The following is a 226,283-nucleotide window of genomic DNA, read 5'->3' as shown; positions in this document are numbered from 1 at the left end:
CGTAAAAGAAATTATTGATGCGATGACGGATCAGGCACAGAAAGTTGCGTTTGTATATCGGTCGCAGTTTACAAGCGATCCGACGGAAGCCTTAGCTAAGAAACTATGTGAATTAAGCAGCAATCATTTCCAGTGGAGCTTTTTTGTTAACAGCGGGACAGAAGCGACTGAAACGGCTATGAAAACAGCCATTCAGCATTTTCAAGAGCAAGGAAAGCCAACCAAAACAAAGGTTTTGTCACGCTGGATGAGCTATCACGGTATTACAATAGGAGCGCTGTCTATGTCAGGGCACGTTGGAAGACGAAAACGTTTCTCGTCTTTGCTTGAAGATTATCCTTCGGTTTCACCTCCTTATTGCTATCGATGTCCGTTTCATCAAACCTATCCATCCTGTAATCTTGCTTGTGCACACGAATTGGAAACAGTTATCAAACGAACCGGCCCTGAACATATTGCTGCTTTTATTACAGAGCCCATTGTAGGAGCTGCCGGAGCAGCTCTTACACCTCCACCCGGTTATTATGAAGTGATAAGAGAAATTTGTGATAAATATGATGTGTTATGGATAGCCGATGAAGTCATGACTGGAGTTGGGCGTACAGGCGTGATGTTTGCATATGAGCACTGGGGAGCTAAACCAGACATCATGACGCTTGGAAAAGGAGTGGGAGCAGGATATACACCGATAGCCGTTACGTTAGCTAGCAGCAAAACGATTGAACCTATCATGAACGGATCCAAATTAATTATGAGCGGCCATACGCTAAGCGCTAATCCGCTGTCAGCGGCTGTAGGGCTAGCTGTCTTAGCCTATATTGAAAAGAACGATCTTGTTCAACAAGTAGCGCTGAAAGGAGCCTATTTAGTAAAAAAATTGAAGGAGCTTCAACTTCTTTACCCTATCATTGGTGATATTCGTGGCAAAGGCTTACTAGTTGGTCTTGAGCTTGTACAAAATCCAAAAACGAAGGAGCCTTTTTTATCCTCCGAAAATATGACGGCGCGCGTAATAAGTAAAGCCCATAAAAATGGTCTTCTCCTTTATCCTTCACAAGCAGGAACAGATGGAGTAGAAGGAGACGGTATTATTATTGCGCCGCCATTTACGATTACTCATCGCCAACTTGATGAAGCGGTCGTGTTGCTTTCGAAAACATTGTATGAAGTACAAAATGAAAAACAGGGAAATGAGGTGAAATAAGTGACAAAGGTCGAAAACTCATTTCAAAAGATTACAACTGTGGAACAAGCAATTGAATACGTGGATCATGCTGCTACGCTGATGATAGGAGGGTTTGGAGGCGTAGGCAGTCCGCCTTCTCTCATTGACGGCCTTATTGAAAGCGAAAAATCAAATTTCACACTGATATGTAATGATTCAGGCTTTCCTCATATTGGTGCGGGAAAATTAGTAAGTCAAGGAAGAATTCAAAAACTGATCGCTTCTCACATTGGATCGAATCCCGTGGCTGGAACGCTGATGACAGAAGAAAAGCTGAAAGTTGAGTTTTCTCCTCAAGGAACGCTTGCTGAACGGATTCGAGCGGGGGGAGTTGGACTTGGAGGAGTACTGATTGATGTAGGAATAGAAAATGACATTATTCAATTTGGAAAAGAAAAAGTGGAAGTAGACGGCAAGACATTTTTAGTTGAAAAACCGCTCACAGCCGACGTGGCTTTTGTATATGCAAAAAAAGCAGATCCATTCGGCAACTTGCTCTATGATAAAAGCGCTCGAAACACTAATCCATTAATGGCTATGGCAGGTCGTATAACTATTGCTGAAGTGGAGGAAATCGTTCCTCTTGGCGACATTGACCCAGAGAATGTGATGACGTCAGGCGTATTTGTGGATTATATTGTGCCTTCAAAAGGAGTGAATTGGAAATGGGTTTGGGAATAGATATTCGTCATCGTATTGCAAGACGTGCTGCGGCTGAAATCAAAAACGGCATGATTGTTAACTTAGGGATTGGCATTCCTTCTCTTATTCCTAATTATGTACCAAGCGCTGTTCATGTGATGTTTCATGCTGAAAACGGAATTTTAGGGTTAGGATCTTCGCCTCCTTTAGGTGAAGAAGATGAGAATGTCTGCAATGCAGCAGGCTATCCAACAACTACTGTTCAAGGGGCTTCATACTGTGATAGTGCTACAGCCTTCGCGATGATTCGAAAAGGATACGTCGATATGACCATTCTTGGTGCGTTAGAAGTGAGTGAAAAAGGGGATTTAGCTAATTGGATTGTGCCAGGTAAGCGAGTTCCTGGGATGGGAGGAGCGATGGAATTAGCTCAAAAAGCGAAAAAAGTCATTGTGCTAATGAATCATACGAGCAAGACAGGAGAACCAAAACTGGTCAAGACATGCTCTTTACCTCTTACTGCTTCGGGCTGCGTGGGATTAGTTATTACGGATCGGGCGGTTTTTAAAGTAGAAAAAGATGCGCTTCTTCTAACCGAGTTAATGTCTCCTTATACCGTAGAGGATATTTTGAGTTCAACAGAAGCGACAGTTCGCCTGAGTGATCAATTGATTACGATACGATAAGGAGGACCATTACATGAACATACAGCAATCTATTCATAACTGGATGACAGAGCATCGTCAAAGTGCAGTGCGTTTACTCAAGCGTTTCGTAGAAGAAGCAAGCGTACAGGGTTCTGAAAAGCATGCGCAGGCAATTGTCATTGAACGCCTTCGACAGCTGCAGTTAGATATTGATATATGGGAACCAGACGAAAAAACACTTCGTACCCATGAAGCTTTTGCCTCCAACCGTTCTAGTTTCCGAGATAGCCCGAATGTGGTAGGCGTGTTAAAAGGAAAAGGTGGGGGAAAATCCATCATTTTAAACGGACATATTGATGTTGTGCCTCCCGGCGATCTTTCACAGTGGAAGGAAGACCCTTATACGGCCGTTGTAAAAGATGGAAACTTATATGGGCGCGGTGCAACGGATATGAAAGGAGGGAATGTGTCGTTACTTTTAGCGATTCAAGCATTAAAAGAGCTAGGTATTTCATTAAAAGGAGATGTTATTTTTCAAAGCGTAGTAGAAGAGGAAAGCGGAGGGGCAGGAACACTTTCCTGCGTGCTTAGAGGGTATAAAGCAGATGGTGCCATTATTCCAGAACCAACCAACATGAAGATCTTTCCTAAACAACAAGGCTCGATGTGGTTTCGCGTGACCGTACATGGAGTAGCAGCACATGGAGGGACTCGGTATGAAGGCGTGAGTGCCATTGAAAAAGCAGCTGCTGTGCTTAAACATATTGAGGGTCTTGAAAAAGAGAGAAACAGCCGAATTACAGACCCGCTCTATAATAAAATTCCCATTCCCGTGCCCATTAATATCGGAAATATACAAGGAGGAACGTGGCCTTCTTCAGTTGCTGATCAAGTAGTATTAGAAGGCAGGATAGGAGTTGCTCCGCATGAAAAAATGAAAAATGTCAGAGCGGAAATGAAATCGTGGCTTGAACTTTTGCCTCAGTGTGATGAGTGGTTTGCTGAGCATCCTGTCGACTTGGAATGGTTTGGGGCCCACTGGCTTCCTGGTGAAGTTGAATTAGAGCATCCGCTTATGACCTCTCTTTCGTCCTCTTTTTATCAAGTGAAACAGAAACAGCCGATCATTGAAGCATCTCCTTGGGGAACGGACGGAGGGATATTGTCACAAGTAGGGGATATTCCAACAGTTGTGTTTGGACCAGGAGTAACAGAAGTAGCCCACTTTCCAAATGAGTATATTTGTATTCAAACGATGCTTGACGCAGCAGAAATTATTGCTCTCACTGTAGCAGACTGGTGCAGTATTGCGGACTAAGCTAAAAAGGGAGAGGATACAAACAAATGGCGAAACAAGAAACTATTTGTCAACCAACCTTTGCTATGACTCTTTTTTTAGATGAATGTAACAAGCGTCTGAGAATGGATGATTACCGGGGAAATGTGAACGATATTTACAGCTATATATATAAAGAAATGGATAAGGCAACGTACGAAAAGTGGATTATAAAAGCACGTGCCGAACATCTGTTGGACTGGATGAGCTTGGGATTTTCTTTAGAAGCAACTGTTCCCTACTATTTTAACGGAAGCGACGCGTATCTTTTATGCTACTATACGTCTCAATCCCGCCGAGACAGCGGGGAGACGTTAAAAGAAACAGAGCTGCTTCAAGATGTTTTGAATTTGCCGACATCTGATTATTCTCCTTTATCGAATCAACTGATCATGCGCCGAGCCATTTCATCTGACGCCAAACAACTTTCTCAGCTCTACCGTCAAATCTTCACAGTGTATCCGACTCCCCTCTATGAAGAAGAGTATCTCTTTAGTTTGCTTCAAGAAGATAATTTGTTTTATATCATCGTTGACAAGAACGATATCGTTAGCGCTGCTTCTGCTGAAATTGACTATGTCTATCACAATGCTGAACTAACGGATTGTGCGACTCTCCCTGCTTACCGAAAGTATGGATTCATGAAGCATTTATTAAGCGCACTAGAGGCGGAGCTAAAACAGAGGCATATTTTTTGTGCATACACAATAGCGAGAGCGCTTTCATTTGGGATGAATGCCGCTTTTCATCAGCTTGGGTATACCTATACGGGACGGTTAACGAATAATTGTTACATTTATAAATCGTTAGAAGATATGAACGTATGGGTGAAGGATCTATCAAAAAGTAAAGGATGAGAAATAATTAACCAATTTATGGGCTGTAACATATAACAATAGTAAATCTTCATAAAGGAGCGATTGTATGTTATATGATTTATATAAGCCGTCCCGACATTGGAAAGATATCGAATTATGGAAAGATGTGCCCGAGGAAAAGTGGAACGATTGGATTTGGCAATTAACAAACACAATTCGAACGCTAGATGATTTAAAAAAAGTCATTAATTTAACTCCTGAAGAAGAAGAAGGAGTGCGCATTTCAACCAAAACCATTCCGCTTAATATTACGCCTTACTATGCATCTTTAATGAATCCAGATGATCCTCGCTGCCCCGTCCGTATGCAGTCTGTTCCGGTTGGCCAAGAACTTCATAAAACAAAATACGATCTAGAAGATCCGCTAGATGAAGACGAAGATTCTCCAGTGCCAGGATTGACTCATCGCTATCCGGATCGCGTTTTGTTCTTAGTTACCAATCAATGCTCCATGTACTGCAGATACTGCACTCGAAGAAGGTTTTCAGGACAAATTGGAATGGGCGTTCCAAAAAAACAGTTAGATGCTGCGATTGCTTATATCGCCAAAACACCTGAAGTGCGAGATGTACTCATTTCAGGCGGTGATGGCTTGCTGATTAATGACAACATTTTAGAATATATTTTGAAAAATTTAAGAGCTATTCCCCACGTGGAAATTATTCGAATTGGCACCAGAGCACCCGTTGTGTTTCCCCAGCGAATAACGGAAAATTTATGTGCCATTTTAAGAAAATATCATCCAGTGTGGTTAAATACTCACTTTAATACATCCATTGAAATTACGGAAGAGACAAAAAAAGCATGTGAAATGCTTGTCGATGCAGGCGTTCCAGTTGGCAATCAAGCGGTTATTTTAGCTGGGATTAATGACAGCGTAGCTATCATGAAAAAGCTTATGCACGATTTAGTAAAAATACGCGTTCGTCCTTACTATATTTATCAATGTGATTTATCAGAAGGAATTGGGCATTTCCGCGCACCTGTTTCCAAAGGGCTTGAAATTATGGAAGGGCTGCGAGGTCATACGTCTGGCTATGCTGTTCCAACGTTTGTTATTGATGCGCCAGGAGGTGGAGGAAAGATTGCCGTTCAACCAAACTATATTATTAGTCAAAGCGCAAGTAAAGTTGTTCTGCGAAACTTTGAAGGCGTGATTACGACGTATCCGGAGCCAGAAAGCTATGTGCCTGGGCGTGCAGATGATTATTTTCGAGCTGTTTATCCAGAATCGGATGCTAAAGATTCTTCCATCGGCATCTCGGGTCTTATGAATGATGCTCAATTCAACCTTGTACCGGAAGGGTTAGGGAGAGTAAAAAGACGTAAAACATATGAAAGTGACAGTGCTCACGAAAGCCTAAAAGACAAACGTGAAAAAAGAGATGAATTAAAAGATAAAAAGTTTAAAGCTCAATTGAAAAAAGACGGTAAAAGCGACGATGCTCCATCATCTTAAGGAGGTCCTGTAATATGACTGTTCAATGCGCATGGTGCGAAGAAGAAAAAGCGGTAGAAACAACCAATACCGCATACTGGGAATTGCCAGATGGAACGAGAAGTATCGAAATTACTCATATGCCATGTATCAGCTGTTCAGGTTGCGGGATGTCATATCAAGAAGAAGAGATCATAGAAGAAGTGGAAACACAGCTGCTTCTTGTCGATACAAAAAAACTTGATGAATCCATTCGGTATGATGAGCTATTAAAAGTGCCAAGATTATTAAAGCGCAACTACTTTAAATTCTAAAAATCCGCCCCTTATTTTGTAAGGGGCGGATTTTCTTATTGATAAGCCTTTGTTCCAGCAGTACGTAGGCTGTATGCGTGCTTTAAAGCTACTGTAACAGGACGAACAGTTGGAAGTTCGACTTCGTCTATTTTCGAAACGGGCAAAAGACCAACGGACGTGCTCGTAATAAAAACTTCATCAGCGTCTTTTAAAAAGGAAGGAGTCATATTTTGTTCTCGGATTTGAATGGCTTGTTCCTGCGCACATTCCAGTACGTTAGCGCGCGTAATACCGGATAGAATTTTTCTTGTGGCAGGAGTCGTGAACAAGACGTTGTCTTTTATCGCAAATACATTGCTGCTCGACCCTTCGGTTATGTATCCGTCTTTTACTAAAATAGCTTCTTTGCACCCTTTAGAAGCCGCAGCTTGTTTGGCCAGAAGGTTAGGAAGTAGGTTCAATGATTTGATATAGCAATTAGCCCATCGTTCGTCTTCCAATAGAAGAGTGGAAATGCCTTTTTCATAGGCTTCTTCAGGTGTTTGGCGAGGATGGCGTATTGTGAGTGCTAATTGTGCAGGTACATCAGGAAATAAATGATTTCGAGGAGCAATCCCGCGCGTAACTTGAATATAAATATCAGCGTCTTTTAACGTTGATTTTTCCATTCCTTGACGAATGATGTCCTTTAGTTCCTGTCTTGAAACCGGCAGTTCAATAAAGATTGCCTTTGCACTTCTTTCTAAGCGGTCTAAGTGACGTTCAATCGAAAACGGAACTCCTTTGTATACACGAATAAATTCATAAACACCGTCTCCAAACTGGTGACCGCGTTCATCAATTGGAATAACAGCCTCGTTAATATCTCTAAACTCTCCAGCATAATATGCTAATTCCATCTTGAAAAACTCCCTTCCTTTAGATATTAAAACGTTAACATAAAATTCAGCAAAATGAAATTATTTACTTGGTTTCTCTAAAGAAAATGAAAAAAGTCATACTCCTAAAGGAGTATGACTTTTATGAAAACGTACGTTTGAATGCTAATGAAAATTTCTGAATGGCTTTTTTAGGTGTAACAAACTGAACGATGAGCTTGGTACCGGTGATGAACCAATCGACAATACGGCTGCCAAGAAGCATCGTTACTAAAATGGACAGTGCGATTAAGACGATAATACCCCATGATGTTGGCTCTAGACTTTTTGAGAAGTCAGTTGTAAAGAACCATTTTAAAATGAAGCCGTGCAATAAATACACGTATAGTGATCGCTGTCCAATGCTTGTTAAAGCAAAACCGCGCGTTGGAATTAAAGCCATAAAGGCAAAAGATACAAGAAAAGCAATTCCATAGTGAGAAACGCGCATTAAAAATTCGGCCACATTGTCGTACGTGTTCGTTCCATACAGCATATCTGTGTAAGCCGTGTCGTCTAAGAAAGAATAGCTTCCAATTAATGTAACTAGTAATACGATGGATGCAATGATTCGATTTCGCGCTGTCAAAAGATTTGTAAAAGGCTCTTGTCGCTGTGACAAATAGTAGCCTAAAAGGAAAAACGGGAAGAAGACAAACATTCTGCTAATGCTTAGAATTTTATCAAATCCGTCAATATCAATGAAGCCCATTGCAAGTCCAAGCGAAATAGAGACAGTTAAGCTAATCCACATTGGGAATTTTGCAAAGAAAGGAAGCATTAATTTCCAAAAAATTAAGCTCAGTAGAAACCACATTGCCCATCTAGGAACCAAATATTGAAGCGTGTACGTTTCATCTGTATAAAGCACACTATAATAAAGAGTATAGATCGTTTGGAAAGCTAAGTAAGGAAGAGCCACCTTTGTAAATATTTTTTTGTAATATCCTTTTTTATGGAAATTTTTCGAGAAATAACCTGCTAGTAAAATAAAGACAGGCATATGGAAAATAAAGATAAAGTGATAAATGGACAGCATTCCGCTGCTATCTGTTCGGTACGGAGAAATCATGTGCCCAAATACAACTAAAAAAATTAATACGAATTTAGCATTATCAAAGTAAGCATTTCGAGTATTCATAGTATTATTTTTCCTCAACATATGCTGATGTAAACCTCCCACCAACAAGATTTATTTAAATGGCGATTATTGTTAGAATAACCTTTCACTACGGAATTAAAACATGAATTCTTCTTTTTTGCAATTACATAAAGGCTTGAGAAACCTGTCGAATCAACGCTTTTGTTATAAAAACGATGTGTTTTTGTTACAAATGTCTTTTTGAAAAAAGAAAAATATTGATATAACAATATTTATTCGTTACGCTAATAGTGAAATTTGTTTTGCAACTGTAACATGAATTTAATATTTTTTGTCCAGTAAAACACTCATATTGCAGTGTTCGACATCTACATATCACAGAAGAAAGTTGTAGATTTCTTGAAAAAATGATAGAAAAGATACACATACCGCTGGAGGGGGAGTACGATGAAATCCTTTTATCACTATATAATGAAATTCCGATCAAATAAAAAACATGATCGAATGGGAGAGTTTGCGCGAAGTGCTTATGATGATCACAGCTTCCCGAAATCTTCAACAGACTATGACGAACTGAGTTCTTATTTAGAGCTCAACGGACATTATTTATCAAGTATGACCGTATTTGATGAAGCATGGGAGCTTTATCAAAATAATGCGTGAGAAAATAAAAAGAGGCTAGAACAACAGTATTTTAGTTGAAGGAAGATCCGAACGATGAATCGTTCGGATCTTTTTATTTTCCTTAGCCTGTACAATAAGCAGAAAAAAATGATAGAGGGCAATAGATAATAAAGGCTTGGTTCTAAAGATGTTATACTTCCCCTTTTTTAGTTACTGCATATAATATTGTAACTTTTCAGTAGGTGTATGTTTACTAAGGAGGTGCGACGATGGCAGGGAAGAAAAAACCTAAATACGGAATTGGTGAAACAGTCGTTGTAACAATATACGGGACCGTTGGCACTATTACCGATATAAAAGTGATGGATGGGATTTTTGTATACGAAATCAACCATAGTGAAGGTCTTTTTTTAGAAGATACAATTGAGCTTCTAGAAGAATATGAAGGTCAAATATTAGTACAGGAAAGAGTAGAGCTTGAATATAAATTTTTCTTCGGCGATATCGTCCAGGTTTTTAATTATGGAAAAGAGTTATTTAAAATCATTGGTATTCGAACAGAAATATGGCGTTATAAAGAGGATTCATGGGAAGATATTGTCTATGAATTGTCACGTGTAACAGATGGAGAATGGCTTGAGGCTAGTGAAGAAGAACTCATTCTCGTAACTCCTCATGAGGAAACAGAAAATTACGCTCAAAGTGTTGATATGTTGTATTTAGGTAAAGAAATTAAAAAGACGGAGTTGCTACCAAAGATGAAAAAACAAAACGGTTCTGAAAAAGAAGAAGTGAGGTTAACTAAAGAAAAGCATGAGATTATAAACGGTCTTTTAGATGTGTACAATGATTATAAATTTTTGTATGAGCTTTTTGAAGATGAAGAATACGCTGAAGTCATGAACTTAGTGCTGAAACATTTAAAAAAGATAGCAAAATCCGAACAAGGAAAATAGCAGGTAGATGCCTAATAAATAAAAGATAGCCGAGATAGATCATCACATCTCTCTTAGCTATCTTTTATTGTGTATACGGCGATGGTAATGAAAAAAGAATGGGTATAATTACCTTTCTATTTAAACTGCTGAAATTTTAGACATACTATTGCCAAATTGTTCATAAATGTGTATAAGGTAAAACTTCAAGGAGAAGATGGAGTGAACCTATTTTTAAGAAAAATAAGGTACGCTAATCCGTTCAAACGGGATAAGGAGTGATATTGTGAAAGAAATCGAAGTGGTCATTGATACGGAAGAAATTGCGGAGTTCTTTTACAATGAACTAGTCAAGCGAGGCTATGTTCCCGCTGAAGAAGAGCTAGGCGAATTAGCGGATATAACTTTTGATTATCTCATTGATAAATGTATTATTGATGAGCAAGATGAAGAATAAAAAGATAGATACATCTGTAACGACGGGGAAACTCGTCGTTTTGTTTATGAGACAGCGGTTATGAAAAAGGATTAGCAGCTTTTATAGCGGATTGCACTTTTATATGATGCTGAAGGGGAATTTTTTTAACTGAAGAAGCGGGAATAGAGTCAAGAAGAGAAAATATGCTTTCGTCTTCAAACCAATCTTCTTTTCTTAAAAAAAGATGTACGCGGTCTCCCCAGCTCATAGTTAAAGTCGGGCTATAGAGCTTTTTGGAATGAGTTCTGTCATTTGTAAATATATCTGAATTATAATCGCTTCGAGACCCTGTATGAGGGTGTTTAAGGCTAAAGGTATAAATAGCATCATGCAAGTTTGAATAAAAAAGAAGAACGTATAGGGTTTTTCCCACTTCAATCCGTCTTATCACAGACTCAAAATGGTAGACTTTCGTTCCACATAAATCAATTTTATTACCTGAATAATAGGGAAAGACGATTTGAGTCATACCGAGAAAATTTTGAGTGTGAAACTGCCAAGAGTTAAGAACATCACGCTGAAACTCTTTTTTAAAGAGAACATTTTTTTCGATATGATACTGTTCGTTCACAATCAGGGCTATTGATAAGAGCGTTTTGTTTCTGTGCTGCCAAAAGTCATTCCAAACAGCTTTCATAAAAGAAGATATGTGAAAGGCGGGGAGTAAATGAAACAGATTGCTGTTTTGCTCTTTGCTTTTTTCATAGAGTAACAGCTGAGCGTAAGCATCATGAAATATCGCTGAGTTGGAATGTTCTAAAAACAAGAAGTATGCGTGCTGTTTCTCTGATGAAAGCAGGGATTTTATTAAGGTAGTGGAGAGATCTGTCATATAATAGCCGCCGTTTCGTGAAACTAAGTGTGCTAAAAGAGCCCAGTGAATTTCAGGGTGTTTTTGATAATAGTCCAAATAAGCTTGTGTACGTGTAACATTGTTTTGATTAGCTTTTTTTACTTTTCTTCGAATTTCTTTAATCCATTTTACATCTTCTCCAATAAAAGAGAGCGGGAGAATAGCAGGAGGTTTGTGCTGCATCATCTGCTGCAGACGAAGAACATCCTCCAATCTAATGAGGGGATTTGTGTCAGTAGAAGTCATGTTAAGCCTCCTTTGAAACGTTTAACTATTTTAAAAAAGGGTAAGGGACTTTTTGAAACCTTTATAACATTTCGTACGTATAAAGGGTAACAAATGTTAAGAAAAGAGGTTTTCTTTATGTTCAGAAAAATATTTGAATCATTAACTGGATCTAAACATCGCCGCTACAGCAGCAGTGATCGACACTACCGACGTCCACGCCACTACAGCAGCAGTGATCATCATCACAGACGTCCGCGTCACCATAGCAGCAGTAGCGATTATAAACGAAGCAAATATTATGACAGCCACAGTCATTCAAAATATGGTCATCACCATTACAAGCGTAAACGCAAAAGCGGAAGCTTCTTCTCAAGCTTTTTCTCAAGTTGATTTGGAATGAAAAATCGAATGTTCAAACACTTTCATCGCTGGCTAGTTGACCGTCCTTTTAAAAAAGGAACAGTCATTTGTGAGCGCTATGAAATCATAAATGTACTGGGAATGGGGAGCTATGGTATAACATATGTTGCTAGTGACATTGTGCAACAAAAAGAGGTAGTAATAAAGCAGCTCCGCAAAACGAAGCAGCGCACGCCTCAGGGGCTGAAGTCTTTTCATTATGAAGCAAAACTGCTGTCTCAACTAGATCATCCTCAAATTCCTTCGCTGTATGAAGCTGTTGAAATAGATGAAGGGTGTTTTCTAGTGATGGAGTTGATTCAAGGAAAAACGTTTGAAGATTTAATTTTTGAAGAGAAGCGCGTATATACAGAAGAAAAAGCGCTTGACATTTTACTTGATATTCTAAAAGTAGTTTCCGTTATTCATGAGCAAGGAATCGTTCACCGTGATCTTCGTATTCCAAACATTATTGATGTTAACGGGACCATCTATGTTATTGACTTTGGTCTTGCAAGATTTTTGGGAGCTCATGAAGAAACAAGCAGCCTTATAGAAGAACAGCAGTTTATGAGACAAACATCGGTTGCAAGCGATATCTATGCGCTTGGTCATTTTCTTTTATTTTTATTGTATTCTGGTTATGAGCCGACGGATAAACAAGAAAAAAGCTGGGAACAAGAGCTAAGCTTGTCGGCGCCCATTAAAACCATCATTCAAAAAATGCTGAGAGCAGATGAAGCGTATGAAAGTATTAAAAGTTTACAAAAAGACATTTATGACTATATAAATAGTAAGAACTCGGGGAGGGAAAAGCATGGCGCTATTTAATAAAGCGTTAGCCCGCATTGGAATTGGTGCAGCGCGAGTGGATGCTAAGCTTGTCAATGATGAATTTCGTGCTGGTGAAACGATTGAAGGGATTGTTGAAGTGTACGGCGGAAATGTTGAGCAGAAAATTGACAGCATCTATCTGCGTCTATTCACAACCTATGTAAAAGAAAGAGACGATAAAAAATACAAGCAGGACATTGAACTTAATACGTTTAAGATTAACGACCCGTTTACGATCCAACCATCTGAAACCAAGTCTATTCCTTTTACCTTTCAGCTGCCTGATGATACGCCTGTTACATTAGGGAGAACCCGAGTGTGGGTGGCGACGAGCCTCGATATTAAAGATGCGGTTGATCCGTCGGATATTGATCATGTAAAAGTGCTCCCTAACCTTATGGTAACAAGCACAATTGAAGCGATGGAACAGCTTGGCTTTCGCTTGCGCCAAGTCGAGTGCGAAGAAGCTCCTCGCAGGATGAGAAAAAGACTTCCTTTTGTTCAAGAATTTGAATTTGTTCCAAGCGGTGGAGTGTACGCTGGGAAAGTAGATGAAATTGAAATCATCGTGCAGCCGAGCGGCTTACATGACTACGATTTATTTATAGAAGTAGATCGACGGGCCAGAGGGTTTGGGGGGTTTTTATCTGAAATGCTGGATGCAGATGAGTCGCTCGTTCATGTTCATGTTTCTGAAAAAGAAATTCCTCAGTTAAAAAATAGATTAACCAATATTATTTCACGCTATAGCTAACGTGCATAGCTCTCCTTTATTTTTCGTATATTAAAGACAGTAAAAAGAAAGGAGAGAGGTATATGCCGCAATCAAAACAAACGAAAAAAATAAATGCAAAAGAGGAATTTTCGGCTGAATTTGTCGTTCATCAAGCTCCCAAGCCGGAAGACTATATTCAGCCAAAACGTGTGAATAAGTAAAGCATGTAGCACGCTACATGCTTTTTCTTTTAATAGGTTGGAGGAAATAAAAAATGGTAAATCGCACTACAAAATATTCTCTATTTATTGTATCGCTTTTAGCTTTCTTTTTACTCATTTTATTTACGTTTAATACACCTTGGGTGAAACAGCTTGACTTTAATGTACTTCATACCATTGAAGGATGGAGGACGGATACGTTAACACCCATCATCATATTTATAACAACTGTAGGATCTTGGTATGTCACTGCGCCAATATGGTTTGCCATTATAGTATTTCTTCTTTATAAACGAAAAGGATTGCTCGCTTTATATATCACGCTTGTTTTTTGGGGAGTTCGCGCTTTAAATTGGGGATTGAAGGAGATTTTTGCAAGACCAAGACCTGATTGGAGTCAAGTCGTTCCCGCCTCTCACTATAGTTTTCCGAGCGGACATGCCATGAACTCAATGGCGTTTTACAGCGGAGTGCTTTTGTTAATATGGATGTATACAAGAAGCAGGGCTATTAAAACGGCAGCTGCATGCGTAATTGCTATTATTATTTTATTAATTGGATTTAGCCGTTTGTATTTAGGCGTACACTTTTTAACGGATATACTAGCAGGATATTGTGTAGGACTTGCTTGGTCATTAGGAGTCTACCTCCTTTCTAAGCGCCTATATAACCAAAAATAGGAGCAATGGTTACATTTTTTTCGTTAATATTTCATTTTGTTTAAGTAGGTCTATTGATTCATCCATTCAAAAACAACTAATGATAAAATGGGAAACAAATATTTTATGTACATGTTTAATAAGGAGAAACTAGTAATTTCGACAAAAAACGTTTTGATTCGATAAAGGATTTTCGGATTTTATCACTAATTATATAAGAATACATAACGTAAAAGAGTAAATACTTGCTTTTGGGTGGAGGGAAGAATGTTGAGTGTGTGGACCACAATAAAAAAACAATTTAATATTAGCACAGAATATGATGTAACCATTATGCAAACAGAAGAAAAAGGCGAAAAGCGCGGATATAAGCCTGTCCATCGTCTAACGATTACAGCATTCGATCATCAAGACGCTGCAACACAAGTATTTCAGATGTTTAATATTGCTGATAATTTGCCAAAAGATTGTGATGCGAGATTTATTAGCACAGGCGATATTTTGTTAATTGATGAAGGTACTCGAGGGAAGTATTACTACAAGCTATGGACAGACGGATGGCAAAAAGTGAATCGCCTGCATGTACGTTAAACATAAGGTAAAAGCGACCTATCTGGCCGCTTTTTATTTATATGTTGACTCTTAGTAATCACGAGTATGATGACCAGGGCCATTTTTTCGGTTTGTTGCTGAATATTCATCTCCATGGGCTTCATGTTCTGCTATAATTGCTTCTTTTGGAATGTGATTATTCTTTTTAGGCGAATTAATTCGGTTGCGATGTTTTTTCCCCATACATATCACCTCAGCTAAAGTTAGTAAATCCCTTGCGCTATTAGCGTACCCTTATATAAAAAGACATACTACGCCATTTTTTGGGCAGTATGTCTTTTTATTTTTGACGCATAATGTTAGAAGTAAATAGACATGCAAGGGATACAATATGGTATAGTGAAAGCGTAAGATTTTTTACATATAGGAGGTACGAAATGAGCGTACATATTGGGGCAAAACAAGGTGATATTGCAGAAACAATTTTACTTCCAGGTGATCCACTTCGTGCAAAATACATTGCAGAAACGTTTTTAGAAGATGTAACTTGCTATAACGAAGTGCGCGGTATGCTTGGATTTACAGGAACATATAAAGGAAAGCGCGTTTCTGTTCAAGGAACGGGAATGGGTGTACCATCGATTGCTATTTATGTAAATGAACTAATGAATGAATATGGTGTTCAAAACCTAATTCGCGTGGGTACATGCGGAGCAATCCAAAAAGATGTAAAAGTACGTGACGTTATTTTAGCCATGTCTTCGTCAAGTGATTCACAAATGAACCGCGTTAAATTTGGTCCTATTGACTACGCACCGACAGCTAACTTTGATTTATTAAAGCGCGCTTACGATGCAGGTGTTGAAAAAGGCCTTCAGTTAAAAGTAGGAAGTGTATTTACATCTGATCAATTTTACAATGAAGACGGCCAGCTAGAAAAATTAGCAGCTCACGGCGTATTGGCAGTTGAAATGGAAACGACGGCTCTGTATACGCTAGCGGCTAAATACGGCCGTAATGCTTTGTCGGTTTTAACAGTAAGTGATCACATCTTCACTGGTGAAGAAACAACGTCAGAAGAACGTCAAACGACGTTCAACGATATGATTGTTGTTGCGCTTGAAGCAGCAATTAATGAATGAACATAATTTCATTTATTTGCTGAATGGAAGCGAAATGCTGCCGCGTAACAAATAAAAAGACGAGAAGCAATCAAGCTTCTCGTCTTTTTATTTGCGAAAATTAATTGTTTCCAAATAGGAAATTGTATGGTACGATTTGATACGTTAAAAACGGCCTTGATTTTCGTGAAAGTCGAAAATCGTATAAAAAATTCATAAGAGGTGATAAACCATCATGATGGCAAGTATTAAACAGCAGTGGTTTTCAAATGTTCGAGCAGACATTTTGTCAGGGATGACAGTTGCTCTTGCGCTTATTCCAGAAGCCCTTGCTTTTTCCATTATCGCCGGTGTCGATCCTATGGTTGGTCTGTATGCATCTTTTTGTATGGCAATTGTGATTGCTTTTACAGGTGGAAGACCAGCTATGATTTCAGCTGCAACAGGAGCAATGTCTTTATTGATGATTAACTTAGTCAAAGATCATGGCATTGAGTATTTATTTGCAGCTACTGTTTTAACCGGAATTATTCAAATTTTACTTGGTGTTTTGAAAGTAGGAAGGTTTTTATCGTTTCTTCCTCAAACAGTGATGATTGGCTTTGTAAATGCGCTCGGTATTTTGATTTTTACCGCACAGCTTCCGCATTTTGAAGGAGCAAATTGGATGATGTACGCAATGGTAGCCGGAACGCTGCTCATCGTCTACTTATTTCCGCTCATGACCAAGGCAATACCATCTCCGCTTGTTGCGATTGTCTTGATGACGATTGTAGCGATTGTCTTTCATTTAGATTTAAAAACGGTAGGAGATATGGGGAATATTACGCGTTCATTGCCGGTTCTTCACTTTCCAAAGGTTGATTTATCAGTGGAGACACTGCTCATCATTTTACCTTATTCGCTTCCTTTGGCGATTGTAGGCCTACTTGAATCTATGCTAACGGCAACGGTACTGGACGAAATTACAGATACGCCTTCGAATAAAAATAAAGAAGCGCGCGGTCAAGGCATTGCTAATATTGTAACAGGTTTCTTTGGAGGAATGGCTGGCTGTGCCATGATTGGACAATCTATGATTAATGTAAAATCAGGGGGACGTGGAAGGTTATCTACCTTAGTCGCCGGAGTCTTTTTATTGTTCTTAATTATGGTGCTTGGCGATGTTGTTAAACAAATTCCAATGGCTGCTCTTGTAGGCGTTATGTTTATGGTAGCTGCCGGTACATTTGATTGGCAGTCCCTTAAAGACTTAACGAAATATCCGCTATCGGATGCCATTGTAATGGTTGTTACGGTGGTTATCGTATTGTTTACACATAACTTAGCATTAGGAGTAATGGTAGGTATTGTTTTAAGTACGATTGTATTTGGCTGGAAGATGGCTAAAATCAAAACAACTTCACAAAAAGAAGGCAATATGAAGCAATACAGGGTTTCAGGGCAATTATTTTTTGCTACCATCAGTTTCTTTATGGATGAATTTCAGTATGAAACAGACCCAGATACCATCATTATTGATTTTAGTTCTTCTCATATATGGGATCAATCGGCCGTGATCGGCATCTCAAAAATTATCGATAAGTATGAGCGATTGAATAAAAAGGTTATTGTAAAAGGATTAAATGAAGACAGTAAAAAAATCGTTAGGCAGATTGGCTTAACGTCGCTGTCGAACAAGTAAAAAAGGTGTGCAGTAGCACACCTTTTTTACTTGTTTCGTTTTAGTAGCTGTATGAGCCAGGTGGAAAAAGAAGTTGTAGATGAAGGTGCGGATGTCTGTTTTAACAAAATAGCATAGGCTTTGCGACGATATTGGTAATCAAGCATGCATATCTACTCCTTTTAAAACAGATTTTGAAAGCGTTTTCTTTATTGTAGCATGCTTAATAGGGAGATAAAAGAAAAAAGAGAGACCATTGTCTCTCTTTAATCATTTCCAAACATATAGCGTTTGTGATGCCATGAGATTCCAAACATCAGACCCATTGCAAACATGTTCCCCATCAGTGAACTACCTCCATATGAAATAAAAGGAAGTGGAATTCCGGTAATAGGTAAGACTTGAATGGTCATACCGATATTTTGAAATACGTGGAACGTAAGCATTGAAATAACGCCTACACATAAGTAAGAATTGAATTCATTTTTTGTTTCAAGCCCTAGCTTGATCAAGTAATAAACGAGTACGAAGAAAAGACTAATAACAATGCTGGCGCCTATAAAGCCAAACTCTTCTCCAATAACCGCAAAAATAAAGTCGGTCTGTCCTTCTGGCAAATAGACAACTCCATTTCCGATCCCTTTACCGTTTACCATTCCTGACCCAATCGCATCTAACGATTTCTTTAAATGATAGCCCTCTCCGGAACTATACGACTCAGGATCAAGCCAAGAATAAATACGTCCAAATTGGTATTGCTTAACCCCTAAATACTTTTCTAATAAGTTAGGTGCATAAACAACAAGTCCCAAAATAACAGAACCAACCGCTGTAATACCTAAAAATGCAGGCGCGATGATTTTCCAGCTTACGCCTGAAACAAATACAAGTCCAACTGTGATTGCTAAGAACACAAGAGCGGTACCTAAGTCAGGCTGCTGCATGATTAACAATAAAGGTAAAGCAAGTACAGCGCCTAGTTTACCAAGCAGTAAAAAGTCTTCTCTTACTGTTCGGATACGATATTTTTCATTGTGTTTAACAATGACCGTACTCAGTGTGATAATCAAAAACACTTTCATAAACTCTGATGGCTGCAACGAGAAGCCGGGAAGTGTGAACCAACTTTTTGCCCCGTTAATTTCTCTGGCAATACTTGAAGGAGCCACTAGTAAAAGAAGCAATAAAAAGTTCCCAAATCCATAAAAAACCCACGTTAGCTTTTGAAGCTGATCGGAGTCAAAACGCATGACAAATCCTATAATCACCATTCCAATAATATAAAAAACAACTTGTTGCGCTACGAAGTTCTTATCATACTGCCCAATTTTTTCAGCACTATGGATTGCCACAACGCTTACGCAAAACAATAGGAAGATTAGGAAAGCCAAGTTCCAGTCAAATCTACTAACATTTCTTTGATTTTCACCCATATTATTCACCTGTCACTATTAAATCTCATTCTTTCTTTATGATAAAAGAAAAATGCTGGTTTTTAATGCAAAGTCGATTAATGAAGAGTCGCACTAACCCCGCTTTGCAGTTTTTGCTTTGAATATAGACTTGCTAAAAGTAAGAAAAGATATGTCGCAAGCTGCGTTACCATACAGCCTTTTATTATACATGAATTATTCTATAACATAAATAGGAGAAATGATAACAATTTCTTTTTTCTAAAAACTCTATTTGTAAGGATTGATTCAATTCATCTTCTTTATCTCCTTAAAGGTTAATATGAAAACATACTATAGGAATTTATCTTTTTTTGCACGTGAAAAGATAAAGAAACGTGTATATATATAACGAAAGAAAGGGGCAAATAGTTTCATATGAACGACTGAAAAATTCTAAACTGCGAGGACTAAATCTAGCAAGCTATACATATGAATAATAGTAAAGGTAAGAGAAAGTGTTCTACACTATCTTTTTCTACATGCAGACATTCAACTTCTTAGCTCCCTACAAGTAAACAGTCATAGTCTACTTTCTTACTGATGAACGTATGGAAGGCATGGGGTAGATTACCGAATAAGAGACACAGGATATTAGGAAAATAATAGATAGAGATTAATAGAATCATAACGTAGAGAGGTGTGTTTATGATTATAGGGGCAAGTTTGACAGCATTTTTATTATTATGGTGGACAATTTTTTATAGCGGGCGCTACCATCATTATGTTTCAGAGCCTGTTGGCAAAAGAATTTCCCTTCACGTAGGAATACATGTTACCTTAGTGGTTGGAGTGAATGCATGTCTCTGGCTTGAGCAGCCGCTGCTTTTTTCTAGCATTTTAGCAGGGTGTGCAGGACTAGGAGCCGGATGGTTTGTGGGGATTCCTTTTTCGGTAAAAAGTATTTTAAGCGGAATAATGGGGGGCATAGGAACGAGTGTTAGTTTTTATATCTCTATGAGTATGTGGATAGATCAATTTAACTCGCTGTCTTTTTTATTGATAGGAACGAGCGTTATTTTTAGCGGAAGCTCGTTATTTCAAGTGTTAAAATCGATTCCGTCATTTGAAAAGGTACTGGTGAAAATGTGGGTTCAACATCCTTTTCTGATAGCGCCTATTTTGATTACCGTATTTTGGCTGTATAATTTTATTGAAAAGTATTTTCCGCAAGCAGATCCAACACGCAAGTAGTTTCCGTGTTGGATTTATTACTTTCTCCCATAAGGCTCCTCTTTAAGCTTACCAAGTTTGACATCGTTCAATTAGTCTATAGAAGGTAAAAGTAGACATTCACCTATCTTCATTATGATGCATATTGTAACGTAGCAAGCATTATAAAGGGGGAGTGCGTATGTATCCATATCAATACGATCCACGTTTTCAAAATTTGTTTCCACCTGGAGGAGGCCAAGGGTTTCCGTCGTTTCCACCTGGAGGAGGAGGTCAGGGCTTTCCGCCGCCGCCACCTGGAGGAGGAGGTCAAGGCTTTCCACCATCGCCACCTGGAGGAGGGGGCCAAGGGTTTCCGCCGCAGGGAGGAGCGCAGCCGCCTTCAAGTCCGCCGCCAGGTTTTACACCTGCACCAAAGCTAGGTTCAGGAGGTCCATCACTTTATGCTGTTGATCCAGGCGCTATTTCAGGATGCCTATACCGATACACCTATATATGGCCGAGAAATGGTCGACCTTACTGGTTTTACCCAACCTTTGTAGGCAGACGCTCAGTTGCAGGATATCGCTGGACAGGATCTTTCTGGGTGTATGCTGGGGTAGATGTGAATCAAATTCGAGAATTTCAATGTGTATAAAACTCCGCTTGCGGAGTTTTTTTGTGCGAAAAGGTTGACGCATAAAAAATGACGTTATATAATAAATCTCGAATTAAAGATAATTTGTTTAGTAATATCTCGAATTGATAATAATATACACTTTTTAGGAGATGACATTTATGGCAAATGTATTATATGTAAAAGTAAATCCACAGGTTGATGAAGCATCATTTTCAACTCGTTTAGCACAGGTTTTCTTAGATGAGTATAAAACAGCAAACCCGACTGATACAGTGACAACGCTTGATCTGTATAAAGAAACAGTTCCATTCATCGATGGAGATGTTTTAGCAGCATGGGGAAAAGCTGGAGCTGGTGAAGAATTATCAGCTGTTGAGTTAGAAAAAGTAACGCGTATGGGTGAATTAGTAGAGCAGTTTTTACAAGCTGACAAAGTTATTTTCTCAGCTCCAATGTGGAACTTAAGTTTCCCTCCACTAATGAAAGCATATATTGATAACATTTTAATTGCAGGAAAAACGTTTAAATATACTGAAAATGGTCCAGTAGGATTAGCTTCAGATAAAAAGGTAGTATTACTAGAAGCTCGTGGAGGCGTGTATTCAGAAGGCCCTGCGGCAGAGCTAGAATTTACTCAAAGCTATTTACGTACAGTAATGGGATTCATTGGTGTTCAAGATTTCCAACTGGTTGTTGCAGAAGGCATGGCTTACACGCCAGCAGAAGCAGACAATATTCTAGCAAAAGCATCTGAAAAAGCAAAAGAAGTTGCGTCAACGTTCTAATCTCAAGAGGCTGGGACAAAAGGATTTTAGACGAAGTGAAAAACGAACCACTGATCAAGATGTTTGATTAGTGGTTCGTTTTTTTTGTTACGGTGAACGTAGGTTTCATGTTTGTAAGTCTTTCTAGCAGTTGATTGGAGGGCAAGCCGAAGACTCCTGCGGGAAAAGCGGAATAGGTGAGACCCCACAGGAGCGTATGCGACGAGGAGGCTCAGCATCCGCCCGCGGAAAGCGAAGTCGTGCACGGAAATCAACTGCGGTGTCAAAAGCGGTTCGGCTCATGTATACGAGTTATTCGTCTTTAGATTGGATTCATTTGTTTATGTCTTAACCTCTTTTTTAGGTTTAAAATTTAATATCCACCCTTCAAAAGATGTATAAAGGGTTACATGAAGTGCGGCATAGAGAACGCACTTCTTATGAAAACACGCATACATTTTTATTTACAAGACAAAAAAAGCATGGTTAAATAATGACCATGTTAATGTACCATCAGGATAGGAGAAGTTTTTCTGCAGAATCATTGGGGTATGCTACAAGTACAATCTAAAAAAGGGTGATTGAGATGTTTAAAAAATTATTTGGTAATAAGACAAAATCAAAAGAAACAACCGTTCTAGCTCCGCTTTCAGGTAATATCCTGCCAATCAGCGAAGTGCCAGATCCAGTGTTCGCACAGAAGATGATGGGAGACGGTTTTGCAATCGAACCTTCAGAAGGACAAGTTGTTTCACCCGTTGCTGGGGAAGTCGTTCAGCTTTTTCATACAAAACATGCGGTAGGCTTAAAAACAGAAGCCGGTACAGAAGTATTAATACATATCGGCCTTGAAACAGTGGCAATGGAAGGCGAAGGATTCGAAGCTCACGTAACACAAGGTGACAAAGTAAGTGTAGGAACACCTCTTATTACATTTGATTTAGCGCTTATTCAAGAAAAAGCGAAAAGCATTATCACACCAATTGTTGTTACAAATAGTGATGCAAGTGAAAGTTTCGAAATTTTGGCTCAAGGGACGGTTCAAAAAGGCGAAACTGCTTGTGCAAAAGTAACGATGAAGTAATAAGCAAGGCCTTTTCCTTTAAGAAAGGAGAGCGCATTTGAAGATTTTAAAAGTGTTAAATAACAACGCCGTTGTCTTTAAGGAAGGCGGAGTTGAAAAGATTGCGATGGGTCCCGGCATCGCTTTTCAAAAAGGTAAAAATGATCTTATTAATGCTGCAAAAGTGGAGAAAGTCTTTGTCATGAAAGAAGAACAGGAAAAGTTTCAAGAACTATTAAAAAATCTTCCTGAAGAGCATATTCAAGTGGCGGAAGAAATCATTTCGTATGCTGAGCAGCAGCTTTCTGCTACGCTAAGTCATCATGTGCATATTGCTTTGAGCGATCATTTATCCTTTGCTGTCGAAAGGATAGCCCGCGGAATTTCCATCCAAAATAAATTGCTTAATGAAATTAAATCACTCTATCAGCCTGAGTATGCAATAGGAGTGTGGGCTCTTCAGCATATCAAAAAGAGGTTAGACATCACGATGCCGATTGATGAAGCGGGATATATTGCGCTTCATATTCATACGGCGAAACTGAATTCACCAGGAATGCAGCAGCTCATGATGAATACAACGATTATTAATGAAATGGTTACGATTATAAAAAAAGAGCTGAATATGGAGATTGATGAAAACAGCATGTCCTATCAGCGTCTGCTGACTCACTTGCGCTTTGCGTTAAATCGTTTAGCGCAAAATGAACCTTTTCATGAGATGGATGAAGAGATGCTCGACGTATTAAAAGTCAAATATAAAAAATCGTATCAATGTGCTGAAACGATAAAGCAATTTGTCAAAGATGAGTACGACATTAATTTTCCAGAAGCGGAGTTAGGCTACATCACGCTTCACATTTGCCGAATAGAGCAAAGAATGTAGAAAAAAGCATTGACGAATATTGCTGCTTTGAGTACAATGAAAGCGTATTAATTGAATAATCGGGATTGTGACTGGTAAAGCAGGCAAGACCTAGAATGCGCATGAAGGACAACTATGTCTTTTATAAGTGTATTTTAGGTCTTGCTTTTTTTATGACATACAAAAAGGAGGAAGTAAGATGGATGTAAAAGAAATTGCTAAAAAACTTGTTCCGCTTTTAGGAGGAAAAGAAAATATTGCTAGTGCGCAGCACTGTGCTACGCGTTTGCGCCTCGTTATTCGAGATGAAAGCAAAATCGATCAAAAAGGTTTGGATGAAATAGAAGATGTAAAAGGGGCTTTTTCAAATTCAGGACAGTTTCAAATCATTTTTGGAACCGGTCTCGTTAATAAAATTTACGCTGCTTTTGTTAAAGAATTAGGCGCTGAAGAGGCTGCTGCTCCAGTGGATCATCAAGAAGAAATGAAAAAGAAAATGAACCCATTTGCTCGCTTTGCCCGCATGCTTTCAAATATTTTTGTTCCGATTATTCCAGCCATTGTAGCCAGTGGTTTACTAATGGGGCTGCTCGGAATGATGAAAGCGTTCCACTGGGTCTCAGAAGATAGCGCGTTGTTTGTGTTGTTGGATATGTTCTCAGGCGCAGCATTTATCATTTTACCGATTTTAATTGGGTTTTCAGCTGCAAAAGAATTTGGTTCGAACCCTTATCTTGGAGCGGTTATCGGAGGGATCTTAACGCATCCGATGTTATTAAATCCGTGGACACTAGCAGATGCTAAGCCAGAATATATGGATTTGTTTGGCTTAAGTATTCCACTGATTGGCTATCAAGGTACGGTCGTTCCGATTTTATTGGCTATCTACGTCATGAGCAAAATTGAAAAGGGACTCCGGAAAATTGTGCCGAATTCGGTTGATTTACTTGTTACGCCTTTTTTAACTGTTATTATTACAGGCTTTGTGTCACTTGTGTTTATTGGTCCTTTCGGCCGCTATATTGGAGATTTAATTTCCATTAGCCTTCAGTCTCTATACGATGTAGCCGGAGTGTTTGCAGGAATTTTGTTTGGTGGCTTATATTCAACCATTGTATTAACAGGCCTGCAGCATAGTTTTCATGCTATTGAAGCAGGGCTGCTTGCTAACCCGAAGATTGGTGTTAACTTCTTACTTCCTATTTGGGCCTGCGCGAATGTAGCGCAAGGAGGAGCAGGGCTGGCTGTTTACTTTAAGACGAAAAATGCCAAAACGAAAAAAATTGCGATTCCGGCGGCTATTTCTTCTTTCTTAGGAATTACAGAACCGATTATCTTTGGCGTCAATTTACGGCTTCGCAAGCCATTTATTGCTGCGGCTATAGGCGGGGCAGCCGGGGGAGGCTACGTTGTACTTATGCACGTAGTAGCCAATGCATACGGACTCACAGGTATTCCAATGATGGCAATCGCCGCACCGCTTGGTATGAGCAATTTAATTCACTATATCATCGGTATGATTATTTCTGTGGGTGTAGCATTCGGCGTTACGTGGTTCATGAAACTAAAAGAAGACTGAGAACCAGCGCTAAGCATACGAGAATAGAGAATGGTATTAGATTTGCTCATCATATTTTATGGTGAGCAAATTTTGTGTCTTAAATATGAAACTTTTTAAAAAGTAATACGTAGAACAGCCAAAGAGATAAGTTGATGTTGTGTAACAGGAACGTAAATGCTACACTACATATATTGGATTGTACTATTATAGTCAGAAAGAGAGCTGGCACATGGAATTTTATCACGATCTTTTTCTATATGCGCCGTATTTATCTGCTTTCGTTTTATACATCCTCTGTTATTATATGCTTCGTGAAGCTAGGTTTACGGCTTTTCATGCGGAACCTGTCACCGACCATGTGAATGCAGGGATTGATCCTTCAGTATTAACAATATGGAAAAGACGAAATGTATTTATACATGTGTATAGAAAAACACCAGTTAAAGAGAAGAATAATGATGAAGAAGATCCTTTCCTTCTGAAAAACACTTCATACATTTAGTCATTATTAGGAGGAAAGAATATGAAAAGAAATAAAAAATTATTATTGCTTGGTTTAATGGGAGCGCTTCTTTTAGCTCTAGCCGGCTGTAGCAGTACAAAAACACCGGTCACGGCTACAAGCGGCGGATTCTGGGATCACTATTTTGTTTACCCTTTATCTATGGCATTAACGAAAATTGCTGAGTGGGCAGGCGGAAGCTATGGTCTGTCTATTATTATTGCGACGGTTATCATTCGTTTAGTTCTATTGCCGCTTATTTTAAAACAGCAAAAGAGCACGATGGCTATGCAAGCACTTCGTCCAGAGATGGAAAAGATTCAAAAGAAATATGCTGGTAAAAAAGATCCTGAAACACAGCAAAAGCAGCAAAAAGAAATGATGCAGCTTTACCAAACGCATAAAATTAATCCGGTTGGCGGATGTTTGCCAATCTTTATTCAAATGCCTATTATTATCGCATTTTATAATGCCATTGCACGAACGCATGAAATTGCGCAGCATTCATTCTTATGGGTAAGTTTAGGAAAGCCAGATCCTTACTTCATTTTACCGGTAGTTGCAGCGATTACGACATTCTTACAAATTCGTGTAAGTATGACGGATGAAATTCAACCTCCAATGAAAATGATGATGAACATTATGCCAATCTTCATCTTAGTAGCGGGAATTTCACTTCCATCTGCTCTTGCACTATATTGGGTAATTGGTAACTTATTCGGAATTGGACAAGGTTACTACTTGAAAAAACGTATGAGTTTATTAAAAGAAAAAGATGCGGCCAATAATGCAGCACAAGCTAAAACAAAGCCATCACCAAAATCTAAGTCAAAATCATAATATACAAAAAGCGCAGCTATCCGCTGCGCTTTTTTATTTTTTCAAAAATGTGATGAGATGAGGAGATTTGTGTAACGCTATAAAAAAAGACAGGAGTGAACATGGTGAAAAAAATAGCGTTATGTCTGCTTTTTCTTATGTTGTTCCCTATGCAAATAAATGCTGCCAATACAGTGAAGGTCAGTTTTATACGGCAAGGAAACCTATGGGTATATGATAACGGTACCGAAAGGCAGTTATCCTATGCCCGTCATGCCTCTATGCCTCAATGGTCATCACATGGAGATATAGTTGCGTATGCAGAAAATGATTCTTTAATGATTGCACCGTTAAAAGGAAAACCGCTGCTTGTTGAACATGATGTGACTCATTATCAATGGTCACCGGTTGCCGAGGAGCTTGCGTATATTTCGAATGGAATCTTAGTATATTACAACGTTAAAACGCATGAAAAGAAGCGTGTAGCCATAGGAGTTGATCAGTTTTCATGGTTTCCGGAAGGAGATCGATTTTTAATTACGTCAGCTGCTGCGCTGGCGCCCACGGGATGGGGACCGGTAAAGCTATATACAGTGAGCAAATATGCAGGGTTAGATGTGAAAAAAGTAGAGGCTTTTACGACGCTGCCAGCAGAAAATGATTCATTTTTTGCGTATACAACAAGCAGCTTTAAATGGTCTCCTAACGGTCAATGGATTAGTTTTATCGCTATTCCAACGGCTTCGATGTCTGCAGATGCAAATAAGCTGTGCATCATTACAAAAGAAGGAAAAGCTTTTCAAGTGGTGGGAGATATGCTTAATGTACCCAATTGGTTTAAGTGGAGTAATGAAGAGCAAGTACTGGCATTTATTAATGGAGAAGGAAGATTTGCCACCGAAAATAAAAAGTTCACTTTAAAAGAGATGCCCGTTTTTAAAGAACATGTGTTTACGCCAAAAGGCTTCGCAGATTGGGATTTCACTTGGACAGAAAAAGATAACATCATCATTTCACGTGTGCCCGAAGCAGGGTGGTCGAATGATGAAAAAAAGAGGCCGCTGCCTTTTTTATATAGCATGAATGTAAAGACCAATAAGCAAAGTCAGTTCACATTTCCGCAAAAAGGCTTAGGCGATTACGCGCCTGTTTATCATAAAGCAACGAATCAAACGATGTGGATTCGTACAAATCGAAAACAAGCAAATCTTTTAACGCGCGTAAAAGATACGAAAAATGACAAGGTACTCATTTCAGATTTAGACCTGCCGGGAAATTATTATGAGCTTTATCGGTGGAATGAAGTATTTAGCGTGTACAGTCCTTAATAGCTAATTAAAACATAAGAAACTAAGGTGAAAAGATGAATATACGATTGTTGGCAAAAGAAGACGCTGACGTGTACTTTGAACTCCGTCTTCGTGCTTTAAAAGATCATCCCGAAAGTTTTATTTTAAGTTATGAAGAAGAATATGAAAAAGAAATTGCTGATATCAGAAATTATTTTCCAAGCAGCCAATCAGAATTTGTAGTAGGAGCTTTTATGGAAAGCCAGCTTGTAGGGATTGTAGGGTTTCAGCAGCAAAAGCCTTTAAAAGTTCAGCATAAAGGAGATATTTGGGGCATGTACGTAGCCCCTGAAGCAAGGGGGAAAGGTCTTGGGAAGAAGCTGTTAAAAGCCGCTGTTGAACAAGCTTTTTCCAAAACGAATGTTTTGCAAATCTACCTAGCTGTCGCTGCTAAAAATGAAGGGGCAAAAGCCCTATACAAAAGCCTCGGTTTTACTTCTTATGCGTATGAAAAAAGAGCTCTTCAAGTAGATGGTGAATTTATTGATGAAGAGCATATGGTATTGTCTATAAAAAGCCTTTGATCATATCAAAGGCTTTTTTGTACGGAAAAATTTAGCTGAAACGTATAGAGATGGAAGCACATTCCCCATAAATATGCTATGATTTAACATATAGGATTATGGAGAGGCGAGGCAGCGGATGGAAAAACTGATTGAATTAAAAAATGTTGCAAAAGTATACAAAAAACATACCGTATTAGAAAACATTCATACGACCCTTTATAAAGGAGAGACTGTTGCGATTGTTGGAAAAAACGGGGCGGGAAAAAGTACGTTTTTAAAGCTAATTGGCGGATTATCTAAACCGACTAAAGGAACAATTCACCTTGATAAAGAAACCGGTACGCCTGGATTTGTGGTAGAGCAATTTCCTCAGGAGCTGCGTTTTACCCTAGTAGGTTATTTGCAGCACATGGGACGAATTCAAGGATTGTCTAAGAAAAAGCGCAGCTCTAGAATTGAAGAGCTGCTCGAAACTTTCGAAATGGTAGAGTTTAGACATGAAGAAATCGTTTCTTTTTCAAAAGGAATGAAGCAAAAAGTCAACATGATGCAAGCACTGCTGAGTTCTTCTAAGCTGCTATTGCTTGATGAACCTCTATCAGGATTAGATGCGCGTGCTCAGCTAGAAGTAGAACGAATTTTTACAAAGCTAAAAGAACGAGGGATGACCATTGTATTTACGTGTCATGAAGAAAGGCTCATACATGCTGTAGCAGATCGTGTTATCACCATTGGGTCACAGCGCATTTTAAAAAATGAGCGCGTTCAACTCATTGAGCATTTAACGGTTATTGAGGCAAATGTGATTCTTAATAAGCCACTTCGTTTATTAAAAGAAAAGTGCACGAAAATTGAACAGCACGGAAACTACTGGATTTTTTATATAGATAAAAAATATGTAAACGAGTTTCTTGCAGAATTACTTGCTGTTCAAGGTGAAGTTGTAAAGCTATATCATATGGAAAGGGAAGAAATTTAAGATGGGTGCATTGATTCGCTATCATTTTATTACATATATTAAATCGTATCGATATATTCCGCCGCTTGCACTTTATATTATTTCGCTGTGTATGAACTATACATATAGACCGAACCCGGTGCTTGATAGCTTTTTTAATACGGCGCTTTTCCTCTTTTTTCTAACCACTTGGTTTACAATGTCGCTGTTTCACGCGGAAGATTCCAGTCAAGAAGTTATTACAAAACTTCACGTAGGGAAAAAGAATAAGTACTTTACGAGCAAACTTATTAGCTGTGTTCTGCTGTTTACATTTTTATCAGCGGTTTCAATTGCCTATCCCGTGCTGCTTGATATGTTTGAAGTGGATATATCCACTAAGCAAATGGTGTTTGGGTTTATTATTCACTGGACGTTTAGTTTGCTTGGTATGAGCATAGGTCTTGTTTTTACAAGAGATGTTGTAAGAGAAGGCAGCTTATCGTGGTTTGGACCTCTATTTATTTTAATCATTACGCTTGCAGCGGCAGGTGTTTCATTTCCGTATCAAGGAGGCGGACTGCTGCTGTATGTATTGCCACCCGTATCTGCAATCATTCAATTTATTAACGAAGGATTAAACAAATTTTTGGTGTTTGGCTGGGCTTTGCTTTATGCCATAGCATTAATTAGCCTGTACTTGTGGAGAGCTAATAGAAGAGATGTATAAAGAATAAACACTTGCCGCGGCAAGTGTTTATTTATTATGAAGCACGTTATAAAGACGATCCGGGTAATTAGTAAACATGCCGGTTACGCCCCACTCAATAAGCATTCTCATTTGCTTTTCATCATTTACTGTATAAGGATGAACGTCTAAATCATATGAGCGAGCTTTTTGTACATATGACTTTGTCAGCGTGTTTGCATTAGGACCGATGCCGTTTGCGTACTTTTTGATTTGTCTGAACTGCTGATCTGTTAACATATTGGTTTGCTTAGAACGAATCAGTTGAATTAGTTTCATAGTAGGTCGGTATCGATGGATGGTTTTTAAGCTTTCAGGACTAAATGATTGTACAATGACGTGATCGGTATGAATGTTGTACTTAGCCATCAACGTCAACAACTCCTTTTCCATACCTGGATATTCATGAGGAGATTTTGTTTCAATATAATAGTTTGTTCGATTGCCAAACGTACGGAATATTTCTTCTAAAGTTGGAATGACGGCTTTTTTAGGGCCTTTTCCTGCGTTCAAACGCTGAAGCTGCTTCACTGTATACTGTTTTACATATCCTGTTCCATTTGTCGTGCGGTCAACTTTGTAGTCATGAATGGCTACAAGCTGCTGATCTTTAGACATGTGAAGATCAAGTTCAATGTAATCCGCTTTTTGCTGGACGGCCGTGAGATAAGATTGCATCGTATGCTCTGGCTCATATCCTGATGCGCCTCGATGAGCAATAATGGCTACTTTTTCTGCTTGAGTAGAAGCTGCCTGCGTATGTATAAACATAAAAATACCGCATAAACAAAAAGTGAGTGAGCTTACAAACCACCATTTTCGTCTCATATCAAAACTCCTTTTTATTGAGGGGTCGTGCATTAGTTTACCAGCGAGATGTTGTGTTCATATTAAGGCTGTGTAAATATTTAAATAAAACGAACCAGTGTGTAATTAAAAGTAATAAAGGCCGATGTTTAGTGAGAAACATCGGCTGTTTTTTCCGGGCGGAGGCTTGTATAAATAACGAGTCTGCGCTCATGAGTTTTCTGTTTATGATCAAATGTTCCCGTACAGGTGATTAAATTAAGCTGGTGTTGAAAAGTTGGACCGAAAATCTCTCTGATAGGAGCAGACTCTCGGGGGTAAGAAGCTTTATTGGTAACAACAAAGGCCAGCTGCTGACCTTGCTGATCGGTTACAAAAATTTCATCTCCTTTTGTGAGCTTGTCGAGATGATAGAAGATAGCGGGTCCTTTTTGGTCATCAACATGTCCTGCAATGACCGCATTTCCTTCCTCTCCGGGTCTTGCTCCAAGCTTAAACCATGCTACATCATGACCATTATCAGGAACGCTCATTTCACCTTGATTAGTAAGGCCCATTCCTTTTATAAAAGCCTTGATATGAAGCTTCGGAATAATAAGCTGAGATGGAAGAGGTGTAGAAGCGGTCCCTGAAGATTTCAAGGATTGAGCCGATTTTGTTTCAGCCATCTTCACAACAAAATCCGTCGAGCTATTTGCAAATGCTGATTGGGCAAACCAGCTGCTCATGAATAGTATAAAAGAAAAGGTGAAAACCCCTCCTATCCATTTCATTCGCTTTCGTATCCTCTGTGACGACGAACAACAAATATAGCGACCGCTCCAATTCCCAATAAAGTAAGAACAGGCACAATTGAATTATAATTATCCTCTGAAGCACCGCCCATACCGGTTTTTGGCATTTCGGAAGGCATAGCGGTATTATCTTTTAATAACAGCGTTTCAAGGCTGTCGGCTTTGTTAATAGCGAGCACCGTGTAGACCGTGTTGGCTTCTAAATTAAGATTTGGAATTTCCAGTATTTTTTTATTGTCTTGACTAGTTGCGATGGTTAAATCATAAGTTCCGGCATCTACTTCAGAATAATTTGTCATTTGTTTAAAAGCAGTGTCTTTAAACAAAGTAGGGCCGTGATTAATACCTACATTAACAGCGGGAGCATCTGGAGAAAAGTGAGCAATTCGGATTTTACTCTTTCCTTTAGCTACGTTCATATCATCTTGAGCTACTTTTAATTCTAAGTGTGCAACTTGGTTAATAGCAGCAAGGGTATAGGCTTTGTTTGCTTCGACGGTTACATTAGTTGAAATGACAGGTTTTTCTTTTCCTTTTGTACCTATAGCATATACCTCTACTTTATGAGACCCCGCAGGTACCTTAAGGTAATCTGTCACATCTTTAAACGATGCGCCGACTACGATGCTTTGATTGTCCACATATATATCTACTTCAGGTGCATCAGGTGATGCATGCACAACTCGTATCATTGCCTCCTGCACAGCTGCAGAAGTGAAATTATCTGAAAAAGCTAGCAATAAAACTGCGAGTAAAGAAGCAGCAATAATCTTTACACGGTTCATAACGTTTTACTCTCCTTTTAATCTAAGTTTGTCCTGTTAATCCCGTATGAAAAGTGGTCGGGGTGCATTCACTTTTGAACGTACTCGGGCATTTATTCACTTGTTATCATCTACAATTTTATCCAATATATGCATAATTTATTTCGTTAGATGAAATTTTTGTAAAAGAGCAGATAAATAGTTTGAATTTTGTGATAATATTAAAATAGAGCGTTTAGTTAGTAATTGATGTCTCTATCACAAAAAGGAGGGGAAGTTATGTGCTGCAAACGAATCATGAAATAAAAAAGGTTGTTCATCGTTCGCTATCAGCTAAAATGATTGTAAAGCGTATGCTATTTATTTTAGTGGGGGCTCTTTTAATGGCCGTCGGGCTAGAATTTTTTCTTGTCCCTAATGAGGTTATTGACGGTGGAATTGTAGGTATATCTATTATTTTATCCCACTTAACGGATGTTCAAATCGGCTTTTATATCTTCGTATTAAATCTTCCATTCTTTTTTATTGGATACAAGCAAATTGGAAAAACATTTGCGCTATCTACGCTATTAGGTGTTATCATTCTATCCATTGCTACCTCTATTTTTCACGACTTGCCGGTCTTAACAGGCGACCCTCTTTTAGCAACTGTGTTTGGCGGAATTGTTCTCGGTGTGGGAGTAGGAATTGTTATTCGATACGGAGGTTCTTTAGACGGCACCGAGATATTAGCTATTTTATTTAATAAGCGTACGCCGTTCTCCGTAGGTGAGACGATTATGTTTTTTAATTTATTTATTTTGGGAAGTGCCGGTTTTGTATTTGGCTGGGACCGCGCTATGTATTCTTTAATGGCTTACTTCATTGCTTTTAAAACGATTGACATTGTGATTCAAGGTTTAGATGAGTCCAAGTCAGCTTGGATTATTAGCGAACAATATGAACAAATTGGTGAAGCAATCCTTGCTCGTTTAGGGAGAGGCGTCACGTATTTAAACGGGGAAGGTGCGTATACGGGAGATGATAAAAAAGTGATTTTTTGTGTTATTACCAGGCTTGAAGAAGCAAAGTTAAAAGCGATTATCGATGAGATAGATCCATCTGCTTTTTTTGCTGTAGCAGCTATTGCTGAAGTCAGGGGAGGAAGGTTTAAGAAACGAGATATTCATTAATGAAGGTTGTCTGCTAATGAGACTGCCCCTTATTATAGCTTACAGCCGAATTTTTAGCTTTCTCTGCTTGATTGTTTGTAATGGTTTACGTTACTTTTGCTGCTTCATGCATATTGAGCCCCTCTTTTTTCTTGTATGTCTTTGAAACAAACATGTAAAATGTCTAAAAGATATAAAAAGAGTACATAGTAAAAAAACAGAAAGAGGGAGTGACATGAAAAAAACGTTAAAAATACTAGGAGTCAGTCTTGCCGTTCTTGTTGCAGTAACCGCGGCTTTTTTTGTTATATGGTCGGGTTTTGATTATGAACCTTCAAAACAGCTTCACTCACTGGTAGATGAGAAAAAAGTAGTGAAAAAAGACGATTATTACGTATTTAAGCCTCAAACGAACAAAGAGATAAAGGCCGGCTATATTATTTATCAAGGTGCTAAAGTAGAGCCGTTAGCATATGGCTATTATGCTCAGCAAATTGCAAATGAAGGATATCTTGTTGCTGTTGTAGATTCTCCGTTTAATATGAGCTTCTTTAGTCAAAATAAAGCGACGGATATTGTGAAGAGCTACCCGAAGATTGCCGCATGGTTTATCGGAGGGCATTCCCTTGGAGGAGTGAGTGCAGCGTCTTATGCGTATGATCATCAAAACTCAATAAAAGGCTTAGTTCTTTTAGCATCGTATCCGATGAATAAAAATGATTTTTCAACCTCCACTTACCCTATTTTGTCTTTAACCGGTGAGAAAGATGGTTTGTCGACGCCTGAAAAAATTAAAGAAACCAAGCATTTACTTTCAAAAAATACGGAGCTGGTCCAAGTAAAAGGAGCTAATCACGCACAGTTTGGAATGTACGGGAAACAAAAAGGCGACAACAAAGCCAGTATTTCTCCTAAAGAGCAGCAGGATGAGCTAGTAAAAAGAACGGTAAAGTGGTTCAACAGTCAAATGAAAAAGTCCGTCAGTAACTAACTGACGGACTTTTTTTCTTTTTTTGGAAATAACACTTGAAAAAATAACCAGTTAGTTATATAGTTAGTTACATGAGTAATGAACCACTTAAGTGAGGTAGTCAAAATGAAACAATCATTAGATCATCAGCGACCAATTTTTCAACAAATCAAAGAAACCATCGAAGAGAATATTTTAAATGATGCTTTTCCAGAAGAAGAAAGAGTACCGTCTACGAATGAATTTGCCAAAATGTATCGCATTAACCCTGCAACGGCAGCTAAAGGAATTAATCAGCTAGTTGACCACGGAATATTGTATAAAAAGAGAGGGATCGGGATGTTTGTATGTGCGGGTGCCAAAGAAGTGTTGCTTACACAAAGAAAAGAAGAATTTTATAACCGTTTTATCGTTCCGCTGAAAAAAGAAGCACAGCATTTAGGAATTACGGTAACCGAGTTAAAAGAGCTGTTAGACAAGGGGGAAATAGAATGAATATAGAAGCGCAGCTGTTAAATAAATGCTACGGATCTAAGCAAGTGTTAAAGGATATTTCACTTACGCTAGCACAAAATAAAATATACGGACTGCTAGGTAGAAACGGAGCAGGTAAAACGACTCTGATGCAAATTGTAGCCGGACATATTCCAGTTACAACAGGAGAGGTAAAAGTGGGAAATCAATCTCCGTTTGAAAACCGCTCTGTTCTACAAAACATCTGCTTAATTAACGAAAGCGGAAATTTCAAAAAAACATTAAAAGTCAAAGACGTGCTAAAAATTGCCTCCTTTTTTTATCCTTATTGGAGCCAGGAAGCTGCTGAGAGGCTTATGGAAGAGTTCGATTTAGATTGTAATAGGAAAGTGAAGGCATTGTCTAAAGGTATGGAATCAGCGTTAGGAATTATTGTTGGGTTATCTTCTCGCACAAGCATCACAATTTTTGATGAACCTTATATTGGACTTGATGCTGCGATGCGAGCGCGCTTTTATGAGCTTTTATTGGATGAATATGAAGAATATCCACGCACGTTCATTATTTCAACGCACTTAATTGATGAAGTAAGTAATTTGTTTGAAGAAGTACTTATTATGCAAAAAGGAAAGCTGATTCTTCAGGATACAGCAGAAAATTTGCAGCAGCGCTGTGTAAGTGTGAAAGGACCTAAAAGTCAAATTGAAGAGTATGAAAAAGGAAAGCAAGTCATCCATGAACAAGTATTCGGGGGAGAGAAAAAAATAGTGCTGTTTAATGAAGATATTTATGCTGAAGAACTTGTCGACAGTTCGTTTCATGTAGAAGCCGTTCACATACAGGATATTATGATTTATCTTACAGCCAATCGTGGAGGTGTAGCGTAATGAAAGGACAGTTTGCAGCCATTAGTTATTCGCTCTACGTTGAACTAAAGTATTTAATGATTCGCTTTTGGACGATTCTGCTAGCTTTTGTTGCAGTAGATATTTTAGTGTTCAGTCAGGTGAATGAGCATCTTCTGTTAGTAACAAGTATGCCGCAGTATATCTTTTCAGGTATTGTAAGTTTTATTATCATTCGAAAAAGTTTTTCCTTTTGCTTAAAGTTAGGAGCTACTCGTAAAGCATATCTTTCAACGATGACCTGTGTTTTTGCTCTATTTGCAATTGTAATGTCTTTTATCAATGTTGTCATCATGAGCATTTCAATGAAGGTGATTAATAGTTTGAATTTAATGAATGTTCAGCTTTATTATGCAAGTGATTTTATCTTCCATGATCCTACTCTCGCTGTTCACTTTTTAACGGACGCTGTCTTTATCTTTTTTATTACAGCAGCCGCGTGTTTGCTTGGCAGCATTGTTTACAAATTCGGGCAAACAGGAGGGATGATCAGCGGTGCTGTTCTGGTGTTACTGTTCACAATTCCAGTAACAAAAGAACCGATTATTCATTTTATAAAAAGCTTTTCGAGCGGGTCGTTATTGCTTACATTCGGAACAATGGTTATCGTAAGCTTCCTACTCTTTCTTATCAACTGGCTGTTTTTAAAAAAAGCGTCTCCTGTCCATCAAGCCTAATAAAAAAGCAATCATTCCTTTACTGAATGATTGCTTTTTTACTGTACTTTTTTTGAACAAGCTGCATCAATATCTAGAATCCAGTCGTGAAACTTTTGCTGAAGCAGTTGAAGAGAAGACTGATTGTTTGATACGATGTCCAGGCCGCGCTCGTCGTATAGGTGGAAGATGGTTTCTTTATTCAAATTCACAATGTAACACTCTTCTTCAATAGCCGGATGAATATGAAGATCACGGTTGGCAATTGATTGCAAAAGAAGCTTTTCTTTCACATCATTTGTTTTACAGGCAATAATATACTCAGCGTTATTTAATAATGCTACGGATTGAACTTCTTGTTTCTTCAGGCGAGAGCGGATGAATTTTTTAATAGCTGTTTCTTTTTTCTTTTTTAAAAGTAAATCATCCTGTGCAGCATTCGCTTTGAAAACAAGCAGCAGCTCATCATTTTTTTCATGGAGTGTTTCAAAAATTTCGTAAGCGCGTGCGTACACATTTTTCATGTATTCTCGTTCCCATACGCCTTTTTGATTGGTAAGCGTAAAGCGAATACCCGCAGGCGCGTTATAAAAAAGAGGTCTTTTCATTTGAACATTTGGAAACATTGTTGTTAAGTATGATTGAAGCCGCATTGTGGTCATACGCAACACCTCATTTAGTTTAGTCCTGACTTAATATGTTGAATTTAGTCTATCACGTGATTAGCTAAATTTGTAAAGAAGTAATGTTATTTAATCAAAAGGTAACCAAACTGTTATATTTTGTTGATTTTGCATTATTTCTTTACACAACCTTTGCGGATGAACAGGTTTTTTCATACGCCTGTCGTATTACTTAACGTAGTAACGACGTGAAGAAAGGGTGATAGACGGTGAAAAAACAGCTTGTTCTTATTTCAATTGTTACAGCTGCTTTCTTTGTGCTTATTTTTCACAAAACGATCTTTCAAGAAGGTAATCCTCTTCCCATTGCATGGAGTATTGTAAAATTAAAGTCTTCAGGTGAAGATGTTGTTCAAATATCTGATAAGCCTAAGAGGTACCTCATTCATTCAAATGACTATTTAACGTTTATTAAACAAATGAAAAAGAAAAAAGTGAATTTTCAATATCAGGACGATAAAAAGTTTTATTTTAATAACGATGATGAACGCCAGCTGTTCATCAGCAAAAACTATACCGATAAGTTCACGATTATGGAACTAAAGAAAAAAGAGCTGACTGAAGCTGGCGTTGAGTAATAAGACTAATCTCTGCCCTGTGTACCAAAATCTTTAATTTGAACATCGACATGATAGTCGATGGTCGACTGGCTAAATATTTCATCCCATTCATGCTGATGTTTTTTCCAAAAATGAGGATGATGAATTCGTACGTAATTATGCAGGTCAAGCACATCAGCTTTGTAATTATTTTGTAATAAGCGAAGTGTTTTTTCTGCGTCTTTTCGAATAATTTTTTCTATTTTTTTCTCGGTGTTCTTTACATTAGAGGCGGCAAGAGCCTGTTTTGAAGTCTCCCAATCTTCTGATAGCCTGCCGCTTGTTTGAACGTTGATGTCAAAATGAAGGGAGTGATTTGAATCAATGCGGGCCTTCACATCTTGCTGAACATCTCCAATTTCATAGGAAAAGGGGTATGGACCGTGTTTGCCGTAAATAATTCCGCCTTTAATATTCCCCGTTAACCACGTTAAAGCCTCCACTTGGTGCTGAGTTAAGGTGAATTTTGCTTTTTTATCTTTTATGATTGCCGCGCCGTCTATTTCAACGCTGTTTTTTATTTTAGAAAGCCGCTGTATTAAAAAGCTTTGATCTGTTTTTAACTTAGCCGATAGCTCTCCCATGGTTAAGGGATTTAGAATTTTATTCGTTTTGAATTTATTGTAAACAAGCTCGTAAATTAAGTTGACTGGAGGCACAGACATTCCTTGAATCGTTAAAACGTTTTTAGCGTCTCCTTTTGTAACAAACGCAAGGCTGCTGCGCCGTATTTCATTATCACGTACAAACTGATTGATAAGCGCATCAAGAGGGATTGTCTTGCTCGCTTTTTCTCCTATTAAAAGTGCTCGCTGATGCTGGCTGTATATAGGGTCAGATTTCAGCGAAATATTTCGTGTGATTTCATGAATGGTAGGGCCGGCTGTTGTAATGTTTTTGTATGGAATGGAAGAAGACATATTTCCGGATTCCGTTTCGGTTAACGTTTGATGAGTCAGCACAAGCTGATTTTTTCCTGTTTTTGGTTCGATTTTTGGTGTAATATCCATTGCCACTCCTATAACAAGAGCAAGTTGTTCAATATTCCGATGGCTCATACAGCCGCATAATAAAAAAACGGTCATCATGACAGGAAGACATTTTTTCGTCATTTGAACACAACCTTTTTTATTTTCATTAACGTGCTGAAAAAAAGAGGGATAACTAAAAATGTCACTAAAAATGCCCAGCCTAATACCGTTGAAAAATGGGACACGTCGCTTGCTGTTTTGGGGGCTAACGAGCTCATAAATAAAATGGGCACAAGAAAGATAATATTGGTAGTTGACCGGTTTTTGAAAATCTTTTTAAATCCTGAAACAGCCAAAAAGAAATACATTACAAAAGTTAAAAAAAACTGAAGAAGCCAGACAATAAGTAAAAATAATTCAAGCCTCTCAAAGAAAATTCCTTTTACTTCATGCGTCTGAACAAATTCAATCGTAGGCCAAACGGTTGTTTTTACCTCCGGAACGGATAAAGCGCCTACAACTAATACGTAAGTGATAATATACAAAAGTAAAGGAATAGAAAATCCGATGATCGAAACTTTTCGTAAGTGATTTTTATTTTTCATATGCTTCGGAAGAAAGACAATGGTTTCAATCCCTAAAAAAGAAACAGAGACGGTTGTAAAGGCAGCAAGAAGCGGGCTGAATCCGTCAGCTAATACAGGCTGCAAGTTTTTTAAATCCACCATACCGATGCTAAGAGCGTATAAGGTAAGAAGAATGATGACCGTTACAGGAAAACATAGTGCCATTACTTTTCCAATAGAATCAATACCTCCCGTGATTAAATAAACGCCTGTCAAAATAAACGAAAGAATAATTAATTCAATGGGCATCGTTTCCAGTAAATAAAAATGAATCATTTCTGCCATAGCTCTTACTTCAAAGCTTGCTACAGATGTAAAATAAACGACCATAGCAAAGTTGAAGATATTTCCAATTATCTTGCCGGTTACTTCCTGTGTAAAATCAAACATACAGCTAATTGTAAAATACTTAACCATCCAGACTAAAAAAAGAACAATTCCAATAAACAAAAGACCGTCCATAATCAGTACAATCCATCCGTCTGCATTATTTGTCTGGTTTGTAATACTGCTTGGCAGTGTTAATAAACCGACGCCAAGCATAGTTGAAGAAATAATTGAAATGGCGTAAAAATCTGAAAGAAGCTTGCTTGATTGTGATTGTTGCATATGGTCCTCCTTTTGTTAGTTTTGTTTTGATTTATTTTTAGACTGTTTTAGGCTTTTGTTTGGAAGACGAACATAAGAGTCTTTCCACGCTTTTTTATTTAACGCAAAAAACGGTTTAAAGTAGGCTATACCAAAACTTTCGAGCTTAGTTAGATGAATGACAAGAACAAGGAAAAACATGGTAACTCCGTATAATCCAAAGATTGCTGCAATCATCATAGATACGAAACGCAAAATTCGAAACGAAAGGCCAATTCCATACTGAGGAACGGTAAAGGACGCAATTGCCGATACGGATACAACAATAATCATAACGGAGCTAACGATATGGGCTTCCACCGCTGCTTGACCAATCACAACCCCTCCTACAAGTCCAACTGTTTGTCCGACAGGAGTAGGGAGACGCAGCCCGGCTTCGCGCAATAATTCAAGCGTCACTTCCATGACCACTGCTTCGATAAAAGGAGAAAAAGGAACGTTTTCTCGTGTAGCCGCAATAGTGATAGCTAGCTCCGTCGGAAGCAGACCTTGGTTAAACGAAACGAGTGAAATATAAATAGCTGAAAAGAATAGGGTAATAAAAATAGACAAGTACCTTAGTAATCTTAGCAATGAACCCGCTATCCATCTTTCGTAATAATCATCGGGTGATTTCATAATCATATCGAAAGTTGTAGGTACTAAAAGAGCAAAAGGAGAGCCATCTACTAAAATGGCTACTCGCCCTTCATTCACCGCAGCGAGAACGCGATCCGGTCTTTCTGTATTTTGCACTTGAGGGAACGGTGAGTAGGGTGCTTCTTCTAAAAATTCTTCAATCATTCCTGAGTCTTGAATGTTATCTAAAGGAATGTCTAATAATTTCTCTCGGACTTGATTCACGATGTGAGTTTGACAGTGTTTATTATGAAAAACGATACTTGTTCGATGTTCCTTTGTATTTCCAATGTAAATGTCTTCAATAACCATTTCTTCTTCGGTAGAACGCTGCCTTAAAAGACCAAGGTTTTCATCTAAGTTTTCGATAAGCGCAATTTTAGGGCCACGCACTACTTTTTCTGTTGTAGGTTCACTTAAAGAGCGCTGTTTGGTCATAGACATATTCAGCGAATATGCCGTGGTGCTTTCGCTAATGAACAGCAAGGGCTGACCTTTAAAAAAACACGAGATCGCTTGCTTGTATGTATAAACTTCTTTGTCTTTAATGACAGAAATAAACGAATCGATGTCATCGAGTGTTTGCGTTTCACTTTTTGCTTTGGTCTCAACAATATGCTGAGTGAGATTATCAAGTTTTTCTCCGTCGACTAATCCTTGGAGATAAATAATGCATATATATTTTGTGGGGGACAGCCATAATTTTTTGGAACCAACATCTGTATTTTGACCCACCAAATCTAGAAACGTTTGAACGGTGTAGTCTGCATTGGGCTGAAATTTTGAATCAAGCATAAATAAACTCACCGCCTGTTGTATTAATGAGCTTAGTGTTTACGATGTAAAAACGAGTTATGCGAAAAATGTGGAAGAATAGAAAAGATATGTTATGGTAAAGAAAAGAGGTGATGGTATGCTACATTCATTTACGTTAAAAACGAATAAGCGTGACGAAATGATCGACGTTACGAGTCATGTACAAGCAGTAATAAGAACAGAAGGATTAAAAGAAGGGGCTGTAGTTGTTTACTGTCCTCATACAACCGCTGGTATAACAATTAATGAAAATGCGGATCCCGATGTAAAAACGGATATGATCCGACGCTTCGATGAAGTATATCCTTGGGAACATAAGTTAGATCTTCATATGGAAGGAAATACGGCGGCACATCTCAAAGCGAGCACGGTCGGCCCCTCTCAGCATATAATCATTCACGATGGGCAGCTGCTGCTAGGAACGTGGCAAGGAATTTATTTTTGTGAGTTTGATGGACCGAGGAACCGTACGTATTATGTGAAAATTTTATCCCTGCAATAACTTTTTTTCATACTCATTGTCCAACTTTCTTTTTAAAGTTGTTATAAAACAAAGTTTAGTTAATATAAATGTTATATAACAGTTAAAGGGAGAGATTGAATAATGGAAAAGATCGGTGCAGAACAAGAAACAGTAAAAAAAGAAAACGAAAAAACAAACTTTACATGGGTGGAAGAATACCCAACTATTTTAGACATTGTTAATGAGTATTACAGTACGTGTCGATAATGTGAAGAATCTGGGGCAAAATTATTTTAGTTGAAGGAAGATCCGAACGCGTTTGATTCTTGCTGGAGAATCCAACGCATTCGGATTTTTTCATTGATATAGTGAACGTAGATTTTATGTATGTAGACGAGGAGGCTCATCAGCCGCCTGGGGAAAGCGAAGTCTTACAAGGAAATCAACAGCAACGTAACAAGCAGTTGAGATTATTTATCTCGTTTGTTCGTCTTTGGATTGGAATAATTTAGTTAGGTCTTAATATCTTTTTTATAAAAAAGATATTATAGTAGCAATTTTTCTAAAAGGTTTAATATAATAAATATTAGGGTACTGAATTGTATGAAGTAAAGATAAAACGCATCGTTTCATACTATTTCCTTTTTTACCGCTAGTATAGCCTTGAAGAAAAAGTTTCATTTGATATACTAACTATACGCTTAGTCTTTAAGAGAAAGATGAAGATTCATTGTCATTGTTACACGCAGTGAATGAGCTGCCTTTGCTTGGCGAAAACGTCGTACAAACAAAGACAGATAGCGAATTGTTTTGGGTGCGTTCATTTAGTTCAAAACAGGGAGGCGATTAGTCTATGTTACTTGTACGTATGGCCATGATTGGTTTCTTTTCATTAACAGCCATATCATTGTTTTCTTTTCAGTCCGTTGAAATTATCCATGCCATTATGGACTTTTTTTCATCAGCTGATAAGTACTAAAAAACGATATCTTTTTTAAATAAAAAGCGGATAACCCTTAGGGGGCTATCCGTCAAAAACCGCCCAAAAGGCGGTTTTTTTATGCTTATAGCTGTGCTCACAAACGCACTGCATTCATTCTCTGATGACAAAGTCTACGTGTTTTTTTGATTAACATTCGTTGAAATAAGTATTTACGTACTGTTCAAACTGAAGCCAATCGTCCACGCGAGGGACATTTACTTCTTCGTTGTATGGGTAGCTCATGGCAACAGCATGGCGACCTGTAGCTTGAAAAGCCTTCAAATTATGCGGTGCATCATCAAATAGCAAGTCTCCGTATATTTTATCTTTTTGGTGTGTAAACACGATATTGTACTTTCCGATAAACGGAAGGTGTTTTTCAACCCACTGCTCTTTTTCTGTATAAGCATAGGTACGGCTGCTTGTGACAATTAAAATGGAAAACCTTTCATAAAGTCGTTTAAGAACCTCAACAGCATGAGGCAGAGGTTGTAAATGTAAAAAAAGCCCCGGCTGATCGAGGTAGTCATAAATCTTTGTGCCGCATTCCGGCTTTACATACTTTTCTGATTCCCAGCATTTTAACTTTTCAACCGATAAGCTGTCGCAATAATCTTTGTTATATTGGTTATGCCAATCCGTCATAAGATCACAAATGACAGAATCCATGTCAATTAAAAGGGTGTGCATTTATTCAACTTCCTTTACAGTATTCATCTACACGCTTGGTTTTGTAATGCGCTGCTTCTACTATACCAAATCTTTTACATGCAGAAAAAGAGCAAGCCGCATCAAAATCGCACAGCTTGCCCTTTTTATCGAAACTACATTCTTTTAGCACCTAAATAGCGTTTGCTCCAATAGCTCTCTTTTAGAGAAGAGATGCTCACACCTTTAGATGAAGAACAGTGAAGAAACTGGTTGTTTCCTAAATAAATTCCTGCATGGGAAGGCCCTTTTGTATAGGTTTGGAAGAACACAATATCTCCAGCTTTTGGACTTGAGACGCGCGTTCCTTTTTGGTAAATTTGAGCTACTGTTCGAGGAAGCTGAACCCCGCCGCCATGTTTGAACGCATAGCCAATAAAACCGCTGCAGTCAAAGCCGCTTGGCGTTGTTCCGCCCCAGCGATAGCGAACGCCCATGTACTGTTTTCCTTTGTTAATCACTGCGTTAGGGTTATAGCGCGCTGAGCTAGAAGACGATTTGCCCTTTGCTGAAACGCCTAGTTTAGCGTACGTTCCTTTTCCGACAATACCATCTGCTGCTAGTCCATTTTTGCGCTGAAATGATTTTACAGCAGAAGTTGTAACAGTCCCAAAGTATGTAGTCGTATTCCCTTTAAAATAACCTTTATTTTTCAACGTTTGTTGTAGTTGTTTAACATCTTGGTGATTCATGCCTTGGCGAAGCGTTTGGTCGCCTAGAGCCGCTTGGCTGACAATCGGGCTAGTAGAAACAATAACGCCAGCAAGCGTAAGAGCTGCTATTACTTTTTTCATAAAACTAGTACCCCCTGAAAATTTTTCCTGATTTGAGTAAATTCATCATATCATCTTTCGACAGTGTTCTACGTTACAATTTCATTACATATATGAAAAAAATGAAATATAAAGGTGAATATAGTCTTATAAAAGCTGTAATTAAAAGGGTTCTTTAGATGTGTAATATTGCTAGAAAAACTTTGAATATTTGACGGTAAATAACTAAAAGATATGAAAAAGTATGTACATTTAAAATTTAACAAAGAAATATGTTGTGAATTACTACACAAAAAGTTCGAACTCGGGTAAAATGTAGAACTATAATATAGTAGTCATATATGTGACTTTGATGAGGTGAAAGTAATGAAAAGAATAGGTGTATTAACAAGCGGCGGAGATTCTCCAGGTATGAATCCTGCGGTTCGTGCTGTTGTGCGTAAAGCAATTCATGAAGGTATGGAAGTTTATGGTATCTTCCAAGGATATCAAGGATTAATAGAAGGAAATATTAAAAAGCTAGAAGTTGGAGATGTTGGTGACATCATTCAACGCGGCGGAACGATGCTTTATTCTGCAAGATGTCCAGAATTCAAAACAGAAGAAGGGCGTTTAAAAGGTATTGAAAACCTTAAGAAGCACGGTATTGAAGGCTTAGTAGTTATCGGTGGAGACGGATCATATATGGGAGCTGTAAAACTAACAGAGCTTGGTTTCCCTTGTATCGGTATTCCAGGAACAATTGATAACGACATTCCAGGAACAGATTTTACACTAGGATTTGATACGGCTCTTCATACGGTTATCGATGCAATTGATAAAATCCGTGATACGGCGACTTCTCATGAGCGTACGTTTATTATTGAAGTTATGGGTCGTAATGCAGGAGACATTGCTCTTTGGTCAGGTCTTGCTGGCGGTGCGGAAACAATCCTTATCCCAGAAGCAAAAGATGAGTTCCAAGAAATGGTTGATCGTTTGAGAAAAGGACAAGAGCGCGGTAAAAAGCACAGCATTATCGTGGTAGCTGAAGGTGTAGCCAATGGTAATGAAGTAGCGAAACAGCTTCATGAAGCTGCAGGTATTGAAACGCGTGTAACAGTATTAGGACACATTCAGCGCGGTGGTTCCCCAACTGCTCAAGATCGTGTGCTAGGAAGCCGTTTCGGCGGTCGTGCAGTCGAACTTTTACTAGAAGGTAAAGGCGGCCGTGCAATCGGTATCCGTAAAAATGAAATTGTAGATTATGATATTATGGAAATTTTAGGTGAACCTCACCATATCAATGCTGATATGTACCGTTTATCTAAAGAGCTTTCAATCTAATCACAGTGTTGCTGAGGCGAAACTTCTTATATTGAAGGAGTTTCGTCTTTTTTTGACTGCATCCCTGTCCCTTCACAGTGTTTGCATGTTTTCATGTAACCGATACCAGGAATAACAGCTAGCTTTCCGAGCCCTTTGCAAAAAGTGCAAATTAATTCAAAACCAAACATTGGTTCATCCCCTCTGTACACGTTTTCTTTCAGTTTATCATAAAAGTAGACAAATAATTTTAAAAATTATAGAAATAATCAAAAAAATGATTACATTTGAACAGCGAGTGATATAGTAAAGAGAGAAGACCATTTTATAAAAGAGGAGAGGAAGCGTGATGTTTAAACGAATTTTACTTGCCTCAGATGGCTCAGAGCATGCAGCTAAAGCAACAGAAAAAGCCGTTCAGCTGGCTCAGCTTACGGAAAACAGTTTTATTCAAGTTATTTATGCAGTAGAAGGTGATTCAAGATTAAAATCACTTAGCCGCGACGAGGAACGGGAAAGTCGGATACATACAACGGATGAAATTTTAAAGCAAGGAAACGTGGAGTATGAGATCACCTTTATGCACGGAGACGCGGCTAAAACAGTGATTCAATTTGCTAATCAAAATTCATTTGACCTTGTAGTAATAGGGAGCAGAGGGTTAAATCCTGTAAAAGGCATGCTGCTTGGAAGCGTTAGTTCTAAGATAGCACAGCAAGTAACAATTCCTGTGCTAATTGTTAAATAGGAGAGAAATGCAATGTCAAACCAGTACAAAGAATTAAAACAGCTCATTGATGATGCTAAACACATTTGTTTTTTTACGGGAGCAGGAATGAGCACAGAGTCGGGCATACCTGACTTTCGCTCTCAAAATGGCTTATATCGCCAAAACAAAAGCTTTGTGGACATAGTAGCTGCTGACTTCTATGAACAGTATCCTCATGAATTTTGGCCGCTGTTTAAAGAAATTTTTCATATTAAAATGCTGCATCATTATAAAGCAAATACGGGCCATCGCTTTATTGCTGAACTAGAAGACGCCAAAACCGTGCATGTGATTACGCAAAATATCGATGGGCTGCACCAAGATGCAGGAAGCACGAACGTTTTTGAAATTCATGGGTCCATTAAGAGAGCTCATTGTCCGAGGTGTAAAAAAGAGTATGACTTAGCGTATTTAAATCAGTCAGCTCTCCCACAATGTACAGCGTGTGAGCGCCTTTTAAAGCCAAATGTTGTTCTCTTTGGAGATGCCATTCATCAGTTCGATGAAGCAGTTACAGCAGCGCTGTCATCTGATTTATTCATCGTGCTTGGTTCATCGCTTGAAGTAGCACCGATTAATCAGATTCCGCTGCTTGTGAGCCGGTACAATCGTACAAATATGGTGATCATTAATAAAGAACCTACGCATTACGATTATTTGTTTGATTTGGTTATCTATGATTCCATTGGACAAGTGGTTGCAAATTTATAAGCGTCTATGCATGGACATAGCGCTTTTTTAGCATTTAGTGATAAAGTGTAGGGATGTATCATATGGTGTAGTACATCATCCATTCGCTAATGGATAGAAGGGATGTTTTTGCATATGAGTGGAGGCCTGAGAGTTTGTCTTTTCATTGTTGGTATTGCACTCAAAGTGACAGCTGTTTTGACTTTGATTTTTGAAATGAATCTTGTCCCTATTCACGGAAGGAGTCTCACTTATTATGCTGAAGCGATAGGTATGAAACTCCCCATTATCTGTTTTGTCCTTGGTTTTTTTTGTGTAGCAGCAAGCTTTTATTTGCCTGCTAAAAATCGCCGCACCAGTAAATAGCAAGGGCAGGAGACTAACTAAAACGTTTGACTGCAAAGTTTTTAACATTTAAAATAAAGTCAATAAGTTTAAAAAGAAATAGGATAATTATTCCTAAATCTTTTTAGATATACGGAAATAGAGGTGATTGGATGGGGCAGTGTACCACGTTGGCGAAGTAGCATTATATGCACCAGTGTCAAAGCGTACAATACAGTATTATACAAACCTACATTTGCTTCACGCATATCGCTCTTTATCACATAATCGCTCTTTTAAGGCGTTAACAGACTTTAACTTTATAAAGATTGTAAACTACTAAATTTTTTATAAATGAATTGGGAGAGAGAATCAGCGCTGAAGCAACATCATGAAATGAAGCGATGTGAGCCATTGCTTCACATCTAGAACAGCTGAATAAAGAATGACCTGCTAGATTAACGAGTGAAACGTGAGATAAGGAAGAAAGGCTGGCAGTTTTGCTCCATATAAAAATGTTTATACATTTATCATGTGATTCCTCCTTATATGCACTTTTCCAAGTGATCAGTACAGGGATAGAGTTCTTTATCCAAATTTTTTATTTTTTAGGAGGTGAGTCCTTACTCGTTTTTAAACGAGCTAAGGAACTTGATTGGACATATTTAACTTGATTTTACTAGCGGTACTGATTGCATTAACTGCTTTTTTCGTTGCTACCGAGTTTGCGATTATTCGCGTGAGGAGTTCCAAAGTGGATCAGCTTATAGCAGAAGGGAGCAGCAATGCAAAAGCTGCGAAGCAAGTTATTTCAAATTTAGATGAATACTTATCTGCGTGCCAGCTTGGTATTACGATTACTGCGCTGGGAATTGGTTGGTTAGGAGAGCCTACACTTTCGCATCTCCTGTCACCATTACTTGATCAACTAGGGATAAGCGGAGCGTTAACAAAAGTACTATCTGTTGCGATTTCTTTTGCGGTTGTTACATTTATAAATGTTGTGGTCGGAGAGCTTGCTCCGAAAACATTTGCAATTCAAAAAGCAGAGAAAGTCACTTTATTATTTGTTCGTCCGCTTATACTCTTTTATAAAGTAACCTATCCTTTCATTTGGCTATTAAACAGTTCTTCTCGTTTAATAACAGGGTTATTTGGTCTAAAGCCTGCTTCAGAAAATGAGCTTGCACACAGTGAAGAAGAGCTTCGCATCTTGTTATCAGAAAGCTATAAAAGCGGTGAAATCAATCAATCGGAGTTTAAATATGTAAGTAAAATTTTTGACTTTGATGATCGCGTTGCCAAGGAGATTATGGTGCCGCGTACGGAAGTCGTTTCAATTGACCAGGAAGATACGGTCGAATACATCCTTGAGATGGTCCAAGAAGAACGGTTTACCCGCTATCCGGTCATCGATGGAGATAAAGACCATATTATTGGAATGGTCAATATGAAAGAAATTTTAACCGAGATTGTCATGAACAACAGCAAGGAAAAAATAGATTTAAAACAGTATATCCGTCCTGTTATTGAAGTAATTGAATCGATTCCTATTCATGATTTATTGCTTAAGATGCAGCGTGAACGCATCCATATGGCTATTTTAATTGATGAATACGGTGGAACAGCAGGGATTGTAACAGTAGAGGATATTTTAGAAGAAATTGTCGGTGAAATTCGTGATGAATTTGATGCGGATGAACTTCCATTAATTCAGAAAGTCAAACCCGATCATTATATTGTAGATGGAAAATTATTAGTAAGTGAGCTTAACGAGCTGCTTGGCACGACAATTGATGATACGGATGTTGATACAATTGGAGGCTGGGTCTTAACGGAAAAATATGACGTCAAACAAGGAGAAAGCCTTAGCTTTGATCAGTATGATTTTACCGTTACGAAAATGGAAGGCCATCACATTCAATATATTGATGTGATTAAAAAACGTCAGGTACATCAAAGTACGGATGAAGCGGTTAATGTGTCGGACATGAACCAGTCACAGGCTTTATCTTCATAATAAGAAGGCGCATTGCGAAAGAGCAGTGCGTCTTTTTTTAAAAGAAAGTGTGGAGGGAAGATGACAAAGTCATATGATGGAACTATGGGATAATATTACCGCTATGAATCTTGAAATCAATTTGCTTTAATAAAAGTATGAAAACTCTATCAAAACTTTTATTAGTAACATTGTTGTCTGTCACTCTAGCTTTTGGTCTTAATAACACTGCGCAAGCAGCAACCGTACATACCGTTCAATCGGGAGATACGATGTGGAAAATAGCAGTAAAATATCAGGTGGGCGTTTCCGAGCTGATTGAAGCGAATTCTGCTATTAAAAATCCTAATTCGATCTATCCGGGACAAAAAATTACCATACCAACAGATAAAGCGGGAAGTTCATACGAAGAGCAAGTGGTTCAGCTAGTGAATCAAGAACGTGCTAAAGTAGGGCTTAAGCCTTTAAAGTCTAATTGGGAAGTAGCTCGCGTGGCTCGCTATAAATCGCAGGATATGATTGATAAAAATTATTTCAGTCATACATCGCCTACGTATGGAAGTCCGTTCGACATGATGAAAAAATTTGGCATTACATACAGTACAGCAGGTGAAAATATCGCTGCTGGACAAGCAACTCCAAAAGAAGTGGTTAACGCATGGATGAATAGCGAAGGTCACCGTAAAAACATACTATCAAGTCAATTTACCGAAATCGGAGTAGGTTACGCTAAAGGCGGAAGCTACGGTCATTACTGGACTCAAATGTTCATTTCAAACTAAAGAAGAAAGGAAAAAAAGCTGACTACTAAGTCAGCTTTTTTTAGCTTCGAGCACTTTCTAGAAATTCTTTTGGATTGCCAGAAAGCTTTCCGTCCTGCTCAACGATGAGTGTGCGTGTAGGGAAAGCAAATTCTACGCCTTCTTCTTCAAGAATGTCCATAATTTCGAAGTTTATATTTTCTTTTACATCTAAGTAATCAGCAAAAACGGTTGTATTTGTAAAGAAATACAGATAGATATTTAAACTAGATTCATAGAAACCGTCAAAATTTACAAGAATCGTTTCATTGTGAATTTCTTCGTGCTCAGTCAGCATCTTTTTAATTCTTGCCACTACGGTTTCTAACTTTTCTTTTGGTGTATTATAATTCAAGTTTAAATGAAAGGCAATTTGACGTTTCCCCATTTTAGCCCAGTTAATAATAGGTTCATTAGAAAGAGTAGCATTTGGAACCGTTACGACTGCTTGAGCGAACGTTCGAACTTTGGTGCTTCGAAACGTAATATCTTCTACAACGCCTTCAACACTTGGTGTTTTAATCCAATCTCCAATGGTAAAAGGCTTTTCAGTAATAATTACGATTCCGCCGAATAAATTACTAACGGTGTCTTTTGCGGCTAGGGCAAAAGCAAGACCACCTAAGCCAAGACCTGCTACAAAGCCGTTTACGTTAAAACCCCATTCTTCTGCGATGATGGAGATAGAAAGCATAACAACAACGATGCGGATAAACTTTTCAATAAAAGGAATAATGATTCGATCCACTTGGATATCAAAATTTTTGGCAAACGTTGCAAAAAATAAATTGGTAGAAGCAGCTAAATTATACAAGCCCCATCCTGCAAGGCCAACAGAAGCTGAACGAACTAAATGTCTTTCCGTATCGGCTGTTAAAACATCAAAGGGAAGATAGGGAAGAGCAAGCTTGAAACCAATAATCACAAAAATCCAGCGCAGCGGCTTTTCAAAAGCTTCTAAAACGCTCGTAATTAAATTGATTTTTTTATTTTTGACAAAACCAATAATAAACTTAAACAAATAAGTCGTGAAAAGCTTGCGAAGAATTAAAAAGATCAAAAAGATCCCAATCGCAATCACGATTTTTTTCCAATCATCTAACGATGATAGAGACTTCAAAAAATCCATACAATCCTCCTAGTTACCAAAACTGTGCTACAGTCCATTTATATCCGTCAATTGAAAGCATTCCTATGTAGAGTGTTCTTTACCCTAAATTCATGCTTTTTAAAAGCTTCTTCCCTATTAAAATAGCACAAAAATACCTGTAAATCTATTTAAGTGATAATTATGAATATATCTCTTTTTAGTAAAAGAGACAGACAATAGTCTGAAAATAAGTTGTATAATAAATAGGTGATATTATAAACGTTAATTTATCTTATTATTTATTTAAAACGTTCGTTGGAGGGAGAAAGCTTTGTTAAGTCAATTAAATAGAATGCTAGAAAAATTGATGCCGTTTATTACGCCGCTCAGCTTGCTCATAGGAGTTCTTATCGGTTCATCATTAAGTCAGTATACCTTCTTAATTCCATGGCTTTTTGCATTAATGACGTTTGCCGGAAGTTTGAATTCAAACTTTCACCAATTAAATGCCACGATACATCGTCCATTTCCAATCATTATGGCTCTGTTTGTTTTACATATTTTTATGCCAGCATGGGCTTGGAGCGTTGGCCAAGTGATTTTTCCACATGATGTATTTACAAGCACGGGTCTTTTGCTAGCAGCAATTATTCCAACGGGAGTGACTAGTTTTATATGGGTCTCGATTTACAAAGGAAGCATTCCTCTTGCACTATCCATTATTTTAATTGATACTCTTTTAGCACCGCTTATCGTTCCTTATACGCTTTTATTGGTGGTTGGAGACACCGTACATTTGGAAGCGCTAAAGTTAGTCAAAGATTTATGTTTTATGATTGTCCTTCCATCTTTGTTAGGCATGTGCTTAAATCAATATACAAAAGGAACAATTAAGCAGACCTTAGGACCAAAGCTGGCACCTGTTTCGAAAATAGGGTTAAGTGTGATGGTTATGGTAAACGGGGGAGTGATTGCACCTTATTTAAAACATATTGATAAAAAACTGCTGTTTATTATCGTGATCGTCTTTTTAATGAGTTCAGCTGGTTATTTCTTCAGCTGGATGATTGGCAAATGGCTAAGATGGGACCGAGCAAAAGTTGTGACGCTTACGTTTTGCGGAGGCATGAGAAATATTAGCGCCGGAGCCGTATTAGCCGTATCTTATTTTCCAGCTCCCGTTGCTGTACCGGTCGTATTAGGGATGTTATTTCAGCAGGTATTAGCTGCTTTATCAGGGCGTTTAGTTCAAAACTATTACCAGAAAAAAGACGCTGAATTTGCTTCATTAAAATAAATGAAAAAAGCAAGGGACGAACCACAGTAATCATAAAGTAAGCACTCTGGTTTAACGATCAGAGATAAGATACTTTTACACTTGCTGCGTTCAAGATAATGAGATGATTAGAAAAAGCTGCGGTGTGGCATACTAGAAAGAAAAAGGTCGGATATTCTTGCTTATCAATATAGCGCTGGCGTTTGTTTTACCTTGGATTTTTGGCACCCTCTATTTACATCCTAGAAATCGTCGTTTACTGCCTTTAGTAGGAACTGCTTTTTGCATTTTAGCAATCGTTATCAATGAATTAGGGAGCTATTATGGCTTTTGGAAACTCCGGACTTCTTTAGAAAATGAAGCATTAGAAGCGCTGCCTTTTAATTTAGGTGTTTATCCTGTATTGGCCAGCTATATGATTTTTTTAATCCAGCGAATCGGAAAGCCTCATTTTTTTATTTTTCTTATAGCGCTGTTTACAACATTTTTAGAAGGAACGTATATGTATATGGAAAGAGTTATATACGGAAACGGATGGAATCTCGGCTGGACATTTTTTTCCTACTGGATTCCGTACAGCGTAATTTATTTATACTATAGGTATTTGGTTAGTCTTAGACTGCTTCACTAGAAGAAAAAAAGAAGTAAATTTGCACAATAAAAAAAGCCGTGAGTATTCACGGCTTTTTTTATTAGATCGCTTCTTTAGAGCTAGATTTATCTTTTGAATGATCCCATGCATCAATATTATCAAGTCCAGAAATGCTGTCTTGATAGAAGACAGGGTCTTTTCCAGCTTTCTTTTGGGCAAGATAATCTTTGAGTGCGGCAAAGGCCACTTTCGAGAGCAGGAGAATTGCGATTAAGTTGACTACTACCATAAAGCCCATAAACAGGTCTGCTAAGTCCCATACAAGCTGAATTTGAGAAATAGAACCGAACACGATCATTGCAAGCACAGCAACACGATAAGTCATCAGCCAAGCTTTATTTGTGTTCAAGAACTCAATATTTGTTTCTCCGTAGTAGTAGTTACCAATTAATGTACTAAACGCAAATAGGAAAATCATAATTGCAAGAGCACCTGTTGCCCAAGAACCAATATGAGTGCTTAAAGCAGCTTGTGTTAATTCAATACCGCTTAAATTTTTATTTGTATAAGCACCTGAAAGTAAAATGATAAAGGCAGTACTACTACAAATAATAAGCGTATCCGTTAATACACCAAAGGCTTGAATTAATCCTTGTTTTACCGGGTGGCTTGTTGTTGCAGCTGCGGCTGCGTTTGGCGCACTACCCATACCCGCTTCGTTTGAGAATAATCCGCGTTTAATTCCTTGCATAAGAGCTGCTCCAAGAGAACCGCCAGCAATTTGCTCGAAACCAAATGCATTTTTAACGATTAACGCAATAAGAGAAGGCATTTCTTGAATGTTCATAATAATAATGAAGAGTGCTACTGCAATGTAGGCAACAGCTAGTACCACAACAATGTATTCTGACATTTTTGCAATACGCTTAACTCCGCCAAAAATAATGGCAGCGAAAGCCACTGTCATAATAATTCCTAACACTAGACGATTCGTTCCGAACGCATTTTCAAACGCAAGGGTAATCGTGTTCGATTGTACAGCATTAAAAATTAAGCCGAAGGATAAAGTGATTAAGACAGCAAACAGTCCGCCCATCCAGCGCTTTTTTAACCCTTTTTCCATATAGTAAGCCGGTCCGCCTCGGAAGCCGCCGTCTTTGTCTTTTACTTTGTATATTTGTGCTAACGTACTCTCGACAAATGCTGAAGCTGAACCAATAACGGCAAGTACCCACATCCAAAATACAGCACCAGGTCCCCCTAAAGCGATCGCAATCGCAATACCTGTAATATTCCCCGTACCAACGCGGGCTGCCATACTGATACAAAACGCTTGGAATGGCGAAATTCCGTCTTTAGAAGAGCTATCCGCACCTTCTTTTAATACACGAATCATTTCTCTTAATAACCGAATTTGTAAAAACTTTGACCTGAATGTAAAAAACAAACCAAATGCAATCAGCATCGCAATCAGTAAGTAGGACCAAAGAAATTCGTTGATTGAACTAACAAAACCTTGAACTACTTCTTGCATAGTTTCACCTCTTCATGAATTATAGTAGAATAATAATAAAAAACGTGAATTTATAGAATTTTCCCTCTATTTAGATAGATCTCCCTATTTCCCCGCTGTTTTTCTTCATTATCCTTGTCGAATCTTGTTGCTAAATCTGAACCTTATATATATATAAAATAATAATTTTGGTCTTTTGTCAACTAACCTCACATGGAAAAATAGGGTGATATGACAAATGAAGCGGGTATGAAAAGGTGATAACAGCAGGGATGAAAGAAATTTCATTTTGTTTTACTTAATTGTTGCTAGAAAATAAAAGTTTTAGGCCAAGTACCCCAAAAACGGTTCCTTTTACATATTTTAATGTGTGCTGAAAGATACGGCTTTTTTTGACTTTTTTCCCAAGGCCAGAAGCAAATAGCGCAATAAGTGAAAAGATGATGAGCGTTTCGGCGATAAAGATGATCCCAAACAAAATCATCTGCAAACTTACATGTCCAAGAGACGAATTAACAAACTGTGGTAAGAACGTAATGAAGAAAATAGCTACTTTTGGATTGGTTAAGTTGCTAACAAATCCTTTTCTAAAGTGATGGTGGTGCTGAACGTTTTCTGTTAATTCCAACGGACCGCTTTTTTCGCGAAACGATTGGTAGGCTAAAAACAGCAGGTACAGAACACCTACAACCTTTAGAATCGTAAAGGCAATAATTGATTTTTGAAAGATAATAGATAGCCCCACTGCGGCTAAAAGAGTATGTACAAATGTTCCCGTAATGGATCCCAGTACGGTTTTGATGCCTGCTTTGACGCCTGAAGCAATACTTTGTGTCATTACAAAAATCATGTCTTGTCCTGGTATTAAGACAATGATAAGTGACACGGCTATGTAAGGTATAAGCCAAGAAAATGTCATGATAATTCCCTCCCAACAGAATTTTAACCATTTCGACAAAAAGTTCTCAAGAGTGTGTGCTAATGAATTAATAGTTTAATGGAGTAAAGCTAAGAAGGTATAAGAGCTTAAAAAGAGGTTATTCTCCTTAATAAAAATCAATAAAAGGTGTAGGAAAAAAATAGGTGGTGTTGTATAATAATTCGATATACTTAATTTTTATAGAAAGAAGGTAAAATTTATGAACTACTGTTTAGCACAGCCGGAGGACGCTGCTACAGTTCACGATCTTATGCTGCAAGCCTTCTCCGTCTATCGCGATTCTGTCCCACCTTCCAGTGCTCTTGATGAAACAACGGAATCTATTATGCAATCGTTAAAGCATGGAAAAGAAGCTGTCATTTTATACGTCGAAAATAAGCCCGTAGCGATGGCGCGTTTTACGCTAGAAGAAACGAGCTTATATTTTTACCGTTTGTCTGTTATTCCTGCTTTTCAAGGAAAAGGACTGGCTAAAAGGCTTATTCAATGGTTAGAAACATACGCTAAAGAGTGTGGTAAGGAAAGTTTATCATGCAAGGTGAGAATGAGTGTTTCTCGTAATATAGCTTTGTATGAATCAATCGGCTTTTACATAGAGAAAAAAGAAATCGTACGTAGAGGGGGAGTGAATATTCCCGTAGTAAATATGAAAAAAGAGATTTTAAAAGGAGCAATGGCATGAATAAATCAACTCTTCCTTTACCGCCTCCTGTCTTTCTTTTAATCGGTGTATTAGCCGTTTCCTTTTCTTCTATTTTAATTAAATGGTCGGATGCGCCTGCTTCTATTTTAGGAATGTATAGACTGCTGTTTACCGTCCTTTTATTTTTACCGTTTTTACCATGGAGAAAAATGAAAATTCTTTTTAAAAACAGCACGGTAAAAGAATGGCTAATGCTAGCTGTATCAGGCGTGTTTTTAGGGCTTCACTTTCTGTTTTGGATGGAATCTTTTTCACATACAACAGTTGCTAGCGCTATGATTTTGACTGCGCTCGAGCCGGTCTTCGTAGTGATTGGAGCTTATTTTTTATTTAAAGAAAAAACAAGCAAAGTAGGAGTCATCAGTATTTTAATGGCTGTTAGCGGCTCGGTGATTATCGCATCGGGCGATATCGGAGTATCTAAAACGGCTCTTTACGGAGACTTACTTTCTGTTTTAGGTACAGTGGCCGTTTCTGTTCATATGCTGGCGGGGCAAGATCTATGCAGGAAAATGCCTCCAATCATCTATAGCTTCGCCGTTTTTTTAATCGGTGGACTGGTTCTATTTGTCTACAATATTTGTACAAACGTATCGCTGACTCAGTATGACACAAAAGATTGGTGGATCTTTTTGCTTTTAGCGCTTATTCCTAATATTTTTGGTCACGCCTTATTTAACTGGCTGTTAAAGTATGTAGGTGCTACAACGATTTCGATGGCTATTTTAGGCGAGCCAATTGGTGCCATCATTCTCGCCTATTTCTTAATTGGAGAAATGACAACCGTTTCTCAGCTAGCGGGAGGAATGATTGTGATGATTAGTGTGATGATCTTCTTAAAGTACAAAGCAGCAGAGCCCGAAAAAGTTATAGCTTTTCAAGAAAAGTCGAATATCAGCTAATGGGATAGGCAAGCAGCACCGAGTATGATACAGTTTATTTATCATTATTTACCATTTAGTAAAGAGGTTTTTATTAAACTACATAAAGCAGGTGTAAATATGCTGAAAAAACTAACGGACCACGTTTATTACTTTCCTCATTCTGAAGAAACGGATCGGCCGGTGCTCGGGCTTATATGCGGGGAGAAGTATAGTTTCCTCGTAGATGCTGGGAATTCTCCTGCGCATGCATCATCATTTTTAGAAGAAGTGGAAAAAATGGGAGCCCCTCCAATCAAAGGAGTAGCTATTACGCATTGGCACTGGGATCATACATTTGGCATTCATGCAATGAACAAATATACAATCAGCCATCATTTGACGAAGAAAAAGCTGGCCTATTTAAAGACACTGCGCTGGGACGATGATTCCTTGGATAAACGCGTCCAGGAAGGGGAGGAAATCGAATTTTGCCGGGATATGATAAAGAAAGAAATGCCGTGTCGAGAGACGTTAATTTTACGGGAGCCGGACGTAACGTTTCATCATCATATGGAAGTTGACCTAGGTGGAATCACTTGTTGCATTCAGCATATTGGAGGGGTACACGCGCAGGACTCGTCCGTTGTCTACGTCCCCAAAGAAAAAGTACTGTTTTTAGGTGATTGTCTATGTCCAGATTTTTATAGCGGTGACTGGAGTTATGATAAAGAAGACCTTGAGCGGATTCAGAGAGAACTTAAAAAATATGATGCGCAGTATTATCTTTCATCTCATTTTGACCCTGAAACTTCTGAGGAACTTTGGAGAGATTTAAACCAATTGAGTGCGATTGGAGAAATTGTAGGAAATGAAGTCGATTTAGAAAAAGCATGTTTTCAGTTTGAATGTGAAACGTATAAGAAGCCAACAAATGAGCAAAAAGAGAGAATACAGTATTTTGTTAATGGAAATGTCAAACGTAAAAGCAGAGAACTGTTTTAATAGTTTATGCATAGCATAATGGTAAATAAGCCCGCCTGTTCATACTATATTATGAGCAGGCGGGCTTATTTAATTGGTTATGCTGTGATATGAGTTTTAAGTTATGATACTAAAATAAATAACTTGACGAAACAAAGTTATAAAAATATAATAAGTTACATAAAGTAAGTTAATTAAAAAATGATCTATTTAAAAGGAGAAATAATCATGAACTTTCACCGTGCACCCCATGTATTTGTTGGGAAAGTAAATTTAAAAGTAGAAAATTTAGAGCGTTCACTTGCTTTTTATCAGCAAATAATCGGGTTTAAACTTTTAGGGAGAAAAGAGAACAAAGCCTTGTTAACAGCTGATGGACGCACGGCGCTTTTATCGATTGAACAGCCGGAAAACGTTACAGCAAAACATCCTCGTACAACAGGCTTATATCATTTTGCTCTATTGTTGCCGACTCGTTCTGATTTAGGAAGTATTCTGCAGCATCTGTTAAATAGCGGTTATCCGCTTCAAGGGGCGTCTGATCATCTAGTGAGCGAAGCGCTGTACTTGGCAGATCCAGATGGAAACGGCATAGAGATTTATCGAGATCGTCCGTCAAGTACATGGGAATGGAATGACAGTGAAGTAGTAATGGCTACAAAACCTTTAGATGCAGAAGCGATATTAGCTGAAGGGAACGGTAAACCATGGACAGGATTACCTTCAGCTACCTTAATGGGACATATTCACCTTCACGTTTCTGAATTAAAGCAAACGGAAACCTTTTATCGAAATGGATTAGGTTTTGAGGTTGTGAGCAATTACCATAATCAAGCCTTGTTTATTTCAACTGGGCGCTATCATCATCACATCGGACTAAACGTTTGGAATGGAATTGGAGCGCCTAGTCCTCTTGAAAGCAGCGTTGGTTTGGACTCATTTGCACTTGTTTTTCCAGCTGAAGAAGCAAGGGAACAGGCAATAAATCAGCTTCGTGAAATCGGAGCAGCTGTGTCTAAAGAAAACCAAGATTTCATCACAAAAGATCCATCAGGAAATATAATTAGATTAGTCCTTTAACATAAAAGCTGCCGCAGTTGGCAGCTTTTATTTATCGCAATGTTCGTCAAAATAGGCAAGAAATGTACACTTTTTTCTCAAATAGTAAGATGATAATGGCGAAAATAGTGTTATTTTCAGGGAAATAAACGAAGAGTCTTATGCTTAAAAAAGTTTGTAAACAAGCGTGCGTGGGAATAAAATACATATCAAGCATCGTTTCTTATCGTTATTGAATCTTTATATAAAGTCTTTTCATATAAAACCTTGAAGGAAGGGAGCGGAAACCTGTGAGATATAAAGTGAAACATTGGCTTAGATTAACTTCAGACGAGCGCTATCTTGTATTGTTTGCTACTGCTGCTTTGCAAAAAGAAAAGCGATAAAAGAGTTGTTAATAGTAAGGAAAGTAGCTTTATATGCTAACGAAAAGGTAATAAAAGGCCTGAAAATAATATATTTATTTTCAGGCCTTTTATTGTTTTCAAACCTTGTTCAAGTCAACTGTTGAGAGATAGCTTCGGCCGTTTGTTTGCCGTTTGTTATACACGCTGCAATGCCTACTCCATAGTAAGAACAGCCGGCTAATGTAATAGCGGGGTGCTTGTCATGCAATTTTCGAGTCAAGCTGCGTACGAGTTCACCGTGCTTAAGGTGATAGGTAGGCATCAATTTATCCCAATTTGTTACGTCGCTTTCAATGGGCTGCTCTTTGATCCCTAAGCTGTTTTTAATGTCCTTTTGTGCCACTGCTAGCAGCTCTTCTTTTGACATCGTCCGCAGGCTGTCAAAGTGGTGACTTGTGCTTTTATAGAACAGGCGAACTAACAAATTCCCTCGCTTAGAAGTGTGAGCCCATTTTTTGCTCGTCCACGTGCAGGCATTGGCAATTAAGTTGCTTGATTGAGAGGTAATAAACCCGGTGCCTTCAGCGGGAAGGTATTCGTCTGGAACGTCATAGCCGATGTACACGCTAATGAGAGAAGAATCTTTTAACTGCTCAAAGTCTTCGTTTAGTTCGGGATCGTTCAACAGATGCTGAGCAGCCGTGTGCGGTGTAGCTAACACCACGTAATCCGCTGAATAGGCTTGCCCCGGCGTAGTGATTTGATAGCGCTCATCGTACTGTTTTATGCTGGTGGTTGGCGTATCTTTTAAAATCGTTACATCAGAAAGCTCTTCTTCTAAGCGGTGAATAATCGTTGATAAACCTTGTTTAAACGAAATGAATTTTTTATTTCCTGCCGTTTTAAATTTTTTTTCATTGGCGCCCATTCCTTTGATGATGCTGCCGTACGTGTTTTTGTAGTCGAGCAGATACGGGAGAGTCGAAGAAATCGTGAGCTTGTCTAAATCGCCAGAGTAGACGCCCGATAAAATAGGTGCAATTTGCTTTTCTACTAGCTCTTCTCCTAAAAAATGTTTTAAAAAGAGTCCAATCGAGCTGTCTTTCGTAAACGTTGTATTTTTAGTAATTAAGTCTTTTAAAGCTGTAATTTTAGCTTTTGAAGAAATCAGCTCGCTTTTAAAAAGAGATTCCACGCTTGTTGGAATACCGAACATGGTATCTTCAGGAATTGGAAGCAGCTCATTAGCAGAGTAAATAAATGATTTGCCCGTTTCGTTATAGACTAAATCGTTTGTTAAGTACAGCTCTTCTAGCAGAGGCATAACGTTTTCTTTTCGAGCCACAATAGAATCCGCCCCTGTTTCCATAATAAATTCCCCAGCTTCACGCGTATTGATTTTCCCTCCTAGATGGGGATGTTTCTCTAGTAATAATAATTTAAGCGGAAGATTACGTTCTCGTTTTAGTTTCTGCAAATAGTACAGAGTGGTTAAGCCCGTAATTCCTCCTCCAATAACAGCGACCGTTTTCAAAATATTCACTCCTACATTTTCAACAATTAGTCTGTAATATACGAAAATCATACCACTATGACTAGGAAAAGTGTAATGAATTGATTGTGAACATAGTGTATGCAAACACGAAAAGAAATATTGAAACTATACGATTATATATTTTGAAATTACATAAAATAAAAGCTCATACACGTAGAGAAAATGACTGAGACGCAGCAGTGAAGGAAGGAGGAAGCATCATGCTCGGCGGTTTTATGGAAACGCTGAAAAAAGACTGGCTCGCTTTAGTATTAATAAGTGTTCTTATATGCGGGATTACCTTAAATGTACGAGCTGAAGAGAAGAGCGGACGAAGCGGATACATCGAACCAAAGCTAGTTTTTCCTGTGATCAGTGATGTTCACATTAAGGAAACAGGAACGCTTGATTTGCGTACTTTTCAACATGCATTAACGCAATTAAATGAACAGGCACCGAAACAAGATGCATTCGTAGTCGTAGGAGATTTGGCCGACACAGGCGCGTTAAAAGAATACGATCGCTTTTTTTCTATTTATAATCAAAATAAACAGTCGCAGGCCGTGTCTCTTTTTACAATTGGCAACCATGAATACCGGGACAGTGTAACCAATCAGCAAGCGCAGCAGCGTTTTTTATCTAAAACCAAAATGAAGTCTCTTTACTTTCATCAAGTGATAAAAGGATATCATTTTATCATGCTTGGAACAGAAAGCCGTCTGACCGCCGGTGATTATTCAATCAAACAAATTAACTGGCTTGCTGAACAGTTGAAGATAGCAAAGCGAGACGATCCTAAAAAACCGATTTTTGTCTTTATTCATCAGCCTATTAACAATACATTGTACGGGAAAAACAGATGGGGGATAGAAGTGAATGAACAGCTTCTTTACAATACGTTAAAACCTTATCCGCAGGTCATTACGTTTTCTGGTCATACCCACCATCCGTTGGACGACCCTCGTACTATTTTTCAAAGAGATTTCACCTCTCTTGCAACGTCTTCTGTTCGGTATATATGGCCTGGTGCTGGATATTTACAAGGTGAACTTCCTCCTGGCTACCGAGATGTGAGTCAAGGTCTTCTTGTAGAGGTTTATAATCGAAAAGTAGTCGTTAAAAGGCGGGATTTTCACGCCAATAAGTGGACGGGAGAAGCGTGGGAAATTGACACACCTGCAGATACAAAAAAATTTCACTACACGAATGAGCGAGATTTAGTAAAACCGATTTTTCTTCCAAGCTCTACTATTTCTGTTATACAAGAAAAAGCTTCAGCAAATCAGCTTTATATCCAGTTTACGCAAGCGGTGGATAATCTGATGGTTCATTCTTATCGCATTACCGTCAAAAATAAAGAAACTGGAAAAGTGGTCAAAACATATAATGCATTTTCTCAATATTACAGCGATCCTGTTCCGGATGTTTTAAGTCTTCCGTTATCCGGTTTGCAGCCTCATACTGCGTATCAAATAGAAGTAGCGGCAGTGGATGCGTTTGATAATCAAAGCGATCAAAAATTAATGATTGAAGGCTCTACTAAATAGCTGAAAGAATCCTGATTTTTATTGATTCTTTTAGCTTTTTTTCATCTGTTTTTAATGTTATTTTCATTAGATTTTTAAGTGGAGTTGCTACACTGAAACTGTATTTAAAGTCATAATATGTAATTTTTATGAAAGTATCAAAATCAAAAGGAGTTTATATGAAAGGATCTTTTGTACGTTTTTTAGTAGTGGGACTGGTCAATACAGCAGTAGGTCTCTCCATTATGTATGTGTTGCTTCATATCTTTCATCATTACTGGATAGCGACGTTCGTTGGCAATGCAGCGGGGGCAGTCGTCAGCTACGTGTTAAATCGAATATTTACGTTTAAAAGCGGAGTTCATTTATCAAAAAGCATACTGCGTTTTATTTTAGTTATTGGCATTTGCTACGGCTTGTCTTACTATATTGGACTGCAGTTCTCCAGCTGGTTATTGCATCAACTTCCTGTTGCGGTGCGTCCGTTCAAAAAAGACGTCGGTATATTAATTGGAACAGGTCTGTATACGCTTTTAAATTATACGGGTCAAAAATACTTTGTATTTAATACAAAAAAAGAAGCAGTCGTCCACGATTAGCTTTTAGTCATTATGAAATGGAAATAGGTGTTAACAGATGAAGAAAGAAACAGCTATGAATAAAGAAAAAACATTGCTTATTATCGCTTTCCTTTTGCTGCTTGCGTATGTATCTCCTATGTTTTTGCTTGGGGAAAATTCACATATACGCGTGCATGATAATTTAGACTCAAATATTACGTGGTATAAAGTTCTGCATCGAAGCGGAGAGCTGTTTGGCTCCAGTCATGCCGTATTACCTCAAATTATTAACGGATTGCCGAGGAATACGTTTGGAACAGAATTTAGCGGTATCCAGTGGCTATATGGTTTATTCCCGACCATGCTTGCATACAGCCTGAGTCAAACGATCACGCGCGTATTTGCTTTAATTGGAATGTATTTGTTATTAAAAAAGCATTTTATTAAAAGCAAGGATGCGTATGCGATTCGAGTGCTTGTATCGCTTGCTTTTGCACTTACGCCATTTTGGCCTTCGGGCATGCTGAGTACATTAGGACAGCCGCTGGCGCTGTGGGCGTTTTTAACCATTCGAAACCGCGAAGGAACGTGGAAGGAATGGCTTACACTTTTACTGCTCCCGTTTTACGCGAGCTTTGTGCTCGGGTTTTTCTTCTTTTTAGCAGCGATGGGGCTGCTATGGCTAAGAGACGTAGTAAAAAAACGAGCGTGGAATATTCCTTTTTTAAGCAGTATTGCAGCGATGACTGCTGTCTTTCTGCTCATTGAATACCGACTTGTTGATTCGCTTTTATTTCCGGAGGCCCCGACGAGTCGAAATGAATTTTTAAGCTCTACTCTAAGCTTTGGACATTCCGTTCGCCTTGCTTTGAAGAACTATACGCTCGGGCATACGCATGTAATGACGCTTCATACTTTTGTCATTTTACCGCTTTCTTTTGTCGTATTGTGGTTTGTTGCTCGAAATCGCAAGGAAAAGCTTGAAAAAACGTTTTTGCAGTTATTTATTCTTAATCTACTACTGTCGATTTGGTATGCGTTTTGGTTTTATAAAGGTTGGGAGCCGCTAAAAGAAAAATATCAGCTTTTTAATACGTTCAACTTTGCTAGATTTCACTTTTTACGCCCGCTCATTATTTATTTGATGTTTGCCGTTGGCGGCTATGTTTTGTGGAAAAGGAGCAAGGCGTGGAAAAAGTTTGTGTGGGTATGTTTGATTTTACAGCTGCTTTTGTTATTTATAGCAAATCCTGAACTTTACTATCGCTACAATCACGAGCCTTCAGTCAAAGAATTTTATGCTGTGCATCAATTTGATGAAATAAGCAGATATATTGGAAAACCTAAATCATCTTATCGCGTAGCGAGCATAGGGCTTCATCCATCAATTGCTCAGTATAACGGCTTTTATACGCTAGATACGTATAACAACTTCTATCCGTTAACATATAAACATGAGTTTCGCAAAATTATTGCCAAAGAGCTTGATAAAAATAAAAAACTAGAAAGCTACTATGATCATTGGGGCAATCGCTGCTATGTGTTTGTTAGCGAGCTAGGGAAAAAATATGATTACCGAAAAGACTCAACGAAAAAAATCCGTCATTTGCAGCTTAATATCAGCCAATTTAAGAAAATGGGCGGTCGCTATATTTTTTCAGCTGTGCCAATTGAAAATGCTGAAAGCGACGGTTTGCACTTTTTAAAAGCATTTAACGATAAACAGTCCGCTTGGAAAGTGTATGTATATGAAGCAAAGTAAGGGGGCAATAACATGAACAGACCTATTTTAACGATCGTGGTTCCATGCTACAACGAAGAAGAAGTATTCACAGAGACGTCTTTTCAATTAACTACTGTAGTAAAAGAACTGATTAATGAACGACTTGTATCAAGTGAAAGCACTATTTTATTTGTAGACGATGGAAGTAAAGACAGCACGTGGTCGCTTATTGAAAAAGAAAGCTGCAGCAATTTGTTTGTAAAAGGGTTAAAGTTAGCGCGAAATGTAGGACATCAAAATGCTTTGCTTGCAGGATTAGAAGTAGCTCATAAGCAATCTGACTGCGTCATTTCCATTGACGCGGATTTGCAAGATGATATCAGCGTCATTCGTACTTTTGTAGAGAAATATTGGCTCGGGTATGAAGTTGTATATGGCGTTCGAGACAGCAGAGAAACCGATACATTTTTCAAACGAACCACGGCAGTAGGGTTTTATCGTTTTATGAACAAGCTAGGAATTCAGCTCATTCAAAATCACGCTGATTTTCGCCTTATGAGCAAACGTGCTCTTGGTGAACTCATGAAATATAAAGAAGGAAACGTCTTTTTGCGGGGCCTTGTACCATTAGTAGGATTTCGCTCCACGGAAGTCACATATGACCGCAAAGAACGGACGGCGGGTGAGTCAAAATATCCGCTAAAGAAAATGCTCGCTTTTGCATTTGACGGGATTACGTCTTTTAGCGTAGCACCTATACGCTTACTGACGCTGCTTGGAGGAGCTTCGTTTCTCTTTAGTATTTTGTTTGGCATTTATGCGCTGATTCAAAAATATTTAGATCATACGCAAATTGGCTGGACGTCTCTTATTTTATCAATTTGGCTTGTAGGCGGCCTGCAGCTAATGGGAATAGGTCTTGTCGGAGAATACATTGGCAAGATTTTCAACGAAGTGAAACAGCGTCCTAAATATGCGATTGAAAGAGATTTATATACAAAACACTCGTTAGACAAACAAAAAGATTTGCTGATGCATTAATTAAGAAGCTTCTCCTGAATGGAGAGGCTTTTTTGTTAAAGTGTTTATCATAATTTTTAAGGTAATAGGAGATGCTACTACTAAAATTTCTAAGGAGATCAAAATCTATGAAAAGACTACTTTATACAGTCAGCACTTTTTGTTTTGTTTGGCTTGCTTTTGCAACCATTCATGTCAGCGCTCTTTCGATTGAGAAACTTCCAATGAAGAAATCATCTGAACAATGGTCGGTCGAACTGACAAAAGCGAGCATGACGGGAGATAATCAGCTAAAGTGGAAAAATAACGTCTATCATACATATGGATTAACCGTTGAAAACATTGGAAAAGACGTAGAGCGTGTGCAGGTCCAAGCTTTTAGGCACGAAGGAAAAAATAAGGCGAAATACAGCTTGTTTTCTCCTATTGAAAGGTCTAACTTAAGCAAAAGCGGTCAGCGTTTTCGCTATGCCAATTTTGCTGTTCCTGGAAAAGCGGCAGGCTTAGACATCATGATTAACTGGACGGATGAACAAGGCAACCATCAAGAACATTTTGAATTTAAATAAAAGTCTTCGCTTAGGCGAAGACTTTTTTTTGCAGGAATTTATCTCTGTATGTGGAAAACGAACACGAAAGGAGAGATTGTGATGATTGCAAAAGCTACTGAAGAAGAAATACAGGAAATTCGGACGAAATCTGCTGATGCGCTGTTTGAAGGAACAACGCATCAGTTTCAACCGTCAACTGAACGCGTAAATGAACTAATTGATAATGCCCTTGAAAAAGGGTGTTATTATTTAGTATCTAGACAAGAAAATAAACTTGCAGGCTGGGTTTTTGTCGGTCCATCTGCCGACTTCTTTTCAAAAGCAGAAATTGGCTTTATCTACGAGTTATATGTTTTACCAGAATACCGCGGGCAAGGTCTAGCCAAGCCGTTAATGCAAAAAGCAATTGATGAATTGTCTATCAAAGGATACCCTGAAATCAGACTCAGCGTTCATGCTGGGAATTTTGCACAGCATGTGTACCGTGAACTTGGATTTGTAGATAAACAAATATCAATGAGCCTACAGGTGGCAAAACGTCCGTAATGTTGGTGAATGTCAGCGAGTCCATAAAACATAAGATGTTATACATGCGATGAGGTTCGGTAATGAAAGTAAAAGCAAATAAGTAGCCCAAACGGTGCTTTTATCCAGTGATTCAACAGCTCCGGCACCTGTATTACCTGAGGAGGGGGGATCTTCAAGCGCGTTCATAACTAAAGCCGCCGCTGCTAAAATAATCCCTCCAATGCTTCCGGTTGTTTTGACAATTGCAACGTGGAAAGTAGATGAAAAAGCAATGCTAAGAAGCAGCAGCAAGCTTCCCAAAAAAGCAGATAACATATATCGTTTCATGTGCTCACCATCCTTTATAAAATCATACCATATTTTACTTCTTTTTTCTTTTTATTGAAAAGCTATTGACGTAACCTATAAAACATATTAGAATAGTCAGAAATAATTTAAAAGCGAAATATTCTTATCTAGAGAGGTGGAGGGACTGGCCCTTTGAAGCCTCAGCAACCACAATCATTGAATGGTGCTAATTCCAGCATAGCCTAGCTCTGACAGATAAGAAGAGGAATCTTTTTCTATGATGAAATCCTCTTCTTAGGAAGAAACATTTCGTATAGAAAAGGTGATGACATTGAAAAATACACAACAGGCGCTAAGCGTTGATGATTATTTAGATCTATACTTGTTAGCAAAAGAACTAAAAGACGAAACGTGGCAGCAGGAAATTTTAGCCGCGCTAAAAACGAAGCAAAATCGTTCATTTGAAGACAAACAATCCGCACTCGTTCAAGAAATATGGGAAGATTTTAAACAGTTAAATGAAGATATTTCTTTTACGTATCGCTTAATTCAAGAAGAGCCAACTAATGAACAGTTTCAAGTTAAATTAAGGAACTTGAGAGAACGGCGGATCACGCTGAGTCGTGAATTATATTTAGCTAAAAAACAGTATGTTGAACACACGCAGTAAAAGGATCCGCTTGATAAACAAGCGGTTTTTTTGCATGTAAATGTTAGAAGCGTTCTATTTCGGGTAGTAAATAGATAAGACAAAAAAAGGAGGGATAACAGTGGCCCAAGGTGTATTATGTGAAGTGAATGAGTGCATGTATTGGAAATCGGGAAATAAATGCAGTGCAGAGTCCATTTACGTTGTGAGTCCTGAAAGTAGTCACCATGTTTCTGAAACGGAAGAACCTGGCTGTAAAACTTTTGAACCCGCGAGATAAATGCTAGTTTTATAAAAAAGCATAAAATGAACGATGCGCTGACGGAGTTGAGTCGGCGTTTTTCTATTTTTAAAAAAATACTATTACTTAGGTGCGATAATAAATACATAGTAAAAAAGCAGTGTCTACGTCTAATTGTGCGTTTAAACAAAATGATACGATAATTTTTTTGTTTTTCGACAAAAGAAAAACGAGAGAAAGGTGATAGAATACAAATATACAGCCTAGCTGACTTTTAGCATAAATTTATATGAAAGCGCTAACAAAAAAGCTGTATTCATCTCGTTTTGACAGATTGGAAAAAGGGGAGACGTTTATGCAGGGGAAAACTCAGGGGAAAGAATTGAAACGCGGGTTAGAAGAAAGACATGTGACGCTGATGTCCTTAGGAGCAGCCATAGGGGTAGGGCTGTTTCTTGGATCTGCATCTGCTATTAAATTAGCAGGGCCGGGAATATTATTGGCGTATGGATTTAGCGGAATGATTATGTTTTTTATTATGAGAGCACTTGGAGAAATGGCGATTCAAAAACCTGTTGCAGGTTCATTCAGCAAGTACGCGCGCGACTATTTAGGGCCCCTTGCTGGTTATCTAACAGGTTGGAACTACTGGTTTTTATGGGTTGTAACATGTATGGCTGAAATTACAGCCGTTGGTATTTATATGGGATATTGGTATCCGGATGTACCAAACTGGATTTGGGCGTTATCGGCGCTTGTCATCATGACAACAGTTAACTTCTTAGCTGTTAAGGCATATGGTGAACTGGAATTTTGGTTTGCACTTATTAAAATTTTAGCGATTGTGTTAATGATTGCCGTTGGATTATTAATGATTGTGTTTGGAATCGGGAACGGCGGCGTTGCGACGGGTATTAAAAACTTATGGGACAACGGCGGGCTGTTCCCGAACGGATTCAAAGGTATTTTACTGTCGCTGCAAATGGTTATGTTTGCATATTTAGGAATTGAAATGATCGGCGTTACCGCGGGAGAAGTGAAAAATCCAGAAAAATCTCTAGCAAGAGCGATTGATTCGGTCTTTTGGCGTATTCTTATTTTCTACGTTGGTGCATTATTTGTCATTATGTCGATTTATCCTTGGCAAGAAATTGGTTCACAGGGAAGCCCGTTTGTATTAACATTTGAAAAAATCGGGATTCCAGCAGCGGCAGGCATTATTAACTTTGTGGTGCTAACAGCAGCTCTTTCTTCTTGTAACAGCGGTATTTTTAGTACAGGCCGTATGCTGTTTAACTTAGCAGAGCACGGAGAAGCTCCAAAAGGATACGGTCAGCTGACAAAAGGCGGCGTACCTGGAAAAGCTGTTTTAGCATCAGCGGGTGCGTTATTAGTCGGAGTAGCGTTAAACTACATTGTGCCTGCCAAAGTATTTACGTGGGTAACAAGCATTGCAACATTCGGTGCGATTTGGACTTGGGGAATTATTTTGCTTTCTCAAATTAAGTATCGCAAAACGCTAAAAAAAGGTGAAGAGGCAAAGTTAAAATACAAAATGCCTTTATTTCCGTTAACGTCTTATGTGTCACTTGCGTTCCTAGCGCTGGTGGTTGTTCTTATGGCGTACAATCCAGATACAAGAATTGCAGTTGTTATCGGACCACTATGGTTTATCGGTCTTATTATTGCGTACTACGCAAAAGGATTTCATAAACGAAGTCAAGGTTCAGCTGGGACTGAGCAAAAGCTAGTGAAGTAAACGAAAAGACCTCTTTCTTGGAAAGAGGTCTTTTCGTTTATTTGTTCTTACTTTCCTATAAATAATTAGTTTAGATAGGTTTCAATAATTGTTTCAATATCATAAGGAGTAACACCTTCATCAAGCGAATAAATAGTGTCAGCTTTTTGTTTGTCATGGACAAGTGTTCCTCTAGCTTGTGCGTGAAATGAAAAAAGATCATAAAGCGTTGGCTTTAACAGCTTTGTCATGGCTTTTCCCATAAGAGAGACCGAACCATTGTTTTGTTCAAGATTATTTTCAAATTCAACATGGTGATGCAGCGAAATATCCGTCCAGATTAATTTTCGCTCTTGTAAATCAAAAATTAAAGGGATGGAGATGGTGGAATCACTAGCAAGATCTACTTTATTTTGTACGGTAGAAGGTTCGAATATCTCGCCGGACTCTATGTGCTGTCTCATCATCCATCCTCCAAAACATTCGGGAAGCATAACAAAAGGCTGGACAGAAAATGAATAAACGTTCATCAATATATAACGGCCGCCTTTTTTTAGAATCGTAGGGATATGCAAGTCAATAAATTCACATGCCCCGTTAGGAGCAGATGTAATATCTCCGCTGTGAAAAGCTTTGAAGCTTTTTGAAGATAAGTTTGTATAAGAAATATGCTCTTTATACTGCCAGTTTTCATCGTAAATTCCGGCAGATAAATCAATATCTACACTACCGGTATGTTCACCATTTGCAAAGCCTTCTTTCCACCAAATGAAAAAACGAAGCGTATCGCCTTCAGGAATTGTTAATTTACTTCCCCTGCTAATCGTTTTTAATGTTTTGCTGCTTGAACGCTGTGAAAACGGTATAGTTTGTTCACGCAAACGTTCATCAAGCCATACATTTCCAAGAGGTGGCAACTTAGCAAAACGGTCATGTAAAGCATCTTTGCATGCATCTATTACACCATCACAAAGATTTTTACGAAGAGAGGGTAAGGGATTATCAAGCGCCATTACTTTGGACACATTCCCTTTTGGAAACACTACGCGCATATCTTGTCTATGATGTCGATGTTTCATATGTGAATAGAGCTGAAGCAGTACTGGCGTAGAGACGTGATGAGCGACCGCTGCAAATGCTGTAATAATAGAAGCAGCTTCTTGTTCCCCAGTAGATAAGCGCAGCAAATGGTCAATTCGTCTAGCAAAGTCACCTGGACGTTTTTCTAAAAGTGAAACTGCTTTTGAGACGTCTTGTTGCTCGAGTGCTTTCTCTAATTTACTATAGAACGTCAATGGTCTTTTATGATTCCGAACAGTATCGAATCCTTTAGCAGCATGAGGAAATCGATGTTTGTATTCTCCAGGATGTAAAATTTCACCTAAACGAATCCACTTTACTTTATAACGAAACATATCTTCTTCTACGTTTGGAGTGCTTTCTAGCAGCTGCAACAAGCTTCGGCGTTCAAAACGACTAAACTTCTTAAATAAAGTGGGTGATGAAAGGCTAATATCGCCATCAGATAAAGCGGTTGCCAAACGTAAGACATCTGTTGCTGTTTTAAAATAAGAAGACAAGACATCAATAGGTAGTTTTTTTGTCTTAATTAACACTGAGCTAACAAATGCAGCATTTTCTTTTTGAGGAATGACTGCTGGAAGTAGATCTAATGCCGGTAAATTGATAAGAGACCATTCGATGTCTGCTCGATCCGTTTGCGATAATGAGGTATTGGCACCAATTAATTGGCATATCATAAGGTCAAATTCTTCATCTGTTCCGAGGTCAATAATCCGTAAATCTGTAGTATCTAACAGTGGAAAAACATCTTGTTTTTCACTGTTTGGTAAAACCCCAGTCAGATAGTGAAGTACGGCATTTATGTATAGTTCTGCTTCGGAAGCTTGCATGACTTCGTTTGGAAAGTTAGGATACATCGGTTTATATTTGACATGAGCGCCAACAAGTCTTTTTAAAGATAAGAGAAGCTGCTCATAAAAAGACATAAATTCGTAGAACGGAAGAGTGAGTAACCGATCAATTAAAGAAGTTGAAGCTGTAAATCCTAATGCCTCAATGTTTTTTAACATGGAAGCTACATAAGCAGGGGGTAATATATCTGATCCTTGCTTCACAATTACTTTAGACTGTCTTCTTAAAAAAATATCGTTTTTCATTCAAACACCACCATGTATGATTTGCACAGAAAAAGCCAGGCGCTGTGCTTCCTGACTTTGAATATATGTATAGTTAAGTTAATAGATTAAGGAAAGCGATACCTCTAAATTCTAAGAGTTGGATGAGAAGGAAGAAGTATCATAGCCTTAATCTTTGAATATTGTAACATCATATCAAAAAGATGTAAAATAATAATAGTTTAGTAATAAAAGGAATTTTTTATCTTTTTTATCTATCGAATTCTCCCAATTTTAAACCCATTATCAATCTGATGAAAGCCGACTTTTGGATAGTAGTTCATAGCAGAAGGAGCGGAAAGTAAAATGAGCGCGGCTTCTTCACCGATTTCTGATTGAACGTGCTTGATGAGCTGTGTGCCGATTCCTTGATTTTGATAGTCTTTTACGACAGCTAAATCCGATAAATAGCAGCAGTAGCTAAAATCTGTTAACGCTCTGGCTATGCCAATGAGTTCGCTGTCTTTCCAAGCGGTAACAGTAAGGGAAGCATGATCAAGCATTCTTTGAATCCGATCAAGATCTTGTGCCGGACGTTTAATACCTGAATGTACAAACACTTCAGCAGCTTGTTCGGCACGGATTGAGACGTTGGTTTTGTAAGTAATGGTCATTGTGTCATCTCCTTGATTTATAAGATATAGTCCAGTATATGAAGAATCTGAACTGAGAATAAGTGTCAGAAACAGTAAATTTAATAGGGTCAGTTAGAAAGGAAAGAACATCATGTTAGAGTTAATGCCTTTGCTCGATAAAAGAAAAGCAGATCCCTTATACATGCAGCTTTATACTTACATAAAAAAACAAATTCAAAAAGGCACCATTCCGCCTCATGAAAAACTGCCTTCTAAACGAAAGTTAGCTCTTCATTTAAGCATTAGCCAAAATACGGTTGAAGCGGCTTATGTACAGTTAGAAGCTGAAGGCTATATCGAGATACTAGCCAGGAAAGGAGCATTTGTAAAAGAGATAAAAAATGAAGTCGTGCTTCAAAAACAGCCTCCCGCCTATGTCTCTTTACCGGAAGAAGAAGGGAAATCAACTGTCATTGACTTTAGCCATGGAAAGGTAGACGTAGAAAAATTTCCGTATAACACGTGGAAAAAGCTAACGGTTCAAACTATTTATCATGATGAAAGCCAGCTTTTTTATAGCGGACATCCACAGGGCGAACTGCTTCTTCGTCAAGAAATTGCAGCGTATCTTTATCATTCAAGAGGAGTGCGCTGCACAGCGGAGCAAATTGTGATAGGTGCAGGTACACAGTACCTCATGTGGCTGCTTTCTGTCATTCTAGGAAAAGAAAAGATAATTGGGTTCGAAAACCCAGGCTTTCACCGAACGAGGCACGTTTTTCAAGAACAAGGCATGTCGGTCGTCCCTATTTCTCTTGATAGTTCTGGCTTGAAAGTGAAGGAACTGAAAGAAGGCGGAGCGGATGCGGTGTACATTACGCCGTCTCATCAATTTCCTGTTGGGATGGTCATGCCGATAGCAAGAAGACTTGAACTATTAGAGTGGGCGGCAGAAACGAATGGCTATATCATAGAGGATGACTATGACGGAGAATTTCGCTATAAAGGAAAACCGATTCCGGCCCTTCAAGGATTAGATCAAGACGATCGCGTTATTTATACGGGTACGTTTTCAAAATCGTTGATGCCTTCTCTTCGAATAAGTTATGCCGTGCTGCCACACCGGCTTCTTACAAGTTATATGAAACACTGTGGACTTTTTAAACAGCCTGTTTCAAGGCTTCATCAGCATACGCTTTTTCTGTTTATGAAAGAAGGGCACTGGGAACGTCACTTGAATAAAATGAGAACAGCATACCGTAAAAAACAAGCGCTGCTGCTAGATTGTTTGACTACTATTATGGGAGAACGTGTAGATGTTATTGGAGAACATTCTGGCTTGCATATTCTTCTTAGGGTAAAAAAAGGAATGAGTGAACAGAAACTAATTGAAGCAGCTGCCAAACAAGGGGTAACGATTTATCCAACATCTATTTATTATCATAGTGCGGGTGAAAACAACACGCCCTATGTATTGCTTGGATTTGCAGGATTGTCTGATGGAGAAATAAAAACAGGTGTAAACCTGCTGTTTAAAGCTTGGTTTGAACAGAAGGATTGAGAGGTACGCTGGGGGGATTTCTATGAAAGTAAAGCGGAAATTGTTTGGTTTATGGACAGGAGAGCTTACGGCAGCTTTACTGTTTGCTGCGCTGTGGATAGGGTACTTAAATGAGTTTTCTCATCTGGCTTTTTATTTAACAACGTTTTCAAGTGTGTATGCTTTTATTATACTTGAGTTTATCCTGTTTCAAGGAAGCTTGTACTGGTTTATGAAATGGAGGCGGGTGAGCCGAAAAGAAGATTCTCATTTGCCCTCCAGCTACATTCAGTTGTTTCTGCTTTTTAAAAAAATGAATAAAATTCTTCTTACGTTAGGTTTAGGTGTACTCATTTACCACTATATGCAGTTAGGGGTTAAGGGACTTGCTTTTTTTCTAGGCCTTTACGCGTTTGCTTGGATTGAATATATTAACTACTATGTGATTAGACTTGCTTATCAAAGTCCAAGTGAAATCAAAGAATTTTTTGAGCAAAAAGGCTTTAAACGATCTATTTTAGCGAGAGAAATAGATAAAAACCAGCGCGTTTGATTACACAGACTGCGCTGGTTTTTTTGTCTGGAAATCGAGAATTTTTGAAAATTAGTGGATCTGTAGGTAAAGGAAAGTTTGATAGGAAGAGGATGCTTCTTGTAAGGAAGTAACAAATGTATAAAAAAGCGGTGTTACATTCATGCGGTTGTTTCTCGACCAGTCATGGTTTGCGAAAAATGATTTTCTTAGTTCGGCTGTGAGTTCAAGCTGCACTCCGGCTTTTAGCAGATTATCGTTCACAATGTTTTGTTCGCTTGTTCCCGCTATGTTAGAAGGAGCGTCACGGACGGTAAAGCCGTTTTTGCGCAGTGATTGCTTCATCAGCTCTTTATAAAGCTGATTTTTTCCACCTATATACACGATAGGCTGACTGCCGCTGTAGCCGTGAATCGTCAAAACGGACATGCTTTGCTGAGCCATTCCTCTAGCAATCGGTTCGTCAAAATTTTCTGAGGTTATGTGCAGAACTCCGTTGTTAGTGGACTTGATGCCTTCAAATAAATAATAAGAAGCAGAAAAACGATCGGCGAGTTCTTTGGCAACTTCTGATGTACCTGGTTCAATTCCGCCGCCGTGAATGGCCATAATGGATAAATAGCTAAAGCGATGTTCGTAGCGAATATCGTAGTCTTGATGGAGAATTTCGTGCTGCTGCAGTTCTGCATAGGAAGAGTAATAGTCACCGCTTGCATAAGAGGGAAGGGAAATCAAAAAGCAGTACATAAAACATAGCAAAATGCTTGTACTCCATTTGAATAAACGGTTCATTAATAATCACCTCTATTTATTCTATGATAAATAGAGGTGATTATTAATTTTTTCGCCCGATATAAAGTAAGTGAGAAGACAGTCCAAGGTGATAAGGGTTCGATGCTTGTTGAATAAGGAGCTGAACGATGTTGTTCATTTCTTCAGAAGAAGTTTCCTGCCAGTACGTCCACTCTTTTGAATTAACTGACGAGGCAACGTTAGAGGCAATCAGCTCGATGCATCGAAATCCATGCTTCTTTAAAAACGGAATAATATCCTCAATTTTAGTGTAATAAGCGTGAGTAAATCGCCTTTCTTCTGCATGATTAAAGCAGCCTGATTCATAAAAATCATGAAGCGCTTTTGCCGTGTTGTTTGGTTTTAAACGCTCCGGCGATGTTAAAGAAGAAATGACGTGCTGAACGCGCGGCATAAATGAAATAAAAACAGTTCCGCCTGGCTTTGTTACCCGATACAGCTCTCGAACGGCTTGAATACGGTCTTGTTTCTTCTGTAAATGATACATTGGTCCAAGCATTAATGCCGCATGAAATTGTTCATCTGAACAATAGTGAAGGTTTCGTGCATCTGCCACGTGAAAATTACGAAATACATTATATACTTGCTGTTCTAAAGCTTTTTCTTTGGCTTTTTCAACCAACTGCGGTGTCAAATCAGTTAAAGTTACTTCATAGCCGTTTTCTGCTAGTTTCAAGGCATATCTTCCCGGTCCGGCACCGTTATCTAAAATATGGCCTCTAGGAGGAAGGTGTTTTTTTATGAAATGCCAGTTTACTTGAAACTCAATAGGTTCTCGTTCTAACCGTCCCCACTCATCAAATCTGCTGTAATAATCGATAACTTTATCCACTTTGATTAGCCTCCACTTTAAAAAATAGTTATAGTAAATTATAACAAAAATAGAAATAGTTAATAGGTACATTTGTGAAAAAGTGAAGAGAAAGGAGGAGAAAGAATGACCGCAGCTTTTATTAGTCGTCTAGCCCTATCAGGTTTGTTAGGAGCTTTGGTTGGTTTAGAAAGAGAGTTTAGAGCTAAAGAAGCAGGGTTTCGCACTCATTTTTTAGTTGCTGTCGGTAGCACGCTGATTATGCTAATTTCGAAATATGGCTTTTCAGATGTGCTTCATCAAGATCATATGGCTCTTGATCCGAGCCGGGTGGCCGCACAAGTAGTAAGCGGTATTGGTTTTTTAGGAGCAGGTATGATTATTATTCAAAAGCAGCATATTAGAGGGCTCACAACAGCCGCAGGCGTATGGGCAACGTCGGGAATTGGTTTAACCATTGGGGCCGGTATGTATACAGTCGGCATTAGCGCAACTATATTAGTGCTGATTGGCTTAGAAATATTGAACGTAATGTTTACATCTCTTTCTACTCATTCCATTTTAATTAAGTTTCGTGCAGCAAATCAAGAGGATATTTATGAGCTGCTTGATAAGATTGAAAAAGAAAATATTATGATTTCGTCTTACGAAATTCACCAAGATCATCATCAAGGTGAGCTGCTCTATTTTGTTGAAATAAAAGGAAAGGCAAAAAAGAAAGGGAATAAAGTAGAATTGATTAAATCGATTCACTCTATGGCTCACGTGTTATTTATTGAAATTGAATAAGCACTTATTTATTTTTTCAAAAGAGACTGGAAGAAATGTATTTTAGTTGAAGGAAGAGCAGGGCCGAACGATGAATGGAGGACGTAGAATTCGTGTATGTAGGTGCTTCTAGCGGTTAATTGGAGGGTAAGGCGAAGACTCCTGCGGGAAAAGCGGAACAGGTGAGACCCCACAGGAGCATAAGCGACGAGGAGGCTCAGCAGCCGCCTGCGGAAAGCGAAGCCTTGCACGGAAATCAACCGCGGTGTTAAAAGTAATCCATACTAACTCATTTATCCAATTTGTTCTCTCTATCTTGCTTAAACCGTTTTGCTGTGTTTTATCATAGCAAAAAAAGGCTATTACCTAAATATAGAGAATTTTACTGGAGGTTATAAAATGAAAATTGGAGTTGTAGGTGCTACAGGAAAAGCAGGAAGTTTTATCGTGAAAGAAGCCTTAAATCGCGGGCATGACGTGACGGCAATTGTACGTGATGCGGGCAAAGTAGAAGAAAAGGATGTTCGTACACTGGAAAAGGACATCTTCGATATTACGGCAAACGATATTGAAGGTTTCGATGCGGTAGTGAATGCGTTTGGAGCTCCTGAAGGAAAGGAACATCTGCATGTAGAAGCGGGGCAATCGTTAATTCATGTATTTAAACAAGCTCCGGACGTTCGTCTTCTTGTTGTAGGAGGAGCAGGAAGTTTGTTTGTAGATGAAGAGAAAACGACGCGTCTAGCAGATACGCCTGATTTTCCAAAAGAGTACAAAGCGACAGCTGACAACCAAGCCCAAAATTTAAAAGACTTAGAAAGTACAAGCGATATTAATTGGACGTTCATTAGCCCAGCAGCATTTTTTAATCCTTCAGGAAAACGAACGGATGCTTATAAAACAGGGAAAGATCATGTTATTTTAAACTCAGAAGGAAACAGCCATGTCAGCTATGCGGATTACGCCATTGCAGTTATTGATGAAATTGAGCGAGGAGAGCATGTAAACGAACGCTTTACCGTTGTATCCGACGCTAGATAAAGGAAAAGCCGCTTTATGCGGCTTTTTTTGTGCATGTTATACTATGGAAAAAGAAAAGGAGTCCAGCAGAAAATGGAGAATAAAGAAAACGTAGCCTTAACGTTTTATAGTGAAGCCTACGAGTCATCTATACATAGCTATACGCTGCCTGAAGAGCAGCTCATTTACACGGCACTTCCCGCTGAAGCTATAGCTAAGTGTAAGCAGGAAAGAGATAAAACGCCCGTTTTGATTTTGGCAGAAAACAAACTAGCCGGCTTTTTCGTGCTCGACGCAGGGGAAGCCGTTAAAGAATATACCGAGGGATCCGGCGCGCTTTTAATACGGTCTTATTCCATTCATCCTGATTATCAAGGAAAGGGAGTTGGCAAAAAGTCATTGAAACTTCTTCCTTCTTTTATCAACCATCACTTTCGCACTAAAAATAAAGTGGTGCTAGGCGTGAACCATAAAAACACGGCGGCGCAGCACCTATACAAACGATGCGGCTTTGTCGATACAGACCGGCATGTTTTTGGAAGCCAAGGAAAGCAGTTTGTTTATCAGATGAACATAAAAAAAGCTTGAACAAGAGTTCAAGCTTTTTTCTTATATAACAAGGAGAAAGCTAGAGCAAATAGGCAGCGCTACAAGGGACGTTTTTAATACGGGAGCAGGTACACGATTTGTAAATTTTGCTCCAATATATGAACCGACCATTGTGCCGACAACTACTTGAATCAACAGCGGGATATCTAAAAAGCCCTGCTGATAATAGCCCATTCCTCCGCCAATTGCAATCGGAATAATAACGAGCATCGTCGTTCCGGCGGACTGGCGAATAGACAAGCCTAACACCATCATAAGGCCAAGCTGGATAAATGGAGTTGAGCCAATTCCAAACATTCCGGACAGAGCGCCCGTAATTAAGCCGATTAGTAAAGAGTAGACGACAAATTTAGCTCCTGTTGGAACAGTACGTTCTTTTTGCTGACGGGAAAATAAAAACATTCGCAGCCAAAGTAAAACACCAGATAATAAAAGCATGCCGGCTGTGAGCCATTTTAGCTCGCCTTCTGGGATAAAGGATGAAAGGTTAGACCCAATCCAAGCGCCTAATGCACCGAGGATACCAACAGAGATACCAGATTTTAAAGATACGTTACCTTCGCGGTAATGACTGACGGCACCAGATAAAGAAGAGAAAATCATTGCGGTAAGAGCCGTTGCGAGTGCAACGTGTACAGATACGCCGTACAGCAGCGTTAAAATTGAAATAATAAAACCTGATCCGCCTGCTCCGACAAATCCTAAGATCAGTCCGACGGCTAACATTGTTAAAATAATTGAAACATCCATAAACGAATTCCTTCTTTCAACACTTATTCTATGCAGACACATAACATTTTCGGCAAGTGCTACGTTCTTCATTTAAACATGAATTTTTTATGACGTCCAATGTATAATTTATATGAAATCGATAGTATTATGTAATAAGTAAAGGATGTGAAAAAAATGGAATGGCAGCAGCTCGAATATTTTAATGTTGTAGCTCAAACGGAACATTTCACAAATGCAGCGGAACAATTATCAATTGCGCAGCCTACGCTCAGCCGCTCAATTTCTAAATTAGAATCAGAGCTTGGCGTACCGCTATTTGAACGAAAAGGAAGGCAAGTTATTTTAAATCGATACGGAAGGCTTTTTTATGAACGAACGGCTAAAGTATTAAACGAAATGGAAGAAGCGAAACGTGAGCTTTCAGATTTGATTCATCCTCATCGCGGCAGCATTTCGTTTGCTTTTTTAAAATCATTAGGCGCTTCGTCCGTTCCGAAACTAGTTCATGCTTTTTTACAAGAGTATCCGAACGTTCAATTTCAAATTTTTGAGAACGCGACGAACATCATGCTCGATCAGCTTCAAACGGGAGAAATTGATTTTTGTATGTCTTCCGTAACGGAATCTAGGGCAGGAATTCAGTGGGAATATTTATGGAAAGACGAGCTGTACGCGTATGTCCCTGATACGCATTCTTTTGCCTCAAGACAAGTGCTTTCGATTTCAGAGTTGGCTCATGAATCGTTTATCGCGTTAAAAAAAGGATACGGAAGCCGAACAATTTTTGATCAGCTGTTCGAAGAAGCTGAAATTGTCCCAAATATTACGTTTGAAGGAGAAGAATTTTTGACGGTGATTGGTTTTGTAGCGGCTCATTTAGGGGTTGCCTTGCTTCCTGAAATAAAGGGAGTGGACTTGCGAGGCATTAAAAAAATAAAGCTCAAAGAAGACACAGCTTCAAGGGTAATCGGGATTGCGTGGAACAAGGATAAATACTTAACTCCTGTTGCGAAAAAGTTCCAGGAATTTTTAATTCAGTATTTCAAAGACCATCATACAGGAGGAAAACGATGAAGAAAATTGCTTGCCTGCACGCTCATCATTCGAACATCTCTTATATAGAAAAAGCGCTGCCGTTTGCGAGCTGTATGCATTTCGTAGACCCTGGACTTGTACATCGGGTAAAAACCGATCCTAAATTTGCAGCGGAGTCAGCAGGTGCAAAAGTAGAGAAGCAGTTAAAGTGGATGGAAGAATGTTCAGCGGATGCCATTTTACTTACGTGTACGAATTACATTGCTCTTTTACCAGAAGCATTTACAAGTGATGTTCCAATTATTAAAATCGATGAGCCTTATTTTCGCCGAATATGTGAAATAGAAGAACCGCAGCTTATCGTGTTTACAAATCCGGAGACCGTAGAAGGAACGATGAAGCGTCTAGACGAATTTGCATTTTATCAAAATGTAAAGATAAAAGTTCACCCTGTTGTGATAGAAGGTGCTTTTGAACTAGTAATGACTGGAAACCTAGAGAAGTATAAACAGAAGGTGAAACATGTCTTAGATGAGCTAATAAAAGAGCATAACACTGTTGTTTCAGTGGCGCAGCTCTCGATGGTAGAAGCGGCGGAGGAGGTAAGCGACCGTATTATTACGCCTCTTCAACCGTTAGCGGAAGAAGTAAGAAAAACAATTATTAGGTCATAAGAAATGAAAATAAGGAAAAATAAATGGTAAAATATTCACTTTATTTTGACAAAAATTTCATTTACTTATATGATAAGTAGTGTTATAGAAACCACTTATTATATAGGGGAGGCATCGTTTTGTGAAGAAAGCAAATGCACGCGATAAGATTTTAGAAACAGCATCGCGGCTTTTTCAGCTGCAAGGCTATCATGCAACGGGATTAAATCAAATTATTAAAGAGAGCGGGTCGCCAAAAGGGTCTCTTTATTATTATTTTCCAAAAGGGAAAGAAGAACTGGCGATTCACGCTGTTCAATATACGAATAAATACGTCCAAGTTCAAATTAAAGAAAGTTTAAATAAATCTTCTGACGCGGCACAGGCTATTCAGTATTTTATTGAAGAATTGTCCAAGCAGTTTGAACACGAAGAAAGTATTGCTGGTATGCCTGTTGGACTGATGGCTGGAGAAACGGCGCTTATTAATGAACCGCTGCGCGAAGTCTGCTATGTGGCTTTTCAAGATTGGGAAAAACTTTTTAGAGAAAAAATGATAGAGAGCGGATTTCAAGAGAAGCAAGCAGGAGAGCTTGCAGTTGTAATCAACTGTCTGATAGAAGGCGGTATTTTGCGTTCGTTAACAGAAAAAACGAGCGCTCCTTTGCAGCAGATTCAGCAGCAGATTCCGGTTCTGATTCGCAAATAAAAAAAAGCTTTCCACTTTTAGAGTGGAAAGCTTTTTTTTATGGATTGACGGAATTTGGCATATATTGATAAAATTTAAAGGTATATTTTCTGAAAATTATATTTCTTTAAAAAGAAAGAAAGGAGTAGCTCGTGATTTTTACTATTATTCAAGCTGATGATACGTGGGCACTATGGGGAATTCTAGCGATTTGGGCTTCTGTTAGTATTTTTCTCGAACAAAAGTATAAGTGGGCTTCTTTTCTGTCAGGAGCTATTATTGCGCTAGCAGGAGCGCTTATCCTATCAAATTTAAAAATTATTCCAACAGAGTCTCCAGTCTATGATGCGGTTTGGGCGTATCTAGTACCGCTTGCCATTCCATTATTGTTATTTCAAGTCAATATGAAAGAATTATTTCAAGAAAGCCGGAAACTGCTTTTTATTTTCTTAATCTGTGCAGTAGGAACGGTCATAGGGAGCACAGCAGGCTTCTTGTTGTTAAAAGATTATATTCCTGAACTAGCAAAAATTGCAGCTGCTATTGGCGCTTCTTATGTAGGTGGAGGGGTTAACTTTGCTACCGTTACGGCCAAATTTGAACCATCAAGTCAAATGGTTTCCGCGACGGTGGTTGCTGATAATATGGTCATGGCTTTACTGTTTGCCGTGTATATGTTTGTTCCTTCTATGAAGTTTTTTAGGAAACATTTTAAGACACCTCATATTCAAGAAGTAGAGGCCAGGCAATATGGAGAAAATGATCGTCATACGCTTGCAGAAAAATATTGGGCAAAAAAAGAAATTTCGTTAAAAGACGTGGCGGCTTCCATTGGTACATCATTTTTTCTAGTGGTTGTATCTTTTAAATTAGCCGAATGGTTTGGAACAATCATTCCAGCCGGTCCAAATGCTTCCGTAGTTCAAACGTTATTACATACTATTTTGAGCGAAAAATACTTATTGCTTTCCACACTTACGTTTCTTGTCATTTATCTGTTTCCTTCTTATTTTAAAAACATTAGCGGAAGCCAAGAAATCGGCACATACTTCATTTATATTTTCTTTGTTGTCATTGGAGTGCCGGCGTCCATTCCATTAATTGTTGAAAAAGCACCTCTTTTGATTCTATTTGTGCTCATTGTGGGGATGAGTAATTTAATAGTGGGGCTGCTTTTAGGAAAAGTATTTAAAATTGAGTTAGAACATATTTTACTGGCGAGCAATGCAACGGTAGGGGGACCTACGACAGCAAGCGCGATGGCGATTGCTAAAGGATGGGGAAGTTTGGTTGGTCCTATCTTGGTAGTAGGAACGCTTGGCTATATTATTGGTAACTATATCGGCTTTGCACTTGGCTATTGGTACTTAACATTTTAAATAAAAAAACGCCTCCTCTGATGACTCAAAGGAGGCGTTTTTTTATTTAGCGTGCTTGACTGCTGAAGATTGATAAAAACGACCTTTAAAGATATACGTAGCTGTAATAAATAAATAGATAGCTAATGTAATAGTCGTAATAACAACGGATGTTGTGCAGATAACACCAATTAAAATAGCGCTTAGTGCAATAAGGGCAGCCCACGTTGTATAAGGAAACCATTTAACAGAGTAGCTGCTCGATGCTTCTGGCTGAACTTTGCGGGACTTTAAGTGTGCAATCGCAATAATCAACCAAATAAACAATACCGTATACCCTAAAGATCCCATCAAATAATCAAATGTCTTACTTCCTGCAAATAAGGAAATCAACACGCCCACATAAAGGGATGATGTACACATTAAGATTGCATAGACAGGAACTTTGTTAACAGAAAGTTTCGAAAATATCTTCGGCACTCGACCGTCTACTGCTTGCGTATACAAAATACGTGATGAACCGTAAAGTCCTGAGTTCATAGAAGAAATAACGGCTAACAAGATCACGGCATTCATAATATGATCTGCTCCGGGAATGCCAATCATTTTAAATACCATTACAAAAGGACTTTGAGAAACGCCGTTCACTTCATTCCAAGGAATCAAGCTCACGATGATAAAAAACGGGAACAGATAAAAAGCAATGATACGCGTTAATGTACTGCGCACAGCCTTAGGTACTACTTTTTCAGGGTTTTTTGTTTCAGCTAGCGTTACTCCGATGATTTCAGTTCCACCGTATGAGTAGATGACAACTAACATCGCCGTAATTAGCCCGGTTGGTCCCTTTGGGAAAAAACCGCCGTGATCGCTTAAATTTGAAAAACCCGCTGCGGTATGATGACCGAATGATACAAACAATAATAAAAGTCCAGCGATAATAAAGATCACAATGACCGTGATTTTAATTAAAGCTAACCAGTATTCCGTTTCAGCAAATGCTTTAACTGAAAGCAAGTTAATGGCTGTAACAATAACGGATACGCCTAAAGCAAGCATCCAAATTGGGTAATCAGGAAGCCAGTACTGAATAAAAATAGCGGCTACAACGGCTTCAGCTGCAATGTTTAACACCCACATTTTCCAGTAAATCCAGTCCAAAAAGTAAGCGGGATAGCTTCCTAAAATCGACTGAACTAAATCACGAAACGTTCGTGCTTCACTATTTCGAACCGCCATTTCAGCAAGACCTTGCATGATGAATAGTAAAATAATTCCGCCAATTAAATAGGCAATAATAACTGATGGTCCTGCCATATCAATAGCCGAGCTGCTTCCTTTAAATAAACCAGCGCCAATTGCTCCACCTAGCGCCATCATCATAATGTGACGTGAAGTCATTGTTCGCTGCAAACCTTGGTTGTCCTTCTTCATGACTTTTCCCTCCACTTTTTTATAAAATAAAAAAAGCTTATCGTCTCCTACCTCATTATCAAATGAGAGAAGAGACGATAAGCTTTAGCTAACCGCGGTACCACTCTTGTTGGCTCTTAAAGAACCCTGCTTAAAACCTGATAACGAAGGTTAGACGTTAAAACTTAGAGAACACTTCTGCATTCTTTCTGAATTACCACTCCTGGGCGAGTTCAAAGTATTATTGGACTACGTCACACCAACCCGTAGCTCTCTTGACCGAATAATAAGCTTTTACTACTCCCAATCGCTGTGTTTTTGATTAAAATCTGAAAGTTCTTGATGAATAACCATTACTATACGTGCTTCTTTTTTCTTTGTCAACAGCTATTTTCGAAAAAGCAAAAATGATTCCATTCTACTTTTATAGAACTCAGGACTGGTTATTTTGGTAAAAAAATCAGTCGTTTCACCTAATTTTCACCAACTCTGCTTACATTAAGAAATATAAAAAAGGAGTTGTTTTGACAAATACATAGGTGAGGAGAATGAATAGAGTGAAAAAGATGATGTACGTCCGGTTTGGACTGGATCTTTTAATGGCCGTTACGTTTGTTTTGTTTTTTAACAAGCAAGTATTGGGAGGGTTAACATTTCATGAAATTGCGGGGTTGGCGATTGCCGTCGCCTTTTTTACCCACGTGCTGCTAAACTGGCAGTGGGTAAAGAAAGTTACGGTTAAATTATTTGACCGCAGGCTTCCGCGCAGAACAAAGTTCGGTTACTTTTTAAATATCATGCTGTTGATTACGATGTCATTTATTATGATTAGCGGTATTTTTATTTCAAGAGTAGTATTTCCAAATATTAATGTTGGGAACGAACAGTGGTTTAAGGTTTCGCATATTTCCGTATCATTTTTAGTGTTAATTTTAGTAGCCGCTCACATAGGTCTTCATTGGCAATGGGTTATAAATGTATGTAAAAATATGACGAAATTCAAAAAGTCAAAGAAAAGCTTGAGCATAGCAGCTAAGCTCACAACCGCTGCGCTGTTAGTCATTGGCATATACGAAATAAATGAAACGGGTTTTCTTGGAAAACTTGGAGGAGTAGCGAGAGTACTGAATGTAAGTTCCTCAGATATGCCGCAAAAAGGCGGTGGGAAGCCGAATTTTGATCGCCATTCATTTAGCGAGAACAAATCTTCTGCGACGGCATCTGCTGGTCACGAACGTCCAAACTTTGATCACGATGGCGGAGGTCCGGAAAGAGGAATGAAAGGAAAAGAAAGCGGCTTTGAAAGTCCAAATCCTTTTGTTGTAATCGGTACTTATTTTGCTATTATGTCAGTTTTTATTATTGTTATTTATTATATTGAAAAAATATTAGCAGGTGTGAAGAGACGTAAAAAAATAACGGGTCCTGCTGCGGAAATTTAAAATGAAAAAGCTTTCTATTTCACCGTTTTTTCATCGTATAGAAGTAAAATCATTTATGTAAAAGCGAATGCTTTGCAAAATTAAAATGAGAGAACCTTAGGTGGTGGAAATCGTGAAACAACATACACAGCCTGAAACGGAACATAAGAAAAATTGGTTTATTAATGCGCTATTGAATTTTGGTATTTATAAAAAAGGAAATCGGCATCTATACGAACTGACACTTCAAGAGTTAGAAGCTCAATATGTAAAAGTAAAATCATTTATGTATAATCAGGAACCTCTTTCGCAATGATAAAAAAGCACTCAGTATATGAGTGCTTTTTTGTGTTAGAAAGTCTTATTCTTTGACAGGCAAAACTGTACAGATTAAAATCACAGTATATTTTAAAGTTACAGTTTTAAATGACACATATTATAGGAAAGAAAACAGTCTCTACCTATAATATGCCACTATTTTTGACCGTATCATTTTTGGAGGGAAATAAAATGACAAATAAAAAGTATGAGCCGCTTTTACAGCCATTTACTTTTTCAAATGGCATCAAATTAGATAACCGCGTTATTCTTGCTCCTATGACAAATTTTTCATCAAATGAAGATGGGACAGTATCAAATGCAGAAGTAGACTACTACGTACGACGTTCAAAAGGTGTTAGCATGGTCATTACAGCATGTACATACGGAACGGCGAACGGAAAAGGATTTCACGGAGAGTTTGCTGCAGACAGCGATGAAATGATTCCTAGCCTGCGTCGATTAGCAACAGCCATTAAAGATCAAGGAGCAAAAGCAGTTCTTCAAATTTTTCACGGAGGCCGCATGTGTCCGCCTGAGCTTGTTCCAAATGGAGAGGTTGTTAGCGCAAGTGCTGTTGCTGCAGAACAAGAAGGAGCTCCGGTACCTCGAGAGTTAACAAATGAAGAAATTGAAGGCATTATTCACGATTTTGGTGAAATGACGCGCCGTGCCATTGAAGCAGGATTTGACGGAGTTGAAATTCACGGAGCAAATAACTATTTAATTCAGCAGTTCTTTTCTCCGCATTCTAATCGCCGCGAAGATAAATGGGGCGGCAGCGTAGAAAAACGCTTAACATTCCCGCTTGCAATCGTAGACAAAGTAAAGCAAGCCGTTTCTAAGCATGCAAAAGAATCATTTTTAGTAGGCTATCGCTTCTCGCCAGAAGAGCCTGAAACGCCAGGAATTACAATGGCTGATACGTTGAAGTTAGTCGATGCACTAGCAGAAAAAGACCTTGATTACCTTCACGTATCGCTAATGGAATTCTGGTCAAAACCGCGCCGAGGCGTGGAAGATACTCGTTCACGTATTGAAATTATTCAAGAGCGAGTAGGAAGCCGTGTACCTGTAATGGGCGTAGGTTCTATTCATACAGCAGCCGAAGCAGCAGCCGCTCTTGAAACGGGCATTCCACTGCTTGCGATTGGCCGCGAATTAATTATGGATCCAGACTGGGTTCAAAAAGTAAAAGAAGGCCGTGAAAATGAAATTGTGACAACATTAAGCAAAAAAGATCAGGAAAAGCTTGTGATTCCTGACCCGCTGTGGCAAGCCGTTATTAACACACCAGGCTGGTTCCCGGTTGAAGATTAAAAGAAAGACAGAAAAGCGCAAAGACGATGGGACTGATCCCGTGTCTTTGCGCTTTTTGCTTTTTCATGGAATAGCGCTTTTGAACCATTAATTTACAAATGGGCTTCTTTATGTTTGAATAGTAATAGTTTTCTGAAAGTGAGGTGAGAGAATGAAAGCAGAGCCAATGGTGAAAATGATGATTTCAATGAGTATTTTTGGTTCAATTGGCTTTTTCTCCACACAAACTGGACTGCCTTCTTTTGACTTAGTATTTGTTCGCTGTATTTGTGCAACACTTTTTCTCGGAATGTGCTGGTTCGTAACGGGTGAATATAAAAGGGAAAAATGGAATGCTAAAGAAATAAAGCAGATTTTACTGTGTGGGATATTTCTTGTGTTTAACTGGGTGTTTCTATTTAAAGCATTTGAAATGATGTCCGTTACGGTTGCTATTTCTATTTATCATCTTGCACCCGTTTTAGTATTGCTTCTGGGGAGCTTTATGTTTAAGGAGAAATTAACGGTTCTTGGCGTGATGTCTATCTTCATTTGTTTTGGAGGAACACTTCTAATTATTGGAGTGGAGCAACTTACGATTGACGGCTTCATGTCTTCAGGAATACTCTGGGCGCTTTTAGCCGCTTTGTTTTATGCATGCACGACGCTGCTTGGTAAAGGCATTATTCATACGAGTGCTTATGCTGTTACATTTCTTCAGACTTTTTTAGGAATTTTTCTATTATTGCCGTTTGTTCATTTTACTGATTTTCATTTCCTAACAACGGCCAACTGGACATCTATTTTAGTAACAGGCTTTGTACATACTGGTTTAGTGTATTATTTGTTTTTCGACAGCCTGCGCTATTTAAAAACTCAGGTGATTTCGGTTCTGGTGTTTTTAGATCCAGCCGTTGCCATTTTATTAGATACAGCATTCACGGGATTTCGCCCTACGCTTTTGCAGCTTGCAGGCATTGTTTTGATCTTTTTAGGAATGCTTTTTACTTTGAAGCCAAAACCTTCATCTGAAAAAAATATTTCCAATAGCAGGATAAAAAAGATCACATAGAATTTCTATTTCATCTGCAGGTGTTCATTTATTAGAAAAAGGGGAGCTAGTCATGAAAGTTAGTAAGCAAAACGCAGAACACTACGTGTGGGGAGGAAAATGCGATGGGTGGCACCTAGTGAAAAATAAAGACGTAAGTATTATTCATGAGCGCATGCCCCCTTATACGGAAGAGGTAAGGCATTATCACTTGAAAGCACATCAATTTTTCTTTGTACTAAAAGGAACAGCTGCTCTAGAAATAGACGGAGTTATTTACGATGTAAAAGCACACGAAGGAGTAGAAGTATTTCCTTCGATTCTTCATCAAATGATGAATCGTTCGAGTGAGGAGATTGAGTTTCTTGTGATTTCACAGCCTTTTGCACAAGGAGACCGCATAGCTGTTGATGAAGATAAAGACTAAGCATAGATAAGTCTATTTTTACTAGTCCTAACAGTAAGCGAAGAATACCGTCCAGTACAATAGTACCTTTTCATTCAGCAAGTGAAATATTATGCCTAATAAAATAAAAATACTTTTATTGCAGAGCAGAAATGTGGTAAATTAATATGTATGCAATATAGGGAGAACAAAATTTACAAATTAACAATTGTGTAATATTAACATCACGATAAAAAATAAGAGATTACAAGTTAAAATGTAAATTTTGTAGATGACTAAAAAAAGAGATGAAGATGATATTGTTTGACAAATTGAATCATTTTCAGGTAATCTTTTGCAGGACTTAACCGTTACGATTTAATGTAGGGGACTTTCCTGAGGTTAGCTGAACATGAAATCTCTACTTTTTAGTGAAAGGAATTTGAAAATGAAAAAACTATTTTCAAAGCCGTTGTTTTACTTTTTTATAGCGGTTTTATTCATGTGGATCAAGTCTTACATGTCTTACAAAGTGGAGTTCAACTTAGATATAAGTGACTCAATGCAAAAAACGTTATTGTTTATTAATCCAATTAGTTCAACTTTGATCTTTTTAGGGTTAGCATTGTTTGCAAAAGGAAAAAGAGCCATCGTTTGGACGCTTATCCTTAGTACAATCATGACGGTCATTTTGTACAGCAATATTTTATATTATCGATTCTTCAATGACTTTGTGACATTGCCTACTTTAACGCAAACAAGCAATGTGGGTCATTTAGGAGGCAGTATCGCTGATTTAGTAAAAGCTCACGATATTTTTTACTTTGTAGATATCATTTTACTGATTGCGCTATTGTTTGTTAGAAAAATCGAATGGCCAAAAGCACGTCTTAAATTCCGCTATACGTTCATGGTGTTAGCGGCAGGAGCTGTCGCATTTGCAATTAACTTGCACTATGCTGAAAAAGATCGCCCTGAATTATTAACAAGAACATTTGATCGCAACTACCTAGTGAAATATTTAGGAGCATACAACTACACGGTGTATGATGCAGTTCAAACGTTTCAAAACTCAAAGCAACGAGCATTCGCAAGCAGTGATGACTTAACAACAGTGAAAAACTTCAGTACAAGTCACTATGCAGCTCCGAATATTGAGTATGCGGGTAAAGCAAAAGGAAAAAATATTATTAAAATTCATCTAGAATCATTTCAGTCATTCCTAATTAATTACAAGTTAAATGGACAAGAAGTAACGCCGTTTTTAAATTCATTAGCAAATGGAAATGAATTTATGTATTTTGATAACTTCTTCCATCAAACAGGACAAGGTAAAACAGCTGATGCAGAGCTTATGATGGATACGTCATTATATGGCTTGCCTCAAGGATCAGCATTTAGCTTAAAAGGCCGCAACACGTACCAAGCAGCACCAGCGATCTTAGATCAAGAGGGCGGCTATACAAGTGCTGTGTTACACGGAGATTATAAAACGTTCTGGAACCGTAATGAAATTTACAAACAGTTCGGTGTGGATAAATTCTTTGATGCAAGTTATTACAATATGACTGGTGATAACAAAGTAAACTATGGATTAAAAGATAAGCCATTCTTCAAAGAATCTATGCCAATGCTACAGTCATTGAAGCAGCCGTTCTATGCGCATATGATTACATTAACAAACCATTTCCCATTCGTTCTTGATAAAGGTGATGCTAGCATTGAACCGGCGAACACAGGAGATGGAACGGTAGACCGTTATTTCCAAACGGCTCGTTATTTGGATGAATCACTGCAAGAATTCTTTACAGAGCTAAAAGCTTCAGGTTTATATGACAACTCAGTTATTATGATTTACGGTGACCACTACGGTATTTCTGAAAATCATAACAAAGCAATGGAAAAAGTTCTTGGCGAGAAAATCACGCCATATAAAAACGCTCAGCTTCAACGCGTACCGTTCTTCCTTCACGTACCAGGTGTAAAAGGTGGAGTAAACCATACGTACGGCGGTGAAATTGACGTAGTGCCTACGCTTCTTCACCTAGTGGGAATTGATAGTAAAGAGTATGTTCAATTCGGTACAGATTTATTATCAAAAGACCATGATCAGGTAGTAGCATTTAGAAACGGTGATTATGTTTCTCCGAAATACACGTCAATTGACGGCAAGTATTACGATACAAACACAGGAGAAAGAATCACAGCAACAGACGAAGCGAAAGCTTATAAAAAGAAAGTTGGAAGAGAGCTAGAACTTTCTGATAAAGTGTTATACGGTGATTTATTACGATTTAATAAATTAGATGACTTTAAACCGGTCGATCCATCAAAATACATGTATGGAAAAGACCAAGAAACAGAAAAATAATGTAAGCTTTCACACCATACAATCCAAACAAGCAAGTAGAGGAGCTTTTTAAAAGCTTAGCTACTTGCTTGTTTTATGAGAACTTCATTGAAAAAGAAAGCTGGTGACAGAAACGTGGAGCGAACAAGACGCAAAAGAAGAAGAAGAGTTCGATGGGGCAGAGTGTTCTTTGCTTTGTTGTTCCTTTTTATTATCGTTGGGGGCATATACAGCTATTTCCAATATAAGCAAGGGCTATCGATAGCAAGCGATGGTAAATTTGCGGATGACGGCACGACATTTGAACAGTTTCAAGGCAGTCTCCCGAATAACGGAGAAGTAAATATGCTGCTGTTAGGAAGTGACTCGCGCGGGGAAAAGCATTCTCGTACAGACTCTATTTTAATTGCTCACTACGATTCTAAAAGCAAACACCCGAAAATTGTTTCTCTTATGAGGGATATGTACGTGGATATTCCAGGACACGGCAAGCAAAAGCTGAATGCTGCTTACGCGTTCGGAGGTCCTGAGCTGCTGCGTCAAACGATCAAACAAAATTTTGATATTGATATTAACTATTATGCAGTTGTGGACTTCGAAGGATTTTCAAAAATTGTAGATACGATTGCGCCTGATGGCATTGAAGTAACCGTGCCTCACGATATGTCTTCGGGAATTGGTATGACGCTTCACAAAGGTACCCAAGTTTTACACGGTGAACAGTTGCTTGGCTACGTACGTTTTCGCCATGATAACATGAGTGATTTTGGACGCGTTCAGCGCCAGCAAGAAGTCGTTTTAAAGCTCAAAGATGAAGTAGCAAGCCTAAACAGCGTGTTTAAAATACCGAAGCTTCTCGGCGTAATGGATCCTTACATCGATACAAATTTAGATACAAAAAGCATGATGCTTCTAGCTAAAGATGTGGTAACAGGAAACATGAAAGACGTTCAAAGCCTACGACTGCCTTTAGACGGATCATTTGAAAACAAAACGTATAGCGGCGTTGGTATGGTGCTTGATATTGATTTAGATAAAAATAAAGAAGCGCTGCAAGAATTCTTAAATGACAAATAAAGAAAAGCCTCGAGACGCATGTCTCGAGGCTTTTTCCTTATACATAGACGATGATGCGTTTGAATGACGTAATTAAACTGGTCACTATACCAGAGCATACAACAATGAATAATGAATAAATAGCTGTATCGTTTTGAAGCAGTAAAATACCTGAAATAATAATAGATGCGTCAATCACTAAAATGATGATGCCAGGGTTTAAAGATAACCATTTTGCAAGTATCAGAGAAAATAAGTCGACCCCGCCTTGACTTGCGTGCTGCCGGAGCATGATGCCAGTTCCAATTCCGTTAAAAACGCCTCCAAGGCAAGCGCTTAAGATAATGGGAAGGTGAAAAATTCCGTGAAGCGGAAACAGCAAATCAATCATAACGGCTGAGAGAACCATGCCATAGATAGCATTTAAAAAATAAGAGCGGTTAAAACCTAGAGCGAGAAGGTAAATCGGCAAGTTTAAGCAAAAAATCATCACGCCTACTTTATAGCCAAGTAAATAATTAATGATTAAGCTAATTCCCGTAATGCCTCCTGTTACAAGCTGAAGCGGAAGAATAAAAACGTTAATTCCAATACTAACAAACATACTGCCAATTCCAATTGCAATTAATTTTTTGTACATGCTGTCTCATCCTTGTCTATGAATCTCTTTATATGTATATGAAGACAAGCAGAGTTTCAGCACAAAGACTGCTTTAGAAACCATAATGCACGGATTAAATATATGCAAAGGAAGCTGTTTCGCAATGCAAATGTGTTGCATAAACATTCTTCACCATAGACAATAAGAATTAACGAAGAAGGTAAATGGAGGAGAAAAAATTGATCGTTCGAAAAGCTAGAGAAGAAGAAACATCATCTATTGAAACAGTAACGCTTGCTGCTTATGAGCAATATGCAGCTGTAAAATCGGAAGCACACTGGAAAAGATATCGAAAGGGAATTTTACATACCCTGAGTGAAGAAAAAAAATTTGAATGCATGGTAGCTGAAATCGATGGAGAAATGGCAGGAAGCGTTTTGTTTTATCCGCCGAATACGGATGTATATGGAGGGTTATTAAAACCATTTCCATGGGCTGAAATTCGTCTGCTGGCAGTTGCTCCATCTCATCGCCGAAAAGGAGTCGCCAATGCGCTTCTTGAAGCGTGTGAAAAAAAATCTCGGGAGCTAGGATGTTCTTATTTAGGTTTACATACAGATCATTCAATGGAACATGCCATTAAGCTGTACACTAAAAGAGGTTACGTCCGCTTTCCTGATAACGATTTTTATCCGGTAAAAGATTTGCATGTCATGGCATTTAGAAAATCCGTTTAATAAAAAAGCCTTTGAAATCATTGATTTCAAAGGCTTTTTTGAGATTCTGAATTTAAAATGACAAAAGCGAGAAAAAGAATAGCAGAAGCTAGCCAAATTGCTTTTGTTCCGAGGGTGAAAGTAGAAATAGAGCCTAACAACGCACCACTTAAAAAAGAGAGGATAATGGCCGTAAAACGAAGGCACTGATAAGCAGCATTTTCGTCGCGTTTGAATATAGCATAGTATGCTGCTTGAGAAGCAGTACGAAGGTTTCCAGTTGTCATTGTTGTATTATATGACCATTTTATCAAAGTTCTAAATGAAGAAACTTGAAGAGCAGCAACAAATGAAATTGTTACTGTAACCAACATATTAGGAACACTAGGTGGTAAAAACCCAACAATAATGAGTACGACAATTTCTAAAAGCAATACAATACGAGAAGTATCAGGGAGTACAGATACAAATCGCGGCTGCTTAAATGTTTCGGTTACAGCAACGCCTAGGATAAAGGCTAAAATAGGCGGAATATGAAGAAAAGCTTCTGTCCATTGACCTTGTGCTGCCTTTACACCTAATAAAACGATATTTCCACTTTGTGCATTTGCAAATACTCCGTTTCTGCTTATATACGTATAAGCATCAAGAAAACCTCCCACAATAGCTAACAAAATTCCAAGGATAACTGAATTTGCCGTTGCAGCTTTTTTGAATCGTTTCGTTAATTGTAAAAAGTAAGATGATTTGTTTGTGAGCATGTCTTCCTTTTGCCTCCTGAAAATCTAAGGTGCATTATCTAGTATAAGCAAAAAATCGGCTTTTCTTCAATTGCTGTGACTCCATGTAAAAAAGATAGGGAAGATCCCTATCTTTTTTGTCATTTATATAACGTGACGATTCCAGTGGCGGTGAGCTGAAACAGCTTCAACAAATTCATCTGTAAAACGTGTAGAATCTCCAGTTACGACACCGGGACTACTATCTAAGCCAGCAGCTTTTAGCCACTTAACACCTTCATCTGTGGCGCCAATTGGTTTAAAATGCTCGAATGCTTCTTGAGCAAACGTCAGTGCTTCTTTACGAAACTTCTCATCAGCTGACGAACTTCCGACAACATAAACCGCATCGAATAAGACAGAATCACTTGTTAAGAACGTGTGCTGTACTTCAAGTTCTGACCCGTCTGTTCCTTTTACGTTTTGGAGGGTTGTGCTTACAATTTCAGGCTGAATGCCCTGTTGTTTTAAACTGTTTAACACTTGTGGTAGGTCACCGCTAAAGTCATTAGCTACAATGACAGCTACTTTACGCGTATTCGGCTTTTTAATCGTCTGTTCCTGACTAAGAGCCGGAGACGACTTGGTCACTGGCGCGTCTTCTCCTGATGGAGGCGTTGCACCAATCGCTTGTGCCACTTGTTTAGCTAGCACTGTACTGACGTTGGCAAACATATCAACAACCTGTTGCTGAACAGACTTGCTTTTCACTTTTCCAAGCTCAAAGCTGAAAGCACTGATAATATGCTCTTTTTCAGGGTCGCTCATGCTATTCCAAAATAGCGTTGCCTGTGAAAAGTGGTCTTTAAAACTTTCGCTTCGGCTTCGAACTTTTCTTCCTTCCACTTTTTCCTGATAGTGAGAATAACCGCCCTCTGACTCTGGTACAGGAGCCGGCGTATTGGCTGCAAGAGAGTTTCTGTGATAGCTGACAGGCCCTTTGTTAATCGTTTGACGTCCGTAACCGTCGCGTTGATTGTTATGAAACGGGCACACTGGACGGTTGATTGGAAGTTCGTGAAAATTCGGGCCGCCAAGACGAATAAGCTGGGTATCCGTGTATGAAAACAATCTTCCTTGTAAGAGAGGATCATTGGAAAAATCAATTCCCGGTACTACATGCCCCGGATGGAATGCGACTTGTTCCGTTTCGGCAAATACGTTGTCTACATTTCGATTTAAGGTCATTTTTCCAACCAATTTGACGGGAATGTCTTCTTCTGGCCAAAGCTTAGTTGGATCGAGAATGTCAAAGTCGAATTTAAATTCATCTTCCTCAGCTATGATTTGAAGCCCTAGCTCATATTCAGGATAGTCTCCGTTTTCAATTGACTCCCATAAATCGCGGCGATGAAAATCAGGGTCTTTCCCAGAAATGGTTTGAGCTTCGTCCCAAACAAGGGAATGCGTGCCGAGCACAGGCTTCCAGTGGAATTTGACAAAATGAGCTTTTCCTTCCGCATTAACTAAGCGAAAAGTATGTACGCCGAAGCCTTCCATCATACGCAAGCTGCGAGGAATTGCACGGTCTGACATTGTCCACATGACCATGTGGGCAGACTCTTGGTTATTAGCGACAAAATCCCAAAACGTATCATGTGCTGAAGCCGCCTGAGGCATTTCGTTGTGTGGCTCAGGCTTAACAGCGTGAATTAAATCCGGGAATTTAATCGCATCTTGGATAAAGAACACGGGAATGTTATTTCCAACTAAGTCATAGTTTCCTTCTTCTGTATAAAATTTTGTTGCAAAACCACGTGCGTCGCGAACCGTTTCAGCTGAACCTTTAGAACCTGCTACAGTAGAAAAACGGACAAATACAGGTGTTTTTACAGACGGATTCTGTAAAAATTTAGCTTTTGTATATTCACTGAGCGAGTCATACAGCTCAAATTCTCCGTGAGCAGCGAAGCCTCGTGCATGAACGATGCGTTCAGGAATGCGCTCGTGGTCAAAATGCGTCATTTTTTCACGGAAATGAAAGTCTTCCATAAGGGTTGGACCACGTTCGCCTGCTTTTAAAGAAAATTCATCTTCGGAAAGCTTTAACCCTTGATTGGTTGTGAGCGCTTGGTTTCGATCGTCTGTTTTAAACTGCTCGAGCTGTTCTTGCTTGCTTTTTTCATTTACAGGGTGCTTTTTTGTCATGCTTGTCTTCCTCCTTGATCTTCAGTTAATAATCATTACAAAATGTGTACCCTATCAAAAGTTGAAGCAAACAGAAATGTTGGAATTTTTTCGTAGGAAATCCGTTATTTTCTTGTTATGATTATGAATAAGTATTCATAAATACAAAAATAAAAGGAGAGGGGATACATAGATGAAAACACGGGTAACAGATTTATTAGGAATTCAATATCCAATTGTACAAGGAGGTCTTGCGTATCTAGCGTACGCAGAACTTGCGGCTGCTGTCTCAAATGCAGGCGGGCTTGGACAAATTACAGCTATGACGCTCCGAACACCTGAGAAACTTCGAGCTGAAATTAAGAAAGTACGTTCTTTAACTGAGCGTCCTTTTGGCGTTAATTTTGCTGTTGGAGGTCAAACAGAAGGTTCTTATAAAGAACTTCTCGACGCAGCAGTAGAAGAAGGTGTTCCGGTTATTTCCATAACAGGAGCAAATCCCACACCTATTTTTGAAAGATTAAAAGGAACGGGAATTAAAACGCTCGTGCTGGTAGCCAACGTACGTCAAGCTCAAAAAGCTGAGAAGCTAGGAGCAGATGCTGTCATGGCAGTAGGGCAAGAAGCCGGAGGACATATCGGACGTGAGGATCTAGGCACAATGGTATTAATTCCTCGAGTAGCTGCGGCTGTGTCAATTCCGGTCTTGGCAAGCGGAGGGATTGGAAACGGACAAGGATTATTGGCAGCGTTATCATTAGGCGCTGAAGGGATAGAAATGGGAACACGTTTTATCGCGACAAAAGAATGTGTAGATGCCCATGATGCGTATAAACAAGCTATTGTGGAAGCGAAAGAAACCGATACTGTGGTTATTAAACGTTCGTTCGGGGCACCTGGACGCGTATTGAAGTCCCACTACACTCTTGACATTATTGAGCGTGAACAGCAAGGAGAGAGATACGAAGAGTTAAAAGACGTCATTAGCGGAGGGGCAAACTGCCGGTATATTTATGAAAATAAAATCGATGAAGGCTATGGATGGGCAGGCCAAGTCGTTGGACTGATTGATAGTATTCCAACGGTGCAAGAGCTGTTTAACAGTATGATAGAAGAAGTGCACGCCGGTTCTAAACGACTGTTGAGTATAGTAGAAAAGAAGTAGAGATACAAGCCGTCATACTGTAGCAATTGTTCGCATATTTATAATCTATATCTCTAAATGAGGTGAGAGAATGAAAAGAATGCGAGCATTTGCTATCATGACGTTTTTAATAGTAGGTTCAGGATATGCAGTTTTTATTAAAAAAGAAGAAGTTTCCAAGACTCAGCAAGCACAAGTGTACGAAGAAGCAAAGCCTGTTATTAAACAAATGGACAAACTGGATATTTGGCATAAAATCAGCAGCGGTTTAACTGAAGCGGGCTATGAATCAAGGGGTGTGAATTCTTCCCTTTATTCAAAAGACAGAGTAGAGCTGGATGTGTATATGGAGCCTTCCGTTTCAGCTGATGCCAAAACGCAAGAAACGATTAAACAAATGGTATATAAAATACTGGAAGAAAATAAATTTCAGCAAAAGGCCTTTCATGTAACAATTAAATTCCTGCCCGAAAAACAAGCAAAATAGACTTGTCTCGGCCAGGAATTTTTTTTATTAAAATGCTTTTTCATTGGCTGCTGGAATACTCTCAGGGAGAGAAATTTCAGCATTTTTGGGCTGATACGTAATTTTTCCGTCCAGCACATCATTGGCTTTTTGTAGGTCTAATAAATTTTCCCATCGTGCGATAATAAAAGCGGCTACCGCATAACCAATAATATTAACTGTGGTTCGGTAATTACCCATAAAGCGATCAGGAGCAAGCATCAGAGCAACGGCAGCTACCGGAATGGATCCGGTTGCTGCTGCGGTAGCAGAAAGAGCAACAAAAGCTGATCCTGGAATGCCAGCCATTCCTTTAGACGTAAGAAGAAGAACACCAAGCATTAAAAGCTGATCAGTGAGGCTCAAGTCCACGCCCGTTGCTTGTGCTAAAAAGACGAGAGCAAGAGACAGGTAGATAGAAGCACCGTCTAGGTTAAACGAATAGCCCGTAGGCACAACAAGGCCAACGACTGCTTTGTTGCATCCTGCTTGTTCAAATTTATCCATGAGCTGCGGCATAACGGCTTCAGTAGAACCCGTAGCAAATGCCAGCATAATTTCTTCTCGTATATATAGAATAACTTTCCACAAGCTTAATTTTAAATAGGTTCGTAAAATAACAGCTAAAACAAGAACAAATGCTAGACAAGCAATTGTCATAGCGATAAATAGCTTTCCAAATGCAGCAAGTGTTCCAAGACCGTACTGACTAACCGCAAATGCCATGGCGCTAAACGTGGCAAGAGCCGTTAACTTCATGATGTATCCCATAATTTTAAATAACACATCATTTACTTTTTCTAATACGTGTAGAAGGGTCTCCGCTGTTTTTCCACCTATATGGACAAGAGCGATTCCGAACAAACACGAAATTAAAAGCACTTGAAGCATGGAGTTGTTTGAAAAAGCACCAACTGCACTGTCTGGAATCATATTAAGAAAAAAATCACCTTCGCTCGGAAGTTCGGAGCCGTTTGTCTTCGCGTCCACTTCAGTTGTGCTTAAGCTTGAAGGATCAACATTCATACCGGCGCCGGGGTTCATTACGTTTGCTACTAATAGACCGATAAGTAGAGCGAATGTTGTGACAATTTCGAAGTAAAGAATGGTTTTTCCACCAATACGCCCAACTGTTTTAATGTTTCCAACCTTGGCAATTCCGACAACGACTACCCCAAAGATAAGAGGAGCAATCAGCATTTTGATGAGCTTAATAAAACCGTCTCCAATCGGTTTCACAGCATTTCCAAAGCTTGGCCATAGATATCCTACGGCTACGCCAAGTACAATTGCCATCATAATTTGAAAGAAAAGACCTTTATAAAAAGGTTTTTGCTTACTTTTTGCCGCTGTTTGTGTCATGTGTTCTCCCTTCGTCGTACAATTTTTTTGATGTTACAATAGATGTTATGTTTTTTTACATTTTAACGTAAGGTTATTTGAGGTGTCATTGGTCTCTTTGACTAAAATTCAATAAAAATATTAGTTGAAGTGTATAAGAAGGGAAGAGAGTGGTTTAAAACATTATTATTTTTAATGTAGATCTTTAAAAAAACTAATAAAAAGCACATGCAAAGGCATGTGCTTTTTATTTATTAAATTAGTTTAATTCCGCTAATTAAAATGATGGTCGCCATAATGGCTTGAAGCGGTCTTGAAGGCACTTTCGTTGATAAACGGCTTCCGAGTAACACACCCGGAATAGATCCAGTTAATAGGTTAGCAGTCAACATATAATCAACGCTTCCAAAGCTTGCATTTAAAATACCAGCCACCGTAACGAGAAGAAACGCATGTGCAATATCAGTACCAACCAGCTCAGATGTTTTTAACTTAAATAAGTACAGCATTGCAATGGCAAATAATGAGCCAGAACCAATCGATGTTAGTCCGACAATGAACCCAAAGACTACGCCAATTCCGATTGTTAATCCTTTTTTCTGATTTAAGTCCATTTCCTGAAACCGATTTGGTCGAATTAATTTATCAAAAAAGACGCGAAAGATAATTGAGATGGCAACCAGCGTCATGACGTACCCGAGAGCGTGCTTAATAATCGTTTCTTGATGCTCGTGAAAAGATGGGAATGCATGAAGTGTGACAATAGCCAGCACAGCGCTCGGAATACTTCCGAAAGCTAAATATTTTGCTAATTTAAAGTTAATGGTTCGCTGTTTGTAGTGCTGAGCGACTCCGAATAATTTTGTGATAGAATTGTAGACAAGATCTGTTCCTACGGCAATGGAAGGGTTAATGCCGAGTACAATCAGTAAAGGTGTTAATAAAGCGGCACCTCCAACCCCCGTTAAGCCTACAAGGGTTCCAACGAATAATCCCATTAAGGTAATTGATAGTTCCATATTTTGTCCTCCTACTCTCAAAACCAAGTACATTGATCTGATTATAGAGCATTGTAACCCGTATGTAAATAAAATTCTGAATATTTTTAGTGAAGTTGAAAAGGTTTTCTTAGTCTTCACTATTTTAGGGAACGGACGATAAAGTCATAGGAAGTTATAAAAAAGTAAATAGAATACGTTTATTTATCTATGATTACGCTCTAATTTGTGTTACAAATGTAAATGCAATAAAAGAGTTTATTTTTATCTCATTTGAAAGACCGGTGAATGCATGAGTTTTGTTACGAAAGATTTGTTAATTAATTTTTTATTTATTTTATTGGCGCTGTTTTTAGTGCAGATGTTTTATTTGATCAAGTATGCTAAAAAAGTTCATTGGTGGAAAGATCACTATATCGCGGTATTTCCGATTTTAGCTATTACCTTTTGCCTTTTGTTTCCGGTTAACGGAGCTTATGTCCCGGATGACTATCGAATGGATTTACGAAGAATTCCTTATATTTTAGGAACGTTATATGGAGGCTGGCCGCTAGGAAGCTTGCTTTTTGTCTTTATTTTACTGCTGCGCTTGCTAATTGGCGGGTACGATGTAGGATTTTTATCAACATTAATTGCTCTTCCGATTTTATCCATTCCTTTATTTTTCATAACAAAATACTTTTTACATTTCTCATTAAAAAATAGAATTATCGTGAGCACCTGTCTTAGTGTAATTGGTTCTTTATTAGCTATGCTTGTATCTATTTTCGTCTTACACGTAACAAGCATTCCTATTAGCGTGTGGGTTCAGTTCGCTGTTTTAGATGTGGCAGGCATGTTTGTGATTACCATACTGTGGGAAGCGATACGGGCAAATTTATTAGTGCTGCAGCGCCTGATGAAAGCAGAAAAGCTAGAAATTGTCAGTCATTTAGCCGCCAGCATCTCTCATGAGGTGCGAAATCCTCTAACTGCAAGCAGAGGATTTATGCAAATGCTGCAAGAAGATGAAAAAGAACCTGCTAAAAAACGCTACATTTCGATTGCGATTAATGAACTAGACCGCGCAAAAGAAATCATTGATGATTACTTGCTATTTGCCAATTCCGCTCCAGAACGAAATGAAAAAATGAATATGTCAGAAGAAATTCATCACGTCACCCATATTATGACTCCTCTTGCCAATATGAACGGAGTCGCGATTGATTTTACATTCGATGAAGAAGTGAAGTTCTTCGTAATGGGAGAAAGAAGAAAGCTTCAGCAGTGTCTAATCAACTTATTTAAAAATAGTATTGAAGCCATGCAAAACGGAGGCACGTTAACTATTAAAGTAGGAAAAGAAGGCGGAGTTGTGATCGTTGATATTATGGATACAGGCTGCGGTATGACGCAAGAACAAGTCAACCGGTTAGGCGAACCGTATTTTACAACAAAAGAAAAAGGTACGGGGCTTGGAACGATGGTATCTTTCAGTATTATTCATTATATGAAGGGAAAAGTAAGTGTGTCTAGCGTAAAAGGAAAAGAAACGTGCTTTTCACTTCAATTTCCTCTTTGTGAGTAAAGAGCAGCTTTAGGGCTGCTTTTTTTATATGCAAAAATTTTAAAAATAGATAAAAGTAAACTGATTATTAAAAAAGTATTGAATTTAAGAAATGAAAGCGTTACAATCTATTTAAAGTTATCCGAAACGTTTTGGAGGAATTTTGATTGACAACGATTAAAGATATAGCGCGAGTTGCCGGCGTATCTGTAACAACGGTGTCTCGGGCTTTAAATGGTTATTCAGATGTAAATGAAAAAACAAGGCAAAAGATTGCAGCCGTAGCAAGAGAGCTGGACTATAGCCCCAATACGTTAGCTCGAGGATTGGTTATGCAAAAGTCAAAGACAATTGGACTACTAGTTTCAGGCATCAGCAGAGAGAGCGTAAAAGATAATTTCACTTTTGAAGTATTGTGCGGTGTAAATGAGCGTGCATCTACTTTGGGGTATGACTTGATTTTATTTAATACAAACACGATGATGCAGCGAGAAAAAACATATACTCAGCTTTGTCGAGAGCGAAGAGTGGACGGGGCAATTATTCAGGGCATCAAAAAAGAAGATCCTTATTTAAAAGAAGTAGTAGAAAGCGATATTCCTTGTGTTTTAGTTGATATTCCCGTCCATTCTAGTTCAGTAGGCTATGTCACCACCGATAATGCCTTGGGAGCTAAAAAAGCGGTTGAACATTTAGCGAGTCTTGGCCATCAGCATATTGGGATGATTAACGGACATGAAGACGCATTTGTCAGCCAAGAACGTCTCAACGGATACAGACAAGCCCTCAAAGAATGCGGTTTGTCGTTTCGGTCTGAATGGGTTGTAAGCGGAAAGTTTGAAGAAAAGAAAGCAGAGAAAGCTGCCAGTGAGCTTTTAAATAAGTATGAAGAGCTCACCGCTATTTTTTGTGCAAGTGATTTAATGGCACTGGGAGCATTAAAAGCATGCAAAGAACTTGGCCTTGATGTACCAAAAGACGTTTCGATTGTCGGATATGATAATATTGTTCTTGCTTCTTACTCGTCTCCAAATTTGACGACTGTAGGGCAGGAAGTATATCAGATTGGCTATGAAGCTGCAGATTTACTAATTGAGATGCTAGAAGGAAAAGAAACAAATATGAAGCGTTATCTTGATACACAGCTGATTATTCGAGAATCAACAGCTAAAAACCACGGCTAGTGGTTTTTATATAATGTAAAAACCGAAACGTTTCGGTTTTGTGTTTCGTTTTTCCAAAACGTTTCGGTGAAATTTAGGGGGATGGAAATGGATTACCGTGTGATTAAAGAAAATGACTTATTTTTACTAACAGATCAAGCAGGAAATATCACTGAAAACCATCAGTATGGTTTAGGGCTATATATGAAAGATACGCGTTTTTTGAGCAAATTTCATTTGAAAATTAACGGTACAGATCCTGTGTTATTGTCCTCAAGTGCCGACGAAAACCTGTTAGCCACAATTCTTCTTACTAATCCGCATATGGAAAAAGAAGGAGAACTATCGCTGTGGCGAGAGTCTGTAGAAATAGAAAGAAAGCGCTTTATATATGAGGGTATTTTCTATGAAAAAATAAAATTGAAAAGTTATTTTCCTAAAAAAATTGCTTTTACATTAAGTATCCAAGCAGATGTCGATTTTAACGATATGTTTATCGTAAGAGGTTTTCAAACTGGAAATGTCGGAAAACGAACAGGGCAAATAAAAGGGGAAAGCAGTTTAATATATACATACGAAGGATCAGATGATATCAAGCGTTCGACACGGATTTCTTGGGATAAAAAAGCCTCACACGTGTATGAACAAGGAGAGGTTATGTTTTCTTTCGAACTGAACCATCAGGAAGAAGAAGAAATTACATTAATGGTTCAGCCGCAAATAGGCGAAGACATCAATGAAAATATTTTATCAGCTGGTGAAGCATTTAGTTTACTAACGCAGTCATATAAAAAGTGGGAAAAATCTTCTACAAAAGTGACAACCGACCATCCGACAATGCAGCGCCTTATTACAAGAGGACTTAACGACCTGCGCGTACTGCTAACGGATGTAGGATTCGGTGCTTTTCCTGTAGCTGGATTGCCTTGGTTTGGTGTGCCATTTGGAAGGGATAGTCTAATTGCAGCGCTTCAAATGCTGGCTTTTAATCCGGAAGTAGCAAAAGGAACGCTACGTACTATGGCAGCATATCAAGGAACGGCAAATGATCCATGGCGTGATGAACAGCCGGGTAAAATTATGCATGAAATACGTTACGGAGAACTAGCCAACACAAATCAAATACCTTTTACTCCATATTACGGAACAGTTGACGCGACACCATTATTTTTAATTTTGTTAACGGAATATGTGAAGTGGACGGGAGACTTCGAGTTTGTAAAAGAAATGCAAATGACTGTCGATGGAGCTTTGACATGGATCAATGAATATGGAGATCGAGACGGTGATTTATTTCTTGAATACCATCAAGAATCAAGTAAAGGAATTGCTAACCAAGGATGGAAAGACTCAGGGGATTCTGTTGTCCATCGCAGCGGTGAATATGCAAAAACTCCTATTGCTTTAGTGGAAGTACAAGGCTACGTATATCAAGCGAAAATGGGTATTGCTTCTTTATATGATCAGTTAAACAAAACAAATGAAGCAAATAGTTTACGTGAAGAAGCTGAGCTGCTGCGTAAAAAGTTCAATGAAGCCTTTTGGATGGAAGACGTGTCATTCTATGCCATTGCACTTGATGAACATAAACATCAAGTAGGAACGATTACGTCAAATCCAGGTCATGTACTTTTAGCCGAGATGATGGATGAGGAGAAGCTGAACAAAGTAGCGGAAAGGCTAGTATCAGAATCTATGTTTTCGGGATATGGAATTCGTACAATGGCAGAAGGAGAAGCGGGTTATAATCCAATGAGTTATCATGACGGGAGCATTTGGCCGCACGATAATAGTTTAATTGTTCTCGGTTTGAGTAAAGCGAACAAGCAAACAGAAGTCAATAAAGTGATAAAAGGGCTGGTTGATGCAGCTGAGCATTTTGAATACGACCGTCTTCCAGAGCTATTCTGCGGCTATTCAAGTAACCTTGGCAAGCCTGTCAAATATCCCGTTGCCTGCTCACCTCAAGCTTGGGCAGCCGGCACGCCTTTAGCTTTCGTACAGGCGATGCTGAGACTGTTTCCTGATAGTACAGCAGGTACTATACAGATAAATCCTTTGCTCATAGACGATATGAATGAAATCTCTGTAGAAAACCTTGTGATTGGCAGTGGGAAACTTTCATTAACGGTTAAAAAAGAAGAAAGCGAAACTATTATTTACGTGAAAGAAAATACGACAAAATACGAGCTTCTATCTCAATGTAAGGTAAGAAATTATGTAGGTTAATGTTACTTCGACCGCGGTTTATTAAGCGTCAATTAATAAGCCGCAGGTCAATGAAATGAAAGGAGACAGCTAATGAAGAAGTGGATACTCGCTTTAAGTTTGGTTCTGGCAGTGGCTGGAGCAGCTTTAACTGGATGTTCAAATGTACAAGAAGTTTCCGGGGAAAATGGTCAAGTCGAAATTGTATTAGCCGGCTGGGGAGGCAACCCAACAGAGACGAAGCTGCTTAATCAAACTATTCAAGACTTTGAAAAACTCCATCCATCAATTCATGTGAAGCATGAAGTAATCACTGATCAATACATGGATATTTTAAAAACGCGTTTAATAGGTGGAAATGGTCCAGATGTTTTTTATCTTGATGCACTTGAAGCGCCGGGTCTTATTAATACAGGGGTTTTAGAACCTTTAAATTCTTATGTAAAATCTGATTTTGATGTTCAGGATTTTGAGAAACCATTATTGAAAGCGTTTCAAAAAAATGGAGAGACTTATGGTTTTCCGAAAGATTACTCCACATTAGGCTTATTTTACAACAAAAAGCTATTTAAAGAAGCAGGAGTAGAAGTACCAAAAACATGGGATGAGTTTAAAGAAGTTTCAAAAGTATTTAAAAAGAAAGGGATTCAAGCGTTTGGTGTCACGCCGGAATTAGCGCGTATCTTCTACATGGCGCAGGCAAACGGAGGAGACGTTGTAAAGAACAATAAGGCAAACTTTGCTACGAAAGAAGTCGTGGATTCTCTTCAGCCGCTCATCGATCAGCATTTAAAAGATAAAACGTCTGTACAGCCCTCTGATGTAGGCGCAAACTCAGGTACGGACATGTTTGCACAACAAAAAGTAGCTATGGTGATTGAAGGGAATTGGATGATTCCATTTTTACAGGAGTCCTTCCCAAAACTTGATTACGGTACAGCGGAAGTTCCGACAATAAACGGTCACAAAAATACGATGGCATTTACGGTCGCGTATGTAATGAATGCTGACTCAAAAAAGAAAAAAGCATCTTGGGAGCTCATTCAGTACTTAACCGGGAAAGAAGGAATGGAAACTTGGACAAGCAAGGGTTATGCATTGCCAACAAGAAAATCCGTAGCGGATAAGCTTGGTTTTGCTGAAGACGAAAAACGAGGTCCATTAGTAAAAGGAGCTGCTTATGCAACTGTCTGGCAAGATGGTCCGTATTTGCCTATTATCATGAATAACTTTAATAACCAGTTTTTAAGCGCCTTTTTGGGACAAAGTGATTTAGAAACAGCTTTGAAAAAAGCACAAAAGCAGGCAAATCAAGAGATTAGTATTTATGAATAAGGCTTGGCGGGGGAGTGGAGGAAATGAAAGACGGAAAAATACGAACGTACAAACCTCGTGATGTAGGGCAAGGATATGCTTTTATGACACCTACACTGTTTGTACTATTGCTGTTTGTTATTGCACCTATTTTTTATGCCATCTTTTTGTCTTTACATAAAGTTCAATTGCTGGGAGGAACTGAGTTTCATTTTCGAGGGCTTGAGAACTACATGAAGGTTCTTGAAGATGACAAAGCTAAAATTGCTCTTTGGAATACGGTGAAGTATGTAGTAATTGTTGTACCGGTACAAACCGCATTGGCACTTATACTGGCGGCCACATTAAATGCAGGGCTAAAAGCAGAAAAAGTTTTTCGCATTATTTATTTTTTACCTACACTTACATCATCGGCTGTATTAACGCTTATTTTTATGTGGATGTACAATCAAAATGGAATTGTGAACGAGTTTTTAAAGTTTGTTGGTCTTCCAACTTACAATTGGCTTGGAGATCCTCAGGTCGCTTTGATTGCCATTATGATTATGAACATCTGGGCAACAGCTCCATTTTTTATGGTTATTTATTTGGCAGCTTTGCAAGACGTACCAGATTCGCTTTATGAAGCAGCTCAGTTAGATGGGGCTAATGTGTTTCAACGGTTTTGGCATATTACAGTTCCGAATCTGCGACCGGTTACATCATTCGTAGTGATCATGGGACTGATTGGTACGTTTCAGTTATTTGATCAATCGTTTATTTTCTCAGGAGGTTCAGGAGGTCCTAATAACTCGACTCTGACTGTTGTTCTGCTTATTTATCAATATGCATTTAAAAATTTAGGTACTATGGGGTATGCTGCAGCACTAGCCTTTATGCTGGCGCTCGTGATTTTGGTGGCAACCGTTATTCAGAGAAAGTTTTCAAAAGAAGAAAGTATGTACTAAGGGGGGGGAAGAAAAAGATGAAGAAAAAAACAGGAGTCCTCATTTTATATACGATTTTAAGCATATACGCGCTGATTACTCTGATTCCATTTATTTGGGCGCTGTCCGCTTCTTTTAAAACGCTAGAAGAAATTGTGTCAGGTACGGTGAACTTTATTCCGAAACACTTTACGCTAGACAATTATAAACAAATTTTTGTGGAACAAAAGCTGTTCCCTCGCTGGATGTTTAATAGCTTATTCATTGCCGTAGTAGGAACAGCTCTGAATTTGCTATTTAACTCAATGGCTGGTTATGCCCTTGCACGCCTCAGTTTCCCGGGAAAGAAAAGTTTATTTATTATTATTTTAGCGGTGCTTATGATTCCTGGACAAGTAACGATGATTCCTAATTTTTTAATTTTAAAAGAGTTAGGCTGGTTAAATACCTATCAGGGAATGATTGTACCGGGAATGGTAAATGCGACTTTTATATTTATGATGCGTCAATTTTTTATTAATTTCCCAAAAGAGCTTGAAGAAGCAGCGGAGTTGGATGGGTTATCGAAGTTTGGAACATTCTTCAAAATAGTCCTTCCACTTGCAAAACCTGCCTTAGCAGCACAAACGATTTTTGTATTTATGGGGTTTTGGAATGATTTTATGAAGCCTTTAATTGTGATGTCTGATGAAAATATGTTCACGTTGACTTTAGGCCTTAACACATTTAAAGGTCAGTATATCAGTTATTGGAACTATATTATGGCAGCTTCCATGGTTTTTACACTTCCAATTTTGCTCATTTATGCGTTTTTTAACAAATATTTCATTAAAGGAATTTCGTTTACTGGAGGAAAATAAAAAAGAGGCTGGGATAAAAGTATTTTAGTTGGAATTACAAACGAACGATTAATTAAAAAATCATAATCGTTCGTTTTTTGTTGTTATGGTGAGCGTGAATTTCATATGTTTAGTTGCTTCTAGCTGTTGATTGAAGTTCACTCACATACTGATCAATCATCGTTTGCAGTTCCTCTAGGTTCGTTTTACGGTTGTTAACAGGCAGCTGCTTTAATGAATGAAGGGCACTATCCACAACAAACTTGCGTGGATTCGATTGTTTAAACATCTCTTCTTCAATAAAACTAATAAGCTCTGTGCATTTTTGACGTTCGAATTCATCCGTAAATTGTTTGTGAGCTTGCTTTTTTAAATCGATAAGTGCTGCGGAAATGTCCTGTTCTATTTGATTTTTAGTATTTGGGCAAGATGGAAGCCATTCTTTGATCGTTTGCGGATCGAGCAAAATGTCTCCTGAACTTGCTACTTCGTCTACAAGAGGAAGCAGACGCTTAACGCTGTAAGTTATAATCTCATGGGGATCAGTATTTGTACCGTTGACCATAAAATTATAGTGAAAGTTGCGGTGAAGCATGCCAAGAAACATAATTGCACAATCTAGCAGATAAGGTTTCTTTTCTTGTCCAAATAAATCAATAAACCGTTTGTAGAACCAGTTTACTTCAATGAACTGGGTTTTTTTTATGTATGCTTTTAAATCAGGATCATTAGAAACAAATACTTCTTCAAGTAACGTAAAAAATTTATGTTTGTGATGGTTTTTCATCTGCGCATCGATCTGTTTAATAAATACATCTACATCGGTCAGACTTTTACCAACCAGCAGCTGATTGCGCTCTTGTTCAATGGTCGTATGAAGCCATGTAAAAACAGCGATTAATAATTCATTTTTTGAAGAAAAATAGTTGTAGAATGTTCCTTTTGAAATGCCGCTATAATCAATGATGTCTTGAATAGAAGTAGCTTGAAATCCTTTTTCAACGAAGAGATGGTGTGCATTTTTTACAACTTGCTGTTTTCGATTATTCATTATTATCACCTAAATGTAAAATTAGACTCATGGTCCAACTTTATGATACATGATTTAAAGCGTTTACACAAATGTTCTTTTCAGAAAACTGAACGATATCACGACAATATATTGGTATAAAAGGATTATAGGACTAAAAAAGTTGAGAAAATAAAGAACGTGAACGTAAGATTTTTCACTTGCATAAATTGAACTCACAGTATAATATACTCTATGTAGAACACGTGTCTAAAAAAATGAACCTAAAGTATAAGGAGGTACAATAATGAGTCGATCGATAAATCAAATGGAAAAGCCGCCTTATGGCATAATTGCTATTTTGTTAATTGGCGCTTTTATCTCATTATTGAATGAAACGTTATTAAATGTGGCGCTGCCGTCTATTATGAAAGACTTAGATGTGACAACGTCAACTGTCCAGTGGCTTTCTACTGGTTATATGTTAGTGAATGGTATTATGATTCCAACTACCGCTTTTTTAATTCAGCGCTATTCTGTCAGAGGCTTATTTTTAACGGCGATGACTTTATTTACAGCAGGAACAATACTTGCAGGTGCTTCGCCAGTATTTTCTGTGTTGTTAACCGCTCGTATTATTCAAGCGTCAGGCGCAGCTATTATGATGCCGCTTTTAATGAACGTATTGCTCACAAGTTTTCCATTAGAAAAACGCGGAGCTGCGATGGGGATTTTCGGTTTAGTTATGATTTTTGCTCCGGCAATTGGTCCTACATTATCAGGATGGCTAATTGAACACTATGAGTGGAGAATGCTGTTCCACCTTGTTACGCCAATCGCAGCCATTGTATTAATAGGCGCTTTCTTCCTATTAAAAGACAAAAAAGAAAAAGTGGAAATCAATTTGGATTTTTTATCCCTTTTGCTATCTACAATTGGATTTGGCGGACTTCTATACGGGTTTAGCTCAGCAGGGGATAAAGGCTGGGATTCTGTGGAAGTATACGGTACCATTATCGTAGGAGCTGTGGCTCTGATTTTATTTATTACGCGTCAGTTCAAGCTTAAAACACCGATGCTTGAATTCCGCATTTTTAAATATCCAATGTTTGCTTTATCATCAACGATTTCGATGGTAATTACAATGGCATTATTCTCAGCCATGCTGCTAATGCCAATTTATGTTCAAACGGTACGAGGCATCTCTCCGCTTCATTCAGGATTACTAATGCTTCCAGGTGCGCTGCTAATGGGTGTGATGTCACCGATTACCGGAAAATTATTTGATAAATTCGGAGCGCGTGCATTGGCTGTAACGGGTCTAACGATTACAGCCGTTACGACGTATTTCTTCAGTAACTTAGAGCTTGATACGACCTATACAACGCTCATTACGCTTTACACGCTTCGTATGTTCGGAATGTCTATGGTGATGATGCCGGTTATGACAAACGGATTAAATCAGCTTCCGCAGCGTTTTAATCCGCATGGTACTGCGATGAACAATACGCTTCAACAAGTATCGGGAGCTATTGGTTCGGCTCTTTTAGTAACGGTGATGTCAAACCGTACAGCTACTCATGCAAAAGAGCTCGCTCAAGATGCAATGAGCGGAGCAGGAGCAGCTAATGCAACCGCAGCCGGGGCAGCTCAAATGAAAGAACAGATTGGGATGCAGGCAATGGTACAAGGGATTAACGATGCGTTTGCTGTCTCAGTAGTCCTAGTGGTGGTTGCCTTAATTCTTTCATTCTTCATGAAACGCGCAACGCCGGCAAGTGAAGATGAAGTGATAAAGGAAAAAGCAGCACGCGAGCAGTTTGCTAAATAAAAAAAATCCCCGCTGAGACAGCGGGGATTTTTTTAGCTTGTATATCTAAAGCTTAAGCCCATTTTCTTTAATAATTTCCGGTAACCGATGGACGTTTGATCAGCCATAATATGCGCTTCCATCTGCAGGTCTAAAGGCAAGTCTTCAGGTTTTTGGTTTTCCACCATTTCACGGTCTTCGTCAAAGACGCGAAGGTTAAAGTCATACACACCTTCAACGGGAGAATCTTTGTCAAAGTTTCGAGCGATTGGCGCGAATAAACGTGTTTCGCGGGCTGAAATAGGAGAGACTGCATTCATAATCCACAGCTCTGCGCCTTCTGGGAAGTATACTTTTAGCGTAGCTGTAAACGGGGGATAAACATCAAAGACGCGAAGCCATTTAAAATCAGTTGGATTTAAATGCTGCTGTTCTTTGGAATAATTGCTCACGGTGCTCGTATATTCTACATGAAGCCCATAGTCTGTATCGCTTACTTTATATTTAGGCACAAAGGCGTTGTTTCGATCACCAAATGTGTCTGTGTGAACCCAAGCAAAATGAGCTACGTCTAAAAAGCCTTCCATTTGACGACCGGCTGAACCCATGATATCAAAGCTCGGACAAACAATTTGCTGAAAATCAGGGTCCTCCCACGCATCGAAATAAGGCAGGTTATCTTGTTCTCCTGTCAGGGACGTCCACACTAATCCATATCGTTCAATAACTGGATAGACGGCCATACAGAGACGGGGAGAAATGTTGGCGTCAGGGTGAGCTGGAATTGACGTGCATGCGCCGTCCGTTGCGTAGCGGAAGCCGTGGTAAGGACAGACAATTTCATCATCTTCCACCCAGCCCATGCTAAGCGGGGTGCCTCGGTGAACGCATAAATCACGTGCCGCTACAACTTTGTGTGTGGTGCGGTATAAAACTAGATTTACATCTAGTAATTTTACGGACGTTGGTTTTTCTGTTACATCACTGCAGCGTGCGACGGGGTACCAATACTTAGCAAGCGTCGTCCAATCTTCCAGGCTGAACGTGCAGTCTCTTGGGTAGGGAGTTGCCGTTTTTGATTTTGTCATGGTTGGTTGTTGTTCCATCTATTTTCTTCCCTTCTTTTGTAAGCTCTTTTACTAAGGGTAATATAAAAAAAGAAAATTCACACAATTTATGTAAGAAGTTCTAACATGAAATATGGAACTTTGTAGAAAGTGCGAATTTCAGAAGACGCAAATTAGAGAATATACCAATAAAAAAATTTAAAAAAGCGCTTCCTAAATAAATTTAAACGTGATATAATTTTCCAAGACGCTGGTGTAGCTCAGTAGGTAGAGCACTTGCATGGTAAGCAAGAGGTCGCAGGTTCGATCCCTGTCGCTAGCATACTCAAAAACCTTCTTTCTTGTTGAAAGAAGGTTTTTTTATTTGGATTGGCTTTAAATTTATTCTCCGAATTATTCTTCCCCGCCTTGTGAAAACTTTAACAGTTTGATAGCCTTATTAGGAGGCTGTTAGAAAACATGTGTATCTTTTCCACTATGTCTTATGAATCATATTTAGAAATATTCTTAAAAGAATGTTTATTGCCTCTAAGTATTGGGTACACGAAACTAGGGGTTAAATTTCAACAGGGAGTGTGAACGATAATTTGATTACGTTTAAGAATGTGTCAAAGCAATATCCAGACGGTACGACCGCCGTGAAAAATATTAATCTAGAAATAAAAGAAGGAGAGTTTTTCGTTTTAATTGGTCCGAGTGGATGTGGGAAAACAACCACCTTAAAAATGATTAACCGTCTTCATGATATTACCGAAGGAGAACTATACATAAAAGATAAGCTCGTATCGGACCACAACATACATGAGCTACGCTGGAACATTGGTTATGTGCTACAGCAGATTGCTCTTTTTCCTCATATGACCATTGCTGAGAATATAGCCATTGTACCGGAGATGAAGCATTGGAAGAAAAACAAAATCAAAACGCGTATTGATGAACTGCTTACCTTGGTAGGACTAGACCCAAAGCAATATCGAAACCGAAAGCCGTCTGAGCTCTCAGGTGGCCAGCAGCAACGTGTAGGTGTAGCACGTGCCCTCGCAGCTGATCCCCCCGTTATTTTAATGGACGAACCCTTTAGTGCCCTCGATCCGTTAAGCCGCGAACAGCTTCAACAAGATGTTATTAGCTTAAAGGAAAAAATCAAAAAAACATTTGTGTTTGTTACGCATGATATGAGCGAAGCCATGACGCTTGGAGATCGTATCTGCCTGATGAAAGATGGGGAAATTGTTCAAGTTGGCACCCCGGAGGAATTCATTCAAAAGCCTAAAAATGAGTTTGTAAAAACATTTATTGGAAATCAAGGAAATGCTTTATTTGAGACATTGGATATGTTTGTCAAAGAAAGTGAACAGCCAGACGTAGAACCTACTGAAGAGCTAGCTTCAACCGCCACTGTTCAGCAGGCAATGGACGCCCTTTACGACCATGAAGCAATAGCTGTGAAAAAAGGGAGCAAACGCATTGGCGTTGTAACGCGCAAAACTCTATTAGCGTTTCTTTCTGATAAAACGAAAGAAGGAGGAACGCTGTAATGAATGCACTAAGCGCATTATTAGATCAACGAGGAGATGCCCTGTTTCAAGCTCTTCTTGAACACATTCAAATTTCAGTACTGGCTCTTGTGATCGCCGTATTAATTTCAGTGCCGCTTGGACTGTACTTAACGAGGCATGACCGCATTGCTGAACCGATCATTGGCGTAACAGCCGTACTGCAAACCATTCCTTCACTCGCTTTATTAGGATTACTGATTCCTCTTGTCGGAATTGGAACCTTTCCCGCGGTTATTGCACTGTTTTTATATTCGCTTCTTCCTATTGTACGAAATACATATACCGGAATCAAAGAAGTGGACCCATCTTTAATTGAAGCATCCAAAGCCATGGGGATGAACTCGTGGAGACGATTAATCAAAGTAGAACTTCCTCTAGCGCTTCCTGTCATTATGGCCGGAATTCGCACAGCGATGGTACTCATTATTGGTACAGCGACAATCGTGGCTCTTATCGGAGCAGGCGGACTCGGAAGCTTAATTTTGCTTGGTATTGACCGAAGCGATAATAGTTTGATTTTATTAGGAGCCGTTCCAGCAGCATTATTAGCGCTTATTTTTGATGGAATTCTGCGAACGATTGAACACTCTGCTAAAAAAGGGTCCAAAAAACGCTCGTTCATCATGATCATCGTATTAGTACTTATTCTTGTTTCTCCGTTTGCAGCGATGAGCGCAACAAAACCAGACCTTGTTATCGGAGGGAAAATTGGCGCAGAACAAGATATTTTAATCAATATGTACAAAGAATTAATTGAAGATCAAACCGATATGAAAGTAAACCTTCGTTCGTCGCTTGGGAAAACGGTATTTGTATTTGAGGCTCTGCGTAACAAGGAAATTGATTTGTACCCTGAATATACGGGGACAGCCATTGTGACGCATCTAAAGGAACAGCCGGACAGCAAAGATGAAACACAGGTGTACAAGCAGGCAAAAGAAGGATTTAAAAAGAAATTCGGGCTTGTCTATTTAGATCCAATGAAGTTTAATAATACGTACACATTGACCGTGACAAAAGAATTTGCCAAAGAAAATAATCTAACGACCATTTCAGATTTGGCAAATGCAACAGATAAAGTAAAAGCAGGATTTACGCTTGAGTTTAAAGATCGTGAAGACGGCTACGTAGGCATTCAAAAAGAATATGGCCTTACTTTCCCGAATATTAAAACGATGGAGCCGAAGCTTCGCTATCGCGCTGTTGAAAAAGGCGATATTAACATGCTTGATGCTTACGCAACGGATCCTGAAATCAAACAGTTTGGTTTAAAAGTCTTAAAAGACGACCAGCAGTTCTTCCCTCCGTATCAAGGAGCGCCTGTGCTTCGTGAAGATACACTAAAAGAGCACCCTGAACTGAAAAAGATCTTAAATCAACTGGGTGGCAAAATCAGTGACGACGAAATGCGTGAAATGAACTATCAAGTAAATGCAAAAGGAAAAACGGCTGAAGAAGTCGCTCATCAATTCTTACTGAAAAAAGGATTAATTAAAAAATAAAAATGAAGACAAAAAGATTAGTACAAAATTATTTTAGTTAAAAGAAGATCCGAACGATAAATCGTTCGGATCTTTTTATTAGCATGGTGGACGTAGCTTTCATTATGTTTCAATCTCTTTTTAATGTGAGAGAAGCGTTAATGAAAATGAGGTCTTATGAACAAGCTAAAGGTACCAAATTTGTTTTCTGATGGAGAGGAGGCGCCGTTATGAATTCATTTTTTACATGTCATCCTGTACAGCATTCTTTTCAGCTTTTTTCAGTTGAACATCTTGTAACTTTAGCCATTATCGTAATCATAGGAGCATTTATTTTTTTATGTCGAAAGCAGCTGCGAAAAAAGAGGTTTGTATTCGTTTTGCTTTCATTCATTCTAATGGTTTCAGAAACGGCCTACCAGGCTTGGGAAATCGGATGTCATCAGTGGTCCGTTGAAACTTCCTTGCCTCTTCAGCTCAGTGATATAGTCGTGCTGCTTGCTGCTGTTATGCTGATAACCAAAAGCAGATTTCTTTTTTATTTTGTGTACTTCGCAGGAATCAGCAGCTCTGTTCAAGCGATGATTACCCCAGACCTTGGCGGCTATGCGTATGCCCAGTTTCGCTATGTGCAGTTCTATGTATCGCATGGCGGTGTGGTACTTGCTTGCTGTATGCTAATTGCTGCCTGCAGATATGAGCCGACGTTTCGTTCTTTATGGGTAAGCGTAGTATTTGTTAATCTGTACGGAGGTTTTATCTATGTCATGAATCGTTTACTGGGTGCGAATTATTTATACATGATGAAAAAGCCAGAGCACGCTTCCTTGCTGGATGTTCTTGGACCTCATCCTTGGTATTTAGTATGGATTGAAGGAATCATGATTCTTAGTTTTCTTGTCCTTTATCTTCCGTTTTGGGTACATAAAAAAATTAAAGGTGATAAAAGCAAAGTCAATTTTATTGAAGCAGAATGATAATACTGGTAATTTATAAGTGTAAACGAACTCGGATTTCCTGAAGGAAAAGGAAAGAATGAGTGAACAAGCCGTGAGAGGCAAGCGTAAAAAATAGAAAAGAAAAAAGCAAGCACAGACATCAGAAGGAGAGTATCAAAATGAAAACACTGGTTATTTTAGCGCATCCAAATCTAGCATCTTCTCGTATTAATAAAGCGTGGGCAGAGCGAGTAAAAAAAGAGGAGGATGTGTACGTTCATGATTTATACGCAAACTATCCCGATTTCAAAATTGATGTAGAAAAAGAGCAGGAGTTAGCTGTTCAATTCGATCGTATTGTTTTTCAATTTCCATTTTACTGGTACAGCTCACCAGCACTCTTAAAAGAGTGGCAAGATGTTGTTTTAACATACGGATGGGCTTATGGAAGCAAAGGTACTAAACTTCAGGGAAAAGAGTTTGTCGTAGCTACTTCGACAGGAGGCCCTGCAGAAGCTTATCAAGAAGGGGGATACAACCGTTACCCAATGAATCATCTGCTTCTTCCTTTCCAAGCTATGGCAAATTTAACAGGTATGAAGTTCCAAACTCCATTTTTATTTCAAGGAGCAGGCGGTGACCTGAGTGACAAAGTTATTCAAGATAGCGCAGAAAACTACGCTCAATTACTAAGATAATAAAAAAAGCCGCGTCAAAGCGGCTTTTTAATTTGCGTTTGTTCGTGAGAAAGAAGTAAGCAGCTTTTGAGGAGCAATATCTAATCCTTCAATCAGTAGTCCTGTCATAGCCGTTAGACTCCCGACTTCAAAAGATTCCCCAGCTCTCCAAAATGCTGATTCACCTTGTTTGATATAAATTTTCAGTCCGTTATCGCCAGCTACCCAGCCTTCCCCGTGAACGACTAAAAGAAGCTGTGGAATCGTAGCTTCTTGACGGGGGGTATAATCATTTTCTTGAAAAGATAAAAAGCTGATTTTGACATCTCCAGTATGAGAAAGTAATGGGTTTACTTTATAGGTAGAATGAAGAAAGGAACGCTCTTCTTCAGATTGAAAACCATATAATTTCATCATTTCATCTCCTTGACTAAAAAATATAAAAAAGAAGTCCTTCTCTTTTCATATACGCATACAGGAGAAAAAATAGAACTCCAAAGAAACAGCTGTTTTCTAGAAAACAACTCCATTTTATCTCCATTTTTTGTCGAAGCTGAAAATTTTTTGAAGGATAGGGAGGAAAAACAGAAGTTTTTTTGAATAGTATAAAAAAAGGTGTCCTCTAATGGACACCTTTTCCTAATTTAAAAATGACTGTAACGCTTGTTTGTTTTCTTCAAGGTCGATGCTTAAAACAGCACCAATACCGGATATTCGTTCATTTGAATAGGAACCTTCAACCGGTAAACGAAGAGATTTTAAATCTGGCTGATTTCCAACTAAAAAATCTTTTCCTATCACAATAAATGTTTTTGGCGGAATATTTGTATCCACATATGGATCAATGACACCCCATAGCTTAGGAGCTTTCGCCAGTGTCTTTACTTGAAGAGCTTCATCCATTAATTTACCAATCACTTCTTGTTGACGCTTCACGCGCCCGAAATCACTTTGGCTATCATGGCGGAATCGCACGTATCCTAGTAATTTATCTCCGTGAAGAGTTTGTTTTCCAGGTTTTAGCGTCATGCCAATTCCTGACGACATTTCATGTGGCACGGTAACCGTAATTCCCTCAGGGGCAATCGTATCGGCAACTTTAGAAAAACCTTTAAAATCAACAACGGCATAATAGTTTACATCTACGCCGAAATTTTCTTTAATTGTCTTACGCATTAATTCGGGCCCGCCAAATGCATAGGCTGAATTTAATTTGTTTTTGCCATGTCCAGGAATATCCACATATGAATCACGCATCAAAGAAACAATTTTAGGCTGATTGCTGTCTTTGTCATAATGAGCAATCATGATTGTATCGGCACGCGAATGTTCTTCACCGCGAGAGTCAATTCCGAGAAGCAGCACATTCATGCTATCTAAATTGGCACTTGCACCATTAAAATCAAACTGTCCATCTTTCCCAAAAGCTCCGTCTGCTTCTGCTAATCCTTGTTGGTATTGATAATACACATATGCACCAGCGGCGATTACAAGAATGAGAAAGAAAAGAAGTAGCTTTCTAAAGCGTTTCTTTTTTCTTTGCTTTTTTCTTTTATGTTGTTTACGTTCTGTACGTTCTTCCAAATGTCTCACCATCGCATTCAAAAATATTAATACTTTTTTGTTTAAAACCAATTATGCAAAAAATTATAAAACGACATAATAAAATTAACACTAAGGAATTAGATTAGCAAGTACGTTCACTAGTAAATCTGCGAAGACAGCTAAAATAAGAGAAGTGTACAAATAGAAGAAAGAGGAAATAAAGGTTATTTTTTTCGAGGATATTTGTTATAATCTATCATAGTTAGGGAAAAAGTTCTGTCTTTTAAGAAGGGTATAAGAGAAAAGTCTCTGTTTGTTGAGAATTAAATATAGGTCTAAGTGTAGAAAAAAGGAGTGAAGCGAATGAGTATATATGTGTCATCTTCGAACCTTGTGCTGATTCCAGAAGCGGCGTTAAGTCATTGGAAACCTTATGGCGCGGGGGAATTGACCGGAGCTATTATTTCAGGTAAGGATAGTGCTGAAATAATTAGAGAGCTTAATCAATCGTCTATTCTGCCTTTTACAAGTTTTTTCTATCGAAAGCATTTTGTTATTCTATTTGATAAAGAACAAGTGAAAAATCATTTTGAACAGCTGCTTTTATTATATAAATCTCAGGGCTATATTTTTTATTCTTCTACTTTATACGATGATCATTGGTCCCAGGTCCTTGAAGGAACCAAGCAGCTGCTAACGGTAAATGGACAAGTGGTACCGGTGCTTGAGCTTGAACAAAACGGTGAATTTGACGTTGTGCGTGATGAAGGTGGTCTTCACATTGTGATAGATGATGACGAAGACGAAGAGAAGCAGCTAGAAAAAAAAGTTCATGAGCTCCCGCTTGAAGAAGGTAGCTATTTTATTGGCGATCCGGGATTTGTTGAAAACCGAGACATGCTGGTAAAAGAATATTTTCCTAAAGGTACGTACGAATTTATTTATAGATACGGAGAAAATGGCTGGCTGATGAAAGTAAGTATTCAGCGAAAAGCGATTAAAGAGCAGCTTACTACTCTTCACGCGGCTTTGTCTTAACCTCTATTCATTGTACAATGTTGCTAAATAACTATGTTATAATAGTAATATTGCACAATGAAAGGGGTTTTTTTAATGGAAGCACGTTTGCAAAAAGTCGTATCATGGCTGAAGGAAAAGAATGTAGAAACGGCCTTTATTTCGTCAACTGAAAACGTATTTTATTTAACTGGATTTCACACGGATCCGCATGAGCGTCTGCTTGGTTTATTTTTATTTAATGAAGCGGAGCCGATGCTTGTTTGTCCATCAATGGAAGTGGGTCAAGCAAAAGAAGCCGGCTGGAAATTTGATGTGATCGGATATGAAGACCATCAAAATCCTTGGGAACTTATTAAAGAAGCTTTACATAAACGAAACGTAATGGATGTGAAAAAAGTTGCTGTAGAGAAAGAGCAGCTGCTGTATGCGAGAGCTGAAGAACTGCTTAATTTATATCCAAATGCTGAGCTAGTCGGAGCAGAAGAGAAATTAAATCAGCTGCGTTTAATTAAAGATGAGCGTGAAGTTGAGATTCTGCAAAAGGCAGCTGCATTAGCTGATTTTGGCGTAGAAGTAGGCGTAGCTGCCTTAAAAGAAGGCGTTACGGAAATGGATGTTCTGGCTAAAATTGAATACGAGCTAAAGCGAAAAGGAATTCGTGAGATGTCGTTTTCAACGATGGTGTTATTTGGTGAAAAAACGGGAGAAGCGCACGGGAACCCAGGTCTTCGCACGTTAAAGCCAGGAGATATGGTTCTCTTCGATTTAGGTGTAGTGCTAGATGGATACTGTTCAGATATTACGCGTACAGTCGCGTACAAGTCGATTAATGATAAGCAAAAAGAAATCTATGAAACGGTACAGCGCGCCGAGCAGGCAGCTCTTGAAGCTTCCAAGCCTGGCACTCGCATTGGCGACTTGGATATGGTAGCACGCAATATTATTACAGAAGCAGGGTATGGAGAGTATTTCTTGCATCGTCTTGGTCATGGCCTTGGTATCAGCGTGCATGAGTTTCCTTCAATGAGCCGCAACAATGATGATGTGCTTCAAGAAGGCATGGTGTATACGATTGAACCGGGTATCTATATTCCAGGACTCGGAGGCGTGCGTATTGAAGATGATGTAATCATCACAAAAGATGGATACGAAACGTTAACGAAGTACCCAAAAGAATTACAAATTATTTCATAATAATGTCATAAAAAATAGAGGCTGCCATGGTGCAGGCTCTATTTTTTTATGGGAAAAGAAAAAATTGGTTAAGGTTTCTTGTTTGCTTCTTGAGACAATTTCATAGTATGTTACGAAACGATAACATTTCTATCACATTTTCTAAAAACTATATCGTAAGCGAGTGCGGTAGTATATGCTGTACGGTAGGGGACTTTTTAAGGTCGCAAGCAAGGAGGTTTTTTATGAGTAATTTTACAAAAGATGAAGAATTAATTATACATAAAGCAATAGATGTATTTGGTCAAAAGGACCGAATTGAAGATTATTCAGATGAACGAAAAAAGCATGGTATTCACGTTGTGGCATGTGAAAATCATCCGCGTCAAGACGTAACCGCGTATGCAACGCTCGGTGGACATCAATGTCCGACAGGTTATACAGTTGGAGGGATCCCGCTTCGAATTGAAATTGTTGGGGCTTGTCATGAGGAGTTCGGTATTTATTCTGCTATTTTAGCAAACTGTATTTTCCATATGATGAAATCTCATGTCTCCATTTTCCCAGGAGCTATTTATAAAGACGTTATTGCAGTCCTTGATGACAGCTTTCATATGCAGCACATTTTGCTGATTCCGCCGTTTTTATGGGATAATTTTTCAACGATTGAACTATCTGATAAAAAAGTAACGTTCCTGCAGGCCGTTCCGATTTCAGAAAATGAACGTGCTTTTGCACTTGAGTACGGAGTAGATTCGTTGCTAAGCCGCTTTGATGCTGAGCAGGTTAATGTCTTCAATTTAGAAAGAAGATCTGTTGTATAAACAAAAAGAGCGCCGACTGAGACGCTCTTTTTTGTTATTGATTAGTAGGTCAATTCTTTTTGAGGTATAGCTTTTTTATGACTCGTTTGGTAGCTGTGAAGCACCATGCCTGCTACGATAACTCCCATTCCAACCCAAGAAAGAATCGATGGCAAAGGACTTGATAGAAGGAAGACCTCTCCTAGCAGGGCAAATAAAACTTCCATCGATTGTGTAGCTTCAACTGCACCTAACTTGTGAGAATCTTTTTTCACAAGGTCAGTTGCCGCAAAAAATAAAATCGTTGCACACACTCCTGAAAGTAAAGCAACTAAACTGCTTTGATACATCTGAGTTGGTTTTGGTAGTCCATCGGTCAAGTAGGCATAGACAGAAAGAATAATCCAAAACGGCAGGCTTGAAAGCGTCATTCCAAGCACGCGCTGAAACGTATTAAGCGACGACAGCTCCATCATCTTACGGTTGCCAAGCGGATACGCAAAAGACGCAATTAAAATGGGAATCGTACAAAGCAAGGCAGTAGCCGCCGACAGTTCAGTCGCATGCTCAAGCTGCATGAGCACAACTCCTATTAAAATAATAAGCGAAAAACCTAGCTGCTTGAAAGGAATGGCTCCTCGCTTTTTTCCTTCCTTGTAAAACAAAGGAGCTAGGAGAGACCCCGATAAAATCGTGATTTGCCAAGTTCCTGCAATAAGCCAGCCGGGACCGTAGGCGGAAGCAAAACAAAGAGGAGCGTAAAATAAGCCAAATCCGACCGTGCTCCATAGCAGCCATTTTTGCGGCTGGGCTTTTATTTCTGCCACCACAGGTTTGATGCCACCCCAAAAATAAACAAGCATAAGCAAAAGAGGTACCATAAAAAAATAGCGTAGAGATGCGCTCCACGCCCAGCTGCCTCCAGATAAATCCATCGCTCGATTTAAAACGAATGTAAAAGCAAAAAAGAATGATGCAGCAACGCCTAATAAAAGAGGCTTCACTTTGCTTCCTCCTCACTTGTCAGCGCTTCACCTAGTGTCAGCCAGTTTGTTTCGACAAGCTGTGATGTCAGTGCGGAATCTTTTTGACGGCAAGCATTTATGATTTCTTTGTGCTGATCAACGGAAGCAAGGCTAGCAAGAGAAGAAAAGCGAGCGATTTCCAGACGTTGAATTTTGGCGCTTGTTTGTTTTACAACACGTTCTAGCTCTAAATTATTCGCCCGGTTTAAAAAAACGGAATGAAATGCTTCATCCGCTTCGATCGCTTTCAGTACATTTCTTGTTTTGATTGCATGTTCTAGAGATTGATTATGTTTGATTAGTTCGCCCATATCTTCTTCTTGTAACGAAGTACAAGCCAGCTTAGCAGCAAGTGCATGAAGAGCTGCGACGACAATAAAGGATTGTTTTGCCTCCTCAAGGTTTAATGGAGCCACTTTTGTAGAAGAACCAGGTGTCGTTTGTACAAGGCCTTCATCTTCGAGCCTTTTTAATGCTTCTCGAACAGGAGTGCGGCTAACTCCAAATTGCTCAGCCAGTTCTTTATCCTGAAGCTTTTGTTCCGGCTGAAATTCAAGCATAACGATATTGTGTTTAAGTGTTTGATAGACTTCCTCCCGTAGGGAAAGTCGTTTGAGAGGTTGAATGTTATTTTTCATAAAACCAATATATCGCATATCACATTAAATAACAATGTGAAAATTAAAAAACTTCGTCTAAAAAGCAGACAGCTGCTTTTTAGATGAAGAGCTTAATTACTGCTGCGCAAAGATTTAGATAAGATGCGCGCAATTGCTTTGCTGTGCTCAACCTGCGTTTTTTTGGACTCTTTTCGTTCAAGAGCTACTTTTTGAAGGCTTTTTTCTTCTTCAGTTTGAGCAATAACTTGAGGAACGGGAGCAGGCTTCCCATTTTCTAATGCGACGAAGGTAAGAAAAGAAGTAGCAGCAATACGTTTAATGCCCGTTAACAAATTTTCGGCAATGACTTTAACAAAAATAATCATGGAACTTTTTCCTGTGACAACAACGAATGCCTCATATGAAATAAAATCTTCTTCTGTGACGGGCTCGATAAAGTCAACATGATCAATGGAAGCTGTAACACACGACTTTCTGGAATGTTTAGCTGCTGAAAGAGAAGCCGTCATGTCCATGTCAGCGACAATTTTGCCGCCAAAAAGGGTGTGGTGATTGTTTAGGTCATTTGGAAAAATGTGCTGTGATTTGACTACTCGTGAGACGCTGCAAAGTACTGCTTTTTCACTCATTGAAAACACTCCTTCAAACTGTTTATATGGTTTAATGTATGTTGACTACTTGTTCTTATGTATACAAGTTATAGAAAGCCCTTTCGTAAAAAGCTCTTCAAAAGCTTCTATATGGTAAAATAGAACAAATATGAAAGAGAGGATGAGAGCATGAACTTAACGCAATTTTTTAGAAGAAAATATACGGATTCCCCTACACCTTTAGAAAAGCTATCGGTTTTATCTCAGCAGTTAAACGGACCTTCAATTTATATGAAGCGCGATGATATGCTTGGACTGACAGGGGGCGGAAATAAGACGCGTAAGCTTGAATATCTAGTAGCTGATGCAAAAGCACAAGGGGCAGACGTGCTTGTAACGTGCGGTGCGATACAATCCAATCACTGTCGTTTGACGCTTGCTGCTGCCGTAAAAGAGCAAATGAAATGCGTGCTCGTATTAGAAGAAGGGGAAAATAAAGCAAGTGATCAGCCGACGGGAAACTATTTTCTTTATCATTTATTAGGGGCTCATGACATGCGGTTTGTCGCTGAAGGTTCGGATTTGACAGCGGAAATGGAAAAAGTAGCGCGCGAGCTAAGTGAAAAAGGTCATAAGCCGTACCTAATCCCCGTAGGAGGTTCAAATGTTATCGGTGCAACAGGCTACGCTGCCTGCGCACAGGAGCTGCTTATGCAAAGCTATGAGCAACAAATAAAGCTTAGCCACGTAGTTTGCACAAGCGGAAGCGGAGGCATGCACGCAGGGCTAGTGGCAGGCTTTCAAGGCCTTCAAAGCGGGGTGTCTGTTATTGGAATGAATGTGAGTCGTGCTAAAGAAGAGCAAGAAATGAAAGTTGCCAAGCTGACGAGTGAACTTTATGATCATTTACATAGCAAAACGCCTTTTAAAAAAGAAGATATTGTTTGTATGGATGAATATGTCGGTCCAGGCTATGCTGTTCCAACAGAAGAGATGGTGGAAGCAGTCAAACTTGTGGCCGGTACGGAAGGAATTTTATTGGATCCTGTGTATACGGGAAAAGCGATGGCCGGCCTGATTGATTTAATTCGAAAAGGTTATTTTAAAAAAGATGAGAATGTGGTGTTCATTCACTCTGGGGGTTCACCAGCTCTTTATGCATATACATCGGTTTTTTCATAAAAAAGCAAGGGAGTCGACTCCCTTGCCTTTTTAGTTTATATAGGAATAGTAAGTGAAAACGTCACTCCGGCGTCTGTGTTTTCAGCCGTAATGGCTGCATCGTGCATCGTAACAATACGCTTTACGATACTTAGGCCAATACCGAATTCACCGTTTGCTCCTTTTTTAAACGGTTCAAACAAGTGTTGAAGCACGCTTTGATCAATCGGCGGACCATCGTTGCTGATGGTACATTGAACGTTCGTTTGGTGTTTAGTAAGTGAAAGTGAAACCTTCGTATCAGCATAGCGCAGCTGATTGTCGAGTACATTTTCAAGGACTTTTGTCCACAGCTCTTTGTCTCCTTTAATCGTTGCATTTACGTCGTCAAATTCCCACTGTATTTCAGGGCGCCTCCACCGCAAGCGATCCACTACTTCATGAAGAAGTGCAGTAAAATCAAAGTCGTCTTGTGCAAGCTGGTGAGTGGACATATAGTCAAGCTTGGTTAAGTAAAGCAAATCGCGGATTTTTTTCTCAAGATTTTTGGATTCATCTTCAATGACTTTTACCGTTTGGGATAAATCACCTTTTGGATAAATGCCGTCTTGAATCGACTGAGCGTAGCTTTGAATAACCATTACCGGTGTTTTTAAATCATGTGAAATATTTTGAAGCAGCGTTTGCTGTGCTTCATCTTTAGATACGAGCCTTTTGCGCATTTGCTCGATGGACGCGCCTAGCTTGCCGATTTCATCGGAACGGTTGACTGTAACAGGTTCATGCCAATTTTGTTCGGCGATTTTTTTTACATCTTTTTCAAGCGATACAAGCGGCTTGCTTAAGTATCTTGATAGCCAAATAGATGGAAGCCAGCTGAATAGAAATACAATTGAAATGACAAGAAGCAGCTGTTTAAAAAGAGTAGAAGTGAGCGCGTTGCGATACGTATCCCACGAAAATGAAAGTAAAAAAGCAGGCTGTCCGTTTACGCTTACTTTTCGAATCACATAAAAAAGCGTCCGGTTGCCGAGATCTTTTTCATAGCGAGCGACGATTTTCCGCTGACTGATTGCATCTTCCTGTGCTTTTCTCAAAAAGTCTTGAGGCAACACCCGTGATGAAAAATAAGAGATATCCGCATGTTCAGGCAATAAAATATGATCCACGGTTCGATTGCCAAGCGTTGGTTCACTGTCTTCATTGCTAAAGTAGTATTCACCTGAGCGGCTTGGCAGGCCGTATTCTTTTAAAATATGCTGTTCATTTTCAATAGTGGTATAAATTTCATTCGTGAAGAACTGCCTGAGCGTCGTTGGGAATAAAATAGCGAGCAAAATTGAAATGAGCAGTAAAATACCCGAGATGACGAGCCAAATTTGAAATGCAAGCGACTTGTTTTTCATGCTTTCATCATCCGGTATCCGTATCCGTAAATCGTTTCAATTCGTGCTTGCGGCATTTTTTTACGCACGCGCCTCACTAAATCATCCACCACTCGGTCTGTGCCGAAATAATCTTCTCCCCAAATGAGATTCAACAGCTGCTCCCTTGAAAAAGCCTGTCCAAGGTCTTTTGAGATAGTGACAAGAAAATCAAATTCTTTAGACGTCAAATCAATCGGCTTTCCATTTTCACTGACTGTACGCGTATGTAAATCGATTTCATAAGGAGTCAGCGTAATGGTATCGGTTTTCTTTTGATTGGAACCATATACGAGGTTTAGCAGTTTGTTTGCTCGAATAACTAGTTCACGAGGCAAAAAAGGCTTTGATAAATAGTCGTCGCTGCCCATTTCAAGTCCAAGAACCCGGTCAATATCGGCATCGCGTGCTGAAATGAAAATAACAGGCACATGTGGCGTTTGCTGCTTGATTTCGCGAATGAGCTGATACCCGTCAATATCAGGCAGCATAATATCTAAAATCCACAGGTGCGGAGGAGTTGCAATCATTTCTTTTGCGTCCGTGCCGTTAAAAAATGAGCGAACGTCCCAGCCTTCTTTTTGAAGGTAAAGGGTTAAAACTTCGTTTAAATTTTGTTCATCCTCTACTAAATATAGTGTAAAGCTCAAATTTGACACCTTCCTCTGAATATATGAAAATTAAGGTAAATAAAGCATATTACGCCATCTATGCGCGTTTCTTTAAAGGTTTATGTACCCGCTATTATACTACGTGTTTGCTGTTATAAAGAAATTTTTCACAATTTCACATATTGTTTTGATACTTATCCCAAACTTTTATTTTATAGTATAGATAACATAAAATTTGCTACGTTAAAAGGAGTGATTTTCATGGATCCACGTGATTATGAAAGAGAGGAAGAACGAAAAGAAGAATATGAAAACCGCCAGCGGCGCTATGATCAGTATCAGCCTGCGTCATCATCACAGCCTCCAAAAAGACGCTTATTTCCAGTGATCGCATCTTCCATCGCGGGAGCAGTGCTAGGGGGAGGAATTGTGCTATACGGCGCTCCGCAGCTAGGGTTAATGGATTCAGCGGATACGCATACAGTGAATCAAACAACGCAGACTCAAACCGCAACAACAACGAGCACAACGCCTCGAACAGTAAGCACCACCGTGAATCAGTCAGATCTTGTTTCAGTTGTAAATAAAGTATCAGCCGCTGTTGTAGGCGTGAACAACATCCAGCAGCAAACAAATCCATTTTCTGGAGATACCCAAACGCAAGAAGCAGGAACGGGTTCCGGTGTTATTTTCAAAAAAGAAAATGGAAAAGCATACGTTGTAACAAATAACCACGTTATCGATGGCGCAAGCGAAGTAGAAGTGTCACTTTCAAACGGGCAAAAAGAAAAAGCTAAAATTGTGGGAGCTGATGCGCTAACGGATTTAGCGGTGCTTGAAATGTCCGACAAAAATGTTGAACAAGTGGCGAAGTTCGGAAAATCATCAGATTTAGTGGCGGGTGAAACGGTTCTTGCAATCGGAAACCCTCTTGGTGAACAATTTTCTCGTACGGTCACACAAGGTATCGTGAGCGCAGCAAAACGCTCTGTCCCTATTTCAGAGAATTGGAACGTAGATGCAATTCAAACGGATGCGGCGATTAATCCAGGAAACAGCGGCGGTGCCTTGATCAATTCTTCCGGTGAAGTAGTTGGTATCAACAGTATGAAAATTTCAGAAGACAATGTAGAAGGAATCGGCTTTGCTCTTCCAAGTGATGAAGTGCAGCCAACGATTGAACAGCTGATGAAAAACGGAAAAATAACGCGTCCATATATGGGGGTAGGTCTTCAAGATGTAGGTCAGCTTTCAGCTGCAACAAAACAAGATCAGCTAGGCCTAACAAGCGATACGTCTGAAGGAGTTGTCGTAACGACGGTTGAACCGTTCTCTTCTGCTTCTGATGCTGGTTTACAATCAAAAGACGTGATTGTTGCCATCGATGGAAATGAAGTCAAAACATCCAGTGATTTACGTCAATATCTATACACAAAACGCAAAGTAGGAGACACGGTAAAATTAGACGTGTACCGAAATGGAAAAAAACAAACTATTTCTCTGAAGCTTTCAGAGCAGCAGGATAACAATGGATGAGTTCAGCACCGTTAAAGCTGCTGCTAGCAGTATTAACAGCGTTCGGATTTTTAACAGGCTGCGGAGGGAAGCATTCAAACACGATGTTTCCTTCTGTAGAAATTAGTCAGCTATCTTCTGCCAAAGAAGTGGCAGCGTATGAAGGAGGAAAGGTGACAGGAGCTGAATTCAATCGTTTTTTAGCAGTTGAAGGGTTCTTAAATCCCGATGCGCCGCTAAATGATACAAGCTACCGCAAAGAGTTGTTGCGGCAGCTTGTCATGCAAAAAATCTTAATTTCGCATCTAAAGACAAGTGACAGGGTACAGAAAAAAGTCGAGGATATGTGGAAACAAATCAAACGTTCATATGACGAAGATACAAGAAAACAAGGCTATGAAGTCTTGCACATTCGTTCTAGCGATGTAACTAAACAGCTAATAAATCAGTTTAAATTAGAAGAATATTTCCGTAAACAAATTACGTCTGATGAACTAGACGCTTACTATACACGTATTGAGAACGATGTAACGCGCGTATCTTTTTCGCAGCTAACTTTTACAACTTTACATGATGCCGAGACCGTTGCGGCTGAGCTGCAAAAAGGAACATCGCTTCAAGACGTTCAAAAAAAATATGCTGATGTCCAGACCATCAGCAAAATAGAGAATGATGATAATCTAAAGCTTTCGAATCTATCTCCCTCTTTTATAGATGTTTTAAAAAAACAGCACATCGGAGAGTGTAGTAAGCCCATTAAAATGGGTAAAGTCTATTATATTCTTATTTTAAAACAAAAAGATAAAAAAACGGAATCAGAAGTCAAAGAAGAAATGATGAAAGAACTTGTTTTGAATCATATCAACCGGTATATCCAGGATCAACTGCCAAGGTTTCACGTGACTTTCAGCCTTAGGTAGTTCCCTTTTATATAGATTGATTGTTTTCAAAAAACAAGCAGGTAAAAGAGCTTTCTATTAATAGAGAGCTCTTTTACATTTTTAAGTAGACAGAAATGTCGGTACCTGATAGAATGAAGTTGTAAAACTTTCATTATTCGGAAAATTTATACCCTCCAGCTTTGGAGGGTTATTTTTTATGCTTTTGGACGAATAAAAGAGGCTAGGACAGAAGTAGTTTAGTGGAAAGAAGATCCGAACGATGAATCGTTCGGATCTTTTCGTTAGTACGGTGAACGTATGTTTCAATCACTTTTCATCTTTTAAATGACTCAATAATGCAGAAGACATCTCCACGTGAGAAAGGGCGATGTGTGAAATCGTTTTGGCATAAGGTGTAATTTCGTTAATAAATTGCTCGAGTACGTGCAGGTGAGGAAGCTGAAGCTTTGTAATGAAGCAAGCCTGTCCGGCGATGCGTTCACAGAATAAAGCATAGGGATACTGAGAAATAAATCGTTTAAAACGCTCGTGCTCTCCGTTTTTCATGGTTACTTCAATAAAACACGAGACGGGCAACTGCAGCTTTTCATAATCAATATCGATTGTATATCCTTTTATAATACCAAAGCTCTCTAGCTGTCTTACTCGCTCTGCCACTGAAGGAGGAGACAGGTTAATTTGTTTTCCTAGCTCTCTTAAGGAAAGACGGCTGTTTTGCTGCAGTGCCTGCAAAATCGATAAATCAATTTCATCAATTTTCAATTGAAAACCTTCTTTCATATTAATGTTTCATTTGATTAGTAACAGCAGATAATATGTTTTATTTGTTATCTGAAATCTCCATTTTTCTTACTATAATAATTAAAAAGGAGTGAGTAAAAAATGGCAAGAGTTTTGTTAACAAACGAAGAGGGAACAAATTTTGAAAAAGCACTGAATTTAATTCCAGATGTAAAAAGGTTGTATGATGAGCTATACGACAAGCTTTGGAACAGTGATATAATAAAAAGAGAGACTAAGGAAAAAATCAGGCTTTATCTAGCAGGTGTTAACGGCTGTGAGACGTGTATGAGCATGTCATATGTAGGCGATAAGACGCTTAATCAAAAAGTGTTAAGAGAAAAAGAGCTGGAAGAAAAAGATCGACTGCTGTTTCGATTTATAGATGTATACCGAGTGCGTCCAAGGGATTTGACGGATGCTGATATGGATCAATTAAAGAAATTTTACAGTGATACGCAGCTATTAGAGCTTTTGGCTGTTATTAATTTGTTTGATCAATTTCACAAACTGATTGTCAGTTTAGATTTATATGATTTTTGCAGTTTGCAGCGCAAGTGATGTCTTCCCTAAAAATATCTTGACAGACAAAATCCACAGGAGTAAGATAGCTTTCGTGAAGTGAAACGTATCATGAATCGAATCGATTATTCTAAAAAATAGATCATAGACATTTGAATAAAAATCGCTTAATCCATTACGGAGCGGAGGACCCATTATTTACGCACATATTGTGCTCCGGGGTGAATCCTTAAAAAGGTAGGGTTACTCTTAAAACCCGAACCCGACAGCTAACTTCGCAAGCGTTTTGAGGGGGAAGAGTGTGAAAAAACACAGGAGCCTTCCTGTGTTTTTTTGCGCTTTTTTTAAGAAAAACATGTAATTTTTTAGAAAAAGTATAAGCTAAGAGAACACACAGCAGTTGAAGAAAGGAATAAATACATTATGAAAAAACAGTTTGCTGTATTGGGATTAGGTCGTTTTGGAGGCAGTTTGGTTGAAGAGTTTGCTAATTTGGATGTGGATGTGCTCGCTATTGACCGCAATCAGGAGGTAGTAAAGAAATATAGCAACTCAGCTACATATGTCGTGCAAGCGAACGCAATTGATGAAGCTAGCTTAAAAGGGCTAGGCATTCGTAACGTTGATCATGCTCTTATTTCGTTTGGAGACGATATCGAAGCAAGCGTGCTTGCAACGATGCTTTTAAAAGATATGGGCGTTAAGCAAGTATGGGTAAAAGCGGTGAATATGTATCATCAAAAAGTGCTGGAGAAAATAGGAGCGGACAAAGTCATTCATCCTGAGCGCGATATTGCGAAGCGGATTGCTCATCACGTGGTGTCAGAAAAAATTATTGACTATATTGAACTGTCTAAAGACTATAGTATTGTTGAAATTGTCGCTTCTAAGAAACTTCATAATAAAACGCTGTTTGATTTAAATATTCGTGCAAAGTACGGCTGTAATATTATCGGTTTTCAGCGAAAAGACGGGGAAATGGTGATTTCGCCTACGGCGCATGAAACAATTGAACAAGGAGATATGCTGATTGTTATCGGACATAATCGCGATTTAAACCGTTTTGAAGAAGAAGGAGTTTAACTTATGAAAAAAAAAATTGTTAGGCTTACGCCGCCGCAGCTGCTTGTCTCCATTTTTGGCGGAGGAATTATTATTGGTGCTCTTTTATTAATGATGCCTTTTTCTACTACTGAGCCAATCCGGTGGGTAGACGCCCTTTTTACATCTACTTCCGCTATGACAGTGACCGGCTTAGCCGTCGTAGATACAGGTACGCGTTTTACCGTCATCGGTCAAACGATTATTATGCTGTTAATTCAAATAGGCGGTCTTGGCATTATGTCATTTGCCGTGCTGATTTTTATGATGCTAGGTAAAAAAATTGGATTTAAAGAGCGTATGCTCGTTCAGCAGGCATTAAATCAAACGAGCGTCGGCGGAGTTGTCCTGCTAGTTAAAAGGCTGTTTATCTTTTCATTTTTAATTGAGTTTGTTGCACTTATCTTTTTAGCGATACGCTGGGTTCCGGAATTCGGATGGTCTAAGGGGCTATTCTTTAGCTTGTTTCATTCAATTTCAGCTTTTAATAACGCAGGGTTCGGACTATTATCTGACAGCTTAGTTCAGTATGTAGGAGATCCCGTTATTAACATAACGATTTCCTTTTTGTTTATTATTGGTGGGTTAGGATTTACCGTTCTTGCTGATATGTGGGTAAAAAAATCGTATAAAAAACTAACGCTGCATTCAAAAATTATGATTATCAGCACGTTTGCCATTAACGTGATTGCCATGCTTTTTATTTTTTTCTTAGAGTACGGCAATTCACATACACTTGGAAGTTTGTCATTAGGAGACAAAGTGTGGGCGTCTTATTTTCAAGCGGTAACAACACGCACAGCAGGTTTTAATAGTATCGATATAGGAAGTCTACATGATTCCACCATATTTTTAATGGTTATGTTAATGTTCATAGGTGCAGGGAGTGCGTCAACAGGAGGAGGTATTAAACTAACAACGTTTGTGGTGATTGTCTTTTCTGTATGGGCATTTTTACGAAGCAGGGAAGATATTGTGCTGTTAAAGAGACGGCTTCTTCCTCTTCATGTGTTTAAGGCACTAGCCATTACGATGATTTCGATTATGTTTGTGTTTGGGGCCATTTTTCTATTAAATATCTCAGAAAACCTGCCGTTTATAAAAATTATGTTTGAAGTGGTTTCTGCGTTTGGAACAGTGGGGTTATCGATGGGAGCAACTCCTGAGCTTTCATACTTTGGACGCGTGATTATTATCTTTATCATGTTTTTAGGAAAAGTGGGGCCATTAACCCTTGCGTTTTCATTATCTAAGCAAAAGCGTGAAGCCGTTCGCTATCCAAACGAAGATATAATGCTAGGATAGAAAAATCGCCTTCGATGAGGCGATTTTTTTATATTATTTATACGTTCAAGACATATAAGAGGTTACGCACAAAACAGTTGCGATGAATAAAAAGAAGGCAAAAACAAGAACAATGGGCAATTTGGAATGTCGGCGCATTAAAGCCCCTCCTTTTTTATAGTAAAAAAATCTCTTACTATATATAACGAAAGAAACAAAAATATGATTCACTTTTTTTGGCGAAATTTGAAGGTTTTTCTCATTGGAAAAATCCGCACCCCTGTCCTAAACATTTTGCCAAGCTGTTGCATACACTAAAAGCAGATAACAGGAAGTGAGGGATGGTACGTGGGAAAACAAAATTTTGCGTTAATCGTTGTGTTATTTGTTTTACTTGTTATTGTAGGTGCGTCTGGCTTTCGCTTTTAAACGTTAACTTTATTTGCGCATAGTCCCCTTCAAAAAAGGCATACTAGGCGGAAGTAAAAACCAAAAATTTCTTCAATATTGCCGAACAATGAGTTCCTCTACTCATTCATCTAATCGGTATGTAGCCATGCGAAAGCATGGTTTTTTTGAAATAGGAGAGGATGAATGATGTTCATCCTCTCTAGAAATTAGTAGTAGCAAGAACACCCTACGATTACTAATAGGATAAATAAAACAACGATAAATGAAAAACCAAAACCGCCTTTTGCGCCCATATGTGTAACCTCCTTTAATAAAAGTCTCTATATCCTATGTACTAATTGGGTTAAGTGATTGAGAAATTTGCCTATTTTTTAATGGTAACGTTTTTTGTGAAGAATGAAGAACACTTACTTTTTTCATTTGCGCAGAAATCCTTTATGATAAAGAGGAAAAGGAGGGCAAACAGGTGGGAATACATGCACAATACGTCATGAATCAGCTAGAAGAGGGAAAGTGGAAAGAGATCAAGCGCGAAATTCAACAAGAAATGAAGAAAAAACCTCAAGCATCTGATTTGTACTGTTACTTAGCCGTTTGTTTAGCAAAGCAAATTGAAGAATCAATTATCTTTGAAAAAATGGTATTGAACTTAGAAATGGACCGGGCTCTTCATCAGGCATTAACATTAAATCCATCTTCAAGCTTGGCGCACTTCGTTCGAGGAATAAAATATCGGGAAACTCCGCTTATGTTTGGAGGGAATTACGAAAAATCGCTGTTTTATTTGCAGAAGGCGCAAGATCTTGGTTTTGAAGGGATTATGCTGCCGCTCGAACTCGCCAAAACCTATATTCAATTAAAAGAAATGGAAAAAGCGAAAGAACAAATCGCCTATGCTCGGGAAATCAATCCTACGCACGCGGACATTAAAAAAGTCGAAAACATGCTCCAAACAGGACGATGAATCTAAAGTCCTGTTTTATTTTTGATTTTCAGAAAACGTATGCTGATTTTCATAAAGGATTGCTTTTTATATAACAATAAGAATATTTATAAAAAATTTAAGAAGTGCATGTAAGTCGAACGACTTCTTAACTGCTAGATTTTCTACATTATTAGAGCGTTCAGTCTACATAGTTCCAAAAATAGTAAGAAACTATCAGCCTATGGATAAATTGTTAGAAAATATAGATAATTGTAAATGAATAGAGAGAAAAGTTAAACATGCGATTAACTAAAAAAGCAAAGGTATGATTTACTTTGCTTTTTATTTATACGCATATGTAAAAAATATCATAATAAACCAATTTATTCTTCGTGAAATCCATCGTCTCAGGCGATGTGAAATAATGTATTTGAAGGAGGAGACCCAGATGAAGGTTATGAAGATGTTGGCTATTACGTTATTTAGTTTATGTTTAGTTGTCACACCAGCTGCTGCTGAAGTTCCGGGTGTCGACCATTCAATGAAACGGGGTGCTACACAAGGAATTGTAGCGGCATCTCACCCGCTGGCTGCTGAAGCGGGGAGGAAAGTGTTAGCTGAAGGCGGAAACGCTGTAGATGCGGCAGCGGCCATTCAACTATCTCTAAACGTTGTGGAACCGATGATGTCTGGTATCGGCGGCGGCGGTTTTATGATGATTTATGAAAAAAAGAAAGATAAAATTACGATGCTAGACAGCCGTGAAATGGCACCGGCTGATGTCACGCCTAAGCTGTTTTTAGATTCAAAAGGAAAAGTCATTCCTTTCAGTAAGCGTCACATAACAGGAAAAGCAGTTGGAGTTCCTGGTACGTTAAAAGGAGTAGAAACAGCCCTTGAAGATTATGGAACCATGGACTTATCAGATGTTATTAAACCTGCTATTACTCAAGCGGAACAAGGAATTAAAGTGAATTGGTCGATGGCTCAGTATATCGATGAAAATGCGGACAAGCTTGAAAGATACCAAACGGCCGGTAATGTATTTGTACCGAATGGCAAGCCGTTAAAAGAAGGAGATAAGCTTGTTCAGCCTGATCTTGCGAAAACATTAAAGCTTATTCAAAAAGAAGGGTCAGACGCTCTTTATAAAGGAGAAATTGGAAAAGCGCTTGTTAAAGAAGTTCAAAAACGCGATGGAAGCATGACCATGGATGATTTAAAAAATTATGTTGTAAAAGAACGCGAGCCGGTCAAAACAACTTATCGAGGCTACGATGTGGTTAGTGCGGCTCCTCCTAGCTCCGGCGGATTAACCGTGCAGCAAATTTTAAAGCTAATGGAAGGTTATGATGTAGAAAAAATGGGTTCCAATACGCCACAGTATTTGCAGCATTTAACGGAAGCGATGCACTTAGCTTTTGCGGACCGCGCGGCGTATATGGCAGATGAAGACTTTTACGAAGTGCCGAAAAAAGGCCTGTTAGATGAAGATTATATTAAAGAACGTCGTAAATTAATTAATCCAAATAAAGCAACGCCTAATGTTAAAGAAGGAGACCCTTGGAAATATGAAGGAAAAGAAAATCCAAATAAAGCAACGGTAACGGAAGAAAATCCAATCGGCCAAACGACTCATTTCTCTGTTGTAGACAAATGGGGAAACATGGTTTCTTACACGACTACCATTGAACAAGTTTTTGGTTCAGGAATTATGGTTCCTGACTACGGATTTATGCTCAACAATGAAATGACGGATTTTGATGCCACTCCGGGAGGCGTGAACCAGGTTGAGCCTAAAAAACGCCCTCGAAGCAGCATGTCTCCAACGATGCTGTTAAAAGACGGAAATCCGTTCATGGCAATTGGTTCACCGGGAGGCCCAACCATTATTGCGTCTGTAGCAGAAACGATTATGAATGTTATTGACCATAAGATGCCGATTCAAAAAGCGATTTTAACGCCTCGTATTTATTCAAGCGGCTATCCAACCGTAAGATGGGAACCTGGTTTTAGCCAAGATACACTCCTTGAAATGATGGCTAAAGGACATGCGTTTGAAGAAAAGCCAGAGCATATTGGAAATGTCCAAGCGGTTATCTATGACTATGAAACGGGGAAAATGTACGGAGGTGCTGATAATACGCGCCAAGGCACGGTATTAGGAGTAGACGCAATTAAATATGTATCCAAACAGCCAAAACCAATTAAAGAAGAGAAAAAAGGAGAGTTTACGGTCGAAGTCAACCGTGCCGTGTATCCATTTACTGATAAGCAAGTAAAACTGATTGATGGAAAGCCTTACGTTCAGTCCGACCGCCTGCTGCTAGGATTAGGCGTCATTGATTCGAGTGATTTAAAGCTGTATAAGCCAAATCACCACTCCTATTTATCGGTTATCAAAGTAGCCAAATCACTTGGCTACAAAGTGAAATGGGATGAAGAAAAGAAAGTAGTCTCATTAGAAAAAGATCCTGGTGAAAACGATACCGGCGATGATGAAGACGGAGACGTTATTACAAATTAAATGGAATAAAAGTAGCTTAGTTGAAGGAAGATCCGAACGCGTTTGATTCTTGATAGAGAATCTAAAGCGTTCGGATTTTTTATTGCGATGGTAAACGTAGGTTTCATTTATATATTGGCTCACTCCTTTTTAAGAAAGCAAATAAAATTGGCGATTTTAAACCAAACGACAAAAAAATTTGCGTAGTTTGCCAAAAAGTTGTAGAAATCGACAGTTTTTTTGGCATGTGTAAGAAAAACTGTGATAAAAAGACTGATAGAATGCTACAAACAAAGTTGGCATCATTTTTGCATAAGAAATAGATGAGGGGCTGTATCAATGAAAAAATACATAGTTAAATAAACGCCTATGTTTACTTCACACAGACTAACATGCAACGGAGGTATAGAAAATGAAAAAAGAAATTTCAATTATCGGTGTACCAATGGATTACGGGCAAACAAGAAGGGGCGTAGACATGGGGCCGAGCGCAATCCGCTATGCGGGCATGAATACACGCTTAGAAGCTCTTGGCTATACCGTACATGATGAAGGCGATATTAAAGTAGAGATTAAAGAACGGGCAGACGTGGATAAAAATACGAATTTGAAAAACTTAGCGGCTGTAGCCAGCGGAAATGAACAGCTTGCTGCAAGAGTTGAAGAAGTGAAAGAGCAAGACCGCTTTCCGTTAATATTAGGCGGAGATCACAGTATTGCAATTGGAACGCTTGCAGGAGTGGCGAAAGGTTCAGAAAATTTAGGCGTTATTTGGTATGATGCTCATGGTGATTTAAATACCGCTGAAACATCTCCATCGGGCAACATTCACGGCATGCCGTTAGCGGTGAGCCTGGGTATAGGACATCCTGTACTTTTAAATATTGGAGGGTATACACCAAAAATTAAACCTGAAAATCTAGTTATTATCGGTGCACGCTCACTAGATGATGGTGAAAAAGAGTTAATTAAAGAAAAAGGAATTAAAGTGTATACGATGCATGAAATTGATCGTTTAGGTATGACGCAAGTGATGAAAGAAACGATTGATTATTTAAGCGGTACAGACGGTGTGCACCTGTCGCTGGACTTAGACGGCTTAGATCCAGATGATGCACCAGGCGTAGGTACACCTGTAAAAGGCGGCATCAGCTACCGAGAAAGTCATTTAGCAATGGAAATGCTAGCGGAAGCAGACATGGTGACATCTGCTGAATTTGTAGAAGTGAACCCCATTTTAGATCAGCATAACAAAACTGCAGAAGTAGCGGTTGCGTTAATGAGTTCATTGTTTGGCGATAAGCTTTTATAGGAAAAAGCTACTTACAGGTATCGTGTGGAGAAAATCTGTTGTGATCCAAGAAACGGTCATGCAGGACTAAGCGGCTGCCATCTTCGTTACGGGGGTGGCGCCATTTGAAAATCATCCGGCACCAATTGACTTCAGTCAGGAAGAGCTGCCTAATAAGCGGCTATAAAAACAAAATAAACCTAAAAAAATGAAAGCGATTTCATTTTTGTGCAGCAAAGGGAGGAAATGGGATGAATATTCCACAGGGACAGCCAGGAGAATTAAAAAGAACGATGAAAACAAGGCATCTTTTTATGATATCACTAGGAGGATGTATTGGTACCGGTTTTTTTCTTGGTTCAGGTTATACCATCAATGAAGCAGGTCCGATGGGAGCAATGATTTCCTACTTAGTAGGAGGGATCATTATGTATCTAACGATGCTGTGTCTTGGAGAATTATCCGTTGCTATGCCAGTTGCAGGATCGTTTCAAACGTACTCCACTAAATTTATCGGCCCTGCAACAGGTTTTGCGATTGGATGGCTGTACTGGCTAGGATGGGCAGTAACGGTGGCACTTGAGTTTTTAGCTGCCGGACAATTAATGCAAAGATGGTTCCCAGGCTCGCCCGTTTGGTTATGGTGCGCCATTTTTGGAGCGTTAATTTTTTCACTAAATGCACTTTCAGCCAAAGCATTTGGTGAAACAGAATTTTGGTTTTCAAGCGTTAAAATTTTCGCCATCATTATGTTTATTGTGGTAGGCGGAGCGGCAATGTTTGGACTTATTGATATGAAAAGCGGACAGGAAGCACCGCTTCTATCAAACTTCTTTGCCGAAGGGCTGTTTCCAAACGGTGTAACGGCTTTACTGATTACAATGATTACGGTGAACTTTTCGTTTCAAGGAACAGAATTGATTGGAATTGCGGCGGGAGAAAGTGAAAATCCGGAAAAAACAATTCCAAAAGCGATCAAGCAAACGGTTTGGCGTACGCTTTTCTTTTTCGTCTTATCCGTGTTTGTCTTAGCAAGCATGATTCCTCGTGAAAAAGCAGGCGTTGTAGAAAGCCCGTTTGTTGTTGTGTTAGATAGTGTAGGTGTACCTTACGCGGCGGATATTATGAACTTTATCATTTTAACAGCTCTTCTTTCAGTCGCAAACTCTGGGTTTTACGCGGCTACACGTATGCTTTATTCTCTTTCAAGAGAAGGAATGGCAAGTCCTGCGCTTGGAAAAGTCAACAAAAGAGGTGTACCGTTTAATGCACTATTAATTACGCTTGTGATTTCATGCTTTTCGCTGCTTTCAAGCGTAGTGGCAGCTAAAACCGTTTTCGTATGGCTGATTTCACTCGCTGGACTTGGCGCTCAAATTGGCTGGATTGCGATTACAGCTTCACTGCTTGCATTCCGTCGTGCTTACGTGGCTAAAGGTGGAAAAGTAGAAGATCTGAAATTTAGAACACCTCTTTATCCGGTTCTGCCTATCGTAGCGCTTATTACGAACTGTATTGTTATGATCAGTCTTGCGTTTGATCCTGAGCAGCGAATGGCGTTATACTGCGGAGGTATCTTCTTTATAGGCTGTTATGTTTATTATTATTTGAAAATTCGAAAACAAAATCAGTCAAAACAGGAGCAAGAAGTTCAGCTTGCGGAAAATAAACGAATGATTATTTAACATAAAAACCCGAAAAATCATGATTTTTCGGGTTTTTTATGTACTTGTCTTTAGCTATCTAGTGTTGTATCTTCATTTTTACGGCGGCGAAGTCTCCATAGCGTGATAAGGGCAAGCAGTGTAAGAACGATACCGCTGCCGAGCAGGATATGACTCACTGTTTTATCCTGCTTTTTTTGGCCTTGTTCAAAATATTTCTTGTACATCGCCACCGCAGCTTTATTTTGCTTGTATTTTTTCGGAACGCTCATTTCTTTTCCTAGTTTCCAGCCGTCTTTATAAGCTTTTTGCTGTAAAGATTTCACATCTTTATTCGAATAAAAACCTGCTTTGTACCATTTTTCTAGTTGAGGCTTGTCCTGAAGACTTTTAGGCGCTCTATAGGTCTGATAAGTGAAAGCTGAGTCGTATCCATCTGCTTTTACGTCTTTTTGTTTTTGTTTCTGTCCTTTTTCATATCCTTGTTCAAAGGCTGTTTGCAATTCGCCCTCTGCTTCTGCAGGTACTTCGAGTGGAAGGTCGTGATAGCCTTGTACGTAGCCTTGCTTTTCAAACTGCTTTTTTTGCTGATTCAGTACTTCGGCTTGAGCGGTTTCAAAGCCTTCTGTAAAAGCCTGACGTGTGACATCCTCATCATCATACATGCTGGGAACACTCATCGAATCATTTTCAAGACCTTGTTCATAGCCTTCTTTTTTTGCTTTAACAGATAGGTCCATTAAAGAAATAGCTTTTTTGTAGCCTTGAACATAACCTTTATTCCAGTCGGATGACTTAGAAGGGAAAGGGTCGATTTCCGATTGAATAGTAGCATGTTTGTAATCAAGGACGCCTTGCTGATAGCCTTCCTCTTCGCCGGCAGCCATTTCATTTTCTTGTTCAGTCTTGAGTTCTTCCTCTTTTTGCTGCTGTCCTTTTTTATATCCTACCGTATACCCCATCATAAACCACGTGAATTCTTCAGAAGATTTGTCCAGTCCTGTTGTTTGATCGAACTGCTCGAATTTTTTCTGTGCGTATCCATCTTCTTCTCCGAGCGAATAGCCTTCTTGATAGAGAGAGTCAAAAATAGCTTTTACATCTTCAGTTGTATCCACGTCCGTTGACTGGTCCAAAACATCGGAAGAGGAATCCGGGGAATCAGGAGTAGCATAAGAAGAGATGGGGTCACTTGCAAGAATAAGTAAGCAAGCTGTACTAATAACGGCTAATTTTTTTTTCATCATTTCTTCACCTTTTAGTTCAAAGTTAATATTTATTTTGTAGTTTAAGCGTACAGCTTTCCATGAAGAAAGGCGTGTAAAAGTTTCTCCAATTATGAAAATTATAACATTTAAATGGAAAGGAGAATAGGTGGTAAAAAGGAGAAATATGTGTTTTTTACGGAGTTTTATTTTTGCTGCTGTTTTGCTTTTTTTACTTTAAATGAGCGGTAAAATACTTCAACTACAAAACAGAACAAAAGGAAAAAAAGGACAAATAATTCAGCAAACTCCATAACACGAAACGGACTGTAGGCATTTTGCAAGGCCATGGAAAAACTAAATCCTTGCATCATATCCACACCGATAGAAAATCCCATTAAGCATCCTAACAGCAAAGCTGATATCCAAACGATTTTCATATGTCTCACTCTCCGTTTTTATTTTTTTCTTAAAAACATTCTACTGATAGTTTTTGTTATTTTTTTGGTCTTACGCTTTGATTGTTCTATTAAAAATTGCATACAAAGCATTTATTTGGAAAAAGCTAAAAAAAAGAAAAGAAAGGTGTTTTTAATCGTGCCTTCTTTATTTAAAAATAAAAAAAGCAAAGACAATAAAAAGGAAACAGAAGGTTCGCTACCAGAGGAACAAGAACTGCTGATGCAGTCGCTTGAAGGTAATATAGCTAACATAAAAAAGCGAACGGGGAACAGCTCGGATATGGTGATCCGCTATATAAAAATTGGGGAAAGGGCAGTCATTCAAGCCGCTGTTATCTATATAGACGGAATTGTAGACAATCAGTCTATCCAAGAGCTTTTAGTAGACACCATGATGAAAGATGACGTGTTTTCTGAACCAATAACACCTCAAAATGCTTTTACGTTATTAAAAGAAGATGTAGTAGGAATTGGAGACATTGCGATTTTACATACGTGGAGTGAAGTGTTTCCCGCCTTGATGTCAGGAGACACGCTTATCTTGATAGATGGAAACAACCATGCGATGAGTGCAGGTACGAAAGGCGGGGAGTGGCGTTCCATTCAAGAACCGACTACACAGCTTGTCGTTCGGGGTTCTAAGGAAGGGTTCACGGAATCGATTGCTAAAAACATGCCCATGGTCAGGCGAATTATCAAATCGCCTGACTTATGGGTAGAAACGATGAAGATTGGGAAAGTAACGCAGACAGACGTTTCAATGATGTACATTAATGGGATTGCCAATGACAAAATCGTAAAAGAAGTAAAGAAGCGTCTTAACCAAATTAATATCGATAGCATTTTAGAATCAGGCTATGTAGAGCAGCTTATTGAAGACCAAACGTACACTACTTTTCCTACAATGTATCACACGGAGCGTCCCGATATCGTTGCAGGAAATCTCTTAGAAGGGCGTATTGCGATTTTTGTAGACGGAACGCCATTCGTGCTGATTGCACCTGCTGTCTTCATTCAGTTTTTTCAGTCTCCTGAAGATTATTATTCACGCTTTGATATTGCCACGTCGATTCGTTTTTTACGCATTCTTATTTTTTTTATTTCACTGATTGCACCGGCTACGTATGTAGCGATCACAACTTTTCATCAAGAAATGGTTCCGACGAAGCTGCTCATCGCCATTGCTGCACAGCGGGAAGATGTTCCGTTTCCTTCCTTGGTTGAAGCGCTCATTATGGAAGTCACATTTGAAATTTTGCGAGAAGCTGGTATTCGACTTCCAAGGGCGATCGGTTCTGCAGTTTCAATTGTAGGAGCGCTCGTGATTGGGCAAGCATCGGTTCAAGCAGGGATTGTATCTCCAGCGATGGTTATTGTTGTAGCGATGACGGCGATTGCAAGCTTTGCGACGCCTTCATTTGCCATTGCGATTTCTGCTCGGCTCATTCGCTTTGTTTTTATGATTGCAGCGGCTACTTTCGGGTTTTATGGCATTATCCTGTGCTTTTTAATGATGATTGTTCATCTCTGCAGTCTTCGTTCATTCGGTGTTCCATACATGACGCCTCTTGCTCCATTTATTCCGAGCAATTCAGGTGATACCATTGTTCGCATGCCGTGGTGGACGCTTAGACAAAGACCAAGGCTCATCAGTAGTGGAAATATGGTGAGAGAAGGAGACAACCAGCGCCCAATGCCTCCTAAAAGCCGGGGAATGGCAAACACTACGGTGAAAGAAGGCGATCAAAGTGATGCGTAAAGGGCTTTTATGTACAGTTATGGCATTTTCGATTTGCATCCTTTCAAGCTGCTGGAGCAGTAAGGAATTAACCGATTTAGCGATTGTCGCAGCGATGGGAATTGATAAAACAAAAGATGGTCAGTATCAAATCACGCTACAAATTATTAATCCAGGTAACGTAGCCGGCGGTCTTCAAGGCGGCGGGGGTGGTACCCAAAGTCCGTCTGTTTCCGTATACGGAGCAAAAGGCGCAAACTTAGTAGAAGCAAGCAGAAGAGCATCGAGCACGGTATCAAGAAGACTGTACTACGCTCATACAAACTTAATTGTGATCGGAGAAAGCCTAGCGAGAACGGAGGGCATTGATGTTATTATTGATGGCATTGACCGAGATCCGGAATTTCGAATTACATCTGATATGGTCATTGCAAACGGCGTAAAAGCTTCCAGTTTTGTAAAATCTCTTACGCCAATTGATAAAATTCCAGCTAATAAAGTCCTTAAAACGCTGGAACTCACCGAACAAAAGTGGGGAGAACATATGAAAGTATCGGCTCAAGAAGTTATGAAAAACCTTGAATCCCCGGGAAGTCAAGCGCTGATGTCAGGGTTTGGAATAAGAGGTAGCGCTCAAAAAGCCCAAACGCTGCAAAATCTTCAGCAAACTGCTCCTGAATCGACTCTTCGTGCAGAAGGACTCGGCATGTTTAAAGATGGGAAGTTGATTACATTTTTATATGGAAAAAAAGCGCGAGGCGTGATGTGGCTGCGGGATAAAGTGCAGGGAACAGATGTGAATATTTCATGGAAAGATAAAAAGAAAGCCATTGCTTATCAAGTCGTCCGTCAGCGAACAAATGTGAGTGCAAATATGGTAAACGGCAAACCAAAGATGATTGTACGAACTAGAGTAGAAGGAGATATTGGTGAAATGGAAGTACCTATAGATATTAAAAATCCATTTGTGATTCTTGATATTGAAAAAAAAATAGAAGCAGCGATTGAAAACGAAATAAAAGAAGCGTTTGCTTTTGCTCAAAAAAAACAGACGGATGTTGTGGGATTTGGAGAAGTCGTGCACGAAAATTATCCGAGGCAGTGGAAAAGGCTTCAGCATGAGTGGAGCGATGTGTATTTTCCTGAAGTGGAGATGGATGTGAAAGTAGAAGCGTATGTAAGACGAGCAGGTTTGCGAAACAAGTCGTTTATGTCTGATGCGGTAAAACAACGCCAGTAAACAGGAGGGAGCAATGAGTGGAAAAAGTGAAAATTAGCTCTGTGCAGTTTTTTATTTTAATCGTCCTTTTTGAACATGGAAGCGCATTGCTCATTCCGCTTGCAATGGATGCAAAACAAGACGCCTGGCTTGCTATTTTACTCGGTATGTTTGGGAGCTTATTGCTTTACCTCATTTACTACCGGCTGTATAGGTACTATCCTAACATGCTGCCGACAGAATACATGCAAAAGCTGCTAGGGAAAGTCTTGGGATCTGCACTTGCTTTTTTATATTTGCTTCATTTTTCATATGCTGCCGCTCGCGTACTTCGTGATTTTGGAGAAATGCTGCTGACATTTGGCTACCCCGACAGCCCTTTGTTTGTCGTGAACGCGATGCTGATGCTGTTGATTATTTATACTGTGCACAAAGGACTTGAAGTAGTGGCTCGGGCAGGAGAGCTCATGTTTATTTTGATGTATATCTTGGCTGTAGCAGGATTTGTGCTTATTTTTGTTTCAGGATTAATTGATTTTACTTCTTTAAAACCGATACTTGGAGATGGGATTTGGCCGGTTTTAAAAACAGTCGCCACTCAGACTCTGTATATTCCGTATGGAGAAGCTGTTGTGTTTACGATGATTTTTCCATATGTAAAAGATCCTAAAAAAGTAAAGCTTGTAGGCCTTTGCGGCATTGTGTTAAGCGGCATTAATTTAGCAATTACAATGGCGATCAACGTGAGTGTATTAGGGATAGGGTTGACTAACAGGTCGGTCTTTCCGCTTTTAAGTACGGTAGAGAGCATTAGAGTAGCTGATTTTTTAGAGCGGCTAGACGTGTTTTTTATGATTGCGTTAGTCATTGGAGGGTTTGTTAAAATCAGCGTCTTTTTTTACGCGGTAATTGTGGGGCTTTCCACGCTGTTTAAGGTAAAACGACCTTCTGCGCTGACATATCCTGTTGGCACGGTGATTTTATTTTTTTCTCTGACGATTGCAAGTAATTTTCAAGAGCATTTAAAAGAAGGCTTAACGATTATGCCGGTGCTACTTTTTATCCCTTTTCACGTAGTGATTCCGCTTACGCTGCTCTGTATAGCCTTTATTAAACATCGCATAAAAAAAACAAAAGCGCTGCAGCCATCCTAATGGCTGCAGCGCATTCGTCTGCGATCCTCTACTGCAAGTGCAGCTGTTCCCGCTCTTTTTTTACTTGTTCTAGCTGTGAAATCGTAACAAGCTGATATCCTTGTGCGTGAAGCTGCTTCATAATTTCAACCGCTGCTTCGGCACTTGTTTGATAAATATCATGCATTAAAATAACTTTTCCGTCTCCGACTTGGCTCATAACTGCTTGAACGGAGTGAGGAACGTTTCGATATTTCCAGTCTTCAGGATCGATATCCCATAGAGTCACGCCAACATTTCCGACATAACGTCTTACATTTGCATTCACAGCTCCATAAGGAGGACGTACATGCAGTGGTTCATAGCCGCTCACTTGTTTAATAAGGGCTTGGGTATCGCCTATTTGGTGTTTGACCTGCGCTTCATTTAAACGTGTGAGCTGAGGGTGGTCCCAAGAGTGATTTCCGACTTCGTTGCCTTCCTTCACCATACGTTCGATTGTTTCAGGATAATATTGAACGCGGCTTCCTAACACAAAAAAGGTAGCGTGTCCGTTCACTTCTTTTAATCCATCTAAAATCACATTGGTAGATGCAGGGTTAGGTCCATCATCAAAGGTCATCGCAACGACTTTTTTAGTTGGATCAATAGGCGCTCCTTGCTGCGGCATTTCGTTAACGATATGTTTTGGAGGCGTTTCTTTGACTTTATTTTTATTTGCTGCTTCGTCTTTGTAAGCATCGCTCAGCATGTCTTTAAATAAATCTTTTTGGATAGCGATCGTTTTGGTTTTCGTTTGTTCAGCACCTAGCTGATAAGGCTTAAAGTAGATCACAATACTGTTTTCAAGCAGCGCAAACTGACTGAAATTTTGATTGGCTGCCTGAGTTCCTTTTTGAAGGCCCGGGTCAAAATCAGCTTTTTTCATTTGTTTTTTTAATTCAGCATATGAAATAGCCGAAAGGCGATCTAAATAGTTTGCATTCTCGTTAAATAAATCTTTTAACGTCATTTGTTTTTGAGCAGGCAGGTCAAATGTAAAGGTTTTGAGAGAAGACGTTCCTTTCTCTCCATTTACAGATTCATATTCATCAAAGACAACGCTTAGCGTTTGCTTGCTGTAATGGACGATTTTATATGTAATCGTTAATTCAGATTTTTTCTTTTTTGACTGCTTCTTCAGCTTTTTTTCATAGTGTGCCACTTGATCTATTACGTAAGCTTGAATGGATTGATCAATTTCTTTTTTACCAAAGGAAGGGTAGCTAATGGCATAGCCTCCGTCGGTAAGGTCCTTAACTAGCGTTTGAATTTCAACGTCTGGATAGGTTTGATCTGTTTGAATACTTGCCGTTTTTTTCTCTGTACTGTTTGCTTTGACGATATACCCTGCTGTACCAAGAAACAAAATACAGCATCCAAGCAGTGTCAAAATACGTTTGTAGCCCATGGTTTTCATGTAGTAATATTCCCCTTTTTGTATATATCTACCTAATAGACGCATGAGACCATCATTTAGTTTTACTTTTTTTTTAAAAAAACCAAACTATTTTTCTACTCATTCCGTCTACCTTATAGATGTACTTCAGCAAGAGAAAATAGAAGGGGTATGAAAGACAATGAAAAAACACGATGCACATCAGATGCTCGTAGCATGCATAACCGAGCATAAAGCAGATTTTTACCGGCTTGCTTTTAGCTATGTAAAAAATCAAGAAGATGCGCTTGATATTGTGCAAGAATCGATTAAAAAAGCACTCATTTCAATAGACAGTATCAAAGATATTCAATCGATTAACAGCTGGCTTTATAAAATTGTTGTACGAACAGCAATCGATTTCCTGCGTAAGCATAAACGTTTAACGCTTATGGGCGATGAAGAGCTTGAGTATCTGAGCAGCGGACGTGAAGATCAGTATGAAGATATTGATTTAAAGCAAGCAATGGATCAGCTGCCGATTAAATATAAGACCATTATTATTCTGCGGTTTTTCGAAGATTTAAAAATGGACGAAATTGCGGAAATCATTGAGGAAAATGTAAATACAGTAAAGACAAGGCTATACAGAGCGTTGAACCTGTTGCGGATTACGATGACGGAGGAGGACTTAGAACAATGAATGAAAAAATAGAAAAGTTAAAGAAGCAGTATCATGACATTCCTATTCCAGACGAATTAGATGGTGTTGTTGCACAGGCACTTTTTTCACACCCTCGTAAAAAGAAATTCTATATTTGGCCGAGCTCGATTGCGGCAGCAGCGATGATTTTTATCACAACGGTGAATGTAAGTCCAGATGCGGCAAATGCAATGGCAAAAATTCCTGTACTGGGAAAAGTAGTAGAAGTAATTACATTTGAGGAACTAAAACAAGAAGAAAAGCATTCTCGTATTGACGTGAAAACACCATCGATTTCAGGCTTGGAAAACAAAGGTCTTCAAACAAACTTAAATGAAAAGTATATAAAAGAAAATGAACAGCTGTATGAACAGTTTAAAAAAGAGATGAAAACATTACGAAAAGAAGAGAAAGGAAACGTGGCTGTCAGCAGCGGCTATGATATTATGACGGATACTGATGATTTGCTTGTGGTTCATCGATATGTGGAAGAATCGAGAGCTTCAACGTCGAGCGTTAATCAGTACGACACGATTGATAAAAAACACGAAGTGCTCGTTACGCTTCCAAGTTTGTTCAAAGATAAAAGCTATATAAAGGTCATTAGTGAAAATATTAAACAGCAAATGAAAGATCAAATGAAGCATGAAGAAGGCAAAATCTATTGGCTGACTGAAGAAGATATGGATCCTTTTAAAGAGATTGCTGAAAATCAAAGCTTCTACATTACAAAAGATCACAAGCTTAGAATTGTATTTGATAAATACAAAGTCGCTCCAGGATATATGGGAAACATTGAGTTTGAAATTCCAACGGACGTTATTTCAAACCTTCTAGTTGGTAAACGGTATATTCATTAAAAACCAGGCGTGAACACTGAACGTTCACGCCTGGTTTTTACATAAAGAAACGTTTAAATTTATTTTTATGCAAAATAAGTTGAAATATATAAGCAATCATGTATAATATTCTGTATATATTTTCATTCTTTTTATTTATAAAGTCTTAGGGACAAATGATGTGAACGGTTGCATTTCTAGAGAGGAAGTGAAGAGGTGAAACGCACGTTAAATCAAGATACGATTAAAGATGCCATGCTGTTTAATCAGCTTGTGATGCAAGTAAGCAAAGCTCTTTGGAAGTCTACTGAAAAGGATTGGGAACAGTGGGTTAAGCCGTACGATCTGAGCATTAATGAGCATCACATTTTAGGGATTGCTTATCAGCTGGAAATTGCGTCGATGACCGACATTTCAAAGCTAGGCGTCATGCATTTATCCACAGCTTTTAACTTTGCAAAAAAATTGCACCTGCGGGGCTATCTTACCCTTTCTAAAAATGAGAAAGATAAGCGGAATACATACGTGCAGCTCACAGAAGAAGGAAAAAAGATGTTTTTAAAAACGATCGAGGATTATAACCCTCTTGAAAATCCTTTGTTTCAAGGAGCGATGCCGCTGCGAGATGTTTATGGAGAGCTGCCTGACTTTGTTGAGCTGACGGCTCTGATTCGAAGCATATACGGAGATGATTTTGTCCAGTTCATCGAACGTTCTTCTCAAGAGCCCGCTAGCTTGAAAAAATAAAAAAGCCTTCTTGTGCAAGCTGAGAAGGCTTTTTTGCATATCAACTTTTTTCAGTTAACCGTTCAAGTTCTTCTGAGGAATGGGCCATCTTCTCAATCCGCAGAGATAGCTGCTTCATTGCGTCAGCGATTTTATCAAGCTCTTTTTTTGTTAGAACGGTTTGCTGTTTGTTCTCGGTTGTTATGCTAAGGACGTTCGTGAAAAAAGAAGTAATGTTGTTCATATTGTCAGCTGTATCTTTTGTTAATGTAGCGACTTCTCCACCTAACGCCGAAACGCTTTCGATTTGTTTTTGAATGTCTCCGATAAAAGTAGAAATATTAGAAATCGATTTCTTCGTTTCTTCTGCAAGCTTCCGTACTTCCTGTGCCACCACTGCAAATCCTTTTCCATGCTCACCTGCTCGAGCAGACTCAATCGAAGCGTTTAATGCCAATAAATTCGTTTGCTCCGCAATAGAAGTAACAATGGAAACAATTTGATGAATTTGCTGTGATGTATGTTCGAGCGTTTTCATTTTGTTTTGAATGAGCGACGTATTTTTTTGTATGCTTCCAAGCATGTTTTGTTCTTCTTTTAATTTTGCTTGACTCGTAACGGATTCCTTCTCAATGACTTCTGCTAGTTCAGAGCTTTTGTTTGCATAAGAAACGACGTCAGAAGACTGACTGTGCATTTGATTCATAAATTTCTTCGTTTCTTCAGATAACGAAGAAAGGATAGATGATGTACGAGAGATTTCTAGCTGAATTTTCTCTTTTTGAGTCTGAAGTCCAGCGCGCTGCTCGTCATATTCAAGCTCATAGGCTTTTAACACAATTTGCTGTTCTAGACTAATAAGTTTTGTCATACTTGCGATAAAAGCTAGACATTCTTCTTTTGATTCCATCGTACGTTCACATACTGAAAGAAGCGACGTAAATAAATTTTGGAATGCGCACAAATACCAGTTTGGCTCAAGTCCAATTTTAACGTGCATCTTGGAAATTTTTTGACGTTTTACCACAAAAGCGTCGTCTATTTGTCCATCAAACATTTCTAAGATGTGCTGTTTTAACGTTTGTTTTAATGCATGGACGCTGCTGTGCTTTTCGATAATCGCAACCAAATGAGCCTGTTCGCCAATAGCTTTATAAAAATCATTCACGATTTCTTCGATGGCGTTCAGCGCGTGAACTTGAAATCTGGCAATTCGTTCGAGATCCTCTGCTGTTAAGGAAATCATGTTAATCTGCTTTTTTATCATCGGATCCGATACATGAAGCTTTACAGTGATGGATTCGACAGCCGCGGCTTCGGCGTGCACGTTGTTTCGTTTAAACCAATTCATGTTTATCACCTTTATTTGCTAGAATAGTTGTTTTTCTCTTCTTCTTATATTTCGGCGTTTTACGTCCAAGAGTTGAGGCTGTTTAAAAAGATTGTTATCAAATTGTTATCTTCTATTAATTGAATTGTTATCCGCAGATGGTATGGTTGTACGGTGCTTAAAACATGATTCGGGGAGGAAACGAAATGAAAAAAATGCTATCGGCGCTTCTTGTAGGAGGAGCTTTATTTGCAAGTCCGGCAATGGGACATGCTGCGTTTGGCGACATGGTTTTAAAACAAGGGATGACAAATGATGATGTTGAACAAGTTAAAACGGTGTTAAAAGATAAAGGATTTTTAAAAGGCGAAGTATCGCGTTATTTTAATTATGAAACAAAAAAAGCGGTTATGGCTTTTCAAGAGAAACATAACCTAGAAGCAGATGGAATTGTTGGAGAGAATACATACAATGCATTAGGTAAAGGCGGCGTTGTAGAAGGCGAATCAGAAGTGAATACGGATAAAGTAATCAGCAAAGCAAAATCCTTAATGGGCACGCCGTACAAATGGGGCGGCACTACACCTTCAGGATTTGACTGCAGCGGATATCTTCAGTATGTATATAAAGAAAGCGTAGGCGTTGATATTCCAAGAACGGTTGAAGATATCTATAAAGCAGGTGAAAATGTAAGTGAACCGCAGGTAGGAGATCTTGTGTTCTTTGAAACGTACAAAGAAGGTCCTTCTCATGCAGGTATTTATCTTGGAGACGGAAAGTTTATTAACGCATCGTCTTCTAAAGGCGTTACAATTAGCGATAAAAATTCAAGCTATTGGAAAGAGCGCTATATAGGAGCAAAGCGTATTGCAGCCAACTGATTCTTCATTTAATAGATAAGAAAAGACAAAGCTTAGGAGCTTTGTCTTTTTTTGTTTGGGTTTCAATAGGTAGGAGGAAGTAGGGAATAATCCTATGCAAAACGGGCTGGTCATGTGCGTATTTGTATAACAATGTGATAAAAGTTCTGTCACCTTTATGATAAAGCTTGTATATATTGGTAAAGTAATCTCTTAAGTTACGTCAATGGTTGTAGGTAATTTGAAGGGAGAACCGTATAAAAAGGAGGAACAAAATTTATGTTTTTTTGTTGTTACCGTCGCTATGTAGAAAAGATAAAACACCTGTTGTTTTCAAATCGATTTGCTGAATTTATTCAGGAAAACACAAAGAAAGCGGTAGAAGAAGTCGTTTATTCTGACACGTTCAAAGAATACGTAATAAATATTATTAAAGAATCTCAAGAATCACCTTTTAAAGAAATTGCCGAGCAGTATATTGGAAAAGAAGTTGTGATTGAAACAACGGCTGGTCCACTAGAAGGTGTTGTGATATTTGTAGGAGATGATTATTTAGAATTAGTAGAGTCTCCAACATCAACAGTATTACTTCCATTTACAAGCATTGTTACTATTCAAAGCGCTTAAACGAAAGGAGAGAAAAGTATGTTTCAAGATGCATTAAGAGAAAATGTGGGTTCATTTGTGCAAATCATCACAGCTATCGACGTTATTAATGGAACACTGCTTGCTGTTACGGACGCAGCGGCTGTTGTGCGTACATCAAGCTCATATGGTGAGCCCACGGACGTAACCATCCCACTAGTAGCCATCACGTATGTTCGAATTTTCAGCGGAGTTGAGTGAGATTGAAAGTATCAGTCATTATTCCAGTCTGTAACGAAGAAGATTCATTATTACCTGTGCTTAAAGAAGCTCAAAAAATAAAGCCGTTAGAAATTATTGTCGTAGTAAATGGATCTAGTGATGCAACTAAGGCAATAGCCGAGGGTGCAGGGTGCCGCGTCATTTACTATGAAGAAGCTCTAGGTATTAATATTGGAAGAGCCATTGGGGCTAAAAAAGCAAAAGGAGATATTTTGCTTTTTTTGGACGGAGATATAGCGGTTTCTCATGAGGAGCTGATGAAATATACTCAAGCTATAGAAACCGGTCATGATATCGCTTTAAATAATCTAACATGGATTATGAAACGAAAGGTGCGTCCTCATCCTGTTTCTGTTGCCAAATATATGCTGAACTTGTGCTTACAGCGTGAAGATTTATCTGTTCAAGCCTTAACAGCTATTCCTCATGCCATCAAAAAAACATCAGCAGCTAAAATCGGATACGAAAACTTAGCTCATCCACCCCTCGCTCATACGATTGCTCTTTTAAAAGGAATGTCAATTGTTGCACCGTGTTCTTCAGACGTTATTTATACAAACAAGATTCGAAACACTCATAAAACCATTCCTACCAATTCCCCTTTTCCTATTTCCACTAACTATATCATTGGAGATCACATTAAAGCGTTAGCTCATCTTATTGAAGAAAAAGGAATAAGAGGCGGACTAACAGACGGCAATCGAAACCGAGAAGTTGTTTCCGCTTATACACCAAGCGTGAAGCGGAAAGCAGGCGTTAAGTACAGTGCCGTTATTCCAGTAGGTGAAGAAAAAGAAACGATTGCAAGCGTGATCCAAGAAGTGAAAAAAGCAGGAGTGGAAGAAATCATCGTGGTTGCTAACGGAGCCGATGAAGTGACGGTTAAGCGAGCAATTGAAGCGGGTGCTACTGTTCTTCATTACAAGCAGCGGCTTGGACATAATGTACCTCGAGCAATCGGTGCCATGTACAGCAGCGGTGAAGTTTGCTTGTTCGTAGATGGGGATATCGTCATTTCTGCAGAAAATTTACGTCCGTATCTAGAAGCAGCTGATCAAGGAATTGATGTAGCGCTTAATAATTTAGAGTGTCTGCTGGATGAAGTGCATCCTATTCACTCTGTAAGTGCGGCGAAATATTTTCTTAATATCATTTGCAAACGTCCCGATTTGACAATCAATACAACGACGGCGATTCCGCATGCAATTAAACGGGATGTAATGGAGAAAGTTGGCTACGAATCTCTTATTATTCCACCTTTATTTCAATTAAAAAGTATTATGTACGGCTTTATGGTTCAGCCCGTTCATTTTGTTGATGTGGCGCGAACGAACCGGATTCGAAAGGAGCACATGAAAGTCAAAGGTTTGGCGGCATCAACGCAGCGCATTCTAGGAGATTATGTTGAGGCCCTTGCATACTATATTAGCCAAACAAGTGAAAGAGGCGAGTTTCTTCCGGACATACGAAGACATGATATCTTGTTTGAGGTGTTGAAGAATGAATAAAAAAGTTGCTGTTATTGGTCTTGGCTATGTTGGATTGCCGCTTGCTCTTTTATTTGCAAAGAAAAACTATAGCGTCGTTGGTCTTGATATTGACGCACGAAAAATTGAGGCGCTAAAACAAGGGAAAAGCTATATTCCAGATGTGCATAGTGATGTGATTCAAAGCGAGAAAAATTTTGAAGCATATGAGTTACAAAAAGGTATCTCTGCATTTCAAGCATGCGATTATGTAGTTGTGACCGTGCCAACTCCTATTACAGAAAATCATAACCCCGATCTAGGACCAGTCATTAGCGCATCTGCATTCTTAAAAGAACAGATGGTAAAAGGGCAAACCGTTATTTATGAAAGCTCTACTTACCCAGGCACGCTTGAAGAAGTCGTGTTGCCTATTTTGAAAGATTCCAACTTACAGGCAGGTAAAGATTTTTATCTAGCTTATTCTCCAGAACGAGTTGATCCGGCAAACAAATCATACGATATTGAGCATATTCCAAAAGTAATTAGCGGCTACAGCAAAGACTGCCTTCATCACGTGCAGACGTTTTATGAAAGTATTTTTCAACAGGTGGTGCCTGTTTCTTCTCCAAAAGTAGCAGAAATGTGCAAACTGTTTGAAAACATTCAGCGCCTGGTCAATATTTCGTTGGTGAACGAAACAAACGAGCTGTGTGAGGAATTAGGAATAGACTTTTATGAGGTCTTACAAGCTGCATCTACTAAGCCATTTGGATTCACTCCTTATTATCCAGGTCCTGGAATTGGAGGACACTGCATACCCGTTGATCCGCTTTATTTCCTATGGAAACTAAAGCAAAATGGCTTAACGAGCGAACTTATTGAAGCCGCTCATCATATTAATGAAGAAATGCCAAATAAAGTGATTAGACGTGTTGAAAAGCAGCTGGCAGCAAATGAGAAACGAGTGTTTGTTGTAGGCATGGCGTATAAAAAAGATGTAAATGATATGCGTGAATCGCCGGCGCTGACGGTATGTGAAGGTCTTTTAGCAAAAGGATATGAGCTGACGTATCATGACCCTTATATTGACTCCGCTATATTAAATAAGCAAACGTATTTTTCTGTACCGCTGACAAAAGAAGAAGTTGAAAAAAGCGATATTGTACTTGTATTAACCGATCACAGTCAAATCGATTGGTCAATTGTAAAATACGCAAAAAAAGTTGTGGATACAAGAGGTATTTTAAATGAATGAAACCGCTGAATTGTTCAGTGGTTCTTTTTTTAGGGGGGATATCAATGAAAACTCTTTCTGTCGTTCTGCCCGTTTACAATGAAGAAGAAATGTTAAAAAACGTGCTTAAACAAATTAAAAAAGTGAACGTGCTTGAGATTATCGTAGTTGCAAACGGCTGTACCGATGCTTCAGTTAAAATAGCGAAAGAAGAGGGATGTACGGTAAAAGTAGTAGAAAAACGCCTTTTTCCACATGAAGCGAGAATGGAAGGGGCAAAGGCTGCTAAAGGAGATGCCGTCTTATTTGTAGACGGCGATATTATTCTTTCGGCTTCCGAGCTTGAGCGTTTTGTTCAGCCGCTGTTATTTGAACATAGCGATGTGGTGCTAAACAAGTGGGAAAAAACAAAGATGAATGCTTTTAACCGCAGCGAGCTGACGTGGAGTACGGTTCTGCATCATGCACTTGGAAAGCCTCATCGTGCCAACGCTTGTTTAAAAGCGCCTTACGGTGTGCTAGTAAGCGTATTAAAGAACCACTGGGAGTTGCCGCCTCTTTCTTTATTTGTGACGTTCTTAACACAGTATCGTGTAAGCTCGCATATTACGATCGAAACGCAGGGAAAGGGAAGCTTTCGTCCGTTTGATCGGCCGCTGCGTAGCAGAGAACGAATTCAATCCTACCAGCAGCTTCTTCAAACATATTATACGCTTGCGTCAAATCGTAAAAGGCGAGTGGATATGCTCGCACAGCCTCTTCCAGTTGTGGAGCACGGCTGGGGGAAATTATCTTCTTTTTATGGAGGCAAACAGCTGTCTGTTATTGTTCCGGTTTGCAACGAAGAAGGAACAATCAAACAAGTGATTGCAGAAGCAAGAAAACTTGAACCGTTAGAAATTATTGTTGTGATTAACGGCTCTACGGATCAGTCGGAGAAGTATGCCAAAGAACAGGGTGTTAAAACTATTGTTTACGATGAGCGGTTAGGGCATGATTGCGGAAGAGCTGCAGGAGCACTTGCAGCAACGGGAGATATTCTTCTCTTCATAGACGGGGACTTTGTTCTTTCAGCTCAGGAGTTGTATCCGTTTGCTGCAGCGGTAGCGAGCGGTGTCGATGTAGCTTTAAACATATGTGAAGATGAAGAAAAGCTCACGCATGTGGTCCAGGGGTGGAAGTACGTGTTGAACGAGACAATAGGAAGAAAAGATTTATTAATGAGCTCCATGACAGCTGTTCCTCATGCCATAAGCAGAGAGTGCCTCGAGAAAATTGAGCCCGAATCTCTTGCTGTACCGCCTTTTGCCCAAGTAAAAGCCATAGTAGGGGGTTTCCATGTGCAGGCCGTTCACCATGTTGATGTAAATAAATTTAACAGATTTCGATATTCTGAACACTTATCATTAAAGAGCCATTCTGCTACGGCAGAACTCATTATTCAGGATCATATTTTTGCATTTCTATCGTATCTTCAGCGTGACTGAGCAGGAAGCATGGTCTTATTTTCAAAAAAAATGTTTAAAATGAGGTAAAGAAATTTGCTGATATCTTGTTTTTCTGTTCTAACCTCTTGAATTTGTTCACAGTTGTAACTAAAATTGTTACATGTGCAGACAAAAGTAAAAAAGGAGGAAAAGAAATGAAAAGCTATCAGCTTGGAACGTTTTTACTTCGTCTTATGTTAGGACTAACGTTTTTTATTCATGGACTTGGCAAATTTCAAAGCGGTATTGATAATACGGTCGGTTTTTTCCACAGCATGGGGATTCCCGCGTTTTTCGCTTACGCAGTTGCTGTTATTGAATTCGTAGGAGGAGCTGCTATGATTCTTGGGTTTCAAACGCGCTTAATAGGTGTTCTGTTTGCGATCGTGATGATTGGCGCTATTTTTACAGCGAAAAGCGGTGCTGGTTTTACAGGCGGCTATGAGCTTGAGATTGCCCTTTTTGCTGTTTCGCTTCATGTGATTCTAGCAGGAAGCGGCGCGTACGCGTTAGACAACCGATTACAAAAGCCAGAAGAACATTATTCTTAAAAAGGGTAGGCGCTATGCGCCTACCTTTTTTTTGTAAAATATATCCTTCTATCGATTCATTTTTACTAAAATATACAGCTATCATTTTTAAGGAAATTCGTATATATGGTACTATTTGGTCATAGATGACTACATAGTCAGTCTATTTGAACGATACGGGGAGGTTTTAACATGAAAACCGAAAGAGAAAACGGAATTGTCCGTCAAGTGAATACGATTCAATCAAAAGAAGAGCGCTTTAATCCTTTTTCATGGTATGAAGAGATGAGAAACAGCGCGCCTGTGCAATGGGACGAAGAAAGGCAGGTATGGGATGTTTTTCACTATGCTGGAGTCAAAGAAGTGCTAGAACAAAAGAATATTTTTTCTTCTGATCGAAGACCTCCACAAAACCAAAGACAAACTGCTCTAGGAACGAGCCTAATTAATATTGATCCGCCTAAGCATGCTGAAATGAGAGCGCTTGTTAATAAAGCTTTTACGCCTAAAGCAATGAAAGCATGGGAGCCTAAAATTGCGCGTATTACACACGAATTATTACAAGAAGTTGAGCATCTTGAAGATATTGATATAGTCGAGCATCTTTCCTATCCGCTTCCGGTTATGGTAATTGCCGATATTTTAGGCGTGCCGATAGAAGATCAGCGTCAGTTTAAAGATTGGTCGGATATTATCGTAGCGGGTCCGTCGAATAATGAACGCGAAACGCTCGAAAAATTGCAGCAAGATAAAATGAAAGCAAATGATGAGCTCGAAACTTATTTTTATAAAATCATTGAAGAAAAACGCACGCATCCAGGGGATGATATTATCTCCGTGCTTCTTCAGGCAAAAGAAGAAGGGAAGCAGCTAACGGATGAAGAAATCGTCGGGTTTTCCATTTTGCTGCTGATTGCAGGCAACGAAACAACCACGAACTTAATTTCAAATACGATTTATTGTTTAATGGAAGATAAAGCTTCTTTTGAACGACTCAAACGAGAAAAAGAACTTTTACCTTCTGCGATTGAAGAAGTTCTTCGCTATCGTTCACCCGTTCAGGCTCTTCACCGAATCGTAAAAAAAGATGTGGTTCTTGCAGGGAAGAAATTAAAAGCGGGCGAACACGTCGTTCCATGGATGGGATCCGCGCACCGAGATGCGCAGTATTTTGAAGACCCGGATGTATTTCAAATCGATCGAAAGCCAAATATCCATATGGCATTTGGAAGAGGGATTCATTTTTGCTTAGGAGCACCGCTTGCTCGAATAGAAGCAAAAGTTATGCTGGCTGAACTGATTGACCGCTATCCGCATATGGACTGGAGCCCGGCATTTGAGTTAAAGCCGATTGAAAGCACGTTTGTGTACGGGTTAGAAGAATTATTGATTCGTAAACATGTATAAAAAAAGCACGCTTTGCGTGCTTTTTACTCTTTCTCTGCCTGAATTCTCGCTTCAGCAATTTTATCCGTATGATCATATCCCCATTTAAACATCAGCTCGATAATAGGAATGAGAGTTTCTCCAAAAGGCGTTAAATAATATTCTACTTTAGGCGGAACTTGTTTGTAGACTTCGCGGTGGATAATTCCGTCGCGCTCAAGTTCGCGAAGCTGCAGCGTGAGCATTCGCTGCGTCACGCCTGGAATGAGTCTGCGCAGTTCATTAAAGCGCCGGCGTTCCTTCGATAATTGATATAAAATGACGCTTTTCCATTTGCCTCCGACTACATCAACGGCTGCTTCCACAGGGCAAGAATAGCCGTGAGGCTCCCATTTTGTTAAGTCGTATTTCATAGTGATTACTCCTTTTATCCGTGAGTCCAGCTGAATTTGTGCTGTCTATACTATAGCACGTCTTATTTGATAAAAACATGGAAATGATTCATGGAATTATTGACGGAAAATTAAAAAAGTAATGGAAATAATTATGAGTTTGTTGTATGATGAAACTATGAAAATAACTTTTCTATTAAAAAGCGAAATATTTTGAAAGCGCTTTATTTATAAAGGACGACAGGGGAAAGGGCGGAGGAACGATGAAAAGATTTATCAAAGTAGAAAAAAGAAATCACGTGGCGGTTGTACGAATGAATCAGTCGATGCTTAATCGTTTGAACAGTGAAGTTATGTATGAGCTGCAAGAAACGATGAATGAGCTGCAGCACGATGCGTCGGTTGGATCTATTGTATTTATGGGAGAGTACTATAAAATGAACGGCGATCATAGAACAACTTCTTTCCTGCGTGAAGAAACAGGAAGGCTTTATCAGCCGATTCATGCAGTAACAGCTCGAGCGATTTTTCAGCGCATTTCATGCAGCTCCAAACAAACGATTGCGCTTCTTACAAACTTTACGTTTGGCGGAGGGTATGAGTTAGCTTTAGCATGCGACGTACGAATTGCAGAAGAACCTGTGCAGCTGAAGTTAACAAACGGTATGACCGTTAGTGCGCAAGAAGCATGCAACATGGGTAAAGTGCAGCATATTGTGCAAAAAGGGAAAGGATTAGAATATTCACTTGCGCTCAATGCATTAGAAAAGGAAGCTTAAAAAGCGCTTTCACTTTATTTCCTATAAAGTGAAAGCGTTTTTATTTTATTTCATTGGCAAAATGGTATTGAAAATTCTGAAAAAAGGAGTAGAATGATAACAAATCTACTTATTTTAAATAAGCAAAGGAGCTGGTATCAATGCCATTCATTTTTAAAGAAGCGGTAGTCGGATTGTTTACAGCGGCAGCAGCAGGTTTACTGGCGTTTCAAGGAGTAGAAGTGGTGACAGCCATCATTCATATGCTAACTTTTTGGAAACAGTAATAGCTAATAAGTAGAGGAACAACTTATAAAGATAAGGGGCTTGAGACTTTCTCAGCCCTTTTTGTTGTGGAGCTCATTATTTTTCAGTATACTAACGGTGGAAATTAAGACATAATATGGTTACATAGCAGGGATTTACGAACTTAGTAGGGAAGTATGTAGACTCTGAAAAAATAAACAATGATCGCTTTTACCCGGTAACAAGTTTTGTTATCGGGTAACGTGTGTAAGGGGTGTGGATAAGTGAAAGATAAAAATTTAACAGAAGAACAGCAGCGAGTTGATTGGGTAGTCGAAGAAATCAGCCAAAAAGCTGAAAAAATAGGCAAAAGCGTAGGAAGCGTAAAAGGCGAAATTGTCGATTTGCGAAGCACGTTTTGGGACGATGTCACGGTTAATATGGATGAGCCGGATGACGTGATTGAGACATTTACGAGCATTAAGCAGCAGGCAGAACTTTTAGCTGAACGTGAAATTACCCATAGACAAGCGTATGATCAATTAAAAACATTAAAAAAGCTAACGCAATCCCCTTATTTTGGACGTTTTGATTTTATAGAGAATGGTGAAAAAGAAGCGGAAGCTATTTATGTGGGCGTGGGCTCTTTAATGGATCAAAAAGATGAAGAGTTTTTAATTTATGATTGGCGTGCGCCTATTTCGAGTCTTTATTATGATTATTCACCGGGAAAAGCGCAGTACGAAACGCCAGGTGAAGCGATAAAAGGCGAGATGAAGCTAAAGCGTCAGTTTATTATCGAAAATAGCGTAATTAAAAGCATGTTTGATACAGGAATTACCATTCGAGACGAGCTGCTTCAAGAAGTGCTCGGACACAACGCAAGCAGTCAAATGAAAAGTATTGTAGCGACCATTCAAAAAGAACAAAACCAAATTATTCGAAATGAAAAAAATAAAGTGCTGATCGTCCAAGGAGTAGCAGGGAGCGGTAAAACGTCTGCAGCTCTTCAGCGGGTGGCTTATCTTCTCTATCATCACCGAAAGCAGCTGACTGCAGAAAACATGATGCTGTTTTCGCCAAATCCGCTTTTTAACAGCTACGTCTCAACTGTTCTTCCGGAGCTTGGAGAAGACAATATGAAACAAACAACGTTTCAGCAATATGCCGACGGACGGTTAGGAAACGAGTTTGACGTGGAGGATTTGTTCGTTCAAATTGAATATTTATTAACGGAAAAAGATGCTGCGGTAAAAAAACAAAAAATGCAGGAAATCCGCTACAAAGCAAGCCGTGAATTTAAAAAGCAGGTAGATGCGTATATCGAAGAGCTGTCTACTAAAGACATCATTTTTAAAAATATTAAGTTTCGCGGCGAAATCGTGTTATCTGCTCGGCGTTTGTTATCTTATTTCTATTCGCTTGATACGGGAATTTCCATTCCTAACAGAATGCAGCTCGTAGCCGAGTGGGCGCTTAAGCTCATCAACCAGCTTGAAAAACTTGAACGTAAAAAAGATTGGGTTCAAGAAGAAATTCAGCTTTTAGAAAAAGAAGATTATGTCGAGGCCTATCAGCATCTGCAGAAAAAGGAAGGCTATACGGAAAGTTCATTTGATGACTTTGACCGTGAACAAGCGTATTTAGCTAAAGCCGTTGTAGCTAAGAAAATGAAATTTATTAAGCAGGCCATCAAACAGCTTAAATTTATCGATATTCGCCGTATCTATATGCAGCTGTTTGAAAGACATCACCTTTTTTCCCACGTAGAAGGGTGGGACGAAACAGCTAAAAACACGGTGGAAAGAGTTATGAACATGAAGCTGTCTTATGAAGATGTAACGCCTTACTTGTATATAAAAGATCAAATTGAAGGGCGAAAAGCCAATCCTGTCATTCGCTATTTGTTTATTGATGAAGCACAAGATTATTCACCGTTTCAGCTAGCGTTTTTAAAAGAGCTGTTTCCGCATGCTAGAATGACGCTGCTTGGAGACTTGAATCAAGCGATTTATGCGCACGCCTTGAACGCACCGACCATTCTTTCAAGCGAACTGTACGAAGAGAAAGAAGCAGAAACGCTGACTCTTACAAGAAGCTATCGATCAACGCGTCAAATTGTCGAGTTTTCAAGGGATATGGTGGCAAACGGCCATTTAATCGATCCGTTTAATCGAGACGGAGCGAAGCCGACCGTGACGGCTGCAGGTAACGTCAAAGATCTGCATGAGGCAATTATACACAAAATTAATGAATTGAAGCAGCAAAACTATAAAACAATTGCTGTTATTGCCAAAACTGCTGAAGAAAGCCGAGAAGCATTCCAAGCACTGCCTGATTCGATGTCTGCAAGGCTACTGACAAAAGAAACAAGTTCATTTGAAAAAGGCATGCTTGTCCTGCCAGCCTACTTAGCAAAAGGAATTGAGTTTGATGCAGTCATCATTTACAATGCCTCGAGTGAATGTTATCAGGATGAATATGAGAGAAATTTATTTTATACAGCATGCACAAGAGCGATGCATGAGCTCCACCTGTTCTCACTTGGTGAAATTAGCCCGTTTATATCAAATAAAGAAACTTATGAATACCACGGTAAATAAACAGAGAACGGTCAGTGTCTTGAGTGTCTGAAATAGTAGTACGAAAAATCGAGAGTGAAATCGCAAAGGTTTTACCCTCGATTTTTTATTTTTATGGATGGATTCAGTTTATTTACATTGCTTGAATAAAATTTCTTTGGTTAAAGTCCAACTACCATAAAGCGAATCAGAAGGACAGTGAAAGGAGGAGTTTTATATCCAATATTTACGAATAAATGTATTACTCATCTTTATAATAAGTTTATTTTTCTCGGGTATTATTCTTTTTTCTTATAAGTTATTTGCTGCGGGACTGTTGCCTATCATAGGCTTGCTTTTTATCTATGCTTTAACCTTTAAATATCGTTCAACGGTTTCTCTGTTTCTATTCTTTTTAGTAGGGACATGTATGTTTCAAGTAGGAAGCAATTATTTCATTGAATGGGATCTATCTAAAGAGATGAAAATCATTGTAAACAGAGTTTTACTTTTGTTTATCATAGGTGGACTATTGCTTTCAATTTTATTGTCCAAGCAAAAGGTATTTCTTTTTGCATCATTACCAGACTGGCAGAAACGTATAGTGATGGCACATCATTCAATTAAACTAACGTATTTTTTACTGTTTGGTCTAATTGGTTCGGCTACAATTTTTGTACCTTTACTATTCGCTGAAGATATAAGCTATACAAAATCATTCGTCATATACGGTATAGTATTCTCAATCATAAACGCTATTTTAGAAGAGGTGCTTTGGAGAGGGATCATGTTATCTCAATTAAAAAGTAATCTATCGACTTTTTACGCTGTTTTTATTACGAGTATTGGATTTGGTCTCTTGCACATATCAATAGGAATTCCTGTGGTAACAAGTTTACTTTTTTCTTTTGGTGGACTTTTCTATGCATTTGTCGTTTTAAAGACGAAAAGCATATACCCAGCCGTAGTTTTTCATTTTATTATTAATTTAGGCATGGTCTTTAACGGATGGATATTTTAGTATCTTGCACCAAAAAGCTCAGAGCTATATATCGCTCTGAGCTTTTTATGAGTTATTAGTGTTGTATATTACCTGAACTGTCTACAGTAGGTCGTCTTTTTTTATTGACTTTCAAAATGCAGCAAATACTTCACTAAATAAAGGCCTGAGTTTGTTTTTTCTTGAAGAGGAATGGTCAGGCACGTAACGTAATAATATCCTTTTGGAATATCATAGCTTAAAGTTTCAGATAGGACGCTTTTGATTTCAATCCCATCGCTTTCGACGTGAAAAGGAAGGCGAGTGGTCTTTTCAGCCTTTGATGCGTCTGGAGTTTCGTTTACCCACACTTCGACAATGGCTTTTGTGTTCGACACGGCTTCAAATGAAATAGCTTTATCGTCTGCGACATATCCTTTTTGAATATCTTCATCACTCCAGTCGTGATGGGGCTTTGGCTGTCCTTTTTGAAACAGCGTAAACTGATGATATGACATCGTTAGCTCTTGTTCTTTCCATTTTGTTTTCATCTTTTCACCTCTTCAAAGTAAAGCTTGTTCAGCTATTATTGCACGATAAATTGTACGCGTGTACCATCTGGGTATTGTTCTAATTGATTTCCAACCCATGAGCCCGCTCCGCGGTTATCAGAAGGTGAAATATAGCGAATATCAGCTCCCGCTCCGCCTTCTTCGCACATAGCCATTGGCCATTCGTCGCGGTCATATCCTGTTTTTGTTGGGTATCCTTTCAGCGATTCTTCCCGATTCGCTTCAGCACCGTCGCGATCAATTGTGCAAACGGAAGAGTGACCAGCGGCAATCGCGTCGCGAATATGATCACCCGTTTCAGGATATCGGTCCAGTGGAAAATAAAGCGTTGCATCATAGTTTACTTCGGCTTCCGTTTTTTCAGGAGCTAAAAACGCCGCATGTCCTATAAACCCTAAAACGCATGCAATGATAATGAATAGACTTGCCATTAATTTTTTCCCGTATGTACTCATCTCAAACCTCCAGTGTAGTCGTTTTTACAGCTTAACTATACTCTCAGATTGCTAAGTTTAGATTACAGGACAATAAATACGGTGTAAACAAGTATTAACAATTATGTAAAAATGATCATTTTGTCTTATCTGTAAGATTCAAAAGGCCTCAGAATATTCTAGGAGTTATACTTTACGGTGTGTACCTTACTTACGATTCAGTTTAAATGGAGTGTGAAGTGTCTAATTGTATGTCTATGGGTCCTAGGTGAAAAAAAAGAGTCAACTTCCTTTACTTGACATCATACCCTAATAGGTATAAAGTTGTGTGTACATTTACTTCTTGTGTAAGCTTAAAAGCAACAAACGCAATCATGCATGAGCGGAGGTAGTAGTATGATGGAATATGATAAGCAAGTTAAAAATCGGTTGAAACGTATTGAAGGTCAGTTAAAAGGCGTCTTAAATATGATGGAACAAGGAAAAGACTGCCGTGACATTGTGACACAGCTCTCAGCAGCCAGAAGCGCAATTGATCGCACGATGGGTGTTATTGTCAGCACAAACCTTGAACAATGCGTAAGAGAAAGCATTGAAAAAGGCGAGAACACGGAAAACTTAGTAAAAGAAGCAGTAGAGCTGTTAGTAAAAAGCAGATGAGACATTCGTTTCATCTGCTTTTTGTTTTTTCTGTACGCTGCTTAAAAGGATAAAAAGCGCTGTTCCTAAACACAATACGGATAGGAACAGCGGTTTTTTAGGTTTATCTCGTTTTAAGAACAGGAAAGATATATGAAGAGAAAGGAGGAGGGCAAGGTGAATGATGACAAAAAGTCACCAACATATAACCATACGGAAATTCATCATAAAATTGAAGCTTCTCCAAAAGCGCCGGGAATCAAAGCTGCTTTTCGCTTTAACCACGCTTCTTCTCCGTGGGTAAGAGGAATCAGCTCGGGCTTGTCTTCAAGTTTGCCGATTTTAATAGGCATTTTGTTTGGTCATTTGCAGTACGGACTCATTGCAAGTATTGGCGGCTTTACATATTTGTATACAAAAGATGAACCTTACGCGCAGCGTGCCGTTAAGTTATTTTTAGCTTTGCTTGGCGTTACGCTGTGCTTTACACTCGGCTCTTTATTTGCTGACGTGGAGTGGATGAAAACTATTTTATTTGGTGTGATTGGAGCCGTATCGGTTTATATCTTCGGAGCTTTAAAAATTCCGGGACCTTCCGCGATGTTTTTTGTCCTTTCATTTGCAGTGAGTACAAGCATTCCAGCTCCGAATTTACAGGCAGTTTTTTTGCATGCAGGCCTCGTTTTTTTAGGAGGAGCACTATCTTGGTGTATTAGCATGAGTGGCTGGCTTATTAATCCGCGAGGGCCTGAAACGGCCGCTGTGGCGAAAGCTTATAGGCAGCTAGCTTCATTTGTTGGATCACTTGGCACGGAATCGTTTCACGCTGAGCAGCACAAAACGGTTGTAGAGCTTCGGGCAGCGGAAACAGCGATGAAGCAAGCGAAAATTAATCGAAAAAAATCATCGTTTTCTCACCGGCTGTTTTTATTAAACCAAAAAGCTGAAGGGCTGTTTATTTTTGTGATGGCCGCTGCGAATGATTTTAATCCGGCTGTTTCGAAAAAAGCACAAGCGGTAATTGAAACGTTCGCATCCGAAATGGCCACGTTAAAAAAACATAAAAAAATTCGAGACGTGCGAGAAGAAATTGAAGAGCTGTCCATCAAAGAAGAGCTGCGCACATTATTACTAGATGTAAACGACGTTCTTCAAATGAAGGAATTAAAAGAAACGGAGTATATTCAATTTTCACAAGGCAGCGTAAAAGCACGGTTAAAAGCTGCTTTTCACAAACGTTCGTATGTACTTAAAAACGCTTTGCGCTACGGAATTATTATGATTATCGCCGCAGCTGTTGCCTACACGACAGACATTCCAAGGTCTTACTGGATTCCTCTCACGTGTGCAGGAGTGATGCTTGGGGCAACCGTTCGTGCAACGGTTCAGCGAGGTATTCAACGCTCTGTCGGAACCATTTTAGGTATTTTAATTGGAACCGGGATTCTCATGCTTGAACCAACGGGAATTGTCATTGCGCTCATTGTCTTTGTGCTTCAGTCAACGATTGAAATTGTGATTGTTAAAAACTACGCGCTCGGTACGCTTTTTATCACACCGAATGCTCTTTTAATTGCTGAAAGCGGTCATCCGGACAAAGCGATTAGCTATTTTACGTCCGCTCGGGTGATTGATATTGTTATTGGTTCTGTTATTGGAGTGGTCGGTACGGTATTAGTTTTTAAACGAGCTTCTTCGCTTCGTCTGCCGTATTTACTTGGAGATGTCATTCGAAAAGAAGGACAATTTTTAGAAATGCTAAGCACTGAACAAGATGAAGAAAGAATTAAACAAGAAAGAAATAAGCTTCAAGGGGAACTAGTTAATCTTCGGGCGCTTTATGATAATGTGATTGGAGAATATTCTAAAACGGCCGTCAAGCTTGAAGGACTGTGGCCGGCAGTTGTCGCTACGCAGCAGTTAGGTTATATGCTTCTTGCGTCGTATGAAGGATATGAGCTGTCAGAAACGGAAAAGCGAGAGCTTCAAGAAACGTTTGCTCAGCTAGCCGCAGCAGCAGAGCAAAAGCGAGCGCCAAAGCTTTCAAGTGTTCCGACCCTGAAACGCTACCCCATTATTCAAGGGGAAATCACTGCTTTATATGAAAGTCTGCAGGTAGAAATATAAAAAGCACGGAACCAATGGGCTCCGTGCTTTTGCTTTTACATATCCACAACTTCACTTACCGTTTTATTTACATCGTCACGCGTCATTTTTTCTTTTCCTTTCATTAAGGCGTTTAACGTTCCATCGGCAAGCGCTAACGGAATTTTACAGAAATGAAGAATCGGAAGCGATTTGACATCTTCTAAATATTTCTTTCCTAGTGACAGATTGCGGCGAGCATAGGCAAACATATCTTCTCTGCTCCAGTTGTTAGGGAAGAAGCTGACTCCACGCTCTGAATCTTCCGAGGTATTGCGCAGAATATTTACAGACTGCAAGCCGCGTCCAAATGCAATGGCTAATTCTTTGTCTGTATCCGTGCCGTCATACCATTTCCAAATGTCGTTAAGCATCACGCCTACTAGACCAGCTACATAGAACGTATAGTCATCTAAATCCGCTTCATTTTGAATATGCCAGTCTTTTTCTACCCAATCGGCCATTCCTTTGGCCATAATAGAAGTTGCATCTAATACTTGATCTGCAACTCCAGTCGGACAAAGCGCAATCCAGTTGCCGAGCTGAAGCGTTACGTCAGGTAAATCAGCTTGATAAGGACCTACTAATGCCATGTAGTCGTCTTCGTTAAAAGACTTTTTTAACAGGTCACTAATGGCGTAAAGCAAGCGGCTTTTTACACCGGCTTCTAGCTCAGGGTGATCTTCAATTTCATCAATTGCCCTCATACATAAGTAAGCAGATCCTACTGCATCTTGCAATTCTGCCGGCAAGTGGCTAATTGGAATAAAAAATGTTCGGCTTGTCTCTTTTAACATCACCATTGCGTTGTCGCGTAATTTGTTGGGTACACTCATTGATAACTAGCTCCTTTTTACATATCCACATGTCAAATTAGTTTAAGTTTTCATCTTATATACTATAGTAACAAAAAATGAGCATTTAATGGAGTTTAAAGATTACTTATTAACGATATTGTCATTATTTTGTAGTATTTAAACAGAGATACTTGTATCATGCACAAGTTTACACTACGATAATACTCGTTCATTCTTCATTTTACAGACATAAAAAGTTTATTTTTAAGAAAATTGCCGTCATGCTAATGGGTTAGATGAACTTTTAAGAAAACCCTCAACAGTCGGGTATACATAATACATAGGAGAATACAGAGGTGAAGGTATGAAAATTTTAATTGTAGAAGACGATAGCAAAATATATGAATTAGTGAAAGAAAAATTCGAACAGTGGTCATTTGAAGTGGCTGGAGTAGAAGATTTTCAAAAGGTAATGGAAGTATTTATTGCAGAAAGCCCAGAATTGGTCATTTTAGACGTGAATTTACCTGTATATGACGGGTTTTACTGGTGTCAGCAAATACGTACAGTTTCAAAAACTCCTATCGTATTTCTGTCGTCTCGTGAACATCCAATGGACATTGTTATGGCAATGAATGTTGGGGCGGATGACTATATCCAAAAGCCGTTTAACTTGGATGTTCTTATTGCTAAAGTGCAGGCACTTCTGCGCAGAACGTATTCGTATGGAGACACGATTTCAGACGTTATCGAGTGGAACGGCGCGGTGCTAGACTTAAAAAAAGGAAGTTTGCATTATAACGATCGAGAAGTTCATTTAACGAAAAATGAATTTTTTATTTTACGGCTTCTTTTGGAAGAGCGAGGCAAGATTGTATCGCGAGAAGAGCTTATGCGAAGATTATGGGAAGATGAGAAATTTGTAAGTGACAATACGCTTTCAGTCAACATCACACGCATTCGTACCAAGCTGGAAGAAATCGGGCTGAATGATCAAATCGTGACCAAAAAAGGTCAAGGATATCTGGTGAATTAAAATGTGGAAAAGTTTTTTAAGAGAAAGGCTAAGCTGGATTCTATTCGTTCTTCTATGGCTGAGTGTAATCGATGCTCTGCTGCTTCTCGAGTATGATATTAAGGTATCGTCTACTTCGTTTTGGTACTTGAATCTTTTAACGCTGTGTATGCTAATTCTGTTTCTTTTATGGAGAGGAGTAAAAGAAAGAAGATTTATAAAAAGATTAAGTTTAATGCTGCAGAATGACGCGTACGATTTACAAGAAATGCATTCATACGTGCGAACGAAAGCAGATGAAGACATGCTGAGTCTGCTGCAGCGTATAGATCGTGTCTATCGCAGACAAACTCACGCTCTTCACGTACAGCAGCGAGAACAGCAGGAATATATAACGACGTGGGTTCATGAAATCAAAACGCCGCTTACTGCTATGAAGCTGCTTATTAACGCTCGTCGTACAGAGCTTTATAAATGGCCTTGGCTTAAGGATATTGAAGATGAATGGATGAAAATTGATGGGTTAGTAGATCAGAATTTATATGCCGCACGTCTGCGTCACTTAGAAAAAGATTACCAGGTGCAGGCAGTGTCGCTAAGCGAACTTGTTTTTCCAAACGTTGCGTATTTCTCGAAATGGTGTATTGAGAAAAGACTGCATATTGATGAAAAGAATCTAGATACGTTAGTGCACACTGACCCAAAGTGGATGCAGTTTGTTGTGAAGCAAGTGTTATCCAATGCAATTAAATATAGCCCTCTAGAAGGAAAGCTTTCTTTTTTTAGTGAAGAAACGCCGAAGTATGTGAAGTTATTTATCGTTGACCAAGGGGAGGGCATTCCACCACAAGACCTTCCGCGCATATTTGAAAAAGGATTTACAGGAAATGTCGGAAGAAAATCGAAAGGAGCTACGGGGCTAGGGCTGTATTTTTCAAAAAAAATTACAGATGCTCTTGGCCATCGAATAGAGGTACATTCACTTTTACACGAAGGAACCACGGTAATTTTGACCTTCTACAAACCGAATTCTTTTGATAACCTTTCAAAAATGTAAGGTTGAAAGCCGAGATTGTCATCTGCTTCAAACGAATCTTTCCTTGTTACGAAGTAAGATAGAGCTATACACAAGGAGGGAACGTACATGAAGCGAAAGTGGATTAGCCTTTTAGCCCTGATTTTTATTGTGGGAGCATGTATAGGAGGAGTAAAGATTTATCAAAACGCCGCAACGGAGCATCAATACGGGATCATCCCAAAAGAAGCAAAAAAAGTGGACGACTATGGACGAGTTCAATATACCATTTCAGTAATAAACGAAAAAGGACAAACAACTTTTCAAACGTTTACGACGATTAAACAGTTAAAAGAAGGAACGGTTATTGACCTTTTTGTTCGAGGTAACGAAGTTCGGAAATATGACATTATAACAAAAAATGAGCTGCCGCAGCGGGTGAAAAGCGTGTGGCCTACAAAAGAACGAAAGGAGGAAGGGAAATGAGTATTGTCCTTGAAGGGAAAAATGTAACCAAAACGTTTGGATCAAGAGGAAACGTATACGAAGCGCTACAAGGAATTGATTTTACAATCGAAGAAGGAGAGTTTGTCGGTATTATGGGACCATCTGGAGCGGGAAAAACGACGCTGATGAACATTCTTTCAACGATTGACCGTCCCACAGATGGCGAGGTATGGATTCAAGGAGAAAACGTAGCGCTCATGAAAGATAAGAAGCTGTCTGCTTTCAGACGCAATCATCTAGGATTTATTTTTCAAGATTATAATTTACTGGATACGTTAACAGTAAAAGAAAATATTCTTCTGCCGCTTACGGTTACAAAAATGTCTAAGAAAGAAATGGAAGCGAAGCTGAAAGACACCGCAACGCGACTAGGCATCTATGAGCTGGCGGGTAAGTACCCGTATGAGATTTCTGGTGGACAAAAACAGCGCGTTGCAGCAGCGAGAGCAATTATTACGAATCCAGCCGTTATTTTCGCCGATGAACCTACCGGAGCTCTTGATTCCAAGGCCGCTTCAAGCCTGCTTGAAAAGATGTCCCAGTTAAATCAAGAAGACCGTGCCACCATTATTATGGTGACGCATGATCCGCTGGCTTCAAGCTACTGCAGCCGCGTGCTGTTTATTAAAGACGGACAAATTTACACGGAGCTGTTTAAAGGCGAACAAACGAGACAAGAATTTTTCAAACGAATTATGAACATTCAAGGCGCATTAGGCGGTGAAGGCTATGACCGTATTTGATCTTGTTAAAAAGAATATGCGCAAAAATATTAGTCGGTACAGCCTTTATTTCTTTTCAATGATTTTTAGTATTGTTGTGTACTATGTGTTTGCTACGCTTCAGTACGACCAATCGATTTCAAAAGTGATTGGAGAAGAGATGAGGCTGCAGGGCATTTTTAATGCTTCAAATTACGTTTTGCTTACTTTTATTGTTGTCTTTATTTGGTACACAAACTCATTTTTTATCAGACAGCGTAAGAGAGAGCTCGGACTGTATCATTTAGTCGGTATTGAAAAACGTACGATTGGGAAAATGATTTTCTACGAGAATATGCTGCTGGGGATTTTTTCTTTGGTGGTCGGTATTTTACTAGGTACCGTGTTTTCAAGGCTGTTTGTGCTGTTTTTACTAAAGCTTATGGGACTGTCGTTTTCTATTACGCTCACATTTTCTCTTCAAGCGGTTTTGAAAACAGCCGTAGTGTTTTTGATTGTTACCATTTTTATCTCGTTTCAAGGCTATTTTATTATGTACCGCTATACGCTATTAGATTTGTTTCAAGCAGAAAGCAAAAGTGAACGCGTAAATAAAATGAATTCGAAACGCTCAATTGCAGTGGGAGGACTGGGTATCTTACTCGTTGGCTATGGGTACTACCTTTCATCGGGAAACATTGTGACGCCTAATTTTTTTCTAATTGTAGCCGTTGTACTGTTCTCGGTCATTTTCGGTACATTTTTACTTTTTAAAGCCACAATTGAGTGGCTGATGGGACTTTACCGAGAGCATGCAAGCCGATATTATTCGTTTGCAAATATGCTAAGCGTTTCTACGATGATGTATCGCATTAAAGCAAATGCACGAGTGTTAACCCTAATTACGATTTTGTCGGCTACTACACTTGTAGCAGTTGGTGTGACGTATTCCTCGTACTATAACACAAAAGCCGATGCCAGAAGCATGCAGCCTTATGACTATACGCTGCACAGTAAAAACGCAGCGCAAGGCTTTATGGATGTACTGCGTGAGTTAGATATCCAATCAAATCAGTATGTCTATCATATCGTGAAGCATTCCGCTGATTTATCGGATTTTCGATTTATTACATCGGGCTACTATAAAGATAGGGAACAAATCAGCTTTTTAGATGAAGAAGAAGTGCGGAAAAATGGCGTTTCGGTTCCTGCGCTAAGCGCAAATGAAACCGTTATTTTTGATTCAATGGCAAAAGGAAAAGTGTTTAAGCCTAGTACAGGTAAAACCGCAGCTGTGCAGCTGAAGGAATCAGAACAGCTTGCTTTAAAAGTCGTTAAATCCGAGCCTTTGCTCATTCTTGATTCTGACAGTGCCGGCTATCAGTTTGTAGTCAATCACGACACGTTTATCAAACTTTCAAAGGCTGGAAAAAAGCAAGCGGTGTACGTATTTAATACCGATGATGGAAACAAACAAAACGAACTTACTAAGAACTATCATCAAATCGCAAAAGAAGCTGGAGAAAGCCGTACTTCATACTATGATGTGTTTCAGGCAGGCTTAATGAGTAAAGGATTGTTTATTTTTATTGGAGGATTTTTAGGGCTCGTCTTTTTGATGGCAACGGGCAGTATTATTTATTTTAAGCAAATCTCCGAAGCCGAACAAGAGCGCAAAAGATTTGAAGTACTGCGCAAGCTTGGGTTTTCAGTGTCTCAAATGATGAGCGCCGTTCGAAAGCAGCAGCTGTTTACGTTTGGTTTGCCTTTAGTAATTGGCATCTTGCACAGTCTATTTGCGCTGAAGGTCATTACGAATCTAACCGGTGAAAGTCTGATCGTTCCTGTTTTAATAGCGGATGCAGTATACGGGGTTATTTATTTCATTTTCTACTGGCTGACAATGAATTACTATCGAATGGTAATAAAGCGACTGTAAAGAAAAGACTGTTTCGATCAAAGAAACAGTCTTTTTTTGTTAAAAAAATAAAAGGTATGGAGTAGCGAAAACCTGAATATAAAAAAGGGTATATAAAAACTAGAGAGTTGTATAGGAGGGGAAAGATGTGAAAGCAGATGCTGTGTTTGAAGGGGGAGGAGTTCGAGGAATCGCATTCACCGGTGCGATTGAAGCGATGGAAGAAAGCAATGTAGAATGGCAGCGTCTAGCAGGTACGTCAGCCGGAGCGTTGATTGCGGCACTTTTGGCGAGCGGCTATAAAAGCGGGGAAATTCGCAAGGAGCTTCAAAACATGGACTATGCCAAGTTTCGCGGAAAAACGATCATTAACCGAATTCCTCTCATTGGCAACTTGATTGAACTGATGGTTCATTTAGGTTTTTATAAAAATGATTATTTGGAAAAATGGGTGTACGGTCTGCTGCGTGAAAAAGGAATCGAAACGTTTGCAGATTTGCCTGCAGATAAGCTGAAAATTATTGCCTCAGATATTTCGAACGGACAGATGCTTGTGCTCCCTGACGATTTGCCCCGATACGGAATGCAGCCAAGCGATATGAAGATTTCACAAGCCGTGATGATGAGTGCGTCCATTCCTTTTTTCTTTCGTCCCGTCATTTGGAAATCCAAAGGGTTCAAGAGGTCATACATTGTCGATGGAGCGCTTTTAAGCAATTTTCCGATTTGGCTGTTTGATACGGAGCATCCGCGTTTCCCGACGTTTGGTTTTCGATTTGTAAAAGAAGAAATTGATACAGCTGCTATTATTCCAACACCTGTCCATTTATTTAAAAGCATGTTTACAACGATGCTGCAAGCTCACGATTTGCGGTATTTGAACGCGGAGACAAAAGAACGAACCGTACAAATTCCAACGGGTGTGATTACGGCAACGGATTTTGCATTAAAAGAAGAAGAAATCGAGTTTTTATATGAATCTGGTTATATATCAGCAAAGCGCTTTTTAGAAAAGTGGGATTTTGAACAGCATAAAATGAATCGGACCGAACGTCCGCTGACGCGAAGGAAGCTCCTGTAACAGGAGCTTTTCTACGGCTGTTTTAAAATGTTGACTTCCACAGCCTCGCCTTTTGCGGGAACAGAATACTGAACGCTTTTGTCTTTTTTGAGCCATGCTTTAACGAGCTGTCCTTTTTTGTATGTTTGATCATCTGCAACTTTTACATAAATAGGCTGTACATCGCTAGAACCAAGTATTTCTTTGGTTGTATAGTCAAGCGCGGTATCTCGCGGAATGACGTTTGCAATGAGAATTTCATTCTGTTTCACTTGTAAAATGCGCCCTTGAACTAAATAGCCGGCCGGCTTTTTTGACTGCTCGGCGTTATCCGAACAGCCGCTTAAACAAATAAAAAAGAGAAGAAAAAGTGCAGCTGATTGAACGGTAAACTTCATAAAATCTCCTTTCCGTTTTAACATGACTACCATTATAGCGCGTTTGACCATTTCTTTTCCAGTTTTCGGAGAAAGCAAGAGGTAATCATTGACGTTATTTCAGCGCGCGTGATATGTTTTAACTCATAAACGCTATATTACTAGAAGCTATGCTTAGTACGGGAGGTCCTTGTATGGATGTTACCTTTTTAACCAATGTTATTCGACATATATTAGAACGAGATAATTTTGTCATAGACTTTGAAGAATCAGACGAACAGAATATTCATTTTTGGCATCGAGACGAGCCGTTTCGCCTTTTTATTTCAGAGCAAATGGAGGATTATTTAGTATGGACCGTGTTTGAAAATGAAAAAGAACAGTGGAGCGGCAAGACATTTCTTCAAGAAGTGACGAATACGTGTAAAGACTGCAGTGAGCCAATCGCACACTGGATTTATAAAGATGGAGGCAAAGCAGGTTATTGCGATCGTTGTCTTCAAACGTTTGGAAATGCGTATTTTACCAATGCTGATGATATCAAGCAAAACCTTCATTTAATTGACGGTTCTATTTGTTTTATTACCGATGAAACCGGAAGCGACTGGTGGATTGCATATGAAGGATTCAAACGAGTAATTGCAAGATTAGAAGAAAATCCCAATCAGAAAGTCGAAATGTACAAGCCTGAATATCCCGTCTTTAAATGGGAAATACATTTTCTAGAGGAAAACAATTCTGCTAGCTTTAAGTTCAAAGATGACTTTGCATCTGGAATTGTACCGAAGGGAAGAATACTCTAACATCCTTGTTATAAGGGTGTTTTTTCTTATAATGGGAAGTTTTTTTGAAAAAAATAATTAATTTAGGTTAAAAAGAAGGAATTAAAGGGTAAAGAATAGAAGATATATCACTATAGGAAGAATGGGGGAAATAATTATGACAACTACAACAAATTTAACACTGGGGTACAAAATGTACACGATTGATTTTAGCCGTCCAACGCAGTCTAACGAGGCACTGCTTGATTTCTTTAAAGATGTGCAGCACAGACAGGGAAATAATGCAGAAAGCTTTTCTAAAACATTAATGGAAATTGAAGAAATCAAAACAAAATATGTAGATCATGAAATTGTCCTGCTGGCTAAATCGCTTGAACAGCAAATAAGCCGCTCAAATGCAGAAAAACTTGAGGTCTGATAATCACCAGAAATGGTCGATTTATCAGACCTTTTTTATTTTTATCGATGTAGCTCTGTCTCCGTGGCTGCTCTTTAGCCACGGAGACAGAGCTAGACCTAAGCGGAAGTTGTCCTCCCTTGCGGGCTGCCAACTTCCGCATAGGTGGACCTTTTTGGGGGAATTCAAGGGGTCAGGGAATCTGGTAGCGTAGGTTTTTGGTCGACGTTAAAATGCTGTACATTTCTCAGGACGTTTGATTTCATCAAAAGTTGTAGATGAATAGACTATTAAGTCGTTGGAGGCGTTATATGGTTGGAATTTGCAGCTGGAAGTGTGCAGTGAGTGGAATAAGTATTGCGAGTGTCTACAGTAAGCAGCCGTCGTGGCAGCGGGAGTGTTATTTGGTGACACCTGGTAAAGTTTATTATGAGTCGTGCTATCAAGGGTACGGAGAGTTTGCGGGAATGGATATTTTTTGTTTGATGAGAGAAAGCGGAGCGGAGCAAGAAGACAGTGAAGGGATAGCGGTTTTGAAGCCTAAGATTGTGCTGGCGAAGTATTACAGCGGACAGCGTTATGAAGAACTGCCGGAATCAGAGCCGTGTCCATATGGAGGCTATTTTTTTGAAGGGTGGAAGGAAGGATAGCGAATATACATAAAAAAGCTGTAGAGATATCTCTACAGCTCGTTATTAACGTCTTGTTTCATCGACAGATTGTTCTAAGTCACTTACTTCTTGCGTAATTGTATTTAATTCTTCTTGCACCGCTTCAGCTTCAAGAACAGGATCTTGAACGATTTCTGTCGTTTCAAGCTCTTCTGCTGCAGCCGTTTCTGCAAGCGGCTGTTCTTTAGCAGTGCGTAGAGATTTCACTTTGTTGACAACTTGCGAAGATTGTTCGGAGACTTTTTGTGAAAGACGAGCCGTGCGCTGTTTGAAATCTTGGCCTTTTGCATATACCGTTTCTTTCACTTGACCTGTTTTAGCAAGTGCTTGATTCGCTCCGTCTTGAATAGAAGCACGCAGCTCTTTTCCTGACTTTGGCGCTACTAGTAAAGCTGTTGTTACACCCACTACGCTGCCTACTAAAGTGCCGACTAATAACTCTTTGCTTCCACCTTTTGTTTCTTTACCCACTGTTTCTTTTACGTTTTCTTTTGTCATGACATTTCCTCCTTTTATAATATGTAATATGAAGGGTTTACCATTTTGTTGAATACTTCCTGCAAAACGCAAATGATTCGCTAAAAAAATCTGCAAGTGCCGTCGGACGCTCGTACAGGCTGGTGAAATTTGATTGTATATAGTATTCAACCACCTGACAGAAAAACCTTCTTTTCTGCTATAAAAACAGAAAAAAACTTATCTATAAAATCCGACACAAGAAAACGACAACATTCGTTCTTTGGTAGCATTTTCACTTGAAATTTTATATCATAGAGTGCAAGGAGAATACGTTCTCTTTTTTTAGATGCTGGAGGGATTGAAGAAATGGCTGAATCGAAGTACAGAACGATTTTAGAAGCAAAATCTGGAGAGTTAGAAGCATTAAAAGACAAAGCAATCAAAGACAGCTGGCAGCCGATTTATCATATTCATCCACAGTACGGGCTGATGAATGATCCAAACGGATTGATTCAATTAAACGGTGAATATCACGTGTTTTATCAGTGGTATCCGTACGGTGCGATGCATGGAATGAAGCACTGGGCTCATGTGAAATCTACGGATTTAGTAACGTGGGAACGCCTTCCGGTTGCCCTAACACCAACGGAAGAATATGAATCGCACGGCGCATACTCAGGCGGCGCTATCAAAAAAGATGGTCAAGGGCTGCTGTTTTATACGGGGAATGTAAAATACGAAGACGGCTCACGCTCAGCTAATCAATGTATCGCGATGCTAAAAAGGGATGGAAGTGTAGAAAAATACACGCATAATCCAGCGGTACGAGGCGTTCCTGATGGGTATACAGGACATGTGCGCGATCCGAAAGTATGGAAAGAAAATGATACATATTATATGCTGCTGGGCGCTCAGCGTGAAAACGAAACGGGCGCATTAATTGTGTATGAATCAAGCGATGCGCTTCAGTGGTCATTTAAAGGCGAAGTTCAAACATCGCTTCCTGACTTTGGCTATATGTGGGAGTGCCCGGATTACTTTAAACTGGACGGAAAAGATGTGTTTGTCTTTTCACCGCAGGGAATCAAAGCGGACAGCCACGATTTTCATAATATTTATAATGTGATTTACGCGGTGGGAACCTTTGATGTGGAAAGTTTAACGTTTGAAATGGAGTATTACCGTGAAATTGATAAAGGATTTGACTTTTATGCACCGCAAACGTTTCAAGATGAAAGCGGACGTCGCTTGCTATTTGCATGGATTGGAAACCCGGACGTTGACTATCCATCAGACGAATACGGATGGGCCCATGCATTAACGCTTCCTCGTGAGCTTTCCCTTGAAGGTAATGAACTTGTTCAAAAGCCTGTAGAAGAGTTAAATAAGCTTCGAGATCAAGCGGTTCATTTTAGAGGAACGCTAAAAAATGAAGAAGTGATTATTGATGAAGCAACAAACAATGCCTATGAAATCAATATGACGTTCCGCGAGATAGGGGCCAAACAGTTTGGTTTAGAGCTGTTTAATAGTAAAGAAGAAGAGCTTCGCCTTGTGTTTGATACAGAAAAGCAAGAAGTGAGACTCGACCGCTCTTCATTCCACCATCAATATGCAACGGAATACGGTGTCGTTCGCTCTGAAAAATGGACGGCGTCAAATGAAGTCGATGTTCGCGTATTTGTCGACAAAAGCATTGTCGAAATTTATATAAACGGCGGTAAAATTGTCTTCACTTCCCGCGTATTCCCGAAAAAAGATTCTAAATCAGCTGTAAATGTATTTGCAGAGGGATCTGTGGACTACCGTATTGATTATTACGGTATGTCGCGCGGCATTTCGTAAATGAGAAAAGAAGCTGTGACAAAAGTACTTTAGCGCAAGTGAAAAACGAACCACTAATTAACATGTTTGATTAGTGGTTCGTTTTTTTTACGATGGTGAATATAGTTTTATCTGTTTCGTTCCTTCTAGCAGTTGATTGGAGGGCAAGGCGAAGACTCCTGCGGGACAAGCGGAAGAGGTGAGACCCCGCAGGAGCCAAGCGACGAGGAGGCTCAGCAGCCGCCCGCGGAAAGCGAAGCCTTGCACGGAAATCAACTGCGGTGTAACAAGCGGTTCAGCTCATGTATCTCATTTATTCGTCTTTAGGTTAGCTTCATTTCGTTATGTTTTAACCTTTTTTTGAGCTCTATAAAAATAAAATACAAATACAAGAAGCAACTAAATGAGGAACAGCTGCAATAATAAAACGTTTCATCCATTCTGTATCCTCTCGCTGCCGGACCGGGGTAAAGTAAGGTCCTCTCGTTTCAAATCGAAATGTATCCAGTAAGGTTACGAGTGCAATTGCCGTAAGTAATATGCCAAGAGGGCCTGAAATATAGTAAATATACTGCCAGTTGCCTGCTGTAATAGAAATGATAATCACAATAATTAAAGATATAATGCCAGATATTAATCCCGTTTTCAAACTAAAAATCTCCTTACATCCAGTTTTTGCTTATCTATTTTACCATAACCGAATGAAGGTTTGTATATACGGCTCCGGACTGATATTTACTTTTTGGCTGTTCTTCTATGTAAGTATCTTCTCGTATAAAAAGAGTTTCCTAGCAAAAGCAGTGTCCCTAGAATCCAGCCGGCTGCAGGGGAATAAGGAAAGATATTTTTTATGCGTCAATCTGAACGTTTCTTTCCTGTTTATCACGCAGCGACATCACCATACTCACAAATCCAACGCTTACGATGATGATTGCCGCCGTTAAAAAAGTCGTCTGAGCACCTGCAAGCTTTACGACCATGCCTCCAAGAAGAGGAGCAGTAAGTAAAACGGCACTCGTTAAGGTGTTAATGAATCCGTACACTTTTCCGAGGTGTTCCTTGTCGCTATATGCTTGAACGATATAGTTAAACAGCAGTAAATTAAGCCCAACTCCGGCCCCTCCAATAGGTGCAGCAATCAAAATAAAATAGCGTGACATAACGGCTGGGTTAAAGCAGCTAATGAAAAATAAAGCCCCTCCAAATAGAAGCAGTCCAAGTGATAAAAGCCTAAATGGATGATGAACGTGTTTTTTTCGATTAAGATACACTCCTGTTGCTAGCGCTCCTATCCCGATTCCAGAAAGCAGCCAGCCGAGCATTTCCGGGTTATGAGGGAGCACATCTCGAAGAAAGATGCTAATTTGAGCGTCAACAAGCATGACGACAAAGTATGAAACGTGAAACAAAACAACGACACGTAAAAGAATTGGGTGCTGAAAAACGAGTTCCCAGCCGTTTGAGTACGCTTCTTTCGCTTGATGGGAAGAACGAGCAGCTTGCCCTTGAATATTTTCACCTGCTTTTTTAAGTGAAAACAGCAAGCCGATAGAAATCATACAAGCTGCGGCGTTAACTAAAATACATGCTTTAGGCGTTGTAAACGTCAGCGCGGCGGCTCCGAGAAACGGTCCCACAACTTTGGCAATTTGAAACATAATGTTTTGTAAAGTAGAGGCCTGCAGCAGCTGGTCTTCTTTGACCACTTCTCGAACGTAAGCGAGCTGTGCGGGCACTTTCATAACAGAACTCATAGAGCGCAGCGTCAGCACCCCTAGTGCCAAAAGCGGTTCATTTGTGAAAAACAACAGACATGTAAACAGAAGACGGACTAGTTCAGACAGAAACATCAGCTGTACTTTATTGTAGCGGTCTGCTAAATTTCCAGCTGCTTGACTTAGCAGGATGCTAGGCAAAGCGTACGCGACAGGAATAAGCGTAATCCAGAGGGAATTTGCGTGCCACACGTATGTAAAAAGCGTCATCACCGCAAACATATCAAATAAATCTCCGAAGCTTGCCGCAGTACTTGAAATAAATAATTTTTTATAAGAAGAATTAGCAAACAGCTTTTCTTTTTTCAATACTTTCATTCCTTTATGTGTTGTTCGTAAAAAATAATCGCATCTTCAATAAATTGAAGGACTTCGCTGTCAATAGGATAGAGATTAAGTGAACTGGATGCCTCAGGAGATTTGCGAATATCCCAAAAGGCTTTCTCTAAATCGGTATGAGGGCCAAATAGCTCACTTGATAAAAGCAGTATATCCGCCGCAATCAGCTGGCCATCTTCAGACTGTGGTGAACGCTGATGCTTTAAACACAGCTGAATTCGTTTAATGATGCTGATCCATTTATCAGCACTCTCATTCTCCAGTTTAGGCATATCACGCTGCAGAATCTCACTTTCTTCTATTGAAAGCAGATCAGTCCAGCTGCTTTGTGTAGTAGGCTGATTGTGAACTAAAGGAAGGAGCTGCTTCCAGTTTAGTTCACCTTCTATTTTTATACTGTTGCGAAGAGTGTGGGTGTGTTCTAAAGCTCGCTGAATTTCTGAAGCTTTTTGCTGAAGTTTTTGCTGATGAATCGCTAAAAGTTCATCAATACTTACTTGATGAAGAATAAGTTCAATATCTCGCAAAGGAACGGCTAAGTTTTTTAACAGGGTAATTTTCTCTAGTGTGACTAAGTCCGTTTCTGAGTAGGAGCGTTTTCCATTTTCGGCTTTTGACGATGGATGAAGCAATCCGATTTGATCGTAGTAACGAAGCGTACGCACCGTGAGCCCTAATTTTTTAGCGGCTTGCCCCGTAGAAAAATAAATCATGTTTAATCCCTCCAAAAAAATGCTTGCAGGTAACGTTACGTCACCTTTTACACTGAATATAGGTAAAAGGGAGGCGAAGTAAATTGAAACAACAAAATCAAGGATTATGGACAATAAAATCATTTGTAATTATGCTAGTCGTTACGTTTATTGGTGTTCCTGTTTTCATTGAAGGAGCATTGCAGCACGTTTTCCAGTCGCTATTTAAAAGTGAGCTCTATGCTGGAACAGCTACTGGATTTGTTATGGCAACTGTGTTTTTATCAGCTCTGTATTGGCTGATGGTGCAGGATGGTGATAGAAAAATTGGTTTTCAATCGTTTTCAAAACGTCACTGGCCGCTCATTCTTTTTTGGCTTTTTGTGCTGATCTTAGGAAGTGTGGCAATTGTTGTACTCATGGAATGGTTTGGTATGACGTATGAAAATAAAAAAACAGCCAGTTTACAGCATGACCTGTCGCTGTTTTCATTTATACTTGCTTTTGTTTCAGCCGCTGTGATCTCACCTTTTTATGAAGAGATTATTTACCGAGGTTTTTTTTATACGTGGCTGAAACGTAAAGGAGGGATTGTATTTGGATTGGCGGGAAGTTCGTTTATCTTTATGCTGGTGCATATTCCAACGTACAATACCTTGCCCGTTAACTTTTTTTCAGGTCTCGTATTCGCTTGGGTGTACGAAAAAACAAAGTCGTTGCTTCCTAGTATGATCATTCACGCTTGTTTTAATGGAATTGCCGTGATTTTAACGGCGGCAGCTTAATGTAGTTTCGATAATGGGTAAGCTATGATTTATCTTACCATATTATGTCTACTGAAGAAGCGAATTGTAAAAAAATAAGCGGGAAATGAACCAAAAAACTGCTAGAAGCACTGCCTGTTCCTAACAGTTTTTTGTATATGCACGCACGCTCAAGGCTTGTCTTAAAGTGCACATTAAGGTGTATGATAATAGTGACTATAAACAGAAATAAAAAGGAGAGGGTATCGATGCAATATCGAAAGCTTGGAACAACAGGTCTGGAAGTATCAAATTTATGTCTAGGTACCATGGCGTTTGGACGATGGATTGACGAAAAAGCGTCGGCAGCTATTTTACATAGCGCCATTGAAAACGGAATTAACTTCATTGACACAGCCAACTATTACGGAAAAGGGCAGGATGAAGAGTTTAGATATGGCACAGGGGAATCTGAAGAAATTATTGGACGCGCGTTAAAAGGAAAACGAGATGATGTTGTGCTTGCAACAAAAGTCGGCATTGCCGTAGGAAAAGGCAAAAATGATAAAGGTCTTTCACGCACACATATTATGAGAGAAGTGGATAATCAGCTGCGACGACTACAGACGGACTATATTGATCTTTATCAAGTTCATCTTTTTGATCCGAATACACCTATGGAAGAAACGCTTCGCACGCTAGATGATTTAGTTCGTCAAGGCAAAGTTCGTTATATTGGCTGCTCCAATTATGCCGCGTGGCAAATCGCAAAGTCTCATCATATTAGTGACAACATGAATCTTGAAAAATTTATTTCCGTTCAGCCTCAGTACAATCTTCTCTCTCGTGAAATTGAACAAGAGCTGCTGCCGTTTAGTCAATCCGAAGGTGTAGGCGTTATGGTATACAGTCCGTTAGCGCGCGGCATGCTTTCAGGCAAATATAAAACACCAAATGACGTGCCGCCAGAAAGCCGTGCTGCACATGGTGAAAAGCTGCTGCGAAACTACTTTACTGACCGAAACTTTCAGCTGGTGGAGCAGTATCGCAAGTTAGCAGAACAACATGAAGTAAGCTTGTCTCAGTTTGCTCTTTCATGGGTGCTAAATCAGCCCGCTGTGACATCAAGCATTATCGGAGCTAGTAAATTGCACCACGTAACAGATGCAGTTGAAATCAGCGATTGGACATGGTCAGAAGAACTGCTAAACACCGTAAATTCACTGTATTAATAAAAAGTCCGCAGGTGCACCTGCGGACTTTTGTGTTTATATTTTAATTTCTTTTTGCTCTAACCTTGCTTCTAGTGAGTCGTACAAAGCTAACTTGTAGTTAATTTGCTCGAGGTATTTAAAAGTTTTGGCCATTTCTTCTTCTACCGCTTCTTTGTGCTGAAGCATCATGTTTTTTCGTTCTTTAATCGTGCTTTCGCCTTGTTTATAGAGCTCTACATAGCGCTTTATTTCTGCAAGCGGCATGCCCGTTGAGCGCAGAGCTAAGATAAAACGGATCCACTCAATATTCGTATCGTTATAGAGGCGCTTTCCATTCTCATCACGTTCTACAAAAGGAAGGATTCCTTCTTTTTCATAATAGCGCAAAGTCGGTGCGGAAAGCCCGGTTTTTTCATTCATTTCTTTCATGCTATAAGACAAGATTGTTCACTCCCACTTATGAATCGTAAAGCTTACTTTAAGGTATATGATAATCGATAGTTGAACGTTTTATCAAATTCTTTTTCGGTTATTTTTTAAAAAAATGGAACTTTTATACATTTTGTCCGTAATAACAAGTAGACAATAAGAAACTTACTGTAAAAGGTTAAGTAAAGGGGATAGAGTAATGAAAAAAATAAAATGGATTAGTTTTATACTGCTGCTGATTTCAAGCGGAGTGTTTTTTATCAATCATCAGTACGCCATTTTACTAGCGGCTTGGACCGCTTACGGAATGGCTTTATCAGTCCTGGTTTATTTCTTTTCATACGGCATGAGTGATTCAAATCAAGAATAAAAACCGTATGCGCGTTTCTTATTGTCTTCAAAATAAAAGCAGAAAATGAAAGGATGGAGGAAATGGGAGAACTTTTTTGGATGATTTTTTTCGGAGCGTGTATTTGGGTTCCACTAATTTGGAATAAAATTGCGATTGGCAAGCGCATCGCACATGAAGAAAAGAAAGCAGGACGTGATTTAACAGGGGAAATCAATCCGTTTACTGGAGGAAGAATGTAAATAGGCGTAAAAAAGAGGCTGTGATAAAAGTATTTTCGTTGAATGAAGATCCGAATGATGAATTGAGATTCTTAATGCAGAATCAACGAGGAGGCTCACCGGCCGCCCGCGGAAAGCGAAGTCTTGCACGGAAATCAACAGCGGTGTAACAAGCAGTCCAGCTTATTTATCTCATTTGTTCATCTTTAGGTTAAAGTAATTTTGTTATGTTTCAGCCTCTTTAATTAATAAAGAAAACAATAGTTTAATTTTGTAATCAATAGTATAATTAACCATATTTATTTTAGGCAGAAAGGCTGATGAAAAGGTGTCAACATTCTTTTTAGCCGGCGTGGTACTTGTGCTGGTGATGATTATTTTTTCGCGTACGCTGTGGGTGCCCAGCGGAATGCTAGAACGTCTCAGCAAGAAAAAGTGGTTTCAAAACCACTGGCTGAGCGGAGGCTATTTGTTTGGCATTAATGTTTTATATTTTGGTACTACGATATTTTTACTCTATCTTCTTATGTTTACAGATATCCCTTATTTACATCTTGTTCTTATGTTTTTAGCGACGATTGTAAGTGTTCTCACGTGGAGCGCTTTTAGTACAGCGTGGACAGGGTCATTTAAAAACCGTCTTAAAATGGCTTTAACAGGAAGCAGCTTTTACTTGATCGTAGCATTGATTATGGTGATCCAGTGGCTAAGCGTTAAGCCTCTGTATCCCAATGAAGATACGTTTATGCGAGCTTTAGGGTGGATGCTTGGCTTTTTCGTTTCAGCCGTCGCTTTTAGTATATGTTTTATCTTCACTGCTTTTCTTGGAAAACGTTCAGCACGTGTGTAAGGATATCATCCGTTTATTAACGTTCTTTTCTAGTTAACTACTATTGACGAAAGCAGGGGTAAACGTGATTCGAGAAATTTTAGCTTCCGATGCAGCCGCTTTTTTAGCGTTAAATAAAGAGCTTGATCGAGAAACAGCCTATATGCTGTACGAGGAAAATGAGCGTGCGACTACGCTTGAACAGCAGAAAAAAATGATTACAACTTCTTTAAAGATGCCGAACTCGACCATTTTAGTGGCGGAACAAGACGGCCAGCTTGTCGGACATTTATCTGTGATTGGCGGAAGCGTTAACCGAAAAAAACACAGCGCATACTTAGCTGTTGGCGTGCTTCAATCTTATGGAAACCGGGGCATCGGCACTTCGTTGTTTAAGGAATTGGAGAGATGGGCAGAGCAGAGCGGCATTAAACGAGTGGAGCTAACGGTTATGACCCACAATGAACCGGCCATTTCGCTGTATAAAAAGATGGGTTTTGAAATAGAAGGGAAAAAAGTATGTTCGCTCGTTGTAGATGAAAAATCAGTCGATGAATATTATATGGGAAAGGTTTTTGAAAAAACGTGCTTAAAGGAGAAATGAACATGGAAACGACGATTGCTCAGTTAGATGAATGGGTGATAAAGCTCCCTAAAAAGCTTGAAGTATTCTCTGAAGCAGCGGCGTCAAACCGTCCTGCTCCTAAGAAATGGTCACCTAAAGAAATTGTGGGGCACTTATGTGACTCAGCCATTCACAATTTGCAGCGCTTTATCAATGTGCAGCATGAAAAAATACCTTTGGCCCTGACTCCTTACAAGCAAGATGAATGGGTAGAGCTGCAGTACTATCAAGCTACGTCTATGGAAGAAATAGTTGCCCTATGGCGCAGTTTAAATAAGCAAATTGCTTCCGTTCTTTCGCATATACCAACAGAAAAGCATATGTATCAATTCAAATTAGAAGATGGAAACTTCGTTTCGCTCCAGTGGTTGGCTAAAGATTATATTGCTCATTTAGAGCATCATATTAAGCAAATTGACGCTCAACTGCCGCTAGGAGGCAAAGAGGATGAAAAAAGAACATAAAAAAGAAGAATCTCAGGTGAAAGTAGATTTGAGAGCAGGCCGCGCCTATGGTGATCATGAATACATAGGATCTTCGAAAAATGGCGTGCTTCTTGCTTTGTTACCCGTTCTGATCATTGCTGGAGGTATATTTTTTTTGATGGTAAAATGATAAAAGCCGCATTATAGCGGCTTTTTTTCATAGAGGTGCTGGGTTTTGCTTTCTTCGGGATTGTTGCGGCTTTCTAGAGTGGAAAAGCCTGCGTGTTCTGCGACTATTTTAGCTGCGGAAGGAAGCGTTTCGACTCTTTCCCAAGATTCTGGATTCCACAGCTTTGATCGCTTGAATGCTTTGCTACAGTGGAGAAAGCATTCTTGTACTTCGACGCCGATAGCGAGCAGCGGAGCTGTATTGTGAACCGCCATTGTTTCAAGCAGCGCTTTTTCTTTTACAATGCAAGCTTTGCCGTTAATCCGCAGCGTTTCTTCTATGCCTGGAATCAAAAAAAGCAGTCCGATTTGAGGATTAGATAAAATATTTTCCAATGAATCTACTTTTTGATTGCCGCGCCTCTCTGGAATCAACAGCCTTTTCTCATCGACGACTTGTACAAAACCAGGGTGATCACCCCGCGGAGAGCTGTCGCAAATTCCTTTATAATCAGCTGTAGCAATGATAACAAAAGGGGAATGTTTAATAAATTCCCGGCAGTGTCGATCTAAATAAGGAATTATTTTTTGATGCGCCAATTTGTTAGGCGTGCCGACTATACGGCGAAGCTCTTCTTTCGTTTTTACTTGTTCTTTAAAGTGACCGTTTTTCATTCCTCTTTTCACTCCTACTGTATGCGTATACTGAAAATACCATTTTTATATATGAAATACTATATTTTTATATTAAAAAACAGAAAAATCAGTATATTTAAATGAAGTAGAAGTGTTATAACGCTAGCTTCGGTCTTTTTTTAAATTTTTGATTGCGTTATCAAATATGTCATTAACCGTTCTCATATGTTCGCTGACAAGATGATTCGAGTCTTTTTCTCGCTGGCGCATGTCTTTTAACAAATCATCCATATCATCTAGCAAACTTTGAAAATACTCATCTTTTTGTTCTTCTTTCATTGTGGAATCGTCCATTTCATCAAGCTTATCGAGCTTATCTTCAATTTTTTTGAAGTATTCATCTCTCAAGAGTCTCACCTCATTTATAAAGTAGCTTTCTGCTTATTGTATGCAAAATGTTTGTTTGCATGAGTAAGAAGTAGAAAGGGTATAAAGAAAAAAGAGTCTAAAAAGCTCATTTGCATCTTAGTAGGTTACTTTTTAGTTCCCATATTACTTTAAAGTGCGTACTTTTTTTTCGTGTTTGTATGCTTCATAATAAATTTTGTCAGGGAATAATAAGACATTTAATAAATTGATTATACGAATCAAATTCTAAAATAGAGTTATAAAAATTTCAGGAGGTTTTATGAATATGAGAGAGATACTTCAGGGAAAACTAGGTTTTGGAACAGCACCACTAGGCAATATGTATCGCAATATTCCAGAAGAAGAGGCCATCGCAACGGTTGATGCTGCTTGGGAAAGCGGCATCCGTTACTTTGACGCAGCCCCTCTTTACGGAGCTGGCTTAGCAGAAATGCGACTTGGTGAAGCACTATCAAAAAGAAATCGCGATGAGTATGTGCTAAGTACAAAGGTAGGTCGCGTTATTTCAGATGAACTAGAAGACACATCTTCACGTGATATGGGAGAAAAAGGCGGGCTTTTTGAATTCGGCCGTAAAAATAAAATTATTAATGACTATAGCGCTGATGCAACTCTTCGTTCAATTGAGCAGAGCTTAAACCGTTTAAAAACAGATCGCTTAGACTTTGTGTATATTCATGATGTTGCGCAAGATTTTTATGGAGATGAGTGGGTAGGACAATTTGAATCTGCTCGAACGGGCGCATTTCGTGTGCTTACACGTTTGCGCGAAGAAGGAGTTATAAAAGGATGGGGACTTGGAGTAAACCGAGTGGAACCAATCGAAATTATGCTGGAGCTAGAAGAAGCAAAGCCTGATGTATCGCTGCTCGCTGGCCGATACACGCTGTTAGATCATGAACGTGCGCTGCAGCGAGTGATGCCCGAAGCTGTAAAGCATAATATGGACATCGTTGTCGGCGGACCATACAGCTCAGGCGTTCTTGCTGGAGGTACACACTTTGAATATCAAAAAGCGTCTTCAGACATTATGGCAAAAGTAGAAAAAATCAAAGCCATTGCAGATCGTCATCAGATCAGCATTAAGGCTGCTGCTGTACAGTTCTCGCTTGCTAATCCAGCAGTTGCTGCCGTTATTCCTGGCGCCAGTCGTCCAGAGCGTATTGCAGAAGACAAAGCGGCATTAAACACTGTAATTCCGGCAGCCTTCTGGGAAGAAATGCGTGAACAGCAGCTTGTAGCGTCTCATGCACCGCTGCCAATAAACGTTAAATGAAGGTAGAACGGTAAATAGTAAGTAGAAAAAGAGGCTGGAACAAAAGTATTTTAGACGAAGTGAAAAACGAACCATTGATCAAAATTTTTGATTAGTGGTTCGTTTTTTTATTAGGGTGAACGTAGGTTTCACCTGTTTAGATCTTTCTAGCAGGTGATTGGAGGGCAAGACGAAGACTCCTGCGGGAAAAGCGTAACAGGTGAGACCCCGCAGGAACGCAAGTGACGAGGATTCTCATCGACCGCCCGCGGAAAGCGAAGTCTTGCACGGAAATAAACTGCGGTGTCACAAGCGGTTCAGCTCATGTATGCCATTTGTGCGTCTTTAAATTGGATTCATCTCGTTATGTCTCAGCCTCTTTTTTTGTTTTGAGATAGGGGTTTGTCATATATTTAGTAAGAAATGGTTAAATGCGAACGATTTATATGAATAATATTAAAATATTCGCTTTTTATATTGAATAACCATTTTGTATTTGATACATTTAGAAAGTGAAAAATATTGCTCGTATATGCTTGGAAATATGGTCTAAGTGTCTCTACCTGGTTCCCATTCAAAGAACTGGACTACGAGTTAAAGTATAAAAATGTTCGGTTTACCCAGACAGAAGCTGTATTCCGTACTTAATTTCTTATACTTTGACTCTAAAAAACGTAGACCATGAAACATGCTCTAGGTTTTTTTCTTTTGTCCAATCATCGAGTGTATGAAACAGCAAAACGAAATGGAGTGAAAGTAACGATCTATGAAAAACAAGATGTTAAAAACAGGTGCTTTATTTACTATTGGTATGGTTTTACTGCTATCTATACTTGCCGGGTGTAATTCAGCTTCAAAAAAAGAAGCCGGAGATAAACAGAAGCAGAAGCCTATTATTGTGCAAGGGCCGATGCCGATAGAAGCGCAGAAATTCGCTAAAAAATTAGAAAATGTAAAAGAAGAAAAGTCAGGGAATTTTGTTTTTTACAAAGGAACTGTCGACAATTATCCGGTCATTGTGGTTAAAACGGGAAAAGGAATGGAAAACACGGCAGCTGCTACAGCGATAGCTATAGAAAAATACCATCCTAAAGCAATTATCAACCAAGGAACATCAGGCGGGCATGATGAAAACCTGAACGTGTTTGATATTGTATTAGGAAAGCGAACAACGAATATAGGCTCTTTAAAAACAGAAGATAAAAAAGAAGGCGAAGGAATGGATCCTACTGCGTGGAAGCCGATGGATTTAATGGCTTCTGAAGGAAGCGCTGGAGAAGATCCTGATGCTGAAAAAGCTCGTTATTATGAAGGAGATAAGAAGTTACTTGCGGCTGCAAATGCAGTAAAAGATACATATAAAAAAGGAAAAGTGGTTGAAGGAACGATAGGATCAGCAGACACGTGGAATAACGAAGTGGATCGAATTAAGTGGTTCCATACTAAGTACGGGACGTCTGTAGAAGAAATGGAAGGCGCAGCGGCAGCACAAATTGCAGGAAGCTACGACGTTCCATTCTTGGGTATCAGAGTGTTATCTAACAACAAAGTAAACGGTGGAAAATATAATCCAAATACAGCAGCCGCTTGCCAAGACTATGTTTATGAAGTAATTAAACATTATATCAGCACAAACGCTAAGTAAATCTTTATTTAAAAAAGCATCAAAGCTTTTGTTTCTCTAACAAAAGGCTTTGATGCTTTTTTCGTCATGTCTATAGGGGTTTACTGTATTTACGCTATCAAAATTTTATAAAATAAATGGATTGGTAAATTTAAAGTTTATACAACTCTTCATACTTTTTCGTCAAATAATTAATTAACGGCTGAGCATCAATTCTATCTATAGAAAGACCAGTTAATATCTCTTTTGGCGTCTTTAGTTTTCCATACTGGTGAATATGCTGTTTTTGCCAGTCTGCTATAAGCGATAGATTTTGACTCGAAATGATTTCATCAAAGTCAGGGTGGTCTTTGATCACGGCTTCTCTTAGCTGAGCTGCATAAATGAAGCCTATATTGTAGGAAGGAAAGTAGCCAAACGCTCCTCCGTACCAGTGGCCATCCTGCAATACTCCGTCAATGTCCGTTTCTGGTTTGATTCCTAAGTACGCTTCATATTTTGTATTCCATGCGGAAGGAAGATCCGAGACGCGAAGCTTGTCAGCGAATAAATCTCTTTCTAGCTCGTAGCGAATGATAATATGCAGCAGATACGTAAGGTCATCTGCTTGCAAACGAATAAGAGAAGGTGTGACTTCATTTAAGGCAAAGTAAAGAGTTTCAAATGAAATATTACCGTAGATCGCAGGTTCTAACTCTTTGAATAAGTGAGCGTGATTTCTCCAAAACCCTTCATGTTTTCCGATGATGCGTTCCCAAAAAAGAGATTGAGATTCATGCAGTCCCATAGACGTGTATGCGCCTAACCCTGTGTCAAGCAACTCAGAGCTAATTTGCTGATTATAAATAGAATGTCCGCCTTCATGTAAAAACATAAAAGCTGCCAGTTTTACATTGTGTTCGTCGTATCTTACTGCAAGCCTTGCATCGTGAGGGTGAATGCCTGCACTAAACGGGTGGCTAGTGGTGCCTATTTGTCCCGACTTAAAGTTATAGCCAATCGCAGTTAGCAGGTGTTTTCCGAGCTTTTGCTGATTTTCGACCGAAAACGATTCGTGGAGAAACGATGTATCATGTGTAACCGAGGAGCGTTTGATTTTTGTCAGCAAAGGAAGAATAGCATCTTTAATTTGTTGAAAAAGCGAATCGATGGCTTCACTAGAAATTTCAGGCTCATATTCTTCTAAAAGCTGTTCGTAAGGAGCGAGGTGAGGATTACGGTACTCCGCAAATCTTTTATGCATATGAATCAGCTGCTGCAGGTTGTCTTCAACGAGCTTAAAGTTATTTTGCTCTCTAGCCTGTGACCAAAGAGCATGAGTAGAAGCTTTTAAAACAGAAAATTGATGATAGTCTTCCAGTGGTACAGCGGAAAGTTTTTGATAGATATTCCAATAGTGCTGTACTTGTTTTTGCTGTATTTGACTTAGATTTTGTTCTTGAAGATGCTGCAATTCTTTTGCAAAGGCTGGATCTGTTTGCAGCAAATAAAACTCTTTGGAAAGCGTGCCTTGAATGGTTGCATGCTGCTTTTGACTGTTAAGAGGAGCGGATGTTTTTGCGTCCCATGATAGAAGAGATAAAGCTTGTTTGTAGTGTTCAATCGTTGCAATATGTTCTTTAGTATGAAGACGGATGGCAGAGTTCATAATATCCTCCTTTAGATAAAATACTTTACTTATAAACATACTAAGAATTGAGAATTGAAACAAGACAAATTGAATCAGTAATTGCAAAGAAACAGTTTAATTTTGCTAATTTCACAAACAAATGGAAAGGTGGTAGGATGGTTTATATTCCTACTAACCTTACAAAAATAGTGGGTTTTAAAAAGTGATTTTAATTATTGGGGGAATGACGTTGAAACAGGTTAAGGTGAAATGGTTATTATTTATTGTGATTGCTTTATTTGTTGCCGGGTGCAGCAATAATCAAGCAAGCTCAGGCGATAAAAGCACCAGTGCCGCTCAAAAAGACGGAGGTACGCTAAACATTGCGTTTCAAAGCGAGCCAACAACTTTAGATTCTCAGATTACTGGAAATTCTTCAGTTAAAGATGCGGCGCGAAATATTTACGAAGGACTTGTTATTTTTGATAGTAAAGGCAATGTAGAGCCTGATTTAGCAGAAAAAATTGATATAAGCGATGATAAAAAAGTCTACACGTTTCAGCTGCGAAAAGGCGTAAAGTTTCATAACGGAAAGGAAATGACAGCGGACGATGTAGAAGCTTCGATTAACCGCTGGATTAAGCTGTCTTCACTTGGCAAAACAAACTTTGTTGGTGCACAAGTTAAAAGAACAGGAGACTATACGGTTGAGCTTCATTTGAAAACACCGAACGTGAATACGCTGGCACTGCTAGCAGATCCAATTCCGGCAGCCGCTATTTTTCCAAAAGAAATTATCGAAAAAGCACCTGCTGAAGGAGCTACTGAGTTCGTTGGCACAGGGCCATTTAAAGTGAAGGAATGGAAAAAGAATCAATATATCACGCTAGAGAGATTTAAAGATTATTCTTCAAAAGGACGAAAAATTAAAAAGACTCCTCACGTAGATGAAATTAAAATTAGTTTTTTAAGCGATGAATCTACTAGAATTTCAGGCATTACAGCTGGACAGTTTGATATTGCCTTAGGTGTTTCAAGCGACAATGCGGCACAAATTGAAAGTACGCAAAACGTTAAGAACAAGCTGGCTCCAGGAGGATTTATTGGTTTATTTTATAACACGCAAGAAGGGTTCTTTAGCGATTTAAATGCTAGAAAAGCTGTAAATGCCACGATTAATGCAAAAGATATTTTATCAAGTTCATACGGCGATTCCGATTATTATGAACTGACTTCATCGATTGTGAATAAAAAATTTCCTAACTATTACAGTGAAGCAGGAAAAGAAGAGTACAATCAGCATGATGAAAAGAAAGCAAAAAGCTATTTGAAAAGAGCTGGATACAGCGGGCAGGAACTGCGTCTTTTAACTTCACGCGATTATCAAGATCAGTACAATACGGCTGTTATCGTCCAGCAAGAGCTTGAAAAAATCGGTGTAAAAGTAAAGCTAGAAGTGTATGACTGGGCAACGTTTACAGATAAAGTAAATGATCCTAAAGCATGGGATATTTACCCGGTAGACTGGGCGGCGCGTTCAACCATTTTCCAAGGATTTTGGACGTCAGGGGGCGCTCCTGTTGAGAAATCAACAAAGTACTTAGATAAAATTAAAGCGGCTGCTTCTGTAAAAGATGCGAGACCAGCCATTGATGCTACGCAGAAATACGTATGGGATGAGCTTCCGTTTACGTTAATTGGTCATAAAGTCAATATTAACGCCGTGTCTACACATGTAAAAGGCTATGATTTTAATTTAGGCCCTGTATTTTATAACGTGAGCGTGAATAAATAACATATATTAAAGAAAGTTACGAAGACCCTTTGCCGGAAAGCAAAGGGTCTTTCGTTTATCTATTTTTCACACCGCTCATCAGTAAAAACAAAGGAATACGCATTCGACGCTCGTAAGTTTCAGCGCTGTCGAAATGTTCATTTTGAGGACATGCTTCTGTTAAATTTGTAATGGTGAATCCACTTTGCTGCATCAAAGAAAAGTACTCTTCAAGCGTGCGATGATACTTTTGAACGTATCCACCCATCCAGTGCTGCTGACGGAATCCCATGAAGAAATAGTTGTCCACGGTCCAGTTTGTGCGGAGAGCGGAAGGCTGAAGAGTAGACGTAATAACTGGATGTTCAACGGAAAAAATAAACCTTCCTTCAGGTTTGAGTGCTTGATTTACTTTAGTGAAAATGGAAGCTAAGTCTTCTATATAGTGAAGAGACAGTCTTGCGGTAACTAAATCATATTTGTCACGGGGCGGAGTATAGTGCTCCATCGGTTCATGGATCACTTCTGCATTTGGATAGTTTGAAAGCTGTTGCTGAGCTGCATTTATCATATTGATAGAGCCGTCTACTCCGGTATAAGAGAAACAGCCTTGTGCAAGAAGCTCCGCACCAAATCCAGCGTTTCCGCACCCTAAGTCTAAAACGTTTGCATTTGCAACATCACCTAGAAGCTGTAAAATGGCCGGTTTTTCAATCGTATCGTTGGCATTTTCTTTTTGCTGCCGGCGTTTTGTATAGGCCAAAAACGTCTCGTCATTATCATAAAATTCAGCTCCTGTTGAGATCTTCAACTAAATCAGCCTCCTTTGTCCAAAGTACCTTATTATAGTCATATATTCAAATTAGTTACAATGATTTTGATGGATATGGAAATGGTGTATTATTTTGGAGATAGTGCTATCATGTGGAGTAACCGGCTTGTACACGTTTATGGAAGATAAGTCTAAAAGCTAAGAGTTGAGTATAGAAAGGGTCAGTCTATACTCAACTCTTAGCTTTTGCTTTGAATCCATAGGAAACCATTTGTTTTTGGCGTCGTTCTTATTTCGGTAATTTTTCAACAATTGCTGCGTCTATTTGCTGAGATAATACGCTGCTAATCTCTTTTTCATTTTCCACTTTTTCTAAAATTAGCTGCTTATTGCCCTTCTTTATTTTTAACATTGTACCTGAGTGAATAGAGAAATCATCTCGCAGCTTTTTAGGAATAGTAAGTCGAAAACGGTCATCAATTTTTCGAGATTGAGCCGTAAATGTTAAAGACGTTTTCTGACCAAAACTCATTTCATATTTTCGAATCACAATGTTATTTTCTTGGTTAATAAAAAATTGAACCTCCATGTTTGCACCCAATTCGACTGACGTTAACAGTTCAGAAGTGAGCTGAATCTGCCGTCCGGTTAATGTTGCATAATAAGGAGGAGGTGCCACAGGTTTTTGTGAAAGCGCTATCGTTTTTTCGTCTCTTTTTTTCATAACAATTTGCTGTTCTACTACGTATAGTTCTACATAATCAAATGGCTTAAGTTCATAGTCATCTCGCAGGGATCTTGGAATGACTATTCTACCCATATGGTCAATTGTTCGAATGAAGATATGAGAAGGAACGGGGACATTTTCATCATGATGATCAATAATAATCCAATCATCACAGCTCCGTAAAAGAACTTTGTCGTTCGTCTCGAGTTTCGTTAGTTGCATAAACAAAGAAGGAAGGGATACTCTTCCCATTTCATCAATTATACACTCTTCTTTTTTTGTACGCATCTTGCTACTTAATCCTTTCTAAAAACAGTTTAGATGGGGTATGTTACTTAAATTACACAGCATTTATTTCTTTGTCAAATGAAGCAAATGAGTATTTATTCATCCTACAGATTGAGAAATACAGGAAGTTTGACCTCATTCAGTAGATGCACAGCTTTCCCGTGTAAATGGTAATCATCTGAAGAAAACAAGTTAATCTATAATTGAAAAAGCATAGAATAAAAGCGTTATTCTTTCTTTTGGTTTTATTGCAAGAAGAGAAAGAAAAAAAGGCTTAAAAAGGGCCAATACCCTATTTCTAAAGAGTAGATGTAGGTTTTTAATCAAAAAATGCCGCGGAACTCAGTCTGAATGATGAATAGATTTATGCATATTAAGCCTAGAAAAAAATTTCAAGCAGTGCTTTTTTTACTTGTTTTGGAGAGCAGTTATAGTTGAAGAATAAAGAAAAAAGCTCAATGTAATGAGCTTTGAGCTAATTTTATCGTTTTTCAACCAGCAGTAAGATGAAGGTAGCAAGCGGTCCTAAAGCAAGAGATAATAAGAACCAGTTCAGACCGGTTCGATTTTTACCTTGCGCTAATCCGGCATTAATTAGAGCCAGCGTTCCCCATCCTACAACGTATTGATTATCCATATGACACCCCGCTAATATTATTTCTTTATATGATTAATAAATTTTATATTAGCATAAATATCCATATTTTTGATTGGAATTCCTGAATTAGGTGGAAAAGCAGTGAATTTCTTCATGAAACAAAATTCCTGTTTTCCTCCACTCAGTGAAGGTAGTAGTGAATAAGAGAAGGGTGCACGTAGTACACGTGAACGTACTGAGGGCGATGATAGTGAAGCTGATGCATATATTGATTCATAAGCCTTTGAATGGCGTCGTACACATTGGGCGGATAGCCGTAATAGCCGTGATGAATCCCAACTCGAAACAAGGAAACGGGAGGCGTGGTATTGTTTTTGTACATTGTTCGGCAATCTTCTGCGCGTTTAACCTTGCGCAGCTGCTCCGCCCGCTGCCGGCGCAGCTTTTCGCTGTCCTAGTTCTTGATCGAGTATAAAAATAGCTGCAGGGTTATTTTGAGCAATTTTTAAGCGGTCTACGATTGTCTGAGCCTGAGCTTCTTCATCGACTTGTTCTCTCAAAAAGTCCTGCACGATGACTAGGGTTTGAGGATCGTTCGCTTGGCTGATAAATTGAAACGCTTGACGATAAGAATTTGTGACGAACTTTTCATGCTCCAATACTTTTTGAAACGTTTCTAACGGTGTCCCAAACTCACTTGGCTGAGCAGGTAAAGAACTTAATTCAACCGTTCCGCCGCGGTCAACTAAGTAGTCAATAAGTTTTAGCATATGAGTGCGTTCTTCTTCAGACTGCAGGCGTAGCCAGCTGCCCATTCCTTTATAGTTTAATCGATTCATATAGTTAGACATAGCTAGGTACAAAGTTGAAGAGACGTGTTCAAGTTGAATTAAGTTATTGAGCAGTTTTTGAATTTGTTCGTTCATATTTGTTATTCCTCCTTAGGGAAAGAATTTCTTTCATATACTAGCTGCAACCCTCACGTTTTTTATGGTGAAAGAAATCTATAGTGATACTATATGTCACTTCTTTAAGTAGGTAACTTGCCCATCCTTTATTGGTGCTTCTTACTTACATAAAGGGGTTGTATAATATAGGAATAAACGTAGTTTAAAAGACTCTTTTTTTAGATGGTTAAAATTACTATGTTCTATTTAACCAATTTAATGATAAAATTGTCACTCTGTGCAATTTTAATTGGTATGAAGGAGTCAGAAAAATGAATATGCAACACGTATTAATACCTGGATTTGAAAAGCTCGCGAGCTTTGTTTTCTGGTATCCATTTATTATGTCTTTATTTTGGATTGCGGGCACGCTTATTTACATACGCTATCGCGACCGAGATCCTAAAGTTGATTTTTCAACAGTTGATTGGCCGTTAGTGAGCTTTTTAGTGCCTTGCTATAATGAAGAAGAAACGATTGAAGAAACGCTTAAGCACCTTTTGGCGTTAGATTATCCGTCTAAAGAAATCATCCTTATTAACGATGGAAGCACCGATGGAACAGCTGATATTTTAAAGGAAATCAGCAGGAATCACCCTGAAGTTCGTGTGATTCAGCTTTATGAAAATAAAGGAAAAGCCAACGCGTTGCATTTAGGTGCGCACGCATCTAAAGCTGAGTTTTTAATCTGCTTAGATTCAGACGCTATTTTAGATCAAGACGCTCCGTATTATCTAATCCATCATTTTCTTCATAAAGGGGAACGGCTGGGAGCCGTTACCGGAAATCCGCGCATTCGAAACCGTAATACGCTGCTGAGTCGCATTCAGCTAGTTGAGTATTCTTCTATTATCGGTTCTATTAAACGAACACAGCGAATTTTAGGAAAAGTAATGACGGTCTCAGGCGTAGTAGTGGCTTTTCGAAAGAAAGCACTTGTGGACGTCGGGCTGTGGGATCGTGACATGATTACGGAAGATATCGCCGTAAGCTGGAAGCTGCAGCAGCGCTTTTGGGATATCCGCTATGAACCGCGGGCATTGTGCTGGATGCTTGTGCCCGAAACCTTAAAAGGAATTTGGAAGCAGCGAGTACGTTGGGCTCAAGGTGGGCAAGAGGTAATGCTTCGCCACTGGAAAGTGTTATTAAAATGGAAGCAGCGCAGAATTTGGATTGTATACCTAGAGCAGTGGATCAGTACTCTTTGGTCATTCGCATGGCTGTTTGTGACGATCATGCTGCTTGTTACCGCGAACAGTCCTCAAGACATACTGTTTTGGTTTACGTTTACGTCATTTTCCCTTGTATTTATGAGCTTAATTCAGCTGTTTATTGCGCTGAAAATTGATTCGAAATACGACAACGTGAAGCGGTATTACGTCTGGGCTGCATGGTACCCAGCGCTTTACTGGATTGTCAATACGATTGTGGTAGTGGGCGCATTTCCTCGTGCTATCAGATCTAGAGTGAAAGGAGGCTATGCCACATGGAGCAGTCCAGACCGCGGCTTAACGAAGAGCAAATCATGATTCAAGCTAAGCAGCCTCTTGCTCGATTCGTGATAAGCATCATTGTTTCATCTGTTTTTTGGATGTATTGTGCCATTGTTCTTTGGTTTTTCCTTTCAGCTGTTATCGGCGTAAATGACCGTTACAGCGGGGTATTAAAAATTGCGTTCAAAACGACGAACGGCGAAATTCGAACGTTTTTAGTAATTGGACTCGCTATTTTTTGCTTCTTTTTCCTGGCTCTGTTTTTATGGAGATTCTACAACAAAAAGAGATTTGGAAGCTTAAACCGACGAAAAGAGCCGGCGTATACGAGTATTAAAGATTTAGAGCGTCTTGAGCTTTTATCGAAGGATCAAATTCAAGAGCTTCAGCGTGCACAGTACATCGAGTTTGATGTTAATCCGTTAAAACATACTGAGGAGAGGAAGCACGCATGAAGAAATATGTATTCTTTCTTTTAATTGCGGCAGCGGTAGTTGGCTTTATTTTCTTTAAAGTAGTGAACTGGGAAGATAAGGCGAAAGCAACAACGACCGTGGAGCCAGCGCTTGAGACGAACGGATGCTTAGGCTTAAATTATCATCGCGTGCGCAAGCATAATTGGTTTAATCGAATTGTCAGCTCAGTTACAAAGTCTGACGAACTGACAGAGTACAGCGTCTACAGCAATGATTTTGAACAACAGTTAAAAAAGCTGAAGGAACTTGACGCTACGTTTGTTACGCCAAAAGATATTGAAACGTATCAGCAAAAAGGCACGTTTCCAAAACGCTGCGTATGGATTTCATTTGACGATATTGACCGTACCGTGTATCAAAACGCTTTTCCAATTTTGAAAAAGGAAAACATTCCGTTTACGCTATATGTAATCGCAGGACAAGTGGGAGCAGAGGACTTTCAAAATTTAAATATGGCTTCATGGAGTCAGCTAAAAGAAATGAAAGACAGCGGCCTTGCGACAATCGGTTCGCATACATATGATATGCACCGTTTAGAAGAAGACAAGCCTTTATTTCTGACGCCTGCTAAATACAGCGCGTTTGCTCGTGATTTACGAAAAAGCAAAGAAACGATTAAGAACCATTTAGGAATAGACCCCGTTTACTTTGCCTATCCATACGGCAATACGAATGATGACGTAGCTAAGATTGTGAAAGATGCTGGTTTTCACCAAGCAGCTATTTTAGCCCCTCATGTTATTACAAAAGACAACGATCCGTATTATCTTAACCGGATTGTTGTGTACAACAAAACCTTTCAATATCTTATTCTTCCGTGGCTGACGCGTACGAGCTCATGAGAAGAAAGTGAAAAAAGCCTCTGTCTAAAGCAGAGGCTTTTTTCTGTTTACCATCAAAAGGTATGTCAATTACGTGAAGAAAGTACACTTTCATTTCTATAAAAATCATTTTAATGTTACCATAGAAAAGTTGTGATAACAGATATGGATAAACGAAACTATCTATCAATCCTTTTACAAACTGCGTGTAAGAAGTTTGTAAAGGTGTAAAGAGGAAAAGCGGCAATTGTACGCTTACTATTTTACGAATGTAAGGCAATCGGACAAACTAATTCACTGTCCATTGCTAATTAAATTGTATTCATTATTCACGATTCCTCTCTATCATTTCGTCATGGGTTTTGTTTTATCGTTAAAATTTTGATAAAGGTGTATAGGATATGGAAAACAGGCATTTTGAATATAAATTTAAAGAAGCGCTGAAAAAACTAAATGATATTGAACTTGCGTTAAATGAATCATCGATTGTAGCGATTACAGATAGTCGCGGATTCATCAATCACGTGAACGATAAATTCTGTGAAATTTCTAAATATGAAAGACATGAGCTTCTCGGTCAAGATCATCGTATTATTAATTCGAAACATCACTCAAAACGGTTTTTTAAAGAGTTATGGAGTACAATCAGCTCAGGTAAGGTCTGGCACGGAGAAATAAAAAACAAGGCAAAAGACGGTTCGTATTACTGGGTGGATACAACCATTGTTCCATTTTTAGATGAACGAGGAAAACCGTATCAGTACGTATCAATTCGCAATGATATTACAAAGCGAAAAGCATATGAAGAAAAAATTAAGCAAATGGCTTATTATGATCCGTTAACTAATTTACCTAACCGCTACTGGTTAAACAAACAGCTAAAAAAACTGTTTTTAGATGAAGAATCTCCAGAACTGCTGGCTATTTTATTTTTAGATTTAGACCGCTTCAAATCAATAAATGATACGCTTGGCCATCATCACGGCGATGTGCTGCTGAGGCGCGTAGCAGAAAGATTAAAAAAATGTATTCCGTCCTCTGATTTTATCTCGCGGCACGGGGGCGATGAGTTTATTTTAGTGCTTCATACACTAAAAACTGTTGAGGAAATTGAAGAAATGACCGAGCAGATTGTAAAAGAAATGTCGCTTCCTTTTTATATAGATGGAGATAAAGTGCTAACCTCTACAAGCGTTGGCATCAGCCTATTTTCAAAGGAATGTCAGCAGCATATTATTCCAAAAGACGCAGATGAACTAATTGACAGGTTAATTAAGCAAGCAGATATTGCGATGTATGTAGCAAAACGAAATGGGCGAAACACATATGAAATGAGTTCTTCTTCATCAAATGAAAAAATCATTAAAACGATTAGCATGGAGAATGAGTTAAAGTATGCGTTAGAAAGAAATGAGTTTCAGCTCGTTTATCAGCCGTTAATCGATTTGAAAACGTCTGATGTCATAGGGGCAGAAGCGCTTATCCGCTGGAATAGCGCAAAATTTGGTACTGTCTATCCAAATGAATTTTTGCCCATTTTAGAAGAAGTTGGTTTGATTGTACCGGTTGGCAAATGGGTATTAGAAGAAGCATGTCAGCAAATGAAAGCATGGACGGAGATAAATTTAAAAGCGAGTAAAATAGGGGTGAACGTGTCACCTATTCAGCTGAAGTCCTCACGATTTGTAACGGACATGGAACAAATTTTGAAGAAAACGGGCCTTGAGCCGCACTTTCTAGAACTTGAAATCACCGAAAGCGTTATTCAAAACAGTCAAGAATCGAAAAAAGTGCTAAACCGCCTGCGGAGTCTAGGGATAAAAGTGGCGATGGATGATTTCGGAACGTGCTACTCTTCTCTCAGCTATCTTAAACACTTGCCAATCAATACGTTAAAAATTGATAAATCATTTATTGATGACTTAGATGAAGTTGGAAAAGTGCTGGTGGAAACGATTATTCAAATGGGGAAAAAACTTAATTTTGCCCTAACCGCAGAAGGAATCGAAAACGAAGAACAGCTGCAGTTTGTGACGGAACAAGGCTGTCATATCGGTCAAGGCTATCTATTTGATAAGCCGCTTTCTCCTGAGGAAATGAGCCGTTTGTTGAAATGAAGGAAAATCCTATGTACGGAAAGAAGCTCTTTAATAGAGCTTTTTTTATGGTTTTTAATCGTATGTAAGGAGTGAGAAAGTCGTGAAAGAGTACGTTGGAATCTGCACGATATGTCAAAAGAACGTGTACTGTTTAGAGGGATTTTTGAACGGTGTGGTTGTTGAAGGGAAGCTTGTCTGCTTTGCGTGTGAAGAAAAGGAGAAGCGTGACTCTCATAAAAACAAAAACTAGCTACCTGGGGTAGCTAGTTTTTGTTTACTGCGCATTCACTTTTTCAGCTTGCCAGTAATACTCGCTGAACACATCAGAAAAGGCTTTGACGGTATTTGTGAGTTCTTCCATATTGTTATCGACGCCGCCTACTTCAATTAAAATGGAGCGATCGGATAAGTCTTGATTATACAGGCCGTTATTGCCGCTTGTTTTCTTTTTACTTAACACTCCGCGGCTAAGGCCTGGATATTTTTCCTCTAGCTTTTCATGAATCGCTTTGGCCATTTTTACATTTTCATCAAATTTCGGGTTGGCTTCACCTAATACAATCATTATTTTAGCGTACGATTTGCCGTTGATAGTAGCCGTTGTTTTTTCTTGGCGCAGTGAATCTCGATGAATATCAATTAAATAATCGACGTCTTTGTTTTGCTGAAGAGCCGTTTCCACCACGCTGCGAGACATCGCATAGGCTCGTCCTGTACCCCAGCCTTTTTCATTCAGCTTTTGCGTCATATTAGTTGTATCTACTTCCGAACCGATTCCGTCTGCTTTTAATTCCATTCCTAGCATTTGACCAACGAGCGTGATGTTGGTTTTGTTATCAACTGCTTTATTTTCGTTCGCTTCACCTTGCATACCAAGTAGAGGGAAATAAGATTCCCAGCTGTGCGTGTGGTAGATGTATACAACTTTTCTGTCTCCCGTACTTTGCTTGGCCTGTGTTTGAGACTGTTTTTTATTTTCTTCGTACGTTTTGCTTTCAGCAGGATCTAAATCACGTTCTCCTGAAATGCTTTCGAGCGGAGGAGCTGATTCATGAGGAATGGTTGTATAATCCGTTCCTTCACCGGCTAATAGAATATGAGAATCAAAAATAGAAAAGCCGGGCAGTTCTGATCCAAATAGACTTCTTGTATCTGCCACGCGAATGTTCGTCGCCAGCTGCAGAGCGACAGAAGAGAGAGGAGGCGGAGAGAAATCTTCTTCAAAGGCATGAGAGAAATGATGGTTTTCCGTATGCATGAAGTAGAACAAGCTTTGGGCTTTATAATTTGATAGTGCTTGATAGACAACGTTCGAGCGCAGCGTATGCTGAAGAGTTGAATACGTGACGGTAAAAATAGCGGCAGATGTTAAGAGAACAAATAGTATAGCGATAATTAATGATTTATAAGAAAGAATCCAAAAAAGCTTTTTAGGCTTTTCAGTGAACTTGTTTTTCATAGAGTAAGCCTCCTCTAATAAAATTTTGAAATCAGCGGATGAAAACTCTAAGAGGAGAATGTTATGTATCTACTATTTACTCTATTAAAAAGAAATAGAAATATGATAGAAACCACGATATTTAACACAACATAAAAAAGTTTATATTAGGGCATACTGTAAAAAAACGGTGCGTATTGGAGCTGGTTAGATGAACGACTCATGGGTTTATCATCATTTTATTAATACACTTTTATTTCCTTTAGCAATGTTTGGCGTGGCATTTTGTTTGCTGGGGCTGTTGCTATACATGCTGTGGAAAGAAAAGCAAAAAGAAGGACCAAAAGAAAACAAGAGCTCTTAAATAAGAGCTCTTGTTTTGTCGAACATTCAGTTAGAAAAAGGGAGATTCACTTTCTCTAAAAACTCTATTCGGTTGTCAAAAGGATCAGCCACGTAAATTCTTTCGACGCCGGGAATGTTTTGGTCTTCTATAAAAAAAATACCGAAGCTAGTCAGATGATCTTTGAACGCAGGTAGATTTTTAACGTGAAAGCCTGGATGCGCTTTTTTAGCGGGTGAAAAGGCAGGTTCCACACCAATATGCAGCTGATAAGAACCGAATTCAAACCACACGCCGCCGCGTTTTTTAAGACTTTCCGGCTTTTCAATTTCTGTTAAGCCAAGAACAGTTCCGAAAAAGTGTCGTGCTTTGCTTTCTGAATGCGGTGGTGCAGCTAGCTGAATATGATCAATATGCGTCAGTGTAAAAGTCATAAACATTCCCCCTTAACTAGTAGAGTACTAGTTAAGTTTACGTGATGTATCACTGTAAATAAATGATAAAAAGTTGATGTGTTTCATAAGAAAAGCTTATTATTTTATATACATATAACACCAAATGAGGTATATTTTATTTTGTTGTTATTTAGAAGAATTGGAGATTAATATGGAATATCACTATACGTTAACAAAAGATGATTATGTGGCTTTTAATATGCATCATGCTCAACATTCGGAAAGAGTACAAAAAGTGCTGAAAGTTCAGCGATGGATGTCACTTATTTTTCTTCTTATTCCTTTGCTTGTTTCGTGGGTTGAAGGAGAGTTTTTACTTGGCATGTTCGTAGCATTTGCGCTGCTTGCGGTTCTTTGGTTTTTATTTTATCCGAAGTATTTTTACGGAAGTATTAAAAAGAACATTATAAAGGTAATAAATGAAGGAGATAACAGCAGTCTGACAGGTGAGCATACTATGATGGTTACGGAAGATGGCTTGGTAGAGAAAAGCTTAAAAGGAGAAGTGAAGACTCCTTGGTCAAGCATCACTCAAATTAGAGAAACCGATGAACATATCTTTATTCTTGTTAGTGCAATGAGCGGATACGTTATTCCTACAAGCGCATTTGCAGATGTAAAAGCGCTACAGCAGTTTAAAGAAACGCTGAATGCTGCAAGGGCTGGAAAAACAGGCTGAGTAGTAAATAATAATAATGTAAAAAAACGCCCTCCTAGATACTTTTCTAAGAGGGTGTTTTTTTAACAGCAGTCCCAGTTGTACAAAACATCTTTAAAGTTACGGTTGCGAAGGTCTTCTTCTTTAATGAAGAAATTGGCCACTCCCGCATCACCAAACATAATATCCGCTTCGTCGTCCATGGCGAATTGAAGAAGCAGAACGTTATATGCGCGCAGCGCTTCATCGTAGTCCCTTGGATCAGTTTGAGTGAAAAAAGCGTATCCGCCCATTTTATGATACTCGCCCGTCACTTCATCCCAGTAGATTTCTTCCGTTTCTTCATCGTCAAAAAAACCTGGTTCTACAGCGTTATAGCGATAGTCAGTAGGGGAAACGGGTTCGCTTCTTATTTCAAACTGTAAGCCCACTTCTTGAGGAATAGGAAACATATCTCGGTCAATGTCTTCAAGATACGAAAAATCGGTTGTTAACTTTTTTTCGTCAGTTATTACGTCTTCATAAAAAACGACGCGAAAGTCTTTTTGAGATGTAGGATGGTCAAATTCAAGTCCGTACACATCGCCGGCGTTTTCATTATCAGCTCCACAAATAAAAAATTGAAGCATGCCTTGAGAGGGCATATTTTCATAGGAAGGCACGTCAGAAAAATTGATTTGTGCCATCAGGAGCATCGGCTTGCCCTGAGAATCAAGAGGATGATTTGCTTCTAGAGGAAGGTAAGGGTTGCCGCCAAACTTGCTTTCATATAATTTTGGACTGTTCATAACCGTATGGATGTGGATGTAAGGCTTACATGTTTTTTCGATTTCTGTTCGGTAAGGTTCTAGCTTAGGAGGCAGTTCTAATTTTGATAGAGGATTCATGTGTATTCTCCTTTTTGTTTGGAATTAAAAAGAACGTTTGTTCGTATTTTGATTTTACCTTAATACATACTGAAAGGGAAGAGAAATCGTATAAAAAAATCCCTTTGCAGATGCTTCTGCAAAGGGTACAAAGAAATGATAGCGTTTTCATTATGATACTTACTGAATAGATTGCTTATTTAGAAAAGAATCCTTTTAAAGCAAATGCGACGTTTTGCGGTCTTTCGGCTAAGCGGCGCATAAAGTAGCCAAACCAGTCGTTGCCAAATGGAACGTATACGCGCATTGTATAGCCTTCTTTTGCAAGGCTAAGCTGCATATCTGTTCGGAATCCGTACAGCATTTGAAACTCAAACTGCGTGCGCGGGATGTTGTTTTTGTGAGCGAACTCTTTTACTTTTGCAATAATATTGTGGTCGTGAGATGCAATAGCCGTGTATGTTCCGCTAAGCAGATGCTCTTCAATAATTCGCATATAGTTCTCATCAATTTGGGCTTTGTCTTGAAACGCCACGGTTGGTGATTCTTGATACGCGCCTTTTACCAATCGAAGAGGAACTCCTTTTAGCTCTTTTACGTCTTGTTCAGCGCGGAACAGGTAAGCTTGAATAACTGTTCCGACATTATCATAGGTCTCGCGAAGCTCTCGTAAAATATCTAGCGTCATTTGACAGTGAGCGTAGTCTTCCATGTCGATTCGGACAAAGTTATCGTATTTTTTCGCCGTTTCAACAATACGGCGCATGTTCTCAACGCAAAAACTGCGGTCAATATCTAAACCAAGCTGCGTCATTTTTACGGATAAGTTACATGTTACACCGGCTTGGCCCATAGCTTCCAGCGTTCTGACGTTATATTGAGTTGCTTCGATAGCTTCTTCTCTGCTTGAAACAAATTCCCCTAAATGATCAAGCGTACAGACAAGTCCTTTTTCATTCAGTTCTTGCACTTTTTTAATCGCATGTTCAATTGTGTCGCCAGCTACCACTTGAGCTGCACCAAAGCGAAGACCCCATTTTTTCGCCGCTTTGTTTAGCGCTTTATTTTGGGAAGCGTGAAGAAACACATTTTTAGATACCTCTGCTAACATAAATATCTCCCCCTATAGAAAAAATCCCTTGTTGTTTTAAGATAGAGCAGCCTAGGGCTGCTCTACTGAGTATTAAAGCGTTGTGCTTGTTGTTTTTGCTTGTAAGTGCAGAATCAAGTAATCAGGACCGCCAGCTTTTGAATCTGTTCCTGACATATTAAACCCGCCAAACGGCTGGTACCCAACGATGGCACCTGTACAACCGCGGTTGAAATAAAGGTTTCCAACGTGGAACTCTTCTTTCGCACGCTCAATGTGTTCAGGCGTATTTGAAAGAAGGGCACCTGTTAAACCGTAGTCAGTGTTGTTCGCAATTTCCATCATATGATCGAAGTCGCGCGCTTTGCAGAATGCTACGACTGGGCCGAAGATTTCTTCTTGCATTAAACGTGCTTTTTCATCTACATCTGCAATGATCGTAGGCTGGATGAAGTAGCCTTTTGAATCATCTGCTTCTCCGCCCGTCATTAAACGGCCTTCTTCTTTACCGATTTCAATGTACTTTGTAATTTTGTTGAAAGAAGCTTGATCAATAACAGGTCCCATATACGTGTTCACATCTTCAGGGCTGCCCATTGTTAATGTTTTTGTGAGCGCAACTGCTTTTTCAAGAACGATATCGTATACGTCTTGGTGAACAACCGCACGAGAACCTGCTGAACACTTTTGTCCAGAGAAGCCAAATGCTGAATACACAATAGAAGAAGCAGCTAAATCTAAATCAGCATCTTTATCTACAACGACCGTGTCTTTACCACCCATTTCAGCAATAACGCGCTTTAGCCAAATTTGACCAGGCTGTACTTTTGCTGCGCGTTCATAGATGCGGCAGCCTACTTCACGCGAGCCTGTAAATGAAACAAAGCGTGTTTTTGGATGATCTACTAAATAGTCGCCAATTTCGCTTCCGCTTCCCGGCACGTAGTTCAGTACGCCGTCTGGAAGGCCGGCTTCTTTCATTACTTCTACAAATTTTGCTGCGATAACCGGCGTGTTGTTTGCTGGTTTTAATAGAACTGTATTTCCTGCTACGATCGCTGCTGCTGCTGTTCCAGCCATGATCGCTAGCGGGAAGTTAAACGGTGAAATAATAACGCCGACACCAAGCGGAATGTAGTTAAATTTATTTTCTTCACCTTCGCGGCTCTCAACAGGCGCGCCGTCTTTTAGCTGCACCATTTGGCGAGCGTAGTATTCAAGGAAGTCAATTGCTTCTGCTGTATCAGCATCTGCTTCATTCCACGGCTTTCCTGCTTCTTTTACAAGGTAAGCTGAAAATTCATGTTTGCGGCGGCGAATGATGTCCGCTGCGCGGAAAAGAATGTCAGCGCGAGCTTCCGGCGCTTCTTTTTTCCATGTATTAAATGTAGAAAGTGCTGCTTGCATTGCTTTTTCAGCCAGGTCTTGATCTGCTTTTGACACGCGTCCGATAACTTCTGCTTTATTTGCTGGGTTAATGGACTGAATTTGATCTTCTGTTGTAATGAATTCTCCGCCAATTACAAGAGGATAGTCCTTTCCAAGCTCTGATTGTACAAGTTCTAATGCAGATTCAAACGCATCTTTGTTTTCAGCAACCGTAAAGTCCGTGAAAGGCTCGTGTTTGTATTGTTTGATTTCGTTAATATTCATTGTGTTCATTTTCATTACCCCTTTTTTAGAAAATTTACAACATAATTAATATTCCAACACCCTATACCTGTATTATAATCACCTTATTCTCGTTTTGTACATAGTTTTTTAACAAAAATGTTCAAAAATTTTTAAAATAAACACTTTTGTTTAAAAAGCCAATAAAACGATGTTTTTTATAGCGATTTTGAACAAAAAGAAAAGAAAGGGATATGAGTAAGTAGATGAAAAGATGTTTTGAAGTGAAGAATTACGATAAAAGAAAGAGTTTATCGATAGTAAGGTAAAATACTTTTTCGATCAAAAAACAATAGACAAAGTTGTTCAAAATAAATTATCATATAATTCGAAAAGTGATTTTGTCGAATGAAGCTGACTTTTGCGTTAAGTGAAAGCTTCATTTGCATGCACAGATAGAAGGAGGGTAGGAAAACGGCAGTTATTTGTCCATGATTTTGTAAGGGCTTACATATTTAACGCGCGATGCGAAGAACGTGTAATTCTTTAAATGACGGTTTCTATGAGGAGGATTTTAATATGAGTCATCAACCGCCTGAGTTAAAAAAAGAATTAAAAATTCGACACATAACCATGATTTCTTTAGGAGGAATCATTGGTGCCGGTTTGTTCATTGGAAGCGGATCGCTTATTAACGCAGCAGGTCCTGGTTCCATTTTTTCGTACGCGTTTGCCGGTTTGCTGGTGATTTTAGTGATGCGAATGCTGGGGGAAATGTCTACGGCTAATCCTTCAAGCGGTTCGTTCGCGACATATGCCAGAGAAGCGCTTGGACCGTGGGCTGGCTACACAATCGGCTGGCTATACTGGTTTTTCTGGGTAATTGTTATTGCTGTTGAAGCGATTGCTGGTTCAACGATTATTCAATACTGGTTTCCATCTCTACCGTCTTGGGGTGTGAGTCTGCTCCTGACATTTTTATTAACGTTAACGAACTTATACTCTGTTAAATCATTTGGTGAATTTGAATACTGGTTTTCGCTTATTAAAGTAGTTAGTTTAGTGCTGTTTTTACTTTTAGGGGGAGCGATCATCCTCGGTTTAATACCGGGAGTAGAGTCTCCGGGAGCGTCGAACCTTCTTCATAGAGGAGGATTTCTTCCAAATGGAATCAGCTCCGTCTTTTTAGGAGTGGCGATTGTGATGTTTTCTTTTATGGGAACAGAAATTGTCGCAACAGCGGCTGGAGAATCGGCTCAGCCTGAGCGAGCGATCACCATCGCAACAAATACCGTTATTTATCGTATTTTAATTTTTTATCTTGGGTCCATTTTAATCTTAGTAACAATCCTTCCGTGGGATTCTTCAAGCTTGATGAAAAGTCCGTTTGTTTCGATATTAGAGCTGGTAAACGTTCCGGCAGCTGCTCAAATTATGAACTTTATCGTACTGACTGCTGTTCTTTCTTGCTTAAATTCAGGTCTATATACGAGTTCTCGTATGCTTTACTCAATGGCGCAAAAAGGAGACGCGCCGCGCATGTTTTTGAAAGTGAATAAAAAAGGCATTCCGTTTAATGCCATTGTAGGATGTACCGTGATTTCTTACATCAGCGTTGGGTTTAACTATCTTTCACCTGATAAAATCTTTTTATTTTTAGTGAATGCATCTGGAGGCGTAGCGCTTCTTGTGTACCTTGTTATTGCTTTTTCACAGCTTCGCATGAGAAAGAAATACGAAAAAGAAAAGCCAGAAGCTTTAAAAATCAGAATGTGGCTGTTTCCTTATTTAACGTATGGAACGATTGCGGCAATCACAAGTATCTTTATTGCGATGGCATTTATTGATTCACTTCGCACTCAGTTTTATCTCACGCTGCTGATTGCTGTATTTGTGGTATGTTCGTACTTCTTTATGAAAAAGAAAAAAGATGATCATTCCCTATCAGGACAGGGGAATAAAAGAATCTCTTAAATAGAAGAGAAAATCATCACGAGGGGCTAGGAGGAAGTAAATTGGCAAACAAAGAGTTAAAAAGAGGGCTTGAATCTCGTCATATTCAAATGATTGCTCTTGGAGGAACGATCGGGGTAGGGTTATTTATGGGTTCAGCAAGCACCATTAAATGGACGGGGCCATCCGTCCTGCTTGCGTATGCTATTTGCGGCGTTTTTATTTTCTTTATTATGCGTGCAATGGGTGAAATGCTTTACTTAGAGCCAAGTACGGGTTCATTTGCGACATTTGGTCATAAATATATTCACCCGTTAGCTGGCTACATTACGGCTTGGAGCAACTGGTTTCAGTGGGTCATTGTCGGCATGGCAGAAATTATTGCCGTCGGAGCTTATATGCAGTACTGGTTCCCGCATTTGCCGGCGTGGGTTCCGGGAATTATCGCCATGATCATTCTCGGTGCGGCAAATTTAATCTCAGTAAAATCGTTTGGAGAGTTTGAATTTTGGTTTGCAATGATTAAAATCGTGACGATTGTTCTCATGATTATTGCCGGTCTTGGCCTTGTTTTCTTCGGTCTTGGAAACGGGGGAGAAGCGCTTGGACTATCGAATTTGTGGGCAAACGGCGGTTTCTTTACAGGCGGATGGTCCGGCTTTTTCTTTGCGCTGTCGCTTGTGATTGCTGCCTATCAAGGAGTAGAGCTTATTGGAATTACAGCAGGAGAAGCCAAAGATCCTAAAAAAACGTTAACAAGCGCGATTCAAAGCTTGATTTGGCGTATATTAATCTTTTATATCGGTGCCATCTTTATCATTGTAACGGTATATCCGTGGAACGAGCTGGACTCACTCGGCAGTCCGTTTGTTTCTACATTTGCGAAAGTAGGGATTACGGCAGCTGCGGGAATCATTAACTTTGTGGTCATTACAGCGGCAATGTCTGGATGTAACAGCGGAATTTTCAGCGCAGGACGCATGCTTTATACGTTAGGCGTAAACGGACAGGCTCCAGCGTTTTTTACAAAGGTTTCTCGAAACGGTGTACCTATTTATAGTACCGTTGCGGTAATGATTGGGTTAGCTGCGGGCGTTGTCTTAAATTATATTGCTCCGCCAAATGTTTTTGTGTACGTGTACAGCGCGAGCGTGCTTCCAGGTATGATTCCATGGTTTGTCATTCTTATTAGTCAAATTCGTTTTCGAAAAGCAAAAGGAGCGGCGATGGATCAGCATCCATTTAAAATGCCTTTTGCTCCTGTGACGAACTACGTAACCATCGCGTTTTTACTTATGGTGCTTGTAGGCATGTGGTTTAATGATGAAACGCGCATATCGCTGATTGTTGGGATTATCTTTTTAGCTATTGTCGTGCTGAGCTACTATGTACTAGGTATCGGTAAACGCACGGAAGTACGGTCTTCTGAAAGACGTAAGCTAGTGAAATAAATGATTTTGTAAGAGGGGCTGAAAAGCATTTTCTTTTTTTACTAATGAGGTGCATGGCAAGAAGGAAAAAGAAAAAAGAAAAAACCAGAGTCAAATCGGCGTGTTCAGGCATAAGATAATCCAACTCAAGTGAAATGCAAGCGGCGTTTTTCTTGAGGAAAGAGTAATTAAAGAAAAGGAAGTGTTCTTATGTCTGGAAACCCTGGATATGGTCATGGATCTGGTTTTGCTTTATTAGTTGTATTATTTATTTTATTAGTAATCATCGGCTGCAGCTGCTACGGCGGAGGCCTTGGCTGGTAATTCACTCATTTAAAAAGCCCTATAAGGGCTTTTTTCAATGCTTATAAATAACGCTTTTTCCCGTTTTGATAAATGTTTACGTGAAAGCCGTTCATTTCTCCGATATAGAGTTTAGAGGGTAAATCAGCTACTTTGACAGATGAAGTAATTTCGACAGTTTGATACCCCTTTGATTCTAGCGTAATGGTATGAAGTTTAGGCTTATTCATCATTTGTAAAAAAGGCTGTTCATCTTCAAAAAAAGCGCGCTTATCAATTGCCACTTCAAACGTAACAGGCTTTGAACGGTTATTTTCAAAGGAAAGCTTGCAGTTTCCCGTTAATATGGTTTCTCTTTTATTAGTCTCGAATGTACAACTGCTGTTTTCAGCATCGTAAGAAACAGCATACATTCCTGACAACACGGTCTTTTGCATGACTTCAATCATAAACCCAGGGCCGGAAGTAACGATGAATGCAGCTAAAATCGTTAGTTTTAAACGATGACGGTTTAAACTTTTATAAAGTAAAAAAAGACTTATTAAAAGTATGATTGCCCAAGCATTGTTAGCATAATAGAATCCCGTCATTGTTTCTTCATCTCCATAGAGGGGAAGACCTAAAAAAGAAAAGACAGAATGACTGAGCGGTGTTGAATTAGGAAAAGGGATGTTTAAAATAAAAACAATCAGTAAAAAAATGAGTCCCTTTGTAAAAAGTGATCGTTCACGAATCATGTTGTTCCTCCTTAGCTATAAATCACGTATCATTATATACTATTATTATCTTTTTTTGTAATTAATGGTTATTTTATTGCATGGGAGAAGAGAGAGTGGAAAATAAATTGATGAAAAATGTGCATGTCCATTTATAAGCGTCGTAGTTTCTTAGAAAACAGGATATGAAATATTTATTTTTGTGCAAATGATACATATTGCTGAGTGAAAAAACGTTATGGCGCATCACAATCCAGAAATGTCGGTAGCCTCAAAGCTTACACAGAGGGTTTTAACAGATACATAATTAGGATAAAGCCTGTCTTAGAACAGAAACTTGCTATTTCTAAATTGATATGTTACACTAGGGTTAATTATTTTTGTTCGGTATGAAATTGAAAGAAGAGAAATATTCTTCAATAGAAATTTTTATCTGGAAATAGTACGATTGAGCAAGGGTAGTAATATATGTGTGGAGTAATTCCACCACTGGAGGAAATAGTATGACTGAAGGTACAGTAAAATGGTTTAATGCAGAAAAAGGTTTCGGTTTCATCGAAATTGAAGGCGGAGAAGATGTATTCGTACATTTCAGCGCAATTCAAGGCGACGGATTCAAATCTTTAGACGAAGGTCAAAAAGTGACTTTCGACATCGAGCAAGGTCAACGCGGTGCACAAGCTGCTAACGTTGTAAAAGCATAATTTTATGCAATCCAAAAAAGACTCCGACTTTGGACGGGGTCTTTTTTTATTGTAGCAAACACGCAGGTAACGGAGGAATACGTATGAGTAAAGCAAAAGGTAAAGGCGGCACGGGGCGAGGCACCGGCAAAAAAGGATGGAACCGCTGGCAGGCGAGTGCAAAAAAGAAGAAAAATGCAAAGCCTTATAAAAGCAAGGGAACAAAAAATGCTGATAAGCCGGAAGGCAACTAACCCTATATGCGCAGTATCATCTGCAACTTCGACTTACTCTGCTTGAGTAAGTTTATTTCATATTGGAAGTATTTTTTTATTGCTTTTTTGACAGTTTGCTGTCACTATATGAAATAATAAAGTGATTTGTGTGAATTTTCTATAAAAATTGATTTTTTTTGCAAACACTTTCATATTTCGACAACCTTTTTGATTTTTATCGGTTATACTTCTTTATAATAGATTATAGAAAGATGCAGGGGAGCATAAAGTGAGAGAGGAAAGCGACAGTTTACTCTGTACGCTTTTTACGTTTCTGGACCGTATTGCAGTAGCGTCGTAACAAGTAGATCATGCATCAGTTTAGAACACATCAAAACTCAACTAAGTGTAACGGGGGGATATGAGTGAGCGTAGGCATCGTAATTGAAAAAGTTCAAAATTATGCTATGTTAGAAGATCATGTTTTGGTTGAAATGGTTCACAGCGGAGACGAAAAATCATTAGAGTATTTAATCAACAAGTATCAAAATCTTGTAAGGGGAAAAGCAAGAAAATACTTTTTGATTGGTGCTGAAAAAGAAGACATCGTCCAAGAAGGAATGATTGGACTGTACAAAGCAATTCGCGACTTTAACGAAGACAAGCTAACATCTTTTAAAGGGTTTGCGGAGTTATGTATCACAAGACAAATTATTACGGCGATTAAAACGGCTACTCGTCAAAAGCACGGTCCGTTAAATTCGTACATTTCATTGGACAAGCCTCTGTATGATGAAGAATCAAACTATACGCTGATGGATATGATTCCTGGCGATCAAATTGCTAATCCGGAAGCGGTGCTGATTCATCAAGAAAAAGTGGAAGACCGCGAGTTAAAAATTGCGGAAACACTTAGTGAATTGGAAAGAAAAGCGCTGACGCTGTATATGGACGGCCATTCATACGCTGAAATTTCGAAAGAATTAAATACGCACGTTAAGTCAATTGACAACGCGCTGCAGCGTATCAAAAGAAAGTTAGGTCGAGACGTAGAAAGCAGACAAGCTATTTCATAATAGGCAAAAAACAGCCGGACCTCAAAGGGGTTTCGGCTCTTTTTCACGGTCTTTTAAAATGTCTTGAATAATTTCAATATGAACAGAAGCCCACGATTGTTCACGGAAATGGAGAAACACGCTTGGAATGAGAATAAAAACATACAGCACGACAAAAATAATCCAAAGCCAGCTGCCGTCTTTAAATAAAAATTGCTGCAGCCGCTGCGAAAATAAAAAAAAGAGCCAAGGCAAGGCAGAAACAAGGATAGGGATGACGCCGGAGCCGTTTTTTTCTTTGGTCATTCGGTAATACACTTTTCGCAAAGTAGCGCTTTCTAGCGTAAGGTAAAGCTGCCGGATTTCTTCCATTTCCGCTAATTCATCAATATCTGCTGCGTTTTGATTTTGATGAGCCGCTTTTTTCAGTTTAAGGTAGACTTTATGAGCATCGCCGCGCAGTGAAAACATATACCAGCCTCCCGCATATTGTTTCGTCTTCTTTAACAGAGTTTGCAGGTGCATGTAAATCTATACAAAAAGTTTCGTGATACGAAAGAATAAGAAAACAGAAGTGTAAGCGTAAATCATTAGTAGAAAATAAGAGAAAACAGCTGATTTTTACTCTTTTTGGCCGCCTTTACACATCAACTAGCAGCACATATACTAATAAAAGAGCAATTAGTTACCTAGGTAAATAAAATGAAAAGGTGAGGTGAGAAAAGTGAATAACTTGGTGTTTCATGAGCTTCATCAAAAGTCGAGATTGTCTATTAAAGAAGTAAATGAAGTATTAAAAGCGTACGGGCTATACAGCTCACAGTATTCGATTTTATTTTGTTTAAAGCGATTCGGCTCGATGACGCAAACGGAGATTTGGCAGTATTTAAATGTCGAAGCGCCAACGGTTACCCGCACGTTAACAAGGCTTGAAAAAAGCGGATGGATCGTTCGAAAAGCAGGCAGTGATAAACGAGAGCGCATCGTTTATTTGTCTCCTCAAGCGAAGAAAAAGCTTCCAGAAATTCAGCAAGAAATTGAACGTTTAGAAGAAAATTTGCTGATTGCTTTATCCGACAGAGAACAGGATCAGCTTATTTCGTTATTAAAGAAAATTTGTAAATCTACAGAAAAGGGTGAAATGAATGACGAACCAGCAGGAGCCAATCTGGACTAAAAGCTTTATCAGCATTGCGATTACCAACTTTTTTATTTTTGTCGTGTTTTATGCATTGCTGACGCTGCTGCCGATTTATGTATTAGACGCCTTGGACGGCACGAGTACGCAGGCAGGGCTTGTTGTTACCATCTTTTTATTATCTGCGATTATTGTTAGACCGTTTTCAGGGAAAGTCATTGAAAACATTGGAAAGAAAAAAACGCTTGTATTTAGTACCCTCATTTTTGCGCTTTCTTCCTTCTTATATATGTTTATCCACCATTTTAACGTGCTTTTATTACTGCGCTTCTTTCAAGGAATTTCATTCAGCTTAGCGACAACCGTCACCGGAGCGATTGCAGCGGATTTAGTTCCCACTAAACGACGAGGAGAAGGGCTTGGCTACTTCGGAATGTCAATGAACTTAGCTGTAGTTGCAGGGCCGTTTTTAGCATTAACGCTTCATCAATACATGGCATACAACATTATTTTCCTTGTATTTGGCGTGATTATGCTCGTTGGTTGGCTGTGTGGAATGATGGTCAAAAATCTTCAAGAAAACGCTGCTTCGCCAGTGAAGAAATCATTTTCACTGAGCGACTTGTTCGAAAAGAAATCCATGCCGATTTCATCTGTAGGTATTCTCGTTTCTTTTTCGTATGCAAGTATTATTTCGTTTATTTCTGTGTACGCACAGTCGCTTGGATTAATTAAAACAGCAAGCTTTTTCTTTGTTGTGTTCGCAGCTGCGATGCTGATTTCACGACCGTTTACCGGAAGACTATTCGATAAATCTGGTCCAAACATCGTGATTATTCCATCATGCGTTGTCTTTGCGATTGGTCTATTTAGCTTAAGCTTTACGCATTCTTCTTGGATGTTGCTGTTTTCAGGTGCATTAGTAGGACTAGGCTACGGAACGCTGCTTCCTAGCTTCCAAACGCTGGCGATTCAAGCAGCGCCTGCTCACCGAAGCGCATATGCAACTGCCACGTTCTTTACGTTTTATGATAGCGGAATTGCAGTTGGTTCGTTTGTATTAGGAATTGCAGCAGGTGCTTTAGGCTATTCAAAATTGTACTTTGCGCTTGGTATTTTTGTTCTTTTGATTACACTTTACTACAAGTGGATTGCAAATTTACGTCAAAAACAAAAAGCAGCAAATATCCAGGTGGGCATGAAATAAAAAAGCTCGGCGTAATATGCGCCGAGTTTTTTTATGGATTTTTTACAGGACTTTGGAAGGGAAGCATATTTAAGTCAAAAGGTACTAGCCAATTCCTATCCATCTGCACCATACTTTAACAGGGGAACCATTTACATATAAAACTTCTTGGATGAAATAAAAAACAAAGGAGAACAAACATGAAAGTAATGAAACCTCTTATGGTCACAGCGTTAGGGCTTAGTCTTGCCACTTTTTATGAAGGCGCTTTTCCTGCAGAAAAAGTTGTGCAAGTACAGGCTGCTACAGATGAAAACGTGATTGCTGATAAAGCAAAAACGTATGAAGGAGCCGATTATACATCTGGAGGAGAGACGCTAAGCGAAGGGTTTGACAGCTCTGGCTTCGTTCAATATGTGTTTAAGCAAGCGCTGGATACAACGCTGCCTCGTTCCGTGAAAGAACAGTCAGCGCTTGGGACAGACGTTGATAAAAACGAGCTGCAAGCGGGTGATGTATTGTTTTTTGACACTAATGAAAACGGTGAAGTGAACGTAGCCGCTATTTATATCGGAGACGATGAGATGATTTATGCATCTTCTTCAGATGGAAAAGTCGTGGTGAAAAACATTTCAAGCAGTGCCTATTGGTCATCACATTTCGCTAAAGCAAAGCGCATTACAGGAGCACCGGAAATTGCAAAAGATAATGAAGTCATTGCAGAAGCATTAAAACATCTCGGCACGCCATATGTATTTGGAGGCGAGTCGCCAACAGACGGTTTTGACTGTTCCGCATTTGTTGCCTATGTATTTCAAGATGCATCGGACGTCTACCTTCCGCGATCAACCGATCAGCAGTGGCAAGTTGGAGAAGAAGTTGCACGGGCAGATTTAAAGCCAGGAGACGTTATCTTTTTTAAAGACACGTATCGTGAAGGGATTTCACACGTAGGCATTTACGCAGGCGGCAATCAGTTTATTCACGCCAAGCGCAGCGAAAATGTGACGGTTGATTACCTAACAAGCAGCTACTGGACGTCTAAGTACGCCGGAGCAAGGCGCTACGATGACTTATCGCTGTCAAAAGACAATCCATTTGTGACGGAATCTCTTAAATATGTAGGAGAAGTACCTTACGCACAAGGTGGGACAAGTCCTTCTACAGGCTTTGATACAGCAGGTTTTGTTCAATACATTTATAAAGAAGCAGCTGGAAAAGACATTCCGCGCTATGCAAGTCAGCAGTGGGAAGCAGGAGAAACCATTTCACAATCTGACTTGAAGCCGGGAGATCTCGTCTTTTTTGAAGGAAGTTCACTTATTCCATCTATCTATATTGGAAATGACTATGTCGTTCACGTATCCACATCTGAGGGCGTGAAAATTACAAACTATAAAGTAGACAGCTACTGGGCGCCTAAATACTACGGAGCAAAGCGCATGCCATAAAGGTAAAAAACTAAGACAGTCTGGGGCTGTCTTGGTTTTTTAATAGGTAGCCAATTGTTTTTGTATATCTTTGATTCGCTCTAGAGTTATCCCTTCCCGCTGCTCGATGGCTAAAGGATGATCGGTTGGTTCTAATTCAATGAGAGGTCTCGTTCCAACAGGTCTTGTATGCACATTTGTTTTTAAATTTAACGTTTCAGGATAGCCTGGAATTGAAACTGAAAACCAGCCGAAATAAGGCGGTTCATGTTCTCTTTCGTCACTTTCCCATAAATTTATCATTCGATGAAAATTTTCTTCGCTTAAAGAAACCCAAATGTTCCAAATGAAAGGGTCTTCTTCATTAAGAACGGGAATTTCAACGCAGCCTTTGACGAAAAAATGTTCTTGATTCATGATACAAATCTCTGAATATAGTTCAAAGTCGTTTTGTTTTTCGTCTTCTGACGCCTCATAATAGTAAAAAGGAGCTTCACTTGTATAACTCATAGGCAAAGCGGGCAGAGGGTGTTCACAAGTTAAGTCTTTATAGTGAAGTTTGTTCGTTTTCTTTTTGCCGTATAATCGTCTTCTTCGCATATCATTTTAGACTCCTTAGATAAAAGTATCTTCATTATAATACAAAAAAATGGCTGCTTAAGCGTATAATGTATAAAAAAGTTTGATTCCCCGTATCTTTTGAATTTCCTTTAATCGTTTAGTAAATAGAGAGTGCAAAAGGAGTGAAAACCATGTCACATTCAAAAAAAATTGAAAAACAAACAGAAAGCTTTGATGAGGCTTGCTGGAACGAGCATTACCCAAAACTGCAGCAGTACTGCCGCTTTTTAGCACAAAATGTGTGGGACGGAGATGATATCGCGCAAGAAACGTTTTTAAAAGCTCAGCGATATAAAGGCGAAGAGCACAATTTGTCTTCTGCGCTGTTAAATAAAATTGCGTACCACCACTGGATTGACCTGCTGCGAAAACGAAAGCGTGAAGGAATAGTCGAAGAAAAAGCTTTGGAACAACAAGCCGATAAGCATGCGTTTGATAGTAAGGGACACTCGGTCGAACTGCTGCTTAGTCAATTTACGCCGAAGCAAGCGGTTATCTTTTTCTTAAAAGAAGGCTTTCGCTATCAGCTGAAAGAGATCGCTTCGATTTTACAAACGTCAGAAACAGCGGTGAAAAGCAATTTACATCGTGCTAAGCAGCGATTAGAAAAAGACAGTGAGCCGTTTTCTACAGATTCTTTTTGGGATGAAAGAGAGCGTAAAAAGCTGTCAGAACTGTTTTATAAAACGTTAGAAGCGCAGGACCCAGCACTTTTGATTCGGGAGTTGCCTTCCTTAAAAAGCGTCATTCAAAAACCAACGTATACTCCGACATGCACTCTCTGCATGGCTGCATAGCCATATTACGCGTGACAAGGAGGATATATATGAGTACCATTCCATATGTAATTGAACAAAGCAACCGCGGTGAACGTTCGTATGATATTTATTCGAGGCTGTTAAAAGACCGGATTATTTTAATTGGTGATGAAATCAATGATCATATTGCTAACAGCGTGGTCGCGCAGCTCTTATTTCTTGCGGCAGATGATCCTAAAAAAGATATTTCACTGTATATTAACAGCCCCGGAGGTTCGACTTCCGCAGGGTTTGCGATTTATGATACGATGCAGTACATTGAGCCGGACGTTCAAACAATTTGCACGGGCATGGCCGCTTCTTTTGGCGCACTGCTTCTCCTAGCAGGAGCAAAAGGAAAGCGCTATGCACTTCCAAATAGTGAAGTTATGATTCATCAGCCGCTAGGAGGAGCTAGAGGGCAGGCGACTGAAATTGAAATTAGCGCTCGGCGGATTTTAAAATTGAAGCAGCATATTAATGAAATCATATCAACACGAACGGGACAGCCGGTTGAAAAAGTGGCAAACGATACGGAACGAGATTATTTCATGAGTGCTGAAGAAGCAAGGGAGTACGGAATTATCGATGGTATTCTGTTGCCGAAATAAAGAGGTGACAAGAAAGCATAGACGGCAGCGTCTATGCTTTCTTGTCTATAGAAATAAGAAAAAAGACCTCAGTATTATCTTTATTTTTCTTGAAAAGGTAGGTATTATATAAAATATAACAGATTTTAGAAAGAAGGTTTTACACATGCAAGAAGTGATTGGAGTAGAGCAGCGGTCTCTGTTTCAAAAAGTATTAGTCACATTTATTTTTTCGTTATTTATTTCAACAGTTGGCTTATACGTAGGTCAATATGTGCCGCCGGCTTATTTCCTTCCGTTAGCGATTGCTGAAATTGTGATGCTGGTTGCCGCATTTATGTTACGAAAGAAAAAAAGCGTAGGATATGGCTTTACATATGCTTTTTCATTTATATCAGGCATCACGCTGTTTCCGATTGTCAGCTACTATGCATCAGTAGCGGGAGCGCAAGTTGTTCTTTATGCGTTTGGAAGCACGTTCGTTATTTTTACGGTGATGGGTGTAATTGGCGCAAAAACAAAAAAAGATTTAGGGTTTTTAGGTAGCTTTTTATTAGTGGCGCTGTTAGCATTAGTGTGCATCAGCATTTTCTCGCTGTTTAGTCCATTAACAACGCCTGGACTTATGGCATTCTCAGTGATTGGTACCATCGTTTTCTCACTTTACGTACTATATGATTTTAACAAAATGAAGCATGGTGAAATTACAGAAGAGCTTGTTCCACTGCTGGCACTATCTCTTTATTTAGACTTTATTAATCTATTCATCAACTTGCTTCGCTTTTTTGGTATTTTAGGCAGCGATGATTAATAAGAAATAGGCTGGGACAAAAGTGTTCTAACTGAAGGGCGATCCGAACGATGAAGATTCTTGATGGAGAATCAACTTCGTTCGGATTTTTTATTGGTAGGATGAGCGTAGGTGTCATCCATTTAGATGCTTCTAGCTGTTGATTGGAGGGCAAGGCGGAGACTCCTGCGGGAGAAGCGGAATAGGTGAGACCCCGCAGGAGCGGAAGCGACGAGGAGGCTCAGCGGCCGCCCGCGGAAAGCGAAGCCTTGCACGGAAATCAACAGCGGTATAATAAGCAGTCCACCTCATGTATCCAATCTGTTGATCTTTAGATGGGATTGATGTAGTTATATCACAATCTCTTTTTTTTGTTTTAGTTATTCTCCGCCATCCCCATCTTCATCCTCGCTAACGTCATCCTCTGTTTTTTCATAGTTTGGTCCGGTAGCGTAAGGTTCTTTCAAAAACTTTTCAAGCCACGTAAAGCCTGTAGCGACCGCGCCGTTTTTAGCATGAATAAATTCACTGATTGTATATATTTCAACGACTTGCTTTCGATATTTACGAAATAAAAATGCGCTGGCAGCAACGCCAATACTGATGATTATATACGTATTCATGGAATCCTCCTTATAAAAGGGTTAGTGTTACGTATGCCGCATAGTAAAAGAATATGCATAAGGGGTTGTAACCAAACAGATTGATGTAAATCATAATTGTGACGATTTTTCATGGTTTCTCTTATGGATATTTTTGGTATTATATATTTGTGATGAAAAATAAGATGAGGAGAAGAGCGAGTCTTAAGAGGAGGGAAAGTATGAATAAAGTAGTTCTTACATCGTTATTCTTTTTCTTACTAGTTGGTTGCAACCAAGAAAAGGTCAATGTATCTACACCTAATGATGAACAAGTTCCAGTGTCAGGAAGCATTGTGGTTAATGACAAAGAGTATGAAATGCGAGTAGGAGAATATGAATGGAACGGTGACGATGGTGCGCACATAACCAAAACGGATTCTTACTCACCAAAAGAGGTTGCTAAAGAATTTGATGACCTCACGCTAGAGAAAGATACCAAAGTTACAATTCTACTAAAAAACAATCCAAAACTTACAATTTATCAACTAAACAAAAATAATCAAAAAGAAAAAATTAAAATAACGGATAATCATATTGAAGTGTCTTCAAAGAGCGGTTACTATCTTTACGAAGTATCGGGTAAATGGCCTCATGGAAAGGCAACTTATTTATTTGATGTGAATGTGAAATAGCGAACTGATCGGATATTTGGGAGTTATAGTGAACTGCTATACATGCATGAATTTAAAAGAAGTTCGTTTAGTGGTGCGAGCCTTTGAAAAAATGGTAGTATAGAGCAGGTACATAGAGAACGCAAATTTTTTGGAAGGATGCATGCTAGTGGTGAATTTTAACGAGTTTTTTACCATTTCTTCGTATGAAGTAATGGAGCATTCGAGTCGAAAAGAAAACGGAAAGAATATAGATGAATATGAAGTGATGTTGTATAACGAAAACGTTAGTCAAACAGAAAATGTGATGATCAAATTTAAAAAGGTGAGCGATGAAATAGCAGTGGAAAAGGTACAAACTCTCTCTTACTTTGATCAACAGCGTCCTAAACACCCCTGTAAGATTTGCGGCAGTGAAGTGATGGTAAAAGAGAACAGCACTGAAGAACTGAATGTTTACGCACATAATTGTTCATTTAACGACGAAGAAATAGAGGATTGTTTAAGAGCACTAGTACAAAATGAACTTTTGCAGGATGGGTTTACTCAAGAAGAATTTGAACGGAACTATGGAGTTAACTACCGTGATGACAGTAATAAAGAATATGGCTTTTACGACGCACAGCAACGAAATACTTTTTATACCATCTTTAACGATAGTGTTTATCACACCTCATACGCAGGACCACAAGAGCTCCGCTGCAAGTTTTGCGGGATGGACGAAGAGCTGCTTGTTGTAGACGGAGCCTTCTATCAAAAATGTACAGCATTAACTCCACATACTAATCGAATTATTCATATGATTGAAGCAAGGAAACAAAACGAACCAGACGTAACAAAACGTTGATGAGAGAAAAGGGCCGGAGCTTGAGAAGAACATAAAAAAGAAGCTTCCTTTTGAGCGAAAGGAAGCTTATCAAATTTGTACCTATAGGGTTGAGTGGTGCATAATTAAATAGCTATCGGAATAACCGATGAATCATTAAAGTAAGCAACTTCTGAAAGAATACTGCAGCCTTTCAGCTTTTTGAGCTGAGAAAGCGCTTCTTCTTTACTATCAAACTCGTACATTTTCATTTCACCTTTTCTGACATAACACGTAATCACATACATTTTAGAAGTACCTCCACCTATCATGTAGAATTTATTAATAAAAAGCTATAGCAGCTTTTATTCCCTATTAAAATAGCGTAAGTGCGCCTGTGACAATAGCAAGGACAATGAGAACAAGAGACGTTAAAACGGCCCATTTAAATGCAAAGCGCTGATGTTCACCAAGATCAACACCTACCATACCTACAAGTAAGAAAGTAGAGGCAACGAGTGGACTTAATAGATGAACAGGTTGTCCGAGTACTGAAGCTCGCGCAATTTCCATTGGATCAATTCCGTAAGAAGCAGCAGTTTCAGCGAAGATTGGTAAAACACCAAAGTAATAGGCGTCGTTACTCATCACAAATGTAAACGGCATGCTTGTTAAAGCAACGATTGTTGGTAAAAACGAACCGAGTGAATCAGGAACTAAATGAATTAACAGGCTTGCCATTTCGTCCACCATTTTAGTGCCGGAGAGTATTCCTGTAAAAATACCAGCTGCAAAGACAAGGGCTGCAACGGTTAACGCGTTGCCTGCATGAGCCATTAAACGTTCTTTTTGATCCTCAAGTTTTGGATAGTTAATCATAAGAGCAAGCGCAAAACCAATCATAAATAAAACAGAAACGGACCAAATACCAGAAACTAATACGACCATAAGTGCAATGGTTAAGGCTAAGTTAATCCAGATTTTTTTAGGCTGCGTAATATCTTCTTGAGAAGTTAAAGACGCGTCTTCAGCAAAAGCAAGCGAGCTTTTTAATTCAAACTGCTCGATGTCAATAGCACCAAGTCGTCTGCGCTCTTTTTTTCCAAGAATATAGCCTGTAAAAATCACCCACAAAGCTCCGCCAATTAACGTTGGAAGAAGTGGAATAAAGAACTCTGATGCATCGAGGTTAAGAGCAACAATCGCGCGAGTAGCCGGGCCTCCCCAAGGCGTCATGCTGCTCATAATACTAAGAGAAAGCATCGCAACCGTCGTTAACACTAACGGGCTCATATTCAAACGTTTATACAGTGGAAGAAGAGCAGAAACCGTAATCATATAAGTAGTTGTACCGTCTCCGTCTAGTGCAACTAAAAGCGATAGAAGAGCGGTTCCAATCACGATTTTGAGCGGATCGCCTTTTACGATTTTTAACAGCTGCTTAATTAATGGATCAAACAGGCCGGCATCAATCATAACGCCGAAGTATAAAATGGCAAACAGCAGCATCGCAGCTGACGGAGCTACTTGTTTTAACCCTTCTAGCATCATGTCTCCGACGCCTTTGCCAAACCCTCCAATCACCGCAAAAAGAAGTGGAATAACCATTAAAGCTACGATAGGAGACATCCTTTTTGACATAATGAGATACGTAAAGACAATAATCATTGTAAAACCTAGTAGTGCTAGCATTCAAACAACCTCCTTTATTTTCCCTCTTTTCTTTGAAAGCGTTTACTTTTAGAGTAAAAAAACGTGACTAACATCTCTCATCCCCATGTATGAGCCGTAGTTTGATTATTAAGAATTTTTAAAGCCGCTCTTTACCCCCGCTGATGTTTCTTGTTTTCATGTTAGTACATTTTGAAAAATAAAGGAAATATAGGTTTTTTTAGAAAGTTCATAAAAATTTTTTATAATGGCAGTCCAGAAAAAAGCTTGGTCTAAAAGAAAGTTTCTTCCAAGACCCAAACTTTTTAGCTTTTGCTTTATTTTTCACTTAGCTTTAAAAAGTCAATAAATGCTTTTACGACCGCTAGATTCAAATAAGAAGGATCATACATGAGCCACGTGTTTCGAAGCAAAGGTGATTCATCTCGGTATGAAAGTCCGTATGTATATAAATTGTCGCTGGAGTGAAGGCAAATTTCTGGTAAAATCGCAAAGCCTAAATCATTTTTAACCATTTCTTTGGCCGTTTCTTGCCGGTCAACTTCCATCGCTACAAACGGAGGCTCTGAAAACTTGTCATGCCACCAGTCT

Annotated in this window: 242 protein-coding genes, 1 tRNA gene, 1 pseudogene, 3 riboswitches and 1 other annotated feature (2 of these 248 running past the window's edge); of the genes and pseudogenes, 169 read left to right on the top strand and 75 right to left on the bottom strand. The window is 39.1% G+C overall.

All coding sequences use genetic code 11. The features are described 5' to 3' along the window. From CEQ83_RS19520 to CEQ83_RS19490, 7 genes are all read left to right on the top strand, one after another. Window positions 1-1,204, top strand: the 3' portion of a protein-coding gene (locus CEQ83_RS19520; RefSeq protein WP_098113566.1) for an aspartate aminotransferase family protein. Its footprint begins 146 nt before the window's first position; the window shows 1,204 of its 1,350 coding nt (coding positions 147-1,350); its start codon lies off the left edge, out of view; its stop codon occupies window positions 1,202-1,204. Further along, window positions 1,205-1,906, top strand: a complete 702-nt coding sequence (locus tag CEQ83_RS19515) for a CoA transferase subunit A (RefSeq protein WP_028415119.1) — start codon at window positions 1,205-1,207, stop codon at window positions 1,904-1,906. After that, window positions 1,891-2,553 carry a 3-oxoacid CoA-transferase subunit B gene (locus CEQ83_RS19510; protein WP_028415118.1) on the top strand — a complete coding sequence of 221 codons (663 nt, stop codon included), beginning with the start codon at window positions 1,891-1,893 and terminating at the stop codon, window positions 2,551-2,553. The genes CEQ83_RS19515 and CEQ83_RS19510 overlap by 16 nt, the downstream gene beginning before the upstream one ends. 13 nt (window positions 2,554-2,566) lie before the next feature. After that, complete coding sequence (locus CEQ83_RS19505; protein WP_155017475.1) at window positions 2,567-3,832, top strand: peptidase; 1,266 nt, start codon at window positions 2,567-2,569, stop codon at window positions 3,830-3,832. A gap of 26 nt (window positions 3,833-3,858) precedes the next feature. Further along, window positions 3,859-4,707 (top strand): putative beta-lysine N-acetyltransferase, encoded by an 849-nt coding sequence (ablB, locus tag CEQ83_RS19500; RefSeq protein WP_028415116.1) that lies wholly within the window; start codon window positions 3,859-3,861, stop codon window positions 4,705-4,707. Window positions 4,708-4,774: 67 nt separating this feature from the next. Beyond that, a complete protein-coding gene (gene kamA, locus CEQ83_RS19495; protein ID WP_028415115.1) occupies window positions 4,775-6,187 on the top strand; it encodes a lysine 2,3-aminomutase in 1,413 nt (470 codons plus the stop codon). 14 nt (window positions 6,188-6,201) lie between these two features. Beyond that, a complete protein-coding gene (locus tag CEQ83_RS19490) occupies window positions 6,202-6,480 on the top strand; it encodes a YokU family protein (RefSeq protein WP_013058725.1) in 279 nt (92 codons plus the stop codon). Window positions 6,481-6,515: 35 nt separating this feature from the next. On the opposite strand, the gene dat is transcribed toward CEQ83_RS19490, so the two are convergent. Then, complete coding sequence (gene dat, locus CEQ83_RS19485; RefSeq protein WP_028415114.1) at window positions 6,516-7,361, bottom strand: D-amino-acid transaminase; 846 nt, start codon at window positions 7,359-7,361, stop codon at window positions 6,516-6,518. Window positions 7,362-7,482: 121 nt separating this feature from the next. Next, window positions 7,483-8,520: an acyltransferase family protein gene (locus CEQ83_RS19480; RefSeq protein WP_013058723.1), complete on the bottom strand. Its 1,038-nt coding sequence runs from the start codon at window positions 8,518-8,520 to the stop codon at window positions 7,483-7,485. Window positions 8,521-8,928: 408 nt separating this feature from the next. On the opposite strand from CEQ83_RS19480, the gene CEQ83_RS19470 reads away from it, so the two are divergent. The 3 genes from CEQ83_RS19470 to CEQ83_RS19460 all read left to right on the top strand — a co-directional run bounded on the left by CEQ83_RS19470 (window position 8,929) and on the right by CEQ83_RS19460 (window position 10,497). Next, a complete protein-coding gene (locus CEQ83_RS19470) occupies window positions 8,929-9,144 on the top strand; it encodes a YozE family protein (RefSeq protein WP_013058722.1) in 216 nt (71 codons plus the stop codon). Window positions 9,145-9,374: 230 nt separating this feature from the next. Beyond that, on the top strand, window positions 9,375-10,061 hold the full coding sequence (locus tag CEQ83_RS19465; RefSeq protein WP_013058721.1) for a hypothetical protein: 687 nt from the start codon (window positions 9,375-9,377) through the stop codon (window positions 10,059-10,061). 265 nt (window positions 10,062-10,326) lie between these two features. After that, a complete protein-coding gene (locus CEQ83_RS19460) occupies window positions 10,327-10,497 on the top strand; it encodes a YozD family protein (protein WP_013058720.1) in 171 nt (56 codons plus the stop codon). A gap of 58 nt (window positions 10,498-10,555) precedes the next feature. Here the strand turns inward: CEQ83_RS19460 and CEQ83_RS19455 are convergent, their stop codons facing one another. Continuing rightward, entirely contained in the window at window positions 10,556-11,617 is a 1,062-nt protein-coding gene (locus tag CEQ83_RS19455; RefSeq protein ID WP_028415113.1) for a DUF2515 family protein, read from the bottom strand. Between the two features lie 117 nt (window positions 11,618-11,734). Between CEQ83_RS19455 and CEQ83_RS19450 the strand changes: the two genes are divergently transcribed. The 5 genes from CEQ83_RS19450 (at window position 11,735) to CEQ83_RS19430 (ending at window position 15,018) form a co-directional block, all read left to right on the top strand. Beyond that, window positions 11,735-11,989 carry a hypothetical protein gene (locus CEQ83_RS19450; RefSeq protein ID WP_080754470.1) on the top strand — a complete coding sequence of 85 codons (255 nt, stop codon included), beginning with the start codon at window positions 11,735-11,737 and terminating at the stop codon, window positions 11,987-11,989. Window positions 11,990-11,995: 6 nt separating this feature from the next. Then, a complete protein-coding gene (locus CEQ83_RS19445) occupies window positions 11,996-12,829 on the top strand; it encodes a serine/threonine protein kinase (RefSeq protein ID WP_047749946.1) in 834 nt (277 codons plus the stop codon). Further along, window positions 12,816-13,586 (top strand): sporulation protein, encoded by a 771-nt coding sequence (locus tag CEQ83_RS19440; protein WP_028415111.1) that lies wholly within the window; start codon window positions 12,816-12,818, stop codon window positions 13,584-13,586. The genes CEQ83_RS19445 and CEQ83_RS19440 overlap by 14 nt, the downstream gene beginning before the upstream one ends. Before the next feature lie 235 nt (window positions 13,587-13,821). Next, window positions 13,822-14,448 carry a phosphatase PAP2 family protein gene (locus CEQ83_RS19435; protein WP_028415110.1) on the top strand — a complete coding sequence of 209 codons (627 nt, stop codon included), beginning with the start codon at window positions 13,822-13,824 and terminating at the stop codon, window positions 14,446-14,448. 246 nt (window positions 14,449-14,694) lie between these two features. Further along, entirely contained in the window at window positions 14,695-15,018 is a 324-nt protein-coding gene (locus CEQ83_RS19430; RefSeq protein ID WP_013058713.1) for a hypothetical protein, read from the top strand. A 51-nt stretch (window positions 15,019-15,069) separates the two neighbouring features. Here CEQ83_RS19430 and CEQ83_RS27250 read toward each other — a convergent pair whose 3' ends face one another. Beyond that, complete coding sequence (locus tag CEQ83_RS27250; RefSeq protein WP_013058712.1) at window positions 15,070-15,222, bottom strand: hypothetical protein; 153 nt, start codon at window positions 15,220-15,222, stop codon at window positions 15,070-15,072. 194 nt (window positions 15,223-15,416) lie between these two features. On the opposite strand from CEQ83_RS27250, the gene deoD reads away from it, so the two are divergent. Both deoD and CEQ83_RS19420 read left to right on the top strand, forming a co-directional pair. Beyond that, complete coding sequence (gene deoD, locus CEQ83_RS19425) at window positions 15,417-16,121, top strand: purine-nucleoside phosphorylase (RefSeq protein WP_013058711.1); 705 nt, start codon at window positions 15,417-15,419, stop codon at window positions 16,119-16,121. A 214-nt stretch (window positions 16,122-16,335) separates the two neighbouring features. Then, window positions 16,336-17,784, top strand: coding sequence for a SulP family inorganic anion transporter (locus tag CEQ83_RS19420; RefSeq protein ID WP_028415109.1), 1,449 nt, complete (start codon window positions 16,336-16,338; stop codon window positions 17,782-17,784). A gap of 245 nt (window positions 17,785-18,029) precedes the next feature. On the opposite strand, the gene CEQ83_RS19415 is transcribed toward CEQ83_RS19420, so the two are convergent. Then, window positions 18,030-19,196: an FtsW/RodA/SpoVE family cell cycle protein gene (locus CEQ83_RS19415; protein ID WP_014458560.1), complete on the bottom strand. Its 1,167-nt coding sequence runs from the start codon at window positions 19,194-19,196 to the stop codon at window positions 18,030-18,032. Window positions 19,197-19,862: 666 nt separating this feature from the next. Between CEQ83_RS19415 and CEQ83_RS19410 the strand changes: the two genes are divergently transcribed. From CEQ83_RS19410 to CEQ83_RS19350, 12 genes are all read left to right on the top strand, one after another. Further along, window positions 19,863-20,408, top strand: a complete 546-nt coding sequence (locus CEQ83_RS19410) for a hypothetical protein (protein ID WP_028415108.1) — start codon at window positions 19,863-19,865, stop codon at window positions 20,406-20,408. 160 nt (window positions 20,409-20,568) lie between these two features. After that, window positions 20,569-21,024, top strand: a complete 456-nt coding sequence (locus CEQ83_RS19405; protein WP_028415107.1) for a hypothetical protein — start codon at window positions 20,569-20,571, stop codon at window positions 21,022-21,024. 140 nt (window positions 21,025-21,164) lie between these two features. After that, window positions 21,165-21,791: an FMN-dependent NADH-azoreductase gene (locus tag CEQ83_RS19400; RefSeq protein ID WP_014458563.1), complete on the top strand. Its 627-nt coding sequence runs from the start codon at window positions 21,165-21,167 to the stop codon at window positions 21,789-21,791. A gap of 130 nt (window positions 21,792-21,921) precedes the next feature. Further along, window positions 21,922-22,122, top strand: a complete 201-nt coding sequence (locus CEQ83_RS19395) for a hypothetical protein (protein ID WP_099331239.1) — start codon at window positions 21,922-21,924, stop codon at window positions 22,120-22,122. A gap of 234 nt (window positions 22,123-22,356) precedes the next feature. Next, on the top strand, window positions 22,357-22,854 hold the full coding sequence (locus CEQ83_RS19390) for a PTS sugar transporter subunit IIA (protein WP_098999610.1): 498 nt from the start codon (window positions 22,357-22,359) through the stop codon (window positions 22,852-22,854). Window positions 22,855-22,891: 37 nt separating this feature from the next. Next, a complete protein-coding gene (locus tag CEQ83_RS19385; protein WP_155017474.1) occupies window positions 22,892-23,719 on the top strand; it encodes a PRD domain-containing protein in 828 nt (275 codons plus the stop codon). Between the two features lie 178 nt (window positions 23,720-23,897). Beyond that, a complete protein-coding gene (locus CEQ83_RS19380) occupies window positions 23,898-25,277 on the top strand; it encodes a sucrose-specific PTS transporter subunit IIBC (RefSeq protein WP_014458566.1) in 1,380 nt (459 codons plus the stop codon). 505 nt (window positions 25,278-25,782) lie between these two features. After that, window positions 25,783-26,601: a membrane protein insertase YidC gene (yidC, locus tag CEQ83_RS19370; protein WP_014458568.1), complete on the top strand. Its 819-nt coding sequence runs from the start codon at window positions 25,783-25,785 to the stop codon at window positions 26,599-26,601. A gap of 101 nt (window positions 26,602-26,702) precedes the next feature. Next, window positions 26,703-27,908 (top strand): TolB family protein, encoded by a 1,206-nt coding sequence (locus CEQ83_RS19365; RefSeq protein ID WP_034328202.1) that lies wholly within the window; start codon window positions 26,703-26,705, stop codon window positions 27,906-27,908. A 35-nt stretch (window positions 27,909-27,943) separates the two neighbouring features. Next, window positions 27,944-28,453 (top strand): GNAT family N-acetyltransferase, encoded by a 510-nt coding sequence (locus tag CEQ83_RS19360; RefSeq protein WP_033579864.1) that lies wholly within the window; start codon window positions 27,944-27,946, stop codon window positions 28,451-28,453. 118 nt (window positions 28,454-28,571) lie between these two features. Beyond that, window positions 28,572-29,414, top strand: coding sequence for an ATP-binding cassette domain-containing protein (locus CEQ83_RS19355; protein WP_028415101.1), 843 nt, complete (start codon window positions 28,572-28,574; stop codon window positions 29,412-29,414). Window position 29,415: 1 nt separating this feature from the next. Further along, entirely contained in the window at window positions 29,416-30,102 is a 687-nt protein-coding gene (locus CEQ83_RS19350) for a hypothetical protein (protein ID WP_028415100.1), read from the top strand. A 27-nt stretch (window positions 30,103-30,129) separates the two neighbouring features. Here CEQ83_RS19350 and CEQ83_RS19345 read toward each other — a convergent pair whose 3' ends face one another. The 3 genes from CEQ83_RS19345 to CEQ83_RS19335 form a co-directional block, all read right to left on the bottom strand. Continuing rightward, entirely contained in the window at window positions 30,130-30,948 is an 819-nt protein-coding gene (locus tag CEQ83_RS19345) for a glycerophosphodiester phosphodiesterase family protein (protein ID WP_154989791.1), read from the bottom strand. A gap of 128 nt (window positions 30,949-31,076) precedes the next feature. After that, complete coding sequence (locus CEQ83_RS19340; protein ID WP_028415098.1) at window positions 31,077-31,700, bottom strand: class F sortase; 624 nt, start codon at window positions 31,698-31,700, stop codon at window positions 31,077-31,079. Next, window positions 31,697-32,506: a DUF4397 domain-containing protein gene (locus CEQ83_RS19335; RefSeq protein WP_033579867.1), complete on the bottom strand. Its 810-nt coding sequence runs from the start codon at window positions 32,504-32,506 to the stop codon at window positions 31,697-31,699. The genes CEQ83_RS19340 and CEQ83_RS19335 overlap by 4 nt, the downstream gene beginning before the upstream one ends. A 260-nt stretch (window positions 32,507-32,766) precedes the next feature. Here CEQ83_RS19335 and CEQ83_RS19330 point away from each other — a divergent pair, with 260 nt between their 5' ends. From CEQ83_RS19330 to CEQ83_RS19310, 5 genes are all read left to right on the top strand, one after another. Continuing rightward, the gene (locus CEQ83_RS19330) at window positions 32,767-33,657 is read left to right on the top strand and encodes a YitT family protein (RefSeq protein WP_013058693.1); all 891 of its coding nucleotides are present in this window, start codon (window positions 32,767-32,769) and stop codon (window positions 33,655-33,657) included. A gap of 214 nt (window positions 33,658-33,871) precedes the next feature. Next, window positions 33,872-34,627 carry an alpha/beta family hydrolase gene (locus CEQ83_RS19325; protein ID WP_049166054.1) on the top strand — a complete coding sequence of 252 codons (756 nt, stop codon included), beginning with the start codon at window positions 33,872-33,874 and terminating at the stop codon, window positions 34,625-34,627. Between the two features lie 105 nt (window positions 34,628-34,732). Continuing rightward, window positions 34,733-35,101, top strand: coding sequence for a GntR family transcriptional regulator (locus tag CEQ83_RS19320; RefSeq protein ID WP_028415095.1), 369 nt, complete (start codon window positions 34,733-34,735; stop codon window positions 35,099-35,101). After that, entirely contained in the window at window positions 35,098-35,967 is an 870-nt protein-coding gene (locus CEQ83_RS19315) for an ABC transporter ATP-binding protein (protein WP_028415094.1), read from the top strand. Before CEQ83_RS19320 ends, CEQ83_RS19315 begins: the two co-directional genes overlap by 4 nt. Continuing rightward, window positions 35,967-36,662 carry a hypothetical protein gene (locus tag CEQ83_RS19310; RefSeq protein ID WP_033579869.1) on the top strand — a complete coding sequence of 232 codons (696 nt, stop codon included), beginning with the start codon at window positions 35,967-35,969 and terminating at the stop codon, window positions 36,660-36,662. The genes CEQ83_RS19315 and CEQ83_RS19310 overlap by 1 nt, the downstream gene beginning before the upstream one ends. A 38-nt stretch (window positions 36,663-36,700) precedes the next feature. On the opposite strand, the gene CEQ83_RS19305 is transcribed toward CEQ83_RS19310, so the two are convergent. Further along, window positions 36,701-37,303: a DUF3885 domain-containing protein gene (locus tag CEQ83_RS19305; protein ID WP_013058688.1), complete on the bottom strand. Its 603-nt coding sequence runs from the start codon at window positions 37,301-37,303 to the stop codon at window positions 36,701-36,703. 230 nt (window positions 37,304-37,533) lie between these two features. Here CEQ83_RS19305 and CEQ83_RS19300 point away from each other — a divergent pair, with 230 nt between their 5' ends. After that, the gene (locus CEQ83_RS19300) at window positions 37,534-37,902 is read left to right on the top strand and encodes a hypothetical protein (protein WP_028415092.1); all 369 of its coding nucleotides are present in this window, start codon (window positions 37,534-37,536) and stop codon (window positions 37,900-37,902) included. A 5-nt stretch (window positions 37,903-37,907) separates the two neighbouring features. Here CEQ83_RS19300 and CEQ83_RS19295 read toward each other — a convergent pair whose 3' ends face one another. The 3 genes from CEQ83_RS19295 to CEQ83_RS19285 are packed head-to-tail and all read right to left on the bottom strand — an operon-like array spanning window position 37,908 to window position 41,581. After that, window positions 37,908-39,035: a Ger(x)C family spore germination protein gene (locus tag CEQ83_RS19295; RefSeq protein WP_098113575.1), complete on the bottom strand. Its 1,128-nt coding sequence runs from the start codon at window positions 39,033-39,035 to the stop codon at window positions 37,908-37,910. Beyond that, complete coding sequence (locus CEQ83_RS19290; protein ID WP_098113576.1) at window positions 39,032-40,129, bottom strand: GerAB/ArcD/ProY family transporter; 1,098 nt, start codon at window positions 40,127-40,129, stop codon at window positions 39,032-39,034. Before CEQ83_RS19290 ends, CEQ83_RS19295 begins: the two co-directional genes overlap by 4 nt. Before the next feature lie 15 nt (window positions 40,130-40,144). Continuing rightward, on the bottom strand, window positions 40,145-41,581 hold the full coding sequence (locus tag CEQ83_RS19285) for a spore germination protein (protein WP_028415089.1): 1,437 nt from the start codon (window positions 41,579-41,581) through the stop codon (window positions 40,145-40,147). Between the two features lie 118 nt (window positions 41,582-41,699). Here CEQ83_RS19285 and CEQ83_RS19280 point away from each other — a divergent pair, with 118 nt between their 5' ends. From CEQ83_RS19280 to CEQ83_RS27680, 3 genes are all read left to right on the top strand, one after another. Continuing rightward, on the top strand, window positions 41,700-42,104 hold the full coding sequence (locus tag CEQ83_RS19280) for a secondary thiamine-phosphate synthase enzyme YjbQ (RefSeq protein ID WP_028415088.1): 405 nt from the start codon (window positions 41,700-41,702) through the stop codon (window positions 42,102-42,104). Between the two features lie 102 nt (window positions 42,105-42,206). Further along, window positions 42,207-42,332, top strand: coding sequence for a hypothetical protein (locus CEQ83_RS27685; protein WP_016765283.1), 126 nt, complete (start codon window positions 42,207-42,209; stop codon window positions 42,330-42,332). A 586-nt stretch (window positions 42,333-42,918) separates the two neighbouring features. Continuing rightward, the gene (locus CEQ83_RS27680) at window positions 42,919-43,044 is read left to right on the top strand and encodes a hypothetical protein (protein WP_013058681.1); all 126 of its coding nucleotides are present in this window, start codon (window positions 42,919-42,921) and stop codon (window positions 43,042-43,044) included. A 150-nt stretch (window positions 43,045-43,194) separates the two neighbouring features. Here CEQ83_RS27680 and CEQ83_RS19275 read toward each other — a convergent pair whose 3' ends face one another. Both CEQ83_RS19275 and CEQ83_RS19270 read right to left on the bottom strand, forming a co-directional pair. Beyond that, window positions 43,195-43,737, bottom strand: a complete 543-nt coding sequence (locus tag CEQ83_RS19275; RefSeq protein WP_028415087.1) for a 5' nucleotidase, NT5C type — start codon at window positions 43,735-43,737, stop codon at window positions 43,195-43,197. 134 nt (window positions 43,738-43,871) lie between these two features. After that, window positions 43,872-44,549, bottom strand: a complete 678-nt coding sequence (locus CEQ83_RS19270) for a C40 family peptidase (protein ID WP_013058679.1) — start codon at window positions 44,547-44,549, stop codon at window positions 43,872-43,874. A 345-nt stretch (window positions 44,550-44,894) separates the two neighbouring features. Here CEQ83_RS19270 and pfkA point away from each other — a divergent pair, with 345 nt between their 5' ends. Continuing rightward, on the top strand, window positions 44,895-45,854 hold the full coding sequence (gene pfkA / locus CEQ83_RS19265; RefSeq protein ID WP_028415086.1) for a 6-phosphofructokinase: 960 nt from the start codon (window positions 44,895-44,897) through the stop codon (window positions 45,852-45,854). A 26-nt stretch (window positions 45,855-45,880) separates the two neighbouring features. On the opposite strand, the gene CEQ83_RS27245 is transcribed toward pfkA, so the two are convergent. Further along, window positions 45,881-46,024 (bottom strand): hypothetical protein, encoded by a 144-nt coding sequence (locus tag CEQ83_RS27245; protein WP_013058677.1) that lies wholly within the window; start codon window positions 46,022-46,024, stop codon window positions 45,881-45,883. 158 nt (window positions 46,025-46,182) lie between these two features. Here CEQ83_RS27245 and CEQ83_RS19260 point away from each other — a divergent pair, with 158 nt between their 5' ends. From CEQ83_RS19260 to safA, 5 genes are all read left to right on the top strand, one after another. Next, window positions 46,183-46,581, top strand: coding sequence for a universal stress protein (locus CEQ83_RS19260; RefSeq protein ID WP_013058676.1), 399 nt, complete (start codon window positions 46,183-46,185; stop codon window positions 46,579-46,581). 12 nt (window positions 46,582-46,593) lie between these two features. Then, entirely contained in the window at window positions 46,594-47,313 is a 720-nt protein-coding gene (locus CEQ83_RS19255; protein WP_028415085.1) for an NAD-dependent protein deacylase, read from the top strand. 114 nt (window positions 47,314-47,427) lie between these two features. Beyond that, the gene (locus tag CEQ83_RS19250; protein WP_016765278.1) at window positions 47,428-47,658 is read left to right on the top strand and encodes a YuzI family membrane protein; all 231 of its coding nucleotides are present in this window, start codon (window positions 47,428-47,430) and stop codon (window positions 47,656-47,658) included. Between the two features lie 613 nt (window positions 47,659-48,271). Next, window positions 48,272-49,636: a hemolysin family protein gene (locus CEQ83_RS19245; RefSeq protein WP_028415084.1), complete on the top strand. Its 1,365-nt coding sequence runs from the start codon at window positions 48,272-48,274 to the stop codon at window positions 49,634-49,636. Between the two features lie 137 nt (window positions 49,637-49,773). Then, window positions 49,774-50,397, top strand: coding sequence for a SafA/ExsA family spore coat assembly protein (gene safA, locus CEQ83_RS19240; RefSeq protein WP_074677042.1), 624 nt, complete (start codon window positions 49,774-49,776; stop codon window positions 50,395-50,397). A gap of 40 nt (window positions 50,398-50,437) precedes the next feature. Here safA and CEQ83_RS19235 read toward each other — a convergent pair whose 3' ends face one another. Continuing rightward, window positions 50,438-51,544, bottom strand: coding sequence for a mechanosensitive ion channel family protein (locus CEQ83_RS19235; RefSeq protein ID WP_025750169.1), 1,107 nt, complete (start codon window positions 51,542-51,544; stop codon window positions 50,438-50,440). Window positions 51,545-51,836: 292 nt separating this feature from the next. On the opposite strand from CEQ83_RS19235, the gene CEQ83_RS19230 reads away from it, so the two are divergent. Together CEQ83_RS19230 and CEQ83_RS19225 are read left to right on the top strand one after the other, a co-directional pair. Next, complete coding sequence (locus CEQ83_RS19230; protein ID WP_028415083.1) at window positions 51,837-52,802, top strand: bile acid:sodium symporter family protein; 966 nt, start codon at window positions 51,837-51,839, stop codon at window positions 52,800-52,802. Window positions 52,803-52,959: 157 nt separating this feature from the next. Next, a complete protein-coding gene (locus CEQ83_RS19225) occupies window positions 52,960-53,412 on the top strand; it encodes a CBO0543 family protein (RefSeq protein WP_028415082.1) in 453 nt (150 codons plus the stop codon). Window positions 53,413-53,473: 61 nt separating this feature from the next. Here CEQ83_RS19225 and CEQ83_RS19220 read toward each other — a convergent pair whose 3' ends face one another. Next, window positions 53,474-54,907: an alanine/glycine:cation symporter family protein gene (locus tag CEQ83_RS19220; protein WP_028415081.1), complete on the bottom strand. Its 1,434-nt coding sequence runs from the start codon at window positions 54,905-54,907 to the stop codon at window positions 53,474-53,476. 277 nt (window positions 54,908-55,184) lie between these two features. Further along, the gene (locus tag CEQ83_RS19215) at window positions 55,185-55,805 is read right to left on the bottom strand and encodes a LysE family translocator (protein WP_028415080.1); all 621 of its coding nucleotides are present in this window, start codon (window positions 55,803-55,805) and stop codon (window positions 55,185-55,187) included. 220 nt (window positions 55,806-56,025) lie between these two features. Here CEQ83_RS19215 and CEQ83_RS19210 point away from each other — a divergent pair, with 220 nt between their 5' ends. The 4 genes from CEQ83_RS19210 (at window position 56,026) to CEQ83_RS19195 (ending at window position 59,453) form a co-directional block, all read left to right on the top strand. Next, the gene (locus tag CEQ83_RS19210; protein ID WP_028415079.1) at window positions 56,026-56,508 is read left to right on the top strand and encodes a GNAT family N-acetyltransferase; all 483 of its coding nucleotides are present in this window, start codon (window positions 56,026-56,028) and stop codon (window positions 56,506-56,508) included. After that, window positions 56,505-57,431, top strand: coding sequence for a DMT family transporter (locus CEQ83_RS19205; protein ID WP_028415078.1), 927 nt, complete (start codon window positions 56,505-56,507; stop codon window positions 57,429-57,431). Before CEQ83_RS19210 ends, CEQ83_RS19205 begins: the two co-directional genes overlap by 4 nt. A gap of 24 nt (window positions 57,432-57,455) precedes the next feature. Next, window positions 57,456-58,394, top strand: a complete 939-nt coding sequence (locus CEQ83_RS19200) for an MBL fold metallo-hydrolase (protein WP_028415077.1) — start codon at window positions 57,456-57,458, stop codon at window positions 58,392-58,394. 207 nt (window positions 58,395-58,601) lie between these two features. Then, window positions 58,602-59,453 carry a VOC family protein gene (locus CEQ83_RS19195; RefSeq protein ID WP_028415076.1) on the top strand — a complete coding sequence of 284 codons (852 nt, stop codon included), beginning with the start codon at window positions 58,602-58,604 and terminating at the stop codon, window positions 59,451-59,453. 474 nt (window positions 59,454-59,927) lie between these two features. Here the strand turns inward: CEQ83_RS19195 and CEQ83_RS19190 are convergent, their stop codons facing one another. Further along, entirely contained in the window at window positions 59,928-61,313 is a 1,386-nt protein-coding gene (locus CEQ83_RS19190) for a protoporphyrinogen oxidase (RefSeq protein WP_028415075.1), read from the bottom strand. Window positions 61,314-61,534: 221 nt separating this feature from the next. On the opposite strand from CEQ83_RS19190, the gene CEQ83_RS19185 reads away from it, so the two are divergent. From CEQ83_RS19185 to CEQ83_RS19160, 6 genes are all read left to right on the top strand, one after another. Then, window positions 61,535-62,860: a metallophosphoesterase gene (locus CEQ83_RS19185; RefSeq protein ID WP_034328197.1), complete on the top strand. Its 1,326-nt coding sequence runs from the start codon at window positions 61,535-61,537 to the stop codon at window positions 62,858-62,860. A gap of 158 nt (window positions 62,861-63,018) precedes the next feature. Beyond that, window positions 63,019-63,438 (top strand): GtrA family protein, encoded by a 420-nt coding sequence (locus CEQ83_RS19180; protein WP_028415074.1) that lies wholly within the window; start codon window positions 63,019-63,021, stop codon window positions 63,436-63,438. 37 nt (window positions 63,439-63,475) lie between these two features. Next, on the top strand, window positions 63,476-65,161 hold the full coding sequence (locus tag CEQ83_RS19175; RefSeq protein WP_028415073.1) for a DUF6044 family protein: 1,686 nt from the start codon (window positions 63,476-63,478) through the stop codon (window positions 65,159-65,161). Window positions 65,162-65,173: 12 nt separating this feature from the next. Next, window positions 65,174-66,163 carry a glycosyltransferase family 2 protein gene (locus tag CEQ83_RS19170; RefSeq protein WP_028415072.1) on the top strand — a complete coding sequence of 330 codons (990 nt, stop codon included), beginning with the start codon at window positions 65,174-65,176 and terminating at the stop codon, window positions 66,161-66,163. 107 nt (window positions 66,164-66,270) lie between these two features. Further along, window positions 66,271-66,711, top strand: coding sequence for a hypothetical protein (locus CEQ83_RS19165; protein ID WP_028415071.1), 441 nt, complete (start codon window positions 66,271-66,273; stop codon window positions 66,709-66,711). Between the two features lie 81 nt (window positions 66,712-66,792). After that, window positions 66,793-67,239, top strand: coding sequence for a GNAT family N-acetyltransferase (locus CEQ83_RS19160; RefSeq protein WP_028415070.1), 447 nt, complete (start codon window positions 66,793-66,795; stop codon window positions 67,237-67,239). Window positions 67,240-67,251: 12 nt separating this feature from the next. Here the strand turns inward: CEQ83_RS19160 and CEQ83_RS19155 are convergent, their stop codons facing one another. Then, window positions 67,252-67,548 carry a hypothetical protein gene (locus CEQ83_RS19155; protein ID WP_014458607.1) on the bottom strand — a complete coding sequence of 99 codons (297 nt, stop codon included), beginning with the start codon at window positions 67,546-67,548 and terminating at the stop codon, window positions 67,252-67,254. 121 nt (window positions 67,549-67,669) lie between these two features. Then, window positions 67,670-67,771, top strand: a riboswitch (SAM riboswitch). Between the two features lie 69 nt (window positions 67,772-67,840). Between CEQ83_RS19155 and CEQ83_RS19150 the strand changes: the two genes are divergently transcribed. The 3 genes from CEQ83_RS19150 to alaP all read left to right on the top strand — a co-directional run bounded on the left by CEQ83_RS19150 (window position 67,841) and on the right by alaP (window position 70,158). Continuing rightward, a complete protein-coding gene (locus tag CEQ83_RS19150) occupies window positions 67,841-68,179 on the top strand; it encodes a hypothetical protein (protein ID WP_028415069.1) in 339 nt (112 codons plus the stop codon). Between the two features lie 100 nt (window positions 68,180-68,279). Continuing rightward, window positions 68,280-68,438 (top strand): DUF1540 domain-containing protein, encoded by a 159-nt coding sequence (locus CEQ83_RS19145; protein WP_016765258.1) that lies wholly within the window; start codon window positions 68,280-68,282, stop codon window positions 68,436-68,438. Between the two features lie 316 nt (window positions 68,439-68,754). Beyond that, window positions 68,755-70,158: an alanine permease AlaP gene (gene alaP / locus CEQ83_RS19140; protein ID WP_028415068.1), complete on the top strand. Its 1,404-nt coding sequence runs from the start codon at window positions 68,755-68,757 to the stop codon at window positions 70,156-70,158. Window positions 70,159-70,223: 65 nt separating this feature from the next. On the opposite strand, the gene CEQ83_RS19135 is transcribed toward alaP, so the two are convergent. Both CEQ83_RS19135 and CEQ83_RS19130 read right to left on the bottom strand, forming a co-directional pair. Beyond that, the gene (locus tag CEQ83_RS19135) at window positions 70,224-72,317 is read right to left on the bottom strand and encodes a TerD family protein (RefSeq protein WP_028415067.1); all 2,094 of its coding nucleotides are present in this window, start codon (window positions 72,315-72,317) and stop codon (window positions 70,224-70,226) included. Between the two features lie 233 nt (window positions 72,318-72,550). After that, on the bottom strand, window positions 72,551-72,949 hold the full coding sequence (locus CEQ83_RS19130; RefSeq protein ID WP_028415066.1) for a GNAT family N-acetyltransferase: 399 nt from the start codon (window positions 72,947-72,949) through the stop codon (window positions 72,551-72,553). A gap of 112 nt (window positions 72,950-73,061) precedes the next feature. Between CEQ83_RS19130 and pdxR the strand changes: the two genes are divergently transcribed. After that, window positions 73,062-74,471, top strand: coding sequence for a MocR-like pyridoxine biosynthesis transcription factor PdxR (gene pdxR / locus CEQ83_RS19125; RefSeq protein WP_028415065.1), 1,410 nt, complete (start codon window positions 73,062-73,064; stop codon window positions 74,469-74,471). Between the two features lie 22 nt (window positions 74,472-74,493). Next, entirely contained in the window at window positions 74,494-75,003 is a 510-nt protein-coding gene (locus CEQ83_RS19120) for a hypothetical protein (RefSeq protein ID WP_028415064.1), read from the top strand. A gap of 51 nt (window positions 75,004-75,054) precedes the next feature. Here CEQ83_RS19120 and CEQ83_RS19115 read toward each other — a convergent pair whose 3' ends face one another. After that, window positions 75,055-75,774, bottom strand: coding sequence for a poly-gamma-glutamate hydrolase family protein (locus CEQ83_RS19115; RefSeq protein ID WP_028415063.1), 720 nt, complete (start codon window positions 75,772-75,774; stop codon window positions 75,055-75,057). A 43-nt stretch (window positions 75,775-75,817) separates the two neighbouring features. After that, the gene (locus CEQ83_RS19110) at window positions 75,818-76,627 is read right to left on the bottom strand and encodes a class I SAM-dependent methyltransferase (RefSeq protein ID WP_028415062.1); all 810 of its coding nucleotides are present in this window, start codon (window positions 76,625-76,627) and stop codon (window positions 75,818-75,820) included. A 105-nt stretch (window positions 76,628-76,732) separates the two neighbouring features. Here CEQ83_RS19110 and CEQ83_RS19105 point away from each other — a divergent pair, with 105 nt between their 5' ends. From CEQ83_RS19105 to CEQ83_RS19095, 4 genes and pseudogenes are all read left to right on the top strand, one after another. Then, complete coding sequence (locus tag CEQ83_RS19105; protein ID WP_028415061.1) at window positions 76,733-77,395, top strand: MgtC/SapB family protein; 663 nt, start codon at window positions 76,733-76,735, stop codon at window positions 77,393-77,395. Window positions 77,396-77,525: 130 nt separating this feature from the next. After that, window positions 77,526-77,723 (top strand): annotated as a pseudogene (locus CEQ83_RS27495) (hypothetical protein); the annotation flags it as partial. 50 nt (window positions 77,724-77,773) lie between these two features. Beyond that, window positions 77,774-78,415, top strand: a complete 642-nt coding sequence (locus CEQ83_RS19100; RefSeq protein ID WP_028415060.1) for an NAD(P)-dependent oxidoreductase — start codon at window positions 77,774-77,776, stop codon at window positions 78,413-78,415. A 72-nt stretch (window positions 78,416-78,487) separates the two neighbouring features. Further along, entirely contained in the window at window positions 78,488-78,982 is a 495-nt protein-coding gene (locus tag CEQ83_RS19095; RefSeq protein WP_028415059.1) for a GNAT family N-acetyltransferase, read from the top strand. 21 nt (window positions 78,983-79,003) lie between these two features. Here CEQ83_RS19095 and CEQ83_RS19090 read toward each other — a convergent pair whose 3' ends face one another. Further along, a complete protein-coding gene (locus tag CEQ83_RS19090) occupies window positions 79,004-79,753 on the bottom strand; it encodes a sulfite exporter TauE/SafE family protein (RefSeq protein ID WP_028415058.1) in 750 nt (249 codons plus the stop codon). A 156-nt stretch (window positions 79,754-79,909) separates the two neighbouring features. On the opposite strand from CEQ83_RS19090, the gene CEQ83_RS19085 reads away from it, so the two are divergent. From CEQ83_RS19085 to CEQ83_RS19070, 4 genes are all read left to right on the top strand, one after another. Further along, entirely contained in the window at window positions 79,910-80,809 is a 900-nt protein-coding gene (locus CEQ83_RS19085) for a LysR family transcriptional regulator (RefSeq protein WP_028415057.1), read from the top strand. Then, window positions 80,806-81,444: a hypothetical protein gene (locus tag CEQ83_RS19080; RefSeq protein ID WP_028415056.1), complete on the top strand. Its 639-nt coding sequence runs from the start codon at window positions 80,806-80,808 to the stop codon at window positions 81,442-81,444. Before CEQ83_RS19085 ends, CEQ83_RS19080 begins: the two co-directional genes overlap by 4 nt. Window positions 81,445-81,565: 121 nt before the next feature. Continuing rightward, window positions 81,566-82,132: a TetR/AcrR family transcriptional regulator gene (locus tag CEQ83_RS19075; RefSeq protein ID WP_028415055.1), complete on the top strand. Its 567-nt coding sequence runs from the start codon at window positions 81,566-81,568 to the stop codon at window positions 82,130-82,132. Between the two features lie 131 nt (window positions 82,133-82,263). Beyond that, window positions 82,264-83,490, top strand: coding sequence for a DUF819 family protein (locus CEQ83_RS19070; RefSeq protein ID WP_028415054.1), 1,227 nt, complete (start codon window positions 82,264-82,266; stop codon window positions 83,488-83,490). Window positions 83,491-83,532: 42 nt separating this feature from the next. On the opposite strand, the gene CEQ83_RS19065 is transcribed toward CEQ83_RS19070, so the two are convergent. Further along, window positions 83,533-84,903: an amino acid permease gene (locus tag CEQ83_RS19065; RefSeq protein WP_028415053.1), complete on the bottom strand. Its 1,371-nt coding sequence runs from the start codon at window positions 84,901-84,903 to the stop codon at window positions 83,533-83,535. Window positions 84,904-84,970: 67 nt separating this feature from the next. Next, window positions 84,971-85,202 (bottom strand) — a binding site (T-box leader). A gap of 228 nt (window positions 85,203-85,430) precedes the next feature. Here CEQ83_RS19065 and CEQ83_RS19060 point away from each other — a divergent pair. The 7 genes from CEQ83_RS19060 (at window position 85,431) to CEQ83_RS19030 (ending at window position 92,783) form a co-directional block, all read left to right on the top strand. Next, entirely contained in the window at window positions 85,431-86,324 is an 894-nt protein-coding gene (locus CEQ83_RS19060) for a DUF4405 domain-containing protein (RefSeq protein WP_226313307.1), read from the top strand. Between the two features lie 109 nt (window positions 86,325-86,433). Continuing rightward, window positions 86,434-86,619 (top strand): Fur-regulated basic protein FbpA, encoded by a 186-nt coding sequence (locus CEQ83_RS19055; protein WP_033580328.1) that lies wholly within the window; start codon window positions 86,434-86,436, stop codon window positions 86,617-86,619. 194 nt (window positions 86,620-86,813) lie between these two features. Next, a complete protein-coding gene (locus CEQ83_RS19050; RefSeq protein WP_028415051.1) occupies window positions 86,814-87,941 on the top strand; it encodes an NADH-dependent flavin oxidoreductase in 1,128 nt (375 codons plus the stop codon). 151 nt (window positions 87,942-88,092) lie between these two features. Next, window positions 88,093-88,992 carry a DMT family transporter gene (locus CEQ83_RS19045; protein ID WP_028415050.1) on the top strand — a complete coding sequence of 300 codons (900 nt, stop codon included), beginning with the start codon at window positions 88,093-88,095 and terminating at the stop codon, window positions 88,990-88,992. Between the two features lie 52 nt (window positions 88,993-89,044). After that, window positions 89,045-89,398: a cupin domain-containing protein gene (locus CEQ83_RS19040; protein ID WP_028415049.1), complete on the top strand. Its 354-nt coding sequence runs from the start codon at window positions 89,045-89,047 to the stop codon at window positions 89,396-89,398. Between the two features lie 406 nt (window positions 89,399-89,804). Beyond that, complete coding sequence (locus CEQ83_RS19035; RefSeq protein ID WP_028415048.1) at window positions 89,805-91,727, top strand: lipoteichoic acid synthase; 1,923 nt, start codon at window positions 89,805-89,807, stop codon at window positions 91,725-91,727. An 87-nt stretch (window positions 91,728-91,814) separates the two neighbouring features. Next, window positions 91,815-92,783, top strand: a complete 969-nt coding sequence (locus CEQ83_RS19030) for an LCP family protein (RefSeq protein ID WP_028415047.1) — start codon at window positions 91,815-91,817, stop codon at window positions 92,781-92,783. Window positions 92,784-92,820: 37 nt separating this feature from the next. On the opposite strand, the gene CEQ83_RS19025 is transcribed toward CEQ83_RS19030, so the two are convergent. After that, window positions 92,821-93,402 carry a YitT family protein gene (locus CEQ83_RS19025; protein ID WP_155017473.1) on the bottom strand — a complete coding sequence of 194 codons (582 nt, stop codon included), beginning with the start codon at window positions 93,400-93,402 and terminating at the stop codon, window positions 92,821-92,823. Window positions 93,403-93,602: 200 nt separating this feature from the next. On the opposite strand from CEQ83_RS19025, the gene CEQ83_RS19020 reads away from it, so the two are divergent. Then, a complete protein-coding gene (locus CEQ83_RS19020) occupies window positions 93,603-94,100 on the top strand; it encodes a GNAT family N-acetyltransferase (protein WP_028415046.1) in 498 nt (165 codons plus the stop codon). Window positions 94,101-94,126: 26 nt separating this feature from the next. On the opposite strand, the gene CEQ83_RS19015 is transcribed toward CEQ83_RS19020, so the two are convergent. After that, window positions 94,127-94,840, bottom strand: a complete 714-nt coding sequence (locus CEQ83_RS19015; protein ID WP_063248327.1) for a YoaK family protein — start codon at window positions 94,838-94,840, stop codon at window positions 94,127-94,129. A gap of 123 nt (window positions 94,841-94,963) precedes the next feature. Continuing rightward, entirely contained in the window at window positions 94,964-97,006 is a 2,043-nt protein-coding gene (locus tag CEQ83_RS19010; RefSeq protein WP_028415044.1) for a catalase, read from the bottom strand. Between the two features lie 172 nt (window positions 97,007-97,178). On the opposite strand from CEQ83_RS19010, the gene CEQ83_RS19005 reads away from it, so the two are divergent. Together CEQ83_RS19005 and CEQ83_RS19000 are read left to right on the top strand one after the other, a co-directional pair. Next, entirely contained in the window at window positions 97,179-98,150 is a 972-nt protein-coding gene (locus CEQ83_RS19005) for an NAD(P)H-dependent flavin oxidoreductase (protein ID WP_028415043.1), read from the top strand. Between the two features lie 70 nt (window positions 98,151-98,220). Further along, on the top strand, window positions 98,221-98,616 hold the full coding sequence (locus CEQ83_RS19000; RefSeq protein ID WP_028415042.1) for a hypothetical protein: 396 nt from the start codon (window positions 98,221-98,223) through the stop codon (window positions 98,614-98,616). A gap of 27 nt (window positions 98,617-98,643) precedes the next feature. Here the strand turns inward: CEQ83_RS19000 and CEQ83_RS18995 are convergent, their stop codons facing one another. Both CEQ83_RS18995 and CEQ83_RS18990 read right to left on the bottom strand, forming a co-directional pair. Then, on the bottom strand, window positions 98,644-99,996 hold the full coding sequence (locus CEQ83_RS18995; RefSeq protein WP_028415041.1) for a cation:dicarboxylate symporter family transporter: 1,353 nt from the start codon (window positions 99,994-99,996) through the stop codon (window positions 98,644-98,646). A 233-nt stretch (window positions 99,997-100,229) separates the two neighbouring features. After that, the gene (locus CEQ83_RS18990; RefSeq protein WP_028415040.1) at window positions 100,230-100,994 is read right to left on the bottom strand and encodes a sulfite exporter TauE/SafE family protein; all 765 of its coding nucleotides are present in this window, start codon (window positions 100,992-100,994) and stop codon (window positions 100,230-100,232) included. 271 nt (window positions 100,995-101,265) lie between these two features. Here CEQ83_RS18990 and CEQ83_RS18985 point away from each other — a divergent pair, with 271 nt between their 5' ends. From CEQ83_RS18985 to CEQ83_RS18960, 6 genes are all read left to right on the top strand, one after another. After that, window positions 101,266-102,540: an ATP-binding protein gene (locus tag CEQ83_RS18985; protein ID WP_028415039.1), complete on the top strand. Its 1,275-nt coding sequence runs from the start codon at window positions 101,266-101,268 to the stop codon at window positions 102,538-102,540. Window positions 102,541-102,686: 146 nt separating this feature from the next. Next, complete coding sequence (locus CEQ83_RS18980; RefSeq protein ID WP_028415038.1) at window positions 102,687-103,703, top strand: LacI family DNA-binding transcriptional regulator; 1,017 nt, start codon at window positions 102,687-102,689, stop codon at window positions 103,701-103,703. 87 nt (window positions 103,704-103,790) lie between these two features. Continuing rightward, a complete protein-coding gene (locus CEQ83_RS18975; protein ID WP_028415037.1) occupies window positions 103,791-105,911 on the top strand; it encodes an amylo-alpha-1,6-glucosidase in 2,121 nt (706 codons plus the stop codon). Between the two features lie 72 nt (window positions 105,912-105,983). Then, entirely contained in the window at window positions 105,984-107,225 is a 1,242-nt protein-coding gene (locus tag CEQ83_RS18970; RefSeq protein WP_028415036.1) for an ABC transporter substrate-binding protein, read from the top strand. Between the two features lie 23 nt (window positions 107,226-107,248). Beyond that, the gene (locus CEQ83_RS18965; protein ID WP_098113586.1) at window positions 107,249-108,151 is read left to right on the top strand and encodes a carbohydrate ABC transporter permease; all 903 of its coding nucleotides are present in this window, start codon (window positions 107,249-107,251) and stop codon (window positions 108,149-108,151) included. 17 nt (window positions 108,152-108,168) lie between these two features. Further along, on the top strand, window positions 108,169-108,990 hold the full coding sequence (locus tag CEQ83_RS18960; protein WP_014458643.1) for a carbohydrate ABC transporter permease: 822 nt from the start codon (window positions 108,169-108,171) through the stop codon (window positions 108,988-108,990). Between the two features lie 109 nt (window positions 108,991-109,099). On the opposite strand, the gene CEQ83_RS18955 is transcribed toward CEQ83_RS18960, so the two are convergent. Beyond that, window positions 109,100-110,020, bottom strand: coding sequence for a TetR/AcrR family transcriptional regulator (locus CEQ83_RS18955; RefSeq protein WP_028415034.1), 921 nt, complete (start codon window positions 110,018-110,020; stop codon window positions 109,100-109,102). 265 nt (window positions 110,021-110,285) lie between these two features. Here CEQ83_RS18955 and CEQ83_RS18950 point away from each other — a divergent pair, with 265 nt between their 5' ends. Then, window positions 110,286-111,809 (top strand): DHA2 family efflux MFS transporter permease subunit, encoded by a 1,524-nt coding sequence (locus CEQ83_RS18950; RefSeq protein ID WP_028415033.1) that lies wholly within the window; start codon window positions 110,286-110,288, stop codon window positions 111,807-111,809. A 32-nt stretch (window positions 111,810-111,841) separates the two neighbouring features. Here the strand turns inward: CEQ83_RS18950 and CEQ83_RS18945 are convergent, their stop codons facing one another. Next, a complete protein-coding gene (locus tag CEQ83_RS18945; protein WP_108674290.1) occupies window positions 111,842-112,894 on the bottom strand; it encodes an aromatic ring-hydroxylating dioxygenase subunit alpha in 1,053 nt (350 codons plus the stop codon). A gap of 210 nt (window positions 112,895-113,104) precedes the next feature. On the opposite strand from CEQ83_RS18945, the gene CEQ83_RS18940 reads away from it, so the two are divergent. The 5 genes from CEQ83_RS18940 to CEQ83_RS18920 all read left to right on the top strand — a co-directional run bounded on the left by CEQ83_RS18940 (window position 113,105) and on the right by CEQ83_RS18920 (window position 117,531). Then, a tRNA-Thr gene (locus CEQ83_RS18940) sits at window positions 113,105-113,177 on the top strand. A gap of 265 nt (window positions 113,178-113,442) precedes the next feature. Further along, entirely contained in the window at window positions 113,443-114,393 is a 951-nt protein-coding gene (locus CEQ83_RS18935; RefSeq protein WP_014458647.1) for an ABC transporter ATP-binding protein, read from the top strand. Further along, the gene (locus CEQ83_RS18930; RefSeq protein ID WP_155017472.1) at window positions 114,393-115,916 is read left to right on the top strand and encodes an ABC transporter permease/substrate-binding protein; all 1,524 of its coding nucleotides are present in this window, start codon (window positions 114,393-114,395) and stop codon (window positions 115,914-115,916) included. The genes CEQ83_RS18935 and CEQ83_RS18930 overlap by 1 nt, the downstream gene beginning before the upstream one ends. Before the next feature lie 209 nt (window positions 115,917-116,125). Next, complete coding sequence (locus CEQ83_RS18925; RefSeq protein ID WP_108674288.1) at window positions 116,126-116,872, top strand: YwaF family protein; 747 nt, start codon at window positions 116,126-116,128, stop codon at window positions 116,870-116,872. A 140-nt stretch (window positions 116,873-117,012) separates the two neighbouring features. Continuing rightward, the gene (locus CEQ83_RS18920; protein ID WP_028415029.1) at window positions 117,013-117,531 is read left to right on the top strand and encodes an NAD(P)H-dependent oxidoreductase; all 519 of its coding nucleotides are present in this window, start codon (window positions 117,013-117,015) and stop codon (window positions 117,529-117,531) included. Window positions 117,532-117,558: 27 nt separating this feature from the next. Here CEQ83_RS18920 and CEQ83_RS18915 read toward each other — a convergent pair whose 3' ends face one another. After that, window positions 117,559-117,924 carry a hypothetical protein gene (locus CEQ83_RS18915; RefSeq protein ID WP_028415028.1) on the bottom strand — a complete coding sequence of 122 codons (366 nt, stop codon included), beginning with the start codon at window positions 117,922-117,924 and terminating at the stop codon, window positions 117,559-117,561. A gap of 225 nt (window positions 117,925-118,149) precedes the next feature. After that, a complete protein-coding gene (locus CEQ83_RS18910) occupies window positions 118,150-118,881 on the bottom strand; it encodes an LCP family protein (protein WP_371129326.1) in 732 nt (243 codons plus the stop codon). Between the two features lie 537 nt (window positions 118,882-119,418). On the opposite strand from CEQ83_RS18910, the gene CEQ83_RS18905 reads away from it, so the two are divergent. The 3 genes from CEQ83_RS18905 to CEQ83_RS18895 all read left to right on the top strand — a co-directional run bounded on the left by CEQ83_RS18905 (window position 119,419) and on the right by CEQ83_RS18895 (window position 122,072). Next, the gene (locus CEQ83_RS18905) at window positions 119,419-120,093 is read left to right on the top strand and encodes a hypothetical protein (RefSeq protein WP_028415026.1); all 675 of its coding nucleotides are present in this window, start codon (window positions 119,419-119,421) and stop codon (window positions 120,091-120,093) included. A 75-nt stretch (window positions 120,094-120,168) separates the two neighbouring features. Next, entirely contained in the window at window positions 120,169-121,269 is a 1,101-nt protein-coding gene (locus tag CEQ83_RS18900) for a M24 family metallopeptidase (RefSeq protein WP_033579912.1), read from the top strand. Between the two features lie 224 nt (window positions 121,270-121,493). Further along, entirely contained in the window at window positions 121,494-122,072 is a 579-nt protein-coding gene (locus CEQ83_RS18895; RefSeq protein ID WP_013084584.1) for a suppressor of fused domain protein, read from the top strand. 41 nt (window positions 122,073-122,113) lie between these two features. Here CEQ83_RS18895 and CEQ83_RS18890 read toward each other — a convergent pair whose 3' ends face one another. The 3 genes from CEQ83_RS18890 to CEQ83_RS18880 form a co-directional block, all read right to left on the bottom strand. Next, window positions 122,114-123,055 (bottom strand): DMT family transporter, encoded by a 942-nt coding sequence (locus tag CEQ83_RS18890; RefSeq protein ID WP_108674287.1) that lies wholly within the window; start codon window positions 123,053-123,055, stop codon window positions 122,114-122,116. Continuing rightward, a complete protein-coding gene (locus tag CEQ83_RS18885; protein WP_028415023.1) occupies window positions 123,052-123,732 on the bottom strand; it encodes a GntR family transcriptional regulator in 681 nt (226 codons plus the stop codon). The genes CEQ83_RS18890 and CEQ83_RS18885 overlap by 4 nt, the downstream gene beginning before the upstream one ends. A gap of 74 nt (window positions 123,733-123,806) precedes the next feature. Next, the gene (locus CEQ83_RS18880; protein WP_028415022.1) at window positions 123,807-124,325 is read right to left on the bottom strand and encodes an acyl-CoA thioesterase; all 519 of its coding nucleotides are present in this window, start codon (window positions 124,323-124,325) and stop codon (window positions 123,807-123,809) included. Window positions 124,326-124,475: 150 nt separating this feature from the next. Here CEQ83_RS18880 and cuyA point away from each other — a divergent pair, with 150 nt between their 5' ends. After that, entirely contained in the window at window positions 124,476-125,468 is a 993-nt protein-coding gene (cuyA, locus tag CEQ83_RS18875; RefSeq protein ID WP_108674286.1) for a D-cysteate sulfo-lyase, read from the top strand. Window positions 125,469-125,503: 35 nt separating this feature from the next. On the opposite strand, the gene CEQ83_RS18870 is transcribed toward cuyA, so the two are convergent. Then, a complete protein-coding gene (locus CEQ83_RS18870) occupies window positions 125,504-126,853 on the bottom strand; it encodes a sensor histidine kinase (protein ID WP_028415020.1) in 1,350 nt (449 codons plus the stop codon). Then, window positions 126,850-127,521 (bottom strand): response regulator transcription factor, encoded by a 672-nt coding sequence (locus CEQ83_RS18865; RefSeq protein ID WP_028415019.1) that lies wholly within the window; start codon window positions 127,519-127,521, stop codon window positions 126,850-126,852. The genes CEQ83_RS18870 and CEQ83_RS18865 overlap by 4 nt, the downstream gene beginning before the upstream one ends. 222 nt (window positions 127,522-127,743) lie before the next feature. Here CEQ83_RS18865 and CEQ83_RS18860 point away from each other — a divergent pair, with 222 nt between their 5' ends. Continuing rightward, entirely contained in the window at window positions 127,744-129,018 is a 1,275-nt protein-coding gene (locus tag CEQ83_RS18860) for a S1C family serine protease (RefSeq protein WP_028415018.1), read from the top strand. Next, window positions 129,015-129,917: a peptidyl-prolyl cis-trans isomerase gene (locus CEQ83_RS18855; protein WP_108674285.1), complete on the top strand. Its 903-nt coding sequence runs from the start codon at window positions 129,015-129,017 to the stop codon at window positions 129,915-129,917. The genes CEQ83_RS18860 and CEQ83_RS18855 overlap by 4 nt, the downstream gene beginning before the upstream one ends. 288 nt (window positions 129,918-130,205) lie before the next feature. Here CEQ83_RS18855 and CEQ83_RS18850 read toward each other — a convergent pair whose 3' ends face one another. Next, window positions 130,206-130,661 (bottom strand): Lrp/AsnC family transcriptional regulator, encoded by a 456-nt coding sequence (locus tag CEQ83_RS18850; protein WP_028415016.1) that lies wholly within the window; start codon window positions 130,659-130,661, stop codon window positions 130,206-130,208. Between the two features lie 120 nt (window positions 130,662-130,781). On the opposite strand from CEQ83_RS18850, the gene CEQ83_RS18845 reads away from it, so the two are divergent. From CEQ83_RS18845 to CEQ83_RS18830, 4 genes are all read left to right on the top strand, one after another. Further along, window positions 130,782-131,240, top strand: a complete 459-nt coding sequence (locus CEQ83_RS18845) for a carboxymuconolactone decarboxylase family protein (protein ID WP_108674284.1) — start codon at window positions 130,782-130,784, stop codon at window positions 131,238-131,240. A gap of 115 nt (window positions 131,241-131,355) precedes the next feature. Next, a riboswitch (cyclic di-AMP (ydaO/yuaA leader) is annotated at window positions 131,356-131,500 on the top strand. A 124-nt stretch (window positions 131,501-131,624) separates the two neighbouring features. Next, on the top strand, window positions 131,625-132,284 hold the full coding sequence (locus CEQ83_RS18840) for a potassium channel family protein (protein ID WP_098999628.1): 660 nt from the start codon (window positions 131,625-131,627) through the stop codon (window positions 132,282-132,284). Window positions 132,285-132,287: 3 nt separating this feature from the next. Further along, entirely contained in the window at window positions 132,288-133,607 is a 1,320-nt protein-coding gene (locus CEQ83_RS18835) for a TrkH family potassium uptake protein (RefSeq protein ID WP_028415013.1), read from the top strand. A gap of 327 nt (window positions 133,608-133,934) precedes the next feature. Beyond that, entirely contained in the window at window positions 133,935-134,015 is an 81-nt protein-coding gene (locus CEQ83_RS18830) for a YjcZ family sporulation protein (RefSeq protein ID WP_016765202.1), read from the top strand. 188 nt (window positions 134,016-134,203) lie between these two features. Here the strand turns inward: CEQ83_RS18830 and CEQ83_RS18825 are convergent, their stop codons facing one another. Continuing rightward, the gene (locus tag CEQ83_RS18825) at window positions 134,204-134,290 is read right to left on the bottom strand and encodes a YjcZ family sporulation protein (RefSeq protein ID WP_016765201.1); all 87 of its coding nucleotides are present in this window, start codon (window positions 134,288-134,290) and stop codon (window positions 134,204-134,206) included. Between the two features lie 173 nt (window positions 134,291-134,463). On the opposite strand from CEQ83_RS18825, the gene CEQ83_RS18820 reads away from it, so the two are divergent. The 4 genes from CEQ83_RS18820 (at window position 134,464) to CEQ83_RS18805 (ending at window position 140,404) form a co-directional block, all read left to right on the top strand. After that, on the top strand, window positions 134,464-134,961 hold the full coding sequence (locus tag CEQ83_RS18820) for a tetratricopeptide repeat protein (protein ID WP_028415012.1): 498 nt from the start codon (window positions 134,464-134,466) through the stop codon (window positions 134,959-134,961). A gap of 409 nt (window positions 134,962-135,370) precedes the next feature. Further along, window positions 135,371-137,449, top strand: a complete 2,079-nt coding sequence (gene ggt, locus CEQ83_RS18815; RefSeq protein ID WP_028415011.1) for a gamma-glutamyltransferase — start codon at window positions 135,371-135,373, stop codon at window positions 137,447-137,449. A 391-nt stretch (window positions 137,450-137,840) separates the two neighbouring features. After that, entirely contained in the window at window positions 137,841-138,740 is a 900-nt protein-coding gene (gene rocF / locus CEQ83_RS18810; protein WP_034270538.1) for an arginase, read from the top strand. Window positions 138,741-138,970: 230 nt separating this feature from the next. Further along, window positions 138,971-140,404 carry an amino acid permease gene (locus CEQ83_RS18805; RefSeq protein ID WP_028415010.1) on the top strand — a complete coding sequence of 478 codons (1,434 nt, stop codon included), beginning with the start codon at window positions 138,971-138,973 and terminating at the stop codon, window positions 140,402-140,404. A gap of 50 nt (window positions 140,405-140,454) precedes the next feature. Here CEQ83_RS18805 and CEQ83_RS18800 read toward each other — a convergent pair whose 3' ends face one another. After that, window positions 140,455-141,627 (bottom strand): hypothetical protein, encoded by a 1,173-nt coding sequence (locus CEQ83_RS18800; RefSeq protein ID WP_223546227.1) that lies wholly within the window; start codon window positions 141,625-141,627, stop codon window positions 140,455-140,457. A gap of 167 nt (window positions 141,628-141,794) precedes the next feature. Next, on the bottom strand, window positions 141,795-142,028 hold the full coding sequence (locus CEQ83_RS18795) for a YczF family membrane protein (RefSeq protein ID WP_028415008.1): 234 nt from the start codon (window positions 142,026-142,028) through the stop codon (window positions 141,795-141,797). Between the two features lie 157 nt (window positions 142,029-142,185). On the opposite strand from CEQ83_RS18795, the gene CEQ83_RS18790 reads away from it, so the two are divergent. From CEQ83_RS18790 to CEQ83_RS18780, 3 genes are read left to right on the top strand one after another with little or no spacing between them, the layout of a single operon-like run. Further along, window positions 142,186-143,808, top strand: coding sequence for a spore germination protein (locus tag CEQ83_RS18790; RefSeq protein ID WP_108674283.1), 1,623 nt, complete (start codon window positions 142,186-142,188; stop codon window positions 143,806-143,808). Continuing rightward, the gene (locus CEQ83_RS18785; RefSeq protein ID WP_028415006.1) at window positions 143,798-145,027 is read left to right on the top strand and encodes a Ger(x)C family spore germination protein; all 1,230 of its coding nucleotides are present in this window, start codon (window positions 143,798-143,800) and stop codon (window positions 145,025-145,027) included. The genes CEQ83_RS18790 and CEQ83_RS18785 overlap by 11 nt, the downstream gene beginning before the upstream one ends. Before the next feature lie 17 nt (window positions 145,028-145,044). Beyond that, the gene (locus CEQ83_RS18780; protein ID WP_028415005.1) at window positions 145,045-146,160 is read left to right on the top strand and encodes a GerAB/ArcD/ProY family transporter; all 1,116 of its coding nucleotides are present in this window, start codon (window positions 145,045-145,047) and stop codon (window positions 146,158-146,160) included. 28 nt (window positions 146,161-146,188) lie between these two features. Here the strand turns inward: CEQ83_RS18780 and CEQ83_RS18775 are convergent, their stop codons facing one another. After that, a complete protein-coding gene (locus CEQ83_RS18775) occupies window positions 146,189-147,598 on the bottom strand; it encodes a polysaccharide deacetylase family protein (RefSeq protein ID WP_108674282.1) in 1,410 nt (469 codons plus the stop codon). A gap of 160 nt (window positions 147,599-147,758) precedes the next feature. Here CEQ83_RS18775 and CEQ83_RS18770 point away from each other — a divergent pair, with 160 nt between their 5' ends. From CEQ83_RS18770 to CEQ83_RS18760, 3 genes are all read left to right on the top strand, one after another. Then, window positions 147,759-148,259 carry an RNA polymerase sigma factor SigV gene (locus tag CEQ83_RS18770; protein ID WP_028415003.1) on the top strand — a complete coding sequence of 167 codons (501 nt, stop codon included), beginning with the start codon at window positions 147,759-147,761 and terminating at the stop codon, window positions 148,257-148,259. Then, window positions 148,256-149,119: an anti-sigma-V factor RsiV gene (locus CEQ83_RS18765; protein WP_098999632.1), complete on the top strand. Its 864-nt coding sequence runs from the start codon at window positions 148,256-148,258 to the stop codon at window positions 149,117-149,119. The genes CEQ83_RS18770 and CEQ83_RS18765 overlap by 4 nt, the downstream gene beginning before the upstream one ends. Before the next feature lie 195 nt (window positions 149,120-149,314). After that, entirely contained in the window at window positions 149,315-149,845 is a 531-nt protein-coding gene (locus CEQ83_RS18760) for an HTH-type transcriptional regulator Hpr (protein WP_028415001.1), read from the top strand. A 40-nt stretch (window positions 149,846-149,885) separates the two neighbouring features. Here CEQ83_RS18760 and CEQ83_RS18755 read toward each other — a convergent pair whose 3' ends face one another. Continuing rightward, the gene (locus CEQ83_RS18755; RefSeq protein ID WP_028415000.1) at window positions 149,886-151,175 is read right to left on the bottom strand and encodes a globin-coupled sensor protein; all 1,290 of its coding nucleotides are present in this window, start codon (window positions 151,173-151,175) and stop codon (window positions 149,886-149,888) included. A gap of 185 nt (window positions 151,176-151,360) precedes the next feature. On the opposite strand from CEQ83_RS18755, the gene CEQ83_RS18750 reads away from it, so the two are divergent. The 8 genes from CEQ83_RS18750 (at window position 151,361) to CEQ83_RS18715 (ending at window position 159,008) form a co-directional block, all read left to right on the top strand. Then, window positions 151,361-152,035 carry a C40 family peptidase gene (locus CEQ83_RS18750; RefSeq protein ID WP_099331234.1) on the top strand — a complete coding sequence of 225 codons (675 nt, stop codon included), beginning with the start codon at window positions 151,361-151,363 and terminating at the stop codon, window positions 152,033-152,035. Window positions 152,036-152,293: 258 nt separating this feature from the next. Then, the gene (locus CEQ83_RS18745) at window positions 152,294-152,641 is read left to right on the top strand and encodes a DUF2642 domain-containing protein (RefSeq protein ID WP_028414998.1); all 348 of its coding nucleotides are present in this window, start codon (window positions 152,294-152,296) and stop codon (window positions 152,639-152,641) included. An 18-nt stretch (window positions 152,642-152,659) separates the two neighbouring features. Beyond that, window positions 152,660-152,860, top strand: a complete 201-nt coding sequence (locus tag CEQ83_RS18740; RefSeq protein ID WP_014458685.1) for a hypothetical protein — start codon at window positions 152,660-152,662, stop codon at window positions 152,858-152,860. Between the two features lie 2 nt (window positions 152,861-152,862). Beyond that, window positions 152,863-154,389, top strand: coding sequence for a glycosyltransferase family 2 protein (locus tag CEQ83_RS18735; protein ID WP_099331233.1), 1,527 nt, complete (start codon window positions 152,863-152,865; stop codon window positions 154,387-154,389). Beyond that, on the top strand, window positions 154,382-155,605 hold the full coding sequence (locus tag CEQ83_RS18730) for a nucleotide sugar dehydrogenase (RefSeq protein ID WP_042991958.1): 1,224 nt from the start codon (window positions 154,382-154,384) through the stop codon (window positions 155,603-155,605). Before CEQ83_RS18735 ends, CEQ83_RS18730 begins: the two co-directional genes overlap by 8 nt. Before the next feature lie 44 nt (window positions 155,606-155,649). After that, window positions 155,650-157,071: a glycosyltransferase family 2 protein gene (locus CEQ83_RS18725; protein WP_108674281.1), complete on the top strand. Its 1,422-nt coding sequence runs from the start codon at window positions 155,650-155,652 to the stop codon at window positions 157,069-157,071. Window positions 157,072-157,226: 155 nt separating this feature from the next. Next, a complete protein-coding gene (locus CEQ83_RS18720; protein WP_048019962.1) occupies window positions 157,227-157,622 on the top strand; it encodes a DoxX family protein in 396 nt (131 codons plus the stop codon). A 171-nt stretch (window positions 157,623-157,793) separates the two neighbouring features. After that, complete coding sequence (locus CEQ83_RS18715) at window positions 157,794-159,008, top strand: cytochrome P450 (RefSeq protein ID WP_028414993.1); 1,215 nt, start codon at window positions 157,794-157,796, stop codon at window positions 159,006-159,008. 23 nt (window positions 159,009-159,031) lie between these two features. On the opposite strand, the gene CEQ83_RS18710 is transcribed toward CEQ83_RS18715, so the two are convergent. After that, a complete protein-coding gene (locus CEQ83_RS18710) occupies window positions 159,032-159,400 on the bottom strand; it encodes a winged helix-turn-helix transcriptional regulator (RefSeq protein WP_013084552.1) in 369 nt (122 codons plus the stop codon). A 242-nt stretch (window positions 159,401-159,642) separates the two neighbouring features. On the opposite strand from CEQ83_RS18710, the gene CEQ83_RS18705 reads away from it, so the two are divergent. The 4 genes from CEQ83_RS18705 (at window position 159,643) to CEQ83_RS18695 (ending at window position 163,965) form a co-directional block, all read left to right on the top strand. Then, window positions 159,643-160,158: an enoyl-CoA hydratase/isomerase family protein gene (locus tag CEQ83_RS18705; protein WP_108674280.1), complete on the top strand. Its 516-nt coding sequence runs from the start codon at window positions 159,643-159,645 to the stop codon at window positions 160,156-160,158. Window positions 160,159-160,298: 140 nt separating this feature from the next. Further along, window positions 160,299-160,424: a hypothetical protein gene (locus CEQ83_RS27675; RefSeq protein WP_014458690.1), complete on the top strand. Its 126-nt coding sequence runs from the start codon at window positions 160,299-160,301 to the stop codon at window positions 160,422-160,424. 243 nt (window positions 160,425-160,667) lie between these two features. Further along, window positions 160,668-162,986 carry an RNA polymerase recycling motor HelD gene (gene helD / locus CEQ83_RS18700; RefSeq protein ID WP_108674279.1) on the top strand — a complete coding sequence of 773 codons (2,319 nt, stop codon included), beginning with the start codon at window positions 160,668-160,670 and terminating at the stop codon, window positions 162,984-162,986. Window positions 162,987-163,374: 388 nt separating this feature from the next. After that, a complete protein-coding gene (locus tag CEQ83_RS18695; RefSeq protein ID WP_155017471.1) occupies window positions 163,375-163,965 on the top strand; it encodes a CPBP family intramembrane glutamic endopeptidase in 591 nt (196 codons plus the stop codon). Window positions 163,966-164,066: 101 nt separating this feature from the next. Here the strand turns inward: CEQ83_RS18695 and comJ are convergent, their stop codons facing one another. Both comJ and CEQ83_RS18685 read right to left on the bottom strand, forming a co-directional pair. After that, window positions 164,067-164,474 carry a competence protein ComJ gene (gene comJ / locus CEQ83_RS18690; protein ID WP_098113593.1) on the bottom strand — a complete coding sequence of 136 codons (408 nt, stop codon included), beginning with the start codon at window positions 164,472-164,474 and terminating at the stop codon, window positions 164,067-164,069. 35 nt (window positions 164,475-164,509) lie between these two features. Then, on the bottom strand, window positions 164,510-164,950 hold the full coding sequence (locus CEQ83_RS18685) for a NucA/NucB deoxyribonuclease domain-containing protein (protein WP_033579940.1): 441 nt from the start codon (window positions 164,948-164,950) through the stop codon (window positions 164,510-164,512). Between the two features lie 378 nt (window positions 164,951-165,328). Here CEQ83_RS18685 and CEQ83_RS18680 point away from each other — a divergent pair, with 378 nt between their 5' ends. Then, entirely contained in the window at window positions 165,329-165,589 is a 261-nt protein-coding gene (locus CEQ83_RS18680; protein ID WP_013058561.1) for a metal-sensitive transcriptional regulator, read from the top strand. Between the two features lie 156 nt (window positions 165,590-165,745). Continuing rightward, window positions 165,746-167,695: an FUSC family protein gene (locus CEQ83_RS18675; protein WP_028414987.1), complete on the top strand. Its 1,950-nt coding sequence runs from the start codon at window positions 165,746-165,748 to the stop codon at window positions 167,693-167,695. Window positions 167,696-167,730: 35 nt separating this feature from the next. On the opposite strand, the gene CEQ83_RS18670 is transcribed toward CEQ83_RS18675, so the two are convergent. Next, window positions 167,731-168,549, bottom strand: a complete 819-nt coding sequence (locus CEQ83_RS18670) for a squalene/phytoene synthase family protein (RefSeq protein ID WP_028414986.1) — start codon at window positions 168,547-168,549, stop codon at window positions 167,731-167,733. Between the two features lie 325 nt (window positions 168,550-168,874). Between CEQ83_RS18670 and CEQ83_RS18665 the strand changes: the two genes are divergently transcribed. From CEQ83_RS18665 to CEQ83_RS18640, 6 genes are all read left to right on the top strand, one after another. After that, window positions 168,875-169,546, top strand: a complete 672-nt coding sequence (locus tag CEQ83_RS18665; protein ID WP_028414985.1) for a response regulator transcription factor — start codon at window positions 168,875-168,877, stop codon at window positions 169,544-169,546. A gap of 1 nt (window position 169,547) precedes the next feature. After that, complete coding sequence (locus tag CEQ83_RS18660) at window positions 169,548-170,582, top strand: sensor histidine kinase (RefSeq protein ID WP_028414984.1); 1,035 nt, start codon at window positions 169,548-169,550, stop codon at window positions 170,580-170,582. 87 nt (window positions 170,583-170,669) lie between these two features. After that, a complete protein-coding gene (locus tag CEQ83_RS18655; protein WP_028414983.1) occupies window positions 170,670-171,026 on the top strand; it encodes a YxeA family protein in 357 nt (118 codons plus the stop codon). After that, window positions 171,023-171,790 (top strand): ABC transporter ATP-binding protein, encoded by a 768-nt coding sequence (locus CEQ83_RS18650; protein WP_028414982.1) that lies wholly within the window; start codon window positions 171,023-171,025, stop codon window positions 171,788-171,790. Before CEQ83_RS18655 ends, CEQ83_RS18650 begins: the two co-directional genes overlap by 4 nt. Beyond that, window positions 171,777-173,687: an ABC transporter permease gene (locus CEQ83_RS18645; protein WP_028414981.1), complete on the top strand. Its 1,911-nt coding sequence runs from the start codon at window positions 171,777-171,779 to the stop codon at window positions 173,685-173,687. Before CEQ83_RS18650 ends, CEQ83_RS18645 begins: the two co-directional genes overlap by 14 nt. A 127-nt stretch (window positions 173,688-173,814) precedes the next feature. After that, window positions 173,815-174,747 (top strand): patatin-like phospholipase family protein, encoded by a 933-nt coding sequence (locus CEQ83_RS18640; RefSeq protein WP_028414980.1) that lies wholly within the window; start codon window positions 173,815-173,817, stop codon window positions 174,745-174,747. Between the two features lie 11 nt (window positions 174,748-174,758). Here CEQ83_RS18640 and CEQ83_RS18635 read toward each other — a convergent pair whose 3' ends face one another. Beyond that, window positions 174,759-175,124, bottom strand: coding sequence for a DUF3221 domain-containing protein (locus CEQ83_RS18635; protein WP_028414979.1), 366 nt, complete (start codon window positions 175,122-175,124; stop codon window positions 174,759-174,761). A gap of 173 nt (window positions 175,125-175,297) precedes the next feature. Here CEQ83_RS18635 and CEQ83_RS18630 point away from each other — a divergent pair, with 173 nt between their 5' ends. The 3 genes from CEQ83_RS18630 to CEQ83_RS18620 all read left to right on the top strand — a co-directional run bounded on the left by CEQ83_RS18630 (window position 175,298) and on the right by CEQ83_RS18620 (window position 176,932). Then, window positions 175,298-175,906, top strand: a complete 609-nt coding sequence (locus CEQ83_RS18630; protein ID WP_098113595.1) for a hypothetical protein — start codon at window positions 175,298-175,300, stop codon at window positions 175,904-175,906. A 136-nt stretch (window positions 175,907-176,042) separates the two neighbouring features. Beyond that, window positions 176,043-176,303, top strand: a complete 261-nt coding sequence (locus CEQ83_RS18625; protein WP_016765166.1) for a hypothetical protein — start codon at window positions 176,043-176,045, stop codon at window positions 176,301-176,303. A 290-nt stretch (window positions 176,304-176,593) separates the two neighbouring features. Next, window positions 176,594-176,932 (top strand): hypothetical protein, encoded by a 339-nt coding sequence (locus CEQ83_RS18620; RefSeq protein WP_098113596.1) that lies wholly within the window; start codon window positions 176,594-176,596, stop codon window positions 176,930-176,932. Between the two features lie 45 nt (window positions 176,933-176,977). On the opposite strand, the gene CEQ83_RS18615 is transcribed toward CEQ83_RS18620, so the two are convergent. Next, window positions 176,978-177,451: a YtxH domain-containing protein gene (locus CEQ83_RS18615; RefSeq protein WP_047750012.1), complete on the bottom strand. Its 474-nt coding sequence runs from the start codon at window positions 177,449-177,451 to the stop codon at window positions 176,978-176,980. Between the two features lie 327 nt (window positions 177,452-177,778). Here CEQ83_RS18615 and CEQ83_RS18610 point away from each other — a divergent pair, with 327 nt between their 5' ends. Together CEQ83_RS18610 and CEQ83_RS27240 are read left to right on the top strand one after the other, a co-directional pair. After that, on the top strand, window positions 177,779-179,257 hold the full coding sequence (locus CEQ83_RS18610; RefSeq protein ID WP_154992279.1) for a glycoside hydrolase family 32 protein: 1,479 nt from the start codon (window positions 177,779-177,781) through the stop codon (window positions 179,255-179,257). Window positions 179,258-179,389: 132 nt separating this feature from the next. After that, window positions 179,390-179,563, top strand: a complete 174-nt coding sequence (locus CEQ83_RS27240; protein WP_165573632.1) for a hypothetical protein — start codon at window positions 179,390-179,392, stop codon at window positions 179,561-179,563. Window positions 179,564-179,603: 40 nt separating this feature from the next. On the opposite strand, the gene CEQ83_RS18605 is transcribed toward CEQ83_RS27240, so the two are convergent. The 3 genes from CEQ83_RS18605 to CEQ83_RS18595 all read right to left on the bottom strand — a co-directional run bounded on the left by CEQ83_RS18605 (window position 179,604) and on the right by CEQ83_RS18595 (window position 182,063). Continuing rightward, window positions 179,604-179,885, bottom strand: coding sequence for a hypothetical protein (locus CEQ83_RS18605; RefSeq protein ID WP_028414975.1), 282 nt, complete (start codon window positions 179,883-179,885; stop codon window positions 179,604-179,606). Between the two features lie 199 nt (window positions 179,886-180,084). Further along, window positions 180,085-181,329: an MFS transporter gene (locus CEQ83_RS18600; protein ID WP_228123019.1), complete on the bottom strand. Its 1,245-nt coding sequence runs from the start codon at window positions 181,327-181,329 to the stop codon at window positions 180,085-180,087. Next, window positions 181,326-182,063, bottom strand: a complete 738-nt coding sequence (locus CEQ83_RS18595) for a MerR family transcriptional regulator (RefSeq protein WP_049166009.1) — start codon at window positions 182,061-182,063, stop codon at window positions 181,326-181,328. Before CEQ83_RS18595 ends, CEQ83_RS18600 begins: the two co-directional genes overlap by 4 nt. An 83-nt stretch (window positions 182,064-182,146) precedes the next feature. Between CEQ83_RS18595 and CEQ83_RS18590 the strand changes: the two genes are divergently transcribed. Continuing rightward, the gene (locus CEQ83_RS18590) at window positions 182,147-182,827 is read left to right on the top strand and encodes a CPBP family intramembrane glutamic endopeptidase (RefSeq protein ID WP_098113599.1); all 681 of its coding nucleotides are present in this window, start codon (window positions 182,147-182,149) and stop codon (window positions 182,825-182,827) included. Between the two features lie 227 nt (window positions 182,828-183,054). Further along, a complete protein-coding gene (locus CEQ83_RS18585; RefSeq protein ID WP_098113600.1) occupies window positions 183,055-184,017 on the top strand; it encodes an aldo/keto reductase in 963 nt (320 codons plus the stop codon). Between the two features lie 36 nt (window positions 184,018-184,053). Here CEQ83_RS18585 and CEQ83_RS18580 read toward each other — a convergent pair whose 3' ends face one another. Further along, a complete protein-coding gene (locus tag CEQ83_RS18580) occupies window positions 184,054-184,440 on the bottom strand; it encodes a MerR family transcriptional regulator (protein ID WP_033579956.1) in 387 nt (128 codons plus the stop codon). Window positions 184,441-184,627: 187 nt separating this feature from the next. Between CEQ83_RS18580 and CEQ83_RS27235 the strand changes: the two genes are divergently transcribed. The 7 genes from CEQ83_RS27235 (at window position 184,628) to CEQ83_RS27225 (ending at window position 187,067) form a co-directional block, all read left to right on the top strand. Continuing rightward, window positions 184,628-184,798, top strand: a complete 171-nt coding sequence (locus CEQ83_RS27235) for a hypothetical protein (protein ID WP_165573631.1) — start codon at window positions 184,628-184,630, stop codon at window positions 184,796-184,798. Between the two features lie 62 nt (window positions 184,799-184,860). Beyond that, on the top strand, window positions 184,861-185,019 hold the full coding sequence (locus CEQ83_RS27230; protein ID WP_165573216.1) for a hypothetical protein: 159 nt from the start codon (window positions 184,861-184,863) through the stop codon (window positions 185,017-185,019). Window positions 185,020-185,039: 20 nt separating this feature from the next. After that, window positions 185,040-185,168 carry a hypothetical protein gene (locus tag CEQ83_RS27670; protein ID WP_255256921.1) on the top strand — a complete coding sequence of 43 codons (129 nt, stop codon included), beginning with the start codon at window positions 185,040-185,042 and terminating at the stop codon, window positions 185,166-185,168. A 158-nt stretch (window positions 185,169-185,326) separates the two neighbouring features. Beyond that, complete coding sequence (locus CEQ83_RS18575) at window positions 185,327-185,848, top strand: hypothetical protein (RefSeq protein WP_098113601.1); 522 nt, start codon at window positions 185,327-185,329, stop codon at window positions 185,846-185,848. Window positions 185,849-185,912: 64 nt separating this feature from the next. Next, a complete protein-coding gene (locus CEQ83_RS18570; RefSeq protein ID WP_098113602.1) occupies window positions 185,913-186,431 on the top strand; it encodes a GNAT family N-acetyltransferase in 519 nt (172 codons plus the stop codon). A 2-nt stretch (window positions 186,432-186,433) separates the two neighbouring features. Further along, a complete protein-coding gene (locus tag CEQ83_RS18565; protein WP_098113603.1) occupies window positions 186,434-186,916 on the top strand; it encodes a DinB family protein in 483 nt (160 codons plus the stop codon). After that, window positions 186,900-187,067, top strand: coding sequence for a hypothetical protein (locus CEQ83_RS27225; RefSeq protein WP_165573630.1), 168 nt, complete (start codon window positions 186,900-186,902; stop codon window positions 187,065-187,067). The genes CEQ83_RS18565 and CEQ83_RS27225 overlap by 17 nt, the downstream gene beginning before the upstream one ends. A gap of 11 nt (window positions 187,068-187,078) precedes the next feature. Here the strand turns inward: CEQ83_RS27225 and CEQ83_RS18560 are convergent, their stop codons facing one another. Both CEQ83_RS18560 and CEQ83_RS18555 read right to left on the bottom strand, forming a co-directional pair. Continuing rightward, window positions 187,079-187,720 (bottom strand): pyridoxamine 5'-phosphate oxidase family protein, encoded by a 642-nt coding sequence (locus CEQ83_RS18560; protein WP_098113604.1) that lies wholly within the window; start codon window positions 187,718-187,720, stop codon window positions 187,079-187,081. A gap of 123 nt (window positions 187,721-187,843) precedes the next feature. Continuing rightward, a complete protein-coding gene (locus CEQ83_RS18555; protein WP_223546214.1) occupies window positions 187,844-188,098 on the bottom strand; it encodes a hypothetical protein in 255 nt (84 codons plus the stop codon). 277 nt (window positions 188,099-188,375) lie between these two features. Here CEQ83_RS18555 and CEQ83_RS18550 point away from each other — a divergent pair, with 277 nt between their 5' ends. Both CEQ83_RS18550 and CEQ83_RS18545 read left to right on the top strand, forming a co-directional pair. After that, a complete protein-coding gene (locus tag CEQ83_RS18550; RefSeq protein ID WP_028414966.1) occupies window positions 188,376-189,386 on the top strand; it encodes an aldo/keto reductase in 1,011 nt (336 codons plus the stop codon). Window positions 189,387-189,871: 485 nt separating this feature from the next. Next, window positions 189,872-189,975, top strand: a riboswitch (purine riboswitch). 156 nt (window positions 189,976-190,131) lie between these two features. Further along, on the top strand, window positions 190,132-191,010 hold the full coding sequence (locus CEQ83_RS18545) for a 5'-methylthioadenosine/S-adenosylhomocysteine nucleosidase (protein ID WP_028414965.1): 879 nt from the start codon (window positions 190,132-190,134) through the stop codon (window positions 191,008-191,010). 130 nt (window positions 191,011-191,140) lie between these two features. Here CEQ83_RS18545 and CEQ83_RS18540 read toward each other — a convergent pair whose 3' ends face one another. Then, window positions 191,141-192,637 carry a gluzincin family metallopeptidase gene (locus CEQ83_RS18540; protein ID WP_098113606.1) on the bottom strand — a complete coding sequence of 499 codons (1,497 nt, stop codon included), beginning with the start codon at window positions 192,635-192,637 and terminating at the stop codon, window positions 191,141-191,143. Between the two features lie 205 nt (window positions 192,638-192,842). Here CEQ83_RS18540 and CEQ83_RS18535 point away from each other — a divergent pair, with 205 nt between their 5' ends. After that, a complete protein-coding gene (locus tag CEQ83_RS18535; protein ID WP_028414963.1) occupies window positions 192,843-194,393 on the top strand; it encodes an ABC transporter substrate-binding protein in 1,551 nt (516 codons plus the stop codon). A gap of 55 nt (window positions 194,394-194,448) precedes the next feature. Here CEQ83_RS18535 and CEQ83_RS18530 read toward each other — a convergent pair whose 3' ends face one another. The 5 genes from CEQ83_RS18530 to CEQ83_RS18515 all read right to left on the bottom strand — a co-directional run bounded on the left by CEQ83_RS18530 (window position 194,449) and on the right by CEQ83_RS18515 (window position 197,683). Continuing rightward, window positions 194,449-195,183 carry a class I SAM-dependent DNA methyltransferase gene (locus CEQ83_RS18530; protein ID WP_098113607.1) on the bottom strand — a complete coding sequence of 245 codons (735 nt, stop codon included), beginning with the start codon at window positions 195,181-195,183 and terminating at the stop codon, window positions 194,449-194,451. A 250-nt stretch (window positions 195,184-195,433) separates the two neighbouring features. Next, a complete protein-coding gene (locus CEQ83_RS18525) occupies window positions 195,434-196,159 on the bottom strand; it encodes an AbrB/MazE/SpoVT family DNA-binding domain-containing protein (protein WP_098113608.1) in 726 nt (241 codons plus the stop codon). Between the two features lie 481 nt (window positions 196,160-196,640). After that, the gene (locus CEQ83_RS27220; protein ID WP_014458731.1) at window positions 196,641-196,796 is read right to left on the bottom strand and encodes a hypothetical protein; all 156 of its coding nucleotides are present in this window, start codon (window positions 196,794-196,796) and stop codon (window positions 196,641-196,643) included. A gap of 142 nt (window positions 196,797-196,938) precedes the next feature. After that, on the bottom strand, window positions 196,939-197,139 hold the full coding sequence (locus tag CEQ83_RS18520) for a hypothetical protein (RefSeq protein ID WP_028414960.1): 201 nt from the start codon (window positions 197,137-197,139) through the stop codon (window positions 196,939-196,941). Window positions 197,140-197,161: 22 nt separating this feature from the next. Continuing rightward, window positions 197,162-197,683: a ferritin gene (locus CEQ83_RS18515; protein WP_014458733.1), complete on the bottom strand. Its 522-nt coding sequence runs from the start codon at window positions 197,681-197,683 to the stop codon at window positions 197,162-197,164. A gap of 293 nt (window positions 197,684-197,976) precedes the next feature. Between CEQ83_RS18515 and pgaC the strand changes: the two genes are divergently transcribed. The 4 genes from pgaC (at window position 197,977) to CEQ83_RS18495 (ending at window position 202,611) form a co-directional block, all read left to right on the top strand. After that, window positions 197,977-199,233 carry a poly-beta-1,6-N-acetyl-D-glucosamine synthase gene (gene pgaC / locus CEQ83_RS18510; protein ID WP_034328181.1) on the top strand — a complete coding sequence of 419 codons (1,257 nt, stop codon included), beginning with the start codon at window positions 197,977-197,979 and terminating at the stop codon, window positions 199,231-199,233. Further along, a complete protein-coding gene (gene pgaD, locus CEQ83_RS18505; RefSeq protein ID WP_028414958.1) occupies window positions 199,191-199,652 on the top strand; it encodes a poly-beta-1,6-N-acetyl-D-glucosamine biosynthesis protein PgaD in 462 nt (153 codons plus the stop codon). Before pgaC ends, pgaD begins: the two co-directional genes overlap by 43 nt. Continuing rightward, window positions 199,649-200,515 carry an intercellular adhesin biosynthesis polysaccharide N-deacetylase gene (gene icaB, locus CEQ83_RS18500; RefSeq protein WP_028414957.1) on the top strand — a complete coding sequence of 289 codons (867 nt, stop codon included), beginning with the start codon at window positions 199,649-199,651 and terminating at the stop codon, window positions 200,513-200,515. Before pgaD ends, icaB begins: the two co-directional genes overlap by 4 nt. Window positions 200,516-200,895: 380 nt before the next feature. Continuing rightward, window positions 200,896-202,611 carry a putative bifunctional diguanylate cyclase/phosphodiesterase gene (locus CEQ83_RS18495; RefSeq protein WP_049165995.1) on the top strand — a complete coding sequence of 572 codons (1,716 nt, stop codon included), beginning with the start codon at window positions 200,896-200,898 and terminating at the stop codon, window positions 202,609-202,611. A gap of 256 nt (window positions 202,612-202,867) precedes the next feature. Here CEQ83_RS18495 and spoIIP read toward each other — a convergent pair whose 3' ends face one another. Beyond that, complete coding sequence (gene spoIIP / locus CEQ83_RS18490) at window positions 202,868-204,052, bottom strand: stage II sporulation protein P (protein WP_098113609.1); 1,185 nt, start codon at window positions 204,050-204,052, stop codon at window positions 202,868-202,870. Between the two features lie 190 nt (window positions 204,053-204,242). Here spoIIP and CEQ83_RS27215 point away from each other — a divergent pair, with 190 nt between their 5' ends. After that, window positions 204,243-204,395, top strand: coding sequence for a hypothetical protein (locus CEQ83_RS27215; RefSeq protein WP_014458740.1), 153 nt, complete (start codon window positions 204,243-204,245; stop codon window positions 204,393-204,395). 26 nt (window positions 204,396-204,421) lie between these two features. Here the strand turns inward: CEQ83_RS27215 and CEQ83_RS18485 are convergent, their stop codons facing one another. Then, the gene (locus CEQ83_RS18485; protein ID WP_098113610.1) at window positions 204,422-204,808 is read right to left on the bottom strand and encodes a VOC family protein; all 387 of its coding nucleotides are present in this window, start codon (window positions 204,806-204,808) and stop codon (window positions 204,422-204,424) included. 172 nt (window positions 204,809-204,980) lie between these two features. On the opposite strand from CEQ83_RS18485, the gene CEQ83_RS18480 reads away from it, so the two are divergent. Further along, window positions 204,981-205,508 carry a YcxB family protein gene (locus tag CEQ83_RS18480; protein WP_034271281.1) on the top strand — a complete coding sequence of 176 codons (528 nt, stop codon included), beginning with the start codon at window positions 204,981-204,983 and terminating at the stop codon, window positions 205,506-205,508. Between the two features lie 62 nt (window positions 205,509-205,570). On the opposite strand, the gene CEQ83_RS18475 is transcribed toward CEQ83_RS18480, so the two are convergent. The 3 genes from CEQ83_RS18475 to pruA all read right to left on the bottom strand — a co-directional run bounded on the left by CEQ83_RS18475 (window position 205,571) and on the right by pruA (window position 209,105). Beyond that, complete coding sequence (locus tag CEQ83_RS18475) at window positions 205,571-206,374, bottom strand: YwqG family protein (protein WP_098113611.1); 804 nt, start codon at window positions 206,372-206,374, stop codon at window positions 205,571-205,573. Between the two features lie 175 nt (window positions 206,375-206,549). Continuing rightward, window positions 206,550-207,464: a proline dehydrogenase family protein gene (locus CEQ83_RS18470; protein WP_014458744.1), complete on the bottom strand. Its 915-nt coding sequence runs from the start codon at window positions 207,462-207,464 to the stop codon at window positions 206,550-206,552. 72 nt (window positions 207,465-207,536) lie between these two features. After that, window positions 207,537-209,105: an L-glutamate gamma-semialdehyde dehydrogenase gene (gene pruA / locus CEQ83_RS18465; protein ID WP_028414951.1), complete on the bottom strand. Its 1,569-nt coding sequence runs from the start codon at window positions 209,103-209,105 to the stop codon at window positions 207,537-207,539. Between the two features lie 528 nt (window positions 209,106-209,633). Between pruA and CEQ83_RS18460 the strand changes: the two genes are divergently transcribed. The 3 genes from CEQ83_RS18460 (at window position 209,634) to CEQ83_RS18450 (ending at window position 212,761) form a co-directional block, all read left to right on the top strand. Continuing rightward, on the top strand, window positions 209,634-211,028 hold the full coding sequence (locus CEQ83_RS18460) for an amino acid permease (protein ID WP_028414950.1): 1,395 nt from the start codon (window positions 209,634-209,636) through the stop codon (window positions 211,026-211,028). Between the two features lie 41 nt (window positions 211,029-211,069). After that, a complete protein-coding gene (locus CEQ83_RS18455) occupies window positions 211,070-212,458 on the top strand; it encodes an amino acid permease (protein ID WP_098113613.1) in 1,389 nt (462 codons plus the stop codon). Window positions 212,459-212,647: 189 nt separating this feature from the next. Then, window positions 212,648-212,761 carry a YjcZ family sporulation protein gene (locus tag CEQ83_RS18450; RefSeq protein ID WP_014458748.1) on the top strand — a complete coding sequence of 38 codons (114 nt, stop codon included), beginning with the start codon at window positions 212,648-212,650 and terminating at the stop codon, window positions 212,759-212,761. A gap of 41 nt (window positions 212,762-212,802) precedes the next feature. Here the strand turns inward: CEQ83_RS18450 and CEQ83_RS18445 are convergent, their stop codons facing one another. Beyond that, window positions 212,803-213,477: a hypothetical protein gene (locus tag CEQ83_RS18445; protein WP_047750034.1), complete on the bottom strand. Its 675-nt coding sequence runs from the start codon at window positions 213,475-213,477 to the stop codon at window positions 212,803-212,805. 482 nt (window positions 213,478-213,959) lie between these two features. On the opposite strand from CEQ83_RS18445, the gene CEQ83_RS18440 reads away from it, so the two are divergent. The 3 genes from CEQ83_RS18440 to sigH all read left to right on the top strand — a co-directional run bounded on the left by CEQ83_RS18440 (window position 213,960) and on the right by sigH (window position 215,430). Continuing rightward, window positions 213,960-214,160 (top strand): cold-shock protein, encoded by a 201-nt coding sequence (locus CEQ83_RS18440; RefSeq protein WP_013058502.1) that lies wholly within the window; start codon window positions 213,960-213,962, stop codon window positions 214,158-214,160. Window positions 214,161-214,237: 77 nt separating this feature from the next. Next, window positions 214,238-214,393 (top strand): DUF3934 family protein, encoded by a 156-nt coding sequence (locus CEQ83_RS18435; protein WP_162837669.1) that lies wholly within the window; start codon window positions 214,238-214,240, stop codon window positions 214,391-214,393. A gap of 386 nt (window positions 214,394-214,779) precedes the next feature. Beyond that, window positions 214,780-215,430 (top strand): RNA polymerase sporulation sigma factor SigH, encoded by a 651-nt coding sequence (gene sigH, locus CEQ83_RS18430; protein ID WP_013058500.1) that lies wholly within the window; start codon window positions 214,780-214,782, stop codon window positions 215,428-215,430. A gap of 21 nt (window positions 215,431-215,451) precedes the next feature. On the opposite strand, the gene CEQ83_RS18425 is transcribed toward sigH, so the two are convergent. Then, on the bottom strand, window positions 215,452-215,880 hold the full coding sequence (locus tag CEQ83_RS18425) for a hypothetical protein (RefSeq protein WP_033579981.1): 429 nt from the start codon (window positions 215,878-215,880) through the stop codon (window positions 215,452-215,454). 253 nt (window positions 215,881-216,133) lie between these two features. Between CEQ83_RS18425 and CEQ83_RS18420 the strand changes: the two genes are divergently transcribed. From CEQ83_RS18420 to CEQ83_RS18410, 3 genes are all read left to right on the top strand, one after another. Beyond that, window positions 216,134-216,586 (top strand): MarR family winged helix-turn-helix transcriptional regulator, encoded by a 453-nt coding sequence (locus tag CEQ83_RS18420; RefSeq protein ID WP_034271293.1) that lies wholly within the window; start codon window positions 216,134-216,136, stop codon window positions 216,584-216,586. After that, complete coding sequence (locus CEQ83_RS18415; RefSeq protein ID WP_047750036.1) at window positions 216,555-217,754, top strand: MFS transporter; 1,200 nt, start codon at window positions 216,555-216,557, stop codon at window positions 217,752-217,754. The genes CEQ83_RS18420 and CEQ83_RS18415 overlap by 32 nt, the downstream gene beginning before the upstream one ends. 179 nt (window positions 217,755-217,933) lie before the next feature. Beyond that, window positions 217,934-219,184 carry a C40 family peptidase gene (locus CEQ83_RS18410; protein WP_155017470.1) on the top strand — a complete coding sequence of 417 codons (1,251 nt, stop codon included), beginning with the start codon at window positions 217,934-217,936 and terminating at the stop codon, window positions 219,182-219,184. Between the two features lie 39 nt (window positions 219,185-219,223). Here CEQ83_RS18410 and CEQ83_RS18405 read toward each other — a convergent pair whose 3' ends face one another. Further along, window positions 219,224-219,763: a DUF2199 domain-containing protein gene (locus tag CEQ83_RS18405; RefSeq protein WP_098113615.1), complete on the bottom strand. Its 540-nt coding sequence runs from the start codon at window positions 219,761-219,763 to the stop codon at window positions 219,224-219,226. A gap of 152 nt (window positions 219,764-219,915) precedes the next feature. Between CEQ83_RS18405 and CEQ83_RS18400 the strand changes: the two genes are divergently transcribed. The 4 genes from CEQ83_RS18400 (at window position 219,916) to CEQ83_RS27665 (ending at window position 222,256) form a co-directional block, all read left to right on the top strand. Next, complete coding sequence (locus CEQ83_RS18400) at window positions 219,916-220,581, top strand: sigma-70 family RNA polymerase sigma factor (protein WP_028414942.1); 666 nt, start codon at window positions 219,916-219,918, stop codon at window positions 220,579-220,581. Window positions 220,582-220,610: 29 nt separating this feature from the next. Further along, window positions 220,611-221,192, top strand: coding sequence for an ATP-dependent Clp endopeptidase proteolytic subunit ClpP (gene clpP / locus CEQ83_RS18395; protein ID WP_028414941.1), 582 nt, complete (start codon window positions 220,611-220,613; stop codon window positions 221,190-221,192). A 145-nt stretch (window positions 221,193-221,337) separates the two neighbouring features. Next, on the top strand, window positions 221,338-221,982 hold the full coding sequence (locus CEQ83_RS18390; RefSeq protein ID WP_014458757.1) for a Bax inhibitor-1/YccA family protein: 645 nt from the start codon (window positions 221,338-221,340) through the stop codon (window positions 221,980-221,982). A 139-nt stretch (window positions 221,983-222,121) separates the two neighbouring features. Then, a complete protein-coding gene (locus CEQ83_RS27665) occupies window positions 222,122-222,256 on the top strand; it encodes a hypothetical protein (RefSeq protein WP_255256922.1) in 135 nt (44 codons plus the stop codon). An 85-nt stretch (window positions 222,257-222,341) separates the two neighbouring features. On the opposite strand, the gene CEQ83_RS18385 is transcribed toward CEQ83_RS27665, so the two are convergent. Further along, on the bottom strand, window positions 222,342-222,584 hold the full coding sequence (locus CEQ83_RS18385; protein ID WP_028414940.1) for a hypothetical protein: 243 nt from the start codon (window positions 222,582-222,584) through the stop codon (window positions 222,342-222,344). 200 nt (window positions 222,585-222,784) lie between these two features. On the opposite strand from CEQ83_RS18385, the gene CEQ83_RS18380 reads away from it, so the two are divergent. Then, window positions 222,785-223,237 (top strand): hypothetical protein, encoded by a 453-nt coding sequence (locus tag CEQ83_RS18380; RefSeq protein WP_028414939.1) that lies wholly within the window; start codon window positions 222,785-222,787, stop codon window positions 223,235-223,237. A 142-nt stretch (window positions 223,238-223,379) separates the two neighbouring features. After that, complete coding sequence (locus tag CEQ83_RS18375) at window positions 223,380-224,063, top strand: hypothetical protein (protein ID WP_223546210.1); 684 nt, start codon at window positions 223,380-223,382, stop codon at window positions 224,061-224,063. Window positions 224,064-224,396: 333 nt separating this feature from the next. On the opposite strand, the gene CEQ83_RS18370 is transcribed toward CEQ83_RS18375, so the two are convergent. After that, entirely contained in the window at window positions 224,397-225,713 is a 1,317-nt protein-coding gene (locus tag CEQ83_RS18370; protein ID WP_028414937.1) for a CitMHS family transporter, read from the bottom strand. Window positions 225,714-226,009: 296 nt separating this feature from the next. After that, window positions 226,010-226,283: the 3' end of a LysR family transcriptional regulator gene (locus tag CEQ83_RS18365; protein WP_028414936.1), read on the bottom strand. 587 nt of this gene lie beyond the right edge of the window; the window shows 274 of its 861 coding nt (coding positions 588-861); its start codon lies beyond the right edge, outside the window; it ends in the stop codon at window positions 226,010-226,012.

The organism is Priestia megaterium, assembly GCF_009497655.1.
Lineage (GTDB): Bacteria > Bacillota > Bacilli > Bacillales > Bacillaceae_H > Priestia > Priestia zanthoxyli.
This window is presented reverse-complemented; position numbering and strand designations above follow the sequence as displayed.

Excerpts from the sequence above, each read along its gene's own strand:
- kamA (WP_028415115.1), top strand. The coding sequence starts at position 4,775 with ATGTTATATGATTTATATAAGCCGTCCCGACATTGGAAAGATATCGAA.
- CEQ83_RS18990 (WP_028415040.1), bottom strand. The coding sequence starts at position 100,994 with ATGGAACTATCAATTACCTTAATGGGATTATTCGTTGGAACCCTTGTA.
- CEQ83_RS18860 (WP_028415018.1), top strand. The coding sequence starts at position 127,744 with ATGGATCCACGTGATTATGAAAGAGAGGAAGAACGAAAAGAAGAATAT.
- CEQ83_RS18445 (WP_047750034.1), bottom strand. The coding sequence starts at position 213,477 with ATGATTCGTGAACGATCACTTTTTACAAAGGGACTCATTTTTTTACTG.
- CEQ83_RS18630 (WP_098113595.1), top strand. The coding sequence starts at position 175,298 with ATGGATGTTACCTTTTTAACCAATGTTATTCGACATATATTAGAACGA.
- CEQ83_RS18750 (WP_099331234.1), top strand. The coding sequence starts at position 151,361 with ATGAAAAAAATGCTATCGGCGCTTCTTGTAGGAGGAGCTTTATTTGCA.
- CEQ83_RS27245 (WP_013058677.1), bottom strand. The coding sequence starts at position 46,024 with ATGTTTGGTTTTGAATTAATTTGCACTTTTTGCAAAGGGCTCGGAAAG.
- CEQ83_RS27215 (WP_014458740.1), top strand. The coding sequence starts at position 204,243 with ATGAACGACTCATGGGTTTATCATCATTTTATTAATACACTTTTATTT.
- comJ (WP_098113593.1), bottom strand. The coding sequence starts at position 164,474 with ATGAAAACAAAATGGAAAGAACAAGAGCTAACGATGTCATATCATCAG.
- CEQ83_RS18775 (WP_108674282.1), bottom strand. The coding sequence starts at position 147,598 with ATGAAAACCATGGGCTACAAACGTATTTTGACACTGCTTGGATGCTGT.
- CEQ83_RS18720 (WP_048019962.1), top strand. The coding sequence starts at position 157,227 with ATGAAAAGCTATCAGCTTGGAACGTTTTTACTTCGTCTTATGTTAGGA.
- CEQ83_RS18600 (WP_228123019.1), bottom strand. The coding sequence starts at position 181,329 with ATGAAAGTATTGAAAAAAGAAAAGCTGTTTGCTAATTCTTCTTATAAA.
- CEQ83_RS18710 (WP_013084552.1), bottom strand. The coding sequence starts at position 159,400 with ATGAAATACGACTTAACAAAATGGGAGCCTCACGGCTATTCTTGCCCT.
- CEQ83_RS19200 (WP_028415077.1), top strand. The coding sequence starts at position 57,456 with ATGATACAGTTTATTTATCATTATTTACCATTTAGTAAAGAGGTTTTT.
- CEQ83_RS18425 (WP_033579981.1), bottom strand. The coding sequence starts at position 215,880 with ATGTTTTCACTGCGCGGCGATGCTCATAAAGTCTACCTTAAACTGAAA.
- CEQ83_RS19345 (WP_154989791.1), bottom strand. The coding sequence starts at position 30,948 with ATGAGACGAAAATGGTGGTTTGTAAGCTCACTCACTTTTTGTTTATGC.
- CEQ83_RS19120 (WP_028415064.1), top strand. The coding sequence starts at position 74,494 with ATGAAAGTAAAGCGGAAATTGTTTGGTTTATGGACAGGAGAGCTTACG.
- CEQ83_RS18845 (WP_108674284.1), top strand. The coding sequence starts at position 130,782 with ATGGCAAGAGTTTTGTTAACAAACGAAGAGGGAACAAATTTTGAAAAA.
- CEQ83_RS18705 (WP_108674280.1), top strand. The coding sequence starts at position 159,643 with ATGAAAAGATTTATCAAAGTAGAAAAAAGAAATCACGTGGCGGTTGTA.
- CEQ83_RS18380 (WP_028414939.1), top strand. The coding sequence starts at position 222,785 with ATGAATAAAGTAGTTCTTACATCGTTATTCTTTTTCTTACTAGTTGGT.
- clpP (WP_028414941.1), top strand. The coding sequence starts at position 220,611 with ATGAGTACCATTCCATATGTAATTGAACAAAGCAACCGCGGTGAACGT.
- safA (WP_074677042.1), top strand. The coding sequence starts at position 49,774 with ATGAAAACTCTATCAAAACTTTTATTAGTAACATTGTTGTCTGTCACT.
- CEQ83_RS19275 (WP_028415087.1), bottom strand. The coding sequence starts at position 43,737 with ATGCACACCCTTTTAATTGACATGGATTCTGTCATTTGTGATCTTATG.
- CEQ83_RS18995 (WP_028415041.1), bottom strand. The coding sequence starts at position 99,996 with ATGACACAAACAGCGGCAAAAAGTAAGCAAAAACCTTTTTATAAAGGT.
- CEQ83_RS19105 (WP_028415061.1), top strand. The coding sequence starts at position 76,733 with ATGACCGCAGCTTTTATTAGTCGTCTAGCCCTATCAGGTTTGTTAGGA.
- CEQ83_RS19450 (WP_080754470.1), top strand. The coding sequence starts at position 11,735 with ATGTTCAGAAAAATATTTGAATCATTAACTGGATCTAAACATCGCCGC.
- CEQ83_RS19315 (WP_028415094.1), top strand. The coding sequence starts at position 35,098 with ATGAATATAGAAGCGCAGCTGTTAAATAAATGCTACGGATCTAAGCAA.
- CEQ83_RS19285 (WP_028415089.1), bottom strand. The coding sequence starts at position 41,581 with ATGCTTGATTCAAAATTTCAGCCCAATGCAGACTACACCGTTCAAACG.
- ggt (WP_028415011.1), top strand. The coding sequence starts at position 135,371 with ATGAAGGTTATGAAGATGTTGGCTATTACGTTATTTAGTTTATGTTTA.
- CEQ83_RS19470 (WP_013058722.1), top strand. The coding sequence starts at position 8,929 with ATGAAATCCTTTTATCACTATATAATGAAATTCCGATCAAATAAAAAA.
- CEQ83_RS18725 (WP_108674281.1), top strand. The coding sequence starts at position 155,650 with ATGAAAACTCTTTCTGTCGTTCTGCCCGTTTACAATGAAGAAGAAATG.
- pgaD (WP_028414958.1), top strand. The coding sequence starts at position 199,191 with ATGGAGCAGTCCAGACCGCGGCTTAACGAAGAGCAAATCATGATTCAA.
- CEQ83_RS18645 (WP_028414981.1), top strand. The coding sequence starts at position 171,777 with ATGACCGTATTTGATCTTGTTAAAAAGAATATGCGCAAAAATATTAGT.
- CEQ83_RS19170 (WP_028415072.1), top strand. The coding sequence starts at position 65,174 with ATGAACAGACCTATTTTAACGATCGTGGTTCCATGCTACAACGAAGAA.
- CEQ83_RS18800 (WP_223546227.1), bottom strand. The coding sequence starts at position 141,627 with ATGAAAAAAAAATTAGCCGTTATTAGTACAGCTTGCTTACTTATTCTT.
- CEQ83_RS18915 (WP_028415028.1), bottom strand. The coding sequence starts at position 117,924 with ATGAAATTATATGGTTTTCAATCTGAAGAAGAGCGTTCCTTTCTTCAT.
- CEQ83_RS18880 (WP_028415022.1), bottom strand. The coding sequence starts at position 124,325 with ATGAGTGAAAAAGCAGTACTTTGCAGCGTCTCACGAGTAGTCAAATCA.
- CEQ83_RS19165 (WP_028415071.1), top strand. The coding sequence starts at position 66,271 with ATGAAAAGACTACTTTATACAGTCAGCACTTTTTGTTTTGTTTGGCTT.
- CEQ83_RS19255 (WP_028415085.1), top strand. The coding sequence starts at position 46,594 with ATGTCAAACCAGTACAAAGAATTAAAACAGCTCATTGATGATGCTAAA.
- spoIIP (WP_098113609.1), bottom strand. The coding sequence starts at position 204,052 with ATGAAAAACAAGTTCACTGAAAAGCCTAAAAAGCTTTTTTGGATTCTT.
- CEQ83_RS27235 (WP_165573631.1), top strand. The coding sequence starts at position 184,628 with ATGAAAAAAATAAAATGGATTAGTTTTATACTGCTGCTGATTTCAAGC.
- CEQ83_RS18895 (WP_013084584.1), top strand. The coding sequence starts at position 121,494 with ATGAGTAATTTTACAAAAGATGAAGAATTAATTATACATAAAGCAATA.
- CEQ83_RS18765 (WP_098999632.1), top strand. The coding sequence starts at position 148,256 with ATGAATGAAAAAATAGAAAAGTTAAAGAAGCAGTATCATGACATTCCT.
- pgaC (WP_034328181.1), top strand. The coding sequence starts at position 197,977 with ATGAATATGCAACACGTATTAATACCTGGATTTGAAAAGCTCGCGAGC.
- CEQ83_RS18730 (WP_042991958.1), top strand. The coding sequence starts at position 154,382 with ATGAATAAAAAAGTTGCTGTTATTGGTCTTGGCTATGTTGGATTGCCG.
- CEQ83_RS19310 (WP_033579869.1), top strand. The coding sequence starts at position 35,967 with ATGAAAGGACAGTTTGCAGCCATTAGTTATTCGCTCTACGTTGAACTA.
- CEQ83_RS18520 (WP_028414960.1), bottom strand. The coding sequence starts at position 197,139 with ATGTACAAAAACAATACCACGCCTCCCGTTTCCTTGTTTCGAGTTGGG.
- yidC (WP_014458568.1), top strand. The coding sequence starts at position 25,783 with ATGAAAAGAAATAAAAAATTATTATTGCTTGGTTTAATGGGAGCGCTT.
- CEQ83_RS18370 (WP_028414937.1), bottom strand. The coding sequence starts at position 225,713 with ATGCTAGCACTACTAGGTTTTACAATGATTATTGTCTTTACGTATCTC.
- CEQ83_RS18985 (WP_028415039.1), top strand. The coding sequence starts at position 101,266 with ATGAGTTTTGTTACGAAAGATTTGTTAATTAATTTTTTATTTATTTTA.
- CEQ83_RS18460 (WP_028414950.1), top strand. The coding sequence starts at position 209,634 with ATGAGTCATCAACCGCCTGAGTTAAAAAAAGAATTAAAAATTCGACAC.
- CEQ83_RS19445 (WP_047749946.1), top strand. The coding sequence starts at position 11,996 with ATGAAAAATCGAATGTTCAAACACTTTCATCGCTGGCTAGTTGACCGT.
- CEQ83_RS19130 (WP_028415066.1), bottom strand. The coding sequence starts at position 72,949 with ATGACCATTACTTACAAAACCAACGTCTCAATCCGTGCCGAACAAGCT.
- CEQ83_RS19360 (WP_033579864.1), top strand. The coding sequence starts at position 27,944 with ATGAATATACGATTGTTGGCAAAAGAAGACGCTGACGTGTACTTTGAA.
- CEQ83_RS18740 (WP_014458685.1), top strand. The coding sequence starts at position 152,660 with ATGTTTCAAGATGCATTAAGAGAAAATGTGGGTTCATTTGTGCAAATC.
- CEQ83_RS18755 (WP_028415000.1), bottom strand. The coding sequence starts at position 151,175 with ATGAATTGGTTTAAACGAAACAACGTGCACGCCGAAGCCGCGGCTGTC.
- CEQ83_RS19135 (WP_028415067.1), bottom strand. The coding sequence starts at position 72,317 with ATGAAAAACGATATTTTTTTAAGAAGACAGTCTAAAGTAATTGTGAAG.
- CEQ83_RS19010 (WP_028415044.1), bottom strand. The coding sequence starts at position 97,006 with ATGACAAAAAAGCACCCTGTAAATGAAAAAAGCAAGCAAGAACAGCTC.
- CEQ83_RS19050 (WP_028415051.1), top strand. The coding sequence starts at position 86,814 with ATGACAAATAAAAAGTATGAGCCGCTTTTACAGCCATTTACTTTTTCA.
- CEQ83_RS19305 (WP_013058688.1), bottom strand. The coding sequence starts at position 37,303 with ATGACCACAATGCGGCTTCAATCATACTTAACAACAATGTTTCCAAAT.
- CEQ83_RS19320 (WP_028415095.1), top strand. The coding sequence starts at position 34,733 with ATGAAACAATCATTAGATCATCAGCGACCAATTTTTCAACAAATCAAA.
- CEQ83_RS19090 (WP_028415058.1), bottom strand. The coding sequence starts at position 79,753 with ATGGATGTTTCAATTATTTTAACAATGTTAGCCGTCGGACTGATCTTA.
- CEQ83_RS27250 (WP_013058712.1), bottom strand. The coding sequence starts at position 15,222 with ATGGGGAAAAAACATCGCAACCGAATTAATTCGCCTAAAAAGAATAAT.
- CEQ83_RS18375 (WP_223546210.1), top strand. The coding sequence starts at position 223,380 with ATGCTAGTGGTGAATTTTAACGAGTTTTTTACCATTTCTTCGTATGAA.
- CEQ83_RS18855 (WP_108674285.1), top strand. The coding sequence starts at position 129,015 with ATGAGTTCAGCACCGTTAAAGCTGCTGCTAGCAGTATTAACAGCGTTC.
- ablB (WP_028415116.1), top strand. The coding sequence starts at position 3,859 with ATGGCGAAACAAGAAACTATTTGTCAACCAACCTTTGCTATGACTCTT.
- cuyA (WP_108674286.1), top strand. The coding sequence starts at position 124,476 with ATGAACTTAACGCAATTTTTTAGAAGAAAATATACGGATTCCCCTACA.
- CEQ83_RS18540 (WP_098113606.1), bottom strand. The coding sequence starts at position 192,637 with ATGAACTCTGCCATCCGTCTTCATACTAAAGAACATATTGCAACGATT.
- CEQ83_RS18795 (WP_028415008.1), bottom strand. The coding sequence starts at position 142,028 with ATGAAAATCGTTTGGATATCAGCTTTGCTGTTAGGATGCTTAATGGGA.
- CEQ83_RS18535 (WP_028414963.1), top strand. The coding sequence starts at position 192,843 with ATGACGTTGAAACAGGTTAAGGTGAAATGGTTATTATTTATTGTGATT.
- CEQ83_RS19340 (WP_028415098.1), bottom strand. The coding sequence starts at position 31,700 with ATGAAATGGATAGGAGGGGTTTTCACCTTTTCTTTTATACTATTCATG.
- CEQ83_RS19270 (WP_013058679.1), bottom strand. The coding sequence starts at position 44,549 with ATGAAAAAAGTAATAGCAGCTCTTACGCTTGCTGGCGTTATTGTTTCT.
- CEQ83_RS18715 (WP_028414993.1), top strand. The coding sequence starts at position 157,794 with ATGAAAACCGAAAGAGAAAACGGAATTGTCCGTCAAGTGAATACGATT.
- CEQ83_RS27680 (WP_013058681.1), top strand. The coding sequence starts at position 42,919 with ATGTTACTTGTACGTATGGCCATGATTGGTTTCTTTTCATTAACAGCC.
- CEQ83_RS18925 (WP_108674288.1), top strand. The coding sequence starts at position 116,126 with ATGAATTCATTTTTTACATGTCATCCTGTACAGCATTCTTTTCAGCTT.
- CEQ83_RS18620 (WP_098113596.1), top strand. The coding sequence starts at position 176,594 with ATGGTTGGAATTTGCAGCTGGAAGTGTGCAGTGAGTGGAATAAGTATT.
- CEQ83_RS18595 (WP_049166009.1), bottom strand. The coding sequence starts at position 182,063 with ATGATTTATTTTTCTACGGGGCAAGCCGCTAAAAAATTAGGGCTCACG.
- CEQ83_RS19410 (WP_028415108.1), top strand. The coding sequence starts at position 19,863 with ATGATTATAGGGGCAAGTTTGACAGCATTTTTATTATTATGGTGGACA.
- CEQ83_RS18665 (WP_028414985.1), top strand. The coding sequence starts at position 168,875 with ATGAAAATTTTAATTGTAGAAGACGATAGCAAAATATATGAATTAGTG.
- CEQ83_RS18400 (WP_028414942.1), top strand. The coding sequence starts at position 219,916 with ATGTCACATTCAAAAAAAATTGAAAAACAAACAGAAAGCTTTGATGAG.
- CEQ83_RS27675 (WP_014458690.1), top strand. The coding sequence starts at position 160,299 with ATGCCATTCATTTTTAAAGAAGCGGTAGTCGGATTGTTTACAGCGGCA.
- CEQ83_RS18680 (WP_013058561.1), top strand. The coding sequence starts at position 165,329 with ATGGAATATGATAAGCAAGTTAAAAATCGGTTGAAACGTATTGAAGGT.
- CEQ83_RS27685 (WP_016765283.1), top strand. The coding sequence starts at position 42,207 with ATGGAAAAGATCGGTGCAGAACAAGAAACAGTAAAAAAAGAAAACGAA.
- CEQ83_RS18905 (WP_028415026.1), top strand. The coding sequence starts at position 119,419 with ATGAGTATATATGTGTCATCTTCGAACCTTGTGCTGATTCCAGAAGCG.
- CEQ83_RS18835 (WP_028415013.1), top strand. The coding sequence starts at position 132,288 with ATGAAAAAAAAAATTGTTAGGCTTACGCCGCCGCAGCTGCTTGTCTCC.
- CEQ83_RS18485 (WP_098113610.1), bottom strand. The coding sequence starts at position 204,808 with ATGACTTTTACACTGACGCATATTGATCATATTCAGCTAGCTGCACCA.
- CEQ83_RS19490 (WP_013058725.1), top strand. The coding sequence starts at position 6,202 with ATGACTGTTCAATGCGCATGGTGCGAAGAAGAAAAAGCGGTAGAAACA.
- CEQ83_RS19085 (WP_028415057.1), top strand. The coding sequence starts at position 79,910 with ATGGAATGGCAGCAGCTCGAATATTTTAATGTTGTAGCTCAAACGGAA.
- CEQ83_RS19335 (WP_033579867.1), bottom strand. The coding sequence starts at position 32,506 with ATGAACCGTGTAAAGATTATTGCTGCTTCTTTACTCGCAGTTTTATTG.
- CEQ83_RS18870 (WP_028415020.1), bottom strand. The coding sequence starts at position 126,853 with ATGAAAAACAAGTCGCTTGCATTTCAAATTTGGCTCGTCATCTCGGGT.
- CEQ83_RS27220 (WP_014458731.1), bottom strand. The coding sequence starts at position 196,796 with ATGGATAATCAATACGTTGTAGGATGGGGAACGCTGGCTCTAATTAAT.
- CEQ83_RS18405 (WP_098113615.1), bottom strand. The coding sequence starts at position 219,763 with ATGCGAAGAAGACGATTATACGGCAAAAAGAAAACGAACAAACTTCAC.
- CEQ83_RS19350 (WP_028415100.1), top strand. The coding sequence starts at position 29,416 with ATGGGTGCATTGATTCGCTATCATTTTATTACATATATTAAATCGTAT.
- CEQ83_RS18930 (WP_155017472.1), top strand. The coding sequence starts at position 114,393 with ATGAATGCACTAAGCGCATTATTAGATCAACGAGGAGATGCCCTGTTT.
- CEQ83_RS18515 (WP_014458733.1), bottom strand. The coding sequence starts at position 197,683 with ATGAACGAACAAATTCAAAAACTGCTCAATAACTTAATTCAACTTGAA.
- CEQ83_RS19160 (WP_028415070.1), top strand. The coding sequence starts at position 66,793 with ATGATTGCAAAAGCTACTGAAGAAGAAATACAGGAAATTCGGACGAAA.
- CEQ83_RS18975 (WP_028415037.1), top strand. The coding sequence starts at position 103,791 with ATGGATTACCGTGTGATTAAAGAAAATGACTTATTTTTACTAACAGAT.
- CEQ83_RS18585 (WP_098113600.1), top strand. The coding sequence starts at position 183,055 with ATGCAATATCGAAAGCTTGGAACAACAGGTCTGGAAGTATCAAATTTA.
- CEQ83_RS19080 (WP_028415056.1), top strand. The coding sequence starts at position 80,806 with ATGAAGAAAATTGCTTGCCTGCACGCTCATCATTCGAACATCTCTTAT.
- CEQ83_RS18385 (WP_028414940.1), bottom strand. The coding sequence starts at position 222,584 with ATGAATACGTATATAATCATCAGTATTGGCGTTGCTGCCAGCGCATTT.
- CEQ83_RS18525 (WP_098113608.1), bottom strand. The coding sequence starts at position 196,159 with ATGCGTACAAAAAAAGAAGAGTGTATAATTGATGAAATGGGAAGAGTA.
- CEQ83_RS19325 (WP_049166054.1), top strand. The coding sequence starts at position 33,872 with ATGAAAAAAACGTTAAAAATACTAGGAGTCAGTCTTGCCGTTCTTGTT.
- CEQ83_RS19035 (WP_028415048.1), top strand. The coding sequence starts at position 89,805 with ATGAAAAAACTATTTTCAAAGCCGTTGTTTTACTTTTTTATAGCGGTT.
- deoD (WP_013058711.1), top strand. The coding sequence starts at position 15,417 with ATGAGCGTACATATTGGGGCAAAACAAGGTGATATTGCAGAAACAATT.
- CEQ83_RS18840 (WP_098999628.1), top strand. The coding sequence starts at position 131,625 with ATGAAAAAACAGTTTGCTGTATTGGGATTAGGTCGTTTTGGAGGCAGT.
- CEQ83_RS18560 (WP_098113604.1), bottom strand. The coding sequence starts at position 187,720 with ATGAAAAACGGTCACTTTAAAGAACAAGTAAAAACGAAAGAAGAGCTT.
- CEQ83_RS18610 (WP_154992279.1), top strand. The coding sequence starts at position 177,779 with ATGGCTGAATCGAAGTACAGAACGATTTTAGAAGCAAAATCTGGAGAG.
- pdxR (WP_028415065.1), top strand. The coding sequence starts at position 73,062 with ATGTTAGAGTTAATGCCTTTGCTCGATAAAAGAAAAGCAGATCCCTTA.
- CEQ83_RS19355 (WP_028415101.1), top strand. The coding sequence starts at position 28,572 with ATGGAAAAACTGATTGAATTAAAAAATGTTGCAAAAGTATACAAAAAA.
- CEQ83_RS19065 (WP_028415053.1), bottom strand. The coding sequence starts at position 84,903 with ATGAAGAAGGACAACCAAGGTTTGCAGCGAACAATGACTTCACGTCAC.
- CEQ83_RS19415 (WP_014458560.1), bottom strand. The coding sequence starts at position 19,196 with ATGGGTGAAAATCAAAGAAATGTTAGTAGATTTGACTGGAACTTGGCT.
- CEQ83_RS18410 (WP_155017470.1), top strand. The coding sequence starts at position 217,934 with ATGAAAGTAATGAAACCTCTTATGGTCACAGCGTTAGGGCTTAGTCTT.
- CEQ83_RS18670 (WP_028414986.1), bottom strand. The coding sequence starts at position 168,549 with ATGAGTGTACCCAACAAATTACGCGACAACGCAATGGTGATGTTAAAA.
- CEQ83_RS19215 (WP_028415080.1), bottom strand. The coding sequence starts at position 55,805 with ATGACATTTTCTTGGCTTATACCTTACATAGCCGTGTCACTTATCATT.
- CEQ83_RS18450 (WP_014458748.1), top strand. The coding sequence starts at position 212,648 with ATGTCTGGAAACCCTGGATATGGTCATGGATCTGGTTTTGCTTTATTA.
- CEQ83_RS18615 (WP_047750012.1), bottom strand. The coding sequence starts at position 177,451 with ATGACAAAAGAAAACGTAAAAGAAACAGTGGGTAAAGAAACAAAAGGT.
- CEQ83_RS18415 (WP_047750036.1), top strand. The coding sequence starts at position 216,555 with ATGACGAACCAGCAGGAGCCAATCTGGACTAAAAGCTTTATCAGCATT.
- CEQ83_RS18950 (WP_028415033.1), top strand. The coding sequence starts at position 110,286 with ATGAGTCGATCGATAAATCAAATGGAAAAGCCGCCTTATGGCATAATT.
- CEQ83_RS19295 (WP_098113575.1), bottom strand. The coding sequence starts at position 39,035 with ATGACGAAAAAATGTCTTCCTGTCATGATGACCGTTTTTTTATTATGC.
- CEQ83_RS18650 (WP_028414982.1), top strand. The coding sequence starts at position 171,023 with ATGAGTATTGTCCTTGAAGGGAAAAATGTAACCAAAACGTTTGGATCA.
- CEQ83_RS19095 (WP_028415059.1), top strand. The coding sequence starts at position 78,488 with ATGGAGAATAAAGAAAACGTAGCCTTAACGTTTTATAGTGAAGCCTAC.
- CEQ83_RS19000 (WP_028415042.1), top strand. The coding sequence starts at position 98,221 with ATGAAAAGAATGCGAGCATTTGCTATCATGACGTTTTTAATAGTAGGT.
- CEQ83_RS19115 (WP_028415063.1), bottom strand. The coding sequence starts at position 75,774 with ATGAACCGTTTATTCAAATGGAGTACAAGCATTTTGCTATGTTTTATG.
- CEQ83_RS19280 (WP_028415088.1), top strand. The coding sequence starts at position 41,700 with ATGCTACATTCATTTACGTTAAAAACGAATAAGCGTGACGAAATGATC.
- CEQ83_RS18545 (WP_028414965.1), top strand. The coding sequence starts at position 190,132 with ATGAAAAACAAGATGTTAAAAACAGGTGCTTTATTTACTATTGGTATG.
- CEQ83_RS18660 (WP_028414984.1), top strand. The coding sequence starts at position 169,548 with ATGTGGAAAAGTTTTTTAAGAGAAAGGCTAAGCTGGATTCTATTCGTT.
- CEQ83_RS19205 (WP_028415078.1), top strand. The coding sequence starts at position 56,505 with ATGAATAAATCAACTCTTCCTTTACCGCCTCCTGTCTTTCTTTTAATC.
- CEQ83_RS19380 (WP_014458566.1), top strand. The coding sequence starts at position 23,898 with ATGGATGTAAAAGAAATTGCTAAAAAACTTGTTCCGCTTTTAGGAGGA.
- dat (WP_028415114.1), bottom strand. The coding sequence starts at position 7,361 with ATGGAATTAGCATATTATGCTGGAGAGTTTAGAGATATTAACGAGGCT.
- CEQ83_RS18970 (WP_028415036.1), top strand. The coding sequence starts at position 105,984 with ATGAAGAAGTGGATACTCGCTTTAAGTTTGGTTCTGGCAGTGGCTGGA.
- CEQ83_RS19045 (WP_028415050.1), top strand. The coding sequence starts at position 88,093 with ATGAAAGCAGAGCCAATGGTGAAAATGATGATTTCAATGAGTATTTTT.
- CEQ83_RS19455 (WP_028415113.1), bottom strand. The coding sequence starts at position 11,617 with ATGACTTCTACTGACACAAATCCCCTCATTAGATTGGAGGATGTTCTT.
- CEQ83_RS19175 (WP_028415073.1), top strand. The coding sequence starts at position 63,476 with ATGAAGAAAGAAACAGCTATGAATAAAGAAAAAACATTGCTTATTATC.
- CEQ83_RS18900 (WP_033579912.1), top strand. The coding sequence starts at position 120,169 with ATGGAAGCACGTTTGCAAAAAGTCGTATCATGGCTGAAGGAAAAGAAT.
- CEQ83_RS18920 (WP_028415029.1), top strand. The coding sequence starts at position 117,013 with ATGAAAACACTGGTTATTTTAGCGCATCCAAATCTAGCATCTTCTCGT.
- CEQ83_RS19390 (WP_098999610.1), top strand. The coding sequence starts at position 22,357 with ATGTTTAAAAAATTATTTGGTAATAAGACAAAATCAAAAGAAACAACC.
- CEQ83_RS18960 (WP_014458643.1), top strand. The coding sequence starts at position 108,169 with ATGAAGAAAAAAACAGGAGTCCTCATTTTATATACGATTTTAAGCATA.
- CEQ83_RS27225 (WP_165573630.1), top strand. The coding sequence starts at position 186,900 with ATGAAAAAAGAACATAAAAAAGAAGAATCTCAGGTGAAAGTAGATTTG.
- CEQ83_RS19040 (WP_028415049.1), top strand. The coding sequence starts at position 89,045 with ATGAAAGTTAGTAAGCAAAACGCAGAACACTACGTGTGGGGAGGAAAA.
- CEQ83_RS19015 (WP_063248327.1), bottom strand. The coding sequence starts at position 94,840 with ATGCTCACAAACAAATCATCTTACTTTTTACAATTAACGAAACGATTC.
- CEQ83_RS19005 (WP_028415043.1), top strand. The coding sequence starts at position 97,179 with ATGAAAACACGGGTAACAGATTTATTAGGAATTCAATATCCAATTGTA.
- pfkA (WP_028415086.1), top strand. The coding sequence starts at position 44,895 with ATGAAAAGAATAGGTGTATTAACAAGCGGCGGAGATTCTCCAGGTATG.
- CEQ83_RS18805 (WP_028415010.1), top strand. The coding sequence starts at position 138,971 with ATGAATATTCCACAGGGACAGCCAGGAGAATTAAAAAGAACGATGAAA.
- CEQ83_RS18390 (WP_014458757.1), top strand. The coding sequence starts at position 221,338 with ATGCAAGAAGTGATTGGAGTAGAGCAGCGGTCTCTGTTTCAAAAAGTA.
- alaP (WP_028415068.1), top strand. The coding sequence starts at position 68,755 with ATGCAGGGGAAAACTCAGGGGAAAGAATTGAAACGCGGGTTAGAAGAA.
- CEQ83_RS18480 (WP_034271281.1), top strand. The coding sequence starts at position 204,981 with ATGGAATATCACTATACGTTAACAAAAGATGATTATGTGGCTTTTAAT.
- CEQ83_RS19250 (WP_016765278.1), top strand. The coding sequence starts at position 47,428 with ATGAGTGGAGGCCTGAGAGTTTGTCTTTTCATTGTTGGTATTGCACTC.
- CEQ83_RS19510 (WP_028415118.1), top strand. The coding sequence starts at position 1,891 with ATGGGTTTGGGAATAGATATTCGTCATCGTATTGCAAGACGTGCTGCG.
- CEQ83_RS19435 (WP_028415110.1), top strand. The coding sequence starts at position 13,822 with ATGGTAAATCGCACTACAAAATATTCTCTATTTATTGTATCGCTTTTA.
- CEQ83_RS19400 (WP_014458563.1), top strand. The coding sequence starts at position 21,165 with ATGGCAAATGTATTATATGTAAAAGTAAATCCACAGGTTGATGAAGCA.
- CEQ83_RS18655 (WP_028414983.1), top strand. The coding sequence starts at position 170,670 with ATGAAGCGAAAGTGGATTAGCCTTTTAGCCCTGATTTTTATTGTGGGA.
- CEQ83_RS18550 (WP_028414966.1), top strand. The coding sequence starts at position 188,376 with ATGAGAGAGATACTTCAGGGAAAACTAGGTTTTGGAACAGCACCACTA.
- icaB (WP_028414957.1), top strand. The coding sequence starts at position 199,649 with ATGAAGAAATATGTATTCTTTCTTTTAATTGCGGCAGCGGTAGTTGGC.
- CEQ83_RS19060 (WP_226313307.1), top strand. The coding sequence starts at position 85,431 with ATGAATAGAGTGAAAAAGATGATGTACGTCCGGTTTGGACTGGATCTT.
- CEQ83_RS19155 (WP_014458607.1), bottom strand. The coding sequence starts at position 67,548 with ATGAAACGATATATGTTATCTGCTTTTTTGGGAAGCTTGCTGCTGCTT.
- CEQ83_RS19420 (WP_028415109.1), top strand. The coding sequence starts at position 16,336 with ATGATGGCAAGTATTAAACAGCAGTGGTTTTCAAATGTTCGAGCAGAC.
- CEQ83_RS19480 (WP_013058723.1), bottom strand. The coding sequence starts at position 8,520 with ATGAATACTCGAAATGCTTACTTTGATAATGCTAAATTCGTATTAATT.
- pruA (WP_028414951.1), bottom strand. The coding sequence starts at position 209,105 with ATGAACACAATGAATATTAACGAAATCAAACAATACAAACACGAGCCT.
- CEQ83_RS18470 (WP_014458744.1), bottom strand. The coding sequence starts at position 207,464 with ATGTTAGCAGAGGTATCTAAAAATGTGTTTCTTCACGCTTCCCAAAAT.
- CEQ83_RS18825 (WP_016765201.1), bottom strand. The coding sequence starts at position 134,290 with ATGGGCGCAAAAGGCGGTTTTGGTTTTTCATTTATCGTTGTTTTATTT.
- CEQ83_RS19505 (WP_155017475.1), top strand. The coding sequence starts at position 2,567 with ATGAACATACAGCAATCTATTCATAACTGGATGACAGAGCATCGTCAA.
- CEQ83_RS19025 (WP_155017473.1), bottom strand. The coding sequence starts at position 93,402 with ATGTACAAAAAATTAATTGCAATTGGAATTGGCAGTATGTTTGTTAGT.
- CEQ83_RS18695 (WP_155017471.1), top strand. The coding sequence starts at position 163,375 with ATGTTTCAAGTAGGAAGCAATTATTTCATTGAATGGGATCTATCTAAA.
- CEQ83_RS18745 (WP_028414998.1), top strand. The coding sequence starts at position 152,294 with ATGTTTTTTTGTTGTTACCGTCGCTATGTAGAAAAGATAAAACACCTG.
- CEQ83_RS19405 (WP_028415107.1), top strand. The coding sequence starts at position 20,569 with ATGTATCCATATCAATACGATCCACGTTTTCAAAATTTGTTTCCACCT.
- CEQ83_RS18955 (WP_028415034.1), bottom strand. The coding sequence starts at position 110,020 with ATGAATAATCGAAAACAGCAAGTTGTAAAAAATGCACACCATCTCTTC.
- CEQ83_RS19260 (WP_013058676.1), top strand. The coding sequence starts at position 46,183 with ATGTTTAAACGAATTTTACTTGCCTCAGATGGCTCAGAGCATGCAGCT.
- CEQ83_RS18770 (WP_028415003.1), top strand. The coding sequence starts at position 147,759 with ATGAAAAAACACGATGCACATCAGATGCTCGTAGCATGCATAACCGAG.
- CEQ83_RS18625 (WP_016765166.1), top strand. The coding sequence starts at position 176,043 with ATGACAACTACAACAAATTTAACACTGGGGTACAAAATGTACACGATT.
- CEQ83_RS18475 (WP_098113611.1), bottom strand. The coding sequence starts at position 206,374 with ATGAATCCTCTATCAAAATTAGAACTGCCTCCTAAGCTAGAACCTTAC.
- CEQ83_RS18440 (WP_013058502.1), top strand. The coding sequence starts at position 213,960 with ATGACTGAAGGTACAGTAAAATGGTTTAATGCAGAAAAAGGTTTCGGT.
- CEQ83_RS18885 (WP_028415023.1), bottom strand. The coding sequence starts at position 123,732 with ATGCGATATATTGGTTTTATGAAAAATAACATTCAACCTCTCAAACGA.
- CEQ83_RS18495 (WP_049165995.1), top strand. The coding sequence starts at position 200,896 with ATGGAAAACAGGCATTTTGAATATAAATTTAAAGAAGCGCTGAAAAAA.
- CEQ83_RS18965 (WP_098113586.1), top strand. The coding sequence starts at position 107,249 with ATGAAAGACGGAAAAATACGAACGTACAAACCTCGTGATGTAGGGCAA.
- CEQ83_RS19100 (WP_028415060.1), top strand. The coding sequence starts at position 77,774 with ATGAAAATTGGAGTTGTAGGTGCTACAGGAAAAGCAGGAAGTTTTATC.
- CEQ83_RS19180 (WP_028415074.1), top strand. The coding sequence starts at position 63,019 with ATGAAAGGATCTTTTGTACGTTTTTTAGTAGTGGGACTGGTCAATACA.
- CEQ83_RS18685 (WP_033579940.1), bottom strand. The coding sequence starts at position 164,950 with ATGAGTACATACGGGAAAAAATTAATGGCAAGTCTATTCATTATCATT.
- CEQ83_RS19465 (WP_013058721.1), top strand. The coding sequence starts at position 9,375 with ATGGCAGGGAAGAAAAAACCTAAATACGGAATTGGTGAAACAGTCGTT.
- CEQ83_RS19365 (WP_034328202.1), top strand. The coding sequence starts at position 26,703 with ATGGTGAAAAAAATAGCGTTATGTCTGCTTTTTCTTATGTTGTTCCCT.
- CEQ83_RS19290 (WP_098113576.1), bottom strand. The coding sequence starts at position 40,129 with ATGCAACAATCACAATCAAGCAAGCTTCTTTCAGATTTTTACGCCATT.
- CEQ83_RS18635 (WP_028414979.1), bottom strand. The coding sequence starts at position 175,124 with ATGAAGTTTACCGTTCAATCAGCTGCACTTTTTCTTCTCTTTTTTATT.
- CEQ83_RS19185 (WP_034328197.1), top strand. The coding sequence starts at position 61,535 with ATGCTCGGCGGTTTTATGGAAACGCTGAAAAAAGACTGGCTCGCTTTA.
- rocF (WP_034270538.1), top strand. The coding sequence starts at position 137,841 with ATGAAAAAAGAAATTTCAATTATCGGTGTACCAATGGATTACGGGCAA.
- CEQ83_RS18910 (WP_371129326.1), bottom strand. The coding sequence starts at position 118,881 with ATGAATGTGCTGCTTCTCGGAATTGACTCTCGCGGTGAAGAACATTCG.
- CEQ83_RS19210 (WP_028415079.1), top strand. The coding sequence starts at position 56,026 with ATGAACTACTGTTTAGCACAGCCGGAGGACGCTGCTACAGTTCACGAT.
- CEQ83_RS27230 (WP_165573216.1), top strand. The coding sequence starts at position 184,861 with ATGGGAGAACTTTTTTGGATGATTTTTTTCGGAGCGTGTATTTGGGTT.
- CEQ83_RS19220 (WP_028415081.1), bottom strand. The coding sequence starts at position 54,907 with ATGCAAGAAGTAGTTCAAGGTTTTGTTAGTTCAATCAACGAATTTCTT.
- CEQ83_RS19235 (WP_025750169.1), bottom strand. The coding sequence starts at position 51,544 with ATGGATTTTTTGAAGTCTCTATCATCGTTAGATGATTGGAAAAAAATC.
- CEQ83_RS19430 (WP_013058713.1), top strand. The coding sequence starts at position 14,695 with ATGTTGAGTGTGTGGACCACAATAAAAAAACAATTTAATATTAGCACA.
- CEQ83_RS18945 (WP_108674290.1), bottom strand. The coding sequence starts at position 112,894 with ATGGAACAACAACCAACCATGACAAAATCAAAAACGGCAACTCCCTAC.
- CEQ83_RS18565 (WP_098113603.1), top strand. The coding sequence starts at position 186,434 with ATGGAAACGACGATTGCTCAGTTAGATGAATGGGTGATAAAGCTCCCT.
- CEQ83_RS19440 (WP_028415111.1), top strand. The coding sequence starts at position 12,816 with ATGGCGCTATTTAATAAAGCGTTAGCCCGCATTGGAATTGGTGCAGCG.
- CEQ83_RS19195 (WP_028415076.1), top strand. The coding sequence starts at position 58,602 with ATGAACTTTCACCGTGCACCCCATGTATTTGTTGGGAAAGTAAATTTA.